Source organism: Rhizobium sp. Root1212 (assembly GCF_001424985.1).
In the GTDB taxonomy this organism is placed as follows: Bacteria; Pseudomonadota; Alphaproteobacteria; order Rhizobiales; family Rhizobiaceae; genus Pararhizobium.
This window is the reverse complement of record NZ_LMDA01000022.1, coordinates 1-227,374: the sequence shown is the minus strand read 5'-3', so window position 1 is coordinate 227,374 and position 227,374 is coordinate 1. Positions and strand designations below refer to the sequence as shown.

212 protein-coding genes, 2 tRNA genes, 1 pseudogene and 2 riboswitches (1 of these 217 cut by a window edge) are annotated in these 227,374 nt (G+C 62.5%); of the genes and pseudogenes, 127 read left to right on the top strand and 88 right to left on the bottom strand.

Annotation, left to right across the window (positions count from 1 at the left end):
* Window positions 1-325, top strand: partial view of a fumarylacetoacetate hydrolase family protein gene (locus ASC86_RS17265; protein ID WP_056323842.1) — the end only. The gene continues 512 nt to the left of window position 1, outside the view; only the last 325 of its 837 coding nucleotides appear in the window; its start codon lies beyond the left edge, outside the window; the stop codon is at window positions 323-325.
* Window positions 326-469: 144 nt separating this feature from the next.
* On the opposite strand, the gene phnF is transcribed toward ASC86_RS17265, so the two are convergent.
* Entirely contained in the window at window positions 470-1,204 is a 735-nt protein-coding gene (gene phnF, locus ASC86_RS17260; protein WP_162245019.1) for a phosphonate metabolism transcriptional regulator PhnF, read from the bottom strand.
* 86 nt (window positions 1,205-1,290) lie between these two features.
* On the opposite strand from phnF, the gene phnG reads away from it, so the two are divergent.
* From phnG to phnN, 14 genes are all read left to right on the top strand, one after another.
* Window positions 1,291-1,746, top strand: coding sequence for a phosphonate C-P lyase system protein PhnG (phnG, locus tag ASC86_RS17255; protein ID WP_056323837.1), 456 nt, complete (start codon window positions 1,291-1,293; stop codon window positions 1,744-1,746).
* Window positions 1,746-2,378 (top strand): phosphonate C-P lyase system protein PhnH, encoded by a 633-nt coding sequence (gene phnH, locus ASC86_RS17250; protein ID WP_056323835.1) that lies wholly within the window; start codon window positions 1,746-1,748, stop codon window positions 2,376-2,378. The genes phnG and phnH overlap by 1 nt, the downstream gene beginning before the upstream one ends.
* A gap of 2 nt (window positions 2,379-2,380) precedes the next feature.
* Window positions 2,381-3,484, top strand: a complete 1,104-nt coding sequence (locus ASC86_RS17245) for a carbon-phosphorus lyase complex subunit PhnI (RefSeq protein ID WP_056323831.1) — start codon at window positions 2,381-2,383, stop codon at window positions 3,482-3,484.
* A gap of 147 nt (window positions 3,485-3,631) precedes the next feature.
* Window positions 3,632-4,531, top strand: coding sequence for an alpha-D-ribose 1-methylphosphonate 5-phosphate C-P-lyase PhnJ (locus tag ASC86_RS17240; protein WP_056323829.1), 900 nt, complete (start codon window positions 3,632-3,634; stop codon window positions 4,529-4,531).
* The gene (gene phnK, locus ASC86_RS17235; RefSeq protein ID WP_056323826.1) at window positions 4,528-5,298 is read left to right on the top strand and encodes a phosphonate C-P lyase system protein PhnK; all 771 of its coding nucleotides are present in this window, start codon (window positions 4,528-4,530) and stop codon (window positions 5,296-5,298) included. The genes ASC86_RS17240 and phnK overlap by 4 nt, the downstream gene beginning before the upstream one ends.
* 2 nt (window positions 5,299-5,300) lie before the next feature.
* A complete protein-coding gene (gene phnL, locus ASC86_RS17230) occupies window positions 5,301-6,008 on the top strand; it encodes a phosphonate C-P lyase system protein PhnL (protein WP_056323823.1) in 708 nt (235 codons plus the stop codon).
* A complete protein-coding gene (locus ASC86_RS17225; protein WP_056323821.1) occupies window positions 6,005-6,619 on the top strand; it encodes a DapH/DapD/GlmU-related protein in 615 nt (204 codons plus the stop codon). The genes phnL and ASC86_RS17225 overlap by 4 nt, the downstream gene beginning before the upstream one ends.
* Window positions 6,620-6,761: 142 nt before the next feature.
* Window positions 6,762-7,595: a phosphonate ABC transporter ATP-binding protein gene (gene phnC, locus ASC86_RS17220; protein ID WP_056323818.1), complete on the top strand. Its 834-nt coding sequence runs from the start codon at window positions 6,762-6,764 to the stop codon at window positions 7,593-7,595.
* Between the two features lie 91 nt (window positions 7,596-7,686).
* Window positions 7,687-8,592 (top strand): phosphonate ABC transporter substrate-binding protein, encoded by a 906-nt coding sequence (phnD, locus tag ASC86_RS17215; protein WP_056323815.1) that lies wholly within the window; start codon window positions 7,687-7,689, stop codon window positions 8,590-8,592.
* 78 nt (window positions 8,593-8,670) lie between these two features.
* On the top strand, window positions 8,671-9,624 hold the full coding sequence (phnE, locus tag ASC86_RS17210) for a phosphonate ABC transporter, permease protein PhnE (protein ID WP_056323813.1): 954 nt from the start codon (window positions 8,671-8,673) through the stop codon (window positions 9,622-9,624).
* Between the two features lie 12 nt (window positions 9,625-9,636).
* Window positions 9,637-11,157 carry a phosphonate ABC transporter, permease protein PhnE gene (gene phnE, locus ASC86_RS17205; RefSeq protein WP_056323810.1) on the top strand — a complete coding sequence of 507 codons (1,521 nt, stop codon included), beginning with the start codon at window positions 9,637-9,639 and terminating at the stop codon, window positions 11,155-11,157.
* Window positions 11,158-11,248: 91 nt separating this feature from the next.
* Window positions 11,249-11,956 carry a DUF1045 domain-containing protein gene (locus tag ASC86_RS17200; RefSeq protein ID WP_056324290.1) on the top strand — a complete coding sequence of 236 codons (708 nt, stop codon included), beginning with the start codon at window positions 11,249-11,251 and terminating at the stop codon, window positions 11,954-11,956.
* Window position 11,957: 1 nt separating this feature from the next.
* A complete protein-coding gene (locus tag ASC86_RS17195) occupies window positions 11,958-13,091 on the top strand; it encodes an alpha-D-ribose 1-methylphosphonate 5-triphosphate diphosphatase (protein WP_056323807.1) in 1,134 nt (377 codons plus the stop codon).
* Complete coding sequence (phnN, locus tag ASC86_RS17190) at window positions 13,091-13,666, top strand: phosphonate metabolism protein/1,5-bisphosphokinase (PRPP-forming) PhnN (RefSeq protein ID WP_056323803.1); 576 nt, start codon at window positions 13,091-13,093, stop codon at window positions 13,664-13,666. The genes ASC86_RS17195 and phnN overlap by 1 nt, the downstream gene beginning before the upstream one ends.
* Here the strand turns inward: phnN and ASC86_RS17185 are convergent.
* The 6 genes from ASC86_RS17185 to ASC86_RS17160 all read right to left on the bottom strand — a co-directional run bounded on the left by ASC86_RS17185 (window position 13,663) and on the right by ASC86_RS17160 (window position 21,841).
* On the bottom strand, window positions 13,663-14,649 hold the full coding sequence (locus ASC86_RS17185; RefSeq protein ID WP_056323800.1) for a hypothetical protein: 987 nt from the start codon (window positions 14,647-14,649) through the stop codon (window positions 13,663-13,665). The two genes, phnN and ASC86_RS17185, sit on opposite strands and share 4 nt — an antisense overlap.
* A gap of 3 nt (window positions 14,650-14,652) precedes the next feature.
* Window positions 14,653-16,068, bottom strand: coding sequence for a cytochrome P450 (locus ASC86_RS17180; RefSeq protein WP_056323796.1), 1,416 nt, complete (start codon window positions 16,066-16,068; stop codon window positions 14,653-14,655).
* Between the two features lie 129 nt (window positions 16,069-16,197).
* Window positions 16,198-17,430: a pyridoxal phosphate-dependent aminotransferase gene (locus tag ASC86_RS17175; protein ID WP_056323793.1), complete on the bottom strand. Its 1,233-nt coding sequence runs from the start codon at window positions 17,428-17,430 to the stop codon at window positions 16,198-16,200.
* Between the two features lie 14 nt (window positions 17,431-17,444).
* On the bottom strand, window positions 17,445-18,977 hold the full coding sequence (locus ASC86_RS17170) for an aldehyde dehydrogenase family protein (protein WP_056323790.1): 1,533 nt from the start codon (window positions 18,975-18,977) through the stop codon (window positions 17,445-17,447).
* A 35-nt stretch (window positions 18,978-19,012) separates the two neighbouring features.
* Window positions 19,013-20,431 carry an FAD-binding oxidoreductase gene (locus tag ASC86_RS17165; RefSeq protein WP_056323788.1) on the bottom strand — a complete coding sequence of 473 codons (1,419 nt, stop codon included), beginning with the start codon at window positions 20,429-20,431 and terminating at the stop codon, window positions 19,013-19,015.
* 9 nt (window positions 20,432-20,440) lie between these two features.
* A complete protein-coding gene (locus ASC86_RS17160) occupies window positions 20,441-21,841 on the bottom strand; it encodes a VOC family protein (RefSeq protein WP_156387096.1) in 1,401 nt (466 codons plus the stop codon).
* A gap of 116 nt (window positions 21,842-21,957) precedes the next feature.
* Between ASC86_RS17160 and ASC86_RS17155 the strand changes: the two genes are divergently transcribed.
* The 3 genes from ASC86_RS17155 to opgC all read left to right on the top strand — a co-directional run bounded on the left by ASC86_RS17155 (window position 21,958) and on the right by opgC (window position 33,024).
* A complete protein-coding gene (locus ASC86_RS17155) occupies window positions 21,958-22,851 on the top strand; it encodes a LysR family transcriptional regulator (protein WP_056323781.1) in 894 nt (297 codons plus the stop codon).
* 427 nt (window positions 22,852-23,278) lie between these two features.
* Window positions 23,279-31,768, top strand: a complete 8,490-nt coding sequence (locus ASC86_RS17150; RefSeq protein WP_156387095.1) for a glucoamylase family protein — start codon at window positions 23,279-23,281, stop codon at window positions 31,766-31,768.
* A 125-nt stretch (window positions 31,769-31,893) separates the two neighbouring features.
* The gene (opgC, locus tag ASC86_RS17145; protein ID WP_244477636.1) at window positions 31,894-33,024 is read left to right on the top strand and encodes an OpgC domain-containing protein; all 1,131 of its coding nucleotides are present in this window, start codon (window positions 31,894-31,896) and stop codon (window positions 33,022-33,024) included.
* A gap of 59 nt (window positions 33,025-33,083) precedes the next feature.
* Here the strand turns inward: opgC and ASC86_RS17140 are convergent, their stop codons facing one another.
* Window positions 33,084-34,841, bottom strand: a complete 1,758-nt coding sequence (locus ASC86_RS17140) for a glucan ABC transporter ATP-binding protein/ permease (protein WP_056323776.1) — start codon at window positions 34,839-34,841, stop codon at window positions 33,084-33,086.
* Window positions 34,842-35,247: 406 nt separating this feature from the next.
* Here ASC86_RS17140 and ASC86_RS17135 point away from each other — a divergent pair, with 406 nt between their 5' ends.
* Together ASC86_RS17135 and pyc are read left to right on the top strand one after the other, a co-directional pair.
* Window positions 35,248-35,988, top strand: a complete 741-nt coding sequence (locus tag ASC86_RS17135; RefSeq protein WP_056323773.1) for a LuxR family transcriptional regulator — start codon at window positions 35,248-35,250, stop codon at window positions 35,986-35,988.
* Window positions 35,989-36,097: 109 nt separating this feature from the next.
* Window positions 36,098-39,556, top strand: a complete 3,459-nt coding sequence (gene pyc / locus ASC86_RS17130) for a pyruvate carboxylase (RefSeq protein WP_056323770.1) — start codon at window positions 36,098-36,100, stop codon at window positions 39,554-39,556.
* A gap of 132 nt (window positions 39,557-39,688) precedes the next feature.
* Here the strand turns inward: pyc and ASC86_RS17125 are convergent, their stop codons facing one another.
* The 3 genes from ASC86_RS17125 to ASC86_RS17115 form a co-directional block, all read right to left on the bottom strand.
* The gene (locus ASC86_RS17125; protein ID WP_056323767.1) at window positions 39,689-40,450 is read right to left on the bottom strand and encodes an amino acid ABC transporter ATP-binding protein; all 762 of its coding nucleotides are present in this window, start codon (window positions 40,448-40,450) and stop codon (window positions 39,689-39,691) included.
* Complete coding sequence (locus ASC86_RS17120) at window positions 40,447-41,127, bottom strand: amino acid ABC transporter permease (RefSeq protein ID WP_056323765.1); 681 nt, start codon at window positions 41,125-41,127, stop codon at window positions 40,447-40,449. Before ASC86_RS17120 ends, ASC86_RS17125 begins: the two co-directional genes overlap by 4 nt.
* Before the next feature lie 98 nt (window positions 41,128-41,225).
* Window positions 41,226-42,002 (bottom strand): amino acid ABC transporter substrate-binding protein, encoded by a 777-nt coding sequence (locus ASC86_RS17115; RefSeq protein WP_056323761.1) that lies wholly within the window; start codon window positions 42,000-42,002, stop codon window positions 41,226-41,228.
* A 275-nt stretch (window positions 42,003-42,277) separates the two neighbouring features.
* Here ASC86_RS17115 and ASC86_RS17110 point away from each other — a divergent pair, with 275 nt between their 5' ends.
* The 4 genes from ASC86_RS17110 (at window position 42,278) to ispG (ending at window position 46,042) form a co-directional block, all read left to right on the top strand.
* A complete protein-coding gene (locus ASC86_RS17110; protein WP_056323759.1) occupies window positions 42,278-43,057 on the top strand; it encodes a DeoR/GlpR family DNA-binding transcription regulator in 780 nt (259 codons plus the stop codon).
* Window positions 43,057-43,440 carry a VOC family protein gene (locus ASC86_RS17105; RefSeq protein ID WP_056323756.1) on the top strand — a complete coding sequence of 128 codons (384 nt, stop codon included), beginning with the start codon at window positions 43,057-43,059 and terminating at the stop codon, window positions 43,438-43,440. Before ASC86_RS17110 ends, ASC86_RS17105 begins: the two co-directional genes overlap by 1 nt.
* Before the next feature lie 29 nt (window positions 43,441-43,469).
* Entirely contained in the window at window positions 43,470-44,657 is a 1,188-nt protein-coding gene (locus ASC86_RS17100) for an MFS transporter (RefSeq protein ID WP_056323751.1), read from the top strand.
* Window positions 44,658-44,788: 131 nt separating this feature from the next.
* Window positions 44,789-46,042, top strand: coding sequence for a flavodoxin-dependent (E)-4-hydroxy-3-methylbut-2-enyl-diphosphate synthase (ispG, locus tag ASC86_RS17095; protein WP_056323748.1), 1,254 nt, complete (start codon window positions 44,789-44,791; stop codon window positions 46,040-46,042).
* A gap of 16 nt (window positions 46,043-46,058) precedes the next feature.
* Here the strand turns inward: ispG and ASC86_RS17090 are convergent, their stop codons facing one another.
* Window positions 46,059-46,967 (bottom strand): polyprenyl synthetase family protein, encoded by a 909-nt coding sequence (locus tag ASC86_RS17090; RefSeq protein ID WP_056323745.1) that lies wholly within the window; start codon window positions 46,965-46,967, stop codon window positions 46,059-46,061.
* A 113-nt stretch (window positions 46,968-47,080) separates the two neighbouring features.
* Between ASC86_RS17090 and mtgA the strand changes: the two genes are divergently transcribed.
* From mtgA to ASC86_RS17070, 4 genes are all read left to right on the top strand, one after another.
* Window positions 47,081-47,866: a monofunctional biosynthetic peptidoglycan transglycosylase gene (mtgA, locus tag ASC86_RS17085; RefSeq protein ID WP_056323742.1), complete on the top strand. Its 786-nt coding sequence runs from the start codon at window positions 47,081-47,083 to the stop codon at window positions 47,864-47,866.
* A gap of 75 nt (window positions 47,867-47,941) precedes the next feature.
* Complete coding sequence (locus ASC86_RS17080) at window positions 47,942-48,589, top strand: glutathione S-transferase family protein (RefSeq protein WP_056324286.1); 648 nt, start codon at window positions 47,942-47,944, stop codon at window positions 48,587-48,589.
* Window positions 48,590-48,761: 172 nt separating this feature from the next.
* Window positions 48,762-48,947, top strand: a complete 186-nt coding sequence (rpmF, locus tag ASC86_RS17075) for a 50S ribosomal protein L32 (protein ID WP_056323739.1) — start codon at window positions 48,762-48,764, stop codon at window positions 48,945-48,947.
* A 191-nt stretch (window positions 48,948-49,138) separates the two neighbouring features.
* On the top strand, window positions 49,139-49,546 hold the full coding sequence (locus ASC86_RS17070; protein ID WP_056323736.1) for a hypothetical protein: 408 nt from the start codon (window positions 49,139-49,141) through the stop codon (window positions 49,544-49,546).
* 17 nt (window positions 49,547-49,563) lie between these two features.
* Here ASC86_RS17070 and phaR read toward each other — a convergent pair whose 3' ends face one another.
* Entirely contained in the window at window positions 49,564-50,145 is a 582-nt protein-coding gene (gene phaR, locus ASC86_RS17065) for a polyhydroxyalkanoate synthesis repressor PhaR (protein ID WP_056323733.1), read from the bottom strand.
* Between the two features lie 196 nt (window positions 50,146-50,341).
* On the opposite strand from phaR, the gene ASC86_RS17060 reads away from it, so the two are divergent.
* The 7 genes from ASC86_RS17060 (at window position 50,342) to gfa (ending at window position 58,621) form a co-directional block, all read left to right on the top strand.
* The gene (locus ASC86_RS17060) at window positions 50,342-51,520 is read left to right on the top strand and encodes an acetyl-CoA C-acetyltransferase (protein ID WP_056323731.1); all 1,179 of its coding nucleotides are present in this window, start codon (window positions 50,342-50,344) and stop codon (window positions 51,518-51,520) included.
* A 122-nt stretch (window positions 51,521-51,642) separates the two neighbouring features.
* Window positions 51,643-52,368, top strand: coding sequence for a beta-ketoacyl-ACP reductase (locus ASC86_RS17055; RefSeq protein WP_056323729.1), 726 nt, complete (start codon window positions 51,643-51,645; stop codon window positions 52,366-52,368).
* A gap of 476 nt (window positions 52,369-52,844) precedes the next feature.
* Window positions 52,845-55,919, top strand: a complete 3,075-nt coding sequence (locus ASC86_RS17050) for a DEAD/DEAH box helicase (RefSeq protein ID WP_056323726.1) — start codon at window positions 52,845-52,847, stop codon at window positions 55,917-55,919.
* Window positions 55,920-55,923: 4 nt separating this feature from the next.
* The gene (locus ASC86_RS17045) at window positions 55,924-56,343 is read left to right on the top strand and encodes an RNA-binding S4 domain-containing protein (protein ID WP_056323724.1); all 420 of its coding nucleotides are present in this window, start codon (window positions 55,924-55,926) and stop codon (window positions 56,341-56,343) included.
* Between the two features lie 179 nt (window positions 56,344-56,522).
* Window positions 56,523-56,861, top strand: coding sequence for a ferredoxin FdxA (fdxA, locus tag ASC86_RS17040; protein WP_056323721.1), 339 nt, complete (start codon window positions 56,523-56,525; stop codon window positions 56,859-56,861).
* Window positions 56,862-57,269: 408 nt separating this feature from the next.
* Window positions 57,270-57,839 carry a CarD family transcriptional regulator gene (locus ASC86_RS17035; protein ID WP_056323718.1) on the top strand — a complete coding sequence of 190 codons (570 nt, stop codon included), beginning with the start codon at window positions 57,270-57,272 and terminating at the stop codon, window positions 57,837-57,839.
* 212 nt (window positions 57,840-58,051) lie between these two features.
* Window positions 58,052-58,621, top strand: a complete 570-nt coding sequence (gfa, locus tag ASC86_RS17030; protein ID WP_056323716.1) for an S-(hydroxymethyl)glutathione synthase — start codon at window positions 58,052-58,054, stop codon at window positions 58,619-58,621.
* A gap of 66 nt (window positions 58,622-58,687) precedes the next feature.
* Here gfa and typA read toward each other — a convergent pair whose 3' ends face one another.
* The 4 genes from typA to ASC86_RS17010 form a co-directional block, all read right to left on the bottom strand.
* Window positions 58,688-60,523: a translational GTPase TypA gene (typA, locus tag ASC86_RS17025; protein ID WP_056323713.1), complete on the bottom strand. Its 1,836-nt coding sequence runs from the start codon at window positions 60,521-60,523 to the stop codon at window positions 58,688-58,690.
* 218 nt (window positions 60,524-60,741) lie between these two features.
* The gene (locus ASC86_RS17020; RefSeq protein ID WP_056323710.1) at window positions 60,742-62,829 is read right to left on the bottom strand and encodes a M3 family metallopeptidase; all 2,088 of its coding nucleotides are present in this window, start codon (window positions 62,827-62,829) and stop codon (window positions 60,742-60,744) included.
* Between the two features lie 92 nt (window positions 62,830-62,921).
* Complete coding sequence (locus ASC86_RS17015; RefSeq protein ID WP_056323707.1) at window positions 62,922-63,563, bottom strand: LysE family translocator; 642 nt, start codon at window positions 63,561-63,563, stop codon at window positions 62,922-62,924.
* Between the two features lie 125 nt (window positions 63,564-63,688).
* Window positions 63,689-63,952, bottom strand: coding sequence for a hypothetical protein (locus ASC86_RS17010; RefSeq protein ID WP_056323705.1), 264 nt, complete (start codon window positions 63,950-63,952; stop codon window positions 63,689-63,691).
* 222 nt (window positions 63,953-64,174) lie between these two features.
* On the opposite strand from ASC86_RS17010, the gene ASC86_RS17005 reads away from it, so the two are divergent.
* The gene (locus ASC86_RS17005; protein WP_056323702.1) at window positions 64,175-64,663 is read left to right on the top strand and encodes a MarR family transcriptional regulator; all 489 of its coding nucleotides are present in this window, start codon (window positions 64,175-64,177) and stop codon (window positions 64,661-64,663) included.
* Complete coding sequence (locus tag ASC86_RS17000) at window positions 64,660-65,856, top strand: multidrug effflux MFS transporter (RefSeq protein ID WP_244477635.1); 1,197 nt, start codon at window positions 64,660-64,662, stop codon at window positions 65,854-65,856. Before ASC86_RS17005 ends, ASC86_RS17000 begins: the two co-directional genes overlap by 4 nt.
* A 60-nt stretch (window positions 65,857-65,916) precedes the next feature.
* Here the strand turns inward: ASC86_RS17000 and ASC86_RS16995 are convergent, their stop codons facing one another.
* Window positions 65,917-67,140 (bottom strand): argininosuccinate synthase, encoded by a 1,224-nt coding sequence (locus ASC86_RS16995; RefSeq protein WP_056323699.1) that lies wholly within the window; start codon window positions 67,138-67,140, stop codon window positions 65,917-65,919.
* Between the two features lie 178 nt (window positions 67,141-67,318).
* Between ASC86_RS16995 and dapF the strand changes: the two genes are divergently transcribed.
* The 6 genes from dapF (at window position 67,319) to ASC86_RS16965 (ending at window position 72,837) form a co-directional block, all read left to right on the top strand.
* Window positions 67,319-68,218 (top strand): diaminopimelate epimerase, encoded by a 900-nt coding sequence (gene dapF, locus ASC86_RS16990; RefSeq protein ID WP_056323695.1) that lies wholly within the window; start codon window positions 67,319-67,321, stop codon window positions 68,216-68,218.
* The gene (gene mtaB / locus ASC86_RS16985; protein WP_056323693.1) at window positions 68,215-69,489 is read left to right on the top strand and encodes a tRNA (N(6)-L-threonylcarbamoyladenosine(37)-C(2))-methylthiotransferase MtaB; all 1,275 of its coding nucleotides are present in this window, start codon (window positions 68,215-68,217) and stop codon (window positions 69,487-69,489) included. Before dapF ends, mtaB begins: the two co-directional genes overlap by 4 nt.
* 15 nt (window positions 69,490-69,504) lie before the next feature.
* The gene (ftsY, locus tag ASC86_RS16980) at window positions 69,505-71,061 is read left to right on the top strand and encodes a signal recognition particle-docking protein FtsY (protein ID WP_056323690.1); all 1,557 of its coding nucleotides are present in this window, start codon (window positions 69,505-69,507) and stop codon (window positions 71,059-71,061) included.
* 90 nt (window positions 71,062-71,151) lie between these two features.
* On the top strand, window positions 71,152-71,784 hold the full coding sequence (locus tag ASC86_RS16975) for a septation protein A (RefSeq protein ID WP_056323687.1): 633 nt from the start codon (window positions 71,152-71,154) through the stop codon (window positions 71,782-71,784).
* A gap of 5 nt (window positions 71,785-71,789) precedes the next feature.
* On the top strand, window positions 71,790-72,374 hold the full coding sequence (locus ASC86_RS16970) for a DUF2585 domain-containing protein (protein ID WP_244477641.1): 585 nt from the start codon (window positions 71,790-71,792) through the stop codon (window positions 72,372-72,374).
* A gap of 76 nt (window positions 72,375-72,450) precedes the next feature.
* A complete protein-coding gene (locus ASC86_RS16965; RefSeq protein ID WP_056323681.1) occupies window positions 72,451-72,837 on the top strand; it encodes a hypothetical protein in 387 nt (128 codons plus the stop codon).
* Window positions 72,838-72,853: 16 nt separating this feature from the next.
* Here ASC86_RS16965 and ASC86_RS16960 read toward each other — a convergent pair whose 3' ends face one another.
* The 5 genes from ASC86_RS16960 to ccmA all read right to left on the bottom strand — a co-directional run bounded on the left by ASC86_RS16960 (window position 72,854) and on the right by ccmA (window position 76,060).
* A complete protein-coding gene (locus tag ASC86_RS16960) occupies window positions 72,854-73,465 on the bottom strand; it encodes a DsbE family thiol:disulfide interchange protein (RefSeq protein ID WP_056323678.1) in 612 nt (203 codons plus the stop codon).
* A complete protein-coding gene (gene ccmD / locus ASC86_RS25360; RefSeq protein ID WP_082510264.1) occupies window positions 73,462-73,629 on the bottom strand; it encodes a heme exporter protein CcmD in 168 nt (55 codons plus the stop codon). The genes ASC86_RS16960 and ccmD overlap by 4 nt, the downstream gene beginning before the upstream one ends.
* A gap of 3 nt (window positions 73,630-73,632) precedes the next feature.
* Window positions 73,633-74,394, bottom strand: coding sequence for a heme ABC transporter permease (locus ASC86_RS16955; RefSeq protein ID WP_056323676.1), 762 nt, complete (start codon window positions 74,392-74,394; stop codon window positions 73,633-73,635).
* A gap of 60 nt (window positions 74,395-74,454) precedes the next feature.
* Entirely contained in the window at window positions 74,455-75,114 is a 660-nt protein-coding gene (gene ccmB, locus ASC86_RS16950; protein ID WP_056323673.1) for a heme exporter protein CcmB, read from the bottom strand.
* Window positions 75,115-75,418: 304 nt separating this feature from the next.
* Window positions 75,419-76,060, bottom strand: coding sequence for a heme ABC exporter ATP-binding protein CcmA (gene ccmA, locus ASC86_RS16945; RefSeq protein WP_056323670.1), 642 nt, complete (start codon window positions 76,058-76,060; stop codon window positions 75,419-75,421).
* Window positions 76,061-76,325: 265 nt separating this feature from the next.
* Between ccmA and acnA the strand changes: the two genes are divergently transcribed.
* The 3 genes from acnA to ASC86_RS16930 all read left to right on the top strand — a co-directional run bounded on the left by acnA (window position 76,326) and on the right by ASC86_RS16930 (window position 80,869).
* Complete coding sequence (gene acnA / locus ASC86_RS16940) at window positions 76,326-79,016, top strand: aconitate hydratase AcnA (RefSeq protein WP_056323668.1); 2,691 nt, start codon at window positions 76,326-76,328, stop codon at window positions 79,014-79,016.
* 365 nt (window positions 79,017-79,381) lie between these two features.
* Complete coding sequence (locus tag ASC86_RS16935; RefSeq protein ID WP_244477640.1) at window positions 79,382-80,074, top strand: thioredoxin family protein; 693 nt, start codon at window positions 79,382-79,384, stop codon at window positions 80,072-80,074.
* 396 nt (window positions 80,075-80,470) lie between these two features.
* A complete protein-coding gene (locus ASC86_RS16930; RefSeq protein WP_056323662.1) occupies window positions 80,471-80,869 on the top strand; it encodes a DUF2794 domain-containing protein in 399 nt (132 codons plus the stop codon).
* A 4-nt stretch (window positions 80,870-80,873) separates the two neighbouring features.
* Here the strand turns inward: ASC86_RS16930 and ASC86_RS16925 are convergent, their stop codons facing one another.
* From ASC86_RS16925 to ASC86_RS16910, 4 genes are all read right to left on the bottom strand, one after another.
* The gene (locus ASC86_RS16925; protein WP_056324281.1) at window positions 80,874-81,431 is read right to left on the bottom strand and encodes a GNAT family N-acetyltransferase; all 558 of its coding nucleotides are present in this window, start codon (window positions 81,429-81,431) and stop codon (window positions 80,874-80,876) included.
* Between the two features lie 117 nt (window positions 81,432-81,548).
* The gene (locus ASC86_RS16920; protein ID WP_056323659.1) at window positions 81,549-82,292 is read right to left on the bottom strand and encodes a Bax inhibitor-1/YccA family protein; all 744 of its coding nucleotides are present in this window, start codon (window positions 82,290-82,292) and stop codon (window positions 81,549-81,551) included.
* 222 nt (window positions 82,293-82,514) lie between these two features.
* Window positions 82,515-85,070, bottom strand: coding sequence for an ABC transporter permease (locus ASC86_RS16915; protein WP_056323656.1), 2,556 nt, complete (start codon window positions 85,068-85,070; stop codon window positions 82,515-82,517).
* Window positions 85,067-85,789, bottom strand: a complete 723-nt coding sequence (locus ASC86_RS16910) for an ABC transporter ATP-binding protein (protein WP_056323652.1) — start codon at window positions 85,787-85,789, stop codon at window positions 85,067-85,069. The genes ASC86_RS16915 and ASC86_RS16910 overlap by 4 nt, the downstream gene beginning before the upstream one ends.
* A gap of 73 nt (window positions 85,790-85,862) precedes the next feature.
* On the opposite strand from ASC86_RS16910, the gene ASC86_RS16905 reads away from it, so the two are divergent.
* The 9 genes from ASC86_RS16905 to ASC86_RS16865 all read left to right on the top strand — a co-directional run bounded on the left by ASC86_RS16905 (window position 85,863) and on the right by ASC86_RS16865 (window position 93,352).
* The gene (locus tag ASC86_RS16905; RefSeq protein ID WP_056323649.1) at window positions 85,863-86,501 is read left to right on the top strand and encodes an arylesterase; all 639 of its coding nucleotides are present in this window, start codon (window positions 85,863-85,865) and stop codon (window positions 86,499-86,501) included.
* 119 nt (window positions 86,502-86,620) lie between these two features.
* Complete coding sequence (gene thpR / locus ASC86_RS16900; RefSeq protein WP_056324278.1) at window positions 86,621-87,199, top strand: RNA 2',3'-cyclic phosphodiesterase; 579 nt, start codon at window positions 86,621-86,623, stop codon at window positions 87,197-87,199.
* 81 nt (window positions 87,200-87,280) lie between these two features.
* Complete coding sequence (locus ASC86_RS16895) at window positions 87,281-87,598, top strand: 4a-hydroxytetrahydrobiopterin dehydratase (protein WP_056323646.1); 318 nt, start codon at window positions 87,281-87,283, stop codon at window positions 87,596-87,598.
* Window positions 87,599-87,645: 47 nt separating this feature from the next.
* Complete coding sequence (locus tag ASC86_RS16890; RefSeq protein WP_056324275.1) at window positions 87,646-88,032, top strand: YkvA family protein; 387 nt, start codon at window positions 87,646-87,648, stop codon at window positions 88,030-88,032.
* Between the two features lie 483 nt (window positions 88,033-88,515).
* A complete protein-coding gene (locus tag ASC86_RS16885) occupies window positions 88,516-89,019 on the top strand; it encodes an invasion associated locus B family protein (protein WP_056323643.1) in 504 nt (167 codons plus the stop codon).
* A gap of 271 nt (window positions 89,020-89,290) precedes the next feature.
* Window positions 89,291-90,520: a 23S rRNA (adenine(2503)-C(2))-methyltransferase RlmN gene (rlmN, locus tag ASC86_RS16880; RefSeq protein WP_056323641.1), complete on the top strand. Its 1,230-nt coding sequence runs from the start codon at window positions 89,291-89,293 to the stop codon at window positions 90,518-90,520.
* A gap of 91 nt (window positions 90,521-90,611) precedes the next feature.
* Window positions 90,612-91,565, top strand: coding sequence for an ABC transporter substrate-binding protein (locus ASC86_RS16875; RefSeq protein ID WP_056323638.1), 954 nt, complete (start codon window positions 90,612-90,614; stop codon window positions 91,563-91,565).
* A gap of 117 nt (window positions 91,566-91,682) precedes the next feature.
* Window positions 91,683-92,561, top strand: a complete 879-nt coding sequence (locus tag ASC86_RS16870) for an ABC transporter permease (RefSeq protein WP_056323635.1) — start codon at window positions 91,683-91,685, stop codon at window positions 92,559-92,561.
* Entirely contained in the window at window positions 92,558-93,352 is a 795-nt protein-coding gene (locus ASC86_RS16865; RefSeq protein WP_056323632.1) for an ABC transporter ATP-binding protein, read from the top strand. The genes ASC86_RS16870 and ASC86_RS16865 overlap by 4 nt, the downstream gene beginning before the upstream one ends.
* 6 nt (window positions 93,353-93,358) lie before the next feature.
* Here the strand turns inward: ASC86_RS16865 and ASC86_RS16860 are convergent, their stop codons facing one another.
* On the bottom strand, window positions 93,359-94,003 hold the full coding sequence (locus ASC86_RS16860; RefSeq protein WP_056323628.1) for a LysE family translocator: 645 nt from the start codon (window positions 94,001-94,003) through the stop codon (window positions 93,359-93,361).
* Window positions 94,004-94,312: 309 nt separating this feature from the next.
* Here ASC86_RS16860 and ffh point away from each other — a divergent pair, with 309 nt between their 5' ends.
* From ffh to trmD, 5 genes are all read left to right on the top strand, one after another.
* Window positions 94,313-95,875 (top strand): signal recognition particle protein, encoded by a 1,563-nt coding sequence (gene ffh / locus ASC86_RS16855; RefSeq protein WP_056323625.1) that lies wholly within the window; start codon window positions 94,313-94,315, stop codon window positions 95,873-95,875.
* A gap of 9 nt (window positions 95,876-95,884) precedes the next feature.
* Window positions 95,885-96,187: a chorismate mutase gene (locus tag ASC86_RS16850; RefSeq protein ID WP_056323624.1), complete on the top strand. Its 303-nt coding sequence runs from the start codon at window positions 95,885-95,887 to the stop codon at window positions 96,185-96,187.
* 60 nt (window positions 96,188-96,247) lie between these two features.
* Window positions 96,248-96,610 carry a 30S ribosomal protein S16 gene (rpsP, locus tag ASC86_RS16845; RefSeq protein WP_056323620.1) on the top strand — a complete coding sequence of 121 codons (363 nt, stop codon included), beginning with the start codon at window positions 96,248-96,250 and terminating at the stop codon, window positions 96,608-96,610.
* A gap of 95 nt (window positions 96,611-96,705) precedes the next feature.
* Window positions 96,706-97,269 carry a ribosome maturation factor RimM gene (rimM, locus tag ASC86_RS16840; protein WP_056323618.1) on the top strand — a complete coding sequence of 188 codons (564 nt, stop codon included), beginning with the start codon at window positions 96,706-96,708 and terminating at the stop codon, window positions 97,267-97,269.
* Between the two features lie 10 nt (window positions 97,270-97,279).
* Entirely contained in the window at window positions 97,280-97,972 is a 693-nt protein-coding gene (gene trmD / locus ASC86_RS16835) for a tRNA (guanosine(37)-N1)-methyltransferase TrmD (RefSeq protein WP_056323614.1), read from the top strand.
* Here trmD and ASC86_RS16830 read toward each other — a convergent pair.
* Window positions 97,954-98,700 carry a sulfite exporter TauE/SafE family protein gene (locus ASC86_RS16830; protein ID WP_056323612.1) on the bottom strand — a complete coding sequence of 249 codons (747 nt, stop codon included), beginning with the start codon at window positions 98,698-98,700 and terminating at the stop codon, window positions 97,954-97,956. The two genes, trmD and ASC86_RS16830, sit on opposite strands and share 19 nt — an antisense overlap.
* 282 nt (window positions 98,701-98,982) lie before the next feature.
* Between ASC86_RS16830 and rplS the strand changes: the two genes are divergently transcribed.
* The 5 genes from rplS to leuC all read left to right on the top strand — a co-directional run bounded on the left by rplS (window position 98,983) and on the right by leuC (window position 103,694).
* A complete protein-coding gene (rplS, locus tag ASC86_RS16825; RefSeq protein ID WP_056323609.1) occupies window positions 98,983-99,519 on the top strand; it encodes a 50S ribosomal protein L19 in 537 nt (178 codons plus the stop codon).
* 184 nt (window positions 99,520-99,703) lie between these two features.
* The gene (locus ASC86_RS16820) at window positions 99,704-100,501 is read left to right on the top strand and encodes a basic amino acid ABC transporter substrate-binding protein (RefSeq protein WP_056323606.1); all 798 of its coding nucleotides are present in this window, start codon (window positions 99,704-99,706) and stop codon (window positions 100,499-100,501) included.
* A 9-nt stretch (window positions 100,502-100,510) separates the two neighbouring features.
* Window positions 100,511-101,332: an amino acid ABC transporter permease gene (locus ASC86_RS16815; RefSeq protein ID WP_056323603.1), complete on the top strand. Its 822-nt coding sequence runs from the start codon at window positions 100,511-100,513 to the stop codon at window positions 101,330-101,332.
* Window positions 101,333-101,409: 77 nt separating this feature from the next.
* Window positions 101,410-102,027, top strand: a complete 618-nt coding sequence (locus ASC86_RS16810) for a BA14K family protein (RefSeq protein WP_056323600.1) — start codon at window positions 101,410-101,412, stop codon at window positions 102,025-102,027.
* A gap of 257 nt (window positions 102,028-102,284) precedes the next feature.
* Window positions 102,285-103,694, top strand: a complete 1,410-nt coding sequence (gene leuC, locus ASC86_RS16805) for a 3-isopropylmalate dehydratase large subunit (protein ID WP_056323597.1) — start codon at window positions 102,285-102,287, stop codon at window positions 103,692-103,694.
* A gap of 60 nt (window positions 103,695-103,754) precedes the next feature.
* On the opposite strand, the gene ASC86_RS16800 is transcribed toward leuC, so the two are convergent.
* Window positions 103,755-104,309: a L,D-transpeptidase family protein gene (locus tag ASC86_RS16800; protein WP_056323595.1), complete on the bottom strand. Its 555-nt coding sequence runs from the start codon at window positions 104,307-104,309 to the stop codon at window positions 103,755-103,757.
* Between the two features lie 142 nt (window positions 104,310-104,451).
* On the opposite strand from ASC86_RS16800, the gene ASC86_RS16795 reads away from it, so the two are divergent.
* Window positions 104,452-105,135: a response regulator transcription factor gene (locus ASC86_RS16795; protein ID WP_056323592.1), complete on the top strand. Its 684-nt coding sequence runs from the start codon at window positions 104,452-104,454 to the stop codon at window positions 105,133-105,135.
* Between the two features lie 15 nt (window positions 105,136-105,150).
* Window positions 105,151-105,606: a Crp/Fnr family transcriptional regulator gene (locus ASC86_RS16790; protein ID WP_056323590.1), complete on the top strand. Its 456-nt coding sequence runs from the start codon at window positions 105,151-105,153 to the stop codon at window positions 105,604-105,606.
* Here the strand turns inward: ASC86_RS16790 and ASC86_RS16785 are convergent, their stop codons facing one another.
* From ASC86_RS16785 to tesB, 6 genes are all read right to left on the bottom strand, one after another.
* Window positions 105,607-106,413, bottom strand: a complete 807-nt coding sequence (locus tag ASC86_RS16785) for an exodeoxyribonuclease III (RefSeq protein ID WP_056323588.1) — start codon at window positions 106,411-106,413, stop codon at window positions 105,607-105,609.
* 111 nt (window positions 106,414-106,524) lie between these two features.
* Entirely contained in the window at window positions 106,525-107,172 is a 648-nt protein-coding gene (locus tag ASC86_RS16780; protein ID WP_056323585.1) for an outer membrane lipoprotein carrier protein LolA, read from the bottom strand.
* A 106-nt stretch (window positions 107,173-107,278) separates the two neighbouring features.
* Window positions 107,279-109,927 carry a DNA translocase FtsK gene (locus tag ASC86_RS16775; RefSeq protein ID WP_056323582.1) on the bottom strand — a complete coding sequence of 883 codons (2,649 nt, stop codon included), beginning with the start codon at window positions 109,925-109,927 and terminating at the stop codon, window positions 107,279-107,281.
* A 220-nt stretch (window positions 109,928-110,147) separates the two neighbouring features.
* Window positions 110,148-111,581, bottom strand: a complete 1,434-nt coding sequence (locus ASC86_RS16770; protein ID WP_056323580.1) for an ammonium transporter — start codon at window positions 111,579-111,581, stop codon at window positions 110,148-110,150.
* Window positions 111,582-111,606: 25 nt separating this feature from the next.
* Entirely contained in the window at window positions 111,607-111,957 is a 351-nt protein-coding gene (locus ASC86_RS16765; RefSeq protein WP_056323574.1) for a P-II family nitrogen regulator, read from the bottom strand.
* Window positions 111,958-112,146: 189 nt separating this feature from the next.
* A complete protein-coding gene (gene tesB / locus ASC86_RS16760; protein ID WP_056323571.1) occupies window positions 112,147-113,022 on the bottom strand; it encodes an acyl-CoA thioesterase II in 876 nt (291 codons plus the stop codon).
* Window positions 113,023-113,140: 118 nt separating this feature from the next.
* Between tesB and ASC86_RS16755 the strand changes: the two genes are divergently transcribed.
* Window positions 113,141-114,391, top strand: coding sequence for a ubiquinone biosynthesis hydroxylase (locus ASC86_RS16755; RefSeq protein ID WP_280136985.1), 1,251 nt, complete (start codon window positions 113,141-113,143; stop codon window positions 114,389-114,391).
* Between the two features lie 4 nt (window positions 114,392-114,395).
* Here the strand turns inward: ASC86_RS16755 and ASC86_RS16750 are convergent, their stop codons facing one another.
* The 4 genes from ASC86_RS16750 to ASC86_RS16735 form a co-directional block, all read right to left on the bottom strand.
* The gene (locus ASC86_RS16750) at window positions 114,396-114,584 is read right to left on the bottom strand and encodes a Trm112 family protein (RefSeq protein WP_056323566.1); all 189 of its coding nucleotides are present in this window, start codon (window positions 114,582-114,584) and stop codon (window positions 114,396-114,398) included.
* 7 nt (window positions 114,585-114,591) lie between these two features.
* Complete coding sequence (locus tag ASC86_RS16745; protein ID WP_056323563.1) at window positions 114,592-115,272, bottom strand: LON peptidase substrate-binding domain-containing protein; 681 nt, start codon at window positions 115,270-115,272, stop codon at window positions 114,592-114,594.
* Window positions 115,273-115,375: 103 nt separating this feature from the next.
* Window positions 115,376-116,350 (bottom strand): thioredoxin, encoded by a 975-nt coding sequence (gene trxA, locus ASC86_RS16740; RefSeq protein ID WP_056323560.1) that lies wholly within the window; start codon window positions 116,348-116,350, stop codon window positions 115,376-115,378.
* 57 nt (window positions 116,351-116,407) lie between these two features.
* Entirely contained in the window at window positions 116,408-116,917 is a 510-nt protein-coding gene (locus ASC86_RS16735; protein ID WP_056323559.1) for a prolyl-tRNA synthetase associated domain-containing protein, read from the bottom strand.
* A 241-nt stretch (window positions 116,918-117,158) separates the two neighbouring features.
* On the opposite strand from ASC86_RS16735, the gene ASC86_RS16730 reads away from it, so the two are divergent.
* Window positions 117,159-117,233, top strand: a tRNA-Gly gene (locus tag ASC86_RS16730).
* A 124-nt stretch (window positions 117,234-117,357) separates the two neighbouring features.
* Here ASC86_RS16730 and ASC86_RS16725 read toward each other — a convergent pair.
* The 6 genes from ASC86_RS16725 to ASC86_RS16700 all read right to left on the bottom strand — a co-directional run bounded on the left by ASC86_RS16725 (window position 117,358) and on the right by ASC86_RS16700 (window position 123,417).
* Entirely contained in the window at window positions 117,358-118,131 is a 774-nt protein-coding gene (locus ASC86_RS16725) for an SDR family oxidoreductase (RefSeq protein WP_056323556.1), read from the bottom strand.
* A 17-nt stretch (window positions 118,132-118,148) separates the two neighbouring features.
* A complete protein-coding gene (locus tag ASC86_RS16720; RefSeq protein WP_056324274.1) occupies window positions 118,149-119,165 on the bottom strand; it encodes an aldose epimerase family protein in 1,017 nt (338 codons plus the stop codon).
* Window positions 119,166-119,256: 91 nt separating this feature from the next.
* The gene (gene metA, locus ASC86_RS16715; protein ID WP_056323554.1) at window positions 119,257-120,180 is read right to left on the bottom strand and encodes a homoserine O-succinyltransferase; all 924 of its coding nucleotides are present in this window, start codon (window positions 120,178-120,180) and stop codon (window positions 119,257-119,259) included.
* Between the two features lie 65 nt (window positions 120,181-120,245).
* A riboswitch (SAM riboswitch) is annotated at window positions 120,246-120,323 on the bottom strand.
* A 62-nt stretch (window positions 120,324-120,385) separates the two neighbouring features.
* Window positions 120,386-122,209, bottom strand: a complete 1,824-nt coding sequence (locus tag ASC86_RS16710; protein WP_056323550.1) for an ABC-F family ATP-binding cassette domain-containing protein — start codon at window positions 122,207-122,209, stop codon at window positions 120,386-120,388.
* Between the two features lie 2 nt (window positions 122,210-122,211).
* Window positions 122,212-122,862, bottom strand: coding sequence for a thiamine diphosphokinase (locus tag ASC86_RS16705; RefSeq protein ID WP_056323548.1), 651 nt, complete (start codon window positions 122,860-122,862; stop codon window positions 122,212-122,214).
* Window positions 122,863-122,904: 42 nt separating this feature from the next.
* Window positions 122,905-123,417 (bottom strand): MarR family winged helix-turn-helix transcriptional regulator, encoded by a 513-nt coding sequence (locus ASC86_RS16700; protein ID WP_056323545.1) that lies wholly within the window; start codon window positions 123,415-123,417, stop codon window positions 122,905-122,907.
* 125 nt (window positions 123,418-123,542) lie between these two features.
* On the opposite strand from ASC86_RS16700, the gene ASC86_RS16695 reads away from it, so the two are divergent.
* The 5 genes from ASC86_RS16695 (at window position 123,543) to ASC86_RS16675 (ending at window position 130,368) form a co-directional block, all read left to right on the top strand.
* Window positions 123,543-125,042, top strand: a complete 1,500-nt coding sequence (locus tag ASC86_RS16695; protein ID WP_056323543.1) for an MDR family MFS transporter — start codon at window positions 123,543-123,545, stop codon at window positions 125,040-125,042.
* Window positions 125,043-125,091: 49 nt separating this feature from the next.
* A riboswitch (TPP riboswitch) is annotated at window positions 125,092-125,198 on the top strand.
* 60 nt (window positions 125,199-125,258) lie between these two features.
* Window positions 125,259-126,242, top strand: a complete 984-nt coding sequence (gene thiB / locus ASC86_RS16690) for a thiamine ABC transporter substrate binding subunit (RefSeq protein ID WP_244477639.1) — start codon at window positions 125,259-125,261, stop codon at window positions 126,240-126,242.
* A 29-nt stretch (window positions 126,243-126,271) separates the two neighbouring features.
* Complete coding sequence (gene thiP / locus ASC86_RS16685; RefSeq protein ID WP_056324271.1) at window positions 126,272-127,882, top strand: thiamine/thiamine pyrophosphate ABC transporter permease ThiP; 1,611 nt, start codon at window positions 126,272-126,274, stop codon at window positions 127,880-127,882.
* Window positions 127,872-128,588 (top strand): thiamine ABC transporter ATP-binding protein, encoded by a 717-nt coding sequence (gene thiQ / locus ASC86_RS16680; protein ID WP_156387091.1) that lies wholly within the window; start codon window positions 127,872-127,874, stop codon window positions 128,586-128,588. The genes thiP and thiQ overlap by 11 nt, the downstream gene beginning before the upstream one ends.
* Before the next feature lie 271 nt (window positions 128,589-128,859).
* Complete coding sequence (locus tag ASC86_RS16675; protein WP_056323536.1) at window positions 128,860-130,368, top strand: M48 family metalloprotease; 1,509 nt, start codon at window positions 128,860-128,862, stop codon at window positions 130,366-130,368.
* Window positions 130,369-130,504: 136 nt separating this feature from the next.
* Here the strand turns inward: ASC86_RS16675 and ASC86_RS16670 are convergent, their stop codons facing one another.
* Window positions 130,505-131,371 (bottom strand): RNA polymerase factor sigma-32, encoded by an 867-nt coding sequence (locus tag ASC86_RS16670; RefSeq protein ID WP_056324269.1) that lies wholly within the window; start codon window positions 131,369-131,371, stop codon window positions 130,505-130,507.
* A 418-nt stretch (window positions 131,372-131,789) separates the two neighbouring features.
* On the opposite strand from ASC86_RS16670, the gene ASC86_RS16665 reads away from it, so the two are divergent.
* Window positions 131,790-132,296, top strand: a complete 507-nt coding sequence (locus tag ASC86_RS16665) for a GNAT family N-acetyltransferase (protein ID WP_056323533.1) — start codon at window positions 131,790-131,792, stop codon at window positions 132,294-132,296.
* An 11-nt stretch (window positions 132,297-132,307) separates the two neighbouring features.
* Here ASC86_RS16665 and ASC86_RS16660 read toward each other — a convergent pair whose 3' ends face one another.
* Window positions 132,308-132,913: a hypothetical protein gene (locus ASC86_RS16660; protein ID WP_056323531.1), complete on the bottom strand. Its 606-nt coding sequence runs from the start codon at window positions 132,911-132,913 to the stop codon at window positions 132,308-132,310.
* 180 nt (window positions 132,914-133,093) lie between these two features.
* Here ASC86_RS16660 and ppa point away from each other — a divergent pair, with 180 nt between their 5' ends.
* Window positions 133,094-133,630, top strand: coding sequence for an inorganic diphosphatase (gene ppa / locus ASC86_RS16655; protein ID WP_056323528.1), 537 nt, complete (start codon window positions 133,094-133,096; stop codon window positions 133,628-133,630).
* Window positions 133,631-133,706: 76 nt separating this feature from the next.
* Here the strand turns inward: ppa and ASC86_RS16650 are convergent, their stop codons facing one another.
* The 7 genes from ASC86_RS16650 to hemC all read right to left on the bottom strand — a co-directional run bounded on the left by ASC86_RS16650 (window position 133,707) and on the right by hemC (window position 140,047).
* Window positions 133,707-134,003, bottom strand: a complete 297-nt coding sequence (locus tag ASC86_RS16650) for a YggT family protein (RefSeq protein WP_075291663.1) — start codon at window positions 134,001-134,003, stop codon at window positions 133,707-133,709.
* Window positions 134,004-134,108: 105 nt separating this feature from the next.
* Window positions 134,109-134,858 carry a glutamine amidotransferase gene (locus ASC86_RS16645; protein WP_056323525.1) on the bottom strand — a complete coding sequence of 250 codons (750 nt, stop codon included), beginning with the start codon at window positions 134,856-134,858 and terminating at the stop codon, window positions 134,109-134,111.
* Between the two features lies 1 nt (window position 134,859).
* Entirely contained in the window at window positions 134,860-135,342 is a 483-nt protein-coding gene (locus tag ASC86_RS16640; RefSeq protein WP_056323523.1) for a TerB family tellurite resistance protein, read from the bottom strand.
* Between the two features lie 24 nt (window positions 135,343-135,366).
* Window positions 135,367-137,028, bottom strand: a complete 1,662-nt coding sequence (locus tag ASC86_RS16635; protein ID WP_056323520.1) for a heme biosynthesis protein HemY — start codon at window positions 137,026-137,028, stop codon at window positions 135,367-135,369.
* A gap of 10 nt (window positions 137,029-137,038) precedes the next feature.
* Window positions 137,039-138,292 carry a COG4223 family protein gene (locus tag ASC86_RS16630; protein WP_056324262.1) on the bottom strand — a complete coding sequence of 418 codons (1,254 nt, stop codon included), beginning with the start codon at window positions 138,290-138,292 and terminating at the stop codon, window positions 137,039-137,041.
* A gap of 119 nt (window positions 138,293-138,411) precedes the next feature.
* Window positions 138,412-139,113, bottom strand: coding sequence for a uroporphyrinogen-III synthase (locus ASC86_RS16625; protein WP_056323519.1), 702 nt, complete (start codon window positions 139,111-139,113; stop codon window positions 138,412-138,414).
* Window positions 139,114-139,117: 4 nt separating this feature from the next.
* Window positions 139,118-140,047, bottom strand: a complete 930-nt coding sequence (gene hemC, locus ASC86_RS16620; RefSeq protein ID WP_056324259.1) for a hydroxymethylbilane synthase — start codon at window positions 140,045-140,047, stop codon at window positions 139,118-139,120.
* A gap of 73 nt (window positions 140,048-140,120) precedes the next feature.
* On the opposite strand from hemC, the gene tsaD reads away from it, so the two are divergent.
* From tsaD to ASC86_RS16595, 5 genes are read left to right on the top strand one after another with little or no spacing between them, the layout of a single operon-like run.
* A complete protein-coding gene (gene tsaD, locus ASC86_RS16615; RefSeq protein WP_056323516.1) occupies window positions 140,121-141,218 on the top strand; it encodes a tRNA (adenosine(37)-N6)-threonylcarbamoyltransferase complex transferase subunit TsaD in 1,098 nt (365 codons plus the stop codon).
* Complete coding sequence (locus ASC86_RS16610) at window positions 141,218-142,213, top strand: NAD(P)H-dependent glycerol-3-phosphate dehydrogenase (RefSeq protein ID WP_056323513.1); 996 nt, start codon at window positions 141,218-141,220, stop codon at window positions 142,211-142,213. The genes tsaD and ASC86_RS16610 overlap by 1 nt, the downstream gene beginning before the upstream one ends.
* 19 nt (window positions 142,214-142,232) lie before the next feature.
* Window positions 142,233-142,526: a YciI-like protein gene (locus tag ASC86_RS16605; protein ID WP_056323510.1), complete on the top strand. Its 294-nt coding sequence runs from the start codon at window positions 142,233-142,235 to the stop codon at window positions 142,524-142,526.
* Window positions 142,527-142,528: 2 nt separating this feature from the next.
* Complete coding sequence (locus ASC86_RS16600) at window positions 142,529-142,960, top strand: EVE domain-containing protein (RefSeq protein WP_056323507.1); 432 nt, start codon at window positions 142,529-142,531, stop codon at window positions 142,958-142,960.
* Window positions 142,961-142,967: 7 nt separating this feature from the next.
* Window positions 142,968-143,627: a methyltransferase gene (locus tag ASC86_RS16595; RefSeq protein ID WP_056323505.1), complete on the top strand. Its 660-nt coding sequence runs from the start codon at window positions 142,968-142,970 to the stop codon at window positions 143,625-143,627.
* Here the strand turns inward: ASC86_RS16595 and ASC86_RS16590 are convergent.
* Window positions 143,614-144,225: a hypothetical protein gene (locus ASC86_RS16590; protein ID WP_056323501.1), complete on the bottom strand. Its 612-nt coding sequence runs from the start codon at window positions 144,223-144,225 to the stop codon at window positions 143,614-143,616. The two genes, ASC86_RS16595 and ASC86_RS16590, sit on opposite strands and share 14 nt — an antisense overlap.
* 305 nt (window positions 144,226-144,530) lie before the next feature.
* Between ASC86_RS16590 and sdhC the strand changes: the two genes are divergently transcribed.
* The 17 genes from sdhC to ASC86_RS16505 all read left to right on the top strand — a co-directional run bounded on the left by sdhC (window position 144,531) and on the right by ASC86_RS16505 (window position 162,161).
* Window positions 144,531-144,923 carry a succinate dehydrogenase, cytochrome b556 subunit gene (sdhC, locus tag ASC86_RS16585; RefSeq protein WP_056323500.1) on the top strand — a complete coding sequence of 131 codons (393 nt, stop codon included), beginning with the start codon at window positions 144,531-144,533 and terminating at the stop codon, window positions 144,921-144,923.
* A 13-nt stretch (window positions 144,924-144,936) separates the two neighbouring features.
* Window positions 144,937-145,317: a succinate dehydrogenase, hydrophobic membrane anchor protein gene (sdhD, locus tag ASC86_RS16580; protein WP_056323497.1), complete on the top strand. Its 381-nt coding sequence runs from the start codon at window positions 144,937-144,939 to the stop codon at window positions 145,315-145,317.
* 6 nt (window positions 145,318-145,323) lie between these two features.
* On the top strand, window positions 145,324-147,168 hold the full coding sequence (gene sdhA, locus ASC86_RS16575; RefSeq protein ID WP_056323494.1) for a succinate dehydrogenase flavoprotein subunit: 1,845 nt from the start codon (window positions 145,324-145,326) through the stop codon (window positions 147,166-147,168).
* Window positions 147,169-147,180: 12 nt separating this feature from the next.
* Window positions 147,181-147,960, top strand: a complete 780-nt coding sequence (locus tag ASC86_RS16570; protein ID WP_056323491.1) for a succinate dehydrogenase iron-sulfur subunit — start codon at window positions 147,181-147,183, stop codon at window positions 147,958-147,960.
* Between the two features lie 324 nt (window positions 147,961-148,284).
* Window positions 148,285-148,830, top strand: a complete 546-nt coding sequence (locus ASC86_RS16565; RefSeq protein WP_056323487.1) for a protease inhibitor Inh/omp19 family protein — start codon at window positions 148,285-148,287, stop codon at window positions 148,828-148,830.
* 59 nt (window positions 148,831-148,889) lie between these two features.
* Entirely contained in the window at window positions 148,890-150,038 is a 1,149-nt protein-coding gene (gene zapE, locus ASC86_RS16560) for a cell division protein ZapE (protein ID WP_056323485.1), read from the top strand.
* A gap of 208 nt (window positions 150,039-150,246) precedes the next feature.
* Window positions 150,247-151,209 (top strand): malate dehydrogenase, encoded by a 963-nt coding sequence (gene mdh, locus ASC86_RS16555; protein WP_056323482.1) that lies wholly within the window; start codon window positions 150,247-150,249, stop codon window positions 151,207-151,209.
* 30 nt (window positions 151,210-151,239) lie between these two features.
* Entirely contained in the window at window positions 151,240-152,433 is a 1,194-nt protein-coding gene (gene sucC / locus ASC86_RS16550; protein ID WP_056323480.1) for an ADP-forming succinate--CoA ligase subunit beta, read from the top strand.
* A 17-nt stretch (window positions 152,434-152,450) separates the two neighbouring features.
* Complete coding sequence (gene sucD / locus ASC86_RS16545; protein ID WP_056323477.1) at window positions 152,451-153,353, top strand: succinate--CoA ligase subunit alpha; 903 nt, start codon at window positions 152,451-152,453, stop codon at window positions 153,351-153,353.
* 147 nt (window positions 153,354-153,500) lie between these two features.
* Entirely contained in the window at window positions 153,501-156,497 is a 2,997-nt protein-coding gene (locus ASC86_RS16540; protein ID WP_056323475.1) for a 2-oxoglutarate dehydrogenase E1 component, read from the top strand.
* A gap of 58 nt (window positions 156,498-156,555) precedes the next feature.
* A complete protein-coding gene (gene odhB / locus ASC86_RS16535) occupies window positions 156,556-157,773 on the top strand; it encodes a 2-oxoglutarate dehydrogenase complex dihydrolipoyllysine-residue succinyltransferase (RefSeq protein WP_056323472.1) in 1,218 nt (405 codons plus the stop codon).
* 12 nt (window positions 157,774-157,785) lie between these two features.
* Window positions 157,786-158,199: an MAPEG family protein gene (locus tag ASC86_RS16530; protein ID WP_056323470.1), complete on the top strand. Its 414-nt coding sequence runs from the start codon at window positions 157,786-157,788 to the stop codon at window positions 158,197-158,199.
* Between the two features lie 36 nt (window positions 158,200-158,235).
* The gene (locus ASC86_RS16525) at window positions 158,236-158,877 is read left to right on the top strand and encodes a LysE family translocator (RefSeq protein WP_056323467.1); all 642 of its coding nucleotides are present in this window, start codon (window positions 158,236-158,238) and stop codon (window positions 158,875-158,877) included.
* A gap of 2 nt (window positions 158,878-158,879) precedes the next feature.
* On the top strand, window positions 158,880-159,368 hold the full coding sequence (locus ASC86_RS16520) for a hypothetical protein (protein WP_056323464.1): 489 nt from the start codon (window positions 158,880-158,882) through the stop codon (window positions 159,366-159,368).
* Window positions 159,365-160,117, top strand: a complete 753-nt coding sequence (locus tag ASC86_RS16515) for an SDR family oxidoreductase (RefSeq protein WP_056324257.1) — start codon at window positions 159,365-159,367, stop codon at window positions 160,115-160,117. Before ASC86_RS16520 ends, ASC86_RS16515 begins: the two co-directional genes overlap by 4 nt.
* A 21-nt stretch (window positions 160,118-160,138) precedes the next feature.
* Complete coding sequence (lpdA, locus tag ASC86_RS16510) at window positions 160,139-161,545, top strand: dihydrolipoyl dehydrogenase (protein WP_056323462.1); 1,407 nt, start codon at window positions 160,139-160,141, stop codon at window positions 161,543-161,545.
* Between the two features lie 124 nt (window positions 161,546-161,669).
* Complete coding sequence (locus tag ASC86_RS16505) at window positions 161,670-162,161, top strand: GNAT family N-acetyltransferase (RefSeq protein WP_056323459.1); 492 nt, start codon at window positions 161,670-161,672, stop codon at window positions 162,159-162,161.
* 89 nt (window positions 162,162-162,250) lie between these two features.
* On the opposite strand, the gene ftsZ is transcribed toward ASC86_RS16505, so the two are convergent.
* The 4 genes from ftsZ to fsa form a co-directional block, all read right to left on the bottom strand.
* Window positions 162,251-163,282, bottom strand: coding sequence for a cell division protein FtsZ (ftsZ, locus tag ASC86_RS16500; RefSeq protein ID WP_056323456.1), 1,032 nt, complete (start codon window positions 163,280-163,282; stop codon window positions 162,251-162,253).
* Between the two features lie 142 nt (window positions 163,283-163,424).
* The gene (locus ASC86_RS16495) at window positions 163,425-164,489 is read right to left on the bottom strand and encodes a TraB/GumN family protein (protein ID WP_056324254.1); all 1,065 of its coding nucleotides are present in this window, start codon (window positions 164,487-164,489) and stop codon (window positions 163,425-163,427) included.
* Window positions 164,490-164,596: 107 nt separating this feature from the next.
* A complete protein-coding gene (locus tag ASC86_RS16490) occupies window positions 164,597-165,532 on the bottom strand; it encodes a tyrosine recombinase XerC (RefSeq protein WP_056323454.1) in 936 nt (311 codons plus the stop codon).
* A 124-nt stretch (window positions 165,533-165,656) separates the two neighbouring features.
* Window positions 165,657-166,310: a fructose-6-phosphate aldolase gene (gene fsa / locus ASC86_RS16485; RefSeq protein WP_056323451.1), complete on the bottom strand. Its 654-nt coding sequence runs from the start codon at window positions 166,308-166,310 to the stop codon at window positions 165,657-165,659.
* 80 nt (window positions 166,311-166,390) lie between these two features.
* Here fsa and ASC86_RS16480 point away from each other — a divergent pair, with 80 nt between their 5' ends.
* The 8 genes from ASC86_RS16480 to ASC86_RS16445 all read left to right on the top strand — a co-directional run bounded on the left by ASC86_RS16480 (window position 166,391) and on the right by ASC86_RS16445 (window position 176,067).
* Window positions 166,391-168,595 (top strand): primosomal protein N', encoded by a 2,205-nt coding sequence (locus ASC86_RS16480; protein WP_056323448.1) that lies wholly within the window; start codon window positions 166,391-166,393, stop codon window positions 168,593-168,595.
* Between the two features lie 118 nt (window positions 168,596-168,713).
* Window positions 168,714-169,100 (top strand): DUF4345 family protein, encoded by a 387-nt coding sequence (locus tag ASC86_RS16475; protein WP_056323444.1) that lies wholly within the window; start codon window positions 168,714-168,716, stop codon window positions 169,098-169,100.
* 267 nt (window positions 169,101-169,367) lie between these two features.
* Window positions 169,368-169,928, top strand: coding sequence for a F0F1 ATP synthase subunit delta (locus ASC86_RS16470; RefSeq protein ID WP_056323443.1), 561 nt, complete (start codon window positions 169,368-169,370; stop codon window positions 169,926-169,928).
* Window positions 169,928-171,457, top strand: a complete 1,530-nt coding sequence (gene atpA, locus ASC86_RS16465; protein WP_056323440.1) for a F0F1 ATP synthase subunit alpha — start codon at window positions 169,928-169,930, stop codon at window positions 171,455-171,457. The genes ASC86_RS16470 and atpA overlap by 1 nt, the downstream gene beginning before the upstream one ends.
* A 26-nt stretch (window positions 171,458-171,483) precedes the next feature.
* Window positions 171,484-172,359: a F0F1 ATP synthase subunit gamma gene (locus ASC86_RS16460; RefSeq protein WP_056323438.1), complete on the top strand. Its 876-nt coding sequence runs from the start codon at window positions 171,484-171,486 to the stop codon at window positions 172,357-172,359.
* Between the two features lie 24 nt (window positions 172,360-172,383).
* Window positions 172,384-173,898, top strand: a complete 1,515-nt coding sequence (gene atpD / locus ASC86_RS16455; RefSeq protein ID WP_056323435.1) for a F0F1 ATP synthase subunit beta — start codon at window positions 172,384-172,386, stop codon at window positions 173,896-173,898.
* Between the two features lie 112 nt (window positions 173,899-174,010).
* Window positions 174,011-174,418, top strand: coding sequence for a F0F1 ATP synthase subunit epsilon (locus ASC86_RS16450; RefSeq protein WP_056324251.1), 408 nt, complete (start codon window positions 174,011-174,013; stop codon window positions 174,416-174,418).
* 221 nt (window positions 174,419-174,639) lie between these two features.
* Entirely contained in the window at window positions 174,640-176,067 is a 1,428-nt protein-coding gene (locus ASC86_RS16445; protein ID WP_056323432.1) for a mannose-1-phosphate guanylyltransferase/mannose-6-phosphate isomerase, read from the top strand.
* 338 nt (window positions 176,068-176,405) lie between these two features.
* On the opposite strand, the gene ASC86_RS16440 is transcribed toward ASC86_RS16445, so the two are convergent.
* On the bottom strand, window positions 176,406-177,509 hold the full coding sequence (locus ASC86_RS16440; RefSeq protein WP_056323429.1) for a saccharopine dehydrogenase family protein: 1,104 nt from the start codon (window positions 177,507-177,509) through the stop codon (window positions 176,406-176,408).
* 121 nt (window positions 177,510-177,630) lie between these two features.
* On the opposite strand from ASC86_RS16440, the gene ASC86_RS16435 reads away from it, so the two are divergent.
* Window positions 177,631-178,062: an Lrp/AsnC family transcriptional regulator gene (locus ASC86_RS16435; protein WP_056323426.1), complete on the top strand. Its 432-nt coding sequence runs from the start codon at window positions 177,631-177,633 to the stop codon at window positions 178,060-178,062.
* A 7-nt stretch (window positions 178,063-178,069) separates the two neighbouring features.
* Here ASC86_RS16435 and ASC86_RS16430 read toward each other — a convergent pair whose 3' ends face one another.
* The 8 genes from ASC86_RS16430 to ASC86_RS16395 all read right to left on the bottom strand — a co-directional run bounded on the left by ASC86_RS16430 (window position 178,070) and on the right by ASC86_RS16395 (window position 186,124).
* Window positions 178,070-178,324: a formate dehydrogenase subunit delta gene (locus ASC86_RS16430; RefSeq protein WP_056323423.1), complete on the bottom strand. Its 255-nt coding sequence runs from the start codon at window positions 178,322-178,324 to the stop codon at window positions 178,070-178,072.
* Window positions 178,314-179,132, bottom strand: coding sequence for a formate dehydrogenase accessory sulfurtransferase FdhD (gene fdhD / locus ASC86_RS16425; RefSeq protein ID WP_056323422.1), 819 nt, complete (start codon window positions 179,130-179,132; stop codon window positions 178,314-178,316). The genes ASC86_RS16430 and fdhD overlap by 11 nt, the downstream gene beginning before the upstream one ends.
* A gap of 3 nt (window positions 179,133-179,135) precedes the next feature.
* Entirely contained in the window at window positions 179,136-182,015 is a 2,880-nt protein-coding gene (fdhF, locus tag ASC86_RS16420; RefSeq protein ID WP_056323419.1) for a formate dehydrogenase subunit alpha, read from the bottom strand.
* 51 nt (window positions 182,016-182,066) lie between these two features.
* The gene (locus tag ASC86_RS16415) at window positions 182,067-182,282 is read right to left on the bottom strand and encodes a DUF4287 domain-containing protein (RefSeq protein ID WP_056323417.1); all 216 of its coding nucleotides are present in this window, start codon (window positions 182,280-182,282) and stop codon (window positions 182,067-182,069) included.
* Window positions 182,279-183,835: an NADH-quinone oxidoreductase subunit NuoF gene (locus ASC86_RS16410; protein WP_056323415.1), complete on the bottom strand. Its 1,557-nt coding sequence runs from the start codon at window positions 183,833-183,835 to the stop codon at window positions 182,279-182,281. Before ASC86_RS16410 ends, ASC86_RS16415 begins: the two co-directional genes overlap by 4 nt.
* A complete protein-coding gene (locus ASC86_RS16405; RefSeq protein WP_056323412.1) occupies window positions 183,832-184,311 on the bottom strand; it encodes a formate dehydrogenase subunit gamma in 480 nt (159 codons plus the stop codon). The genes ASC86_RS16410 and ASC86_RS16405 overlap by 4 nt, the downstream gene beginning before the upstream one ends.
* Before the next feature lie 147 nt (window positions 184,312-184,458).
* Window positions 184,459-185,352 carry a LysR family transcriptional regulator gene (locus ASC86_RS16400; RefSeq protein WP_056323410.1) on the bottom strand — a complete coding sequence of 298 codons (894 nt, stop codon included), beginning with the start codon at window positions 185,350-185,352 and terminating at the stop codon, window positions 184,459-184,461.
* A 1-nt stretch (window position 185,353) separates the two neighbouring features.
* Window positions 185,354-186,124, bottom strand: a complete 771-nt coding sequence (locus tag ASC86_RS16395; RefSeq protein WP_056323408.1) for an SDR family oxidoreductase — start codon at window positions 186,122-186,124, stop codon at window positions 185,354-185,356.
* A gap of 163 nt (window positions 186,125-186,287) precedes the next feature.
* Here ASC86_RS16395 and ASC86_RS16390 point away from each other — a divergent pair, with 163 nt between their 5' ends.
* The 8 genes from ASC86_RS16390 (at window position 186,288) to ASC86_RS16355 (ending at window position 194,854) form a co-directional block, all read left to right on the top strand.
* Window positions 186,288-187,052, top strand: coding sequence for a DeoR/GlpR family DNA-binding transcription regulator (locus tag ASC86_RS16390; protein ID WP_056323406.1), 765 nt, complete (start codon window positions 186,288-186,290; stop codon window positions 187,050-187,052).
* Between the two features lie 130 nt (window positions 187,053-187,182).
* Entirely contained in the window at window positions 187,183-188,700 is a 1,518-nt protein-coding gene (glpD, locus tag ASC86_RS16385) for a glycerol-3-phosphate dehydrogenase (RefSeq protein WP_056323403.1), read from the top strand.
* A gap of 43 nt (window positions 188,701-188,743) precedes the next feature.
* Complete coding sequence (locus ASC86_RS16380) at window positions 188,744-189,826, top strand: ABC transporter ATP-binding protein (protein WP_056323401.1); 1,083 nt, start codon at window positions 188,744-188,746, stop codon at window positions 189,824-189,826.
* 10 nt (window positions 189,827-189,836) lie between these two features.
* Window positions 189,837-190,907: an ABC transporter ATP-binding protein gene (locus ASC86_RS16375; RefSeq protein WP_056323398.1), complete on the top strand. Its 1,071-nt coding sequence runs from the start codon at window positions 189,837-189,839 to the stop codon at window positions 190,905-190,907.
* A gap of 5 nt (window positions 190,908-190,912) precedes the next feature.
* The gene (locus tag ASC86_RS16370) at window positions 190,913-191,779 is read left to right on the top strand and encodes a sugar ABC transporter permease (protein WP_056323395.1); all 867 of its coding nucleotides are present in this window, start codon (window positions 190,913-190,915) and stop codon (window positions 191,777-191,779) included.
* Window positions 191,780-191,796: 17 nt separating this feature from the next.
* Entirely contained in the window at window positions 191,797-192,621 is an 825-nt protein-coding gene (locus ASC86_RS16365; RefSeq protein ID WP_056323392.1) for a carbohydrate ABC transporter permease, read from the top strand.
* 13 nt (window positions 192,622-192,634) lie between these two features.
* Window positions 192,635-193,054, top strand: coding sequence for a DUF2160 domain-containing protein (locus ASC86_RS16360; RefSeq protein WP_056323390.1), 420 nt, complete (start codon window positions 192,635-192,637; stop codon window positions 193,052-193,054).
* Window positions 193,055-193,132: 78 nt separating this feature from the next.
* On the top strand, window positions 193,133-194,854 hold the full coding sequence (locus tag ASC86_RS16355; protein WP_056323387.1) for an ABC transporter substrate-binding protein: 1,722 nt from the start codon (window positions 193,133-193,135) through the stop codon (window positions 194,852-194,854).
* A 58-nt stretch (window positions 194,855-194,912) separates the two neighbouring features.
* Here ASC86_RS16355 and ASC86_RS16350 read toward each other — a convergent pair whose 3' ends face one another.
* The 4 genes from ASC86_RS16350 to ASC86_RS16335 form a co-directional block, all read right to left on the bottom strand.
* Window positions 194,913-195,158: a DUF982 domain-containing protein gene (locus ASC86_RS16350; protein ID WP_056323384.1), complete on the bottom strand. Its 246-nt coding sequence runs from the start codon at window positions 195,156-195,158 to the stop codon at window positions 194,913-194,915.
* Between the two features lie 14 nt (window positions 195,159-195,172).
* Entirely contained in the window at window positions 195,173-196,060 is an 888-nt protein-coding gene (locus ASC86_RS16345) for a DUF6030 family protein (protein ID WP_056323381.1), read from the bottom strand.
* A gap of 84 nt (window positions 196,061-196,144) precedes the next feature.
* The gene (locus tag ASC86_RS16340; RefSeq protein WP_056323379.1) at window positions 196,145-196,354 is read right to left on the bottom strand and encodes a hypothetical protein; all 210 of its coding nucleotides are present in this window, start codon (window positions 196,352-196,354) and stop codon (window positions 196,145-196,147) included.
* Window positions 196,355-196,484: 130 nt separating this feature from the next.
* The gene (locus ASC86_RS16335; RefSeq protein WP_244477634.1) at window positions 196,485-197,387 is read right to left on the bottom strand and encodes a LysR substrate-binding domain-containing protein; all 903 of its coding nucleotides are present in this window, start codon (window positions 197,385-197,387) and stop codon (window positions 196,485-196,487) included.
* Between the two features lie 106 nt (window positions 197,388-197,493).
* On the opposite strand from ASC86_RS16335, the gene ASC86_RS16330 reads away from it, so the two are divergent.
* The 3 genes from ASC86_RS16330 (at window position 197,494) to ASC86_RS16320 (ending at window position 201,443) form a co-directional block, all read left to right on the top strand.
* Window positions 197,494-198,639, top strand: coding sequence for an iron-containing alcohol dehydrogenase (locus ASC86_RS16330; RefSeq protein ID WP_056324245.1), 1,146 nt, complete (start codon window positions 197,494-197,496; stop codon window positions 198,637-198,639).
* A 2-nt stretch (window positions 198,640-198,641) separates the two neighbouring features.
* The gene (locus ASC86_RS16325; RefSeq protein ID WP_056323377.1) at window positions 198,642-200,141 is read left to right on the top strand and encodes an aldehyde dehydrogenase family protein; all 1,500 of its coding nucleotides are present in this window, start codon (window positions 198,642-198,644) and stop codon (window positions 200,139-200,141) included.
* Between the two features lie 180 nt (window positions 200,142-200,321).
* Entirely contained in the window at window positions 200,322-201,443 is a 1,122-nt protein-coding gene (locus ASC86_RS16320; protein ID WP_056323374.1) for a mandelate racemase/muconate lactonizing enzyme family protein, read from the top strand.
* Between the two features lie 6 nt (window positions 201,444-201,449).
* Here ASC86_RS16320 and ASC86_RS16315 read toward each other — a convergent pair whose 3' ends face one another.
* Window positions 201,450-201,848, bottom strand: a complete 399-nt coding sequence (locus ASC86_RS16315) for a hypothetical protein (protein WP_056323371.1) — start codon at window positions 201,846-201,848, stop codon at window positions 201,450-201,452.
* A 269-nt stretch (window positions 201,849-202,117) separates the two neighbouring features.
* Here ASC86_RS16315 and ASC86_RS16310 point away from each other — a divergent pair, with 269 nt between their 5' ends.
* The gene (locus ASC86_RS16310; RefSeq protein WP_056323370.1) at window positions 202,118-202,597 is read left to right on the top strand and encodes a chemotaxis protein CheW; all 480 of its coding nucleotides are present in this window, start codon (window positions 202,118-202,120) and stop codon (window positions 202,595-202,597) included.
* A 64-nt stretch (window positions 202,598-202,661) separates the two neighbouring features.
* Here the strand turns inward: ASC86_RS16310 and ASC86_RS16305 are convergent, their stop codons facing one another.
* Entirely contained in the window at window positions 202,662-203,654 is a 993-nt protein-coding gene (locus ASC86_RS16305) for a GlxA family transcriptional regulator (RefSeq protein WP_056323368.1), read from the bottom strand.
* Window positions 203,655-203,900: 246 nt separating this feature from the next.
* Between ASC86_RS16305 and ASC86_RS16300 the strand changes: the two genes are divergently transcribed.
* The 3 genes from ASC86_RS16300 (at window position 203,901) to ASC86_RS16290 (ending at window position 206,508) form a co-directional block, all read left to right on the top strand.
* Window positions 203,901-204,866 (top strand): MBL fold metallo-hydrolase, encoded by a 966-nt coding sequence (locus ASC86_RS16300; RefSeq protein WP_056323365.1) that lies wholly within the window; start codon window positions 203,901-203,903, stop codon window positions 204,864-204,866.
* 506 nt (window positions 204,867-205,372) lie between these two features.
* Window positions 205,373-206,140 (top strand): potassium channel family protein, encoded by a 768-nt coding sequence (locus tag ASC86_RS16295; protein ID WP_056323363.1) that lies wholly within the window; start codon window positions 205,373-205,375, stop codon window positions 206,138-206,140.
* Between the two features lie 68 nt (window positions 206,141-206,208).
* The gene (locus ASC86_RS16290; protein ID WP_056323359.1) at window positions 206,209-206,508 is read left to right on the top strand and encodes a hypothetical protein; all 300 of its coding nucleotides are present in this window, start codon (window positions 206,209-206,211) and stop codon (window positions 206,506-206,508) included.
* 156 nt (window positions 206,509-206,664) lie between these two features.
* On the opposite strand, the gene ASC86_RS16285 is transcribed toward ASC86_RS16290, so the two are convergent.
* From ASC86_RS16285 to ASC86_RS16275, 3 genes are all read right to left on the bottom strand, one after another.
* The gene (locus tag ASC86_RS16285) at window positions 206,665-212,394 is read right to left on the bottom strand and encodes a translocation/assembly module TamB domain-containing protein (RefSeq protein WP_056323356.1); all 5,730 of its coding nucleotides are present in this window, start codon (window positions 212,392-212,394) and stop codon (window positions 206,665-206,667) included.
* Between the two features lie 68 nt (window positions 212,395-212,462).
* Complete coding sequence (locus ASC86_RS16280) at window positions 212,463-214,373, bottom strand: autotransporter assembly complex family protein (RefSeq protein WP_082510260.1); 1,911 nt, start codon at window positions 214,371-214,373, stop codon at window positions 212,463-212,465.
* A 385-nt stretch (window positions 214,374-214,758) separates the two neighbouring features.
* A complete protein-coding gene (locus ASC86_RS16275) occupies window positions 214,759-215,016 on the bottom strand; it encodes a glycine zipper domain-containing protein (RefSeq protein ID WP_056323353.1) in 258 nt (85 codons plus the stop codon).
* A 436-nt stretch (window positions 215,017-215,452) separates the two neighbouring features.
* Here ASC86_RS16275 and hemA point away from each other — a divergent pair, with 436 nt between their 5' ends.
* Window positions 215,453-216,670, top strand: a complete 1,218-nt coding sequence (gene hemA / locus ASC86_RS16270; protein WP_056323352.1) for a 5-aminolevulinate synthase — start codon at window positions 215,453-215,455, stop codon at window positions 216,668-216,670.
* Window positions 216,671-216,737: 67 nt separating this feature from the next.
* Here the strand turns inward: hemA and ASC86_RS16265 are convergent, their stop codons facing one another.
* On the bottom strand, window positions 216,738-217,541 hold the full coding sequence (locus ASC86_RS16265) for a class I SAM-dependent methyltransferase (protein ID WP_056323349.1): 804 nt from the start codon (window positions 217,539-217,541) through the stop codon (window positions 216,738-216,740).
* On the opposite strand from ASC86_RS16265, the gene ASC86_RS27060 reads away from it, so the two are divergent.
* Window positions 217,467-218,144: a lipocalin-like domain-containing protein gene (locus ASC86_RS27060; protein WP_082510284.1), complete on the top strand. Its 678-nt coding sequence runs from the start codon at window positions 217,467-217,469 to the stop codon at window positions 218,142-218,144. The two genes, ASC86_RS16265 and ASC86_RS27060, sit on opposite strands and share 75 nt — an antisense overlap.
* Here the strand turns inward: ASC86_RS27060 and dxr are convergent.
* The gene (dxr, locus tag ASC86_RS16255; RefSeq protein ID WP_056323344.1) at window positions 218,141-219,328 is read right to left on the bottom strand and encodes a 1-deoxy-D-xylulose-5-phosphate reductoisomerase; all 1,188 of its coding nucleotides are present in this window, start codon (window positions 219,326-219,328) and stop codon (window positions 218,141-218,143) included. The two genes, ASC86_RS27060 and dxr, sit on opposite strands and share 4 nt — an antisense overlap.
* Window positions 219,329-219,413: 85 nt before the next feature.
* Here dxr and ASC86_RS16250 point away from each other — a divergent pair, with 85 nt between their 5' ends.
* Entirely contained in the window at window positions 219,414-220,196 is a 783-nt protein-coding gene (locus tag ASC86_RS16250) for an META domain-containing protein (RefSeq protein WP_244477633.1), read from the top strand.
* 9 nt (window positions 220,197-220,205) lie between these two features.
* Here the strand turns inward: ASC86_RS16250 and ASC86_RS16245 are convergent, their stop codons facing one another.
* Complete coding sequence (locus ASC86_RS16245) at window positions 220,206-220,406, bottom strand: hypothetical protein (RefSeq protein WP_056323341.1); 201 nt, start codon at window positions 220,404-220,406, stop codon at window positions 220,206-220,208.
* Between the two features lie 223 nt (window positions 220,407-220,629).
* Between ASC86_RS16245 and ASC86_RS16240 the strand changes: the two genes are divergently transcribed.
* Entirely contained in the window at window positions 220,630-220,815 is a 186-nt protein-coding gene (locus tag ASC86_RS16240) for a hypothetical protein (protein WP_056323338.1), read from the top strand.
* A gap of 10 nt (window positions 220,816-220,825) precedes the next feature.
* On the opposite strand, the gene ASC86_RS26690 is transcribed toward ASC86_RS16240, so the two are convergent.
* The 6 genes and pseudogenes from ASC86_RS26690 to ASC86_RS16215 all read right to left on the bottom strand — a co-directional run bounded on the left by ASC86_RS26690 (window position 220,826) and on the right by ASC86_RS16215 (window position 224,262).
* Window positions 220,826-221,398: a VanZ family protein gene (locus ASC86_RS26690; protein WP_244477632.1), complete on the bottom strand. Its 573-nt coding sequence runs from the start codon at window positions 221,396-221,398 to the stop codon at window positions 220,826-220,828.
* 176 nt (window positions 221,399-221,574) lie between these two features.
* Window positions 221,575-221,985, bottom strand: a complete 411-nt coding sequence (locus tag ASC86_RS16230; RefSeq protein WP_056323334.1) for a hypothetical protein — start codon at window positions 221,983-221,985, stop codon at window positions 221,575-221,577.
* Window positions 221,986-221,995: 10 nt separating this feature from the next.
* Window positions 221,996-222,402 (bottom strand): annotated as a pseudogene (locus ASC86_RS16225) (DUF1515 domain-containing protein).
* Between the two features lie 14 nt (window positions 222,403-222,416).
* Window positions 222,417-222,593 (bottom strand): hypothetical protein, encoded by a 177-nt coding sequence (locus tag ASC86_RS26270; protein ID WP_200943828.1) that lies wholly within the window; start codon window positions 222,591-222,593, stop codon window positions 222,417-222,419.
* Between the two features lie 10 nt (window positions 222,594-222,603).
* Window positions 222,604-223,038, bottom strand: coding sequence for a M15 family metallopeptidase (locus tag ASC86_RS16220; protein WP_056323331.1), 435 nt, complete (start codon window positions 223,036-223,038; stop codon window positions 222,604-222,606).
* Window positions 223,039-223,188: 150 nt separating this feature from the next.
* Complete coding sequence (locus ASC86_RS16215; protein ID WP_056323328.1) at window positions 223,189-224,262, bottom strand: hypothetical protein; 1,074 nt, start codon at window positions 224,260-224,262, stop codon at window positions 223,189-223,191.
* 359 nt (window positions 224,263-224,621) lie between these two features.
* On the opposite strand from ASC86_RS16215, the gene ASC86_RS16205 reads away from it, so the two are divergent.
* On the top strand, window positions 224,622-225,335 hold the full coding sequence (locus ASC86_RS16205; RefSeq protein ID WP_156387090.1) for a hypothetical protein: 714 nt from the start codon (window positions 224,622-224,624) through the stop codon (window positions 225,333-225,335).
* Between the two features lie 52 nt (window positions 225,336-225,387).
* Here ASC86_RS16205 and ASC86_RS16200 read toward each other — a convergent pair.
* Window positions 225,388-225,476, bottom strand: a tRNA-Arg gene (locus ASC86_RS16200).
* Window positions 225,477-227,374: the final 1,898 nt, after the last annotated feature.

Below are 227,374 nucleotides of genomic sequence, written 5' to 3'. Positions count from 1 at the left end.
GTCCTGCGACAGTTTCGGCCCGACCGGTCCGTGGCTGGTGACGCGGGATGAGGTGGCGGACCCGCAGAACTTGAAGATGTGGCTGACGGTCAACGGCGAAAGCAAGCAGAACGGCTCGTCGAAGACCATGGTCTATGGCGTCGCCCATGTGGTCAGCTATCTCAGCCAGTTCATGTCGCTGCATCCGGGCGACATCATCTCCACCGGCACGCCGCCCGGCGTCGGCATGGGCTTCAAGCCGCCGCAGTATTTGAAAGCCGGCGACGTGATCGAGCTTGGCATCGAAGGGCTCGGCACGCAGAAGCAGGCGGTGGTTGCGGACTAAGTCCGAAACTCTCCTCTTCGTCGTACTCGGCCTTGAGCCGAGTATCCATCAGCGTCTCCATTGGGTGAGCCCGAGGATGACGACGGAGGATGACGCAAGTTCACCGGTTAACCAAGGGCGCTGTGCTTGGCACTGCGCCCTTTTTCACGTTTCCATCTTGAGCGTGACGCGATCAGCGGCGAAGCGGCTGCGGGAATATTGCACCGGCACGCCATCGGGATCGGCATTGACGGCGATGGTTTCGAGGACGATGGCGCCGGCGGAAAGCTTGAGCGTCGCCAGTTCGTTGGCATCGGCGTGGCGGGCGACGATTTCTGTCGACACGCGGACATAATCGGCGAGCCCCTGCGCGGCAAAGGATTTGGTGATCGAGCCGAGTTCTTCAAAATGCCGGGCCATGTCGGGAAAGCGGGCGGCCGGGAAATAGCTTGTCGAATAGGAGACCGGCCGGCCGTCGGCGCTGCTGGTCGTATCCATGCGGATCAGCTTTTCTCCGAGATTCAGCCCAAGGGCTGTGGCGCTTTCCGCCGTCGCCGGCAGTTCCTCATGGGCAAGAAGCCGGGACCGGATGTCGCGCACCTGGTTGCTCAGCCCCTGTGACAAGCGGGTGCGGCGGGAGATCGGAAAGCTCAACCGCTCCTTGCGGCGAACCATCGTTCCCCGCCCCTGGATCGCCTCGACCAGCCCCTCTTCGGCAAGGGCGGCAAGGGCACTGCGCACCGTATGCCGGTTGACGCCGAACTGGCCGGCCAGCTTGATTTCCGGCGGCACCATGCCCGTCTGATCGTAGTCGCCATTGGAAATCGACAGCCGGATTCGATCGGCGATTTGCCGCCAGAGGGCGACGCCGATCTGCCGCTCGACATTTTTTTTCAGCACCATGTCACAAGCCCGTCACGCAGGAGTAGTATCCCGATCATTAGATGTATGGTTGTCTACATTAATAGACATTTCGGACAAAGGCAATGGATAGCAAAGAGCAGGTACACACAGCCCGCAAGCGGTCGATCGGCCTGCTTGCCAAGGCAACCCGGCAGGAACTGGAAGCGGCCTATGGGGCCATCGATGGAGCTCCCGCCCATGATGTGGTGCGCGGCCCCGAAACCGGTCTCGTGATGGTGCGCGGCAGGATCGGCGGCGGCGGCGAGGCGTTCAACCTCGGCGAGGCGACGGTGAGCCGCGCAACGATCCAGCTTTCTTCGGGTGAGGTCGGCCACGGACAGGTTCTCGGCACGGATGGCCGCAAGGCGCTGCTCGCCGCGCTCTTCGATGCACTGGGCCAGGCTGAGGGCTATGCTTCCTCCGTTGCCGCCTTTGTCGAAGGGATCGCGGCGCGCATCGCTGCCGAAGACCTGAAGCGGGCAGAGCAGACAGCGGCCACCCGCGTCGATTTCTTCACCATGGTTCGCGGAGACGACTGATGACACTCACCGCCAATAATAACGGCACTGCGGCCTATCGGGGCGGTTTCGGCAATCCCGTCCTTCAGGGGCAGGGTGTGTTCCGCATCGTCATGGATGCGATGGCGCGGCCCGGCACGATCCGCTCACTGGAGCCGGCAATCGTGGGCGTGAAGCCGCCGGCACCGCTGTCTTCCGCAGCAGGCGCCGTCGCCCTGACGCTGTGCGATGCCGACACGCCCGTCTGGCTGACGCCGGCCCTGCGCCAATCTCCGGCCAAGGCCTGGATCGCCTTCCATGCCGGCGCGCCGCTCGTTGAGCAGAAGACGGAATCGCGTTTTGGCTTCGTCGAGCGGGGCGGCATTATTCCCGGTTTCGGCCAGTTTGCGCTCGGCACGCAGGAATATCCGGATCGCTCCTCGACACTCATCCTGGAGATCGACGCGCTTTCCGGCGGCCCGGCCTATCGGGCAACCGGCCCCGGCATTCGCGACCACGTGGATTTTTCGCCGCGGGGCCTGCCGGATGTCTTTGCGGCCCTCTGGGCCGAGAACCGGGCACTGTTTCCCCGTGGTGTCGATCTCATTCTCGTGGCGGGACCGGAGCTTCTCTGCCTGCCCCGCACCACCAAGCTTGAACGTCGGGAGGGCTGAGCATGTATGTTGCCGTCAAGGGCGGGGAAGCCGCCATCGCCAATGCCCACCGTCTGCTGGCGGATCGCCGCCGGGGCGATCGTTCGCTGCCGGCGATCTCGATCGATCAGATCGTCGCCCAGCTCGGCCTCGCCGTCGATCGCGTGATGGCGGAAGCCTCGCTCTACGATCGTGCGCTCGCAGCCCTTGCCGTTCGTCAGGCACGCGGCGACATGATCGAGGCGATCTTCATCCTGCGCGCTTACCGCACGACTTTGCCTCGCTTCGGCTCCTCGGTGCCGGTCGATACCGCGACGATGCGGATCGAACGGCGTGTCTCGGCAACCTACAAGGACCTGCCGGGCGGCCAGCTTCTGGGACCGACTTTCGACTATACGCACCGGCTGCTCGATCCGTCGCTGCTATCGGATGAAGCGGTGGACGTGCCCGCTGAGAAAGAGCCGCTGACCGAACCGGTCATGCGCGTCTCGGATATTCTGGCAGGCGAGGGATTGATCGAGGAAGACGGTCTGCTGCCGCAGGACCACGTCCCCGGTGACCTCACCCGCGAACCGCTCGAATTCCCGCTGCAGCGCGATCTGCGGCTACAGGCCTTGGCGCGGGGCGATGAAGGTTTCCTCTTGTCGCTCGCCTATTCGACCCAGCGTGGTTACGCCCGAACTCACCCTTTCGTCGGCGAAGTCCGTATCGGCGAGGTCGAAGTGGAACTGGATCTACCGGAGCTTGGCTTTGCCGTGTCGCTCGGCCGTATTCAGGTCACCGAGTGCCAGATGGTCAACCAGTTCAAGGGCTCGGCGAAAAGCCCACCGCAATTCACCCGCGGCTACGGTCTCGTCTTCGGCCAGAGCGAACGCAAGGCGATGGCGATGTCGCTGGTGGATCGGGCGCTTCGGGCAGAGGAATTCGGCGAGGATATCGTCGCCCCGGCGCAGGATGAGGAGTTCGTCATTTCCCATTCCGACAATGTGCAGGCGACCGGCTTCGTCGAGCACCTGAAGCTTCCTCACTACGTCGATTTCCAGGCCGAACTCGACCTCATCCGCCGCATGCGCGCGGAATACGAGAAGAAACAGGCTGGCGACGATCTGCGCGAGGCGGCCGAATGACCGCGCGTCGATCAGTCGTCCCGGCGCCCGTGATATTCGCCATGCCAGTAGGCGATGCAGACGCCAAGGCAGGCAAGAATGGCCAGCAGCATGGCAACGAAGCTTCCGAAATCCATCCCATCGCTCCTTTCCTGAGGGCAACGCGACATGTCCGATAACGTTCCTGAGACCGCCGGTCTCGCCACCTACAACTTTGCCTATCTCGACGAACAGACGAAGCGGATGATCCGCCGCGCGATCCTGAAGGCGATCGCCATTCCCGGCTATCAGGTTCCCTTCGCCTCGCGCGAAATGCCGATGCCCTATGGCTGGGGTACCGGCGGCGTGCAGGTCACCGCCGCCATTCTCGGTCCCGACGATGTGCTGAAGGTCATCGACCAGGGCGCCGACGATACGACCAACGCTGTCTCGATCCGCGCCTTCTTCCAAAAGGTCGCCAATGTCGCGGTGACGACGAAGACCCGCGAAGCGACGATCATCCAGACCCGTCACCGCATCCCGGAAGAAAAGCTGACCGAAGGCCAGACGCTGGTCTATCAGGTGCCGATCCCGGAGCCGCTACGGTTCCTCGAACCGCGCGAGACCGAGACACGCAAGATGCACGCGCTTGAGGAATACGGCCTCATGCACGTCAAGCTCTACGAGGATATCGCCCGCAACGGCCATATCGCCACGACCTATGCCTATCCGGTGAAGGTCGAGGGCCGCTACGTGATGGACCCGTCGCCGACGCCGAAGTTCGACAATCCGAAGATGCACAGGTCGGAGGCGCTACAGCTGTTCGGCGCCGGCCGCGAAAAGCGCATCTATGCCGTGCCGCCTTACACGGATGTCGTCAGCCTCGATTTCGAGGATCACCCGTTCGAGGTCCAGACGTTCGACAAGCCCTGCGCGCTCTGCGGCGCGGAAAACGTCTATCTCGACGAGGTGGTGCTCGATGATAAGGGCGGGCGCATGTTCGTCTGCTCCGACACCGACCATTGCGAGGACCGCCGTGAGCACGGCCATGCCGGCCCGATGCTTGCCACCAAGGAGGCTGCGGAATGACCCCGCTTCTCAAAGTCAACGATATCTCGAAATTCTATGGCAGCCGCGTCGGATGCCGCAATGTGTCCTTCGAACTCTGGCCGGGTGAAGTGTTGGCCGTCGTCGGCGAATCCGGTTCGGGCAAGACGACGCTGCTTTCCTGCCTTTCGACCCGTCTGATGCCGACCTCGGGCACGGTCGAGTACCATATGCGCGATGGCCAGTATCGAGATCTCGCCCGTATGGGTGAGGCCGAGCGCCGCTTCCTGATGCGCACCGACTGGGGCTTCGTCCACCAGAACCCGGCCGATGGTCTGCGCATGACGGTGTCTGCCGGCGCCAATGTCGGCGAACGCCTGATGGCGGTCGGCGATCGCCACTATAGCCGCATCCGCGATACGGCCATCGACTGGCTGCGCCGCGTCGAAATCGACGAAAGCCGCATCGATGACCAGCCGCGCGCCTTTTCCGGCGGCATGCGCCAGCGCCTGCAGATTGCCCGCAATCTGGTGACCTCGCCCCGCCTTGTCTTCATGGACGAGCCGACCGGCGGCCTCGACGTTTCGGTTCAGGCAAGGCTGCTCGATCTGGTGCGCGGCCTCGTGCATGACCTCGGCCTCTCCGCGATCATCGTCACCCACGATCTTGCGGTCGCCCGCCTGCTCTCACACCGGATGATGGTGATGAAGGACGGCGTGGTCATCGAGCAGGGCTTGACGGACCGGGTGCTCGACGATCCGCGCGAGCCCTATACCCAGCTTCTCGTTTCCTCGATCCTGCAGGTGTGATCATGGCCACTCCTTTGGTTGTTTCCGATGTCGCAAAGAGCTTTACCATGCACCTGCGCGACGGCATCCGCCTGCCGGTTGTCTCCGGCGTGTCGTTTTCGGTGAAGAAGGGCGAATGCGTCGTGCTCGGCGGCCCCTCGGGGGTCGGCAAAAGCTCGATCCTGAAGATGCTCTACGGCAATTATTCCGTCGATGCCGGCCAGATCCTGATCGATCATCAGGGCCAACTGATCGATATCGCCAAGGCAGCACCTCGGGCGGTTCTCGAAGTGCGCCGAGATACGCTCGGCTATGTCAGCCAGTTTTTGCGCGTGGTGCCGCGGGTATCGGCGCTCGATGTGGTGGCTGAACCGCTGATGGCGCGCGGTGTTGCCGTCAGCGAGGCGCGGGAAAAGGCAGCCGATCTCCTAAGCCGGCTCAATCTTCCCCATGAACTCTGGCAATTGCCGCCCGCCACCTTCTCCGGCGGCGAGCAGCAGCGTGTCAACATCGCCCGCGGCTTCATCACCGATCACACGGTTCTCATCCTTGATGAGCCGACGGCATCGCTCGATCAGCGCAACCGAGCCGTCGTGGTCGAGATGATCCGTGCCAAGAAGGAAGCGGGCGTGGCCTTGCTCGGCATCTTCCACGACGAGGAAGTTCGCGATGCCGTCGCTGATCGCATCATCGATGTTTCGGGCTTCTCGCCGCGAAAGGCTGCGGCATGACGAAGCTGTCCGAAGCGCCGCTGATCAGTCCGAGCGCCCGCGTCACCGACTGCACGATCGGCCGCTATACCGAGATCGCCGAACGTTGCCGCATCTCCGAAACGGAGATCGGCGACTATTCCTACATCATGGAAGACGGTTCGGTCTGGTGTGCGACGATCGGCAAGTTCGCCAACATCGCCTCGTCCGTGCGCATCAACGCCACCAACCATCCGGTCTGGCGCCCGACACTGCACCATTTCACCTATCGCGCCCAGGATTACTGGCCGGATGCGGAGATGGATCGGGACTTTTTCGCTTGGCGGCGGGATAATCGCGTGGTCATCGGTCACGATGTCTGGATCGGCCACGGAGCGACGATCCTGCCGGGGGTTTCGGTCGGCAATGGTGCGGTCATCGGTGCGGGCGCGGTCGTCTCCAAGAATGTCTCGGCCTACACCATTGTCGGCGGCGTGCCCGCCCGGCTGATCCGCGAACGATTCGGCCCGGATATCGCCGCGCGCTTCGAAAAACTTTCCTGGTGGGACTGGGATCATGGCCGTCTGAGGGACGCGCTGGATGATTTTCGCACGCTCGAAGCCGACGAGTTCCTGAGCCGGCACAATGCTTGAGATTACAACCCCAATCCCCTGCGTCACAAGGGGTTGGGGACTGTAACAAAACGAACACGAAACTGACATTCCCGTTTCATTCAGCCGCTGTAAGCCAGCCGAGGTGCCCGTGAAGGCGCCGCCGGTAAAAGGACGAGTGCCCATGTTTCAGTTGAAGAACGTAACCCGCCAGTTCGGTAAGAAGACGGCCGTCAGCTCGGTTACCTTCGACATCCCCGCAGGCCAGATGGTCGGCATCATAGGTCGCTCCGGCGCCGGCAAGTCGACGCTGCTGCGGATGATCAACCGTCTTTGCGACCCGACATCCGGCTCGATTCATTTCGGCGAGACCGAGGTGTCGCGGCTGAAGGGCGCTGCCCTTCGCCACTGGCAGCGCGATTGCGCGATGATCTTCCAGCAATTCAACCTCGTGCCGCGCCTCGACGTCCTGACCAATGTGCTGCTTGGCCGCCTCAACCATCGCTCCACGGTGCTTAGCATCCTCAATATGTTCACCCGCGAAGAGCGGATCATGGCGATATCAGCGCTGGAGCGGCTCGGCATCGAGCAGGTGGCGCTGCAGCCGGCCGGCACGCTTTCCGGCGGCCAGCAGCAGCGTGTCGCGATTGCCCGCGCCCTGATGCAGCAGCCGAAGATGCTGCTGGCGGACGAGCCGATCGCCTCGCTCGATCCGCTGAATGCCAAGATCGTCATGGACGCCCTGCGCGACATCAATGAGCGCGACGGCATCACCGTCGTCACCAACCTGCACACGCTCGATACCGCGCGCAATTACTGCGAGCGCATCATCGGCATGGCCCATGGCCGCGTCGTTTTCGACGGTAAGCCGCAGGAACTCACGGCTGCCGCCGTCAGCGAAATCTATGGCGGCGCCCAGATCGAGGAAGGAATGACCTCGACCAGCATCAATATTCCTGCGCTGCAGGACAATACGGAATCCACCGGCCGACAGCCGCTGGTACTGGCCGGGCTTTAAGCCGGCCGAAGGATCGATAGCCCGCGTCAAGGGCAAGCCATTGCAACAGAACGGAAACCCGGCGCAGCCGGGATAACAGGAGACGACTGTCATGCTGAAGAAACTTCTCTTGGGCGCCGTAGCCCTTACCGCCCTCGTCGGTCACGTTCAGGCCGAAGACCTCAAGGAATTCCGCGTCGGCATCATCGGCGGCGAAAACGAAGCCGACCGCCTGCGCAACTACCAGTGCCTCGGCGATCACCTGAAGACCACGCTCGGCGTCGAGAAGGTTTCCTTCTTCCCGGCCGCCGACTATGACGGCGTCATCCAGGGCCTGCTCGGCGGCACGCTCGATTACGCCGAACTCGGCGCTTCCGGCTTTGCCAAGATCTATCTCGCCAAGGCTGACGCCGTTGAGCCGATCCTGACGACCGTCCAGACCGACGGCTCGACCGGCTATCACTCGATCATGATCGCCCGCAAGGATTCCGGCATCACCAAGCTTGAAGACCTGAAGGGCAAGAAGCTCGGCTTCGCAGACCCGGATTCGACCTCGGGCTACCTAGTCCCGCTCGTCACCCTGCCGGAAGCGATCGGCGCCCCGGTTAAGGAATACTTCGCCGAAACCGGCTTTGGCGGCGGCCATGAAAACCTCGTTCTCGAAGTGCTGAAGGGCACCTTCGATGCCGGCACGACCTTCGGTTCGGGCGTTGGCGAGTGGAAGGACGGTTACACCTCCGGCAACCTGCACAAGATGGTCGAAAAAGGCCTTCTCAACATGAACGACATCGTCGAACTCTGGAAGTCGCCGCTGATCCCGAACGGCCCGATCGTCGTTCGTACCTCGATGGACCAGGACATGAAGACGAAGTTCAAGCAGTTCATGCTCGACCTGCCGAAGACCGACGCTGCGTGCTTCTCGGCCGTCATGGGCGGTGATTTCACCGGCTTCACCGAAGTCAACGCCGACTTCTACAAGCCGATCATCGACGCCCGCAAGGCAACGATCGGCGGCTGATCAGCCTCTCTTCCGACGCCGGCCGGCTTTGCTGGCCGGCGTTTTCTTATCCTGTAGTTTGCCGGAGATCTAAGCGGCATGTCCGTGCTTTCAAGAGAGTTGAGCGACAGCGGAGCGCTCGTCGAGCACCATTGGCAGGAGCTGGCCCAGCGTCGGCGGACCTATACGGTTCTTGGCCTCGTCGTCCTGTTTGTGGCACTGTCGGCCTCGCTGTGGTTCTCCAACGAGACCAATGCCGGAAAATTCTTCGACCGGCTGCCGCATCTCTTCGATTTCGTCGGCGATCTGGTGCCGCGCGACGGCATGGAGGTGGTGCGCGCCCTGTTCGACCTGCCCTCGCCCTATGACGACGGCAGCTTCAAATACAATTATCCCGAAGGCCGGCTCTACATCACCGATACGCTCTACGTCCCGGAATATTTTCACAAGATGCTGGAGACGCTGAATATTGCGATCTTCTCCACCATCATCGGCATGTTCTTCGGCTTCCTTCTCTGCTTCCTCGCCGCCCGCAACCTGATGCCGAATTTCTTCGTGCGCGGCGTCGTGCGCCGCATCATGGAAGTGCTGCGTGCCTTTCCCGAGGTGGTGATTGCCGGGTTCTTCCTTGCCATCCTCTCGCTCGGGCCGATACCCGCCATCATAGCCGTGTCGATCCACACGATCGGGGCGCTTGGAAAACTCTTTTTCGAGGTGGTCGAGAATGCCGACATGAAGCCGGAAGAGGGGCTTCGCGCCGTCGGCGGCAACTGGATCGAGCGCGTCTGGTTCGGTATCGTGCCGCAGGTCCTGCCGAATTTCATGAGCTATTTCCTGCTGCGCCTTGAGATCAACGTGCGGGCATCGACCATCATCGGCGCGGTCGGCGGCGGCGGGATCGGCGAGCTTCTGCGGCTTTCCATCGGTCAGGGCCATGAGGCCAAGACGCTGGCGATCGTGCTTCTGCTATTTTCGACCATCATCGCCGTCGATCAGTTTTCCGCATGGCTGCGCCGTCGCCTCGTGGGCGATCAGGCCTTCCAGCTGGCCTAGTAGGAGTGCGAGATGAGCGGACACATGATGATCAGTGCAGCCGAAATGGAGGCGATCAGCGCCCGGCATCCGGAGCTGGTAAAGGGCTCGAACCATAACCGGATACGCACCATCGCCATCGTCGTCGGGCTGGTGCTCTATATGCTCTATAGCTGGTGGTTCTTTGCCATCGGCCATGTGCTCGGCAATGCCAACTGGAACATCGCCGGCACCTATCTGGCGGACTGGATCTCCTATGAGGTCCGCCCAGATGTCCGTATCGCCGCCGATGGCACGATGCAGGTCAGCTATCCGCGGTTTTCGCCGCTCGGCCCCAATGCGGGCCCCGATTGGGTGAAACTCGAAACAGCGACGGTGACGCGCACGGTGGGGGCGCCCGCCGCTTCGGCCGGCACTGCGCAGACGCCGAAGAAAAGCTCGTCCTTCAGCTTCATGGCGCCCGGTTCTGCGACCGGCACCGCGCCGCAGGCCGCGACCCCCGCTCAGCCGCAGACGCGCATCGAAGAAGTCGTGACGCGCGCGGAGATCATTTTTGATCACAGCACCAGCATCACAGTCATGGAGCATACCGCCCGCGCAACCCATGCCGGCGAAACCCTGCTCATCCGTCTCGACGGCCCCGGCAAGGTCAAGGCTGAGGGCGCTTTGCCCCGTTGGGCGTCGCAACCGCATCCCGGCGAAAAGATCACGCTTGCCTTCGGCTTTACCGGCTGGGCGGATGTCGATGCCGATAAGGTTTCCATCCACAACCGCTTCCTCGGTTGGGCAAATTTCATCTTCGACACCAACTCGCCCTTCTTCGGAAAATCCTTTTCCGAGGTGATGAACCTGATCGTCAGCGGCGAGCGGATCGATCCGCAAATGTCTAATCTGGCGCTTGCCTGGAACAACATCCTCTACAATTCCGAATGGCAGCATCTCGATGTCTGGACCAAGCTTTTGCAGACCATCGTCATGGCCTTTGTCGGTACGCTGTTTGCCTCGCTGATCGCCTTTCCGCTGTGTTTCCTCGCGGCACGCAACATCACCCGCAACTTCGTCCTGAACCAGGCTACGAAGCGCTTCTTCGATTTCCTGCGCTCCGTCGATATGCTGATCTGGGCGCTGTTCTTCACCCGTGCCTTCGGACCGGGACCGCTTGCCGGTATCTCCGCGATCTTCTTCACCGATACGGGCACGCTCGGAAAACTCTATTCGGAAGCGCTGGAGAATATCGACGACAAGCAGCGGGAGGGCGTGAAATCGGTGGGGGCCGCACCGCTTGCGGTGCAGAGGTTCGGCGTGCTGCCGCAAGTGCTGCCGGTCTTTGCCAGCCAGGCGCTGTATTTCTGGGAATCGAACACCCGCTCGGCGACGATCATCGGCGCCGTCGGCGCCGGCGGCATCGGTCTCAAGCTCTGGGAAGCGATGCGCACCAAGTCGGATTGGGAAAACGTCGCCTATATGGTCGTGCTGATCCTGATCGTCGTGTTCCTTTTCGACAGCCTTTCGAATCTGTTACGCTCGCGCCTCATCGGCAAACGGGCACATTGAAAAACATGTGGCTCACCTGATGAGCCACCATGGGAATGTCGCGAAGCCGGTGTAGCCCCTGCCGCTTTGCCGATGCTTGAAGGACTTGATGTTGCGATACGCTCTTTATTTCACGCCGCCTGCCGATGATCCGCTGACCGTGTCGGCTGCGACATGGCTCGGCCGCGACGCCTTTCTCGACGGCAATGTCGCCATGCCGGCCGTCGAGGACTTCGATCCGCAGGAGATGAAGGGGCTGACGGACGATCCACGCCGCTACGGTTTTCACGCAACGCTGAAAGCGCCTTTCACGCTTGCCGATGGACGAAGCGAAGACGAGCTTTTGCAGGCGCTTGACGAATTTTCGGCGGAATGCACTGCCTTCGATATTCCGAAGATTACGGTCGGCCAGCTTGGGCCTTTCTTTGCGCTCGTGCCGGCAGAACCTTGCGAGGCGCTGCAAGCCTTCGCGGCCGAGACAGTTCGCCGTTTCGAGCCGTTTCGGGCGCCGCTTTCGGCAGAGGATATCGCCCGTCGTAAGCCGGATTCGCTTCCGCCTGCCCAGCGTGAAAACCTGAAGACCTGGGGATATCCGTATGTCTTCGACGAGTTTCGGTTTCACATGACGCTGACCGGCCCGGTGCCGGCGGACCGGCAGCCGGCGATGCGGAAAGTCCTCGATCAAGCCTTTGCCGGCTTCCTCGACAGGCCGCTTTCCATCACGACGCTTGCGCTGTTCGTCGAGCCCCGGCGCGGGGCGCCGTTCAAGGTTCATTCCCTCCTGCCGCTCGGCGGCACATCGACACGAAAGATTGCATGAGATGGAACAGATTTTCTCAAACGCCCGCATCGTTCTCGAAAACGACGTCATCCATGGTTCGGTCGCCATCCGCGACGGCAAGATCGCCGATATTTCGGAAGGCGTCAGCACGGTCGGCGAGGATTTCGAAGGCGATTACCTCATTCCGGGTCTGGTCGAACTGCACACGGATCATCTCGAAGCCCATTATTCGCCGCGTCCCGGCGTCCGCTGGCTGAAGATCGCGGCCATTCAGGCCCATGACGCGCAGGTGGTGACCTCCGGTATCACCACGGTTTTCGATTGCCTGCGCATGGGCTCCGACGAGGATGGCGGCTTCGAGAAGGGGGAAATGCGGGCAATGGCCGATGCGCTGGCGCAGGCCTCGAAGGAGGATCGTTTGCGGGCGGATCATCGTATCCATCTGCGCTGCGAAGTCTCGACCGATAACGTGCTCGATCATTTCCAGGAATTCGAAAACGATCCGCAGGTCGGCCTTGTATCGCTGATGGATCATGCGCCCGGCCAGCGCCAGTTCCAGACGATGGAGCAGTACACGCTCTACTACAAGACCAAGCGCGGTCTGTCGGACGAGGCTTTCGCCGCCTTCGTTGCCCGCCAGCAGGCACTCTCGGCGAAATATGCCGCGCCCCACCGCACGGCAATCGCGCAGGCCTGCGCCGAGCGCGGCATTGCCGTTGCCAGCCATGACGATGCGACGCTCGCCCATGTGGAAGAATCGCTCGGTTTTGGCGTGCGCCTCGCAGAATTCCCGACCAGTTTCGAGGCGGCGGAAGCCTCCCATGCGGCCGGCCTCAGCGTGCTGATGGGCGCGCCGAATATCGTGCGTGGAAAATCCCATTCCGGCAATATCGCGGCGCGTGATCTTGCCGAGCGTGGCGTGCTCGATGTGCTGTCGTCCGACTACGTCCCCTTCAGCCTGATCCATGCGCCATTCGTGCTGGCCGATGAAGTGGAGCGCATCAGTCTGCCGCAGGCGCTGGCCATGGTCACGGCGACGCCGGCCCGCACTGTCGGCCTCAATGACCGGGGCCGCATCGAAACCGGCCTGCGCGCCGATCTCGTGCGGGTGCGGCGCATGGATGGCGTTCCGGTCGTGCGGTCGGTCTGGCGCGAAGGCCGGCGGGTGGCGTGATGGCGGCGGAGGTCTTTGCCGGCGCGCTCGTTGTCGTTGTCGGTCCGAGCGGGGCCGGCAAGGACAGCGTCATCGGCTTTGCCCTGCAGGCTCTTGCCGGGCGGTCCGATATCCACCGGGTGCGCCGGGTTATTACCCGCGCGCAGGATGCCGGTGGCGAAGACCATGAGGCGGTTTCGCCGGAGGAGTTCAGGGAGCGTAATTTTGCCGGCGGTTTCGCTGTTTCCTGGCATGCCCATGGGTTGGATTACGGCATTCCCGTAGAGGCCGTCGGCCGGCTCCGGAACGGGGAAATTCTGATCGCCAATGGCAGCCGCGCCGCGCTCAGCCGGTTTCGCAAGGTTTTCGGGCGGCTGACGGTGGTCAATATCACCGCTTCGCCGGAGGTTCTGGCGTCACGCCTTGCTGCGCGCGGCCGGGAAAGCCGGGAGGAAATCCTTGCCCGGCTGCAGCGCCGGGTGCCGGATATCGTCGACGGACTGGATGTCGTGACGATCGACAACAGCGGGCCACTGGAAGAGGCAAGCGGGCGTTTTGCCGAGCTTCTGGAATCGATCCGTCAGCCCGCGCTCTAAAGCGAGCAGTCGAGAAAATACCACTGGTCGAGATGGGCGCGGATCACCGGCTCGATCACGGAGTTCAGCAGGATCACGTCTTCGGCGAGCCGGCTTCCGGGCTTGTCTTCCGGTGGCAGCACGACTGGCGGCAGGGCATAGCCATCGAAATGAACACCACCGCGCCGCAGGGTGTGCATCGGGCAGAGCGTGGCGTCGGTCATGCGGGCTAGACGCACGGCGATGGCGAGATTGCCCTGCAGATGCGGCGGTCGCCCGAGGAAAGGGCCGCGAATCTTGCCGGCAACACCCTCGTCGCAGAAGATAGAGATCATGCCGCCATTCTTGAGGATGTTGATGGCGGGGCGGATGCCGTCCTTGCCCGGCGGCATCAGGCCGTAGCCCAGTCGCAGGCGAACCCGTTCGGCGATCCAGGCGCGGGCGCGGCCGTTGGGCGGCGTGTAATTGGCCGAGGGGCGGAAACCCATGTCGATCAGCTTCGGCGCCATGATCTCCCAATTGCCGAGGTGCATGCCGACGATGATGACAGGACCTTTTTCAGAGGCTTGCCTGATCACCTCTTCATTGTGCCAGGTCACGCGGGGGGAGCGTGCAAGCCGCGGAATGATCGAGAATTCGGTCATGACGCGGCCCTGGTTTTTGCAATTGCGCTTCAGGATTACTTCGCGCTCTTCTTCCGACAGATCGGGCAGCAGACGTTCGAGATTGCGTCGCGCCTTCCGCAGCGCGCCCTGATGCCAGCGCGGCATGACGAAATTGCCTAGGGCCGCGCCGATTGCCGAGCAGGCAGAGGCCGGTAGTAGCTTCAGGCCGAAATGCACGGCAAGATCGACACCGTTCATCACGTTGTCTGAGAGATGATATTTGCGAGCCGCCCGACCCTTGTCACCGCCGCGAAACAGGTCGCTGAGCGGCGACGCTTCGGGGCGCTGATAGACCCAGGCCTGCCGCTTTGCTGGTGCTTGCGGTTTCTTGCTCGTCATGGGTTACGCCGTGGTGCGGCGATGCAGCGTCACCGGCAATCCGCCGCGCGGGCGCAAGGTCAGCCGGCATTGCGGCTCGACCTTGAGATCGTCGGCAACGCGAACATGGAAGCGCTGGGCGAGCACCGCGAGGCAAAGGATCGCCTCGTTGAGGCCGAATTGCAGGCCGGGGCAGACGCGCGGGCCTGCGGCAAAGGGGATGTAGCTGTAAGGCACCGGCCTTTTTTCGCCGAGGAAGCGCTCCGGCTTGAAGAGATGGGCGTCCTTGAACAGGCTTTCCGTGCGATGCAGCAGCCACGGCACGATGAGCACCAGCGAAGCCGGCTTCACATCGATATCGCCGATCCGGTCGGCCTCGGTCGCCTGCCGTGCCAGGATCGGTACGGGCGGATAGAGTCGAAGCGTTTCCTCGATCACCGCGCGGCACCAGTTGAGGTCCGGCAGATCGTCGAGCGTGGGCACGCGGCTGCCACAGACGCGGGCAATTTCGTCATGAACCGACTTTTCGACCCAGGGCGCGCGTGACAGCAGGTACCACGCCCAAGTGAGCGTGGCGGCCGTCGTTTCGTGCCCGGCCATGAAGATCGTGGCGGCCTCGTTGCGCAGGGCCACCACATCGAGCTTGAGTTCCGGGTTGCGCTTCTGCCGGCGCACTAGCAGTTCAACCATCGACTGGTCGTCGCCACGGCCGGCGAGATGATCTTCCACCACCTTGTCGATGATCGCGTGGATGCGCGAGACGGACTTGCGCAGTTTCGGCGTGCGCAGCACCGGCAAGCCCTCGTCAAAGCCGAGGAAATAGCCGAGATTGATGGAATCGATCAGCGACTGGTAGCTTTCGAAACCTTCGGAGACCGCTTTGGCTCCATCCTCGCCGAGATCGTTGCCGAAGACGCTGCGCGAGATGATTTCCGCCGTCAGCCCGGCCATCTCGAAGAGCACGTTGACCTCGGCGCCGTCCGGCATGGCGCTCCAGCGCTCGACCATTTCGCTCGCCGTCTTTTCCATAATCTTGCCGAAGACAGGCAGACGGTTCTTATGGACGATGTCGTTGACGAGGGGGCGGCGCTGTTTCCAGGTCTCGCCGTCGGAGATGAAGAGGCCGTCTCCAAGCAGGAACTCCAATGCCCGGCGCATCTGCGGCGTCTTGCGCTCGAAGTTTTCGTGGCGCTTGGCGACGACGTAGCGAATGGCGTCCGGGGAATTGACGAGAACGATCTGGCGTCCCAGCAGTTTGATGGACGAGACGTGGTCGGTGTAGTCCTTCCTGCGCCAGATGGAGAGAAAGTCGTGGCGGGCCTGCAGCATGATGCGCAGCGATCCGCTCTTGCCCTTGAAATAGTTGGCGTGAGCTGGTTCGAGCGCGTTCTTTCGCCGTTTCTCGATGATGTCTGTCGACGGACGCAAGCTGCGGAACATGAACGATCGGACCCCGGTTCAACCGGGCCTCTGTTGGCCGGTTCGTGTGCCGGGATAGCAGCAAAAGGGTGTGCCACACAATGATTTCGCGTCGAAGACCCCGCATAGCCTGCGGGGTCTTCGGGTTCGTTAGCGCAAGGCGGCGCAGGCCTTGGCGATCCGTTCCAGAGCCACTTTCAGCTCGTCTTCCGAGGTGGCGTAGGAGATGCGGAAATAGGGCGAAAGACCAAAGGCCGAACCGGGCACGACGGCGACATCGGCGTCATCGAGCAGATAGGCGCAGAAGTCGCGGTCGCTCTCGATCCTGCGGCCGGTCGGCGTGGTCTTGCCCAGCACGCCGGCGCAGCCGGAGAAGGTGTAGAAGGCACCCTCGGGTGTGCGGCAATCGAGGCCTTCGATGGCGTTGAGCGCCGAAACCACGAGATCGCGCCGCCGCTGGAAGCTGGCGGTCCGTTCCTTCAGGAAATCCTGCGGGCCGTTCAGCGCCGCGACGGAGGCTGCCTGGCTGACGGAGCAGGGGCAGGAGGTCGCCTGGCTCTGCACCACGGCCATGGCCTTGATCAGATCGCGCGGGCCGCCGGCATAGCCGATGCGCCAGCCGGTCATGGCATAGGCCTTGGAGACGCCGTTGACGGTGAGCGTGCGGTTCTTCAGCTTCGGCTCGAGGGCGGCCGGCGTCACGAACTTGAAGCCGTCATAGACGATGTGTTCGTACATATCGTCGACGAGAAGCCAGACATGCGGATGACGCAGCAGGACGTCGAGCAGCGGTCGGTAGTCGGTTTCGCTATAGGCCGCACCCGAGGGGTTCGAGGGCGAGTTCAACATCACCCAGCGGGTCTTCGGCGTGATCGCCGCTTCCAGTTGTTCTGCCTTCAGGCGGAAACCGGCTGCTGCATCGCAGGCGATCAGCACCGGCTTGCCTTCGGCGATCTCGACGATATCGGAATAGGAGGTCCAATAGGGCGTCGGGATGATCACTTCGTCGCCCGGATTGAGCGTCGCCATCATGGCGTTGAAGAGGATCTGCTTGGCGCCGGTGGCAACGGTGATTTCGTCGAGCCCGTAGGACAGGGCGTTTTCGCGCTCGAACTTGCCCTGGATAGCCTTCTTCAGTTCCGGCGAGCCGTCAAGGGCGGTGTATTTGGTCGCGCCGGCATACATCGCCTTGGCGGCCTCGTCCTTGATATGATCCGGCGTGTCGAAGTCGGGCTCGCCGGCGCCGAGAATGATCACCGGCCGGCCCTCGCGCTTCAGCGCTTGAGCGCGGGCGCCGATCTTCAGGATTTCGGAAACCCCGATGGTCGATATCCGCGAGGCGGGCAAAAAGCCCGCCTCCTCGATCGTTGCATTGATGGTCATGGGTATCGCTCCGATTATTCGATATCGAAGGATACGCCCTGCGCCAGCGGCAGGGCCTTGGAGTAGTTCACGGTGTTGGTGGCGCGGCGCATATAGGCCTTCCACGCATCCGAGCCGGATTCGCGGCCGCCGCCGGTTTCCTTTTCGCCACCGAAGGCGCCGCCGATTTCAGCGCCTGACGTGCCGATGTTGACGTTGGCGATGCCGCAATCCGAGCCGTCCGGCGACAGGAAGCGCTCGGCTTCCTGCAGGTCGAGCGTGAAGATCGACGAGGAAAGACCGGCGCCGACGGCGTTGTGATCGGCAAGAGCAGCGTCGAAATCGCTGTACTTCATGACGTAGAGGATTGGTGCGAAGGTTTCTTCGGTGACCGGACCATCCTGCTTCGGCATTTCGACCAGAGCCGGCTTGGCGTAGTAGGCATTGGCATGGCCGAGATCGACGCGCTCGCCGCCGGTGACGCTGCCGCCGTGGCTTTTTGCTTCTTCAAGCGCCTTCTGCATGTTGTCGTAAGCGGCCTTGTCGACCAGCGGGCCGACCAGCGCGGACGATTCCAGCGGGTTGCCGACGGAAACGCTCTGATAGGCCTTCTTCAGGCGCGGCACGAGCTGGTCGTAGACGCTCTCGTGAACGAAGAGACGACGCAGGGTGGTGCAACGCTGGCCGGCGGTGCCCATCGCACCGAAGGCAATGGCGCGCAGCGCCATGTCGAGGTCTGCGGACGGGCAGACGATGCCGCCGTTGTTGCCGCCGAGTTCGAGGATGGCGCGTGCGAAGCGCTTGGCAAGACGCGGACCGACGTCACGGCCCATGCGGGTCGAGCCGGTGGCCGAAACCAGCGGAACCTTCGGATGATCGACGAGCACTTCGCCGATGGCGCGGTCGCCGATCAGGACCTGGCTCAGGCCTTCCGGCGCATCGCCGAAGCGGGCAAGGGCGCGCTCAAGGATAGCCTGCGATGCAAGAGCGGTGAGCGGGGTCTTTTCCGACGGCTTCCAGACGACGGAGTTGCCGCAGACGAAAGCAAGCGCGGCATTCCACGACCAGACGGCGACCGGGAAGTTGAAGGCGGAGATGACGCCGACGACGCCAAGCGGATGCCAGGTTTCCATCATGCGGTGGCCGGGACGCTCGGTGGCGATGGTCAGACCGTAAAGCTGGCGGGAAAGGCCGACGGCGAAATCGCAGATGTCGATCATCTCCTGAACTTCGCCGAGGCCTTCCGACGGGATCTTACCGGCTTCGAGCGAAACGAGGCGGCCGAGTTCGGTCTTGTGGGCGCGCAGTTCTTCGCCGAGCAGGCGAACGAGTTCGCCGCGCTTCGGTGCGGGAACGAGGCGCCAGGCGCGGAACGCTTCGTCGGCCTTGGCGATCTTCCTGGCGGCTTCGTCGGCCGATACGATCTTCAGGTCCGCGATCTTTTCGCCGGTGACCGGCGAATAGGATGCCATGTCGCCGCCCGTATAGAGCGCCTTGTCGACGCCGAGCTTGTCGAGAAGGCTTGCGGCTTCTGCCGCCACGTTCACGGTCTTGGTTGCGATGTTCATGGGTCAAAAACTCCCGTTTCTTGAATGTTGTTCTGTCAGAAGCGAACCGTGCCGAGGGCACCGGGTGAGGTGATAGCCTTCAGGCCGGCCGCGAGCGTGCGGACCTGTCGGGGTGTGTATTGATCGTAATAGCTCTGGTTCTTGCGGCCAATGGCATGTTCCGCACTAAAACTGCCCGAGAAGCGTTCGACGGCGACGGAGAAGATCCAGTCGCGCAGGCGCTTTTCGAAATCCTGGTCTGTTGCGGCCTGGCTGTCCTTCGGCACCACGAGATTGAAATGCACGCCGCCGTCGCCGATATGGCCGAAATCGCAGATCGTTATGTCGGGGAAGCGGGCCGGCATTTCAAGCTTCATGTGGTCGCAGAAGGCCATGATGTCGCCGCGGCGGAAGGAAAGGTCGAAGGCGATGAGTTTGCCGAGGTGTTTTACACCCTCGGACAGCGCGTGGCGCAGCGACCACATTTCGTGGGCCGGGCCGACGAAAGCGTCGGCAAGCGGCGCCTCTTCGCTTTCCCAGATTTCGGCCAGCACGCTTTCGAGCACGGCATCGAGCGGCTGCTCGCCCTCGCGCGGCTCCCAGGTGCGGGAGATTTCCGCAAGGATCACATAGTCGGGAATGTTGCCGCCCTGGAAGGGGTTCTTGAGCGAGGGGACATGGGAAAGTGCTGCCGAAACGGCATTTTTCGACATGCCCTCGAAGGCAGAGAGATAGGCGCCGAGCCGTTCTTCCATGGCCCGCAGCAGCGGCATCACGTGGGCGCCGCTGGCCGGCACGAGATAGGCCGTCGCCGTCTGGCGCGGCAAGCGCTCCAGATTGACGACGCATTCGGTGACGATGCCGAAGGCGCCCGAGGTGCCGATGAAGACATGCTTCCAGTCGATGCCGGTGTTGTTCTTGCGCAGGTCGGAACTGAGATCGAGGACCGTGCCGGCCTCATCGGCGAGCACCACGGTCAGGCCGAGTGTGTTCTTGCGCACATCGCCATATTTCAGGAAGCGCGAGCCCCCGGTATTGGTGGCGATCATGCCGCCGAGGCGCGGGTCCGCCCCCAGATCGATCGGGAAGAAAAGCCCGCGCGGCTCCAGCCGGCGGTTGATTTCGGAAAGGGTGAAGCCGGCATCGAGGCGAAGCGAGCGGTTGTCGAGATCGAGATCGAAGCGCTTCACCATGCGATCGAGGCTGAGCACGATCTGGGTGCCGGAATTGTCCGGCGTCGAGCCGGATACGAGACCGGTATTGCCGGATTGCGGCACGAGCGGCAGGCCGTTCTTCACGCAATAGGAAACGACGGCCGAAACCTCTTCGGCCGTCTGCGGACGCAGGACGAGGGCGGCGCGGCCCTCGTCATAGCGGGCGCCGTTTTCATACGCCGCCATGCCGCCGGCATCCCGGACAAGACCCTTGTCCGAGACCAGCGCCTGAAGGGCGGCTATGTGGGTTTCATTGAGCATCGATATCTCTTACTCGGCGGCTTCAGGCGTCGAAAGGGCGCGCAGGCACTCGTCGATCGAAGCCTGCTCGATGCCGGCGTAGTGATCGAACTCGTTCAGCACCGTCGCGCCGAGGTCGGCTTCGAAACGCTGCTGGTTCGGGCTTGCCACGAATTCCTGTGCGGCGCCATCGCCGAGGTTCGACTGGAAGATACCCGCGGCGCTGACCGGCAGGAAGTCTTCATAGACGATCGGGTCGAATTGGACGAGGCCGGCAGCGATCAGGCTTTCGATATCGGCAGAAGAGACGACACCGGTGCGGCGGCCTTTCTCCGTCAGCGAGTAGGAGAAATAGCCGAGGTTTTTGGCGCGGATTTCGGCCCAGGTATCGGGGAAGCCGGCGAACGCTTCGGTAAGGGCAGCCTCATAGGCGGCGGCATTGGAGCCATCGGCTGCCGGACGCACGATCTTGCGCGAGGCGGTCAGCAGTTCGTCATAGAGCGCGCGGCCCTTAGGCGTCAGCGCGATGCCGCGCTGCTCGATCTCGCCGAAACGGGCGGTGTGGGAGCCTTCCTGCCAGCTGCCGTCCTCGGTCTGGAAGGAAACGGGCTCTTCGAGCGCCTTGAACGAGGTCTGGCGCAGCAGGATCGGGCATTTGCGGGTCGGCGGACCTTCGACGACGGCCTTCGGCGCGATGCCGTATTCCGGCATGCGGGCCTGGATGGCGTCGATGTCGAGCGTGCGCGGCGTCAGGTGGTTGATATGCGGCCCCTTGAAGGAAACGACATCGGCGATCAGGCGATGTGCATCGTGCAGGCGGTGATACATGGCCGGGCTGACATTGGCCGTGTCGTGCCAGCGGAAGGTTTCCAGCACTTCGGAAACGAAGCGGTCGGCATCGGCCCTGGCAAGGCCGCCGTCGTGCTCGGCCTTTTCGGTCAGTGCCACGGCAAGCGGCGTGAAAATCTGGCGGCGGGCGAGGATTTTTTCAGATTCGGCGCGCAGGTCCCCGTCGTCGATCAGGTCGAGACGCAGCAGCGAGGTGAAGACGCGGAAAGGGTTGCGCTTCAGGGCTTCCTCGCCGACCGGGCGGAAGGCGGTCGAATGAACCGGAACGCCGGCGGTCGACAGATCGTAATAGCCGACGGGATACATGCCCATGACCGCAAAGACGCGACGCATCATCGAAAGCTCGGCGGGCGTGCCGAGCCGGATCGCGCCGTGGCGCTCCTCGGAGATGCGCTCCAGCGTATCGGTGTCTTCGAGACGGGCCTTGAGCGAAGGGTCGGCGGAAAGCGTGTCAGTGTTCACCTTTGCCACCAGTTCCATCAGAGTCCCATAGGCCGGAACCTCGGTGCGGTACATGGCCGACATGGCGGCCGAGAAGGCCGAGCGGATGTCATCGGTGGAAACGAAACTATTCTCTTTCACGGCAGCACGCCTCGCATTATGGAATACGGATAGGGTGATCATTCTCATTTCGGATCATATAGGAGCCGAATGAGCTTTGATTGCGTCCGTTGTGACTATGATCATGCGAGGTCGGAATGAAGTTGAGCAGACGACTGGTCCCGGACATCACCACGCTGCAGGCTTTCGAGTGTGCGGCCCGCCATGGCAGCTTCACGCAGGCCGCCGCCGAGCTGAACCTGACCCAGAGCGCGGTCAGCCGGCAGATCAAGGATCTGGAAAGCCAGATCGGCGTACTCCTGTTCGAGAGGGTGCGCCAGCGCGTGGTCCTTTCCGATGCCGGGCAGAATTTCCTGCCCGAAGTGCGCCGGCTGCTCAATCAGTCGGAAGAGATGATGGTGCGGGCGATGGCCTCGGCCCGCTCCGATTCGTCGCTCTCCATCGCCTCGCTGCCGACGTTCGGCAGCCGCTGGCTGACGCCGCGGCTTCCCGATTTCCTCGCGCGGCATCCGGGCACCGTCGTCAACATCGCCTCGCGCTCCAAGCCTTTCGATTTCGAGGAGGAGAATTTCGATCTGGCTATCCACTACGGCCAGCCGATTTGGGCGCATGCGACCTGCAGCTATCTCTGCAGCGAGATCATCGTGCCGGTGGCAAGCCCGGCCCTGATCGACAGCCATCCGATGAGCGAGCCGGCGGAGCTTGAAAACAAGCCGCTCCTGCATCTGGCAACGCGGCCGAAGATGTGGGCGCAATGGTTCGAGCTTTACGGCAGCGAGCTGAAGTCCGCCTATCGCGGCAATCGCTTCGATCAGTTTTCCATGGTGATCGAGGCGGCGGTTGCCGGCATGGGTTTTGCTCTGGTGCCGCGTTACCTGATCGAGCAGGAACTGGCGACCGACCGGCTGAGCATTCTCTTCGATTGCCCGATGCAGACGGAAAATTCCTATTATCTCGTCGTTCCCGAGGGCAAGCAGGAAAACCCGATCAGCGAGGCTTTCCGGGTCTGGATTTCGGCGCAGGTGCCGTAGAGCCGACAAAAAACGGAACCTTTGTCACGGTACGGCGTTAGATAGAGGATGACCGTCCCTTTCCCTGCCCCGAGAGCCAATCTCGTCCTGAAGGCTTGCCCCTGCATGCCAATACCTGCGGTGCGGCCGATATTCTGTCGTCCAGACCGCTTCCCGTCCTTGCAACGCATTGGCTCAGCGGCTAAAAAATGCCACTTTCATACATCACGCGGCCCTGTACTGACTGCTGCTTTCACGATGTCCTATGCCCTTGGGGGCAATGCCGGTGGTTGCGGTTTTGCGCATGCGCAGACCGCGGCTGGCGCGATACGAGCGAGTATCTAGGATCGTGACGGCGCAGCGCCAATCCCCAGGGGCGCGCCTCATCCTGCCGGAACAGGATGGGGACGACACCCGTCAACACCGCTTGGACCCAGAACCCGCCCCCATGCCCCTTAACGATACCCATGCCCCGCGCGACGCTGAGACCAGGCAAATCGATTATAACGATTCGATCCGCTCGACCTATTTTTCCAACGATGAGCTGAGGGCCTGCGGGTCGAACCTGGCGCTGAACGGCGCCTCTTCGCTGCCTGCCTATTTCCCCTTCGATTTCCGTGCCCGTCACCGAGAAAACGAAAACGAGATTTTCCGCGTCTACAAAGTGACCGCGCGCGACGTCGAGGCCGGCGCCTCGATCACGCCGGCGGCCGAATGGCTGCTCGACAACCATTACATCGTCGAGGAAGCGATCCAGGAAGTCCGACGCGATTTCCCGCGCAAATTCTATCGTCAGCTGCCGACGATCGAAGTTGCGGGCACCACGATCCCGCGCACCATGGCGCTTGCCTGGCTTTATGTCGCCCACACGCACGGCACGGTTTCGCGCGAAAGCCTGACGGCGATGGTCGGAGGCTTTCAGGAGCATGGCACCTTCAAGATCGGCGAACTCTGGGCGCTGCCGTCGCTGCTGCGCTTCGTACTGATCGAAAACCTGCGCCGCATCGCCATCCGTGTCGATCGCTCGCGCGGCATGCGCCGCAAGGCAAACGACGTTGCCGACGAGGTGATCCGCCTCAAGGATACGGATCGGGTGAAGGCGCTGCTCAAGGAAATCGAGCCGCTTGCCGCCGACAATACCTTCGTGGCGCAGCTACTTTATCGTCTGCGTGACGGTTCTCAGACCTCCGGGCTGGTGATCAACTGGCTGGAGGAACAGCTGGAAGCGCGCGACAGCGATGTCGAAAATGCGCTTCTCGCCGAGCAGAACCGGCTTTCCTCCGGCAATGCGACGATGAGCAACATCATTCGCAGCCTGCGCGAAATCGACGACAACGACTGGGCCGTCTGGTTCGAAAGCGTTAGCAAGCTCGACGAGGCCCTGCGTCGGGGCTCCGACTACATGGCGCTCGATTTCGGTTCGCGCAACAAATACCGCAACACCATCGAGCGACTGGCACGCCGCTCCGGTCGCACGGAACTCGAAGTGACCGAGCTGGCCATGGCCATGGTGCAGACGGAATCCGAGACGCCGCGGCAAGACGGTTCCGTGCGGGCTGCCAATGTCGGCGAATACCTTGTCGGCAAGAAGCGCCGCATTCTCGAAGCCAAGATCGAATATCGCCCGTCGATCGTGCAGCTGATCATCCGCGCCAGCCGCAAGCTCGACTGGCTGGCGATCGCCGGCCCCAATATCCTCCTGACGATCCTGGCGATGTTCCTCGTCTATGCCTTCGTCAGCCCGATGGATATTCCGAACGGCGCGAAGCTGATCATGCTGCTGCTCTTCGCGCTGCCGGCCTCCGAAGGCGCGATGGGCCTGTTCAACACGCTCGTTACCTTCTTCGTCACGCCGACGCGGCTGGTGGGCTACGAATTCCTCGAAGGTATCCCCGAAGATGCCCGCACGCTCGTCGTCGTGCCCTGTCTGATCTCCAAACGCGATCATGTCGACGAACTGGTCCGCAATCTCGAAGTCCATTACCTCGCAAATCCCCGCGGCGAGGTGTACTTCGCCCTCGTCAGCGACTGGGCCGACAGTCAGGTCGAAGAGACCGCAGCCGATCTCGAGGTTCTGGAATACGCCAAGGGCGAGATCGCGACCCTTGCGGCGCGCTATGCCCATGACGGCCGCACCCGTTTCTATCTCCTGCACCGCCGCCGCCTCTATAACGAATCCGAAGGCGCCTGGATGGGCTGGGAGCGCAAGCGCGGCAAGCTGCACGAGCTGAACCTGCTCTTGCGCGGCGACAAGGACACGTCCTTCCTCGCCGGCGCCAACACGGTGCCGGAAAACGTGCAATATGTGATGACGCTCGATTCCGACACGCGCCTGATGCGCGATGCGGTCACCAAGCTCGTCGGCAAGCTCTATCATCCGATCAACCGCCCGGTGGTCGATCCGGTGACGCAGAAAGTGCTTGCCGGCTACAGCATCCTGCAGCCGCGTGTCACGCCGTCGCTGACGACCGGCAGCGAAGCCTCGGCCTTCCAGCGCATCTTCTCGGCCAATCGCGGCATCGATCCTTACGTCTTCACCGTCTCCGACGTCTATCAGGACATCGCCGGCGAAGGCACGTTTACCGGCAAGGGCCTCTACCACGTAGATGCCTTTGAGGCGGCGATCAAGGGCCGGATCGAGGAAAACGCGGTTCTCAGCCACGACCTGCTCGAAGGCTCGCTGTCGCGCTGCGCCCTCGTCACCGATGTCGAACTGGTCGAGGATTTCCCGATCCGCTACGAGGTCGAGACCTCGCGCCAGCATCGCTGGGCGCGGGGCGACTGGCAGCTTCTTCCCTATATCTTCAACCCCAGGAACGGCCTCTCCATGCTCGGCCGCTGGAAGATGTACGACAATCTGCGCCGCTCGCTGATCCCGGTCGCCTGGCTCGTCGCCTCGGTCATGGGCTGGTACTATATGGAGCCGACCCAGGCGCTGATCTGGCAGTTCGTCCTGATCTTCAGCCTGTTCGTCGCCCCGACGCTCTCGCTGCTCTCCAGCATCATGCCGCGTCGGAGCGATATCGTCGCACGGGCGCATCTGCATGCAGTTCTCTCGGAAATCCAGTCCGCTAACGCGCAGGTCGCACTGCGCATCGTCTTTATCGCTCATTCGGCAGCGATGATGGCGGATGCCATCGTGCGCTCGCTTTACCGCACTTTCGTCAGCGGCAAGCTGATGCTGGAATGGCGCACGGCCGCCCAGGTGCAGAGTTCGGCGGCCGACAGCACGATCTGGGACTATTACCGCTCCATGTGGACGGCGCCGGTGCTGGCGGTGGTCTCGCTGGCGCTGGCGGCGATCTCCGATACCGGCCTGCCCTTTATCGGCATTCCCTTCGCCGCTCTCTGGATAGCCTCCCCGGCCATTGCCTGGTTCGTCAGCCAGTCGGCCGAAACCGAAGACCAGCTCGTCGTGCCGGAAGAGGTCGTCGACGAATTCCGCAAGATCGCGCGCCGCACCTGGCGCTATTTCGAGCAGTTCGTCACCGCCGAGCAGAACTTCCTGCCGCCGGACAATTTCCAGGAAACCCCACATCCGGTGCTCGCCGAGCGCACCTCGCCGACCAATATCGGCGTTTATCTTCTCTCGGTCATGTCGGCCCGCGATTTCGGCTGGATCGGTTTCGAGGAAACCATCCGCCGGCTGGAAGAAACGGTCGCCACGCTCGACCGCATGCAGAAATTCCGCGGGCATCTGTTCAACTGGTACAAGACCGACACGCTGGAGCCGATGGAGCCGAAATATATTTCGGCTGTCGACAGTGGCAACCTCGCCGGCCACCTGATCGCCGTCTCCTCGATGTGCCGCGAATGGGCCGAAGCCCCCTCCGCCCATGTTCAGGCCAGCCTCGACGGCATCGGCGACGTTGCCGCGATCCTGATGGAAATGCTCGCCCAGCTGCCGGACGACCGCAAGACGGTTCGGCCGCTGCGCAAGCTGCTCGACGAGCGCATTACAGGCTTCGAGAACGCCTTGCAGGCGGTCAAGCGCGAGCATGAATTCGCTTCGATCCGCGTCATCAACCTCGCGGTTCTGGCGCGCGACATGCACAAGCTCACGGTCAATCTCGACCACGAGGTGAAGAGCGCCAAGAGCGCAGAGGTCTCGAACTGGGCGGCGCTGCTGGTCAACACCTGCGAAGCCCACATCGCCGACGGCGTCTTCGACCTGACGGCGATCGAGAGCCTGCGCCAGCGGCTGATCGTGCTGCGCGACCGCACCCGCGATCTCGCCTTCACGATGGATTTCAGCTTCCTGTTCCGCAAGGAGCGCCGCCTGCTGTCGATCGGCTACCGGGTCAATACCGGCGAACTGGACGAGGCCTGCTACGACCTTCTCGCCTCCGAAGCGCGCCTCACCAGCCTTTTCGCCATCGCCAAGGGCGATCTGCCGACCGAGCACTGGTACAAGCTCGGCCGCCCGGTCGTGCCGGTCGGCGCGCGTGGCGCGCTGGTCTCGTGGTCGGGTTCGATGTTCGAATATCTGATGCCGCCACTCGTCATGCAGGAGCGGCAGGGCGGCATCCTCAACCAGACCAACAATCTGGTGGTGAAGGAGCAAATGAACCATGGCCGCCGTCTCGGCACGCCGTGGGGCATCTCGGAAGCCGCCTTCAACGCGCGCGACCATGAGCTGACCTATCAATACACCAACTTCGGCGTACCGACGCTCGGCCTGAAGCGCGGTCTTGGCCAGAATGCCGTCATCGCGCCTTACGCCTCGATCCTCGCCAGCATGTACGATCCGAAGGCGGCGCTGGCGAACCTCGAACGGCTGCGCGCCGTCGGCGCGCTCGGCGTCTACGGTTTCCACGATGCCGTCGACTATACCCCGACCCGCGTGCCGGAAGGCCAGACTTGCGCCGTCGTGCGCAACTACTATGCTCACCACCACGGCATGTCGATTGCAGCCGTCGCCAACGTCGTTTTCGAAGGGCGTCTGCGTGAATGGTTCCATGCCGATCCGGTGATCGAGGCGGCCGAACTGCTGCTGCAGGAAAAAGCGCCGCGCGACATTCCGATCATGAATGCCAAGCGCGAGCCGGAATCGCTCGGCAAGGGCCAGGAAGACCTGCTGCGGCCGGAAGTCCGCACCATCGTCGAGCCTTTGCAGAAGGATCGGGAAACCGTCTTCCTCTCCAACGGCCACTACTCCGTCATGCTGACGGCGACCGGCGCGGGCTATTCGCGCTGGAACGGCCAGACGGTCGTGCGCTGGAAGCCCGACCCGACCGAAGACCGCTGGGGCACCTTCCTGTTCCTGCGCGATACCACGACCGGCGAATGGTGGTCGGCGACAGCCGAGCCGCGCCGTGCGGCGGGCGAAAAGACCACGACCCGCTTCGGCGACGACAAGGCGGAATTCGTCAAGATCGTCGGCGACATCACCAGCGAGGTCGAGTGCATCGTTGCGACCGAGCATGATGCCGAAGGCCGCCGCCTGACCTTGCTCAACGGCAGCTCGGAAGACCGTTTCATCGAGGTCACCTCCTATGCCGAGCCGGTGCTGACCACGGATGATACCGACAGCGCCCACCCGCTGTTTGCCAAGATGTTCCTGCGCACGGAGATCGATCCGAAGGGCGACGTGATCCGCGTCAGCCGCAACAAGCGCAGCCCCGGCGAGCCGGATATGGAAGTCGCCCATCTGGTGGCCGACAATTCCGGCGGCGAGCGCCGCACCGAGGCGGAAACCGATCGCCGCCGCTTTATCGGCGTCGGCCGGACGCTGGCCGAAGCGCAGGTCTTCGACGAGGGTGCCGCGCTTTCCGGCACGGACGGCTATACGCTCGATCCGGTCATGTCGCTGCGCCGGGTCATCCGCGTGCCGGCCAACAAGAAGGTGAGCATCATCTTCTGGACGATCGCCGCGCCGAACCGCGAGCAGGTCGATCGGGCGGTCGATCGCTATCGCCACCCCGACAGCTTCAATCACGAGCAGATCCACGCCTGGACCCGCAGCCAGGTGCAGCTGCGCCATGTCGGCATCACCTCGCAGGAGGCCGCGAGCTTCCAGATGCTCGGCCGTTACCTCGCCTATCCCGATATGCAGCTGCGTGCCGATTCGGCAACGGTGCAGGCGGGGCTCGGGCCGCAATCGGCCCTCTGGCCGCTGTCGATCTCGGGCGATTTCCCGATCTTCACCATCCGCATCAACGACGATGTCGATATGAACATCGCCCGTGAGGCGCTGAAGGCGCAGGAATATATGCGCGCCCGCGGCGTCACCGCCGATCTGGTGATCGTCAACGAACGTGCCGCATCCTACGCGCAGGACATGCAGCATGCGCTCGACGCGATGTGTGAAAACCTGCGCCTGCGTGGGCATTCGGACGGCGCGCGCCAGCATATCTTCGCCGTGCGCCGCGATATCATGGAGCCGCAGACCTGGTCGGCGCTGCTCTCCGCCTCCCGCGCCGTCTTCCATGCCCGCAACGGTACGCTGTCGGATCAGATCAGTCGCGCCGGCTCACTGTTCTCCTCACCGTTGAAGGCGAAGTCCAAGGCGACGCTGCCCTTGCTGGCCGCCATGCCGAAGGATGAGGGCAAGGCGGAGATTTCCGGCGAAGGCTTAGATTTCTGGAACGGTTATGGCGGCTTCTCCGGCGATGGCCGCGAATATGTCACGCGCCTGCGCGGCGGCGAAGCGACGCCGCAGCCGTGGATCAACGTTATTTCCAACGAGATCTTCGGTTTTCACGTGGCCGCCGAAGGTGCGGCCTTCACCTGGAGCCGTAACTCACGCGATTTCCAGCTGACGAGCTGGACCAACGATCCCGTCGGCAACCGTCCGGGCGAGGCGATCTTCATCCGCGATATGGAAAGCGGTGCGGTCGTAACCCCCTATGGTAGCCTGTCGCGCCGCGGCTCGACCGTGTTCGAAACCCGTCATGGCCTCGGCTATTCGGTTTTCGAAAGCAGGCAGGAAGACCTTGCGCTCGAGGTGATCCAGACCGTTCATCGCACGCTGCCGGTCAAGGCTGTGCGCCTGAAGCTGCGCAACGATGCGGCGGGCGAACGCAGCCTGAAGGTCTACGGCTATCTCGAATGGGTGCTCGGCAACAACCGGTCGAAGACCGCGCCGTTCGTGCTCACCAAGCGGGACAACGAGACCGGGTCTTTCCTCGCGACAAACCCCTACAGCATCGATTACTCCAGCCGCACGAGCTTCTTCGCTGCGAGCGAGACGGCAAGCGGCTTTACGGCAAGCCGCCACGAGTTCCTCGGCCGCAGCGGCAGCATTTATGCGCCGAACGCGGTCACCTCCGGCTTCGACCTTTCGGGCGCGACGGAGGCGGATGGCGATCCCTGCGCAGCACTTGCGATCGATGTAACGCTGAAGGCCGGGGAAACCCGCGAGATCACCTTCTTCGTCGGCGACGGCGACACGGAAGAGCAGGCCCGCGATATCCTCGCGCAGGCGCTGAAGACATCGGTCGAGACGATGCTTGATGAAGCTAAGGCCTATTGGGCGGATTTCACCGGCGTTCTGACGGTCGATACGCCCGACAAGGCGTTCAACACGATGATCAATGCCTGGCTGCCTTATCAGAGCCTCGGTTGCCGCATCCTTGCCCGCACGGCCTTCTACCAGGCGAGCGGTGCCTTCGGCTTCCGTGACCAGTTGCAGGATACGCTGGCGTTCCTCGTCCATCGGCCGGAATTGGCGCGCGCGCAGATCCTCAACGCCGCCGCCCGGCAGTTCCCGGAAGGGGATGTGCTGCATTGGTGGCTGCCGGGCAACGGCTCGGGCGTGCGCACGCTGATCTCGGACGACGTCGTCTGGCTGGGACACGCGGTGCAGTATTATTGCAAGGTCACCGGCACCAAGGATATCCTCGACGAGCAGATCGCCTTCATCGACGGTCCGCCTCTGGCGGACGGTCAGCATGACAATTTCTTCCAGCCCATGGTCTCCGAACGGCGCGTCAGTCTCTATGAGCACTGCGCCGTGGCGCTCGATCTCGCGATCAAGCGCACGGGCGAAAACGGCCTGCCGCTGATCCTCGGCGGCGACTGGAACGACGGCATGAACCGCGTCGGCATCGAAGGGCGTGGCACAAGCGTCTGGCTCGGCTGGTTCCTGGCGGCAACGCTGCGCTCGTTCATCGCCATTGCGCGGGAGCGGGGCGATAACGCTCATGCGGAAGCATGGGAAAAGCATCTCGAATCGCTGAAGGCAGCGCTTGAGACCGCCGGCTGGGATGGCGGCTACTATCGTCGTGGCTATTACGACGATGGCACGCCGCTCGGCACGGCCGGGGCGGACGAATGCCGGATCGATTCGATCGCGCAGTCCTGGAGCGTGCTGTCGGCGGAAGGCAACCCTGAGCGCTCGCGTCAGGCAATGGATGCGGTTCTCGTGGAACTTGCCGATTCCGATCACCAGATAATCCGGCTGTTCACGCCGCCGCTCTCCGGCTCGGCGCAGGACCCCGGCTATATCAAGGGCTATCCGCCGGGCGTTCGCGAAAACGGCGGCCAATACACCCACGCGGCCACCTGGGTTGTGCTGGCGCTTGCCGCGCAGGGCCGGGCTGACGATGCCTGGCGGGCCTTCGAAATGCTGAACCCGGTCAACCATGCCAAGGACCGCGAAGCTGCCGACCTCTACCGCGTCGAGCCCTATGTGGTCGCCGCCGATATTTATGGCGAAGGCGCGCTTGCGGGCCGGGGTGGCTGGACGTGGTATACCGGCTCGGCCGCCTGGCTTTACCGGGCCGCGGTCGAGGGTATTCTCGGCATCCGCAAGCGCGGCGACGACCTGATCGTCGCGCCGGCCTTGCCGCAGGGCTGGAACGGCTTTAGCGCCAAGATGCGTATCGGTGACAAGGTCCACGAGATTTCCGTGAGCCGCGCCGCCGATGGCACCGTCGTCGCCAGCATCGACAATAAAACTGTCACACAAAACGCGCATGAAGGCCTAGTGCTTTAGCCGCCGGTGACAGCCTGAACCGGCTTTGCACTCCGCAAAGCCGGTTTTTCATGTCTGCTATCAGCATCGAAAATTCGCGACGGGGCGGGGCGCCACAATGCGAGCGACGATGAATGCTTCAGAGAATGCCTCTTCCGGCCGGCGATGCGGCGGGCGTGGTCACCCAGCGCGACACGCGGCTTGATGTCTGCCGGGCCATCTGCCTGTTGATGATCTTCGTCAACCACGTTCCCGGACAATATCTCGAATACCTGACCTCGAAAAATTTCGGCTTTTCCGATTCGGCCGAAGCCTTCGTGCTGATTTCCGGCCTCTCCGCCGGGCTGGCCTATGGCCGCAAGTTCGTGGCCGGCAGCCGGCTTGCGGTCAGCATCCGCATCTGGCGGCGGGCTTTCACGCTGTACATCGCCCACATCATGACCAGCATCATCACGCTCGCCATCTTTGCCGGCGGCGCGCTCTATTTCGGGCGGCAGGATCTCGTCGGCGAAATCAATATCCGGCCGATTGTCGAAAATACAGAACAGGGGCTGGTTGCCATGGTGCTGCTCGGCCACCAGCTCGGCTACAACAACATCCTGTCGATGTATGCCGTTCTGTTCCTGATGCTGCCGGGCATGCTCTGGCTGCGCTCGAAAAGCGCCGTGCTGCTGCTCGTCTTGTCAGGGGCGATCTGGCTTGCGGCGGGCATCTACCAGATCGCGCCGGCCAATTTCCTTGATGAAGGCTACTGGTTCCTCAATCCATGGTCCTGGCAGTTCCTGTTCGTCATCGGCGTCGTGACAATGATGCACGTCGGGGAGGGTGGCCACTTGCCGCGGCATCCGTTATTGATCGCGCTCGCCGCGGGCTATGTCGGCCTGTCGTTCTGCTGGGTCGTATTTTCCTGGTGGAATATCGATTTTTCCTATGGCCTGCCGGCCGTGCTGACCGGCTTCGACAAGACCTTCCTATCGACGCCGCGGTTTCTGCACGTGCTGGCGCTTGGCTATCTCTTCGCCGTTCTGCCGCAGCTCAGCGCCCTGGTGCGGCTCAGGATCGATCATCCGCTGGTGATTATCGGCCGCCATTCACTGCCGGTCTTCATCTTCGGCACGATCCTCGCCATGGTCGGCCAGGTCTTCGTCTTCGTGACCGACAGGAATGCCACTCTCGGCACAGCCTATGTCGCCGCCGGTATCGGCCTGCATTTCGCCTATGCGCGGTATCTCGATTGGCTCGGCGCCGTTTCGTCTGGCTCGGCGGCACAGGCCTGAAACAAAAAGACCCCGCCGAGGCGGGGTCCTTGAGATCGTTGTAAAGCTGCTTTGCCGGATCAGGCGGCCGTGTGGCTCATGCGGACATCGTCGTCCGTAAGAATACCGCTGGCGCGCAGCAGGGCGGCGAAGCGGCCGTTGCTGTGGCTCAGTTCACTAAAGCCGCCCATTTCGACGATCCGGCCGCGATCCATGAAGATCACCAGATCGGCCTCGCGCACGGTCGACAGGCGGTGCGCGATGATGAAAGTGGTGCGATCCTTGCGCAGGTTGTCGATCGCCGTCTTCACGCGGTTTTCGGTTTCGACGTCCAGCGCCGAGGTTGCTTCGTCGAGCACCAGGATCGGCGCGTTCTTGAGGATCGCGCGGGCAATGGCGATACGCTGGCGCTCGCCGCCGGAGAGGCGATTGCCGCGCTCGCCGACATGGGTGTCGTAACCGCCCTGGCGGCCCTCGATGAAGTCTGCCGCGGCGGCGGCTTCGGCGGCGCGTATCACGTCGTCCTGGGAGGCGTCTTCACGGCCGAGCTTGATGTTGTCGCAGATCGAGCGGTTGAGCAGACCGGCATCCTGAAACACGGTGGCGATCGAGCGGCGCAGCGACTTGCGGGTCACCTTGGAGATGTCGACGCCGTCGACCAGGATCTTGCCGGAGGCCGGCTCATGCACGCGCTGCAAGAGGTTGACGAGCGTGGTCTTGCCGGCACCCGTCGGGCCGACGATGGCGATCGTCTGGCCAGCCTTTGCAGTGAACGAGATGTTGTGAAGGCCTTCGTTGGAATTGGCGAAGTTGAAGGAAACGTCGCGGAATTCGACCTCGCCTGTGACATTGTTCAGTTCGCCGGCATCGGCGGGCTCTTCGCGTTCGCGCACCGAATCTTCCAGCACGAAGAAGTCTTCAAGCTTCGAGCGGGCTTCGAAAATCTGGGTGACGAAGGCTTTCATCTGGTCGAGGCGGCCGATCAGCAGGCCGGCAAAGCCGATGAAGGCAACGACGTCGCCCACGGCGAGTTCGCCGCGCTGCACCAGCACGGTGCCGATGACCAGGATGGCCATCATCGAGATGGTCGAGGCCATGCGGTTCAGCGCCGAGGCCAGCGCCCACCAGTCGAGGACCGGCAACTGGGCGGAAATCAGCTTGCCGGTGAATTCCTTGAGCGCGCGGGTTTCGGCTTCGATTCGGTTATAGCTATGCACGACCGAGACGTTGCTGATCGAGTCGGAGACGTGGGAGAAGACGGTATGATAGTGACCTTCGACGGAGGCCTGGCCTTCCTTGGTCTTGGTCATCACGACCTTGCCGATGATGACATAGAGCACGCCGAGAACCAGCAGGACCGCCGACAGGCGCATGTCCATCGCCATCGCGGTCGGAACGAGAAGGATCAGCGCAACCGCGGTCGCCAGATGCTGGCGCATGAATTCGAGCCAGAGGCCGAACAGCGTTTCGCAGGCGCGCAGCAGGGTGTGGAGCGCATTCGAGGTGCCGCGCTGGGTGTGCCACGACAAGGGCATGGCGATGATGCGGCCGAAGGCTTCGGCGATCAGCGTCGAGCGGCGGGTGTGGGCCAGCCTGTCGGCCTCGCGGGCGACAAGCACGAAGGCGATGGTGTTGAACACGCCGAGGCCTGCCCACAGGAAGAGCATGGAGGAAACGCCCTGCTTGTTGGAGATGGCATCGATGATGCGGCCGAAAAGCACGGGCTCGGCAATGGTGATCGCCGCCAGAACGATGTTGGCCAGGACGATCGCCGAAACGCGAAACTTGTGAACGCCGAGATACTGGAGCGCTCTTGCATAGACCTGAAACAATGACACGGGTCTCTAATCCTTGTTGCCTACCGTCAGATGCGGCGCGTTTTTCCGCGCCGCTGGAAGACCTGCCTTGCCGTATTCCGGTCCATGCGGTTGCGCACGGGCCTTTCAACGAAACCGGCCGGGAAAATCTCCCTATTCATTCTGCTCGTCGGGTCGGCTAAAACTGCTTCGGGTCATCGAGACACACAAACCTAGCGGTCGGTTCGGCCGGAGGGCGCGAACTGCAAATTGCATAGCGTGCTATTGTTTGTCTCTTGCGGTGACCTGCGTGACGCGTTTATGCCGTACCTTGACTGAACGTTGGGGATTATCGCGGTTGCAACATGAATGAGTGCTGAACGATGTATTCAGGAAGCGCTACAAGGATTATTGCCGGCCGCGGTGGGCCGGTGCGAGGGTGTTTCGAATGAACCTTACATTGCTGGTGAATTTTCTCGGTCTTATCGACGAAATGAAGACCAGGGGCGAGATCGTCCAGGAGTTCGAGCGGGTGCTCGATCTCTACGGTTTCGACTACTACGGGATCGTGCGGCAGCCCAAGCCGAATGAGAATCCGCTGAGCCTGCTGCTCGCCGGCCGGTGGCCGGATGGCTGGCCGCAGATCTACATCAAGAAGAAATACGTCATCATCGATCCGACCATCCGTTATCTCGGTCATGCCCAGCGCGGTTTCCGCTGGCGCGATACGGTCGTTGCCTTCCGTTCGGACCCGCACCGCAAGCGCATGGAGCGCATGATGGTGGAGGCGCGCGGTCACGGCCTGCACGACGGCTATATCTTCCCGGTTCATGGCCGGCGCGGTCTGCTCGGCAACATGACGCTGGGTGGTCGTGTCGTCGATCTGAACCCGGTCGAGATGAGCCTGTTCGACGCCATCGCCAAGAAACTGTTCTGGCGGCTTCTGGAGTTGATGGACCCGGCGATCCTCGAGGAGATGGTATCGAGCGTCGATGTGCAGATGACGCGCCGCGAAATGGAGGCGCTGAATTATCTCGCCGACGGCATGACATCGAACGAGATCAGCAAGGTGCTCAACATCTCCAACCACACCGTCGACTGGTACATGAACGGCATTCAGGAAAAGCTGAAGGCCAAGAACCGTCACCACGTCGTCGCGCTATCGTTCCGGCTCGGGCTGATCAGCTGACGCAACACGCCTCATTTATGGCTCAAATCAAATTGAACTTCCCGAAATAAGCGCTAATGTTGTTGTTGCGGTGCAGCATTGCCGTGTTTCAAGTCATGGGGAGTTCGACTTGCGCATTACCAAAATCCTTGTCGCCAACCGGTCCGAAATTGCCATTCGCGTTTTCCGCGCTGCAAACGAACTGGGTATAAAAACGGTTGCGATCTGGGCGGAGGAAGACAAACTTGCGCTGCATCGCTTCAAGGCGGATGAGAGCTATCAGATCGGCCGCGGCCCGCATCTCGCCCGCGATCTGGGGCCGATCGAAAGCTACCTGTCGATCGACGAGGTGATCCGCGTCGCCAAGCTTTCCGGCGCCGATGCCATCCATCCGGGCTACGGCCTGCTCTCGGAAAGCCCCGAATTCGTCGATGCTTGTCATGAGGCCGGCATCATCTTCATCGGCCCGACCGGCGACACCATGCGCCGCCTCGGCAACAAGGTCGCCGCCCGCAATCTGGCGGTCGAGATCGGCGTTCCGGTGGTGCCGGCGACCGATCCGCTGCCCGAAGACGAGGCGGAAATTCGCCGCCTGGCTGACGAAATCGGCTACCCGGTGATGCTGAAGGCCTCCTGGGGCGGTGGTGGGCGCGGCATGCGCGCGATCCGCGATCCGAAGGATCTGATCCGTGAAGTCACCGAAGCCAAGCGCGAGGCGAAGGCCGCCTTCGGCAAGGACGAGGTCTATCTGGAAAAGCTGGTCGAGCGCGCCCGTCACGTCGAGAGCCAGATTCTTGGCGATACCCACGGCAATGTCGTGCATCTGTTCGAGCGTGATTGCTCGGTGCAGCGCCGCAACCAGAAGGTCGTCGAGCGTGCGCCGGCCCCTTACCTGAACGAGGCGCAGCGCCAGGAACTGGCTGATTATTCGACCCGGATTGCCAGGGCGACCCGCTATATCGGCGCCGGCACGGTCGAGTATCTGATGGATATGGACACCGGCAAGTTCTACTTCATCGAGGTCAATCCGCGCATCCAGGTCGAGCATACCGTCACCGAAGTCGTGACCGGCATCGATATCGTCAAGGCGCAGATCCACATCCTCGAAGGTGCTGCGATCGGCACGCCGGAATCGGGCGTTCCACGCCAAGAAGACATCCGCCTCAACGGCCATGCCCTGCAGTGCCGTATCACCACGGAAGACCCGGAACACAACTTCATCCCCGATTACGGCCGCATCACCGCCTATCGCGTCGCCACCGGCTTCGGCATCCGGCTCGATGGCGGCACGGCCTATTCGGGCGCGGTTATCACCCGCTTCTACGATCCGCTCTTGGAAAAGGTCACGGCCTGGGCGCCGAACCCGGATGACGCGATCGACCGCATGGACCGGGCGTTGCGCGAATTCCGTATTCGCGGCGTCGCCACCAACCTCACCTTCCTCGAAGCGATCATCTCGCATCCGAAATTCCGGGGGAACAGCTACACCACCCGCTTTATCGATACGACGCCGGAACTGTTCCAGCAGGTCAAGCGCCAGGACCGCGCCACCAAGCTGCTGACCTATCTTGCCGACGTCACCGTCAACGGCCACCCGGAAGCCAAGGGTCGGCCGAAGCCGAAGGCGGATGCGGCCAAGCCGGTCCTTCCCCATATCGATGCGCCGGTTAAGGCCGGCACCAAGCAGAAGCTCGACGAACTTGGCCCGAAGAAATTCGCCGAATGGGTACGCGCCGAAAAGCGCGTGCTGATGACCGATACGACGATGCGCGACGGCCACCAGTCGCTGCTTGCGACCCGCGTTCGCACCTATGACATCGCCCGCATCGCCGGCACCTATGCCAAGGCATTGCCGGAGCTGTTCTCGCTCGAATGCTGGGGCGGCGCCACCTTCGATGTGTCCATGCGCTTCCTGACGGAAGACCCGTGGGAGCGTCTCGCAAAGGTGCGTGAAGACGCGCCGAACCTGCTCTTGCAGATGCTGCTGCGCGGCGCCAACGGCGTCGGCTACAAGAACTATCCCGACAACGTCGTGAAATACTTCGTCCGGCAGGCGGCCAAGGGCGGCATCGACGTCTTCCGCGTGTTCGACTGCCTCAACTGGGTCGACAACATGCGGGTGTCGATGGAGGCGGTGGCCGAAGAGAACAAGATCTGCGAAGCGGCGATCTGCTACACCGGCGATATCCTCAATTCGGCCCGGCCGAAATACGACCTGAAATATTACACTGCGCTTGCCGCCGATCTCGAAAAGGCCGGCGCGCATATGATTGCGCTGAAGGACATGGCCGGTCTCCTGAAGCCTGCCGCCGCCACGGTGCTGTTCAAGGCGCTGCGGGAAGCAACGGACCTGCCGATCCACTTCCACACGCATGATACCTCGGGCATTGCGGCGGCGACCGTGCTTGCCGCCGTCGATGCCGGCGTCGATGTCGTCGATGCGGCGATGGATGCCTTCTCCGGCAACACCTCGCAGCCCTGCCTCGGCTCGATCGTCGAGGCGCTGAAGGGCTCCGAGCGCGATCCGGGCCTCGATCCCGAATGGCTTCGCCGCATCTCCTTCTATTGGGAAGCGGTGCGCAACCAGTACGCCGCCTTCGAAAGCGACCTCAAGGGGCCGGCGTCGGAAGTCTACCTGCATGAAATGCCGGGCGGTCAGTTCACCAACCTCAAGGAACAGGCCCGCTCGCTCGGGCTTGAGACCCGCTGGCATCAGGTGGCGCAGGCCTATGCCGATGCCAACCAGATGTTCGGCGATATCGTCAAGGTGACGCCGTCGTCCAAGGTGGTCGGCGACATGGCGCTGATGATGGTGTCTCAGGACCTGACGGTGGCTGATGTCGAAAACCCGGCGAAGGACATCGCCTTCCCGGAATCCGTCGTCTCGATGCTGAAGGGCGATCTCGGCCAGCCTCCGGGCGGATGGCCGAAGGCGCTGCAGGCAAAGGCGCTGAAGGGCGAGGCGGCCTATACCGCCGTTCCCGGCTCGCTGCTGCCGCCGGCCGATCTCGCCGCCGAACGCAAGGCGATCGAAACGAAGCTGGAGCGCGAGGTCTCCGACTTCGAATTCGCTTCCTACCTGATGTACCCCAAGGTCTTCACCGACTACGCGCTGGCTGCGGATACCTATGGCCCCGTCTCGGTGTTGCCGACGCCTGCCTATTTCTATGGGCTTTCGGCCAGCGAGGAGCTGCTGCCGGAGCTGGAAAAGGGCGTGTCCCTCGTCATCCTGCATCAGGCGAAGAGCGAGCCGGACGAGCAGGCCATGGTCAAGGTGTTCTTCGAACTCAACGGCCAGCCGCGCCTGATCAAGGTGCCCGATCGCAACCGCGCGGCCTCCTCGGCCATTCGCCGCAAGGCCGATGCCGGCAATGCCGCCCATCTCGGCGCGCCGATGCCGGGTGTCGTCTCCACGGTTGCGGTGTCTGCCGGCCAGTCCGTCAAGGCGGGCGATATCCTGCTCTCCATCGAAGCGATGAAGATGGAAACGGCGCTGCATGCGGAAAAGGACGGCACGATCGCCGAAGTCTTGGTCAGGACCGGCGAGCAGATCGACGCCAAGGATCTGCTGATCGTCTACGGCGCGTAAGGGCTCCTCTTCTCCCCAGCGGGGAGAAAATGCCCGAAGGGCAGATGGAGGCGGCATATCCCGAATGCGTGGATAGACCCCCTGATCCAGCGCTGCGCGCCACCTTCTCCCCGCTGGGGAGAAGGGAAGTCCTCAGATGTCGTAGCTATGCCCGGCGCTGAGCGAGGAGATGAACTTCTTGGTTCGCTCGCGCTCCGGCGTCTGGAAGATCGCCTTGGGCGCGCCGCTTTCTACAATCAGGCCGCCATCGAGGAACAGCACCTGATCGGCGACGCGCGAGGCAAGCCGCAGGTCATGGGTCGCCATGATCATCGTCGTGCCTTCGCGGGCAAGCCGGCTCAGGACTTCGACGACTTCTTCGGCCAGTTCCGGGTCGAGCGCCGAGGTCGGCTCGTCGCAGAGAAGCACGCGCGGCGACGGGGCAAGCGCACGGGCGATGGCCACGCGCTGCTGCTGGCCGCCGGAAAGCGTCGCCGGCCAGGCATCGGCCTTATGGGCCATGCCGACCTTCTGCAGCAGCTCCTCGGCGCGGGCGCGGGCCTTTTCCTTCGGCCATTTCAGCACGGTCACCAGCCCTTCCATGACGTTTTCGATCGCCGTCTGGTGCGGGAAAAGCTGGAAATTCTGGAACACCATGCCGGTCTGGCGGCGCAGGCGCTGGATCGCATCCCAGCCGACCTTCTTGCCCGGTGAAAACTGGATCGTTTCCTCCCCGAGCCGGATCGTGCCGGAGGTCGGCGTTTCCAACAGGTTGATGCAGCGCAGCATCGTGCTCTTGCCGCCGCCGGAAGGGCCGACCAGCGCCGTCACCGTGCCTTCGGCGATGGTGACGCTGATATCCTTCAAGACGACGTTGTCGCCGAAGCGTTTTTCGATGTGGGAAAGCTCGATCATGTGCGCGCCTCCAGGAAACCGCCATAACGGGCAAAGCGCTTTTCAAGCCGCACCTGCAGCGCCGAAAGGACCGAACTCAGGGCCAGATAGATCAAGGCCGCTTCGATATAGAGGATCAGCGGCTCATAGGTAGTGGCGACGATGCGCTGCGCCGTCTGGAAAAGCTCCGGTACGGTGATCGCGGCGGCAAGCGAGGTGTCCTTCACCAGCGAGATGAAGGTGTTCGACAGCGGCGGCACGGCGACACGGGTCGCCTGCGGCAGGATCGTGCGCCGCATCGCCTGGCTCCAGCTCATGCCGATCGAATAGGCGGCCTCCCATTGTCCTCTGGGGACAGAGGAGATGACGGCGCGGATGATTTCCGAGGTATAGGCGCCGATGTTCAGCGTGAAGCCGATCAGCGCCGCCGGGAAGGCATCGAGCAGGATGCCAAGGCTCGGAAGCCCATAGAAGATCACGAACAGCTGCACCAAGAGCGGCGTGCCGCGGATCACCCAGACATAGAAGCGGGCGACGGCGACCAGCGGCTTCGGCCCGAACAACCGGGTGACGGCCGTTACAAGGCCAAGCGCAAGGCCGAGCGCGAAGGAGAGCAGCGTCAGCGGAATGGTGAAGATCAGACCCGCCCAGAGGAGGGGCTGGAGCGAATCCAGCATGAGTTGTAGCCAGGCGGGCAAGAAACGACCCCTTCAAAGACATTGATCCGCCCCGGCGGGCGGAGCGGATCAGACTATAGCGGAGCACAGGTGAGGGCGAAACCGCCGCTCGCAAATGCTTATTTCGAGACGTCGGCGCCGAAATACTTCTGCGAGATGGCGTCGTAGGTGCCATCGGCCTTGATCTCGGCCAGGGCCTTGTTGATCGCTTCCAGCAGTTCCGGCTCGCCCTTGCGCAGGATGATGCCGGAGTGATCGGCGTCAGCCTGTTCGGCGGCGATCTTCACCGGTGCGTCGGGCTTGTGCTTCTTGAAGTCGAGGAAGGAGAGGCTGTCGTTGATGGTCGCATCGGCGCGGCCGGTCAGGACAAGCTGGATCGACTGGTCGAAGCCGTCGGTACCGACGAGTTCTGCACCCGAAGCCTGGGCGAGCTTGCCGAAGTTGCTGGTCAGCGACTGCGCGGCCTTCTTGCCCTTCAGGTCCTCGAAGCTCTTGATGCTGTCGTCGTCAGCCTTGGCGATCAGAACGGCCTTGGAGGCGATATAGGGCTCGGAGAAGTCATACTTCTTCTTGCGCTCTTCGGTGATGCCAACCTGGTTGATGACCGTGTCGTAACGGTTGGCATCGAGGCCGGCGATCAGGCCGTCCCACTTGCCTTCCAGGAATTCGGCCTTGACGCCAAGCTTCTTGGCGACGGCCTCGCCAATCTCGACGTCGAAACCGACGAGGGCGCCGGAGGCGTCATGGAAGGTGAAGGGCGCGTAGGTGCCTTCGGTGCCGATCTTCAGCACGCCGGCAGACTTGATCTCTTCGAGGTTGGAACCGGCCTGGGCAACGCCGGCAAAAACCAGCTGGGCGACTGTTGCGGCGGCGAGAAGGGTGTGGGTCCATTTCATGATGATTTTTCCATTCTTTTTGCGTCCGGTCCGTCTGCCGGGATGGCAGGACAATCGCATTTCACGATCGGGTTTGAAGCGCACAAAACTTTAAAAGCACCGGCAAACGGCGAAGTTTTTCTCGTTTTTCGCCGGTTCGGACGGAAATTTGACCTCCCGGTCAAAAAATCAAGCGTCGCACCAGCAAATTCAGTGAAACGTCGTTGAACTCCGGAAAAATTCTGCTATGCGTGTTTTTGCATCTTTATGCTTGTTTGTGCACGATTGAGCCCATAATGCAGACCGAGCTTCTTCTTCGAGAGCGACAACAGATTATTCAGGATCGGCTGAAAACCTCTGGCCGCGTGCTCGCCGTCGATTTGGCGCGCGAATTCGGTGTCTCGGAAGATACCGTCCGTCGCGATCTTCGCGAAATGGCGGCTGCGGGCCTCTGCGAGCGGGTCTATGGCGGTGCGCTGCCGCTTGCACCGGGTGGCACCTCGCTTGCGCGGCGCGTGGGCGAAGCAACCGAACGCAAACAGGCGTTGGCGCTCTCGGCCGTCGACTTCATCCGTGACGGCATGACGGTGTTCTTCGACGCCAGCTCCACAAATCTCGCCATTGCCAGGGCCTTGCCGGCCGATATCCGGCTGACCGCGGTCACCAACACGCCGCTGATCGCCGCCGCACTGATGGAAAAGCCCGGTATCGAGATCATTTTGATTGGCGGACGGATCGACCGGCAGGTCGGCGCTGCCGTCGGCGCGACGGCGCAGCGCGAGATCGGCGCCTTGCGGCCGGATCTGTGCATCCTTGGCGTCTGCGGCATCGATATCGCCGCAGGCATCACCGCCTTCGAATATGAGGATGCTGCTTTCAAGCGGCTTGCCGTGCAGCAGAGTGCGGCCGTGCTGGTCGCGGTGACGGCCGACAAGGTCGGAACCTCAGCGCCGCATGCCGTGGTGCCGGCGAAGGATTGCACCACGCTGATTGTCGAAGAGGGGGCTGCGGCGACGGCTGTCTCCGCCTTTCGGGCGCTCGGTATCGATGTCATCACTGTAAAGGCAAAGAGCTGATGCGGATTGGTCACGTCGCCTTATGGACCCAGGATGTCGAGCGTCTGTCCGCCTTCTGGGCCGAGACCTTCGGCGCCGAGATCGGCGAGCGTTATGAAAGTGCCCGGCGTCCGGGTTTCGTTTCGCGCTTTCTGTCGCTGGTAGACGGGCCGACGATCGAGATCATGCAGGGGCCGTGGATTGGCTCGCCCGAGGGCATGGTGGAGCGGGCGGGTTATGCCCATCTGGCGCTCTCGCTCGGCAGCCGCGAAGCGGTCGATGCTATGGCAACCGAAGCCGTGCGCAAAAATATTCTGGTTTCGCCGCCGCGCATGACCGGCGACGGCTTTTACGAGGCGGTCCTCAAAGACCCCGACGGCAACATTATCGAAATCATGATCTGAACCCGGCCGCCGGCCGGGAGGAGAGACCTATGGATCAACACATCACCACCAAGTCTGCCGAACGATCGGGCTACATGCCGAAGATCAGGCTGGCGGTCTCGCTGCTCTTCTTGATGAACGGCTTCGTGACCGGCAGCTGGGCGCCAAAAATCCCGGAATTCAAGGAAAAGCTCGGTATCGGCGAAAGCGTGCTGGGGCTGTTGATCCTCATGTTCGGCATCGGCTCGCTGGTGCTGATGCCGATTGCCGGCGGCTTCATTGCCCGGCTCGGGTCGCAGAAGGTGGTGAAGGTGACGGCGATCATCCTGTCGCCGCTGCTGCTGCTGCTGACTCTGGTGCCCAATGTCTGGGCGGCCGTCGTCGCCATGTTCGTGCTCGGCGGTTTCGTCGGCGCCATGGACGTGGCGATGAATGCCAATGCGGTCGAGGTGGAAAAGACCATGCGCCGCGCCATCATGTCGTCCTGCCACGCCTATTGGAGCCTTGGCGGCCTGATCGGCTCGGCGATCGGCGGCGTGTTCATGGCGCGCTTCGGCGTGCTGCCGCATGCGGTGTTCGTCACCATCGTTTGCTTCTCGGTTCTGGCCGTGGCCTGGCCGATGATCCTGCACGACCGGCCGCATCCCGACACAGCAAAGCAAAAGCTGCGCCTGCCGCTGACGCCGCTGCCGTGGCTGATCGGCCTTGTCGCGCTGTTTTCCATGGTGCCGGAGGGCACGGTGCTGGATTGGGGCGCGCTTTATCTGCGCAACGAACTCGGCGCTTCGGTCGCGCTTTCGGGCTTCGGTTTTGCCGCCTTCTCGGCGACCATGGCGATTATGCGCTTTGCCGGCGACCACGTGCGCGACCGGTTCGGCGGCGTCAAGACGCTGCGGTTCTGCACGGTCGCTGCCCTGATCGGCCTTCTGCTCGCGGGTCTCGCGCCGAATGCGCCGCTGGCGATCCTGGGCTTCGCGCTGGCCGGCATCGGCATTTCCAACATGGTGCCGATCGCGTTCTCGGCGGCCGGCAACATGCCGGGGCTGGCGCCGGGCATCGGCCTGTCGGTCGCGACCTTCATGGGGTATTCCGGCATGCTGTTTGCGCCGTCGCTGATCGGCTTCGTCGCCGAGCATACCGGCTTCTCCGTCATCTTCACCTGCGTTCCGATCCTGTTCATCGTCGTGCTGCTCCTGTCGCACCACGCCGTTCATGCCGATCGGAATGGCGGCCACTGAGTTCGGTGCCGGGCCGCTTTCGGCGGCCCGGCAGCCATCAATTCGCCGTCAAGGAATGATCTTGCCGTTGACATCCTGGCTTTCGTCCTCCACCTGAAAGCCAGTTGCCGCACCATCTCCAAGAGGCGTTCATGTCTTCGTCTTTCGATTTCGACCCGCAGCCGCGCCGGGCTTCCGTTGCCGTCGATGTCGGCGGCGTGATTGTGGGTGGCGGTGCGCCGGTGGTCGTCCAGTCGATGACCAATACGGATACGGCCGATATCGATGGCACCGTGGAGCAGGTTGCGGCCCTGCATCGGGCGGGTTCCGAAATGGTGCGCATCACCGTCGATCGTGACGAAAGCGCCGCCGCTGTGCCGAAGATCCGCGAACGGCTGGAGCGGCTTGGCCTCGATGTGCCGCTGATTGGCGATTTCCATTATATCGGCCATAAGCTGCTCGCCGATCATCCGGCCTGCGCCGAGGCGCTGGCGAAATACCGCATCAATCCCGGCAATGTCGGCTTCAAGGCGAAGAAGGATAAGCAATTCGCCGCGATCATCGAGCGTGCCATCCAGTTCGACAAGCCGGTGCGGATCGGCGTCAACTGGGGTTCGCTCGATCAGGAACTGCTGACCCGCCTTATGGACGACAACCAGACCAAGGGCTTTCCGCTGACGGCACAGCAGGTCATGCGTGAGACGATCGTGCAATCGGCGCTGATTTCGGCCGAGCTTGCGGAAGAAATCGGCCTGCCGCGCAACCGCATCATTCTTTCCGCCAAGGTCAGCGCCGTGCAGGACCTGATCGCCGTCTATGCGATGCTGGCGGCGCGTTCCGACCATGCGCTGCATCTCGGCCTCACCGAAGCCGGCATGGGCTCCAAAGGCATCGTCGCCTCGTCGGCCTCGCTCGGTATCCTCATGCAACAGGGCATCGGCGATACGATCCGCATTTCGCTGACGCCGGAGCCCGGTGGCGACCGCACCCGCGAGGTGCAGGTAGCGCAGGAACTGCTGCAGGTCATGGGCTTCCGCCAGTTCATTCCGGTGGTCGCCGCTTGTCCGGGTTGCGGCCGCACCACCTCGACGGTGTTTCAGGAACTCGCCCAGAAAATCCAGGACGACATCCGCAAGAACATGCCGGTCTGGCGGGAAAAATATCCGGGCGTCGAAGCGTTGAAAGTCGCGGTCATGGGCTGCATCGTCAACGGTCCCGGCGAAAGCAAGCATGCCGATATCGGCATCTCGCTTCCGGGCACCGGCGAGTTGCCGGCAGCTCCCGTCTATATCGACGGCAAGAAGGCGATGACCATTCGCGGCACCAACATTGCCGGCGATTTCGAGCAGCTGGTTTCCGATTATATCGAGAAGCGTTTCGGCCAGGGACAGGCGGCGGCCGAATAGTCGCTGCTGCTGCCCGTCAGTGAGTTCGGCGGGCGACGAAGCTCGCGGCTTCGATCAGCACCTTTGCCTTTTCGCCGTAGGGCGCAACCAGTGCGCCGGCTTCTGCGACCAGCCGGGAGAGCGTCTCTTCGGCCCAGTCCATGCCGTGCAGCGCCACCAGCGTTCCCTTGCCGCGTTCCTTGTCCTTGCCGGTCGCCTTGCCCATGGTCTCGGTATCGGCCGTCAGATCAAGCAAGTCGTCGGCAAGCTGAAAGGCAAGACCGATCTTTTCGCCGTAACGGCGCAGCAGCTGGCGTTCTTCCGGGCTGCTTCCGGCAATGATGGCGCCGGCCTCGCAGGCAAAGCGGATCAGCGCGCCCGTCTTCATCGCCTGCAGCGTCACGATGCCGGCTTCGTCGGGCGGGGTGGTTTCGGCGGCGAGGTCGAGCGCCTGCCCGCCGGCCATGCCGCCGATGCCGGAGGCGCGGGCGAGCGCTAGAATGAGGGCCGTTTTGGCGGCATCCGGCAGCCTTGTTTCAGGCGCGGCGATGATGTCAAAGGCGAGCGTCAGCAGGCTGTCGCCGGCGAGGATGGCATTGGCCTCGCCATAGGCGATGTGCACGGTCGGCTGTCCCCGGCGCAGGTCGTCGTCGTCCATGGCCGGCAGGTCATCATGAATCAGCGAATAGCAATGCACGCATTCGAGCGCCGCACCGACCCGAAGGGCGGCCTCGCGGTCGCCGCCGGCAAAGGCCGCACTTTCCAGAACGAGGAAGGGACGCAGCCGCTTGCCGCCGTTCAGCACCCCATGACGCATGGCGTCGAGCAATGGGGCGGGACGCGCGATCTCGTCGCTCAGGACGTCCGGTGACAGAATATCGCGCAGGCAGGCCTCGATGGCCGCCGCATCGCGCTTCAGGAGGGTTTCGAACGCAATCTCGGTCATGGGCGGCTCTTTGACATGGCTTGCAGCCCTCGGCAACGGATAAAACTGTGGCGGACGCTGCCGCGGTAACCTTCCCGATGAGAAAGCCATTCAATTTCGACCGCCATTGCTTTATGAGAAGCCTTGGAAACCTTGGGCGGGCGTTTGAAGACGTGGACATCGTATCGGAGACTCGAAGCGAGGAGGGCGTGTCCGAACGGCGCGGCCCGGCGGTGATACGCTTCCTGCGCGAGCGCTGGCGGAAGCTGCTTTTCGCGTTCGCTGTGTTGGTCGCGCTCCCCTATGTGCTGATGATCCTCTACGCCCCGAGTTTCATCCATCCGATCTCGACGCTGATGTTGCGCGATCTCCTGCTGTTTCGCGGCTATGAGCGGCAATGGGTGCCGTTCGACCAGATATCGCCCAATCTCGTCCGCTCGGTGATGATGTCGGAGGATGGGCAGTTCTGTATCCATGGCGGGGTCGACTGGGTGCAGATGCGCGGCGTCATCGACGACGCGCTGGATGGCGAATCCACCCGCGGCGCCAGCACCATCCCGATGCAGACGGCAAAGAACCTGTTCCTCTGGAACGGCCGCTCCTTCGTTCGCAAGGGGCTGGAACTGCCGCTCGCCATGGCGACCGATCTCGTCTGGAGCAAACGGCGCACGATGGAGCTTTACCTCAACATCGCCGAATGGGCGCCAGGCGTTTACGGTGCGGAAGCTGCCGCCCGACATCATTTCGGCGTTTCGGCGGCGAAGCTTACCCGGCGTCAGGCCGCCCTTCTGGCGGTGTCGCTTCCCAATCCGCGCGAACGCAATGCCGGCAAGCCCGGCCGGGGCCTGCGCCGGCTCGCCGGCGTGATCGAGGGGCGGGCAAGCCGCTCCGGCGATTATATCAAATGCCTTTATGACTAGGATCAGGTCTTTTCATTGGCCTGAATGACGCTCGATCCCTATAGCTACGGCATTTCCAAACAGGAGGCGCAGGCCATGGACAAGCTCGTTCTTTATGTCGGTAACAAGAACTATTCTTCCTGGTCGTTGCGCCCCTGGATCGCGCTCGAAGCCTGCGGCATTCCGTTCGAAGACGTGGTGATCCCCTTCGATTTCGCCGCCGGCAACCCGAAGATCAAAGAGGTCTCCCCGACCGGCCGCGTGCCGGTCCTGCATCACGGCGATGTCCGCGTGTGGGAATCGCTCGCCATCATCGAATATGCCGCCGAGCTTTTCCCGGATGCCGGACTCTGGCCGAAAGAGCCGGCGGAGCGGGCGCTGGCGCGCAGCTATGCGATGGAAATGCTCTCCGGTTTCCGGGCGCTGCGCGGTGCCTGCCCGATGAATATCCGCCGCCAAAAGCGGGGTATTCCGCTTCAGGAGGGGGTTCAGGACGACATCGACCGCATCGAAACGATCTGGCGCGAGGCAATCGCGCGTTCGGGCGGGCCGTTCCTGTTCGGGGCTTTTTCGGCTGCCGATGCCATGTTTGCGCCGGTCGTCAACCGTCTGGAGATTTATGATCTCACCCGCAATCCGGTCTCGCTCGACTATATGGATGCGGTAAAGACCCACCCAGCCTACCGCAAATGGCAGGAGGCGGCGATCGCCGAGCCGTGGATCGTGCCGGAGGATGAAGTCTGAGCCCTTGCGTCTCAGGCGGTTCGAACCGCAATGCATCGAAAAAATGCCGGGAGGGACTGGTCAAACCCCTGTCGGGCATGTATAAGCCCGGCAAATTCCGAGATTGACGTTTGTTTGTCCCGGCCGCGGTCTGGCCGATAAACAGCGTTTTGCCCGATAAGTGGAGTATAAAATGGCTGTACCGAAAAGAAAAACGAGCCCGTCGAAGCGCGGCATGCGCCGCTCCGCTGATGCGCTGAAGTCGCCGACCTACATCGAAGACAAGAACTCGGGCGAGCTTCGCCGTCCGCACCACATCGACCTGAAGACCGGCATGTATCGCGGCCGCCAGGTCCTGACCCCGAAGACCAGCGCATAAGTTCGCTGCCTGATCGGTCAAGAATTGAAGGGCTGGCTTTTGCCGGCCCTTTTCTTTTTGGGCTCTGTGTCGTTGCCCTCGTCTTTCCACACTGACGCTCTAGTTCCGTCCTGCCCGTATTGACCCTGTCGTCGATATGAGAAATGACTGATATACCGGCGAAACCGGCCGGACTTTTAGGAGCTTTGCCGATGATTGCTGCCGTTCCGCTGCTGATCCTACCGTTCATTCTCTACAACATCGGGGTCATGGGCGTTTTCGGCGCATCGGGCGCGGCAATGCTGGAGCAGCCGGTAACCTCGCTTGCCATGCCCTCCGGAGCGGTCTGGTCGATGAGCGTCGGCGATCTTCTGATCGTCGTGGCGCTGGTGCTGCTGTTCGTGGAAATCCTGAAGGCGACGCGGGCGAATTCGCGCGCGCTTCTCGACCATATTCTGTCGATGGTGCTTTTCGTCGTGTTCCTGATCGAGTTCCTGTTGGTCGGCCATGCAGCGACGGATGTGTTCTTCATCCTGATGACGATCAGCTTCGTCGACGTCATCGCGGGCTTTTCGGTGTCCATGCGCACCGCCGCCCGCGACGTATCGATCGGGTTGTAAGACCCTAACCAGCCGCTTTAGCCGAGGTTATCCAGCTTGGTCTGGAGCGCGCGCAGCTGTTCCTTCAGCTCGTCGAGGTCCTTGGCTTCCGCCTTGCGCGGCTCCTTTGCCGGGGGCGTGGCGGCCATGAAGGGCGAAAACATCTGCATCGCCTTGTGGAACATTTCCGTGTTGCGACGCACCTGCTCTTCCACCAGTTGCAGCGGTGCCTGCAGGTTCTTGCCGAGCGGAGTATCGCCGAAGGCCTTGTCGATCTGCTCGCGCATCTGCACTTGCTGGTCGGTGAAGGCCTGCATCGAATGTTCGAGATAGCTCGGCACCACCATCTGCATCTGGTCGCCATAGAACGAGATCAGCTGGCGCAGAAACGAGATCGGCAACAGCGTGTTTCCGGTCTTGGATTCCTGCTCGAAGATGATCTGCGTCAGCACCGAATGAGTGATATCTTCGCCGCTCTTGGCGTCCTGGACGGTGAATTCCTCACCCTTCTTCACCATGACCGCGAGGTCGTCGAGCGTAACGTATGTGCTGGTCCCGGTATTGTAGAGCCGGCGGTTGGCGTATTTTTTTATAACGATCTGGCCGTCGTGTTTTGCCATGAGGGTCTCCTCTACCCATGCTCCCGTCTTTATTGTGTTTTTTGAGAGTATCCGCAAAAGCGGCGGTCTGACAATCTCTTTGTGCAATGCGGTGACGCAGCCGCAAAATTCAAAGGATTTTGTCCGCCGATGGTATTTGACTTGCAGCTTATCCTTTGCCAGTCTCTGCTAAAGTGAGAAACTGAGGAAACACGCAATGAGCAACTCCATCGTCATCGCAAGCGCCGGCCGCACGGCCGTCGGCTCCTTCAATGGCTCCTTCGCCAACACGCCGGCCCACGAACTCGGCGCGGCCGTGATCAAGGGTGTCCTGGCGCGCGCGGGCGTCGATGCGGCGGAGGTGGACGAGGTGATCCTCGGCCAGGTGCTCGGTGCCGGCGAAGGCCAGAACCCCGCCCGTCAGGCCGCGATGAAGGCCGGCATTCCGCAGGAAAAGACCGCCTGGGGCATGAACCAGCTCTGCGGCTCGGGCCTGCGCGCCGTGGCGCTCGGCATGCAGCAGATCGCCACCGGCGATGCCAAGATCATCGTTGCCGGCGGCCAGGAATCCATGTCCATGGCCCCCCATTGCGCGCTCTTGCGCGGCGGCGTGAAGATGGGCGATTTCAAGATGATCGACACGATGATCAAGGATGGCCTGACCGACGCCTTCTACGGCTATCACATGGGCATCACGGCGGAAAACGTCGCCCGCAAGTGGCAGCTTTCCCGTGACGAGCAGGATCAGTTCGCGCTTGCCTCGCAGAACAAGGCGGAAGCCGCCCAGAAGGCCGGCCGCTTCGCCGATGAGATCATTCCCTTCGTCATCTCCACCCGCAAGGGCGACGTGACGGTCGATCAGGACGAATATATCCGCCACGGCGCGACGATCGAATCCATGGCGAAGCTGCGCCCGGCCTTCGACAAGGAAGGCACGGTCACCGCCGGCAACGCTTCAGGCCTCAATGACGGCGCCGCCGCCGCCCTGCTGATGAGCGAGGCCGAAGCCTCCCGTCGCGGTATCACGCCGCTGGCCCGCATCGTTTCCTGGGCCACCGCCGGCGTCGATCCGCAGATCATGGGTACCGGCCCGATCCCGGCCTCGCGCAAGGCGCTGGAAAAGGCCGGCTGGTCGGTCAGCGACGTCGATCTGGTCGAGGCCAACGAAGCCTTTGCCGCCCAGGCTTGCGCCGTCAACAAGGACCTTGGCTGGGACCCGTCGATCGTCAACGTCAATGGCGGCGCGATCGCCATCGGGCACCCGATCGGCGCATCCGGCGCGCGCGTGCTCAACACGCTGCTGTTTGAAATGCAGCGCCGCGGTGTTTCCAAGGGCCTGACGACTCTGTGCATCGGCGGCGGCATGGGCGTCGCCATGTGCGTCGAGGGGCTCTGATCCATTGAAGGAAGCCACGGCAAGGGAGGAATCCAGAGCCAGGACAGAATGACCAGGAGGAGCCCCGGCCGCCCGAAGGCGGCAGGGGTGTTGCATAAACACTTGAAACTGGGGAAGAGACGATGAGCAGGGTAGCATTGGTCACCGGCGGCACACGCGGTATCGGCGCGGCAATTTCGATTGCTTTGAAGGGAGCGGGCTACAGGGTAGCCGCGACTTACGCGGGCAACGACGAGAAGGCGAAAGCTTTTTCCGAATCCACGGGCATTGCGACCTACAAGTGGGACGTGTCGAGCTACGAGGCCTGCGCTGAAGGCATCGCCAAGGTCGAGAAGGATATCGGCCCGATCGAAGTCCTCGTCAACAATGCCGGCATCACCCGTGACGCCATGTTCCACAAGATGACGCCCGGACAGTGGAAAGAGGTGATCGACACCAACCTCACCGGCATCTTCAACATGACGCATCCGGTTTGGACCGGCATGCGCGACCGCAGCTTCGGCCGCATCATCAACATCTCCTCGATCAACGGCCAGAAGGGCCAGGCCGGACAGGCCAACTATTCGGCGGCCAAGGCAGGCGATATCGGCTTCACCCGCGCGCTGGCGCAGGAAGGCGCTTCCAAGAACATCACCGTCAACGTGATCTGCCCCGGTTATATCGGAACCGAGATGGTGCTGGCAGTGCCGGAAAAGGTGCTGAATGAGCGCATCATTCCGCAGATTCCGGTCGGCCGCCTCGGCGAGCCGGAGGAGATCGCGCGCTGCGTCGTGTTCCTCGCCTCCGATGACGCCGGCTTCATCACCGGCTCGACCATTTCGGCGAACGGCGGCCAGTTCTTTAGTTGAGCTGCTGATAATCCATTGGAAAGCGAGAGGCCGCATCAGCGGCCTTTTTCGTTTTGTCGGCGTAGAATCGGTTTGGCTGGAAAATGAATCCCTTTTGCCGGATTCATGCTCGTTTCAATTCGAGCATCATCGCCACTACATATAGTGGAGAACAAAAACGAAACCCGGAAATGTCGCGATTCGTCGCTGATTCGTTCGATCTTTGGGCCTGCGGAACGAGCGAATCGGAATGCTAAAAAGCGAGTCGCATCAAAGGGTTAAATATTCCTCCAAATTCACTTATCCGGATTCGGAATCCACAGTCAGGGCCCCATCTACTCGGCAGCCGGATTTCGGCCTTATCGTTCTTATCAGGCCGTCCCCTTGCCTTTCCGCCTCGGCATGGGCATGTGTGCACTGCCGTTGCTTCACCCGCTCTGCGGGAGAGCCGCCGGCAGACAGACAATGCCAGGATCGAAGACGTGCCTGACCAACCTATGATCTTGAGCGGCCGCGGTGTGATCGCGGTCCTCGGCCCGACCAATACGGGCAAGACGCACTACGCCATCGAGCGTATGGTCGCGCATGATTCCGGCGTCATCGGTCTTCCGCTCCGGCTGCTGGCCCGCGAGGTCTATACGCGTCTCGTCGAACGCGTCGGCGCCCACAATGTCGCCCTCGTTACCGGTGAGGAAAAGATCACGCCGCATATGGCGCGCTATTCGGTCTGCACCGTCGAGGCGATGCCGCGCGAGACCAAGGCGTCCTTCGTCGCCATCGACGAGGTGCAACTCGCCGGTGATCTGGAGCGCGGCCATATCTTCACCGACCGTCTGCTGCATCTGCGCGGGCGAAACGAGACGCTGCTGCTCGGCGCCGCCACCATGCGGCCGATTCTGGAGCAGCTTTTGCCCGGCATCACCGTCGTCGAGCGGCCGCGGCTGTCGCAGCTTCTCTATTCCGGCTCCAAGAAGATCACCCGCCTGCCGCAGCGGACGGCCATCGTCGCGTTCTCCGCCGAGGAGGTCTATGCGATCGCGGAACTCATCCGCCGCCAGCGCGGCGGCGCGGCCGTCGTTCTCGGTGCCTTGAGCCCCCGCACCCGCAATGCCCAGGTGGCGCTCTATCAGGAAGGCGATGTCGAATATCTGGTGGCGACCGATGCGATCGGCATGGGCCTCAACCTCGATGTCGATCATGTCGCCTTCGCCCAGGACCGCAAGTTCGACGGCTATCAGTTCCGCAATCTCAACCCCGGCGAACTGGCGCAGATCGCCGGCCGCGCCGGGCGCCATCTTCGCGACGGCACCTTCGGCGTGACCTCAAGGGTCGAACCCTTCGACAAGGAACTGGTGCACCGAATCGAATCACACCACTTCGACCCGGTGAAAGTCTTGCAGTGGCGCTCCAAGGCGGTGGATTTTTCCTCGCTGCAGACCCTGCGCAAGAGCCTCGACACGCCGCCGCGTATTCATGGCCTCGTGCGGGCGCTGCCGGCGATCGACCAGCAGGCGCTCGAATATCTCATGCAGTATCCGGAAGTGACGCGGCTTGCGACGACGCCGGAGCGGGTCGAGACCCTGTGGGAAGCCTGTGCGTTGCCGGATTACCGCCGCATCGCGCCGGCCCAGCACGCGGACCTGATTTCCAGCATCTATGCGGATCTCGTCCGACGTGGCACAGTGAACGAAGATTTCATGGCCGAACAAGTTCGCCGCGCCGATCATACGGACGGTGAAATTGACACATTGTCGGCGCGAATTGCGCAAATCAGGACCTGGACTTATGTGTCCAACCGTCCGGGATGGCTTGCCGATCCGACACACTGGCAAGAAAAGACGCGGGAAATCGAGGATCGATTGTCCGATGCGTTACATGAAAGGTTGACGAAACGCTTTGTTGATCGCAGGACATCTGTGCTCATGAAGCGCCTGAGAGAGAATGCGATGCTGGAAGCTGAAATCAGTGTGAATGGTGATGTCTTCGTTGAAGGACATCATGTTGGACAATTGGCCGGTTTCCGGTTCTCGCTCGCACCCGCGACAGACGGGATGGATGCGCGCGCCGTGCAGGGGGCTGCCCAGAAGGCGCTGGCGCTGGAATTCGAAGCGCGTGCGGCCCGCCTGCATGCTGCCGGCAATTCCGATCTCGCGCTCGCCTCGGATGGCTATGTGCGCTGGCTCGGCGAGCCGGTCGGCCGTCTTGCGGCCAGCGACCACATCATGCGCCCCCGCGTCATCCTGCTTGCCGACGAGCAGTTGCAGGGTGCTGCCCGCGATCACGTCCAGGCCCGCATCGAGCGCTTCGTCAATCATCACATCTCGACGGTTCTGAAGCCGCTCGACGATCTGTCGCGCGCCGAAGACCTCGAAGGTCTGGCCAAGGGCCTCGCCTTCCAGCTCGTGGAAAATCTCGGCGTGCTCTTCCGCCGCGATGTCGCCGATGACGTGAAGTCGCTCGATCAGGAGGCGCGCGCCTCGATCCGCCGCCACGGCATCCGCTTCGGTGCCTATCATATCTTCATGCCGGCACTTCTGAAGCCGGCGCCTGCCGAACTCATCACCCTGCTTTGGGCGCTGAAGAACGACGGCATGGACAAGCCCGGCTACGGTGATCTGATCCCGGTGCTGGCTGCCGGCCGCACCTCGGTCGTCACCGATCCGTCCTATGAGCGGAGCTTCTACAAGCTCGCCGGTTTCCGGTTCCTGGGCAAGCGCGCCGTGCGCATCGATATTCTGGAGCGGCTCGCGGACCTGATCCGTCCGCTCTTGCAGTGGAAGCCGGGCACCGGCACGCGCCCCGACGGCGCCTATGACGGCCGCCGCTTCACCGCAACGACGGCGATGCTGTCGATCCTCGGTGCGACGCCGGACGACATGGAAGAAATCCTGAAGGGCCTCGGCTACCGCGCCGATACCGTCAAGGCGGAAGAGGCGGCGGCCTTCCTCACCGCGCAGGCGGGCAGTGCCGCGCCGCAGCCGGTGGAAGAAGAAGCCGCATCCGGCGAACAGGCCGATCATGACGACGCCGATGCCGGCTCCGACGAACAGCCGGCCGGCGAAGCGGCCGCTGCTTCGGAAACCGTCACGACGAACGAAACCGTGACCGAAGAGACGACCGTGGTCGAGGGTGCTGCTGCGGAAGCCGGCGAGCCGGTCGAAGCCAAGCCTGTTCTCCTGTGGCGTCCGGGTGGCGGTCGCGACAACCAGCGCTCCGGCGGTCGTCCGCAGGGAGAACGCCGTGGTGGCGGCCAGCGCGGTCAGCAGCAGGCTGGTGGTGAAGCCCGTGACGATAACCGAGGTGAAGGCCGCAAGTTCGGCGGCGGTCGCAACGATCGCAATCGTGGTCGCGACGGCAAGCCGGGCCAGAGGGATGGTCAGCGTGACGGCAAGCCGCAGGGCGGTCAGCGCCCGGATCGCGGCGAGCGTCAGGACCGGCCGGACCGCAACGACCGCGGCAATCGTCCACAGGCCGCCAAGTTCGAGGCCCGCCCGCCGCGCAAGGAAAAGCCGATCGATCCGGATTCGCCCTTCGCAAAGCTCGCCGCTCTCAAGGAGCAGATGAAGAAATAGGGCCATGGCGGAAAAACAGCCCCCGATAGCGCCGGCCGCCCGCCAGCGTCTCGACAAATGGCTGTTTTTCACGCGGCTGCAGAAATCGCGCTCGATCGCCCAGAAGGCGATCGAGACCGGCGACGTGAAGGTCAACGACCAGCGCATCACCCAACCCTCCTTTGCCCTCAAGACCGGAGACGTCGTGCTCCTTTCGCTCGATCGGAAGGATATGATCGTTCGCGTGGTAAAGCCCGGCGAGCGGCGCGGTCCCTATGAAGAGGCAAAACTCCTCTACGAGGATCTGACACCGGTGCTGGCGCCGGGCGAAAAGCCGTCCCTTTTCGAGCAGGCGACGCGCGAGCGCGGCAGCGGCCGGCCAACGAAAAAGGAGCGCCGGGAGGTCGATCGGCTGAAGCCTGGACTGGGCTGGTCCGACGATTAGAAAAACATGCCGTCGGGAGGCAATTTCGAGCAGCAAATATCCTTGCAAAGCCTGGCCAAAGCCTTTACCCACACAACAACCGATCAGCCATGCCGCCATGGCGGGGCTGGTCTTTCAGGCACGCAGGGCTGGCCGTTCCGGCCCGGTTGCCTTCTGCGCGAGACATCCTGGAGTACCTCATGACGTATGTCGTGACCGACAACTGCATTCGCTGCAAATATACCGATTGCGTGGAAGTCTGCCCGGTGGACTGCTTCTACGAAGGCGAGAACTTTCTCGTCATTCATCCCGACGAGTGCATCGATTGCGGGGTCTGCGAGCCGGAATGTCCTGCCGGTGCGATCAAGCCGGATACCGAGCCGGGGCTCGATAAGTGGCTGAAGATCAACACCGAATTTTCGACGCAATGGCCCAACATCACCGTCAAGCGCGATGCGCTGCCGGAAGCCAAGGAGATGGATGGCGTCGAAGGAAAGTACGAGCTGTACTTCTCCGAAAAGCCCGGCCAGGGCGACTGACGCTCTTTGGCAACGCCGTGAACCCTCCCCTGGAAGCGGGTTCGTAAAAATGGCGAAAATGAGGGAATTGAGGCTTAACGATGTCCGTAGCGGGCAAGTTGGGCCTGATCGTGCTTGCGAAGCAAATTATTGATTTCGAGAGTTTTTTGTGATAGGGTCCAGATACTGATCCACATCGCGGCGCAAACGCGCGCCCGAAAACCATCACGAAAGCAAACGAAGTCTACGGCGCGGCTCACCCCAAATACGCAACGTCTGTTGCTTGTCTGTGATCGCACCTGAGAAATCCGTTTGAGTTCATGACGCGGACCAGAATGGAGTCACCGACGGTGTCCCCCGTCCATTCCGGGCCTGCCTGACCCGGCCCCGGCGCGTTGTCGGGAGTGTAACAGGGAGTTTTTGAAACGAATGACGACCCAGCAGAAAAAATCTTCTACCCGCCACGGCTTCAAGACCGGTGAATCGATCGTTTATCCGGCGCACGGCGTCGGCCAGATCGTTGCGATCGAGGAGCAGGTGGTTGCGGGCATGTCGCTCGAACTGTTTGTAATCGATTTCGAAAAGGACAAGATGCGTCTCAAGGTGCCGGTCGCCAAGGCCGTCAGCATCGGCATGCGCAAGCTCTGTGAAACCGATTCCGTCGAACGCGCATTGAAGGTGGTTCAGGGCCGGGCTCGCGTCAAGCGCACCATGTGGTCGCGTCGTGCGCAGGAATATGATGCCAAGATCAATTCCGGTGACCTGATCGCTATTGCCGAGGTTGTCCGCGATCTTTATCGCGCCGAGAACCAGCCGGAACAGTCCTACTCCGAACGCCAGCTCTACGAGGCTGCCCTCGACCGCATGGCTCGTGAAATCGCCGCCGTCAACAAGATGTCGGAAACCGAGGCCGTTCGCCTCGTCGAAACCAACCTTGCCAAGGGTCCCAAGCGCGGCAAGGCTGTCGAAGAAGACGAATCCCAGGACGAAGCCGCGTAATTTTCGCGTCCCCGTTTTTCTGCAAAAGCCCTGTCAGCGATGACGGGGCTTTTTTGTTTTCGGGCCTCCACTGGGAGGATGACATCGGCGGCAGCCACCCTATCCCAACGAAGCAGCGATCTTCTCCCGTCATCGTGATACAGTGCCGCCCGGCGCCTTGAGGGCGGTCTGCCGGCGCGCGGCGCCATCGCAACCGGCAGCGGGAGGAGAAAATGGCAACCAGTTTGCATCCCATGCTCGATAACGGACTACCCAGGGGCAAAGCCGGTTTTTCAGGCGGCACACTCGTCTGCGCCTGCAGTGAGCGGCCCGTCAAGGTGAAGGTCGAGGGTGACGTCGCCCACAATCACGCCTGCGGCTGTACCAAATGCTGGAAGCCGGCGGGGGCGACCTTCTCGGTCGTCGCCGTCGTCCCGCACGGCAAGATCACCGTGCTGGAAAATGGCGACAAGCTTGAGGTGGTCGATAAATCCGCGTTGATCCAGCGTAACGCCTGCAAGGGCTGCGGCGTGCACATGTATGGGCCGGTGGAGCGCGAGCATCCCTTCCAGGGACTGGATTTCATCCATCCCGAACGCTTTATCGAGGATGGCTGGTCGCCGCCGGGCTTCGCGGCCTTCGTCTCGTCCGTCATCGAATCGGGCACCAATCCCGACGATATGCCGGCGATACGGGCGCGGCTGACGGAACTGGGCCTGACACCATCCGATTGCCTGAATAACGCCCTGATGGACTATATCGCCACCTGGACGGCGAAGAAGACGGGCGTGCTCAAATCATAAGCCACAAACGAAAAGGGCGCAGCGAAGGCTCGCTGCGCCCTTTCCCAAGGGTTTCCGATCGGTCGCTTATGCGGCGCCGGCGGAACGCGACTTTTCGAAACGCTTGCGGTCGTTCGAGTCGAGATACATCTTGCGCAGGCGGATGTTCTTCGGCGTGACTTCGACCAGTTCGTCGTCCTGAATCCAGGACAGCGCGCGGTCGAGCGTCATGCGGATCGGCGGCGTCAGCTTGACGGCTTCGTCCTTGCCGGAAGCGCGCATGTTGGTGAGCTTCTTGCCCTTCAGCACGTTCACTTCGAGGTCGTTGTCGCGGGTGTGGATGCCGATGATCATGCCGGCATAGACCTTCTCGCCGGCCTCGATGATCATCGGACCGCGGTCTTCCAGGTTGAACATGGCGTAGGCGACGGACTCGCCGGCATCGTTGGAGAGCAGAACGCCCTGAACGCGACCGCCGATATCGCCCTTGTAGGGCTGATATTCGTGGAACAGACGGTTCATGATTGCCGTGCCGCGCGTGTCGGTCAGGAGTTCCGACTGGTAGCCGATCAGGCCACGGGTCGGAGCGAAGAACTTCAGGCGAACGCGGTTGCCGCCGGAGGGGCGAAGCTCGGCCATTTCGGCCTTGCGCTCGGACATCTTCTGGACGACGACGCCGGAATGCTCTTCATCGACGTCGATGACGACTTCTTCGATCGGCTCCAGCATCTGGCCGGTGGCTTCGTCCTTGTGCATGACGACGCGCGGACGCGAGACGGCAAGCTCGAAACCTTCGCGGCGCATGGTTTCGATCAGAACGGCCAACTGCAGTTCGCCACGGCCGGAAACGTAGAACGAATCCTTGCCTTCGGCTTCTTCGATCTTCAGTGCGACGTTGCCTTCGGCTTCCTTGAACAGGCGGTCACGAATGACGCGCGAGGTCACCTTGTCGCCTTCGGTGCCGGCGAGCGGCGAGTCGTTGACGATGAAGGACATGGTGACGGTCGGCGGATCGATCGGCTGGGCATGCAGCGCCTCGGTGACCGAGGGATCGCAGAACGTGTCGGCGACCGTGCCCTTGGACAGGCCGGCGATCGCGACGATGTCGCCCGCATGGGCTTCTTCGATCGGCGTGCGCTCGATGCCGCGGAAGGCGAGGATCTTGGAGATACGGCCGTTTTCAATCAGCTTGCCGTCTTGGCCCAGAACCTTGACGGCCTGGTTCGGCTTGATCGAACCCGAATGAATGCGGCCGGTGATGATGCGGCCGAGGAAGGGGTTGGCTTCCAGGATCGTGCCGATCATGCGGAACGCGCCGTCTTCTTCACCGACGCTCGGCTCGGGGACGTGCTTGAGAACGAGGTCGAGAAGCGGCGCGAGGCCTTCTTCCTTCGGACCTTCCGGGTTGACATTCATCCAGCCATTGCGGCCCGAACCGTAGAGGATCGGGAAATCGAGCTGCTCGTCGGTCGCGTCGAGGTTGGCGAAGAGGTCGAAGACTTCGTTGATGACTTCTTCGTGGCGGCCATCCGGGCGGTCGATCTTGTTGATCGCGACGATCGGGCGAAGGCCGACCTTCAGCGCCTTGGAGACGACGAACTTGGTCTGCGGCATCGGGCCTTCGGACGAGTCGACCAGAACGATCGCGCCGTCCACCATCGACAGGATACGCTCGACTTCACCGCCGAAGTCGGCGTGGCCGGGGGTGTCGACGATGTTGATGCGGACGCCCTTCCACTCGATCGAGGTGGCCTTCGCCAGAATGGTGATGCCACGCTCTTTTTCGAGATCGTTCGAATCCATCATGCGCTCGGTCGTGCGCTGATTGTCGCGGAACGAGCCGGACTGCTTCAGAAGTTCGTCGACCAGCGTCGTTTTTCCATGGTCAACGTGTGCGATGATCGCGATGTTGCGCATTTTCATGTGTGAATACTCGGAGGTTTCGGGGCGTATCTTAGGCACGCCACATCTTCAATGGCCGGGCTCATACAGCTTTTTTCGCTTTTGCGAAAGGGGGGCCGGCAAAGACTTGCCGTGCAGGGCATGCATGGGTCGCGGGCGGAGCATGGATTTCCACGTCATTGAGGGCGTATTTCGCCCTCAATGACAGATTTGAATGTCGGCCGTTTGACAGCCCCGCGTCAGGCGTCGGAGCCGGAAAGCTCTTCCGTCACGGCGAGGCCCTTCTTGCGCAACATGGCATCCGGGCTCGGCAGCTTGCCGCGGAAGGCGCGGTATGCATCTTCCGGGTCGATGGAGCCGCCGACGGAATAGATGTTGTCCTTGAGCTTCCTTGCCGTTTCGCCATCGAAGGCGTCGCCGGTCTCCTCGAAAGCGGAGAAGGCGTCCGCATCCAGCACCTCCGACCACATGTAGGAATAATATCCGGCCGAATAGCCGCCGGAGAAGATGTGCTGGAAGTGCGGTGTGGCGTGGCGCATGACGATGGATTTCGGCATGCCGATCTCACCGAGGATGTCGGCCTGAACCGCCATCGGGTCCTTCACCTCCTCGCGGGTGTGGAAGGCCATGTCGACCAGCGCAGACGAGGTAAACTCGACGGTGTTGAAGCCGGCATTGAAGGTGCGGGCGGCCAGAACCTTGTCGAGCAGCGCTTGCGGCATCGGCGCGCCGGTTTCGACATGCACGGCATATTGCTTGAGGATCGCGGGCACCGTCAGCCAGTGTTCGTAAAGCTGCGACGGCAGTTCCACGAAATCGCGCGAGACGCCTGTGCCGGAGACAGAGGGATAGGTCACATCCGACAGCATGCCGTGCAAAGCGTGACCGAACTCGTGGAACAGCGTGCGGGCATCGTCGAGCGACAGCAGCGCCGGCTTGCCTTCGGCGGGTTTGGCGAAGTTGCAGACGTTGTAGATGATCGGCAGTTCGTCCTTGCTGCCGTTCTTCAGGGTCAGCTTGTGCTGCGACTGGAAGGAGCTCATCCAGGCGCCGGAACGCTTCGAGGAACGGGCGAAATAATCACCGAGGAAGAGGGCGACGAGCCTGTCGTCGCGGTCGCGGATTTCGAAGACGCGGACGTCGGGATGATAGGCTGCGACACCCTTCTTTTCGACGGCGCGGATGCCGAAGAGACGGCCGGCGACATCGAAGCAGGCGTCGATGATTTTCTCCAGCTGCAGATAGGGCTTCAATTCGGCTTCGGAAAAGTCGAATTTTTCGGCCCGAATCTTTTCGGCGTAGTGGCGCCAGTCCCAGGGCATGACCTCGTGGTTCTTGCCTTCGCGGGCGATCAGCTCGGCAATATCGGCTTCTTCCTCCCCGGCCCGCTTCACGGCCTTCGTCCAGACGGCCTTCAGGAGGTCGTTCACGGCCTCGGCGGTCTTCGCCATAGTGTTGTCGAGCTTCAGCTCGGCAAAATTGCGATAGCCGAGGAGCTTGGCCATTTCGCTGCGCAGCGCCAGCGTTTCGCGCACGATCTCGCGGTTGTCGGTCTCGCCGCCATTTTCGCCGCGGGCCGCCCAGGCCTTGAAGGCCTGTTCGCGCAGCTCGCGATTTTCCGAGAAGGTGAGGAAGGGTTCGATGATCGAGCGCGACAGCGTCACGGCATATTTGCCGTCTTCGCCGCGATCGCGAGCGGCAGACGCCATGGCATCGCGCAGGAAGGAGGGCAGGCCGGCAAGATCGGATTCTTCGGAGAGGATCAGCGACCAGTTCTTTTCGTCGGCGAGCACGTTCTGGCCGAATTTCGCGCCGAGGCCGGCGAGCGTTTCGTTGATGGCGGCAAGCCGTTCCTGCTCGGCCTTCGGCAGCTTGGCGCCGGATTTCACGAAGCCCTTCCAGTGGCGTTCCAGAACCCGCGTCGCTTCGGTATCGAGACCGAGCGTTTCACGGTTTTCCCAGAGCGTGTCGATGCGCTGGAAGAGGGCGGGGTTCATGCCGATCTTCGAATAATGCCGCGACATCTTTGGCGCGATTTCGCGTTCCAGAGCCTGAATGGCGTCGTTGGTGTGGGCGCCGGCGCGGTTCCAGAACAGGGCAGAGACGCGAGACAGGCTGTCGCCGGCGATCTCCAGCGCGATCACCGTGTTGTCGAAGGTCGGCGCATCCGGGTTGTTGGCGATGGCGTCGATCTCGGCTTCATGTTCTGCCAAGGCGGCTTCGAAAGCCGGAGCGAAATCGCCATCGGAAACAGCCTCGAAACGCGGCAGGCCGTTCAGCCCGTTCCAGTCGGTAAGGGCCGGGTTGAGCGTCGTCTCGGAAGTCATGGGAAATCCTTTCGCATGGGGGATGGCCTCGGGGGCCGGGCGGTTCAGCGCCGAATGGTCGTTGTTTCAGATGGGTCTCGGATGAGAAACGGTCAAGGCTTGCGGACGCCGAGAAGCCCCGGCGCGGCATGCCATATCGCCTGCACGGCAAAGCCCATGAATAGCAGGCCTGAGAGCCGCACGATCGCCAACTCGTGGCGGCGATAGAACCGCCGGACGAAGGAGGCGCCGATGATACCGACGAGGATCACATCGGCCGCGAGAAAGCCGAGGAAGGAAACGCCGAGAAGCGCCGGCAAGGCATCGAAATCGAGGGCATTGGCGGAACCGGCAAGCAGCGCGGTGAAGGTCGCGAGCGCAACCGGATAGCCCTTTGGATTGGTTAGGCCGAAGATCAGGCCGCGGCGCAAGGGTTGTTCTACTACCATCAAGGGCTGGTTTTCGCCGCGCGGTTTCGCGCGCAATGCTGTCCACGCGATCCAGCCGAGATAAAGGCCGCAGAGCAGGCCGAGCACGTCGAACACCGCACTGCCGATGGTCTTTGCGCCGATGATGGCGACCAACGCGAGCGTCGACCACAGCAGATCGCCGGCCAGATGCCCGCCGATGAACATCGCCCCAGCTTTGCGGCCCTGGCCTGCGCCGATGCCGAGAAGGGCGAGAAAGGCAGGTCCCGGAATGAGCACATAGAAAAGCGCCGCCAGAAACGCGCCGAAAAGCAGAGTTTGAGACATGGGCTCCCCAAGACTGTCCAGAGCGCCTGAGGCGCAATTTTGGGGGCATTCGATCCTGACGGGGTGATTCCGTCAAGTCTGCCGCAGCGCCGTGAAGGCGAATTGACGCTGCGGCAGGGCGACGTTTATTTCGTTTCCATAGCCTTCATGGCGTTGTCCATATGGGTCGAACATTCGTCCATCTTGCCGGCCTTCATCGCCATCTTGGCGCTGTCGATTTCCTGTGTCGCCATCATCATCTGATCCTTCTTCATCGGATCGGTCATGCCCTTGGCCATTTCCTCCGTCTTCATCATCGACGCCTCGTCGCAGGTGGCCATGCCGGCGGCAAAGGCGGAAGCGGTGGAGGCAAGCGCGATGGCTGCGGCGGCGATAGTGGTTCTGATCATAATGTTGTCTCCCAGATTTGAAGAGCCGTTGCGGCTCGGGTGGAAGCTGGCGCCACCAGGGATACACATGCAATTCACGGCTTTGCGATGCACCGCGTTGTCATCCGCCGTGTCCTGGCGTGATATTTTCGTGATCGCTGAAATGAGCCTACGCTATGGCGGTTGTCGTCGGCGGAAGGGGATGGTAACGAAAGCTTACGATCAATCGCAGCGGCGAAGACTATGTCCGTGAAACTCGAATCCGATACGATCGGCATGCTGCTGACGGATGTTTCGCGCCTGCTGCGCGGCGCCTTCGACCGCCGCGTCAATGCGTCGGATCTCGAACTCACCCCCGGAGAGGCGCGCACGCTGATCCAGGTGGCGCTTGCCGGCGGCATCAAGCAGGCGGATATCGCGGTGAAGCTCGGCATCGAGCCGATGACGCTGTCCACCTATCTCGACCGTCTCGAAGCGCTGGGCCTTGTCGCCCGCGTTCCCGATCCTAGCGACCGACGGGCGAAGAACGTGGTCATCATGGATGCGGCCGACCCCATACTGACCGCGATCCGCGCCGAAGTGCGCGAGCTGATGGAGCAGGTCACATCAGGTCTTGCCGAGGCGGATCGCGAACGGCTGCGCGCAAGCCTGCGTATGCTGCGCGAAAACCTGCAGCAAATCGATCGCGGCGCGACCGGAACAAATCCAGCTGGAAAGAACACAGCAGAATGACCCTCAAAATGAGCGAGCGCCGCACCAGTATGCTGGGTGCGCTGCTCGCGACGCTCGGGCCGATTTCCATGTCGATCTACACGCCGGCCATGCCGGAGCTGGTCGCGGCCTTCTCCTCGACGGAATCGATGATCAAGCTGACGCTGTCGGTCTATTTCGGCGGTTTTTCCATCGCGCAACTGATGGCCGGGCCGATGTCGGATGCCTTCGGCCGCAAGCCGGCGACGCTTGCCTTCGTCGGCATCAACCTGCTCGGCAGCCTCATTTGCATCGTCGCGCCGAGTATCGAATGGCTGCTGGCGGGCCGGATGATTCAGGGCGTCGGCGCTTCGGTCGGGATGACGGTCGCCCGCGCCATCGTGCGCGACCAGTTCACCGGGGCTGAAGCCTCACGGATCATGAACCTGATCGGCATCATGCTCGCCATCGGTCCGGCCATGGCGCCGACCATCGGCGGGCTGGCGCTCGCCGCCTTCGGCTGGCATTCGATCTTTGTCTTCCTGATCGGCTTCGGCCTGCTCGTCCTTTCCGGCGTCACGCTGTTCATGCGGGAAACGACGGTGGCCGACAGGGCGCTCGCCCGTCCCGCCCGGCTGCTTTCGGCCTATGGCAGCCTGCTGGCGGACGGCCGCTTCGTCGCGGCGGCCCTGGTTCTCGGCGGGTCGGTCGGCGCGCTCTATGCGCAGGCGACGATGCTGCCGTTCATTCTCATCGAAAGGGTCGGCCTGACGCCGACGGCCTTCGGCATCGGCATGCTGATGCAATCCGGGTTTTATTTCCTCGGCTCGGTCTGCCTGCGGCTGACGGCCGAGAGGTTCGGCGGCGAGGGCTCGGTGCGGGCCGGGCTCGCCATGCTGGCGACGGGCGGCCTGTTGATCGGGCTTTCCGTCCAGCTCGTCACGCCGAGCTATCTTTCTGTGATGCTGCCGGTGGCGTTCCTGAGCTTCGGCATCGCCTTCCTGACACCGCACATGACGACGGCGGCGCTGCAGTCCTTCCCGCATATCGCCGGCTCTGCCTCCGCCATGATGGGCTTCATCCAGATGGCCAGCGGTTTTCTCGGCGGTCTTGCTGCCGCCTGGATGGGCACGCCCTTCACCGCCTTCGGGATCATCATCCCCACCATGGCGCTGGTTTCGGTGGTGAGCTACATCACCTTCGTCAATCTCACCCGGCGGGTCGTGGCAGGCTGACATGAAAAAGCCCGCCCCCGTTTCCGAAGGGCGGGCTTTGAAGCTTGGTGGTACGCGAACTTACTTGTCGCGGTTGCGGGCGGCCAGCGTGCGCAGGCGCAGCGCATTGAGCTTGATGAAGCCGGCGGCGTCCTTCTGGTCGTAGGCGCCCTGATCGTCTTCGAAGGTGACCAGCTTGTCGGAATAGAGCGACTTTTCGCTCTCGCGGCCGATGGTCATGACGTTGCCCTTGTAGAGCTTCAGCGTCACTTCGCCTTCGACATCCTTCTGGCTGAGGTCGATCGCCGCCTGCAGCATCTGGCGCTCCGGCGAGAACCAGAAGCCATAATAGATCAACTCGGCATAACGCGGCATCAGCTCGTCCTTGAGGTGGGCTGCACCCCGGTCGAGCGTGATGGATTCGATGGCGCGGTGCGCGGCAAGCAGGATCGTGCCGCCGGGGGTCTCGTAGACGCCGCGCGACTTCATGCCGACGAAGCGGTTTTCCACGAGGTCGAGGCGGCCGATACCGTTGTCGCGGCCGTAATCGTTGAGCTTGGCCAGCAGCGTCGCCGGCGAAAGGCGCACGCCGTTGATCGAGACGGCATCACCCTGCTCGAAGCCGATCTTGATGATGGTCGCCTTGTCGGGTGCTGCTTCCGGCGAAATGGTGCGCATGTGCACGTATTCCGGAGCTTCCACGGCCGGGTCTTCCAGAACCTTGCCCTCGGAAGAGGAGTGCAAGAGGTTTGCGTCGACGGAGAAGGGAGCCTCGCCCTTCTTGTCCTTGGCGACCGGGATCTGGTGCTGTTCGGCAAAGGCGAGCAGGTCGGTGCGGCTCTTGAACGACCAGTCGCGCCAAGGGGCGATGATCTTGATGTCGGGGTTCAGGGCGTAAGCTGAAAGCTCGAAGCGAACCTGGTCGTTACCCTTGCCGGTTGCGCCATGAGCGATGGCGTCGGCGCCGGTTTCGCGGGCGATGTCGATCAGGTGCTTGGAGATCAGCGGGCGGGCGATCGAGGTGCCCAGCAGGTAGACACCTTCATAGACGGCATTGGCGCGGAACATCGGGAAGACGAAGTCCTTCACGAATTCTTCGCGCACGTCCTTGATGTAGATTTCCTTGATGCCGAGCATCTCGGCCTTCTTGCGCGCCGGCTCAAGCTCCTCGCCCTGGCCGAGATCGGCGGTGAAGGTCACGACTTCGGCGCCGAGTTCCGTCTGCAGCCATTTCAGGATGATCGAGGTGTCGAGCCCGCCGGAATAGGCGAGAACGACCTTTTTCACTTGCTTGTGCGATGCCATGATAGATGTCCGTCTGGTCGTTAAGGGCGCGGGGCCGGAAAAGATCAGCGGCACTTTTAGCGAGATTGCCGGATGGTGCAAGGCTTCTCGCCCCGGAATCGGGCGCGATGCTGCATGACTGGTAATTCCAGCGCATTTCCGCCATATAGACCCCAGAAACCAGCATGGAACGATGGCAATGACGGATGTGGTCGAATTCGCGAAGATGAACGGGCTTGGCAACAAGATCCTGGTCGTCGATATGCGCGGCCGGCGAGATCGCGTGACGCCGGAAGCGGCGATCGCGCTCAATGCAAATCCCGAGACCCGCTTCGACCAGATCATGGCGATCCATGATCCGAAGGCCGACGGCACCGATGCCTTCATCGATATCCTCAATTCCGACGGCACCAAGGCGCAGGCCTGCGGCAACGGCACGCGTTGCGTCGTACAGGCGCTGGCGTCTGAAACCGGCCGCAAGGCTTTCACCTTCCAGACCGTCGCCGGCATCCTGAATGCCGTCGAGCATGAGGACGGCACCATCTCCGTCGATATGGGCACGCCGGTCTTCGAGTGGAGCCGCATCCCGCTTTCCGAAGAATTCCACGATACCAGCCGCATCGAGCTGCAGATCGGGCCAATCGATGCGCCGGTGCTGCATTCGCCGTCCGTCATGTCGATGGGCAATCCGCATGCGATCTTCTGGGTCGATCGCGATGTCATGTCCTTCGATCTCGAACGTTTCGGGCCGCTGCTCGAAAACCATCCCATGTTCCCCGAGCGCGCCAATATCACGCTGGCTGAGGTGACCTCGCCGACCTCGCTCACCACCCGCACCTGGGAACGCGGTGCCGGCCTTACCCTTGCCTGTGGCTCCGCCGCCTGCTCCGCCGCCGTCAGCGCGGCCCGCACCGGCCGCACCGGCCGCAAGGTCGATATTCGCGTTGCCAGCGCCACCCCGCCCGGCATCCTCTCCATCGAATGGCGCGAGCGCGACGATCATGTGATCATGACCGGGCCGGCCGAATGGGAATGGTCGGGCACGGTCGATCCGGCAACCGGCGCCTTCAGCCGCGAGGCCGAGGCAAAGGCGCTGTGAGCGGCGTCGATGTCATAACCTTCGGCTGTCGCCTTAACACCTACGAATCCGAAGTCATGCGCAGCGAGGCCGAGAAGGCGGGGCTGAACAACGCCATTCTCGTGAATACCTGCGCCGTGACCGGCGAGGCGGTGCGGCAGGCGCGGCAGGCGATCCGCCGCGCGCGGCGCGAAAATCCGCATGCCCGCATCATCGTCACCGGCTGTGCGGCCCAGACGGAGAAGGAAACCTTCGCCGCCATGCCGGAGGTCGATGCCGTTCTCGGCAACGAGGAAAAGCTGAAGCGTGCCTCCTATCGTGCGCTGCCGGATTTCGGCGTGTCAGTGGAAGAAAAGCTTCGCGTCAACGACATCATGAGCGTGCGCGAAACCGCGCCGCAGATGGTCAAGCTGATCGAGGGCCATGTGCGCGCCTTCGTGCAGGTGCAAAACGGCTGCGATCATCGCTGTACTTTCTGCATCATCCCCTATGGCCGCGGCAATTCCCGCTCTGTGCCGATGGGGGCGGTGGTCGATCAGGCGCGAAAACTGATCGAGAGCGGTTATTGCGAGATCGTGCTGACGGGGGTGGATGCGACGAGCTACGGCGCCGACTTGCCGGGCCAGCCGACGCTCGGGTTGCTTGCCAAGACGCTGTTGAAGCAGGTGCCGGATATCCGTCGCCTGCGGCTCTCCTCCATCGACAGCATCGAAGCCGACCGGCATCTGATGGACCTGATCGCCGATGAGCCGCGTTTCATGCCGCACCTGCATCTGTCGCTGCAGCATGGCGACGACATGATCCTGAAGCGGATGAAGCGCCGGCATTCGCGCGCCGATGCACTGCGTTTCGTCGAGGACGTTCGCCGTCTTCGCCCGGAAACGAGTTTTGGCGCGGATATGATCGCCGGGTTTCCGACGGAGACCGAGGAGATGTTTGCCAATGCCGCGAGCCTCGCGGAAGAGGCCGGCATCGCCCATCTGCACGTCTTTCCCTACAGCCCGCGACCGGGAACGCCGGCAGCCCGCATGCCGCAGCTCGACCGCGCCGTGATCAAGGAACGGGCGGCAAGGCTGCGCGCCACTGGACTTCGCCTGAGCGAAGCCCATCTTGACAGCATGGTGGGAACGCAGCAATGGCTGCTCGTCGAGAACAACGGGCTGGCCCATACGGAAAACTTCACCCTTGTCGCCACCCCAGGCCTTGCACCGCGCGAGATGGTGTCGGCTCGGATCACCGGCCACAACGGCAAGCATCTCGAAATGCAATTGACGGCCGCCGACGCGGCCTGATGATACGGACAGACAATGGCGCTGAGCTTCATCAAAAGGGTTTTCACCTTCGGCAAGGACAAGCCCGCCGAGGGCGAGCCGCGGGTCGCGGATCAAGCTGCGCCGCAGCCGCTCTCGCCGGAAGAGCTGAGTGCGGTCGAGGCGGAGCTGGAGCCGCATTCGCGTGAAGAAGATCTGCCGCTTGCGGCCGATCCGGTGCTTGCCGAGGAGATGGAGACGGCGGGCGGTCCCGCTGACGATATCCTTGCGGTAGAAGCCGAAATTTTAAAAGAAGAAATCGAAGCAGCCCTGCCGCTGCCCGCCGCTGAGCAGATCGGCGATCTCGGGGTGACCCCGCTATCGCTTCTGGAAGCAGAAGCTGCGGTAGAGGCAAAAGCGGAAGAAGCGCCTCCTGCGATCTCCCCCCTTGAGGGGGAGATGCCCGACAGGGCAAAGGGGGGTGAAGAACTCTCCTCATTTTCTGATATTGCGGTCGAGACTCCAGAAACCGAAGCTTTTGAAGACGAGGCGGATTTACCCCCTTCTGTCCCTTCGGGACATCTCCCTCTCAAGGGGGGAGATCAGACGGAAGATGCCGCCGCGCCTGTGCTTCCCAAGGGCTTTGCGACTGCCCCAGCCGTTATCGAGCCCGTCGCAGAGGCGCCGAAGGCAAAACTCAGCTGGTTCCAGCGCCTGCGGCAGGGCCTTGCCCGCACCTCTTCGCAGCTCACCGGCCAGATCGCCGCGCTCTTCACCAAGCGTAAGCTTGACGAAGACACACTGCAGGAACTGGAAGACCTGCTGATCCAGGCCGATCTCGGCGTCGAGACTGCCCTTCGCGTCACCGATACGCTGGCCTCCGAACGCTACGGCAAGGATGTGACCGGCGAAGACGTGTCGCGCATCATGGCCGCCGAAATCACCAAGGTTCTGTCGCCGGTCGCAAAGCCGCTGCAGCTCGATCTTTCCCACAAGCCGCATGTCATCCTCGTCGTTGGCGTCAACGGCACCGGCAAGACGACGACCATCGGCAAGCTGGCCGCCAAACTGTCCGGCGCCGGCCTCAAGGTCATGCTCGCCGCCGGCGACACGTTTCGCGCGGCAGCGATCGAGCAGCTGAAGATCTGGGCGGAGCGGACCAAATCCGACATCGTCTCCTCGAAGCTCGGCGCGGATGCCGCTGGCCTTGCCTATGAGGCCTTCGAGCAAGCGAAACTGAAGAAGAGCGACGTGCTGATTATCGATACGGCCGGCCGCCTGCAGAACCGCACGGAGTTGATGGCGGAACTCGAAAAGATCGTCCGCGTGCTCGGCAAGCTCGACCCCGATGCGCCCCATACGGTGCTGCAGACGCTCGATGCGACGACCGGCCAGAATGCGCTCAATCAGGTCGAAATCTTCCGCAACGTCGCCGGCGTCAACGGCCTGATCATGACCAAGCTCGATGGCACGGCGCGCGGCGGCATCCTCGTCGCCATCTCGGCCAAGCACAAGCTGCCGGTCTACTTCATCGGCGTCGGCGAAGGCGTTGACGATCTCGAACCGTTCGAGGCCAAGGATTTTGCCGAGGCGATTGCCGGCATCGCCCATTGACCCGGATATAGTTTTGCCGTTTTGCTGATGTTATTGCCGGTGAGACCGCGCCCCCGCGATCTTTCCGGATAGTCTGCCAAGGAAACAGCAATGTCGTCGATCGAGGCTGCAAAGCCGCGCAAGGAAATCAGCCCGCTGCTCAAGATGGTGCTCGAGCTTGGGCCCCTGGTGGTGTTTTTCTTCGCCAATTCCAGGGGCGAATGGCTCGGCGCCCATTTTCCGGCGCTGACGGAGCTTGGCGGTCCGATCTTCATCGCCACCGGCCTGTTCATGGCGGCGACGGCGATCGCGCTCACCGTGTCGTGGATATTGACACGGACTCTGCCGATGATGCCGCTGATCTCGGGCATCGTCGTCTTCATCTTCGGCGCGCTGACGCTCTATCTGCAGAACGACACCTTCATCAAGATGAAGCCGACCATCGTCAATTCGCTATTCGGCGCCATCCTGCTCGGCGGCCTGCTGTTCGGCAAATCGCTGCTCGGCTATGTCTTCCACACGGCCTTCCGGCTGGATGAGGCCGGCTGGCGCAAGCTCACCATCCGCTGGGGCATCTTCTTCGTCTTCCTCGCCATCCTCAACGAGGTCGTCTGGCGCAATTTCTCGACGGATTTCTGGGTGGCCTTCAAGGTCTGGGGCACGATGCCGATCACCATCCTGTTCACGCTCGCCCAGATGCCCGTCATCATGAAGCATTCGCTCGATCAGGATACCGAAGCGTGAGCGCCATCTCGCCGGAGCATGACAGGTCGACGCGGCAGACGACATTCTGGCTCATTGCCTGCGTCGCGGTGTTGCTCCTTCAGGTGCTTGTCGAATACTGGATGGGCCGCACGCCGATCTGCACCTGCGGCTACGTCAAACTGTTCGAGCCGGTGGTGAACAGCCCCGGCAATTCGCAGCATCTGGCGGATTGGTATACGCCGTCCCACATCATTCACGGCTTCATCTTCTACGGCATCGCGCATCTGTTGTTTCGCGGCAAGCCGCTCGCGGCGCGGCTGCTGTTTGCGCTCCTGATCGAGAGCGGTTGGGAGTTGCTTGAGAATTCGCCTCTCATCATCGACCGCTACCGCACGGCGACCATCTCGCTCGATTATTACGGCGACAGCATCCTGAATTCGGCGATGGATACCGTCTTCATGGTCGTCGGCTTCTTCTTTGCCCGGCGCATGCCGGTGCTGGTGACGCTGACTGTCGCCATCGTCTTCGAGCTTTTCACCGGCTGGCTGATCCGCGACAACCTCACGCTCAACGTGCTGATGCTGGTCTATCCGCTGGATGCGGTGAAGGCCTGGCAGGGTGCTCTTTAAAGCCGTTGTCTCCGCACCTTTTGTGCTTTAGATTATAGAAATCTAAAATAATCGCATATTTTCTTGGGAGGGGATCATGCGCATCGTATCCGCCATGCTGTTGGCCGTCCTGACAACGATACTCGGCCTGCATCCGGCCGATGCGGCCGATAAAACGTTGAAGGCAGCGGATTTGAAAGAGCTTCTTGGAAACGGCAAGACGCTCGCGCTTGGCGGCAAGGGCATGGGCTATACCGGCACCCTGAACCTTTCCGCAGACGGAAAGGGAGAAGGGTCGGCGAAAACAGACGGCGGCGATGTGATCACCATATCCGGCACATGGCACATTCAGGGGGACAAGTTCTGCCGCACCTGGGCCGGATTGGACAAGGGCAAGGAAGTCTGTGAGACGTGGCGTCTCACCTCGCCCAATCATGTGGACGTCTTCCAGGGAAAGAAGAAGATCGGAGCCAATTCCTGGTAAGCTGCCCTACCGCATCCTATTTCGCGGTGGATGCTTTCTCAATGGCGGGAGAGAGGCCGTCCTTCAGGCTGCGTTCGTCGAACGGGCCGACACGCTTGTAGAGGATCGTCCCGTCGGCGCCGACGAGATAGGATTCCGGGATGCCGTAGACGCCCCAGTCGATCGCCGCCTTGCCGCGCGGATCGACGCCGATCGCTGCGAACGGATTGCCGAGTTCGCCGAGGAAGCTCAGCGCGTTCTCCGTCTTGTCCTTGTAGTTGATTCCGACCACCTGCAGGCGCGGGTCTTTCGACAGTTCAAGGATGATCGGGTTTTCCTCACGGCAGGGAATGCACCAGGAGGCCCAGACGTTGACGAGGGTCAGCTTGCCCTTGATCGCGGCATCGGTGAGCGCGGGCATCGGTGCGCCGGCAAGGGTTGCCCCTTCCAGCGGCGGCATATCGAGGCTCGGGGCCTTGGTGCCGATGAGGGCGGAGGGAATTTCGCTGATGTCGCGGCCGGAATCGAGCTGGCTCCAGAAGATTGCGGCAAGGCCGCCGAAGATGGCAAGCGGCAACAGCGCCAGCGCGTAGCGCGCCTTGCCCGGCCGTTCGGCAGTCTCGCCGGTGGTTCGGTTTTCTTCGGTCATGATGTCCGTTTGGTCTCGGAGCGGCGGCGGACGCCGGCCTCTTCCAGCTTTTTCAATTCCTGCCGACGGGCGCGGCCGTCGAGGAAGACCCAGCCGATCAGCGCGAGGATGAGAACCGCTGCGGCAGCATAGCTTGCGGCGACATAGGCGACATGCGGCGACATGGCTCAAGCCTCCCGGTCGATGCTGCGGGCTGCCTGCCGGCGCAGCGCCATGACCCGGCGGCGCCAGATCTCGTTGCGCATGGCGGCGATATGCAGGGTGAAGAACAGCAACGTATAGGCCACAGCCATCACCAGCAGCGGCCGCAGGAATTCGGGATCGATGGTCGGGCCGTCGAGGCGCACGACGCTGGCCGGCTGGTGCAGCGTGTTCCACCACTCGACCGAGAATTTGATGATCGGGATGTTGACGAAACCGATCAGGATGAGGATGGCACAGAGCTTGGCCGCCTTGCCCGGCTCGTCGATCGCCCGGTTGAGGGCGATCAGGCCGAGATACATCAGGAACAGCACGAAGACGGAGGTGAGGCGCGCATCCCAAACCCACCATGTGCCCCACATCGGCTTGCCCCAGAGCGAGCCGGTGATCAGCGCCATCAGCGTGAAGGCCGCGCCGATCGGGGCTGCGGCCTTGGCGGATACATCGGCGAGCGGATGGCGCCAGACGAGGGTGCCGAGCGCGGAGATCGCCATCACCGTGTAGCACATCATCGACAGCCAGGCGGCGGGCACGTGGATGTACATGATGCGTACGGTTTCGCCCTGCTGGTAGTCGCCCTCGGTCGTGAAAGCGAGAGTGAGCCCGGCCACGAAAAACAGCACGGTCGCGCCGATCAGCCACGGCAGCAGGCGCGCGGCAAGCGCCAGAAACCGCGTCGGGTTGGCGAGGTCGCTGAATTTTCGGATGGCGAGGCTGTTGTCGGTCATGACGGTTCTTTAACGCGGATCGGCTCCTGCTTCAATTGATCGGGGTCAATCACATTTGCGTCAATCCGACGAAGATCGTAGCGCCGCGGCCGCCGCGACCGGGCCGATGACAGCGAAAAACAGAGTGATGGCGATCAGGATCATCAGCGGCGGCAGGAAAGGTGCGGGGTCCTGCACCGCCGCATAGGCGGCGCTGACGCCGAAAATCAGCACGGGAATGGCGAGCGGCAGCACGAGGATCGACACGAGCAGGCCGCCGCGCGGCAGGGCGACGGCGACACCCGCGCCGGCCGCACCGATGAAGGTGATGGCCGGCGTACCGACCAGCAGCGTCAGCATCGTCGCGCCGATTGCGAGGCTATCCATGTTCATGAAGAGCCCGAGCAGGGGGGCGGCAAGCACCAGCGGCAGGCCGGAGGCCATCCAGTGGGCGACGCATTTGACGAGCACGGTCAGGACCAGCGGCGTCTCCTGCATCAACATCAGGTCGAGCGAGCCATCCTCGCGCTCGGCCTGGAACAGGCGGTCGAGACCGAGCAGGCAGGAGAGCAGCGCGCCGATCCAGAGGATCGCCGGGCCGATGCGGGAGAGCAGGTTGAGGTCCGGGCCGATGGCGAAGGGCACGACGGCGACGACGGTGAGGAAAAACAGAACCCCGATCATGGCCCCGCCGCCGGCACGCACGGCGAGCCTGATGTCGCGGAGGAAAAGGGCGGTCATGGGTGAGGTCCTGTCGTGGGGAGGGTTTTACCCCCCTCTGCCCTGTCGGGCCTCCTTCCATTCGCAGGCAGGACGATTGTATACGAAAAGTGCAGCTTGCTTTCCCTTCTCCCCGCTCGCGGGGAGAAGGTGCCCGAAGGGCGGATGAGGGGCTTACTCTCGACATTCTCGGGGAAGAGAATTTTGCCCCTCACCCTAACCCTCTCCCCGCAGGCGGGGAGAGGGGATGATAGAGTTTGCCGCACGTCCATAGGCGGCAGCACCGTCTCAAGGGGAATACAGGCTGCACGCACAATGCTTGCCATCACTCCACCTCCGCAAATTCAAAGCCGCGCATTTCCAGCCTGCGCGTATTCTCCAGCCCCAACGGCTGGTGCGTCGCCGCAAGTGCGATCCCGCCTTTCGACAGATGCGCCCTCACCAGCCCCGCAAACATCCGGTCCGATGCCGCATCCAGCGCCGCCGTCGGCTCATCGAGAATCCAGATCGCCCGCCAGGCTACGAGAAGCTTGGCCATGGCCATGCGCCGCTGCTGGCCAGCCGAGAGATAGCCGAACGGGAGATGCCCGATGCCCGGCAGTCCCACTGCCTCTTCTGCCTCGAAAACGCTCATGCCGGAACCGCCGGGCGAATCACCCATGAAGCTTTTCCAGAATGCGAGATTTTCCTCCACCGTGAGCTCGCGCTTCATGCCGTTGCGGTGGCCGAGATAGTGGCAAAGTTCGCGTGGATGGCCGATGTCCTGTGCCGCGCCGGTCACCGAAACGGTGCCTTCCTCGGGCGTCAGAAGACCCGCCACGACGCGCAGCAGCGTCGATTTGCCGGACCCGTTCGCCCCCGTGACGATCAAGGCTTCCCCGGCGTCGAGAACGAAGGAAATATCCTTGAAAATCAGGTCCTCGCCGCGCTTGGCGGCGAGTCCCGCGGCGGTGAGGCTGAGGGGCATTCATCATCCTTTTACGACGTTCGTCGCAATGCAAAAAAATTGTCTCAATTTGAGGAATGTTGGTCTGGCACGTTTCTGCGAAATTATCTATAACCGCCCCAACACGCCAGCGGTCGGCGTGAATTTCATCCTAGCGCCGAACATGGAATGACTTCCACGTGCGGACAGCGGAAATGGCCGTACCCGCATCCCAATTCGCGCTTTCCTGGCGCTCGGGCGTTCGCGCGTCAGCTTTTGGCGATCAGACGGAACGGGGTATCATCCAGTGTCCAAATCCCTTGACAGTTTCAATTGTCGTTCGACGCTTTCGGTGAACGGCGTAGACTATGTCTACTACAGCCTGCCGAAGGCGGAAGCGAACGGTCTGCCGGGCGTTTCCAAGCTTCCCTATTCGATGAAGGTGCTGCTCGAAAACTTGCTGCGCTTCGAAGACGGCCGGTCGGTCACCAAGGAAAACATCCTTGCCGTTGCCGCATGGCTGAACAACAAGGGCCTTGAGGAAAACGAAATCGCCTATCGCCCGGCCCGCGTGCTGATGCAGGACTTCACCGGCGTTCCGGCCGTCGTCGATCTCGCCGCCATGCGTGACGGCATCAAGGCGCTCGGCGGTGATCCGGAAAAGATCAACCCGTTGGTGCCCGTCGATCTCGTCATCGACCACTCCGTCATCGTCGACGAATTCGGCACGCCGAACGCTTTCGCCCGCAACGTCGAGCTGGAATATCAGCGCAACGGCGAGCGCTACCGCTTCCTGAAGTGGGGCCAGCAGGCTTTCAAGAATTTCCGCGTGGTTCCGCCCGGCACCGGCATCTGTCACCAGGTCAATCTCGAATATCTGGGACAGACCGTCTGGACCAAGGAAGAAGACGGCGAAATCATCGCCTATCCGGATACCTGCGTCGGCACCGACAGCCACACGACCATGATCAACGGTCTCGGCGTTCTCGGCTGGGGCGTCGGCGGCATCGAGGCTGAAGCGGCCATGCTCGGCCAGCCGGTCTCCATGCTCCTGCCCGAGGTCATCGGCTTCAAGCTCACGGGCAAGCTCAAGGAAGGCGTTACCGCGACCGACCTCGTGCTGATGGTCGTGCAGATGCTGCGCAAGAAGGGCGTCGTTTCGAAGTTCGTCGAATTCTTCGGCACCGGCCTCGATAACATGACGCTCGCCGACCGCGCCACCATCGGCAACATGGGCCCGGAATACGGCGCGACCTGCGGCTTCTTCCCGGTCGATTCGGAAACCATCAACTACCTCACCATGTCCGGCCGCGAAGAGCAGCGCATCGCTCTCGTGGAAGCCTATTCGAAGGCGCAGGGCATGTGGCGCGACAATGACGGCTCCGAGCTGGTCTTCACCGACACGCTCGAACTCGACCTCGGCGACGTGGTACCGGCCATGGCCGGCCCGAAGCGTCCGGAAGGCCGCATCCCGCTCGAAAACATCGCGTCCGGTTTCGCGACCGCGCTCGAAGGCGACTACAAGAAGCCCGGACAGCTGCATAACCGCTATCCGGTCGAAGGCACGGATTTCGATCTCGGCCATGGCGACGTGGCGATTGCCGCCATCACGTCGTGCACCAACACCTCGAACCCCTCGGTGCTCATCGCTGCCGGCCTGCTTGCCCGCAACGCGGTCGCCAAGGGCCTGAAGACCAAGCCGTGGGTGAAGACCTCGTTGGCACCGGGATCGCAGGTCGTCGGCGAATACCTCGCCAAGTCCGGCCTGCAGGCCGACCTCGACAAGCTCGGCTTCAACCTCGTCGGCTTCGGCTGCACGACCTGCATCGGCAACTCCGGCCCGCTGCCGGCGCCGGTGTCGAAGACGATCAACGACAAGGGCCTGATCGCCGCCGGCGTGCTCTCCGGTAACCGTAACTTCGAAGGCCGCATCTCGCCGGACGTTCAGGCGAACTACCTGGCTTCGCCGCCGCTGGTCGTCGCCTATGCGCTGGCCGGCACGGTGCAGAAGGATCTGACCAAGGACCCGATCGGCGAAGACCAGAACGGCAACCCGGTCTACCTCAAGGACATCTGGCCGACCTCCAAGGAAATCCAGGAGTTCATCCTGAAATACGTCACCCGTGCGCTTTATGCGTCGAAGTATGCAGACGTGTTCAAGGGCGATGCCAACTGGCAGGCGGTTCAGGTTCCGGCCGGCCAGACCTATGCCTGGGACGACAACTCGACCTACGTGCAGAACCCGCCCTATTTCGTCGGCATGGGCAAGACCGGTTCGGGCATCTCCGACATCAAGGGCGCTCGCGTCCTCGGCCTGTTCGGCGACAAGATCACCACCGACCACATTTCGCCGGCCGGTTCGATCAAGGCGGCATCGCCTGCGGGTGCCTACCTCACCGAGCACGGCGTCGCCGTTGCCGACTTCAACCAGTACGGCACGCGCCGCGGCAACCATGAAGTGATGATGCGCGGCACGTTTGCCAACATCCGCATCCGCAACCACATGCTCGGCCCGAACGGCAAGGAAGGTGGCTACACCATCCACTATCCGTCGAAGGAAGAGATGTCGATCTACGATGCGGCCATGCGGTACAAGGAAGAGGGCGTTCCGCTCGTTATCTTCGCCGGCGTCGAATACGGCAACGGTTCGTCGCGCGACTGGGCGGCAAAGGGCACCAACCTGCTCGGCGTCAAAGCCGTCATCGCCCAGTCCTTCGAGCGTATCCACCGTTCCAACCTCGTCGGCATGGGCATCGTGCCCTTCGTCTTCGAGGAAGGCACGACCTGGGAATCGCTCGGCCTCAAGGGCGACGAACTCGTCACCATCGACAACCTCGCCAATGTCCAGCCGCGTGAAAAGCGCGTCGCCAAGATCACCTATGGCGATGGCTCGGTGAAGGACGTGCCGCTGATCTGCCGCATCGATACGCTCGATGAGGTTACCTACATGAACAATGGCGGTATCCTGCAGACCGTTCTGCGCGATCTCGCTGCCTAAGTGGGGTCACCCCACCTTCTGCGTTATCCTCGGGCTTGACCCGAGGATCTTCCAGCCTCTGATCAAATAGAGAGGCGGATGGATGCTCGGCTCGAGGCCGAGCATGACGGAAGGGAGAGTTTCGGGTTTTGCCACCAATCTGAGCCGGGGCCTTGCGCCCCGGCTTTTTCATGTTCACTTTTCGGGAGGGCTTTGAGTTTCACTCCAACGTGACTTCCTGTTGAAAGCTTGGGGGCGTATGTAGGGGCCACCTCTTGATGCCGTCCGGGACTTGAAACCTGATGCCTTTGTCACGCCATCTCCGCCGTCTGCTTGTCGGCTCAGCCTTCGGGCTTGCGGCCCTGCCGGTGATTGCGGGCGACGTGATGTCGCCAACGGGCGTCGTCGAGCTTTTCACCAGCCAGGGTTGTTCCTCCTGTCCGCCGGCCGATGCGGCGCTGAAGAACCTGATCGACGAGGGCAAGGTGGTGGCGCTCGCCTATCACGTCGATTATTGGAACTATCTCGGCTGGGCCGATACCATGGGCTCCAAGGAAAATACCGCCCGCCAATATGCCTATGCGCGCATGCTGGGCCGCAGCGGCGTCTATACGCCCCAAGCCGTCATCAACGGTCGCGCCCATCTCAACGGCGCCGATCTTCCGGGCATTCGCGGCAAGGTCGCTACCCTCGATAGGGCAGGCAAGGGCATGACGGTGCCAGTGACCGCCACGCGCCGCGGCGACGAGATCGATATCCAGGTCGGCTCCGGTGACGGCAAGGCCAATGTCGTCGTCGCCTATTTCAATCGCCAGCAGCAGGTAAACGTTGAAAAGGGAGAAAACAGCGGCAAGACGATTTCCTATCTCCATTCTGTCAACGACGTGCAGACCATCGGCATGTGGGACGGAAAGCCGGCAAGCTTCGTGCTGCCGGCGACCGTGCTCGACGAGAGCCGCAATGGCGGCTGCGCCGTGCTGTTGCAGCGGATGAAGGATGGCGAGACGCCGGGGCCGATCGTCGGTGCGACGATGCTCCATTCCGCCGCTGAAGGTCCGGCGACGGCCGCGAAGAATTGAAGCTCTTCCGAAAAGCCGGTCCGGCAACATCGAGGGGGCTGGGGCTTGGGATTCGAGGTTGCCGGACCGAACGCGCCTCCATCCGGCGCGGAAGCCGGGATGGACGCGATATCCGCGGCCGCGTGCCGGACGGCACGAATGGGACGGCGCAGCGGATCGGTGTCGCGGAAAGGGCGGTACTCAAGCCCTTGCGCGAGCGGCGGATGCACGGCTGAAGTAGGGAACCGGACATCTGCGCGGCGGAGTGTTTCGTGCAATTGGGGCGTGGTTTTGGCTGAAATGCGGCAGTGCCTGAAAAACTGCGGGTGATCCCCCGAAAGACCCTCCCCGGCTTGCTTTTCGACAGAGCTTAGGCAAACTGTAACCGTCCTGTCACAATAAAAGGCCGGAAACCTGATGACTGATGAGCCGGATTTGCACGACGGCGAAACGCGATCGGCGCGACAAACGGATGTCGTGGTCGATCTCAACAGCTACCGCGGCGCCAGGGAGCCGCTGCCCATTACCTTCCATCGCACCGAACTCGACCAGATCCTCTGGGTCTATGGCCGCATGGTGGGCGAGGGTGAATGGCGCGATTATGCGCTCGATCATCTCAGCGACAAGGCGGTGTTTTCGGTGTTCAAGCGCTCGGGCGAAATGCCGCTCTACCGCATCGAGAAGAACCCCAAACTTGCCGCAAAGCAAGGCGCCTACAGCGTCGTCAATACCCACGGCATGATCCTGAAACGCGGCCACGAGCTGAAACAGGTGCTGAAGGTGTTCGACAAGTTGCTGAAGCTCGTCAAATCCTGAACCGTCAGCGCCTGTAGAGCGTATCGGGATAGCGTCCCGTTTCCGGCTCCGTCCGCAGGCCATCGCCAAGTTCGAGTTGCATCAGCGCCGTATCGAGCCAGCGGCCGTGCTTGTAGCCTGCGCCCTTCAGGGTGCCGCTTTCCGCAAAGCCGAGCGCCCGGTGCAGCGCCACCGAAGCGGGATGAGCGCCGCCGATCACCGCCACCATCTGGCGAAAGCCAAGCGCCGTGCAGCGGGCGATAAGCTCCGTGAGCAGCGCCTTGCCGACGCCCCGGCCTCGGGCTTCCGGCGCGAGATAAATCGAATCCTCGACGAGAAAGCGATAGGCCGGGCGGGTGCGGAAGGCGGAGGCGTAGGCATAGCCGAGAAGCGCGCCGTCCGCATCGACCGCTGCGATATAGGGATAGCCACTGGCCACGATCGATGAGAAGCGGCCGGCCATGTCGGCTTCCGAGGGCGGATCGATCTCATAGCTCGCCACCCCGTTCAGGACCGATTCGCGATAGATCGCCGATATGGCCGGGATATCGCTGAGAGAAGCATCGCGGAGAAAAAAGGACATGGCAAGTTCGGCTGGATAGGGATGATCCATCCTTCATATCGTCCTTGCGACTTCGCGCAACGGCCAAATGAAAAAGGCGGCCGAAGCCGCCTTTTCCTCTAAACTTTTCCGGTCCGGTTAGTCTCGGTTTCCGAGGAAACGCAGCAGGAACAGGAAGAGGTTGATGAAGTCGAGGTAGAGCGTCAGCGCGCCCATGATCGCCTTGCGGCCGGCAACCTCGGCGCCATCGGCTTCGAAGTACATTTCCTTGATCTTCTGGGTGTCCCAGGCGGTAAGGCCTGCGAAGATCAGCACGCCGATGACCGAGATCGCGAAATCAAGAGCCGAGGAGGCGAGGAAGATGTTGACGAGCGAGGCGATGATCAGGCCGAAGAGACCCATGATCAGGAACGAGCCCATGGCCGACAGGTCACGCTTCGTCGTGTAGCCGAACAGCGACAGCGCGCCGAACGAGGCGGCGGTGACGAAGAAGGTCTGGACGATGCTCTGGCCGGTGTAGATCAGGAAGATCGACGACAGCGAGAGGCCCATCAGGCCGGCATAGACCCAGAAGGTCATCTGCGCGGACGAGACGCTCATCGAGTTGATGCGGAAACTCAGGAAGAAGACGAGCGCCAGCGGGGCGAGCATGACGACCCACTTCAGCGGGCTCACATAGATCGCCTGGCCGAAGGCGGTCAGCTGACCGTCGGCAAATGCAAGGCTGAAGGCCGCATAGGCCGCAATGCCGGTGATCGCCAGACCAAGGGCCATCAGGTTGTAAACCCTGAGCATGTAGCTGCGCAGGCCTTCGTCGATGACGGCCCCCGCCTGTGCGCCGGCAGGCGACATCCGGGTTTGGTAGTTTCTAGGATCAGACATTGGTTCCTCTTAATAAGCCCCGGATGAAATGACGGTGTTCGGACCCCGGCATCTCTTTGAAGAGACGTTCGTGGGGTCCGGGCGCCGCTGCGGGGCTCCAGCATGCCTGCCTAGGAATATGATGTCGAAACAGGGTTGGCACAAGGCCATTGCACGGACGAATCGGCCGAAAAGCGACGGGAAACCGCTTTTCGGCCGCAACGTTAACGATTTGTAATCGATTCACAATTCCCGCAGCACGGGTGCGGCCTTCTGCCCGAGGATGCGCCATGTGCCGGCAAGGCCGATGCCGACCGTCACCACCAGCGCCAGCACGATCGTCCCGATGGCGACGTCGGGCAGGAAGCGCGACGGCAGCGTCATGATCCGGCTGACGACGAACCATGCCGCAACGCCGCCGGCAAACAGCGCGAAGATGGCGGTCGAAAGGCCGAGGATGGCATATTCGTAGCAGAAGGCGCGGATGAGCGTTTTTCGCGTCGCCCCGAGCGTTTTCAGGACGACGGCGTCATGGACGCGCGCCCGGTTGCCTGCCGCCAAGGCGCCCGCCAGCACCAGAACCGAGGCGACGAGTGCGACGGCGGCTGCGGCGCGGATCGCGGTCGCCAGCTGGCCGACGAGTTCGTTGACTATATCGAGCGCATCTTTCACGCGGACGCTGGTGATCGTCGGATAGGTGTTGGTGATCGCCCGGAGCGTCGTTGCCTCCTCCGCCGCCGTCGCGCCGGGATCGATGACGGTGGCGAGCCATGCATGCGGCGCCCCGGCAAAGGTATTGGGCGAAAACACCATGACGAAGTTGATCGACAGCGATTCCCACTCGACGCGGCGGAAATTGGCGATCTTGGCGGTGATGTTGCGGCCGAGCACGTTGACGGTGACGGTATCACCGATCTTGAGGCCGAGCTGGGAGGCTTCCTCGGCCGAGAAAGAAACGAGCGGCTCGCCCGAATAGTCGGCCGCCCACCACTGGCCTTCGCTCAGAGACGAATTTTCCGGCAGGTTCTTCGCGTAGGTGATGCCGCGATCGCCGCGCAGAACCCATTGGCCGGCCGGCGGCACGGTCATCTTGGTCACGTCCTCACCGTTGAAGGCAAGGATACGGCCGCGCAGCATCGGCACCTCGATGATCTTGCCTTCCGGCAGGTTCTGCCGCAGCAGAGTGCGGAAGCCCTCGATCTCGGTGCCCTGGATATCGACGAAGAAGAAGTTCGGAGCCCGTTCGGGCAGATTACTGGTCAACTCCCGGCGCAGATTGCCGTCGATCAAAGCGAGGGTCACCAGCAGCGCCAGTCCGAGGCCGAGCGACAGAACGACGGAGGGGGGCAGTGCGCCGGGGCGATGGATATTGCCGATGGCGAGCCGGAGCGCCGGCGACCGCACGCGCGGCGCCCGTCTGGCGAGGAAGGCGACGACAACGGACACGCCGCGCAGCACGACGAAGGAAAAAGCGATGGCGCCCAGGAAGGTCAGCGAGATCGTCCGGTCATAGGCGGTAAACACGGCAAGTCCTGCCAGCGCGACAAGGCAGGCGGCTGCGGCCGCCAGATAGGGCCAACGCGGCCATGCCTGCGGCTCGAAACTCTGTTCGCGAAACAGCGCGGTAGCAGGCACGTTGCGCGCCCGACCGAGCGGCAGCAAGGCGAAGGCGAGCGCCGTCAGCACACCGAACAGGGCTGCAAGGCCAAGGGCGGACGGGTACAGCGCGAACTCGGTCGAGACCGGCAGCAAGCCCGCAAGGAATTGCGCGGCCACATAGGGGATCAGCATGCCGAGAACGAGGCCGATGACGATGCCGATCGCGGCGATCATCAGGATTTGCATCAGATAGATCGTCGTGATCAGGGAACCCGGTGCGCCCAGGCACTTGAAGGCGGCGATGACGCCGCGCTTGGAATCGAGATAGGCACGCACGGCATTCGCCACCCCGACGCCGCCGACGATCAATGCCGTCAGGCCGACAAGCGTCAGGAATTGCGAAAACCTGGTAATATTCGACGTCAGCGCCGGCGCGGCGTTGCGGCTGGTACGGATCGACCATCCGGCCTGCGGAAATTTTTCCTGCGCCTGGCTGACGAGGGCCGGCACGGATGTCGGGTCGCCCACCTTCACCTTGTAGGCATATTCGACGAGGCTGCCGGTCTGCACGAGGCCGGAAGCCGCAAGCGTATCGGCGGAAACGAGCAGGCGCGGTGCGAAGCCAAAACCGTCGGACAACGCATCCGGCTCCGTGACGATCGTTCCGGCGATGACGATGCGCGCCTTGCCGAGCAGCAGTTCGTCGCCGACGGCGATGCCGAGCCGGTCCAGCAGCAGCGGCGCAACCAGCGCATTGTGTCGGTCGCCCTTTGTCGCCAGCATATCGGCCAAGAGCGCTTGCGGCTCGCTTTTCAGCGCGCCGTAGAGCGGATAGGCGTCATCCACGGCCTTCAGCTCGACCAGCGCCTGATTGGAGCCATCCGGCAGCCGCGCCATGGAGCGCAGACCGGCGGATGCGGAGACGTCGCCGAGGCTGTCGATGAAGGCGCGCTCGTCCTTGTTTGCCGGGCGATTGTTCAGCTCGAAGCGGATGTCGCCGGCCAGCAGTTCCTGCCCCTGCGACGCGATCGAACGGGTAATCGATTGCGAGAGGGAATTGACGCCCGCGATCGCCGCCGTGCCGAGCGCGATGCAGGCAAGGAAAATGTAAAAACCCCGAAGGCCCCCGCGCATTTCGCGCAACGCCAGCCGAAAGGCGAGAGGAAGGCGCAAGCCGCCCGATGATATCGGGGAACTCATGCTGACAGCGCTTCCGGGCGGGAAGAGCCGTGCTCATCGCTGCGGCCATGGGAGACGATCTCGCCCGAACGCACCTGAACCTGCCGCGAGCAGCGTTCGGCCAGCACCGGATCATGGGTGACGAGCACCAACGTCATGTCGCGCTCGGCCTGCTTGGAGAAGATCAGGTCGGCGATCTGCCGGCCGGTCTCGGCGTCGAGATTGCCGGTCGGCTCGTCGGCGATCAGCAGTTTTGGTGAAGGCGCGAGCGCGCGGGCGATGGCCACGCGCTGCTGCTCGCCGCCGGAAAGCTGGCCGGGATAATGGGAAAGTCGCTCGCCGAGGCCGACCGACACCAACTCGCGCCGGGCGATGTCGAAGGCGCCGGGCACATTGGCCAACTCCAGCGGCACGGCGACGTTTTCGAGCGCTGTCATGTTGGGAATGAGATGGAAGGACTGGAAGACGATACCGATATTGCGGCCGCGGAAGGCCGCCACCTGATCCTCGCTCAAACCGTGCAGCGGCGTGCCATCGATGACGATCTCGCCGGAATCGAGCTTTTCGAGCCCCGCCAGCACCATGAGCAGCGTGGATTTGCCTGAGCCGGAGGGGCCGATAATGCCGACGGACTGGCCGGCGTCGATCTCGAGGCTGATGGACTTGAGCACATGAACCGAGGCCGCGGCCTGGCCGAGGGTGAGGTCCGCATTTTTCAGCGCGATCATGGTTCTTGCCAAGGAAATCCATCCTATATGTAAAATATTCATTGCCCCGGAAGGCTCGATCTTCCGCCGACTTAGGGACGAAAGCATGTTTATTAAAGGGTTCGCGGCATTTTTGTTGACGCTCGCACTCGGCTTTACCGTAACGACCGCCGCCCGCGCCGAACCGCTGCAGCTGGTTGGTTTTGGCGACAGCCTCATGGCCGGCTACCAGCTGCCGCCCGAAGATGCCTTTCCCGCGCGGCTTGAGAAAGCGCTGAAGGCGAAGGGTCACGACATCGTGATCACCAATGCCGGCGTATCCGGCGATACGACCTCCGGCGGTCTTGCGCGCATCGACTGGTCGGTGCCGGACGGCACCAAGGGCGTGATCCTCGAACTCGGCGCCAACGATGCGTTGCGCGGCATTCCCCCTGAGGAAAGCCGCAAGAACCTCGTCGCGATGGTCGAAAAGCTGAAAAGCCGTAATATTCCGGTGCTGCTGGTCGGCATAATGGCCCCGCCGAACATGGGAGACGATTATGCCGCCCGCTTCAACCCGATCTACCCGGAACTAGCGGCGAAGTTTGGCGTTGAACTCTACCCCTTCTTCCTCGACGGTGTTGTCGAGAATGCAGGCTTGAAGCTGGACGATGGAATGCACCCGAACGGCGGCGGCATCGGCGTGATGGTCGAACGATTCTTGCCCTATGCCGAGCGGTTCATCGGTTCCATGCAGACACAATAAACGGGTATGCAGAACTTCTTAATTGTTCTGGACAAATATTGCAGGTGCGAAATTGCAGTTGCGCAGAGGCTTCGGCCATGATTCGCTGGGGTATCTGCAAGAGATTCGGGGAGCTCGTCATGCCGAGACTTTTCACCGCCCTCGAGATACCACGTAATGCCGCGATGAGCCTTTCCTTGTTGCGCGGCGGTCTTCCCGGTGCCCGCTGGATCGACGTAGAAAATTACCACATCACCCTGCGCTTCATCGGAGACGTCGACGGCCGGACGGCCGACGAGATCGTCGACCGGCTGGATCGTATCGAGCGGCCGGAATTCCAGCTGCAACTGACCGGGATGGGCGCTTTCGGTTCGAAAAAGCCGCATTCGGTCTTCGCCGGCGTCAGCAACCCGCCCGAGCTTTATGCGCTGCAGGCGGAAATCGAGCGCATCTGCCAGCGGCTCCGGCTTCCCGCCGATCCCCGCAAGTTCACGCCGCATGTGACGCTGGCGCGGCTGCGCAACGCCCGCGTCGAGGATGTGGTGCGCTATCTTTCCGGCCGCGGCGGCTTTCATACCAACAGCTTCACCGTGTCGCGCTTCGTACTGCTGTCGTCGCGGGATTCGATCGGCGGCGGCCCCTATCTGACGGAAGAGGTCTTTCCGTTACAGGAGCCGCGCTCGAGCGGTATCGCCGATCAAGTCATTCATCCGCTTTAAGCCAGGCCCCGCGATTTTCCTTGCGGCGTTCCCCGGCCGGTTTCATGCTTAGGGAAGCAAAGCCAAGGAAAGGATACGCCGATGAGCCGGGACAAGCTTGAAGCCGAAGACGTGGCCGAGCGTCTGAAGGCGATGGACGGCTGGGTGCTAGCAGAAGACGGGGCCTCGATCTGGAAGGCTTTCCGCTTCAAGAGTTTCGTCCAGGCCTTCGGCTTCATGAGCGAGGCCGCGCTTGCCGCCGAAAAGCTCGATCACCATCCCGAATGGTTCAATGTCTACAACAAGGTGGACGTGACGCTAACCACCCATTCGGCCAGCGGCCTGACGGAGCTTGACTTCAAGCTGGCGGAAAAAATGGACAAGGCTGCAGCCGGCCGCATGCCCGATCATTTGAAATAGGCGACGACTTTCCCATATCAGGAGGCATGGATAACGGATCGCACAAGATGGATGACGTCAAGATCGGGGAAATTCTCCTGCCCGGCGAGGAAAGCGAACAGGAAGCGCGCGCCCACAAGGTGCGTCGCCGTTTCTGGCCGACGATGAAGCGGGCCATGCGCCAGCTTCCGTTCAGCCGCGATGTCGTGGCCGCCTACTACTGCGCTTTCGACCCGGATACACCGATGCGCACCCGTGGCATATTGCTCGGCGCGCTCGCCTATTTCGTGCTGCCCTTCGATTTCGTGCCGGATTTCCTCGCCGTCGTTGGCTTTTCCGACGATATCGCCGTGTTGACGGCGGCCTTTGCCGCGATCAGCGGGCAGATCAAGGAAGACCACTATATCAAGGCCGACGAGGCACTGAAGGACGAGGTGCCCGAGGCTGCGCGCTGACCGCCACTTTCAGGTGCGTGATCGCGCCTGAAGCGCGTCGCGATCCTTCCGATTTTCTTCGACTTCAGGTTTCGTTTGACGGCGCGTCATGACGGCGGAAGCCGCTGCACACTTTTGCGTGAGATGCTTTGAATCTTCTTGCCAAACTCTTGCCTTTTTCTTCCCTCCATAAACGCGCGCTGGGTCCGTTTTTTCGTCTGGCGCCGATCATGAGGCTCGGCGACGGCGGGAGAGGCCGGCAGGCTCCGTTCCGGCGATCCCTTGCTGGAAACGTCCTTCTTGCTCCTTTTGCCTTGAACTGGTGCAGCATGTCGCGCTCTGCCGCAATTTGCGTCGGCGGCTGTTCCATATTAAAGCGAATGGATGACGAATTCGGCTGATGTTGACGGTTTGGTAACCTGAATTAAGTCAAAATAAATCTAATCATGCGTGCCCGGCCAATGGCTGAACGGGCGTTGGCAAGCAAGAAACCGGCAGGACAAGATGTTTGTAAGAAAGCTCACCACCGCACTCGCAATCGTAATGGCATGCGCAAGCGCTGCTTCGGCCCAGTCGCCGACCCGTATCCAGCAGTTCAATGCCTGGGGTGCCTATTCCTATCAGGCGGGCGCCGGCAAGGTCTGCTACGTGCTGTCCGTTCCGAAGGAAAAGAACCCGGCTTCTGTCGATCACGGCGATATCTTCTTCCTGGTTTCCCAGCGTCCGGGCCAGAACATCTCCTATGAGCCGCAGGCGATGATGGGCTATCCGCTGCAGGAAAACTCCAAGGTCACGGTAACGATCGACAGCAAGAGCTTCACCATGTTCACCAAGGGCAATTCCGCCTGGGTGGAGAATGCTGCCGAAGAGCCGGCGCTGGTTGCCGCGATGAAGAACGGCAAGGCGATGTCGGTTGCCGCCAAGTCGCGCAAGGGCACGGCCACCAGCTATTCCTATTCGCTCTCCGGCATCTCCGCCGCGTTGAAGCAGATCGAATCCTGCAAGTAAGAGCTTGCTGGTACAGCTTTCGGAAATCCCGCTGGCCTCCTGATCGGCGGGATTTCGCGTTTTCCCGATGCCATGGCGCGGCTGCAAGGCTGCCCTGATATGCGATGAGGGTGACGCGCGGCAAAAATCGTGCTAAAGGCCCGCCCAAGACAGCTGCGAGGATCGGGTTTCGATCCCGGCATATGAATTCTGATCAGCATCACGACCCCGGAACTGGCGCCCGACGCGCTCGAAGGGCTTGTGCTTGTCTCAAGGATGGGAAACCGCAGGCATGACTGCCACCGATACGCTCAATCTGGAACGCCCCGCGCCGGCTCGTCCGGCGGTTCTCCCGGAAATGCCGACGCTGATCGGCCTTTCGCGCGAGGAAATGGGCAAGGCCCTCGTTGAGGTCGGCGTGCCCGAGCGGCAAGTCAAGATGCGTGTCAGCCAGCTCTGGCACTGGCTCTACGTGCGCGGCGTTTCCGATTTCGATCACATGGCCAATATCTCCAAGGACATGCGCGAAATCCTGCGCCGGCATTTCACCATCGCCCGGCCGGAAATCGTCGACGAGCAGATTTCGAGCGATGGCACCCGCAAGTGGCTCTTGCGCTTTCCGCCGCGTGGTGCCGGCCGCCCGGTCGAGATCGAAACGGTCTATATCCCCGAGGAAGGCCGCGGCACGCTGTGCATTTCCAGCCAGGTCGGCTGCACGCTTACCTGTTCCTTCTGTCATACCGGCACGCAGAAGCTTGTGCGCAACCTGACGGCTGAGGAAATCCTGTCGCAGTTGCTTCTTGCGCGTGACCGTCTGGGCGACTTCCCGGATCGGGATACGCCGGCCGGCGCCATCGTGCCCGCCGAAGGCCGCAAGGTCTCCAACGTCGTCATGATGGGCATGGGCGAGCCGCTCTACAATTTCGAAAACGTCAAGAAGGCGCTGCTGATCGCGACAGACGGCGACGGCCTGTCGCTCTCCAAGCGCCGCGTCACGCTGTCGACCTCCGGCATCGTGCCGGAAATCTATCGCACCGGCGAGGAAATCGGCGTCATGCTGGCGATTTCGCTGCATGCGGTGCGCGACGATCTGCGCGATATGCTGGTACCGATCAACAAGAAGTATCCGCTGAAGGACCTGCTCGACGCCTGCCGGGCCTATCCGAGCCTGTCGAACGCCCGCCGCATCACCTTCGAGTATGTGATGCTCGACGGCGTCAACGACACGCTGGAAGACGCCAAGGAACTGGTGCGCCTGCTGAAGGGCATTCCGGCCAAGATCAACCTCATCCCCTTCAACCCATGGCCGGGCACGAACTACCAGTGTTCCTCCTGGGAGCAGATCGAGAAGTTCGCCGACTTCATCAACCAGGCCGGCTATGCCTCGCCGATCCGCACGCCGCGCGGCCGCGACATCCTCGCCGCCTGTGGTCAGCTGAAATCGGAATCCGAGCGCATGCGCAAAGTCGACCGCATGGCCTTCGAAGCCATGATGATCGCCAACCACGGCGCCGACGACTGATCACGAATTTTGATGGGACTGCGACACCTGCGCGATTGATTTTATGGGTGGGCTTTCCTAGAACGCCTATGAAATCAATCAGGAGGACTTCATGCGTTCCGTTCTGCTCGCTCTTGCCGCGACTGTCGCCCTTTCCCTGCCGGCCCGCGCCGATGACGTCACGGTTGCCGTGACCGCCATCGTCGAGCATCCGGCGCTCGACGCCGTTCGCGACGGTGTCAAGGATGCGCTGGCGGAAGCCGGCTACAAGGAAGGCGAAAACCTCAAGTTCCTTTATGAATCGGCCCAGGGCAACCCGGCAACGGCCGCCCAGATCGCCCGCCAGTTCGCCGGCGAAGGCCCGAACGTGATCGTTCCGATCTCCACACCGTCCGCACAGGCCGTCGTCTCCTCGACCCACGATATCCCGGTGGTCTTCACCGCCGTTTCCGATCCGGTTGGCGCGCAACTCGTCACCGACATGGAAAAGCCCGGCGCCAACGTCACCGGCATCTCCGATATGTCGCCGGTTGCCGAGCATGTCGCGCTCATCAAGGAAATCGTGCCGTCCGCCAAGTCGATCGGCTACCTCTACAATTCCGGCGAAGCCAACTCGGTATCGCTGCTCGCCGTGCTGAAGACCGAAGCCGAGAAGGCCGGCCTGACCGTCGTCGAATCCGCCGCCACCAAGTCGGCTGAAGTTCAGGGCGCTGCCCGCGCCCTCGTCGGTCGCGCCGATGTCATCTACGTTCCGACCGACAACACGATCATCTCCGCTCTCGAAGGTGCTGTTGCCGTTGCCGAAGAAGCCAAGCTGCCGCTCTTCACCGCCGATACGGATTCGGTTGCCCGTGGCTCGCTCGCAGCCCTCGGCTTCAACTACCGCGACGTCGGCAAGCAGACCGGCGAAGTCGTCGTCCGCATCCTGAAGGGTGAAAACCCCGGCGATATTCCGGTGCGCATCGCTGCCGGCTCCGACCTCGTCGTCAACAAGGCTGCTGCGGCCAAGATGGGCGTGACCTTCCCGGAAAGCGTGCTGAAGCGCGCCAACCGCGTTGTCGAATAAACTTTCGCCTGTGAAAGGCTGAAGTGGCCGCCTCCGTCGAAGACGGGGGCGGTTTCGTGTTATGTGATGGACAGCGTCCCATCGTCTTGGGGCGAGATTTACGAAAGGGCGAGAGCCTTGAGTCAGATTGCCTTCTGGGGTGCCGTGGAGCTGGGGCTGGTCTATGCCTTCGTCGCGCTCGGCGTTTTCCTTGCCTTCCGCGTCCTGGATTTTCCGGACCTGACGGTCGATGGTTCGTTTCCTCTGGGTGCGGCCGTTGCCGCCGTGCTGATCATCGCGGGCGTCAATCCCTGGTTTGCCTCCGGTGTCGCAATGATCGCAGGTGCCGCCGCCGGTCTGGTGACGGCGATGCTCAATGTGCGCTTCCGCATCCTCAATCTGCTCGCCTCGATCCTGACGATGATCGCGCTGTTTTCCGTCAATCTGCGCGTCATGGGCAAGCCCAACGTCGCGCTGCTCAATGTCGAGACGATGCTCACGCCCTTCTTCGGACATGGTCTCAGGGATTTCTACGTTCGCCCGCTGTTCATCGGCGTGCTGGTGGTTTTCGCCGTCATCCTGGTCTGGCGCTTCCTTGAAAGCGATGCCGGTCTTGCGATGCGCGCCACCGGCGCCAATGCCCGCATGTCGCGGGCGCAGGGCATCAATACCGACCGGCAGATCTATCTCGGCATCGCCATTTCCAATGCGCTGGTCGCGCTCGGCGGCGCGCTCTTTGCCCAGACGAACGGTTTCGCCGATGTCACCTCCGGCGTCGGCACCATCGTCGTCGGCCTCGCCGCCGTCATCATCGGGGAAACCCTGCTCGGCACCCGCGGCATTCTGATCGCGCTGATCGGCTGTGTCCTCGGTTCGATCCTTTACCGCATCGCCATCCAGCTGGCGCTCTCGACCGACATCCTTGGCCTGCAGGCCTCCGACCTCAACTTCGTGACGGCGGTGCTGGTGACGGTGGCGCTCGTTCTTCCCCGTCTTCGCCGCGGAGGTGCCGCATGATCTCGATCAAGGATATCAAGGTCGTCTTCGGCCGCGGAACCCCGCTGCAGAAGCAGGCGCTGAACGGCGTCAGCCTCACCATCGAGCAAGGCTCCTTCGTCACCGTCATCGGCTCCAACGGTGCCGGCAAATCGACGCTGCTCGGCGTGCTCGCCGGCGATGTGCTGCCGACCGAAGGTCAGGTGCTGATTGGCACGACCGATGTCACCCGCCGCTCGACGGCCAGCCGCGCCGGCCTCGTCGCCCGCGTCTTCCAGGACCCGCTGACGGGAAGCTGCGGCCCGTTGTCGATCGAGGAAAACCTCGCTCTGGCCGCCCGTCGCGGCGAACGCCGCGGGCTGGTCTCGGCCCTCGGCCCCAAGCGCCGCGAACATTTCCGCGAACGCATCGCCGATCTCAATCTCGGTCTCGAAAACCGTATGCAGGATCGCATGGACCTGCTCTCCGGCGGCCAGCGTCAGGCTGTATCGCTGGTCATGGCGACGCTTGCCGGCTCCGAAGTCCTGCTTCTCGACGAGCATACGGCAGCGCTCGATCCGGGCATGGCCGAGTTCATCATGGGGCTGACGCAGAAGATCGTCTCCGAGCGCAAGCTGACGACCCTGATGGTCACCCACTCGATGCGTCAGGCGCTGGATTACGGCCACCGCACGATTATGCTGCACGGCGGCGAGATCGTGCTCGATGTTGCCGGCGACAACCGCAAGAATCTTGATGTCGAAGACCTGATCGCCATGTTCCGCAAGATGCGCGGACAGACGCTCGACGACGACGCATTGCTGATCGGGTAATCCCGATCAGCGCGCCTGCGTGAACAGGATTTTGACGGCGAAGATCGAGAAGACGCCGGAAAACACATAGTCGATGGTGCGCAGCACGCTTTTGCGCTGCTGCAACCAGCCCGACAGCCAGTCGGCCGTCAGGATGACGGCGATGTTGACCGGCATCGCCGCGACGATGAAGAAGACGCCGAGGAACAGCAGTTTCTGTGTGACGGCCGGATCATGGGCAGTGACGAACTGCGGCAGGAAGGTCATGAAGAAGATGATGACCTTCGGGTTCAGGAGGTTTACTCCAAGCCCGGTCGAAATATTGGCAAGCGGGCTTGCGCCGGCCGGGGCGTTATCCTTCTTGACCGTCAGCGTCGAACCGTAGCGGATCGCCTGAACTGCGAGCCAGAAGAGATAGGCTGCACCCCCGGTCTTCAGGATCATGAAGGCGGTCGGCGAGGCCGTGATCAACGCCGAAACGCCGAAGGCGACGAGCAGCGTGTGCACGAGGCAGCCGAGGCTGGTGCCGACGACGACCCACATGGCCGCACCCTTGCCCTGCGACAGCGCCCGGCTGATCGAAAGCGTCATGTCCGGCCCCGGCGTTGCAGCCAGCAGCAGGGTCGCGGCGGTGAAGGCGAGAAGCGTCGGCAGCGAAGGCAGGAAGTCCATGGTCGGTCTTTCGCGGAAGGGCTGATTATGGTAGGTGGTGCTACCATAATCGCAGAGCCGATGCGATGCTTTTGAGGTGCGTTCCGCCCTCCCGGCTTGACTTTACGGCCGGTTTCCTGTTTATGCGCGAAAATCTGCTGACAAGTGACAACTTGAAGCCGCCGACCGGGACCCGCAAAGGTATAAAGAGATCCCGGAGGTCAACACCCGACAGCGCGTTGCGCCCTCGGGTGCTTTTTGACTTTGCGTCTTGTTTTCGCTGTCGCCGATACCACGTTTCCGGAACCCGGAAACAAGAAGGAAGAGCCGATGTTTGAAAGTCTCCAGGACCGCCTTGGGTCAATCCTGAATGGATTGACCGGCCGTGGCGCGCTGTCGGAAGCCGATGTTGCGGCTGCCCTGCGCGAGGTTCGCCGTGCGCTTCTGGAAGCCGACGTCGCGCTCGAAGTCGTCCGCTCCTTCACCGACAAGGTGCGTGAAAAGGCCGTCGGCGCCGAAATCCTGAAGTCGATCAAGCCGGGCCAGATGGTCGTCAAGATCGTCCATGACGAGCTGATCGCCATGCTCGGCTCCGAAGGCGTGCCGATCGATCTCAATGCGCCCGCCCCGGTCGTCATCATGATGGTCGGTCTGCAGGGCTCGGGCAAGACCACGACGACGGGCAAGATCGCTCTTCGCATGACGACGCGGGACAAGAAGAAGGTCCTGATGGCATCGCTCGACACGCGCCGCCCGGCCGCGCAGGAGCAGCTTCGCCAGCTCGGCGCCCAGACCGGTGTCGATACGCTGCCGATCATCGCCGGCCAGTCGCCGACCGATATCGCCGCACGCGCCGTTCAGGCTGCTAAGCTCGGCGGCCACGACATCGTCATCCTCGATACCGCCGGTCGCACGCATATCGACGAGCCGCTCATGATCGAGATGGCCGAGATCAAGCGCCGCTCGAACCCGCATGAAATCCTTCTGGTTGCCGATGCGCTGACCGGTCAGGACGCCGTCAATCTCGCTCGCAATTTCGATGAGCGCGTCGGTATCACCGGCCTTGTGCTGACCCGCATGGACGGCGACGGCCGCGGCGGTGCGGCGCTTTCGATGCGCGCGGTCACCGGCAAGCCGATCAAGCTGATCGGCGTCGGCGAAAAGATGTCGGAGCTGGAAGAATTCCATCCCCGCCGCGTCGCCGACCGTATCCTCGGCATGGGCGATATCGTCTCGCTGGTCGAGAAGGCCGCAGAAAACATCGATGCCGAAAAGGCGGCGGCCATGGCCGCCAAGATGAAGACGGGCAAGTTCGACCTGAACGACCTTGCCGACCAGTTGCGCCAGATGCAGAAGATGGGCGGCATGGGTGGTATCATGGGCCTGATGCCCGGCATGGCCGGCATGAAGGACAAAATGACGGCCGCCGGTCTCGACGACAAGCTTTTCGGTCGCCAGCTCGCGGTCATCTCCTCGATGACCAAGGCCGAGCGCGCCAATCCCGATATCCTCAAGCACTCGCGCAAGAAGCGCATCGCCGCCGGCTCCGGCACCGATGCGGCCGAAATCAACAAGCTCCTGAAAATGCACCGCCAGATGGCCGACATGATGAAAATGATGGGCGGCAAGAAGGGCGGCGGCATGATGAAGCAGATGATGGGTGGCCTTGCCAGCAAGATGGGTCTTGGCGGTGGCATGGGCGGCATGCCCGATCTGTCGAAGATGGACCCGAAGCAGCTCGAAGCCCTGCAGAAGCAGGCGGAAGCCGCCGGTATCAAGCCGGGCAGCCTGCCCGGCCTCGGCGGCGGCGGTGGATTGCCCGGTCTCGGCAAGCTGCCGGGCCTGGGTGGCGGCGGTTTTCCGGGGCTGCCCGGCCTGCCGAAGAAGAAGTAAGGGCGAGGAATGATTGATCCTGCTGTCAAGCAGCAACTTTCGGGCTATCGGCAATCGATCGACAACATCGATGCTGCGCTGGTCCACATGCTGGCCGAACGGTTTCGCTGCACCCAGGCAGTGGGCGTCCTGAAGGCCAAATACAGTTTGCCGCCGGCTGATCCGGCGCGCGAGGAATACCAGATCGAACGTCTTCGCCGCCTGGCGAAGGATGCCAATCTGGACCCGGATTTCGCCGAGAAGTTCCTGAACTTCATCATCAAGGAAGTCATCCGGCATCATGAAGCCATCGCCGCCGATCTCAAGGATTGACGGACAAACCAATCAAGCCGCGCAAGGCGGCTTAGAAAACTATCTCAAGGAGTACATGACATGGCACTGAAAATTCGTCTCGCCCGCGGTGGTTCCAAGAAGCGCCCGTTCTACCAGATCGTCGTTGCCGACGTCCGCAGCCCGCGTGACGGCCGCTTCATCGAGAAGGTCGGTTCCTGGAACCCGATGCTCGCCAAGGACGATGCAAAGCGCATCGAACTGAACAACGAGCGCATCCAGCATTGGCTGTCGAACGGCGCCCTGCCGACCGACCGCGTTCTGCGCTTCCTCAACGAAGCCGGCCTTGCCAAGCGCGATACCCGCTCGAACCCGACCAAGGGCCTGCCGGGCAAGAAGGCGCAGGAGCGCGCCGCCGAAGCCAAGCAGAAGGCTGAAGACGCCGCTGCTGCCGCTGCAGAATAAGCATTTCGCTTAAAGCATCGAATCGGACGGGCGGCGTTTTCATGCCGCCCGTTTTCGTTTATTGGCATGGCAGGTTTTCTGAAGGCAGACAGCGCATGAGCAAACTCAACAACCCGGTCCTGATGGGGACGATTGGCGCAGCCCAGGGCTTGCGTGGCGAAGTGCGCGTCAAATCCTTTGCGGAAGATCCGACCGCGATCGGCGATTACGGCAACCTTTACAGCGAAGACGGCCGCGTCTTCGAGGTGCTGGAAGTGCGCGAGGCCAAGAATGTCGTGATCGTGCGTTTTCGCGGCGTCAACGACCGCAGCGCCGCCGAGGCCCTGAATGGGCTGGAACTGTTCATCGAGCGCGACAACCTTCCGGATGACGACCTCGACGAAGACGAATTCTTCTATGCCGATCTCGAAGGGCTGGAAGCGCTGGATGCCGAAGGCAAAAGCTACGGCCAGGTGACCGGCGTCTTCGATTTTGGCGCGGGCGATCTTCTGGAACTCAAGGGTCCGGGCCGCCGTCCGGTGTTGATCCCGTTCTCCGAATGGTCGGTGCTCGAAATCGATCTCGAGGCGGGCACCATGCTGGTCGATCCCTTGGCGGCCGGCCTTGTCGACGACAAGGACAGCGATCCCTCTGCCGCCTTCCGCCCGAAGAAGAAATAAGGTCGCGGCGATGGGTTTTCGTGCGACGGTCCTGACGCTTTATCCCGAAATGTTTCCCGGTCATCTCGGCCATTCGCTCTCCGGCAAAGCGCTGGAGCGTGGGCAGTGGGCGCTTGATGCCGTGCAGATCCGCGATTTCGCCGAGGACAAGCATCGCACGGTCGACGATACGCCGGCCGGCGGCGGCGCCGGCATGGTGCTGAAGCCGGATGTGCTGGCGCGTGCCATCGATCGTGTCTCCGAAGGCGACGACCGTCCCCGTCTGTTGATGAGCCCGCGCGGCCAGCCGCTGACACAGCAGCGCGTGCGCGAGCTTGCCGGTGGGCCCGGCGCGATCATCGTCTGCGGCCGCTTTGAGGGTGTTGACCAGCGGGTGATCGACGGTCGCAATCTCGAAGAGGTTTCCATCGGCGATTACATCCTCTCGGGCGGCGAGCCCGCGGCGATGATCCTGCTCGATGCCGTCGTGCGCATCCTGCCGGGCGTCATGGGCAATGCGCTTTCCGGCGTGCATGAAAGCTTCGAGGGCGGTTTGCTGGAGCATCCGCACTACACGCGGCCGCAGGTTTTCGAAGGTGCGGAAATCCCGGCGGTGCTGACCTCAGGCAATCATGGGGCCATCGAAAAATGGCGCCGGGCCGAGGCCGAGAAGCTGACGGCCGAGCGCCGGCCGGACCTCTTGTCTCAGCCCGTCACGAAATAATAGACCGCCAGCAGCAAGCCGACGGCGACGACGAAGCTTCGGATGATGACGAGCGGCACGCGGCGGGCAAGCCAAACGCCGGCATAGCCGCCGAGTGCTCCACCGGGGATCATGACGGCGGCATGCAGCCATCCCACGACATTGCCGCTGGCAAAGACGACGATGGCGATGGCCGCGATCACCATGGCGAGGAAGTTCTTCAGCGCATTGACGCGGTGATAGTCGCCGCCGGTCGAAAGGCCGAGCACGGCGAGCATCATGATGCCCATGCCGGCGCCGAAGAAGCCGCCATAAATGGCCGTCATGAACTGACCGATCTTTCCGCCCCAGCCAATCGGCGCGCCTTCCATGTTCCGGGTCGGCCGCAGGAAAGGGCCGGCGGCGAAGATCACGGTCGCGGCGATCAGCAGCCACGGCACCATGGCGCGGAAAGAGGGGTTGGAGAGCGACAGCAGGATCAGCGCGCCGGCCAGCCCGCCGATGGCGGAGATGATGCCGAGCGTGACCGCCTCGCGGCCGTCCTTGCGGATTTCCTTGATATAGGCGAGCGCCGAGGTGACGTAGCCGGGAAATTGCACGATCGAGGACGTGGCATTGGCGACGATCGGCGGCAGGCCGGCGAGCGTCATCGCGCCGAAGGTCAGGAAGGTGCCGCCACCGGCAATGGCATTGACGGCGCTGGACAGAAAGCCTGCCAGAAACAGCAGGATGGCGGTAGTGACGGTCATCGGCTCCTCCCGAGCTGAAAACCGCATACCCTGCCGGCATAGGGGGGGCAAGCCTACAAAAGTCTCGAGTCAGCTCCGCGAAAACTCACTTTTAAGGTGACAAACAACATTAAATGTTATATTCGCGCGGCCGGTTCGGGAAAAAATTCCCGTCTACCGGAAACCAAAGAATAGTGCATTCGCTCCTGCCTCTTCACCGGAAGAGACAAAACTTGGCGGCATGACCAATAAGTCAGAATGAGCGCTCTGGCTGTTTTAGAAGAACTTGAGAAGGTTAGACCCATGAACATCATTCAGCAGCTCGAGGCCGAACAGGCCGCCAAGATCGAAGCCAAGCGCACCCTCCCGGAATTCTCGCCGGGCGACACGGTTCGCGTCAACGTCCGCGTTACGGAAGGTAACCGTACCCGCGTGCAGGCCTATGAAGGCGTTTGCATCGCCCGTTCCGGCGGCGGCATCAACGAAAGCTTCACCGTTCGCAAGATCTCCTACGGCGAAGGCGTAGAGCGCGTATTCCCGGTTTACTCGCCGCTCGTCGAAAGCGTCGACGTCGTTCGCCGCGGTAAGGTCCGTCGCGCCAAGCTCTACTACCTGCGCGACCGTCGCGGTAAGTCTGCCCGTATCGTTGAAGACACCGGCGTTCGCGCCCGCAAGCTCAACGATGCCGAGCGTCAGGCCGCTGCCGACGAAAAGGCACGTCTGGAAGCTGAAAAGGTCGCAGCAGCACAGGCTCTCGCCGCCGAAAAGGCAGCAGCCGAAGCCGCTGAAGCCAAGGCCGCTGCAGAAGCAGCTGCTGCCGCTGAAGCCGCAGCAGAATAAGTTTTCAATCCCTGGATTGCGAAAAGGCGGCTTTCGAGCCGCCTTTTTTGTTGGCCGAAATTTCTGCTCCCGGGCCGATCTGCGCACAGGCTTTTCTTCCGGCCCGCCTTTGAAGCGCGCATGGCCCTTGCCACGGGCTTGGCGAGTGTGACAGGTTCGCTTCGCCACAATTCAGGAGCTTTCCATGCTTTCCCGCCGCACCGTTCTCGCCGGGCTGACCGCCCTCGTTCTGTCCCCGCTCGCAGCTTTCGCCGCCGACCTGCCGGATCTCGGCGGTAAAACCGTCGTCGTCGTCACGGAAAATGCCTATCCGCCGCTGCAGTTCGTCGAGCCGAAAAGCGGCAAGGCGATCGGCTGGGAATATGACGCGATGGAAGAGATCGCCAAGCGGCTGAACTTCAAGCTGGAAATCCAGAACACCAGCTGGGATGCGATGATTCAGGCGGTGTCCGACGGACAGTACGACATCGGCATGACCGGCATTACCATCAAGGACGACCGCAAGGAAAAGGTCGATTTCTCCGATCCCTATATGCGCTCGCAGCAGTTCATGCTGGTGCGCGGCGATGAAAGCCGCTTCACCGATGCCAAGAGTTTTGCCGCCGTGCAGGATGGCCTTGTCGGCGCTCAGCCGGGCACCTCGCCCTTCTACACCGCCGTCTATGAAATTCTCGACGGCAACGAGCAGAACCCGCGGATCAAGCTGTTCGAAACCTTCGGTGCGACGGTGCAGGCGCTGAAGGCCGGCGACGTCGATACGGTGCTGACCGACAGCGTCGCTGCCAAGGGCTATGTCGATGCCTCTGGCGGCAGCCTGAAGGTTGTCGGCGGTCCGCTCGGCACCGAGGATTTCGGCTTCATCTTCAAGAAGGGCTCCGATCTCGTCGCCCCGGTCAATGCCGCCATTGCGGCCCTGAAGGCGGACGGCACCTTCGACAAGCTGAACCAGAAATGGTTCGTCGATTACAAGATGGGCGAATGATCGCCTGACATGACGCCTGCGTCTTCGCACAATGGTTCCGAGAAGGGCGACTATCCCTGGTGGCTGGTCGCCCTTGTCGTGATCGCGGCGGTCATCGCCGTGGTCATCGTCACCAATGATCTCTATTCCCAGGTCTTCACGGTCGCCGCCGCCGGCATCGGCGTGACGGTCTTCGTCACCATCGTCGGCTTTTTCCTCGCGACCGTTCTCGGCCTTGGCGTGGCCTTGATGGGGCTTAGCGATGCCCAGGTGCTGCGGCAGATCGCCCGTTTCTATACCGAGGTGATCCGCGGCGTGCCGATTCTGGTGCTGCTGTTCTACATCGCCTTCGTCGGCGCGCCCGGCCTTGTCTGGCTGATCAACGTCCTCTGCTCGCCGCTGGTCTCGTCCGGCGTCATGGAGCCGATGCTGGTGCGCGACTTGTCTCTGATGTGGCGGGCGATCCTGGCGCTGATGATCGGCTATTCCGCCTTCATCGCCGAGGTTTTTCGCGCCGGCATCCAGTCGGTCGACAAGGGGCAGGTGGAGGCGGCCAAGGCGCTTGGCCTGTCGCGGTACCAGCGGTTCCGGCTCGTCGTCTTCCCGCAGGCGATCCGGGTCATCCTGCCGCCGCTCGGCAATGATTTCGTCGCCATGGTGAAGGATAGTTCGCTGGTTTCGGTGCTCGGCGTCGCCGATATCACCCAGATGGGCAAGGTCTACGCCTCCGGTTCCTTCCGCTTCTTCGAGACCTATTCGATCGTTGCTTATATCTACCTTTTCCTGACGATCGGGCTGTCACTTGCCTTGCGCGCTTTGGAACGCCGACTGCGGCGCAATACGCTCAGGTAACTTTCCCATCATTTTTCAGGGAACCAGCGCCCTCTCCTCGGCATTCCTTTTCCCAAAGGACGACCGGGAGATGAACGATGAAATCCGCTTTGCTGCTTCTTTCAGGTACTGCGTTCGCCGCGCTGCTGTTCCTGTCGGGCACCTATGCGGTCTCGGCATTCATGACGAGCGGTGAACCCCATACATTCGCGCATATCGACGATCCGCTCTGGACCTTCGAACCGACCTATCTCGATCGCGCAAACATAACGCTGCGCGAGGCCAAGGCGAAATTCGCGGGCTCCGAAACAGTTTCCGTCGCCGTCGTCGCGCCGGTGGCGGGCGCATCGCAAAAGCGGGAGGAGCAGGCCGCCGATATTGCCTCTTCCGATATAGGTCCGATCGATACTGCTCATTTGGAATGGTGCATGGCGCGTTACCGGTCCTATCGGGTCGAGGACGACACCTATAAGCCCTATGGCGGCCAGCGGCGCAAATGCAAGTCGCCCTATGCGGCCGGCGGTATGATCGAAACCGTCGATATGTTGCAGACCGGTTCCGTCCAATCCGCATCGCTGACCGCCGACATGCAGCAGGCAGCAGATTTCGATGCGGCGAGCTGGTGCCGGCAGCAGTATCGGTCCTACCGTGCTTCGGACAACACCTATCAGCCCTTCTCAGGACCACGTCGAACCTGCGTGCCGATGAGCTATTGAGCCTGCCGCGAAAGGTTCATATTGCCGGTAAAGACGAAAACTGGTATATCCCGGCCCCATGGAATCCAAATTCGGATGTAACGCGCAGAATATTGTCGTGCTGCAGGACCACAAGCGTCTGCCGGCACGGTTTTTCGCGTGCGTTTCCGGCGCTCTCAGCAGCCGACTTATCTGACCGTCGGGCCTTGACCCGACCGGCTGCCGGCGCCTCCTCCCGGACAATTTCCTGATCTCTTCTTCACATTGGATGCAAAGCCATGAGCGCACCGCGTACCCTTTACGATAAAATCTGGGACGATCATGTCGTCAACCAGCAGGATGACGGCACCTGTCTTCTCTACATCGATCGCCACCTCGTCCATGAAGTGACGAGCCCGCAGGCGTTCGAAGGCCTGCGCATGACCGGCCGCAAGGTGCGCGCGCCGCAGAAGACGCTTGCCGTCGTCGATCACAACGTGCCGACCTCGCCGGATCGCCATCTCGGCATCAAGAACGAGGAGAGCCGCATCCAGGTCGAGGCGCTCGCTCAGAACGCGGCCGAATTCGGCGTCGAGTATTATTCGGCCAGCGACAAGCGCCAGGGCATCGTCCACATCGTCGGTCCGGAGCAGGGCTTCACCCTGCCGGGCATGACCATCGTCTGCGGCGATAGCCACACCTCCACCCATGGCGCTTTCGGCGCTCTGGCGCATGGTATCGGCACGTCGGAAGTCGAGCATGTTCTGGCGACCCAGACGCTGATCCAGAAGAAGGCCAAGAACATGCTGGTGCGTGTCGACGGCCAGCTGCCGGACGGCGTCACCGCCAAGGACATCATCCTTGCCATCATCGGCGAGATCGGCACCGCCGGCGGTACCGGCCACGTCATCGAGTTTGCCGGTGAAGCCATCCGCTCGCTGTCGATGGAAGGCCGCATGACCATCTGCAACATGACGATCGAAGGCGGCGCCCGCGCCGGCCTGATCGCGCCGGATGAGAAGACCTTCGAATACATCAAGGGCAAGCCGCGCGCCCCGCAGGGCGAAGCGCTGGAGCAGGCGATTTCCTACTGGAAGACGCTCAACACCGACGAAGGCGCTCATTTCGACCGCGTCGTCGTGCTCGATGCTGCCAAGCTGCCGCCGATCGTCTCCTGGGGCTCCTCGCCGGAAGATGTCATCTCGGTTCAGGGCATCGTTCCGAACCCGGATGAAATCCAGGACGAGAACAAGCGGGCTTCCAAGTGGCGCGCGCTCGATTACATGGGCCTGAAGCCGGGCACGAAGATCACCGATATCGCCATCGACCGCGTCTTCATCGGCTCCTGCACCAACGGCCGTATCGAGGATCTGCGCGAAGTCGCCAAGGTGGTCGAAGGCAAGACCGTTGCCTCGACTGTATCGGCGATGATCGTTCCGGGCTCCGGCCTCGTAAAGGAGCAAGCAGAAGCCGAAGGTCTCGACGTGATCTTCAAGGCGGCCGGCTTCGACTGGCGTGAGCCGGGGTGTTCCATGTGCCTTGCCATGAACGACGACCGTCTGAAGCCGGGCGAGCGCTGCGCTTCGACCTCGAACCGCAACTTCGAGGGCCGTCAGGGCTTCAAAGGCCGCACCCATCTGGTGTCACCCGCCATGGCTGCGGCTGCTGCCGTTTCCGGCCACTTCGTCGATATCCGCGACTGGCAATAGGACGCCTCGATCGCATCCATGATTTGAAAAGGGCGCCATCGGCGCCCTTTCTGCTTCTGTCTAGGCCAGTACGCGCAACACCGTATCGCGGCCAATAAAGGGCATCAGCCGCTTCATCGCCGGCAGGCTGATCGCGACGCAGCCTTCCGTCGGCGGATAGCCGGGCTTGGCGATGTGAAAGAAGATGGCGGAGCCGCCCAAGCGTTTCCGGGTCCGCAAATTCCAGTCCATGACGATGCAGACATCGTAGAGCCCGTCGTCGCGTCGCATCGTCTCATGGCTCGGCTTGAAGGGTGCGGCCACAGGCCGGTTGTAGAGGGCATGGCTCGGTTCGTCGCACCAAAGCAGGTTTGACGGCGTGAACCGCAGCGGCAGTCGCGTCTGCGGCCGGACGACGCCCTTGTCGTGCCTGAGATAGCCGCCGACAAGCCGCATGGCGGCGATCGGCGTTGCGCCGTCGCCCTCGCGCTTTCTGGAGCTGATTCCGCTACGGCCGAGGGCCGCTTCCTCGGTGCGGCCGGCGAAGGTCAGGAGAGCGCGGGTCGGGTCACTGGGTTTGCGCCGGACGGTGATGGTTCTGAGGGGTTGCGGGGGAGGGGTCGTCTTGGCGCGCATTTTACTCACAGATTTTTGCCTTGCCCGTGATGGCAAAGCTGACCATAGCACGTCACATGACGTAACAAACGGGTGAAGCCGCCTCGCTTGCTAAAACCGCTGAGTGAGCTAATTTCAGACCGGAAGTAACAGGAGCATCGGCATGTCGGCCCGTACCATTCTTCTCGTCGATGATGACAACGACCTGCGCGAGACGCTGGTCGAACAGCTTTCCCTCTATGACGAGTTCACCATCCTGCAGGAAGCCAATGCCTCCAAGGGCATGCAGACGGCGCGCAGCCAGCCCGTCGCGCTCTTGATCATGGATGTCGGCCTGCCGGATATGGACGGCCGCGAGGCGGTGAAGCTGTTGCGCAAGGGCGGCTTCAAGTCGCCGATCATCATGCTCACCGGCCACGATACCGACAGCGACACGATTCTGGGTCTTGAGGCTGGCGCCAATGATTATGTGACCAAGCCCTTCCGTTTCGCCGTGCTGCTCGCCCGTATCCGGGCGCAATTGCGCCAGCACGAGCAGAGCGAGGATGCGACCTTCACCGTCGGCCCCTACACCTTCAAGCCGGGCCAGAAGCTGCTGACCCTCGAGAACGGCCAGAAAATCCGCCTCACGGAAAAGGAAGCGGCGATCATCCGCTATCTCTACCGCGCCGACCAGAAGGTTGTGACCCGCGACGTGCTGCTCGAAGAGGTCTGGGGCTACAATTCCGGCGTTACCACCCACACGCTCGAAACCCACGTGTATCGCCTGCGCCAGAAAATCGAACGCGACCCTTCCAATGCGGAGATTTTGGTGACAGAGAATGGCGGCTACAAGATCGTGCCGTAACCTGAGGACCAGCCCGTGGCGCTGAATGACGACATCGCGCTCCTGTCCCGCGTGCCGCTGTTTGCGGAGATCGACGACGACAAGCTGCGCCTGATCGCCTTCGGTGCCGAACGCCGCCGCCTCAGCCGCGGCCAGCAGCTGTTTCGCGAGGGCGCGCCGGCCGATTGCGCCTTTGCCATCGCAAACGGTACATTTTCCCTTTCCCGCACGCTGGTCGACGGCTCGTCCGCGATTTTCGACACGGTCGGCACCGGCACACTCTTGTCCGAGCTGGCGATGATCTCGCTGGTCGAGCGCAAGTTCACGGCGACGGCGGAGGAAGACAGCGAGGTCATCCGCATCAACCGCCCGCTGTTTCGCCGCATGCTGGAGGAATATCCGGATGTTGCCGCGATCGTCGAGGGTCGCATCCGCGAAAGCCTGCAGTCGATGATCCGCAAGATGGAGCTTTTGGCGCCGAAGTTCGTCTGATCACAGATCGAAGTGGGCGATGACCGGAACGTGGTCGGAGGGACGCTCCCAGCCGCGCGCTTCCTTGAGAATTTCGATCCTGGCCAGATGCGGGGAAAGATCGGCCGACGACCAGACGTGGTCGAGGCGACGGCCGCGGTCGGCGGCTTCCCAGTCCTTGGCGCGGTAGCTCCACCACGTATAGAGCTTTTCCGGCGAGGGCGTGTGCTGGCGCATGAGATCGACCCAGGCGCCGCCGGTCTGTACGGCTGTCAGGCCTTCGGTCTCGATCGGCGTGTGGCTGACGATCTTCAGCAGCTGCTTGTGCGACCAGACGTCGTGCTCAAGAGGGGCGATGTTGAGATCGCCGACGAGCACGGAGGAAATACCGGCTTCGCTTTCGGCATGCAGCAGCTTCATTTCCTCGATGAAATCCAGCTTGTGGCCGAATTTCGGATTGATGCTGCGATCCGGCTCGTCGCCGCCAGCGGGGACATAAAAATTGTGCAGGCGGATTTTCTTCTCCCCCTTCTCGAACACCACGGAGAGATGGCGGGCATCGCCGACGCCGCAATAGTCGCGCCGGTCGACGAGTTCATGCAGCGGCAGGCGGGAGATGGTGGCGACGCCGTGATAGCCCTTCTGGCCGTGCATGGCGATGTGCTTGTAGCCGAGCGCCTTCAGCGGCGAGGAGGGAAACTGGTCGTTCGGACACTTGGTTTCCTGCAGGCAGAGGATATCGGGCGCCCAGGTTTTCAGGAGATGTTCGACCAGCGGCATGCGCAGCCGCACGGAGTTGATGTTCCAGGTCGCGATCGACAATGCCATGGGGAAAGCCCTTTTCGAGAAGGGCCTGTTTAAGCAAGTTTGGCGGCTTGCCACAACCCGCCGGCGCCTGTGTCGCCGGGTGGAAGCGCTCTGTCCACAAAAGGCTTGGAATTACTTGCGGATGTCGTCGTAGGGAACCTTGAAGACGGCATCGTCCATCGGCACACCGGTCTTGACGTTGAAGATCATCACCGACGTATCCTTCTTCTGGGCGTCGGAGATCGTCCACTGGCGCAGGTCGTAGGTCTTGGGGTCGAACATCATGGTGATGGTCGCGTCGCCGAAGATGCTCTTGTCGCCGAGGACGATGGTGATCAGGTCCGGCTCCTCGCGCACGTCGCGCACCATCTTGCTGGAAAGATCGATGGTGTCGGAAAGAAGCAGCTTCAGTGGCGTCTTGGAGAGCGGATAGAGGTCCCAGGTCTTGAGCTTCTGGTTGCCGATGACGACGACCTTGCCGTCGGCGATCACGCGCATCGGCGAGGGGGCTTCGTAGTTGAAGCGGATCTTGCCGGGACGGCTGATATAGAATTTGCCGCCGGTCTGCTCGCCGCGCGGGCCGAACTGTACGAACTCGCCCGCCATGGTCTTCACCGAGGCGAAATGGTCGGCGATCTTCTGGGCGACGGCATTCTGCTGTGCCATGGCTGGTTCGAGCGGAAGGCCGGTGGCCGCAAGGACGGACAGCATGGCCAGCCCGAAAACGAAGGACCGTCGCGACAGGGGCGGCGTGATGTCGTTACGGGCGGTCTTCGTCATTGCAGTCTCCTTGTTCATGCGTGTGATGTGGCGCGCAACTGCGGCAGCGTCAAGGCGCGATCCATGCACATTCTTGTGTCTATCGCCGGGGCTTACTCCCGGTTCTTCAGTCTTCCGTCGGCACGAGGATTTCGCGCTTTCCGGCGTGGTTGGCAGCACTGATGATGCCCTCCTGCTCCATGCGCTCGATCAGCGAGGCCGCGCGGTTGTAGCCGATGCCGAGGCGGCGCTGGACGTAGGAGGTCGAGGCCTTGCCGTCGCGCAGCACGATTGCCACCGCCTGATCGTAAGGATCGTCGGATTCGCCGAGATTGCCGGTGCCGGCCGGGCCGCCGCCATCGCCTTCCTCGTCATCATCTTCGGTGATGGCATCGAGATATTGCGGCGCGCCCTGGGTCTTGAGGTAGGAGACGACTTCCTCGACTTCGGTATCCGAAACGAAGGGGCCGTGCACGCGCTGGATGCGGCCGCCGCCGGCCATGTAGAGCATGTCGCCCATGCCGAGCAGCTGTTCGGCGCCCTGTTCGCCGAGAATGGTGCGGCTGTCGATCTTCGACGTCACCTGGAAGGAGATGCGGGTCGGGAAGTTGGCCTTGATCGTGCCGGTGATGACGTCGACGGAGGGGCGCTGCGTCGCCATGATGACGTGGATGCCGGCGGCGCGGGCCATCTGAGCAAGGCGCTGCACCGCGCCTTCGATGTCCTTGCCGGCGACCATCATCAGGTCGGCCATTTCGTCGATGATCACGACGATATAGGGCATCGGCTGCAGGTCGAATTCCTCGGTCTCGTAGGTGGCCTCGCCGGTCTGGCGGTCGAAGCCGGTCTGAACCGTGCGACTGATGGTTTCACCCTTGGCCAGCGCCTGCTCGACGCGGCTGTTGAAGCCGTCGATGTTGCGCACGCCGATCTTGGACATCTTCTTGTAGCGTTCCTCCATCTCGCGCACGGTCCATTTCAGCGCGACGACGGCCTTCTTCGGATCGGTGACGACCGGCGAAAGCAGATGCGGGATGCCGTCATAGACGGACAGTTCCAGCATCTTCGGGTCGATCATGATCAGGCGGCACTGGTCCGGCGTCAGGCGATAGAGCAGCGACAGGATGAAGGTGTTGATGGCCACCGATTTACCCGAACCGGTGGTGCCGGCGACGAGCAGATGCGGCATTTTGGCGATATCGGCGATGACGGGCTCGCCGCCGATATTCTTGCCGAGCGCCATGGCGAGCTTGGCCTTGCTCTGCTCGAAGTCGCGGCTGCCGATCAGTTCGCGCAGGTAGACGGTTTCGCGGCGCTGGTTCGGCAGTTCGATGCCGATGGCGTTGCGGCCGGGCACGACGGCGACGCGGGCGGCGATTGCGCTCATCGAACGGGCGATGTCGTCGGCAAGACCGATGACGCGGGAGGACTTGATGCCGGGAGCAGGCTCCAGTTCGTAGAGGGTCACGACCGGGCCGGGGCGCACATGGATGATCTCACCCTTGACGCCGAAATCCTCCAGCACACCTTCCAGCATGCGGGCGTTCTGTTCCAGAGCATCGGCGGACAGGGTGGCATCGCGGGCAACGCTCTTCGGCTCTGCCAGGAAATGCAGCGGCGGCAGGGCGAAATCGCCATCATCGGCAACGAAGGAAGATTGTGCTTCGCGGTCCTGGCGCGGGCTTGGCTTCGGGCGCGGAGCAGCGGCCGTGACACGGCCCATGGCCTGCGGCACCTGCTTGCGCGGGGCGGCCATTGGCGCCCAGTCGGCGGCCGGATCGTCGTCTTCGTCGTCGCTGAGAATGCCATCCGGCACACGGGTTACCGCAGCCAGATCGTCGTCATCCTCCTCTTCATCGCCGAGGGAAATCGAGGGGGCGCTGACGGTGCGGCGTTCGGAACGGTCGAGGGAGGGTTCGATCCGTTCGCCACGGGTGACGGCTTTCGGGCGGGAAGGTTCGTTCAAAGTGCCGAATTCGTCACCGTTGAAATCATAGGGTTCGTCGTATTCGCGGCGAGGCTTACGGGCCGACATGCCGAAGAGGCGGCGCATGCGGGCCTGTGCGGTATAGCGCATATGGGTGAGAGCGCCGGCCAGCACCATGATGATGCCTTCCTGCCCTTCGTCATCGAGTTCGTCGCTGATGGTGCGTGCCTTGCTCGGCGTTTCCACCGGCTCTTCGATTTCGTCTTCCGGGTCGGCGACGGCGATCAGGCCGGCGGCATAGATCAGCATCCAGGCGCAGGGCAGGGAGAGAATGCCGGCAACGACCGTGGCGAAGGTCCCGGTCGGGTAGGCGCCGGTGAAGAGGGCGGGAAACCGCAGGATCATATCGCCGAAGACGCCGCCGAGGCCGTTGGGCAGCGGCCAGGTGACGGGGGCGGGCACGCAGCTGAGCGCGGCAGACGCCAGCACCGAGCCGCCGAACCAGGCGGCGAGCCGCTTGTGGATCTTGTCGAAGGGCTTTGCGAAGATCAGCACCAGCGCCCAGGCGACGACCGGCAGCAGCGCCACGACGCTGGCAATGCCGAAGAACTGCATGAAGAGATCGGCAATGGCAGCCCCGGTATAGCCGAGGATGTTGGTCGGCTCCTCGACCGTGGCATAGGAGAAGCTCGGGTCGTTGACGTTCCAGGTGGAGAGCGCGGCGATGATGAAGCCGATACCCACGAAGATCGCAAAGCCGATGAGGCTCGCGATCTGGCGCCATACGAAGGTGGAAAGCACAAACCTGTTGGAACGGTTGTCGAACACCGCCTGATTGCCTCTGCTCATGTTGCCTGCTGCCCGTTCCTGTCTGCAAAGCGCATAGCGCACCTGCCGTCATCGTAAACCGGGCAGAGTTAATGCGACATTAACCTTGACGCTTCGTTTACCGGGTCTTCCGACAAAAAGACCCGGATGCACGATGCATCCGGGCCAAAGGTGGTTCCGTGCCACACGAAACCACGACGGAAATGGACCGGAGGCCGGCTTGTCCGGCCTCCCGAATTGCTCAGGAGTGGTAGGCAGCTTCGCCGTGGGAGGAGAGGTCGAGACCTTCGCGCTCGGCTTCGGTTACGACCCGGAGGCCGACGACGAGATCGACGATCTTGTAGAGGATCGCCGAGCCGATGCCCGACCACAGCAGCGTGACGATCACGCCCTTGAACTGCGCCCAGACCTGGGTTGCCGTGCCGGCGTAGCTTGCGGCGAAGTCGGCCGTCGAATAATCGACGATGCCGGCGCCGCCGAGGGCCGGATTGACGAAGACGCCGGTCAGCAACGCGCCGACGATGCCGCCGATACCGTGTACGCCGAAGACGTCGGCGGTGTCGTCATAGCCGAACTTGTTCTTCACGGTGCTCACGAAGAAGTAGCAGATCGGCGAAACCACGAGGCCCATGACGATGGCGCCCATCGGCCCGACGAAGCCGGCAGCCGGCGTGATCACCACGAGGCCGGCGACGGCACCTGAGGCCGCACCCAGCATCGAGGCCTTGCCGCGGCCATAGGTTTCGACGAGCGACCAGGAGACGATGGCGGCTGCGGTGGCGACGAAGGTGTTGATCATCGCAAGCGCCGCATAGGCGTTCGATTCGAGGTTGGAGCCGGCATTGAAGCCGAACCAGCCGACCCACAGCAGCGAGGCGCCGACCATGGTGAGGGTCATGGAGTGGGGTGCCATCATGTCCTTGCCGAAGCCGACGCGCTTGCCGACCATGATCGCGCCGACGAGGCCTGCGATACCGGCATTGATGTGAACGACGGTGCCGCCGGCAAAGTCGATCGCGCCGAAGCCGAAGATCAGGCCGGTCGGACCGTCATAGGCGCTCGGGCCGCCCCAGAACCAGACCATATGGGCCATCGGGAAATAGACGAAGGTGAGCCACAGGATGGTGAACAGGATGACAGCGGAGAATTTGATGCGCTCGGCGAAGGCGCCGACGATCAGCGCCGGGGTGATGGCGGCGAAGGTCATCTGGAAGCAGACGAAGACCAGTTCGGGAATGGCCACACCCTTTGAGAAGCTTTCCGACAGCGTCGTCGTATCGACGCCCGCCAGGAAGACCTTGGAAAAGCCGCCGACGAAGCTGTTCAGCGAACCGCCATCGGTGAAAGCCAGCGAGTAGCCATAGGTGACCCAGACGATCATCGCGACGGCGGCGATCATCATCACCTGCATCAGCACTGAGAGCATGTTTTTGGCGCGAACGAGGCCGCCGTAAAACAGCGCGAGGCCGGGCACGATCATCAGCAGAACGAGGATGCTGGAAAGTAGCATCCAGGTCGTATCGCCCTTGTCGACGGTCATGGCAGGGGCGGCAGCCGCTGCAGCCTCGGTTGCCGCGGGTGCGGTTTCCTGTGCGAAGGCGACGACCGGGGCAAAGAACGCTGCGGCAGCCGTGCCGATGCGTCCGAGCGGGGTGGAAAGTTTGAAATCTGACATGGAATAAAGCTCCCCTACGGCCGAATTACAGCGCTTCAGTATCGGTTTCGCCGGTGCGGATGCGCACGGCATGATCAATGGAGTAGACGAAGATCTTGCCGTCGCCGATCTGGCCGGTCTTGGCGGCCGCTACGATCGCATCGACGGCGGTGTCGACGATCTCGGAGGCGACCGCGATCTCGATCTTCAGCTTCGGCAGAAAGCTGACGGCATATTCCGTGCCGCGGTAGATTTCCGTATGTCCCTTCTGGCGCCCGTAACCCTTCACTTCGGTCACGGTCAGGCCCTGGATGCCGACGGCGGTGAGGGCTTCCCGCACCTCATCGAGCTTGAACGGCTTGATAATGGCCATCACAATTTTCATCTGGTTTCTCATCCTTGTTCATCTGCGGCTCCGCGCCGTCGCCTTTCTCCATTCAAGGGGCGTGCCAGATTCGAACGGGATGGATAAGCCTGTGAAAAGACGACAAAAAATAACCCTCCGCCGGATCGCTACGGCGAAGGGTGAAAAATATGACAATAGTTTTGTCTAAAAAATGAGCAGAAAATATTTCATGCCCAAGATTTATTCAGATGCCTTCTTGCGGATCAGTCCTTCTTGGGCGACTGAGGCGATCAGCGCGCCGGAGCGGTCGAAAAGGCTGCCGCGGGTCATGCCGCGGGCTCCCGACGCGCTCGGGCTGTCCTGGGTGTAGAGCAGCCAGTCGTCCATGCGGCAGGGGCGGTGGAACCACATGGAATGGTCGAGGCTCGCCACCTGCAGGGTGCGGTCGAAGACCGAGGTGCCGTGGGCATAAAGCGCGGTATCGAGCAGCGTCATATCCGAGAGATAGGCAAGGATCGCCGCCTGGATATGGCGCTCGTCCGGGACGGTGCCGACAGTCTTTACCCAGACGTCCTGCGACGGTTCCAGCTTGTGGCGGGAGAAATAGTGGGTCAGCGAGACCGGGCGGATTTCGATCGGCCGCGGGCGCTCCCAGTAGCGGCGGATCGCTTCGGGCGCATTGGCGAGGAACATCGTCTTGATCTCCTCCTCGCCCAGCAGTTCTTCCGGCATCTTCACCTTCGGCATGGCGACCTGATGCTCGAACCCGCCTTCATCATACTGGAACGAGGCCGACATCGAGAAGATCGCCTTGCCGTGCTGGATGGCGATGACGTTGCGGGTGGCGAAGCTCGATCCGTCGCGGATGCGGTCCACCTCGTAGATGATCGGCAGGGAAGGATCGCCCGGCCGCATGAAATAGGCATGCAGCGAATGCACGTATCGCCCTTCATCGACGGTGCGCTGGGCGGCGACAAGGGCCTGGCCGATCACCTGTCCACCGAAGACGCGCTGCCAACCGGCCTGCGGCGAGCGCCCGCGAAACAGGTTTTCCTCCAGCTTTTCCAGATCGAGTGTCTGGAGCAGCACATCCATCGGAGCGGCAGTGTCGGCCATCGTTATTCTCCATCTCGTTTCGCCTGCGACCGAAGCGCGCTCTGGCCATGCAAAACCATGACATCGACGTTCGGGCGGTAGGAACAGTGGGATCAATGCTCTATATAGGCTCAAACGAATGCTCAAGAGTAACGGGAGTAAGCCGATGATCGATGTGCTCATTGCGGGTGGCGGCTATGTCGGCCTGTCCCTGGCCGTGGCGCTCAAATCGGCGGCGCCGCATCTTGCCGTGACGTTGGTGGATGGTGCGCCGGACGGTGCCTGGAGGAAGGACGAGCGCGCTTCGGCGATTGCGTCTGCCGCCTCGCACATGCTGGAGGCGCTTGGCGTCTGGGCCGAGATCGAGCCGGAAGCCGAGCCGATCCGCCGCATGGTGATCACCGATTCGAAGGCGGCCGATCCCGTGCGCCCGGTTTTCCTGACCTTCGAAGGCGCCGGCGAGGCGGAAGCCGCTGGCCGCCCTTTCGCCCATATGGTGCCGAATGTCGTGATGGTCGGCGCCTTGCGCACCGCAGCCGACCGGCTGGGCGTCGAGATCAGGCATTCGACGCCTGTCGATGGTTTTAGGAGCGGCGATCACGCCGTGTCCGCGACCCTTGGCAACGGTGAAGCGCTCGAGGCACGGCTGCTGGTCGCCTGCGACGGCGTGCGCTCGAAGCTTCGTACCGCCGCCGGCATCAAGACGGTGGATTTCGATTACGGCCAGTCCGGCATCGTCACCACCGTCGAGCATGAGCGGCCGCACAACGGCACGGCCGAGGAGCACTTTCTTCCCGCTGGCCCATTCGCCACCCTGCCGTTGCGCAACAACCGTTCCTCGCTCGTTTGGACGGAACGCACCGCCGACGCCGAGAAGCTCGTCCGTGGCGACGATCTGGTGTTCGAGGAAGAGCTGGAGCGCCGTTTCGGCCACAAGCTCGGCACGCTGAAGGTCGTCGGTGGCCGCCGTGCCTTTCCGCTCGGCCTGACGCTGGCGCGCGAATTCGTCGCGCCGCGTTTCGCGCTGGCCGGCGATGCCGCCCACGGCATCCACCCGATTTCCGGCCAGGGCCTCAATCTCGGCTTCAAGGATGTCGCAGCCCTTGCCGAAACCATCGTTGATGCCGACCGCCTCGGCCTCGATATCGGTTCGCTGGCGGTGCTGGAGCGCTATCAGGGGTGGCGTCGTTTCGACACCTTCCGCATGGGGGTGACGACCGATGTGTTGAACCGGCTGTTTTCCAACGACATCACGCCGGTCCGGGCCTTGCGCGATTTCGGCCTCGGCCTCGTCGATCGCCTGCCGACGCTCAAGTCCTTCTTCATCAAACAAGCGGAAGGCGTGGCCAGTCAGAACCATCCGAAGCTCTTGGCCGGTCAGCCCATCTGAAGGATCAGTCCTCGATCTTGCGCGCTTCGGAGATCAGCATGATCGGAATGCCGTCGCGGATCGGATAGGCGAGTTTCGCCTTTTCCGAGATCAGTTCGCCGGCATCGGCATGGTAGCTCAGCCGCCCCTTGGTCAGCGGGCAGACGAGCAGTTCGAGCAGTTTGGGATCGACCCGGCTGGTTCTGTCTTCCATGTCCGGCCTATTGCAGCAGGGTTTCGATATCGCCGAAATTGCGGGCAAGCACGATCTCGGTGATGGCGATCAGGGTTTCCGCCCGCGATTTCAAATCGGGCGCTTCCAGCAGCGCCTGCTTTTCCGCGGGACCATAGGGCGACATCATCGCGAGCGAATTGACCAGAGTGCGGTTGCTGGCGCGCTCGACGCTTTCCCAGTCCGCCTCCAGCTTGTTGGCCTCGAGATAGGCCCGGAACGCCGCGAGAAGAGCGTTGCGATCGACCTGGGTATCGTCATCGGAGGAGGAAAGATCGGTGGCGAAGGGCGCCGTCTTGAAGGTGCGGTATCCCTTGACCATGTTGCTTTCGCTGAGCAATCGGAAACGGCAGATGCCGGTGAGCGAAATGAGATAACGCCCGTCCTCCATCTCGGCAAAGGAGGTGATGCGGCCGACGCAGCCGACATTGCAGAGCGCCTGATGCGGATTGCTCGCGGTCTCCTGCGCGCCCTCGCTGAAGGAGGGTTGCACCATGCCGATCAGCCGGTTGCCCGCCAGCGCATCGTCGAACATGGCGAGATAGCGCGGCTCGAAGATATTGAGCGGCAGTTGCGCGCCGGGTAGAAGCAGCACGCCGGTCAGGGGAAAGACCGGCAATGTTTCCGGCAAATCCTGCGGTTTCAGATAACGCGCATTTCCCACTTGCATCTGCGTTTTCCCGTTGATCGCCCGGCTGCCGGCCCAAGGCCGGCCTTGAGCAGAAAGATGGTGCGTCGCTCGCAAATCTCAAGGGACGCGACCGGGTCCGCGCTTACGAAAACAGGATCGAGGACAGCTTGCGCCGGGCAGCGAGCGTTGCCGGATCGGTTGCGCCCCAAACCTCGAAGAATTTCAGAAGCTCGCGCCGCGCGCCATCGTCGTCGAAGGCGCGGTCGCGCTTCATGATCGTCAGCAGATGATCGGCTGCAGCCGTGCGGTCGCCTTCGACATTGCGGATCTTGGCGAGCTTCAGCCGGGCTTCGTGATCGTCGGGGTTGGCGGCAAGCGCCTGTTCCAGCGCCTGCGGATCGCCGAGCTTGCGGGCTTCCTCGATCTGGTCGAGCTTTTTCGTGACGGCCGCTACGGCCGCATCGGCGGCCATCGTCTCCGTCAGGTTGGACAGAGCCTGACGTGCTTCGGCAAGCTGGCCCATGGCGATCAGGCAATTGGCAAGGCCCGCAACGGCGGCGGCGTTTTCGGGATCGGCCTGCAGCACGGCCGAATAGAGGCCACCGGCATTTTCGATATCGCCGCCGTCGAACATCGCCTTGGCATCACCAAGGGCCGCATCGATTTCCGCCTGCCGGTGGTCCACGGCGGGGCCGGCGACCTTGTCGATGAACTCGCGTATCTGGCTTTCGGGCAGCGCGCCCATGAAGCCGTCGACCGGACGGCCGCCGGAAAAGGCGATGACGGCCGGAATGGATTGAATGCCGAGCTGACCCGCGATCGAAGGATGGTCGTCGATGTTCATCTTGACGAGCTTTACGCGGCCGGCGGCTTCCGTCACCACCTTTTCGATGACGGGCGTCAGCTGCTTGCAGGGGCCGCACCAGGGCGCCCAGAAATCGACGAGCACCGGCTGCTGGCGCGAGGCTTCCAGAACGTCGCGGGTAAAATTCGCGGTCGTCGTGTCCTTGATCAGGTCGCCGGCGGGAGCCGCAGCCGGGGCGGCGTCCGTGCCATAGTTGACCTGGCCCGTCATCTGGGTGCCGAAGTTGCCCTGGTAGGGGTTGCTGCCGCTCATGTCTGCTCCTCACGGACCATGGTCCGAATGACTGTTTTCTGCCGCAAAGATCGTATGTCAGGCCGTCACTTTCAAGACAAGCGGCTTATGTCCCGTCGCTTCTATAAAGCGCATGAGGTCCTTCGAGCCGATCGAGGTCGTCGCATCGTTGGAAAGCGGATGGCAGTTGACGATGTCCTCGTGCATCAGCGCCTCGTCGACGATGATGGTGACGTTGTTGCCGGTATCGTTGATGACGCCGAAGGCCGTGACGGCACCGGGAATGACGCCGAGATATTCCATCAGCTTTTCCGGCTTGCCGAAGGAGACCTTGCTCGCAGCGCCGATCAGCTGATGCACGGTCTTCAGATCGACGACGGTGTTCTCCTCGACGGTAAGCAGGAAGTAATTGTCCTTCTTGTCCTTCACGAAGAGGTTTTTCGTATGGCCGCCCGGAATCTCGTCGCGCAGCGCCACCGATTCGGCGACGGTGAAGACCGGCGCATGCCGCTTGGTGGTATGGGCGATGCCGAGGCTGTCGAGAAAGGCAAACAGGTCGTCAGTGGTCTTCGGCTTGTTGTCGCTCATGGCGGTGTTCCCATCGTCAAAAATTACGTCCCGGCTTACGCCGAAGGCTGCGTCGATGCAATCTTGTCGCAACGATGAAGGAAAGAAAGACATATTTTCAGTGACTTGCGAAGTTTTTCGAAAATTTTTAGGCCAATCGTCGTTTTTCCTGTTGCATTCGAAAATGCCTTGGGCCATATACCGGCCGTCGCCGCAACGCAGCGACCTTCGGCCACCAACTACCCCAGGCCGTCGACGATGAGCGGGTGTAGCTCAGGGGTAGAGCACAACCTTGCCAAGGTTGGGGTCGGGCGTTCGAATCGCCTCACCCGCTCCATTCTTCCAAAGTTTCGAAGCCTCGGTTTGTCCGGGGCTTTTGTGTTTCTGGCCTGGCGCCAGAAATTCACCTCCGAAGGCTGCTGCGATCGGAGGCTGGTTTCGTGATTCGTGTTTTGCGGTTGCTATCCGCGGCCGACGAAGGGCATTTGTGTCGCCATCACTGTCATTGTCAGCACATTGGCGGAGAGGGGCAGGCCGGCCATGTAGACCACGGCTTCCGCCACCAGATGGGCGGGCATGGTCGCTTCGACTGCCACATCGCCATTGGCCTGCAGGACGCCGGTGGTCATGCGGCGGGTCATGTCGGTGGCGGCATTGCCGATATCGATCTGGCCGCAGGCGATGTCGAAGGCTCGTCCGTCGAGCGCCGTGGATTTCGTCAGGCCGGTGATCGCGTGTTTGGTCGCGGTATAGGGGGCCGAAAACGGCCGCGGCGTCGTCGCCGAGATCGAGCCGTTGTTGATGATCCGACCGCCGCGGGGCGTTTGCGCCTTCATCATCTTCATTGCCTGCTGGGTGCAAAGGAAAGCGCCGGTCAGATTGACGCCGACGATGGCGTTCCAGTCTTCGAAGGAAATCTCTTCCATCGGAACGGCCGGCAGGCCCATGCCGGCATTGTTGACCAGCAGATCGATGCGGCCGAATTCACGGCCGATGGCCTCGAAAAGCGCCTGGACGGATTGCGGGTTGCCGATATCGGCCGCAATGGCGCGCAAGGTTGCGCCCGGATGGTCGGCAAGCATGTCGCTTGCTGCAGCCTGCAGCACGTCCTCGCGACGGCCGACGATGACGACATTGTAACCCTCACCCAAAAGTGCGGTGGAGATCGCCTTTCCGACGCCGGTGCCGCCGCCCGTGACGAGGGCGATGCGGCCGTGTTTTTCCGTTTGTGCCATGTGTATTTCCTCCCGGCTCAGGTGCGGCTGAAGACGTAGTCCGTTTCCTGCAGCAGGGTTTCGCCGGCGCGCAGCACGGCATCAGGGAAATTCGGATGGTTGACCGCATCCGGCCAGTTCTGGGTTTCCAGGCAGAAGCCGGCATAGGGGCCGTAGCGCCGGCCTTCGAGGCCGGGAACGGGAACATTCATCTTGAAGCCGGTATAGAACTGCACGCCGGGCTCGCTGGTGCGAACCTCCAGCACCACGCCGGAATTGACGCTGCGCACCAGCGCGGCCGAGCGCTTCGGGCCGCGGGCATTAGCAAGGCAGAAATTGTGGTCGTAGGAAATTCTGTCGCCTTCCATCTGCCGGCGCATCGGGGTCATGCTGCGCAGATCGAAGGCGGTGCCGTCGACAGCGCGGATTTCGCCGGTCGGGACCTGCAGCTCGTCGGTCGGCAGATACTGTCCGGCAGCGATCATGATGTCGTGGTCGAGCGCATCCGGCTTGCCGTCGAGATTGAAATAGCTGTGCTGGCAGACATTGGCGATGGTCGCCTTGTCGGTCGTCGAGGCATAGCTGACGCTTAATGTCCCGCCGTCCTTCAGTTCATAGGTACAACGGATGCGGCAGTTGCCGGGATAACCCGCCCGTCCTTCGGGATCGACGATCTCCAGTACGACGCGGCTATCGGCGTGCTCGACGATGCTCCAGACACGCTTGGCGATGCCGTCGCTGCCGCCATGCAGGTGGGTGACGCCCTTTTCGTTGCGTTCCAGCTGGTATTCGGTGCCATCGATGGCAAAGCGCCCGCCGCCGATGCGGTTGGCGTTGCGGCCGGGGGTCGCGCCGAAATAGGGGGAATGGGCAAGATAGTCGCCGAAGGTCTCGAAGCCGAGCACCAGCGGCGCATCATGGCCTTCGAGCCTGAGGTCCTGAATGACGGCGCCCCAGGTGAGGATATGGGCGGTGAGGCCACCGCCCTTGATGGTCAATCGATGAACGGTCTCGCCGGATGGCAACTGGCCGAATACTTCATGCGCTAATTCCACGGTCGTCACTCTCCTCCTGACACCGGTTTCCGGCAAACTGCGCCATTTCTCGTGGCGCGGCAACCGAAAAAGTCATACTATTGCGTTCGCCTTAATCCCGCTTGCCGATGGCGGCGAGATCATAGGGCGTCGTCTGGTAGATGTCATTGATCCAGTTGCCGAACAGCAGGTGTGCATGACTTCGCCAGCGGTTTTGCGGCGGCAGCTCGGGGTCGTTGTGCGGGAAATAGTTGAACGGCATCTTGATCGGCACGCCGGCATCGACGTCGCGGAAATATTCGTCCGACAGCGAGGTCGAATCATATTCGACATGATTGAAGACGTAGAGCCGGTTGCAGGTCTTCTCATGCACGAAGCAGACCCCCATCTCGTCGGATTCCATCAGGATTTCCAGGCCGTCGACCTTCTCGATATCGGCGCGGCGCACCTCGGTCCAGCGCGAGACCGGGATCTGGAAATCGTCGGAAAAGCCGCTGAGATAGACGGAGGCCGGATTGAGATTGTGGTGGCGGTAGACGCCAAAAGCCTTTTCCTTCAGTGCATGCTTCGGCACGCCATGGAAATGGTAGATCGCCGCCATCGCGCCCCAGCAGATGTTGAGCGTCGAGTGCACATTGGTCTCGGTCCAGTCGAAAATCTGCTGCATCTCCTGCCAGTAGGTCACGTCCTCGTAGTCGAGGGTTTCCACGGGCGCGCCGGTGATGATCAGGCCGTCGAACTTGCGATGCTTCACCTCTTCCCAGGTCTCGTAGAAGGCAAGCAGATGCTCTTCCGAGGTGTTCTTGGCCTTGTGGCCGCCGAGACGGATCAGCGAGAACTCGACCTGCAGCGGCGAGGCGCCGACAAGGCGCGCCATCTGCACCTCGGTCTTGATCTTGTTCGGCATGAGGTTCAGGAGCCCGATCTGAAGGGGGCGGATATCCTGCCGGATAGCCACCGTCTCGGTCATCACCCGCACGCCCTCTTTGACGAGGGTTTCGAAAGCGGGCAGCGTATCGGGAATCTTGATGGGCATGGGTTCTCACTCGACGAACACGGCGCCGGAAACAATAAACCGGCAACGAAAAATATCGCCACCGGTCCGTTTCACCCACGGCCCTTTAGCGACTTGTTTAACGTGGCTGCAAGCCGGCCGGCCAAATCACCACGAGACATTTAGATAACGCCGGCCCTTGCCAAATGCAATGGGCTGGAAATGGGGGCATCGGGACCAAACGGTCCTAGCCCTCCAGTTCCTCGCGCAGCATTTCCAGCTCCAGCCATTCCTGTTCCATCTTCTCCAGCGAGCCGCGCAGCTTTTCCATCTCGGCGGCAAGGGCTGCGAAGCGGTTGGGGTTCTTGGCGAAGAGATTGGGATCGGCCATCTCCGCCTCGTGCTTGCCGACCTGAAGTTCGATCTTCTCCATCTCCTTCGGCAGGTTTTCGAGCGCGAATTTCTGCTTGAAGGAAAGCTTGCCCTTGGCGGCTTTCGGCGCTTCCGCCGAAGCTGCCGGTGCGGCGCGGGCCTTGTCCGCCTTCTCGGCCTTCTTCTTTTCCTCCAGCGCGCCCTTACGCTGCACCATCATGTCGGAATAGCCGCCGGCATATTCGATCCAGCGGCCGTCCGGCTCTTCCGGGTTTGCCGGCGCAATCGTCGAGGTGACGGTGCGGTCGAGGAAGTCGCGGTCGTGGCTGACAAGGATGACGGTGCCGGGAAAGCCGGCGACGATTTCCTGCAGCAGGTCGAGCGTCTCGATGTCGAGGTCGTTGGTCGGTTCGTCGAGGATCAGGAGGTTGGTCGGCCGGGAGAGGATGCGGGCCAGCATCAGCCGGGCGCGCTCGCCGCCGGAAAGGTTCTTGATCGGCGTGCGCGCCTGTTCCGGCTGGAAGAGGAATTCTTTCATGTAGCCGGTCACGTGGCGCTGTTCGCCATTGACCAGCAGGTTTTCGCCGCGCCCGTCGGTCAGGTAATGGGCGAGCGTGTCCTCCGGGTTCAGGTCTTCGCGCTTCTGGTCGAGCGTGGCGATTTCCAGATTGGTGCCGAGCTTGACGGTGCCTGTATCCGGCTCGATCTGGCCGGTCAGCATCTTCAGCAGCGTCGTCTTGCCGGCGCCATTCGGGCCGACGAGGCCGATGCAATCGCCGCGATGCACGCGGATCGAGAAGGGCGCGACAATGATGCGTTCGCCATAGGCCTTGGTGATCTTGTCCGCCTCGATCACCAGCTTGCCGCTTTCCTGCGCGTCGGAAACGGTCGCCTGAACGGTGCCCTGCGGTCCCTTGTGGCCGCGATATTGCGAGCGCAGGTCCTGCAGCGCCCCGAGGCGGCGCATGTTGCGCTTGCGCCGTGCGGTCACGCCGTAGCGCAGCCAGTGCTCTTCGCGTTCGATCGCCTTGCCGAGCTTGTGCTGTTCCAGCTCTTCGGCCTCCAGCACCTGGTCGCGCCAGGCTTCGAAATGGCCAAAGCCGCGATCCAGCCGCCGCGAGGTGCCGCGGTCGAGCCAGACGGTCGCGGTCGAGACTTTTTCGAGGAAGCGCCGGTCGTGGGAGATGAGCACAAGCGCGCTGCGGGTCTTCTGCAGCTCGCCTTCCAGCCATTCGATGGTCGGCAGGTCCAGATGGTTGGTCGGCTCGTCGAGAAGAAGGATATCCGGCTCCGGCGCCATGACGCGGGCCAGCGCCGCGCGGCGCGCTTCGCCGCCGGAAAGGTCTTGCGGGTTTTCCTCGCCCGTCAGTCCGAGATGGGAGAGCAGATAGGTGACGCGGTATGGATCGTCCCCCGGTCCAAGCCCCGCTTCCGCATAGGCCTGCACGGTCGCATAGCCGGCAAAATCCGGCGCCTGTTCGAGATAGCGCACCGTCGAGGCCGGATGGCGAAAAACTTCGCCCGATTGCGCCTCGACCATGCCGGCGGCGATCTTCAGCAGCGTCGATTTTCCCGAGCCGTTGCGGCCCACGAGGCAGATTTTGTCGCCGGGCTCGACCTGCAGCGCAGCACCGGCCAGCAACGGCGTACCGCCGAAAGACAGGAAGATATCGTCGAGTTTCAGAATGGGTGGTGCCATGATCAGGCTCCCGTCAGGTCATAGGGGCGGGCAAGGACGATGGCCCGGCCGGAGGCAAGGGTGAAGCGGACGGGACCTTCGGCGACGTTGGATATCGTGCGCGAGGAGCCGAACGGCAGATGAAAATCGGCAAGCGGATAACGCGCGCCTTCGATCGAAAGTCCGCTCAGCGCATCGAGGCCGAGGATCGAAAACAGGCTGCCCTTCGGCAGGTCCAGTTCCAACACGCCCGGCAGAAGCGGCGTCGCCTCTTCCTCGCCGGAGGTGAGATGGACATTGAGGCCGGTTTCCCCAAGGCGGACGGCGTAGAGAAGGTGCATGAAAGCGTGGTCGCTGCGCTCGCCGCCGAGTGCGCCGGCAAGGATCAGCGACCGGGCGCCGCGGGAAAGGGCCGCCTCCATGGCGATCTCGCCATCCGTCTCGTTCTTGGCTGGCGGATAGGGCTCGCGGCGAACCTGCGGCCAGGCGTCGATCAGCTCGGCCGGCGTGGAATCGAAATCGCCGACCCAGAGTTCGGGTTCAAGGCCGAGCCCGGCCGCGTGCCGCATGCCGCCATCGGCCGCGATGATCCGCGTGCCTTGCAGGCGTTCGAGAAGCCGCGCAGTGGCCGTCAGCGGCCCGCCCATCAATATCGTGAAAGCCGGTTCGGTCATGGCGCAAGGCCATAGCGCGAAGTGGTTGAGAGGGGAAGGGGCCTATTCCGTAACTTGGCCGTTTGCGCCCTGCCGCGTCTCGTAAGCCCGCTCGAAGGCGAGGGTGAAGCGGTCGAACAGATGCGAGAAGGTGGCAATCTCGTCTTCGGACCAATCGGCGACGATCTCGGCGATGATCGCCTGCTTGACGCTGTGCATCTCCGCCACTAGCCGCCCGCCCATCTCCGTCATCACAAGCACGATGCGGCGCGCATCCGCCTGTGATGCCTCGCGCCGCAGCACCTCGCGCGATACCATCTCGGCGACGATGCGGCTGGCGCGGGAGGGGTCGATGCGCAGCTTTTCCGCGACCATGCCGACCGTCACTTCTTGCCCTTCGCCCGCGCGCCGCACCACGTCGAGCACATCGACATGGGAGATTTCGAGGCCGGGAGCGACGCTGTCGAGCGCCAGCCTCGCGATCACGCGCCGGCCGATCAGCATGCGCATGCGGGTCAGTGCGCCACTGATGCGGTCGCGGTCGGTTTCGGATGTTTGGGTCGTGGTGTGGTCCATGGCGTCACGATAGCAGCTTCGCGCTACCCCTTCAAAGTCCAATATGCTCGATGCATAAATATGCGTTTGACATTTATATGCTATTAGCACATAAATTCATCCCAACGTCAAACGGGATCATTTCCATGGATATGCCGGTCGCGACCGCACCCCTTGTCGAGAACAAGGCGCTGCGGCTCACGCTCTTTCTTTTCCTGATGTCGGCGCTGTTCATGGCGACGCTCGATAACCAGATCGTTTCCACCGCGCTTCCGACCATCGTCGGCGAGTTCGGGCAGATGGAGCGTTTCGGCTGGGTCGGTTCGGCCTATCTGCTCGCCACCTGCGCCGTCATGCCGCTCTACGGCAAGCTCGGCGATCTCTTCGGCCGCAAATATGTGATGCTGACGGCGATCACCATCTTCACCGTCGGCTCGGTCGCCTGCGGTTTTGCCGTGTCGATGAACACGCTGATTGCCGCCCGCGTGCTGCAGGGGCTCGGCGGCGGCGGTATCATGGTGTCGATCTTCGCCATCAATGCCGATCTTTTCGAGCCGCGCGAACGCGCCCGTTACCAGAGCTATTCCAGCCTGGTGCTGATGGCCTCCGGCGCTATCGGCCCGGTGCTGGGCGGCACGCTGAGCGATCTCTTCGGCTGGCGCTCCATCTTCCTCGTCAACGTGCCGATCGGCATCGTCGTGCTTGCCGGGCTGATCGTCTTCCTGCCCTATCGCCGCCCGACGCGCGTGCCGAAGATCGACTATGCCGGCGCCCTGCTGCTCGCCTGCGCCATCACCAGCATCGTGCTGCTCGCCGATGGCTCGGAGCTTTTCGGATCGCTCCTGTCGGCCGGCAGCCTGACGGTGATCGGCATCGGCACGATCTGCGCCATCGCCTGGGTCCTCGTCGAGCGCCGCGCGCCGGAGCCGATCGTGCCGATGCCGCTGTTTGCCACCTCCACCTTCCCGCTTTTCCTGATCATTTCGATGGCAAGCGGCGCGGTCGGCATCGGTCTCGTCAATTATTTCGCGCTGTTCCTGCAGACGACGACCGGGCTTTCGCCGTCCACCGCCGGCCTGATGTTCGTGATGCTGACGGGCGGTATCGTTTGCGGCTCGCTCACCGCCGGCCGTCTGATCTCGATCACCGGCCGCTACAAGCCGTTTGCGATCGCAAGCCCGAGCATCGCGATCCTCGCTTTGCTGCTGATGAGCCAGGTCCATCCGGGCACGCCGATCTTCGTCATCGGCGCGATCATGGGGCTGCACGGGCTTGGCATCGGTCTTGGCCAGCAGGTTCCGATCCTCGGCGTACAGAACAGTGCGCCGAAGCGCGACGTGGGGGCCGCAACCGGCGCCGTGACCCTGTCGCGCATGGGCGGTGCCTCCATCGGCATCTCCATTTACGGGGCAACGATCGCCGCCGGCCTCTCCCATGGCGTGACGATTCCGGGCGTCGAGGCGATCGAAAAACTGACGCCGCAGGTGCTGGCGACTCTGCCGGAAACCTCCCGCCAGATGATCGCCGATCATTATACGGCCGCCTTCCATCCGCTCTTCGTCACAGCGGCCGTCATCGCGCTCACCGCTCTCGTCTGCGCGATCTGCCTGAAGTCGATCCGCCTGCCGCAGAAGACGGCCGGCTGATCCCTAAAAGCGGCCCTTGCCAAGAACAGGGGCCGCGTTTAAATCTCTCGATGCTCTAACGGGGTGCCATCGATTTTCGGTGGCTGAGAGGCGTCTAGCCAACCCGCGGAACCTGATCCGGTTTGTACCGGCGGAGGGATTAGACGGCACAATCCAGCGCCCTATTCCCGTATCATCGAAGAGGAGGCGCTGATGCGCAAAATTCTGTTTTCCCTGATGGCGGCCGCTGCCGCCCTTTCGTCCCCGGCCGTTTTCGCAGCCGACAAGACCCTCACCGTCTATACCTATGAGAGCTTCACCAGCGAATGGGGTCCCGGCACCAAGGTGGCGGAAGCCTTTGAAAAGACCTGCGCCTGCAAGGTCGAGTATGTCAGCGTCGCCGATGGCGTCGAGTTGCTGACCCGCCTGAAACTCGAAGGCGCGTCCTCCAAGGCCGATGTCGTTCTGGGACTCGATACCAACCTGATCACCGAGGCCAAGGCCACCGGCTATTTCGCCCCTCATGGTCTCGACGTGTCGGCGGTCAAGGTGCCCGGCGGCTTCAGCGACGATGTCTTCGTGCCCTATGACTACGCCCATTTCGCCGTCATCTACGATACCGAGACGGTGAAGAACCCGCCGAAGAGCCTGAAGGAACTGGTCGAGGGCGATCCGAACGAGAAGATCGTCATCGAGGACCCGCGCACCTCGACGCCGGGCCTCGGCCTGCTGCTCTGGGTCAAGTCCGTCTATGGCGATCAATCCGCTGCGGCCTGGGCAAAGCTCAAGGACCGCGTGCTGACGGTCACCCCCGGCTGGTCGGAAGCCTATGGCCTCTTCACCAAGGGCGAAGCGCCGATGGTCTTTTCCTACACGACATCCCCGGCCTACCACATGGTCGCGGAAAATACCGAGCGTTATCAGGCGGCCGCCTTCTCCGAGGGCCATTACATCCAGATCGAAGTGGCCGGCATGACCAAGAGCAGCCACGACCCGGAACTGGCGAAATCCTTCCTCGCCTTCGTCACCGGGCCGGAATTCCAGTCGATCATCCCGACCACCAACTGGATGATGCCGGTCGCCGCCGGCAAGGAACCGTTGCCGGATGCCTTCGGCAAGCTGGTGTCGCCGGAGAAAACCTTCCTGATGTCGCCGGATGAGGTCGCGGCGAACCGCAAGGCCTGGGTCGATGAATGGCTGTCGTCGATGAGCCTGAACTGAGCCGGCCTGTGGTCCTCACCGAGCGAAAGATAACGATCGCCGCCGGGGTTTTCAGCCTCGGCGGCATCGCGCTTTTTGTCGGGCTGGCGGCCTTCGCGCTGCTGTTGGCGGATGTCGCAGGTGTCTCCGAGGGCCGCATTTTCGATGCCTATGTCTGGCGCGTGACCCGTTTCACGCTGCTTCAGGCGGTTTTATCCACCTTTCTTTCCATCCTGTTCGCAATCCCGCTCGCCCTTGCGCTGGCGCGGCGTCCCCGCTTTCCCGGCCGCGTCTGGATCGTCAGGCTTCTGGCTTTGCCGCTTGGCCTACCGGCGCTGGTCGCGGCCCTCGGCCTGATTGGCATCTGGGGCCGGCAGGGCGTAATGAACACGCTGCTGTCTACCCTCGGCCTTGCCCAGCCCGTCAGCATTTACGGGCTCTCAGGCATCCTCATCGCCCACGTCTTCTTTAATCTGCCGCTTGCCACCCGCTTCCTGCTGGCGGGGCTTGAGCGCATTCCCGGCGAATACTGGCTGATCGGCACCAATCTCGGCATGGGGAGGCTGAGCCTCTTCCGCCTCATTGAATGGCCGGCGATCCGCGGATTGATTCCCGGCATTGCCGGGCTGATCTTCATGCTCTGCGCCACAAGCTTCACGCTGGTCCTGACGCTCGGCGGCGGGCCGGCGGCAAGCACCATCGAGGTCGCGATCTATCAGGCCCTGCGTTTCGATTTCGATCCGCCGCGGGTGATCGCGCTCAGCCTGCTGCAGATCGCGTTGACCGGCCTCCTGCTCGCCGTCGCCCGCCTGCTGACGCCACCTGCAGCCGAAGCGATGACGACCGGTCGCCCTGTGGTGCGTTTCGATGGTCGCGACGGGCCGGCAAAGCTGTTGGACGGGTTTGTCATTCTTCTCGGCGCGGGCTTCGTCCTGCTGCCGCTCGCCTCGGTTCTGGTATCGGGGTTGCAGTCGAACCTCCTGCGCCTTGCAACCGACCCCATGGTGCATCGAGCATTGGCAACGAGCCTCGCCATCGCGCTCTGTTCTGCCTTTCTCTGCGTCCTCGTCACCATCGCCCTCGTAAGCGCGCGCCAAACGGCGCTGCGGCCACGGCGGCCGCCGATTGCGGCGCGGGGTCTGGCCTCTGCGATTGCCAACGGCTCCTCGCTGGTTTTACTGGTTCCGCCGGTGGTGCTCGGTGCCGGTTGGTTCCTGCTCCTGCAGCCGTTCGGGGATGTCGCCCGCTTTGCGCCTTTCATCGTCGTTGTCATCAACATGATGATGGCGCTGCCCTTCGCTTACGGCATCCTCGATCCGGCCATTGCCACCCACCGCGCCCGCACGCTTCGGCTTTCCGAAAGCCTCGGCCTCGGCTTCCTCGACAGGCTGCGCCTCATCGATGGCCCAAGCCTGCGCCGCCCGGCCTTAATGGCGTTTTCCTTCGCCTGCGCGCTGTCGCTCGGCGATCTCGGCGCGGTGGCGCTGTTCGGCTCGCAGGATATGGTGACGCTGCCCTATCTGCTCTATAGCCGCATGGGCAGCTACCGCACCGCCGATGCGGCGGGGCTTGCCCTGATGCTCGGCCTCGTCTGCGTCCTTCTGACGATCATCGGCACGCCGGGCGAGCGCAAAGTCGAGGAGGATGCCGATGCCCGCTGACGATACCGCCATCCGGCTCGACGCCGTCAGCGTCGATTTTGGTACGAGCCGGCTCGCCTTCGATTGCGCTATCCGCAAGGGTGAGATCGTTGCCGTTGCCGGCCCTTCCGGCTCGGGCAAATCGACACTGCTCAATCTCGTCGCCGGCTTCGAGACGCCGGATGCGGGGCGGATCGAATTGTTCGGCCGCGACGTGACGCAGGCGTCCCCCGCCGAGCGGCCGGTGAGCGTCATTTTCCAAGAGCACAATCTCTTTGCCCATCTCGATGTCGCCAGCAATGTCGGCCTTGGTATAGATCCGGGTCTGCGGCTGGGTGCGGCGGAAAAGGCGCGCATCGCCAACGCGCTGCTTCGCGTCGGGCTTGAAGGGTTTGGCCAGCGTCTTCCGGCAAGCCTTTCCGGCGGCGAGCGCCAGCGGGTCGCGCTCGCCCGCGCCCTCGTGCGCCGTCGCCCCGTTCTGCTGCTGGATGAGCCTTTCGCCGCGCTCGATCCTGGCCTGCGCGCCGGCATGGGCGAGTTGATCCTCGATCTTCGCAGGAGCGAGGAAGCAACGATCCTGCTCGTCACCCATCACCCCGATGATGTTGCGCGGCTTGCCGATAGCGTCCTGTTCCTGGACCGGGGCCAGATCGTCGTGCAGGAGCCGAAGGCCGATTTCATGGCGCGCACCGCTCCCCCTGAAATTGCCCGGTTTCTTGGAAAGTGAGCCCGGATCGGTCTCGCGCGGCGTTCTGCCACAATTTGAACGCCGCCCTGTGCGAGCGCTCGCATCCGTTGCCGCGATACCACGCAGCGGCGAATTCGACAGCGTCGGCCCGGTGCTTCATCTAGGCCGGACGACGGGAATAGGTTAGAGCAGGTCCATTGCCGAAATGGATGCGGCGCCTATTTATACGACTGTAATGCATGGGAAAATTTGGCGCGGGCCGGAGCGGACGCGACAGATAGACGGGCTGATGGGGAAGACGGGAAGCGGGATGAAGGCAGGGGCAGGCGCAGATCGAGGTTCGTTCGTGAAGCGCGCCGGCTTTTCGTCGCGCCTGGGGGGGCTGCTGTTTACTGCATCGCTGCTGGCCGGTTGCCAGTCGGTCATCGAGCAGACCTATGTGCCGCAGGTCGCACCGTCGTCCACGCCGCAGATCGTTGACGAAGTCCAGAAAAACGATCCCCGCGCCCAGATGGGTGCCCGCGAGCATCCGCGAATCGTTGCCAGCTACGGCGGCGAATACAAGGATGCCAAGACCGAACGGCTGGTCGCCCGCATCGCCGGCGCGCTGACGGCCGTGTCGGAAAATCCGAACCAGTCCTATCGCATCACCATCCTGAATTCCCCGGCGATCAATGCCTTCGCGCTGCCGGGCGGCTATCTCTATGTCACGCGCGGCCTGCTTGCGCTCGCCGACGATGCTTCGGAAGTGGCCGCCGTGCTGTCGCACGAAATGGCCCACGTCACCGCCAATCACGGCATCGAGCGCCAGCAGCGCGAAGAGGCTGAGGTCATCGCCAGCCGCGTCGTCTCGGAAGTTCTTTCCAGCGATCTCGCCGGCAAGCAGGCGCTGGCGCGTGGAAAGCTGCGGCTCGCCGCCTTCTCGCGCAATCAGGAACTGCAGGCTGACGTGATCGGCGTGCGCATGCTCGGCGAAGCCGGCTACGATCCTTACGCCGCCGCCCGCTTCCTCGATTCGATGGCCGCCTACGCCCGCTTCTCGTCGGTCGATCCCGATGCCGACCAGAGCCTGGACTTTCTGTCGAGCCATCCCAGCGCGCCGCAGCGCGTCGATCTGGCGCGCCGCCATGCCCGCGCCTTCGGCCCGGAAGGCGTCGGCGACCGCGGCCGCGATTATTATCTCGCCGGTATCGACGGCCTGCTCTACGGCGACAGCCCGCAGGAGGGTTATGTCCGCGGCCAGACCTTCCTGCATGGCAAGCTCGGCATCCGCTTCGACGTGCCGGCCGGCTTCCAGATCGACAACAAGGCCGATGCGGTGCTTGCCACCGGCCCTGGCGATATCGCCATCCGCTTCGATGGCGTGGCCGATCAGCAGAAGCGCAGCCTGACGGACTATATCGCCAGCGGCTGGGTCACTGGCTTGCAGCCCGATACCATCCGGCCGATCGACATCAACGGTCTCGAAGCCGCGACCGCCCGCGCCTCGGCCGAGCGCTGGGATTTCGACGTCACTGTCATCCGCATCGATACGCAGATTTACCGCTTCCTGACGGCGGTGCCGAAGGGCGCGGCGTCGCTGGAGCCGACAGCCAACGTGCTGCGCAACACCTTCCGGCGCATGACGCCGCAGGAGATCGCGGCCCTGAAACCGCTACGCATTCGCATCGTCGTGGCCAAACCCGGCGATACCTTCGCGACGCTGTCGGCCCGCATGCAGGGCACGGATCGCAAGCTCGATCTGTTCCGCATGATCAATGCGCTGCAGATGACCTCGACGATCACGCCGGGCGACAAGCTGAAGATTATTTCGGAATAGGTTTGCCCTTCACCCTAACCCTCTCCCCGCAAGCGGGGCGAGGGAACGATAAAACGAGCGGCATCTCCCTTCTCCCTGCCTGCGGGGAGAAGGCGCCCGACGGGGCGGATGAGGGGCAGAGGCTTATTTCAAAACCTCAATGCGACATCGTCGCCAGCACCGGGGCCTGCGCCACCAGCGCGATTTTCAGCTTCTCCAGCGCCCGCGTCTCGATCTGCCGCACGCGCTCCTTGGAAATCCCGAGATCGACGCCCAGCTCTTCCAACGTCGCGCTGTCTTCTGACAGCCGCCGGGCACGAATAATCTTCATCTCGCGTTCGTTGAGCTTGCAGAGGGCATGCTTCAGCCACACACTCCGGCGTTCCTGATCGATCATCTCGGAAACCTGCTCGTCGGGCAGCGGCGCGCTGCAGGCGAGCATGTCGAGCCGTTCGCCGCTGTCGGGATCGCCGGAGGAAATCGGCGCCTGCAGCGAGGTATCGTTGCCGGAGAGCCGCGCATCCATGGTCTGCACGTCGGCGAGGCTGACGCCGAGCGCTGTGGCGATTTCCTCGTGCACGGCCTGGGCCGTCAGGTGCTTATCGCCTTGGGCGAGCTTGGCGCGCAGGCGGCGCAGGTTAAAGAACAGCGCCTTTTGTGCCGAACTTGTGCCGCCACGCACGATCGACCAGTTGCGCAGTACGTAATCCTGCATGGAGGCGCGAATCCACCAGGTAGCATAGGTGGAAAAACGAACTTCGCGGCTCGGCTCGAAACGCGCGGCAGCTTCGAGAAGTCCGAGATGGCCTTCCTGAACGAGATCGCTCATCGGCAGGCCGAAATTGCGGAATTTCGTGGCCATCGAAATGACGAGCCGCATATGGGACATGGCGATCTTGTTTCGGGCTTCCTGGTCGTGGTGTTCCTTCCAGGCCTGGGCCAATTCCTGTTCTTCCTGACGCTCCAGATAGGGAGCGGCCATCGCGATCTTGATCATGCGCCTGTCTGCGGAGAACGTCTTCATCGGCTGCTCCATGGCGGGCGGTTGCCCTTTGGCGGGATAGGGCTTGCTGATTTCGATGATTGCAGCTTGACCGGCACTCGAAACGCCCTACTTCCTGGTTGACCGACAGCCGTGAAGTCCGGCTGCGAATGGTATTCGGCACGAAAGACGCGGCAGCGCGCGTGACCGAACACGTCTCAACGCGATGAGCCGGAAAAGGTTCCTCAGCGCCGGCAATAAATTTTGCCGGCGGCGTTTTCGTGCGCTCCGTGCGCAGGGAGTAGCCGCTTTGTTGTGTGCGCTCCTTTTTTGGTGCTTGCCGGGAAAGTTAAAATTGCGTTAACTTTTAACCTTCGCCGCTCGAACTTGTCTGTGGTTTGAGGGCGGTCGCGTTCCGCGCGGGATTCCTGTTTGCACGGCACCGGTTTAGAGTTGCGCTATGAAAACATTGTCTATCGAGGTGCGGCCGGGCGGGCCCAAGGACGCTCACGCCATCTCGCAGGTGCATCGCGTTTCCTGGCTGCAGGCCTATGGCGGCCTGATCCCGCATCGTCCGCTCAACCAGATGGTCGACCGCCGCAACGAGGTCTGGTGGCGCAAGGCCACCCGTGGTCCCGCGACCCTGCTTGTCATCGACGTCGCGGGCGTTATCGCGGGCTATGCCACGCTTGGCCTCAACCGCGCCCGCTCGCTGCCGCAGGAGGGTGAGGTCTACGAGATCTACCTTCGCCCGGAATATCAGGGCATCGGCCTTGGCCGTATCCTCTTCGGTGAGGCCAAGAGCCTACTGCATTCGCTTGGCTGCCGCGGCCTCGTCGTCTGGTGCCTGGAAGACAGCCACCATGCCGATCGCTTCTTCCGCATGGCCGGCGGTCGTGACATCTGCGAAGGCATGGAAGATTTCGGCGAAAAACACCTGAAGAAGATCGGCTACATCTGGGATTGATCGCGGTGCTTTTACTGCGCCGCCTCATCCGGCAGATAAAGACCCGGCTCGGCAGCCCGCGGCCCGCGGGTGCCATGATAGACGGGCGTCTGCTTGCTGCAGGCAAAGGATGGCGCGATCTCGTCGGCGATCTTGCGGGCAAGCGTATTGGCATCCGGGTTCGCCAGCGCATCGACATAGCCGGCCACGCAGCTGCGTCCGTCTTCCGCTTGGGCGACGCGTGAAATCACCAGCACCTGGCCGGCGAGCTTGGGATCGCTGGCGCCCGTGTCGGGATTGGCGTTCTCGATGAAATACCGCAGAATCGCCGAGACCGGTTTGCCCGAGGGATCGAGCCGCCATTCGATCCTGCTGCTCGTGTGGTTGAAGGGCGTGAAACTCTCGAAGGCGCCGTCGATATAGGCCTTGTTCAGCGGGCCGTAGGATACCGATTGCCGGAGATCGCCTTCCTTGGCGTAGACGGGATAATCCTTCAGCCCTTCGCATTTCAGCGCAACGCCGGCCTCGTCCTCGTAAAGCTTCTGGCAGGCGTCGAAGTTGACGTCCGTGTAGCGGCTGTCATTGGCATAGGCCGCGGCCGGGAAGAGGACGACGAGAACCAGGCAGGCGAGGCGCATGAATTCCTCCGGAGGATCGGACTTCCAGTGTGCATCGCTTTTGCGCCGTCGTCATCCCGTTGCCGGTGATTTTGGCGTCCGGCAGCCGGCCGGCCGGCTGCCATGCAGAAAGTCATGTTGCGTTGCCGCAGATTTCCCGTTATCGGACTTGCCATCCAACACGACAGCTGGGGAGCCCCTATGCGCATCGATGCAATTTCCATTGGCAAGAATCCGCCGGACGATATCAACGTCATCGTTGAAGTGCCGGTCGGCGGTCATCCGATCAAGTACGAAATGGACAAGGAAGCCGGCACGCTGGTCGTCGACCGCTTCCTCTACACGCCGATGACCTATCCGGGCAATTACGGCTTCGTGCCGCACACGCTGTCGGAAGACGGCGACCCGATCGACGTGCTGATCGCCTCGACCCGCCCGCTGGTTCCGGGCTGCGTCATCAATGTCCGCCCGATCGGCGTAATGATGATGGAAGACAATTCCGGCAAGGACGAGAAGATCGTCGCCGTGCCGAACTATCACCTGACCAAGCGCTACGACAAGGTCAAGGAATACACCGACCTGCCGGAAATCACCCTGCAGCAGATCGAGCACTTTTTCGAGCATTACAAGGATCTGGAGCCCGGCAAGTGGGTGAAGATCTTCGGCTGGAAGGACTCCGAGGTTGCCCGCAAGCTGATCCTCGAGGCCGTCGAGCGCGCCAAGAACGAAAAGAAGTAAGGCCTTTCATCAAGGCACAAAAGAAAACCTCCGGTGCGCCCGCCCCGGAGGTTTTTTATTACCCGACGTTTCTCGCTCAGTAGCCGAGCAGGGCCGGCGCGATCGTCGTGTTGAGAAAAAGCTGGATGAAATAGAGGATCACCAGCACGACGAGCGGCGAAAGATCGACGCCGCCCATATCCGGCAGCACGCGGCGGATCGGGCGATAGAGCGGTTCCGTCAGCTGGTAGAGAGAGCGGCCGATCATGTTGATCGCCTGGTTGTTCACGTTGATCACGTTGAAGGCATAGAGCCACGAGAAAATCGCCGACGCGATGATCAGGAACCACGCGATGTTGATGATGAAGTTGAGGGTACCAATGACAGCAAGCATGCCGGTCTCCAATTCGTTATGGACAGACATGTAGACATTGGCGGCCAAACCGGCAAGACCGCCCGCCGGCCGGGCCGAGAACATGTTTAATGCGATCGGGGCGGTTCAGGAGCCGCGGGTGAAAACCGGCTCGCCTTCCCGCAGGAAGACATGGGTGAGGAAACGGTCCATCCAGGCGCGCAGCGGCGCGTCATGCACCAGGCGGCCATCGAGATGAACCTGGCCCAGCTGCGCGCCCGGCAGCTCGAAGCGATGGGCGCCCCTGACCACCCAGCGCTGCATCATCGCGCGGGTCAGCTCGCCGTGAAACTGGATACCCCAGGCATTCTCCCCGTAGCGGAAGGCCTGGTTGGGGTAGTGGTTCCCCTCGGCCAGCAGCTCGGCGCCGGCCGGCAGGTCGAAGCCCTCGCGGTGAAACTGATAGACCATGTCCGGCCAGTCCATCAGCGCCTTGCCGCGCTCGGTGGCGTGAAGCGGATACCAGCCGATTTCCGTCCAGCCCTCCTGATGCGGCCCGACGACACCGCCGAGATGGCGCACGAGCATCTGCGCGCCGAGGCAGATGCCGAGAAACGGCTTGTTTTCCGCAAGCGGCACGCCAAGCCAGTTGATTTCCCGGCGGATATAGTCGTTTTCGTCATTGGCGCTCATCGGCCCGCCGAAGACAATGGCGCCGGAATGGGCGTCAAGCGTCTCGGGCAGCGGATCGCCGAGCACGGGACGGCGGATGTCGAGGCTCAAGCCTTTTTCGAGCAGGATATGCCCGACACGACCGGGGCTCGACCGCTCCTGATGCAGCACGATGAGGATCGGCTTGTTTTGGCTGTTGCCGATCAGGCGACCGTCGAAAAGCATCTCATTCTTCCTGTTGCGCAGGCTCCTCCGCAACATCCAGCTTGGCGGCGGCCTCCTGCCGCTTCAAGACCCGGTCCCGCCCGGAAACGCCGAGCAGGTCGGCAATACGCCAGATGACATGGTCTTCCATCTCGCTGCGCTTGCCGTCCGAATAGACGATCTCCCACAGCATGCCGACGAGATCGACGCGCTGCTCCTCGGAAAAATGCCGTTTGATGTCGGAGGTGAAGCGGAAGAAATCGATCGCCTGGCTTTCGGCCGTCTCGCCGGCCTTGATCAGCGCCGCGATCGCCGCATCGTCGAGATGGTAATATTCCTTGATCATGCTGCGCACCTTGCGGCGCTCGCTGTCAAGGATTTCGCCGTCTGCCTCCATCACCTGAATGCAGAGGGCCATCACGGCAATGCGGGGATCGTCGGGCGCGATCTTTTCGGTTCCGTTTCCGGCAAGATTTTCAAGAAAGCTACGGAAACGTTCGAACATCTGGTCTCCTGATCGATCCTATCCCTAAAACAGGCGGAAATTGGCCTTTTCGGCCGCAGCCGTCTCCCGCACGCCGGGATCGTCGGGCGGCCGCCCGAAGAACGGTTCGGCCGGTGCTACGTTGTCAACCTCGACCTTCTGGGCCGCCGGCTTCGGCTTTTCGGCTTGCGGCTCGGCGACCTTCGCCGGGGTGACGACAACGGTCTGCGGCACGAGCACCGATTCGCTCGGCGCGGGCACGGCGATGGTGCGCGTCACCGGCTCTTCCCGCACCGGCTCCACCTTGGCCTGCGGCACGACCTTGACCGGCTCCGATGCGGCTTTCACCGTAACGGGCGGCAGGCTGCGGATCGCGGCGTCCACCGCCTCGGCCGCATGCTCCTCGACCGGACCGGCGATTTGCGCGACCGGCATCTTCCATTCGAAGGCGTCTAGCCTGCCGCTCACCGGCGAGACCGGCAGCCATTCCGGCGAGGTCACGCCGTCCGCCGTCCAGGCGGGGTCGCGCGGGCTCTTCAGCGCCTGGTTCATCCAGTGGCGGATGCGGCCGTCATCGCCGGTATCGGCCTCCTCGATATCCGCCAGCAGCAGGAAGATGCCTTCCGTCGGCAGAATGCGGGCGGCTGCTTCCGCCTTGGCGCGGGCAAGCGACAATTCGCGGGCTTCCAGCGCGCTTTCGGCGACGGTCGCAAGCGAGACGGCGTTGTTCGGCCGGATCGCTTCCAGCTTGCTTGCGCGCTTCAGCCGGTCGGTGGCGGAATCGCCGCTGCGGGCCCGCACATAGAGCTTCGCGACCTCCGCCTGCGGCTGATGCTTCCAGAGCTTTTCGAGGATCGTTGCGCCCTTGCGCAGGTTGTCCTCACGGAACAGCGCTTTTGCCGCAATGAGCCCGGCCGGAACAAGGTTTTCCGAGAGTTTCAGCGCGGCAAGCGCATCGTCGCGTGCGCCCTTCGGGTCGGATTCGAGCTTGTCTTTGGCGCGGGCTGTGAGCAGCACGGCTTTCTTGCGGTCGGCCTCGGTGCGTTCGATCACATGGGCGGCGCGGCTCTGGTCGAGAAGCCGGATCGCCTCGTCCCAGCTGCCGGCCTGGCTGCGGTAATCGAGCGTGGCCAGCGTCGCCCAGGGCAGATGCGGCGATTTTTCCGCGGCGCGCTCGGCATATTGCCGGGCGGCCTCGTTGGCGCCGAGCCGCTTGGCTTCGAGGTAAAGGCCGCGCAGGCCGAGTTCCCGCGTTTCCGGGTCGTCGGCCATCAGTTCGAATTTCTTGCGGGCGTCGTCGTTCTTGCCCTCGATCAGCGCAGTCTGGGCTTCGAGCAGGTGGATCAGCGGCTCCTGATCGGCGCTGATCAGGCTGCGGGTGCGCGCCGTCATCTTGCGGGCGAGGGCAGCGTCGCCGGCGCCGGCGGCGATCAGGCCGGTCGACAGCGCCTGATAGCCACGGTCGCGCTTGCGGGCACGAAAATAACGGGAGATCGAGTGCGGCGAAAGCCACACGGTGCGGATGATCCAGATGGCGATCAGGATCGCGGCAAACAGCGAGACGAGCAGCGTGGCGGCCACCATAAGGCTCATTTCCACGCGCTGGCCCTGCCAGATCATCGCGAGTTCGCCGGGCCGGTCGGCGAGCCAGGAAAAGCCGGCGGCAAGTGCGAGGATGAAGATGGCGAAGAAGAGAATGCGGATCATGATGTCTCCTTCAGCCTTGCTTGGCGGTCATCGCGCCGGCGACGGCGCCGTCGATCAGGCCTTCGACGCGGATGCGCTGGTCGAGTTTCGCCTTGAACCCATTGTCGGCGGCCTTGGCCTCGGCGGGCAGGTTGTCCCATTCGAGGGCCGCCCCCTTGAGGTCGCCATTGGCAAGCTTGTCCTCGATACGGGCGACGATCGCCTCCGGCCCCGTGCCTTCGACGCTGCCGACCGGGCGGATGCGGATGGCGGAAGAGGCGCTGTCCATCAGCCGGGCGAAAACGCCCTGGTTGGGATCGGTACCGCGGATCGCCGCCAGCATACTGTCGGCGGCTTCCGGGAAGGCGCGCACCAGATCGGCGCGGGAAACGACGCCGGTCGGCGCATCGCCCGCAAGCCCGCCGATGGCGGGATCATCCGGCGAAACGCTCTTCAGCGCATCGAGTTCGGCCAAGAAAGGCCCGCCGCGGTCGATCGCGGTTTTCAGCGCCGTCACCGCGACGGCGCGGGCGAGCTGGATGTCGCTGGCCGGCTCCTTGATCGTCTTTTCCGCAACGTCGAGGCGGCCCGAGAGGGAGGAGGCCGAAGCCTTGAGGGCCGCCAGTTCGTCGGTCAGGCCGGTAATACGGGCTTCGAGGTCGGAATTGGCGGCGGAAGCATCGGCGGGCGCTGATTTTTCCAGAGCGGCGAGGCGGCTTTCGAGCGGCGCCAGATCGACGGTCGCGGCGGAAGGCGCCTGTGCGAGCTGGGTCTTGATCGCCTCGATCTCGGCGGAAAGCTGGCTTTCGGCTGCCGGGTTGCCGCGCTCCGGGGAAAGCGATGGGATGACGCCGGCATATTGCAACCCTCCGGCGGCAAGCAGTGCCACGAGACCGCCGAGGATGCCGGCTGCAAACGCGCCGGAACTGGAGGTGCGCGGCGCAACGGGCTGGCTTGCAGGGGCGTGCGATTGCGTGTGGTGGTCCGGTTCCTCGGCAAAGGCGGCGGCAGCGGCGTCCGTGCGCGCGTCCTCGGTGGTTTCGGCGGTGTTCGTCTCGGCGGTTTCTTCCGCCCGAGTCACTTCGGCGGCATTGTCGTCCGCTATCCTGGACGCAAGCTCTTCGCTGACCGGCTCGGCTGCCACCGGTTCGTCCGCGGCGGGTGTCGTTTCCACGGGTTCTTCCGCGCCCGATTCGCTCTCGGGGGGAACGCGGCTTGCCTCCAGGTCGATCGTCAACGGCTCCTGTTCGGATTTCGAGCGGCGCGGAGGATCTTCAGGTCCCATGGTCATCTCTTCCCGTTATCGCATGAACTACGAATAAACCTAGACACCGACGCGGAGGAGGAAAAGCCCTATTCGCACAATTCGTTGATCCCATCAGCGATATCGTGGCGCGGGAGGGCTTAAAGCAAAGCAAGAAGCGCCTTTTCGCTCGGGTCTGCGGCAATGGCGACGGACCCGAGATTGTCCGGCACGGCATCGGCTACGTGGGCGCTCATGCAGAAGAAACGCAGGTTTCCGAGCGACTGGAACACGGCTGGTTCGACCGTTGCGAAAAGCTGCCGGGCGGTTTCATGGGAGTAGAGAAGGATGGCTTGCGGCCGTTCGTCGCGCAGTTGCCGGGCCACGGTTTCCTGGTCGTGTTCGAGCGGGACCATTCGATAGGCATCCACCGAGCGGAAGGGCACGCCAGCCTCGGCTAAGACCCTTTCGAAATCGGATGAACGCGGTACGCCTGCCAAATAGAGCAGAGGACCGGCTTCATTGGCCGCTGAAATGACAACCTGCGCCAGATCCAACCCTGTTCCCTGGCCAATCCGGGTATCCTTGAAGCCAAGGTTTTCGGCAGTCTTCGCCGTCGCCGGGCCGACACAGAAAATCGGCCGATCCACCCAGCTGGCGATGCTCTCCGAAGGAAGAGCCCGCAGCGCCTCGGCGCTGGTCACCGCAAGCGTGCCATAAGGCCCCGCGAGGGCTGCTTTGACGGCGTCGGAATGGTGAATGGCCTCGGTCAACGGCAAGAGCAGCGGCTCATGGCCGAGCGCCGTCAGTTTTGCCGCTGTCGCCCCTGCGGAAACCGCGGGACGCGTAACGAGCACACGCACGGCGTCAGATCCAGCTTGCGAAGAAATCCGCCCCGGATGCCGCGCGAATATCCGCACCGGCCTTCTCGCCGATGTCGGCGGCATCGCCCGCCTTGCCTTCGGCGGAAATGCGGTGGAAGCGGCTGCCGTCCGGTGTCAGGATCATGCCGAAAAAGCGCAGGGTTTCGCCATCGGAAACCGCATGGCCGGCAATCGGCGTGCGACAGGAGCCGTCGAGGGTCGAGAGGAACGCGCGCTCGCAGGTTACGGCTTCATGGGTGCGGATGTCGTTGATCGCTTCCAGGAGGCCATTCACCCGGTCGTCACCGATCCGGCTTTCGACACAGATTGCGCCCTGGGCCGGCGCCGGCGGAAACTCGGCCTCGTCGAGCAGTTCGGTCGGCACATCCTGCTTGCCGAGCCGTTTCAGGCCGGCAAAGGCGAGCAGGGTCGCATCCACCTGACCTTCGGCCAGCTTGCGCAGCCGGGTTTCGACAAGGCCGCGATAGGTGATGACGTTGAGGTCGGGCCTCAGCCTGCGGATCAGCGCCTGACGGCGCAGCGATGACGAGCCGACGATCGCGCCATGGGGCAGGTCCAGCAGCTTGCCGGCCGTGCGGCCGATGAACGCATCGCGCACGTCCTCGCGCGGCAGATAGGCGGAGAGGAACAATCCGTCCGGCAGTTTCGTCGGCATGTCCTTCGAGGAATGCACGGCAAAATCGAGATCGCCGGAGGAAAGTTGATCCTCGATTTCCTGCGTGAACAGGCCCTTGCCGCCGATTTCCGACAGCGCTCGGTCGGTGATGCGGTCGCCGGCCGTCGACAGCACGACGACCTCGAACATCTCGGCAGGCAGGCCGTGGGCGGCCATCAGCCGGTCGCGGGTTTCGTGGGCCTGCGCCAGCGCCAGCGTGCTGCCACGCGTGCCGATCCGGAAAGGTTTTGTTTGCATCAGCAGCAATCCATTGTTACCGGAGTTCCGTGTACCTACCTTTCCCGGCGACCGCAACATTCGAGTACCCCGCATGCCCGCGCCCCTGACCATCCTCGGCATCGAGACGAGCTGCGACGAAACCGCCGCCTCCGTGGTGCTGCGCGATGCCGGCGGCCACGGCGAAATCCTCGGCGACGTCGTGCTGAGCCAGCTCGAAGAGCATAGTGTCTATGGCGGCGTCGTGCCGGAGATCGCGGCGCGCGCCCATGTCGAGGCGCTGGATATGCTGATCGAGGAGGCGCTCGCCCGCGCCGGCAAGACCTTGAAGGACATTGATGCGATCGCCGCAACCAGCGGTCCCGGCCTGATCGGCGGGCTGCTCGTCGGCCTGATGACCGGCAAGGCGATTGCCCGCTCGGCCGGCAAGCCGCTCTATGCCGTCAATCATCTGGAAGGCCATGCGCTGACCGCGCGGCTCACCGATGGCCTTGCTTTTCCCTATCTCATGCTGCTCGTCTCGGGCGGACATACCCAACTCATTCTGGTGCGCGGCGTCGGCGAATACGAACGCTGGGGCACGACGATCGACGATGCCTTGGGTGAGGCCTTCGACAAGACGGCAAAGCTGCTCGGTCTGCCCTATCCCGGCGGCCCCGCCGTAGAGCGCGCCGCCCGCAGCGGCAATCCCGATCGCTTCGTCTTTCCGCGCCCGCTGGTCGGCGAGGCGCGGCTTGATTTCTCCTTTTCTGGGCTGAAGACGGCGGTGCGTCAGGCCGCCCAATCCATCGAACCTGTGACGGAGCAGGATATCGCCGATATCTGCGCCTCCTTCCAGAAAGCGATTTCGCGCACCCTGAAGGACCGCATCGGCCGCGGCCTGCAGCGGTTCAGCCGAGAATTTTCCAATCTCTCCATCGAGCCCGCGTTGGTCGTTGCCGGTGGCGTCGCGGCCAATCAGGCGCTCAGGGCCACGCTGCAATCGCTCTGCGACACCAATGGTTTCCGCTTCATCGCGCCGCCGCTGCAGCTGTGCACCGACAACGCCGCGATGATCGCCTGGGCCGGTGCCGAGCGTATGGCGGCCGGCCTGCCCTCGGATGAGCTTGCGGTTGCGCCGCGCTCGCGCTGGCCGCTCGACCAGTCGGCCCAGACCCTGCTCGGTTCGGGAAAACGGGGAGCGAAAGCGTAATGACGGAAACAACCCCGAAAAGCATCGTCGTTGTCGGTTCCGGTGCCTTCGGAACCGCGCTTGCTGCCGTCGCCTCGGCCTCCGGCAAGGTGCCGGTGACGCTGCTGACTCGCCGTGAAAGCGTGGTCGAGGATATCAGAGACAACGGGCGCAACGATCATGCGCTGCCCGGCATCGATCTTCCGGGAAACCTGCGGATTTCCGTCGAGCCGACCGTGCTCGAGGACGCCGGCATCGTACTCTTTGCCATGCCTTCGCAGGCCCAGCGCGAGGCCGGCCGTTCGCTGTTCGGCTTCATCCGGCCGGGAACGGATGTGGTGATCTGCGCCAAGGGCATGGAGCGCTCCAGCGGCCGCCTGCTCACCGATGTCGTTGCCGAAGAACTGCACCTGCACAATGTCGCCGTGCTTTCCGGCCCCGGTTTTGCCGCCGATATCGCCAGGGGTCTGCCGACCGCGATGGCGATTGCCGCCGAAACCATGGATCGCGCCGCAATGCTCGCTGAAGCGCTTTCCAGCCCCACTTTCCGGCTCTATCCCTCGGCCGATCGCATCGGCGTGCAACTGGGCGGTGCCTTGAAGAACGTGCTGGCCATCGCCTGCGGCATCGTCGAAGGCGCCGGTCTCGGCGATTCCGCCCGTGCGGCGCTCATTTCCCGTGGCCTTGCCGAAATGTCGCGCTTCATCGCCGCCCGCGGCGGCGATGCCGAGACGGTTCGCGGCCTGTCGGGCCTCGGCGACCTCGTGCTGACGGCCACCAGCCACCAGTCGCGAAACCTGCGCTACGGCATCGCCATCGGCCGCGAAGGCCGCGCGCGTTCTGAAACAGGCGAACTGGTCGAGGGCGCCTTCGCGGCGTCCGTCGCGTCCTCCGTTGCGGCCGAACTCGGCGTCGAGATGCCGATCACCGATGCCGTGGCCGCGATCATCGATGGCCGGCTCGATGTGAAATCCGCGCTCGAACAGCTGATGACCCGCCCCATCCGCCAGGAATGATTTTTCAGGAGATAACCCGATGATTTTTGCCGTTCTCTGCAAGGACAAGCCCGATTCGCTGCAGCTGCGCATGGATACGCGCCCGGAGCACGTCGCCTTCCTCAACGATCTCAATGCCAAGGGCATCCTCGCCTTCGCCGGCCCCTTCCTTGACGACGCCGGCAAGCCGAGTGGTAGCCTCGTCGCCTTCAGGCTCGATACGATCGAGGAAGCGCGGGCGACCGCCGCCGCCGATCCTTACGCCAAGGCCGGCCTTTTCGCCGAAGTCGAGATCAAGCCCTGGAACTGGGTCTTCAACAACCCGGAGGCTTGAAAGTGGCTTACTGGCTCTACAAGTCCGAACCGTTCAAATGGTCCTGGGCCATGCAGAAGGATGCCGGCGCTGCCGGCACCGAATGGACGGGCGTGCGCAACTATCTCGCCCGCAACAACATGCGGGCGATGACGATCGGCGACAAGGGTTTCTTCTATCACTCCAATGAAGGCCTTGAGATCGTCGGCATTACCGAGGTCTGCGCGCTCTCCCATCCCGATTCCACCGCCGAGGGCGATGCCCGCTGGGATTGCGTCGATATCCGCGCTGTCTGCGATATGCCGCGCCCGGTGACGCTGAAGGACATCAAGGCGAGCCCGAAGCTTGAAAAGATGCAGCTCGTCACCTCGATGCGCCTTTCGGTGCAGGCGGTCACGGAAGAGGAATATCTCGAAGTCTGCCGCATGGGCGGGCTGGAAAACCCGCCGCGCTGAGGCCTGTTTGAAGACCGATCCCCAAACCTTCATCCTCGAAAACACCGATATACTTGTCTCGCCACATGTGCCGGAAATCCGGCTGCATCTGGCAAGCGAGGCGCATGACCTGTGGCTGAAGACGGAGGAAGAGCTGGAGGAAATCGGCCTGCCGCCGCCATTCTGGGCCTTCGCCTGGGCGGGCGGGCAGGGGCTTGCCCGTTACGTGCTCGATCATCCCGAACTGGTGCGCGGCCGCGATGTCGTCGATTTTGCCGCAGGCTCGGGGCTGGTCGGTATTGCCGCGAGCAAGGCGGGGGCCGCTTCCGTGCTTGCCGCCGATATCGATCCCTGGGCGGAAACCGCCGTTCGGCTCAATGCAAAGCTCAACGGCGTGGAGATCGCTTTCACCGGCCGCAATATCGTCGGGGAGGTGAAGCCGGGTACGGTGCTGCTGGCCGGCGATGTCTTCTACGACAAGACTTTTGCCGATGCCCTCATTCCGTGGTTCTCGGATATCGTTGTTCAGGGCGGCATGGTGCTGGTCGGCGATCCCGGCCGAAGCTATTGCCCGCGGCACCTGATGCAGCCGCTCGCTACCTATGAAGTGCCGGTGACGCGCGCGCTGGAAGACAGCGAAGTCAAGCGCACCACCGTCTGGCGTTTCGCCGGCCTCAGCGACGCCTGATCACGCAGACGCCGCGCTCATAAGAGCAGGCCCGGTCCATGGTTTCCGGATTGACATCGAGAACCCGCGGCCGGTTCATATAGGCGCCGAGATCGACATCGATATTGACGTCGCCATAGCCGTAGCCGCCGTAGTTGTCCTGGCTGAAATAGATGCCGTTGCCGGGATCGCGCCAGGCGGAAATGCCGCCGGCATAGGTGCCGATGCCGGGGACGGGCGAGGGAAAGTTACCGCCGTCGCCATAATCGTAATAGGGCATCCGATCACGGTTGCGGCGATAATCACGGACGAAGTCATGGCGTCGGTCGAAACGACGATCAAAACGGCGCTCGTCGCGACGGTCGAAGCGGCGATCGGCATTGCGCCAGCGATCGTTCCGCCAGCCGTCATTGCGCCAATGGTCGTTGCGGTAGTCGTGGCGATAGCGGTTCTTGCCGGACAGGATCGTCCGCGACTCGATATTCCGGTCGTTGTGCCCGCGGCGATAGATGTTGCGCTGGTCGATATCGCGCGCGGTCGAGACATCGGCGGCGCCGAAACCCAGCACCATCGCAAGGATCAAGACTTTGGTCGCATTCAGAAGAGGAAATGGACGCATCCTGGCGGCCCTCCGGATAACTCTTAACAAATCCTTAAACGGCAATCTGGGGCACAAAGCCGAAAAAGTCACGGAAAACAGGCAAAAAACGCGATCTATCGTTAACAGACCGGTGGAATCGGGACACGCGGATCGGGAGATTCGTCTAATCGATTAAAATGATTTTGCAGTGCAAACTGCACTTGTCGTTAAGACTTATGGTGATTAAAGGTCGGCTAACTGAATTGCACACAACTCCGTGCAATACCGGATGAAAATAGTCTAGTTTTCTGGGCTTTTGAGCCGGCTGTTCCCATGAGGTTCCGATGACGGATGTCACCAAAAGTCGGCCTTTGTCGCCGCATCTTCAAATCTACAAGCCTATCCCCACCATGGTCATGTCGATCGTCCACCGTATCACCGGCGGCGCGCTCTATTTCGGCACGATCCTGGTTGCCTGGTGGCTGATCGCCGCGGCCAGCGGCCCGGCCTATTACGATTGGGTCAGCGCCGTGTTCGGCTCGCTCCTCGGCCGGCTGGTGCTGTTCGGCTATACCTGGGCGCTGGTGCATCACCTCTTCGGCGGCATCCGCCATTTCCTCTGGGATATGGGCCATGCCTACGAGAAAAATCTGGCGACGAAGATGGCGATCGCCAATGCAATCGGCTCGGTGGTGGTGACGCTGCTGATCTGGATCGTCGGCTACGCGGTTCGCTGAGGGAGATCGTTTCATGGATATGCGTACACCTCTCGGAAAAGTCCGCGGCCTCGGCTCTGCCAAGGAAGGCACGGATCACTTCTGGCGCCAGCGCGTCACGGCGGTCGCCAATGTGCCGCTGATCATCTTCTTCATCTTCTTCGTGCTGACCCATACGACGTCCACCCATCAGGAACTCGTCGCGGCGCTTTCCAATCCTTTCGTCGCGGTCATCATGGGGCTGGTGGTGCTGTCGGGCGTCATCCACATGCGGCTCGGCATGCAGGTCATCATCGAAGACTACGTGCATGGCGAAGGCTCCAAGCTCGCTCTTCTCATGCTCAACACGTTTTTTGCGATCGCGGTCGGCGGGCTCTGTCTTTTCGCCCTCCTGAAGATCGCGTTTGCAGGGTAATTCAAAATGGCACCCACCACTTCACCTGCCGCCGGCGGCAAAGCCTATACATATGTCGACCATTCCTATGACGTGATCGTCGTCGGCGCCGGTGGCGCCGGCCTGCGTGCCACGCTCGGTATGGCCGAGCAGGGTTTCCGCACCGCCTGCATCACCAAGGTCTTCCCGACGCGCTCCCACACGGTCGCAGCGCAGGGCGGCATCGCGGCGTCACTCAGGAACATGACGCCGGATTGCTGGCAGTGGCATCTCTACGACACCGTCAAGGGCTCCGACTGGCTGGGCGACGTCGATGCCATGCAGTATCTCGCCATGGAAGCGCCCAAGGCGGTCTATGAGCTGGAGCACTACGGCGTGCCCTTCTCGCGCAATGCGGAAGGCAAGATCTACCAGCGCCCGTTCGGCGGCCATATGCAGAATTACGGCGAAGGCCCGCCGGTGCAGCGCACCTGCGCTGCCGCCGACCGCACCGGCCACGCCATCCTGCATACGCTTTACGGCCAGTCGCTGCGCCACAATGCCGAGTTCTTCATCGAGTATTTCGCGCTCGACCTGATCATGTCGGACGACGGCAGCCGCTGCACCGGCGTCGTCGCCTGGAACCTCGATGACGGCACGATCCATCGCTTCGCCGCCAAGATGGTGGTGCTGGCGACCGGCGGTTACGGCCGCGCCTATTTCTCGGCGACCTCGGCCCACACCTGCACCGGTGACGGCGGCGGCATGATCGCCCGCGCCGGCCTGCCGCTGCAGGATATGGAATTCGTCCAGTTCCACCCGACCGGCATCTACGGCGCCGGCTGTCTCATCACCGAAGGTGCGCGCGGCGAAGGCGGCTATCTCGTCAATTCCGAAGGCGAGCGCTTCATGGAGCGTTACGCGCCGTCGGCCAAGGACCTCGCCTCGCGCGACGTCGTCTCGCGCTGCATGACGATGGAAATCCGCGAAGGCCGCGGCGTCGGCAAGAACAAGGACCACATCTTCCTGCATCTCGACCATCTCGACCCGGCCGTGCTGCACGAGCGCCTGCCGGGCATTTCCGAGAGCGCCAAGATTTTCGCCGGCGTCGATGTGACGCGCGAGCCGATCCCGGTCCTGCCGACCGTTCACTACAACATGGGCGGCATTCCGACGAACTACTGGGGCGAAGTGCTGAATGCCGACAGCTCCAATCCTGAGCGTGTCATCCCCGGCCTGATGGCCGTCGGTGAAGCCGGCTGCGCCTCGGTGCACGGCGCAAACCGCCTCGGCTCCAACTCGCTGATCGACCTCGTGGTCTTCGGCCGGGCGGCTGCGATCCGCGCCGCCGAGGTCATCGACCGCACGTCCGCCGTGCCGGCGATCAACGAGAAGGCCTGCGACAAGATCATGGATCGCTTCGATCGCCTGCGCTTTGCCAACGGCGGCACGCCGACGGCGGTGCTGCGTGAAAAGATGCAGCGCGCCATGCAGGAAGACGCCGCCGTGTTCCGCACCCAGGAATCGCTCGAAAGCGGTTGCCAGCGCCTGTCGGCGATCTGGAAGGAATTGCCGGACATCAAGGTCACCGACCGCTCGATGATCTGGAACTCCGACCTCGTCGAAACGCTGGAGCTGGAAAACCTGATGGCCAACGCCATCACCACGGTCTACGGCGCCGAGGCCCGCAAGGAAAGCCGCGGCTCCCACGCCCGCGAAGATTATACCAGCGGCCCGTTTGCCGGCCGCGACGACGTCAACTGGCGCAAGCACACGCTGGCCTGGGTGAACGAAGCCGGCGATGTCCGCCTCGATTACCGACCGGTTCACACCGACCTGATTGCCGATGGCATCGATCCGCACAAGATCGAGCCGAAGGCACGCGTGTACTAAGGAGAACTGGACATGGTTGAACTCGCTCTCCCCAAAAACTCGCAGGTCACCGAAGGCAAGGTCTGGCCGAAGCCGGCCGGGGCCACCAACACCCGCGAGTTCCGCGTCTATCGCTGGAGCCCGGATGACGGCAAGAACCCGTCGATCGATACCTTCTACATCGATGTCGACGATTGCGGCCCGATGGTTCTCGATGCGCTGCTCTACATCAAGAACAAGATCGACCCGACACTGACGCTGCGCCGCTCCTGTCGCGAAGGCATCTGCGGCTCCTGCGCCATGAACATCGACGGCACCAACACGCTCGCCTGCACCAAGGGCATGGACGAGATCAAGGGTGCGGTGAAGATCTATCCGCTGCCGCACATGCCCGTCGTCAAGGACCTGGTGCCGGACCTTACCCATTTCTACGCCCAGCACCGGTCGATCGAGCCCTGGCTCAAGACCGTGTCGCCGCCGCCGGCCAAGGAATGGAAGCAGAGCCATGAGGATCGTCAGAAGCTCGACGGCCTCTACGAGTGCATCCTGTGCGCCTGCTGCTCGACCTCCTGTCCGAGCTATTGGTGGAACGGCGACCGTTATCTCGGCCCGGCCGTGCTGCTGCAGGCCTATCGCTGGCTGATCGACAGCCGCGACGAAGCCAAGGGCGAACGTCTCGACAACCTCGAGGACCCCTTCCGCCTCTATCGCTGCCACACGATCATGAACTGCGCGCAGACTTGCCCCAAGGGTCTCAACCCGGCCAAGGCGATCGGCGAAATCAAGAAGATGATGGTCGAGCGCCGGGTGTAAGCCGCCTTGCCCTCGAAACGATAAACGGCGCCGGGCTTGTCCCGGCGTTGTCGTATCCGGCGGTTGCAGGACTGTTCTGCCCGGATATCGTCGCGGAATCGTTTCAATCGCGCCACATCGAGGCAAAGATTCATGCCTAGGCTTGATTGAAAAGGTAGTTTTAAGTTAATGGCGCCTATATTGCTGGCGCATGTTGCGCAAAAGTGTAAGAGCGGTTTTGCGGTAGCGACATGCGGTGGAACAAGACACCAGAGCGAGGAGCGATCTGAAAGATCGCGACGCGCTTTGGCAAGCGCGCAATCAGCGGTAATCGGGAGTTACGACATGCGGGTAATCCATGCGGCAGCAGGTCTGGCAGTGGCGCTGGCGCTGACGGGATGTCAGCGGACGTCCATGAGCGATTTCAACACCGCGCCACAGCCGGCTCCCGTGACGGCCCAGCCTGTGGGCGGCGTCTCGTCGAGCCAGCTGCCTGACCCGACGGCCTCGGGCAACACATCGCAGTTCCCCGCGGCACCGGTCAGCAACACGGCCGGCGTCAACGGCCCGGTTCCGGGCACCACCGATACCGGTGCGGCGGCCAACGCGCTTGATGTCACCAAGGAATCCATGGTCGGCAACTGGCGCGTCAGCAATGGCGGCGCCTCCTGCGATATGTTCCTGACGCTCACCAATCTCGGCAGCGGCTCGCGGGGCGGCACGCGCGGCTGCGCCGGTGAGTTGACCCAGATGGGCTCCTGGGAAGTGGCCGGCAAGCAGGTCATCCTGAAGGACCGTAACGGCAATCCGCTGGCCCGGCTCTACAAGAGCGCCGACGCCCGTTTCGACGGCTCTACCAATGGCGGCCAGCCGGTCAGCCTCAGCCGCTAAGTTCCGAGCCCGGCGCAACCGCCGGGCTTTTTTGTCGCCTGAGGGGCGAGGGGCCATCCGTGCCGAATTCCGAAGACTGCATTTCCCGTAAACTGGAAGCCCTTGTCGCATCGGGCGACATGCGCAGCGATCCCGTCCAGATGACGATCGCCCGCCGGCTCGACCGCCTGGCAAGCGATCTTGCATCAAGCCGCGGCGAGCGCAAGTCGAGCGCGCTCGGCTGGCTGTTTGCCGCCCGCCGGCAGGATCACTCACCCGTCAAGGGGCTTTATCTGTATGGCGGCGTCGGGCGCGGCAAGACCATGCTGATGGACCTGTTCTTTGAGACGGTACCGATCAAACGCAAGCGACGCGCCCATTTCCACGAATTCATGGCCGATGTCCACGAGCGCATCTTCCAGCATCGCCAGAAACTGAAAAACGGCGAGACGAAGCAGGCCGATCCGATTCCCCCGGTCGCGTCTGCCATCTTCGCCGAGGCGCGGCTGCTCTGCTTCGACGAGTTCACCGTCACCGACATTGCCGATGCGATGATCCTGTCGCGCCTGTTCGGTGAGCTTTTTTCCCGCGGCTGCGTGCTGGTCGCGACCTCGAATGTCGAGCCGTCGAACCTCTACCGGGATGGCCTTAATCGCGGCCTTTTCCTGCCCTTCATCGACCTCCTGCGCGCCCATGCCGAGATCGTGCCGCTCGATACCGAGACCGATTACCGCATGCTGAAGACCTCGGGCCTGCCCGTCTGGTCCGAGCCGCTGGGGCCAGAGGCCGATGCGGTGATGGACCGGTCGTGGAAGCAGGCGACCGCGGGGCTTGTCGTCGCGCCTGCCGAAATCCACCACAAGGGCCGCACCATTCCCGTCCCGCGCGCCGCCGGCGACTGCGCCCGCTTCAGCTTTTCCGACCTCTGCGAGAAACCGCTTGCCGCGGCCGACTATCTCGCGATCCTGCATCACTACAGCGTCATCTTCGTCGATCACATCCCCCATCTCGGGCCGGAGCGGCGCAACGAGACTAAGCGCTTCATACTGCTCGTCGATACGATCTACGATCAGGGCGCCCGCTTTTTCGCCTCGGCGGCATCCGCTCCGTCCGAACTGCTGACCGCCAGAAAAGGCACCGAAGGTTTCGAGTTCGACCGCACCGTTTCGCGCCTGATCGAGATGCAAAGCGAAGAATATGCGCGGCGCAACGATGCCGATGCCGCTTGATTTTGACGGAACTGCGACAGAAATTCTTACGTTTACGTAAGAATTTTATGATCTAACCGATTGAAATCGTTCTACTCAAAAGTATTGGTTGATATTTTAGGCAATGCGTCTTAAGTCCTTGCCGCGTAAGGTTTGGCGCTCGCACGTCTAAAAGGCGGAGCCCTCGTTTCAGGCCTTGTCAGATTTGGATCGCAAAGGAAGCACTTTCATGGCGCGCAACAAGATCGCACTCATTGGTTCTGGAATGATTGGTGGCACGCTGGCGCATCTCGCCGGCCTCAAGGAGTTGGGCGACATCGTCCTCTTCGACATTGCCGACGGCATTCCACAGGGCAAGGGCCTCGATATTGCCCAGTCCTCCCCGGTCGAGGGTTTCAACGCCAACCTCACCGGCGCCAGCGACTATTCCGCCATTGAAGGCGCAGACGTCTGCATCGTCACCGCCGGCGTCGCCCGCAAGCCGGGCATGAGCCGCGACGACCTGCTCGGCATCAACCTCAAGGTCATGGAACAGGTCGGCGCCGGCATCAAGAAGTATGCCCCGAACGCCTTTGTCATCTGCATCACCAACCCGCTCGACGCGATGGTCTGGGCGCTGCAGAAGTTCTCCGGCCTGCCGAAGAACATGGTCGTCGGCATGGCCGGCGTGCTCGACTCGGCCCGCTTCCGCCTGTTCCTGTCCCAGGAATTCAATGTTTCGGTTCAGGACGTCACGGCCTTCGTTCTCGGCGGCCATGGCGATACCATGGTGCCGCTCGCCCGCTACTCGACCGTTGGCGGCATTCCGCTGACCGATCTCGTCAAGATGGGCTGGGTCACCAAGGAACGCCTCGAAGAAATCATCCAGCGCACCCGTGACGGCGGCGCCGAAATCGTCGGTCTGCTCAAGACCGGCTCGGCCTACTACGCTCCGGCCGCTTCGGCGATCGAGATGGCTGAATCCTTCCTCAAGGACAAGAAGCGCGTTCTGCCGGTCGCCGCACACCTCACCGGCCAGTACGGCGTCAAGGATATGTATGTCGGCGTGCCCACCATCATCGGTGCCGGCGGTGTCGAGCGCGTTATCGAAGTCGAGTTCAACAAGGCCGAACAGGAAGCCTTCGACAAGTCGGTCGCAGCCGTTGCCGGTCTGTGCGAAGCCTGCGTCGCCATCGCTCCGAGCCTCAAGTAATCGCCTTCAGGCTAAACAGGACATTTTCCCATGAACATTCATGAATATCAGGCCAAGGCTCTGCTGAAGACCTTCGGCGCCCCGGTCGCCAAGGGTGTGCCGATCCTCAAGGTCGAGGAAGCCGAAGCTGCTGCCCGCTCGCTCCCCGGCCCGCTTTACGTGGTCAAGAGCCAGATCCATGCCGGCGGCCGCGGCAAAGGCAAGTTCAAGGAACTCGGCCCCGATGCCAAGGGCGGCGTTCGCCTTGCCAAGTCGATCGACGAAGTCCTCGCCCATGCCAAGGACATGCTCGGCAATACGCTGGTGACGGCCCAGACCGGCGAAGCCGGCAAGCAGGTCAACCGCCTCTACATCGAAGACGGCGCCGATATCGACCGCGAGCTTTACTGCTCGCTGCTGGTCGATCGCTCGGTCGGCCGCGTGGCCTTCGTCGTCTCGACCGAAGGCGGCATGGACATCGAGGCTGTCGCCCACGACACGCCGGAGAAAATCCACACCATCGCCATCGATCCGGAAACGGGCGTCACGGCTGACGATGTCGCCAAGATCTCCAAGGCGCTCGAGCTTTCGGGTGCCGCCGCTGAAGATGCCAAGTCGCTGTTCCCGGTCCTCTACAAGGCCTTCAGCGAGAAGGACATGGCCCTTCTCGAAATCAACCCGCTGATCGTCATGAAGGACGGCCACCTGCGCGTTCTCGACGCCAAGGTTTCCTTCGACGGCAACGCCCTGTTCCGCCACGACGACGTAAAGGCGCTGCGCGACGAGACCGAAGAAGACGCCAAGGAAATCGAAGCCTCCAAGTGGGACCTCGCTTACGTGGCTCTCGACGGCAACATCGGCTGCATGGTCAACGGTGCCGGCCTTGCCATGGCGACCATGGACATCATCAAGCTGTACGGCAAGGAGCCGGCGAACTTCTGCGACGTCGGCGGTGGCGCCGGCAAGGACAAGGTCGCGGCAGCCTTCAAGATCATCACCGCCGATCCGAAGGTCGAGGGCATCCTCGTCAACATCTTCGGCGGCATCATGAAGTGCGACGTCATCGCTGAAGGCGTTGTCGCCGCCGTGCAGGAAGTCGGCCTCAAGGTTCCGCTGGTCGTTCGTCTCGAAGGCACGAATGTCGAGCTTGGCAAGAAGATCCTGAACGAATCGGGTCTGGCGATCACCGCCGCCGACGATCTGGACGACGCTGCCAAGAAGATCGTCGCTGCGATCAACGGCTAATTGAAGGACCTGAACTTATGTCGATTCTCGTCAACAAGAACACCAAGGTCCTGGTTCAGGGCCTGACCGGCAAGACCGGTACTTTCCACACCGAACAGGCGCTGGCCTACTACGGCACGCAGATGGTCGGCGGTATCCACCCGAAGAAGGGCGGCGAAACCTGGACCGGCTCCAAGGGCGAAAGCCTGCCGATCTTCGCTTCGGTTGCCGAAGGCCGTGAAAAGACCGGCGCCGACGCATCCGTGATCTACGTTCCGCCGGCCGGTGCCGCGGATGCGATCATCGAGGCGATCGATGCGGAAATCCCGTTCATCACCTGCATCACCGAAGGCATCCCGGTCATGGACATGGTGCGCGTCAAGGCTCGCCTCGACCGCTCCAAGTCGCGCCTGCTGGGTCCGAACTGCCCCGGCATCCTGACCCCGGAAGAATGCAAGATCGGCATCATGCCGGGCTCGATCTTCCGCAAGGGCTCGGTCGGCATCGTTTCGCGTTCGGGTACGCTCACCTATGAAGCCGTGTTCCAGACCTCGAACGAAGGCCTCGGCCAGACCACCGCTGTCGGCATCGGCGGCGACCCGGTCAAGGGCACCGAGTTCATCGACGTGCTCGAGATGTTCCTCGCCGACGAAGCCACGACCTCGATCATCATGATCGGCGAAATCGGCGGCTCGGCTGAAGAAGATGCAGCCCAGTTCCTGATCGACGAAGCCAGGAAGGGCCGCAAGAAGCCGATGGCCGGCTTCATCGCGGGCCGCACGGCACCGAAGGGCCGCACCATGGGCCACGCCGGCGCTGTCGTTTCCGGCGGCAAGGGCGATGCGGAATCGAAGATCTCTGCCATGGAAGCCGCCGGCATCAAGGTGTCGCCGTCCCCGGCACGCCTCGGCAAGACCCTCGTCGAAGTCCTTAAGGGCTAAGACCGACATTGCGGGAGGCGGAACTCCGGTTTCGCCTTCCTCGCACCCTTTCAGCATCGGATGCTCGCGCTTTACGCGCACGATCGCCCGGACGGACCGGGCGACGCCAACCAGTCAGGAGGCGGACGGACAGGTCCGCGGCACACAATGGCAAGGCAAGAGGCCAACGAACAATTCCTGCTGACCTCGTTCCTCGACGGAGCGAATGCCAGCTATATCGAACAGCTTTATGCGCGCTATGAAAACGACCCGTCGTCGGTTTCCGGCGAATGGCAGTCCTTCTTCAAGGCGCTGCAGGACGAGCCGGGCGATGTGGTCAAGGCCGCCAAGGGCGCCTCCTGGAAGAAGCCGAACTGGCCCGTGACCGAGCGCACGGAGCTGGTTTCCGCTCTCGACGGCGACTGGGGCACGGTCGAGAAGGTTATCGAAAAGAAGGTGAAGGCGAAAGCCGAGGAGCAGGCCGCCGCCACCGGCGTTGCCGCCGCCCCCGCCGACATCCAGCAGGCGACCCGCGATTCGGTCCGCGCGATCATGCTGATCCGCGCCTACCGCGCCCGCGGCCACCTGCATGCCAAGCTCGACCCGCTGGCGATCGCCGCCCCGGTCGACGACTACCATGAGCTTTCGCCCTCCAATTACGGCTTCGGCCCGGAGGACATGGACCGCAAGATCTTCCTCGATAACGTGCTCGGCCTCGAATATGCGACCGTGCGCGAAATGATCGAGATTCTGGAGCGCACCTACTGCTCCACCCTCGGCGTCGAGTTCATGCACATCTCCGACCCGGAGATCAAAGGCTGGATTCAGGAACGCATCGAAGGCCCGGACAAGGGCGTCGCCTTCACCGCCGAAGGCAAGAAGGCCATCCTGTCGAAGCTGATCGAGGCCGAAGGCTTCGAGCAGTTCATCGACGTCAAGTACAAGGGCACCAAGCGCTTCGGCCTCGACGGCGGCGAATCGCTGATCCCGGCGCTCGAGCAGATTATCAAGCGCGGCGGCCAGGAAGGCCTGAAGGAAGTCATCCTCGGCATGGCCCACCGCGGCCGTCTGAACGTCTTGACCAACGTCATGGGCAAGCCGCACCGCGCCGTGTTCCATGAGTTCAAGGGCGGCTCCTACGCCCCCGACGACGTCGAAGGTTCGGGCGACGTGAAGTACCATCTCGGCGCTTCCTCCGACCGCGAATTCGACGGCAACAAGGTTCACCTGTCGTTGACGGCAAACCCGTCGCACCTCGAAATCGTCAACCCTGTCGTCATGGGCAAGGCCCGCGCCAAGCAGGACCAGATGGCGAAGGTGTTCGAGGGCGACGTCATTCCGCTGTCGGAGCGCGCGCAGGTCATGCCGCTGCTTCTCCACGGCGATGCCGCCTTTGCCGGCCAGGGCGTCACGGCTGAAATCCTCGGCCTTTCGGGCCTGCGCGGCCACCGCGTTGCCGGCACGGTGCATTTCATCATCAACAACCAGATCGGCTTCACCACCAATCCGGCCTTCTCGCGTTCGTCGCCCTATCCGTCCGACGTCGCCAAGATGATCGAGGCGCCGATCTTCCACGTGAACGGCGACGATCCGGAAGCGGTCACCTACGCCGCCAAGATCGCCACCGAATTCCGCATGAAGTTCCACAAGCCGGTCGTGATCGACATGTTCTGCTACCGCCGCTTCGGCCATAACGAAGGCGACGAGCCGTCCTTCACCCAGCCGAAGATGTACAAGGTCATCCGCGGCCACAAGACGGTCGTGCAGCTCTATGGCGCCCGCCTGATCGCCGAAGGCCTGATCTCCGAAGGCGAACTGGAAAAGATGAAGGCCGATTGGCGCAACCATCTGGAACAGGAATTCGAGGCTGGCCAGTCCTACAAGCCCAACAAGGCCGACTGGCTGGATGGCGCATGGTCTGGTCTGCGCACCGCCGACAATCAGGACGAACAGCGCCGCGGCAAGACCTCCGTGCCGATGAAAACCCTGAAGGAAGTCGGCCGCAAGCTCTCGGAAGTGCCGGAAGGTTTCAACGTCCACAAGACGATCCAGCGCTTCATGGACAACCGCGCCAACATGATCCAGACGGGCGAAGGCATCGACTGGGCGATGGCGGAAGCGCTGGCTTTCGGCACGCTCTGCGTCGAAGGCAACAAGATCCGTCTGTCCGGTCAGGATTGCGAACGCGGCACCTTCTCGCAGCGCCATTCGGTTCTCTACGATCAGGAGACCGAAGAGCGCTACATCCCGCTCGCCAACCTCTCGCCGACCCAGGCCCGCTACGAAGTCATCAACTCGATGCTCTCGGAAGAGGCCGTGCTCGGCTTCGAATACGGCTATTCGCTGGCCCGCCCGAATGCGCTGACCCTCTGGGAAGCCCAGTTCGGCGACTTCGCCAACGGTGCGCAGGTCGTGTTCGACCAGTTCATCTCGTCCGGCGAGCGCAAGTGGCTGCGCATGTCCGGCCTCGTCTGCCTGCTGCCGCACGGCTACGAAGGCCAGGGCCCGGAACACTCGTCGGCCCGTCTCGAGCGCTATCTGCAGATGTGCGCCGAAGACAACATGCAGGTCGCCAACGTCACCACGCCGGCGAACTACTTCCACATCCTGCGCCGTCAGATGAAACGCGACTTCCGCAAGCCGCTGATCATGATGACGCCGAAGTCGCTGCTGCGCCACAAGCGCGCTGTCTCCTCGCTGTCGGAAATGGCCGGCGAAAGCTCGTTCCACCGCCTGCTGTGGGACGATGCCGAAGTCATCAAGGACGGTCCGATCAAGCTGCAGAAGGATGCCAAGATCCGCCGCGTCGTGCTCTGCACCGGCAAGGTCTATTACGACCTGCTCGAAGAGCGCGAAAAGCGCGGCATCGACGACATCTACCTGCTGCGCGTTGAACAGCTCTATCCGTTCCCGGCCAAGGCGCTCATCAACGAGCTGTCGCGCTTCCGCAACGCCGAGATGGTCTGGTGCCAGGAAGAGCCGAAGAACATGGGCGCGTGGTCGTTCATCGATCCGTACCTGGAGTGGGTGCTCGCCCATATCGACGCCAAGTACCAGCGGGTTCGCTACACCGGCCGTCCGGCGGCTGCCTCTCCGGCAACCGGCCTGATGTCGAAGCACCTCGCCCAGCTTGCGGCCTTCCTGGAAGACGCGCTGGGAGGCTGATAGCCTCCCAGCGCTCCCATAATCGAAACCGATACCTGAAGAACGGACTTTTAAAATCATGGCTACAGAAATCCGCGTGCCCACCCTGGGCGAATCCGTCAGCGAGGCCACCGTCGGTACCTGGTTCAAGAAGGTCGGCGATACCGTCAAGGCCGACGAGCCGATCCTCGAACTCGAAACCGACAAGGTGACGATCGAAGTTCCGGCCCCTGCTGCCGGCGTGCTTTCCGAAATCGTCGCCAATGCCGGTGAAACAGTCGGCCTCGGCGCACTGCTCGGCCAGATCGCCGAAGGTGCCGGCGCTGCCGCCGCCGCTCCCGGTGCTGCCGAGAAGAAGGCCGCACCGGCCGCTGCCGCACCGGCACCGGTTGCTGCACCTGCCGCCGCCGCCATGCCGGCCGCACCGGCCGCCGCCAAGCTGCTTGCTGAAAACAACCTGTCGGCGTCGGATGTCGATGGTTCCGGCAAGCGTGGTCAGGTGCTGAAGGGCGACGTTCTCGCTGCTGTCGCCAAGGGCGTCTCCGCTCCTGCCGCAACCCCGGCCGTTGCCCGTGCGCCGTCGCCGGCCGAAGACGCGCCGCGCGAAGAGCGCGTCAAGATGACCCGCCTTCGCCAGACGATCGCCCGTCGCCTCAAGGACGCGCAGAACACCGCCGCCATGCTCACCACCTATAACGAGGTGGACATGTCGGCCGTCATGGCGCTGCGCAACCGTTACAAGGACATTTTCGAGAAGAAGCACGGCGTGAAGCTCGGCTTCATGGGCTTCTTCACCAAGGCCGTCACCCACGCGCTGAAGGAAATCCCGGCCGTCAACGCCGAGATCGACGGCACCGACATCATCTACAAGAACTTCTGCCACATCGGCGTCGCCGTCGGCACCGACAAAGGCCTCGTCGTTCCGGTGGTGCGCGATGCCGACCAGATGTCGATCGCCGAAATCGAGAAGGACATCGGCCGCCTCGGCAAGCTCGCCCGTGACGGCGCGCTCTCCATGGCCGACATGCAGGGCGGCACCTTCACCATCTCCAACGGGGGCGTCTACGGTTCGCTGATGTCCTCGCCGATCCTGAACGCGCCGCAGTCGGGCATTCTCGGCATGCACAAGATCCAGGAGCGTCCGGTCGTCGTCGGCGGCCAGATCGTCATCCGTCCGATGATGTATCTCGCGCTCTCCTACGATCACCGTATGGTCGACGGTAAGGAAGCCGTGACCTTCCTGGTACGCGTCAAGGAAAGCCTGGAAGATCCGGAACGCCTGGTTCTCGATCTCTAAGGATAGCGGATCATGGATGCAGCAGCACTGGCCGGTTCGCCGTTCCTGACGCTTCTTGCATGGAGCGTCGTGCTGCTGGTCTTCCATGTCGGCCTTCAAGGCATATTGGCGACGCAGGAACTCGGATCGGCCTGGAATGCCGGTCCGCGCGACGAGCACAAAGAGCCGTCCGGCAAGATCGCCGGGCGCGCCGAACGCGCGTCGAGAAATTTCCGCGAAACCTATCCCACCTTTGTCGGCCTCGCCCTGGGGCTGGCGATGACGGGCGATCCCGGCGGATGGGGTCTCGTGGGGGCGTGGCTGTGGTTTATCTGCCGCCTCGTCTATATTCCGCTCTATCTTGCTGGCGTGCCTTATATCCGCTCGCTGGTCTGGCTCGGCTCGCTGGCCGGTCTGCTGATCATGGTTTCCCGGCTCATCTTTTGATAGAAGACGGGCTGGGCTTCCGGACGGAGTAACTGCATGCACCCGTATCTCTTCGAACTCGCCTCGCTGATGGCGATCTTCGCTTTCGCTATCGTCTCGCCCGGTGCGGACCTTGCCATGGTCATGCGCCAGTCGCTCATCCATGGCCGCCGCTCCGCGATCATCACCTCCTTCGGCATCGGCACGTCGCTGATGTTCCATGTGACCTATACGATCCTGGGTCTCGGCCTGATCATTTCCCAGTCGATCTACCTCTTCAACATCGTCAAATGGTGCGGTGTCGCTTACCTGATCTATATCGGCATCAAGGCGCTGCGCGCCGGCAAGACCGATATGACGGAACTCACCGGCGACACGGATGCCGCCCACAAGGCACAATCCGCATTCAAGGCCTTCGGCCTCGGCTTTGCCGCCAATGCGTTGAACCCGAAGGCGGTGTTCTTCTTCCTGTCGATCTTCTCGACGGTGGTTTCCGCGCATACGCCGATCCCGGTCAAGTTCGGTTATGGCCTCGTCATGGCAAGCTGCCTCATCCTCTGGTTCGTCGGCGTCAGCCTGTTCATGACGACGCCGAAGATGCGGGCCGCCTTCTCGCGCATGAGCCAGTGGATCGACCGCGCCAGCGGCCTCGTCTTCATCGCGCTTGGCCTGAAGCTTGCGACGGAAAAGGCTGTCTGACGATGAAGCGTGCTATCACCGCATTGCTGTGTTCGCTTGCGCCCTTTGCCGCGCAGGCGGCCGATTGCCCGCAGAGCCGGGCGATCTACGGCGATGCCAATGGCGCTTACGAACTGCGCTTTGCGCCGGTCGGCGCCGAGAGCGCCACGACCAGCAACCGTTTCGACGTCATCGTCCTCAAGACCGACCTGAAGCTTGAAGGCTTCGTCATGCTCTCCGGCGATCCCGAGCGCGCCAATGGCATGGTCATGCACAATTGCCCGGAAGGCGACATAACCGGCGATGACCTCGCCGCCTGCATGATCTGGCAGGGTGTGGTTTATTCCGTCTCGTCTGCCGGCAAGATCGACCTCCTGCCCGCTGAAACGGCTGCGGCTGCGCAGCAGTTGCTGCTCCCCGATTTCGGCCCCGCCGTCAAAGCTTCCTCCATCGGGGAGAAGCTCACTGTCGCGCCCTGGGATGTCTTTGCCTTCAAGGGATGCGCGGCATGACGGAAAAGCCTGTTCTTCTCGTTACCGGCGGCAGCCGTGGCATCGGGGCCGCCATCTGCCGCTCCGCTGCCGCGGCTGGTTGGCGCGTGGTCGTGAATTATGCGGCCAATGCCGCCGCCGCTGAAGCCGTCGTTACCGATATCGTCAGGGCCGGCGGCGAGGCGATCGCGGTTGCCGGCGATGTCGCCGAACCCAGCGATATCGAAGCGATGTTCGCCACCATCGACAGCACCTATGGCCGGCTCGACGGCCTCGTCAACAATGCCGGTATCGTCGGCCCGCCGCAGCGCATCGACGAGATGGATTTCGCCCGCATCGACCGTATGCTGCGCGTCAATGTCACCGGCTCCATCCTCTGCGCCGGAGAGGCCGTGCGCCGCATGTCCAAAAGCCGGGGCGGCAAGGGCGGTGTGATCGTCAATATCTCCTCCATGGCCGCCGTTCTCGGTTCCGCGGGCCAATATGTCGATTATGCCGCCGCCAAGGGCGCGATCGATACCTTCACCGTCGGCCTCGCCCGCGAAGTCGCGACCGAGGGCATCCGCGTCAATGCCGTGCGTCCCGGCGTCATCGATACCGAAATCCACGCCTCCGGCGGCTTGCCCAACAGAGCCCGCGACATGGCGCCCGGCATTCCGATGCAGCGGCCCGGCGAGGCGCAGGAGGTCGCGGATGCGGTTCTTTACCTACTTTCGTCTTCGGCATCCTATGTCACGGGTGCCATCCTCAATGTCAGCGGCGGCCGTTAGCCCCACAAGGAAGGATATGTCATGGCCTATGATCTCATCGTAATCGGCTCCGGTCCCGGCGGTTATGTCTGCGCCGTCAAGGCAGCCCAGCTCGGTCTGAAGGTCGCCGTGGTCGAAAAGCGTGCGACCTACGGCGGCACCTGCCTGAACATCGGCTGCATCCCCTCCAAGGCGCTGCTGCATGCCTCGGAAGTCTTCCACCACACCGCCCACGGCATCGATGTTCTCGGCGTCGAAGTCGCGGCCCCGACGCTCAATCTCGACAAGATGATGGCCCACAAGGATGCGACGGTGAAATCCAACACCGACGGCGTCGCCTTCCTGTTCAAGAAGAACAAGATCGACGGCTTCCAGGGCGCCGGCCGCGTCGTCTCGGCCGGCAAGGTCGCGGTGAAGGCTGAAGACGGTTCCGAGCAGGTCCTCGAAACCAAGAACATCGTCATCGCCACCGGCTCCGACGTCGCGGGCATTCCGGGCGTTCCGGTCGAGATCGACGAAGAGGTCATCATCTCGTCCACCGGCGGCATCGCGCTGAAGAAGGTTCCGCAGACCCTGATCGTCGTCGGCGGGGGCGTCATCGGCCTCGAACTCGGCTCGGTCTGGCAGCGCCTCGGCGCCAAGGTCACGGTCGTCGAATATCTCGACACCATCCTCGGCGGCATGGACGGCGAAGTCTCCAAGCAGTTCCAGCGTATGCTGGCCAAGCAGGGCTTCGATTTCAAGCTCGGCGCCAAGGTCACCGGTGTCGAAAAGTCGGGTTCCGGCGCCAAGGTCACCTATGAGCCGGTCAAGGGTGGCGACGCCCAGACGCTCGAAGCCGACGTCGTCCTCATCGCCACCGGCCGCAAGCCCTACACGGCCGACCTCGGCCTTGAAGAAGCCGGCGTTGCCCTCGACAACCGCGGCCGCGTCGAAATCGACGGCCACTTCAAGACCAATGTCGATGGCATCTATGCGATCGGCGACGTCGTGCGCGGTCCGATGCTCGCCCACAAGGCGGAAGACGAGGGCGTCGCTCTTGCCGAAATCCTCGCGGGACAGGCCGGCCACGTGAACTACGATGTCATTCCGGGCGTCGTCTACACCCAGCCGGAAGTCGCCTCCGTCGGCAAGACGGAAGAGGAGCTGAAGGCTGCAGGCATCGCCTACAAGGTCGGCAAATTCCCCTTCACCGCCAACGGCCGCGCCCGCGCCATGCTGCAGACCGACGGTTTCGTGAAGATCCTCGCCGACAAGGAAACCGACCGCGTTCTCGGCGGCCACATCGTCGGGTTCGGCGCCGGCGAGATGATCCACGAGATCGCCGTGCTGATGGAATTCGGCGGTTCCTCCGAAGACCTCGGCCGCACCTGCCATGCACACCCGACCATGTCGGAAGCCGTCAAGGAAGCCGCACTCGCGACCTTCTTCAAACCGATCCATATGTGATCGCGGATACACAAGGGCGCCTCACGAGGCGCCCTCAGTCCGAAGATTTCGTGGTCTCGTGTTGTCCACCGCGCACTCTTGTTGTGAGTGCTACGGTGACGCCCACTCTTCATAGAGGTACGTCATGATCGAGATACGAAATGCAATACCCGAAGACGTCTACAGCCTTGCTGAAATTGGGTTGGCTGCCTGGAGTAAGGGTATCGGGCCGCTCGTCCCTGCTGCGACCTCTTCCAAAATCGAGAGCAAAAATCCTTTCATACCTTTTCTCAGTGAAATGGGGGCCAGGATATTAGTTGCTATCGTCGATGGGCGAGCAGCCGGCATTGGTGCATGCGAAAATGAAGACGACTACATTAGCGATATCTGGGTTTCCCCCGAATTTGAGGGACGAGGCGTTGGATCAGCATTAGTTAGGGCGCTCGAACGTGAGATTCTCAGCCGCGGTTATCCCGCAGCGCGAATTCATGTCGCTGCCGCCAATGAACGTGCTCTGGGGCTGTATGAACGCCTTGGATACAAGCAGAATGTTCGCGAAACGGCTTTTGACCCTATCCTTGAAATCTATCTTGAGAAAATAGGGCTACAAAAGAATCTTTTGGTGCCCGACCGGTAATGGTGCTTTCGCTGGGCGTGCGATCTAGCTCTCCTGCCAAAACAAAGGGCGCCTCGCGGCGCCCTCCATCGTTCAAAATCTCCCGCCGCTTACTGCAGCGTCCGTGTCTGCAGCGCAGCTGCCGTCTGCGCATCGACAGGCCCGGTGGCCGCACCGATACCGTTCGGATCAAGCCCGGTCGCCACGACCGAAACGCGGAACACGCCATCCAGATTGCGGTCGAAGATCGAGCCGACGACGATGTCGGCTTCCTCGTACACTTCCTCGCGGATGCGCGTCGCTGCCTCGTCGACTTCGAACAGCGTCATGTCCATGCCGCCGGAAATCGAGATCAGCACGCCCTTGGCACCGCGCATCGAGACTTCACTGAGCAGCGGGTTGGCGATCGCCGCTTCCGCAGCTTTCAGCGCACGGCCTTCGCCGGAGGCTTCGCCCGTGCCCATCATGGCGCGGCCCATGCCCTTCATGACGGTTTTCACGTCGGCGAAGTCGAGGTTGATCAGGCCTTCCTTGACGATGAGGTCGGTGATGCAGCCGACGCCGGAATAGAGCACCCGGTCGGCGATCACGAAGGCATCGGCAAAGGTGGTCTTGGCATCGGCGATGCGGAAGAGGTTCTGGTTCGGGATGACGATGACGGTATCGGCCGCCTCACGCAGGCGCTCGATGCCTTCCTCGGCCGTCTGCATGCGGCGCTTGCCTTCGAAGCTGAAGGGCTTGGTGACGACGGCAACCGTCAGGATGCCGGCATTGCGCGCCGCCTGCGCGATCACCGGGGCTGCACCCGTGCCGGTGCCGCCGCCCATGCCGGCGGTGACGAAGCACATATGGGTGCCGCCGAGATGATCCATGATCTCGTCGATCGATTCTTCCGCAGCGGCACGGCCGACGTCCGGCAGCGAGCCGGCGCCGAGACCCTCGGTCACCTGCGAGCCGAGCTGTATCAGCCGGGTCGCTTTCGACATGGTCAGCGCCTGCGCATCGGTATTGGCCACCACGAATTCCGCGCCCTGCAGGCCTTCGGAAATCATGTTGTTGATGGCGTTGCCGCCGCCGCCGCCAACACCGATGACGGTGATCTTCGGTCTCATTTCCGAAACGTCGGGCTTCTTGAAATTCATGCGTCGTGTCCCTCGGGATGAAGCTGCGGCGAAGCAGATCGGTTCAAACGAATCAGTATCGCCTTGCAGAATAGATCCTCAAAAAGGCAGAGAGGCGGCACGGATGCAAGGGCCGGATCTTTTCGGAGACGTTTGGGCGGCCTCAGTTCACCGCGGTCACGGTGAAGCCGTCCTTGCGCAGGAGTTCGACCAGGCCCTGGTCGCCCGGCAGGTGCAGTGCGCCCACCGCCATGAAGGCATTGCCCTTTTCGAGGATCGGCCGGGCGCGGGTCGCCATGGTGTGGTTGCGGTCGGTGATGATCCGCTGTTCGAAATCGGCATCGTCGCTGCTGCCGGCCTCTTCTTCGGAAACGGCCTTCATGACCGGCATCACCATACCGATCTCGCCGCTGAGATAGAGTTCGGTCGTCGTTTCCATCACGTCCTTCACCGTGTCGCCAAGCCGCAACGTCTCGACCAGCGCCTGCACGTGGAATTGCGCGGGCAGGGCGTCCATGGCCTGCAACTGCTCGGTCAGGGTTTCAAGCCCCTTCAGCGTCTTGCCCGTCTTCAGGGCCTCTTCGGCAAGCTGCTTGTCGAGGAAGGAGGCGCCGGCGGCCTTGCGGCTCATTTCGCAGGCGGGCAATGCCACGAAGCTCGCAATCATCCACGGCTTCATCCTGGAAACCAGCGCCAGCGGAATGCCGCGCGCCTTCAGCCCGGCCTCCAGCGTCTGCTTCTCGTCGGGTTTGAGGAAATCGCCGATGGTCTTGCCATCGGCAAACATCGTCAGGTCCGGCCGCATCATGATGGCCGCCGCCGCCTTCTTCTCATCGACGATCTCGTCGGATTCGACAATGACCGTTCCGGCCGCCTGATACGCCTCCGGCGCACCTTTCGGCATGGCCAGCACGCGCGGATCGGTCACATGCATGGTGCCGAGCAGATAGGAGGGTGGTGCGCCGTCCTTCGCGATTTTCCAGAAAAGCCCCTTGCCGTTCGGGATTTTGGCCGCTTCCTTCTCCACCGCTGCCAATCGCGCCGGATCGTTGGCGCGCCAGTCCTCGACAAGATTGCGCCCGCCGCAGGAGACATCCTCGGCGCGGGCCTGCGAGATGGCGAGAAGCGCAGCAATCAGGCTGAGCGCAAAGGTGAGATGCAGCGCCATGACCAGCGCGACGACGGCATCGCCCAGAGAGGCGGCCATGCGGCGTGCGGAGGAGATCATCAAATGCGGCATGCTTCGCCCCGTCTTGCGAAAGAAAAGCCGACCCTATCGCTTCAGCCTTCACGAGCCCCTTAACAAGCATGGTTAATATGTCGTCATCGCGGCGCTCAAGCGCGCGGATGCGCGCGGTCGTAGATTTCGAGCAGCCGGGTGGAATCGACGCCGGTATAGACCTGCGTCGTCGAGAGGCTGGCATGGCCGAGCAGTTCCTGGATCGTCCGCAGGTCCCCGCCGCCCGCCAGGAGATGTGTCGCAAAGGAATGGCGCAAGGCATGGGGCGTGGCGGTATCCGGCAGCCCGAGCGCACCGCGCAGCCGCTGCATTTCCCGCTGGATGATACCCGCCTGCAGTTTGCCGCCGCGCGCGCCGCGAAACAGCGGCGCGTCGCCGTCGCTGTGATAGGGGCAGAGGCTGCGATAGCGCTCCACGGCGTCGCAGGCCGCCGAAATCAGCGGTACGATGCGCGTCTTTCCGCCCTTGCCTGTGATGCGCAGCGAGGTCGGCCTGCCTGAAAAATCATTGCCGGTCAGGTCCAGCGCCTCGGAGATACGCAGGCCGCAGCCGTAAAGCAGGGTCAGCACAGCGGCGTTGCGGGCGGCGATCCACGGCTCTTCGGCAAGCTGCGCACCTTCCGTCACCACCTGCAGGGCGTCAGTGTCGGTCAGCGGCTTCGGCAGGGATTTCGGCTGCTTCGGCGAGCGAACGGCGCTGGCGCCTGCGGCATTGGCCAGCCCCTTGCGTTCCAGATAGCGCAGGAACGAACGCAAGCCTGCAAGCCCGCGCCCGAGCGTGCGGGCGCCTGCGCCCTCCTTGCGACGCATGGCCAGAAATCCGCGCAGGTCGGCTGGCCGCAGGGCCTCGATATCATTGAGCTTTGGCGGGCCACTCAAATGTCCGGTCAGGAAGGTGAGAAACTGTCTTGTATCGCGCTCATAGGCTTCGACGGTTTTTTCCGAAAGCCGTCTTTCCCGTGCCAGCGCTCCGAGCCAGCTCTGCCGCTCGGTCATCAGCTCCGGGTGGCCGATAATCAGGAGTTCGTTCATCGCCGTCTTGTCCCCGTTCAAGGGCAATCTGCGACGAAGGCTTTAGGTTTCTGTTAATCGCCCATGGAAAAGGCCCCGCGAAACATCACGAGGCCTTATCGAACTCGGGTGGATGCCGGAAAAATCAGGCGATCTTCTGGCCGGTCTTCGCCCAGTCGGCGAGGAAGGTTTCGAGGCCCTTGTCGGTCAGCGGGTGCTTGACGAGCGCCTTCAGGGTTGCCGGCGGCGCGGTGACGACGTCGGCGCCGATCAGGGCGGCTTCCTTGATGTGGTTGACCGTGCGGGCCGAAGCCGCGAGGATTTCCGTCTCGAAGCCGTAATTGTCGAAGATCTGGCGGATTTCGCGGATCAGGTCCATGCCGTCGAGCGCGATGTCGTCGAGGCGGCCGATGAACGGCGACACGAAGGTCGCGCCGGCCTTGGCGGCGAGCAGCGCCTGGTTGGCCGAGAAGCACAGTGTCACGTTGGTCTGGTGGCCATCGGAAACGAGATTCTTGCACGCCTTCAAACCGTCGAGCGTCAACGGCAGCTTGATGCAGATGTTGTCTGCGATCTTCGAAATGACCGCCGCTTCCTTCATGATCGTCTCGTAGTCGGTCGCCGCCACCTCAGCGGAGACCGGACCTTCGACGATGCCGCAGATTTCCTTGGTGACTTCGAAGATGTCGCGGCCCGATTTCAGGATCAGCGAGGGGTTGGTCGTCACGCCGTCGACGAGGCCCAGGTCATTGAGTTCCCGGATTTCGTTCACATCGGCTGTATCGACAAAAAACTTCATGGAATTCTCCCTTGGGACGCGCGGCTGAGCTGTGGTTTCGGGGTTTCCTTTATCGCAAACCGGAGGCAAGGTCACGGCCGATGACAGAAGATTCGTCCGATTTGTTTGGGGCCCTGTTCGCCGCGCGGGTCGTGCCTGTGCTGGTGCCCATGCCTGCCCCAAAAGCATACTCCTATCTCGTGCCGGAGGGAATGGCGGTGGAGCCGGGCTCCATCGTGCAGGTGCCGCTCGGCCCCCGTCAGGTGATGGGCGTCGTCTGGGATGACGAGGGTCAGGAAGCCGTCGATCCGAAGAAGCTGAAGGCCATCACGCTTGCTTTCGATTGTCCGCCGCTGAAGCCGGAAATGCGCCGTTTCCTCGACTGGGTCTCCTCCTACACCGTCTCGCCGCCCGGCCTCGTCGCCCGTATGGCGCTGCGTGCGCCGGCTGCCCTCGATCCCGAGCCGATGGTCGAAGCCCTGCGATTGACCGACATGCGCCCGGAACGCATGACGGATGCCCGCTCACGCGCCATCGCCGCCGCCGATAACGGCTTTGCCTGGACCCGCTCGGGCCTTTCCCACGCGGCCGGCGTTTCTTCCAGCGTCATCGATGGATTGACGGCGCAGGGCGTGTTCGAAACCGTCTTCATGCCGCCGCCGCCGGTGGTGGCCGAACCCGACCCGGATTTCGTACCCCCGCGGCTGGAGGGCCCGCAGAAATCCGCCGCCGAAGAGCTTTTGCAGAAGGTCGGGGTCGGCGGCTTTTCCGTCTCTCTCATCGACGGCATCACCGGCTCGGGCAAGACGGAGGTCTATTTCGAGGCCATCGCCGCCACCCTGAAGGCCGGCAAGCAGGTGCTGATCCTGCTGCCGGAAATCGCGCTCACCGCAAGCTTTCTCGAACGTTTTCAGGACCGCTTCGGCTCGAAGCCCGCCGAATGGCATTCCGATCTCGCCCCCCGCACCCGTGAAAAGGTCTGGCGGCAGGTGACGGAAGGCGGCGTGCGCGTCGTTGCCGGCGCCCGTTCGGCGCTGTTCCTGCCGTTCGAAAATCTCGGCCTGATCATCGTCGATGAGGAGCACGATCCCGCCTACAAGCAGGAAGACCGTGTCTTCTACAATGCCCGCGACATGGCGGTCGTGCGCGCCCGCATCGGCGATTTCCCGGTCGTGCTGGTATCCGCCACGCCGTCGGTCGAAAGCCGCGTCAACGGCGATCTCGGCCGTTATTCCGCCATCCATCTCCCGACCCGCTATGGTGACGCCGCTCTCCCCCATCTCGGTGTCGTCGACATGCGCCGCCATCCGCCCGAGCGCGGCGGTTTCCTGTCGCCGGTGCTGCTCAACCAGATCGGCAAGGCGGTGGGGCGAGGGGAGCAGGCGCTGCTCTTCCTCAATCGCCGCGGTTACGCCCCGCTGACGCTCTGCCGCGTCTGCGGCCATCGCTTCCAATGCCCGGATTGCTCCAGCTGGCTGGTGGAGCACCGTTTCCGCGGCCAGATACAGTGTCACCATTGCGGCTATGCGCAAAAGACGCCGGAAGCCTGCCCGGAATGCGGCACCTTCGATCACCTCGTCGCCTGCGGCCCCGGCGTCGAGCGCATCGCCGAGGAGGTGGACCGCCATTTCCCGGATGCGCGAACCATCGTGCTCTCTTCCGATCTCATGGGCGTCAAGCGCCTGCGGCTGGAGCTGGAAGCAATCCAGCGCGGCGAGGCAGATATTGTCGTCGGCACCCAGCTGGTCGCCAAGGGCCATAACTTCCCGATGATGACCTTCGTCGGCATCGTCGATGCCGATATCGGCCTCTCCAACGGCGACCCGCGCGCCGCCGAGCGCACCTTTCAGCTGTTGTCGCAGGTCACCGGCCGCGCCGGCCGCACGGGCCTGCGCTCCCTCGGCTTGTTGCAGACCTACCAACCGCAGCATCCGGTGATGCAGGCGATCGTCTCCGGCGATTCGCACGCTTTCTACGAGCGCGAGATCAGCGAACGCGAAAAGGCACTGCTTCCCCCCTTCGGCCGCCTCGCCTCGCTCATCGTCTCCGCCGAAACCCGCGCCGACGCCGAAGGCCACGCCCGCGGCCTGCGCCAAGCCGCTCCTCGCGTCGACGGCATCAGCATCCTTGGCCCCGCCGAAGCGCCGCTCGCCCTCATTCGCGGACGCCACCGCTTCCGCCTCCTCGTCCACGGCCGCCGCAACAGCGACATGCAGAGCTTTGTGAAGACGATGATTGCGGCGGGACCGAAGGTGCGCGGGTCGATCAGTGTACAGCTAGACATCGATCCGCAGAGTTTTCTTTGAACTACGGACAGCCTTGCATTCAGCCTTTGGATTACCCCTCCACCCCCGATTCCCTTTTGCCTTCCATTGCGTTAATCCTCTCGCGTCGCAATGTCGGCGCAAGATATGAGAGGGCAGGATGGAGTTCTACATTCCAACGGAAACAGGCGAGTTTCTGGCGTTTTGCGCCGCTCTTGTGACCGCGGTGATCGGTCTCGTCTTCGTCTTCGCCCCCGGCCTCGCCTTCAAGGCCATCGGTCTCGATCTACGCGAGGGCCGCCGTGGCGGTTATGCCGAGGCCCGCTCCGTCATGGGCGGCTTTCCTTTGGGGCTTGGTCTTGCCGCCGTGCTGCTCGCCCAGCCGATGGTCTATCTGGCGCTCGGCGCCGCCTTTGCGCTCGCGGCTTTCGGCCGGGTTCTCTCCATGCTGTCGGATGGCGGCAACACGATCTTCAACTGGGCCTATCTTCTGGTCCAGATCGTGCTCGCAGCGCTGCCGCTGGCTTACGTATTCGGGATGATTTGAGGACGCCTGATCGCAGCGCAGCATTGGACCGCGTCATCTCAAACCCCATTTTTGGCAAAATTTAGCCCAAGGATACGCAGTTATCGCGCATTCGTGGCCTTGGCGTGTTGCGAGTCCAGATATCCTATGCTAGACGAACCGCGACTTGTGGGGGACACAAGCCGCCCGGCTTGCAGAACTCAAAAAATATCGCAACAAATTCAAGGTGTTGGGTTTACGGCTCACCGCAAACGATGCCTTGGATTAAAATGAGAGAAGCTTGTACCCGTGGCAGATACATCCGAGCTTATTTCCGGTGTTGCAGAAAGGTACGCGTCTTCGCTGTTCGAGCTTGCCCTCGAGGCAAACTCCGTGGAGAGCGTAGGGTCTGATCTGGACCGTTTCCAGTCGATGGTCGATGAGAGTGCTGATCTGAAGCGCCTGATCGTCAGCCCGGTCTTTTCTGCCGACGACCAGTTCAAGGCAATTTCTGCCATCGTCGCAAAGGCCGGCATTTCCGGCCTGGTCGCAAACTTCCTCAAGGTCGTTGCCCGCAATCGCCGCCTGTTCGCGGTGCCGGGCATCGTGAAGGCCTATCGCGCCATTGCCGCCCGTCATCGCGGCGAAGTGTCTGCTGATGTGACTTCGGCCCATGCGCTCTCCGCAGCGCAGCAAACAGAATTGAAGGCGGCGCTGAAAGGCGTCACCGGCAAAGACGTGGCGATCAACGTCACTGTCGATCCGTCTATTCTCGGTGGTTTGATCGTCAAGGTCGGGTCCCGCCAGATTGACACTTCCCTTCGCACAAAGCTCTCGAGCCTTAAGCTTGCACTGAAAGAGGTCGGCTGATGGATATCCGCGCCGCGGAAATTTCCGCAATTCTCAAAGATCAGATCAAAAATTTCGGCCAGGAGGCAGAAGTCTCCGAAGTTGGCCAGGTGCTCTCCGTCGGTGACGGTATTGCCCGCGTCTACGGTCTGGACAACGTCCAGGCCGGCGAGATGGTTGAATTCCCTGGCGGAATTCGCGGCATGGCCCTGAACCTCGAAGCCGACAACGTCGGTGTCGTTATCTTCGGCGCCGACCGCGAAATCAAGGAAGGCGACACCGTCAAGCGGACCGGCGCCATCGTCGACGTTCCGGTCGGTCCGGAACTGCTCGGCCGCGTCGTCGACGCCCTCGGCAATCCGATCGACGGCAAGGGCCCGATCAATGCGACCCGCCGTTCGCGCGTGGACGTCAAGGCTCCCGGCATCATTCCGCGCAAGTCGGTTCATGAGCCGATGTCGACCGGCCTCAAGGCCATCGACGCCCTGATCCCGGTTGGCCGCGGCCAGCGCGAGCTGGTCATCGGCGACCGTCAGACCGGCAAGACCGCCATCATTCTCGACACGATCCTGAACCAGAAGGCGATCCACGATAACGGCCCGGACGGCGAAAAGCTGTTCTGCGTTTACGTCGCTATCGGCCAGAAGCGTTCGACCGTTGCCCAGTTCGTCAAGGTGCTCGAAGAGCGCGGCGCGCTGAAGTACTCGATCATCGTTGCTGCGACGGCTTCCGATCCGGCTCCGATGCAGTACCTGGCGCCGTTCGCCGGCGCCGCCATGGGCGAATACTTCCGTGACAACGGCATGCACGCCCTGATCGGCTACGACGACCTGTCGAAGCAGGCCGTCGCCTATCGTCAGATGTCCCTGCTGCTGCGCCGCCCGCCGGGCCGCGAAGCTTATCCGGGCGACGTCTTCTACCTGCACTCGCGTCTCCTCGAGCGCGCTGCAAAGCTCTCCGACGAAATGGGCGCTGGCTCGCTGACGGCTCTGCCGGTCATCGAAACCCAGGGTAACGACGTTTCGGCATTCATTCCGACCAACGTGATCTCGATCACCGACGGCCAGATCTTCCTTGAAACGGACCTGTTCTACCAGGGTATCCGCCCGGCCGTGAACGTCGGTCTGTCGGTTTCCCGCGTCGGTTCGGCCGCTCAGGTCAAGGCGATGAAGCAGGTTGCCGGTTCGATCAAGGGTGAACTCGCGCAGTATCGCGAAATGGCCGCCTTCGCCCAGTTCGGTTCGGACCTCGATGCTGCGACGCAGCGCCTCTTGAACCGCGGTGCCCGCCTGACCGAACTCCTGAAGCAGCCGCAGTTCTCGCCGCTGAAGACGGAAGAGCAGGTCGCGGTCATCTTCGCCGGCGTCAACGGCTACCTCGACAAGATTCCGGTCGCCAAGGTCGGCGCCTTCGAGCAGGGCCTGCTGTCCTACATGCGCTCGGAAGGCAAGGCCATCCTCGACACCATCCGCACGGAAAAGGCTATCAGCGACGACACCAAGGGCAAGCTCAAGGCTGCTCTCGATGCCTTCGCCAAGTCTTTCGCCTGATCGGGTTCCATAAGGACGGATAACGGATGCCTTCACTTAAGGATCTGAAAAACAGGATCGCCTCCGTCAAGGCGACGCAGAAGATCACCAAGGCGATGAAAATGGTCGCCGCGGCGAAGCTTCGGCGTGCCCAGGAGGCGGCCGAGGCCGCCCGGCCCTATTCTCAGCGGATGAGTGCTGTTCTCTCGAACATCGCCCAGGCTGTCGGCGGCGACGCCGATGCCCCGCTGCTGATGACGGGCAATGGCAAGGATCAGACGCATCTTCTCGTCGTTTGCACGGCAGAACGCGGCCTTTGCGGCGGCTTTAACGGCCAGATCGCGCGCTTTGCGCGTGATCATGTCCGCAAGCTTCTGGCTCAGGGCAAGACGGTCAAGATCATCTGCGTCGGCAAGAAGGGCTTCGATATCCTGCGTCGCGAATTCGCGTCGCTGATCATCGACCGCGTCGATCTTCGCGAAGTCAAGAAGATCAGCTTCGAGAACGCCGACGCGATCGGCCACAAGATCATCTCGCTCTTCGAAAAGGGTGAGTTCGATGTCTGCACGCTGTTCTATTCGGAGTTCAAGTCGGTCATCTCGCAGATCCCGACCGGCCTGCAGCTGATCCCGGCTGCCACACCGGAAGGGGCATCTGCCGATCAGGGCGCGATCTACGAATACGAGCCCGATGCCGGCGAGATCCTCAGCGACCTGATCCCGCGCAACATTTCGGTCCAGGTTTTCCGGGCTCTGCTCGAAAACGTCGCGGGTGAAATGGGTGCCAAGATGAGCGCGATGGACAACGCCACGCGCAATGCCGGTGAGATGATCAATAAGCTGACGCTCAGCTACAACCGCCAGCGTCAGGCGCAGATCACCAAGGAACTCATTGAAATCATTTCGGGCGCGGAAGCGCTCTAAGGTTACGGAAAGAGGGTAAGAATTATGGCTAAGGCAGCTACCCCCACAGATACCGCAGCGGCAAAGAAGCCGGCTGCACCGCGCAAGGCAGCTTCTGCCAAGGCTGATGTTGCGGCAGCGGGCGCTGTCGGCCGCGTCACCCAGGTCATCGGCGCCGTCGTCGACGTGACCTTCGAAGAAGGTCAGCTGCCGTCGATCCTGAACGCGCTGGAAACCGACAACAACGGCAACCGCCTCGTTCTCGAAGTCGCCCAGCACCTCGGCGAAAACGCCGTCCGCACCATCGCAATGGACTCGACCGAAGGTCTCGTCCGCGGCCAGCCGGTGACGGACACGGGCGCTCCGATCTCGGTTCCGGTCGGCGACGAAACCCTCGGCCGCATCATGAACGTCATCGGCGAGCCGGTCGACGAAGCAGGCCCGCTGGTCACCGCCTACAAGCGCGCCATCCACCAGGATGCTCCGGCTTATGTCGAGCAGTCCACGGAAGCGCAGATTCTCGTCACCGGCATCAAGGTCGTCGACCTGCTCGCGCCTTACGCAAAGGGCGGCAAGATCGGCCTGTTCGGCGGCGCCGGTGTCGGCAAGACCGTTCTCATCATGGAACTGATCAACAACGTCGCCAAGGCTCACGGTGGTTACTCGGTGTTCGCAGGCGTGGGTGAGCGTACCCGCGAAGGCAACGACCTCTACCACGAAATGATCGAATCCGGCGTGAACAAGCACGGCGGCGGCGAAGGCTCCAAGGCAGCCCTCGTTTACGGCCAGATGAACGAACCGCCGGGCGCCCGCGCCCGCGTCGCTCTGACGGGCCTGACCATCGCTGAAGACTTCCGTGACAAGGGCCAGGACGTTCTGTTCTTCGTCGACAACATCTTCCGCTTCACCCAGGCAGGTTCCGAAGTGTCGGCTCTGCTCGGCCGTATTCCTTCGGCCGTGGGCTATCAGCCGACGCTCGCCACCGACATGGGCCAGATGCAGGAACGCATCACCACCACGACCAAGGGTTCGATCACCTCGGTTCAGGCCATCTACGTTCCCGCCGACGACTTGACCGACCCGGCGCCGGCAACCTCGTTCGCCCACCTGGACGCAACGACCGTTCTGTCGCGCTCGATCGCTGAAAAGGGTATCTACCCGGCCGTCGATCCGCTCGACTCGACCTCGCGCATGCTCGACCCGATGGTTGTCGGTGATGAGCACTATGAAGTTGCCCGTAAGGTCCAGACGACCCTGCAGCGCTACAAGGCGCTCCAGGACATCATCGCCATCCTGGGCATGGACGAACTGTCTGAAGAAGACAAGCTGGCCGTTGCCCGCGCCCGTAAGATCGAGCGCTTCCTGTCGCAGCCGTTCTTCGTCGCCGAAGTCTTCACCGGCTCGCCGGGCAAGCTGGTGGCTCTCGAAGACACGATCAAGGGCTTCAAGGGCCTGGTCAACGGCGAATACGATCACCTTCCGGAAGCCGCCTTCTACATGGTCGGTTCCATCGAGGAAGCGATCGAAAAGGCCAAGAAGCTGGCTGCCGAAGCCGCTTGATGCGAACAAGGCCGGGGTGCTCCGCACCCCGGTCGTCCGGCGCCGGATGATGTCCGCCGCTTGAGTGAACTGTCTGCCGGTTCTCCGGTAGCGCCAGAAGAAGCGAATGATCATGGCTGATTTCAACTTCGAGCTTGTTTCTCCGGAACGTCTGCTCCTTTCCGAGCGGGTGACGGAAGTCGTCATTCCGGCAACGGAAGGCGAAATGACCGTCATGGCCAACCATGCGCCGACCATGACCACCCTGAAGCCGGGCGTCGTCACCGTGAAGGGCACCGATGGCAAGATCACGCGCTACGTCGTTTTCGGCGGCTTTGCCGATATCCTGCCGACCGGCTGCACGCTGCTCGCCGAATCCGCCGTTTCATCGGAAGAGTTCGATTCGGCCTCGCTTGAAAAGCGTATTGCCGCGGTTCGTGCCCAGATCGATGAAAACCATCACAGCGACGAGCATGTGACCCGTCTGGAACATTTCCTGGGCGAACTGACCCAGCTCAACGAGATCGTCGTCGCCTTTTGAGAGGCTGATGCACGCTCCTGACCGAACCCCGCTCCGGCGGGGTTTTTTATTGCCTTCGTGAATCTTGTCGCGTGCCCGGCGCCCCGCAAATGGGCGCGGACGTTAAGCATGGATCGAGTTTCCCCGCGCCGCCGTTTCCTTTTGAAACAGGGCTGGGTTACGCTTAGCCATTTCAAGCATTGAGTTTTGGCTTTCACGGCCGACAAGCATAGAGGGTATCGATGTCTTCGAAAATCATCCCGGTCATCATGGCTGGCGGCAAGGGTACGCGTCTCTGGCCGCTGTCGCGGGCAGAAGCGCCGAAACAATTCCTGCAGTTCCTCGGTGATTTCTCTCTGTTCCAGCGCACTTTACAGCGGGTGTCCGACCCGGCGCTCTACGAACCTGCCATCATCGTCACCAATGCCGATTTCCGCTTCATCGTCGCCGAACAGGCTCGCAATGTGGATGCAGCGCTCGCCGCCATTCTGCTGGAGCCCGTCGCGCGCAACACGGCACCCGCGTTGGCCGCCGCCGCCTTCGCTATCCTGCGCGATCACGGCGATGACGCCATCATGCAGGTGCTGGCCTCCGACCACGAGATCGCGGCGGACGAAACCTATTTCGATTGCATCCGCCTTGCCCGCGAAACGGCCGAAGCCGGCAAGCTCGTAACCTTCGGTATCAAGCCGACGGAGCCGGCGACGGGCTACGGTTATATCGAAGCCGGCGACGCGCTGGCGGGCGGCGCACACAAGGTCTCCCGGTTCATCGAGAAGCCCAAGCTGGAGCGGGCGCGCGAGCTGCTGGCCGATGGCCGCTATCTCTGGAATTCCGGCATGTTCATGCTGCCGGTCGGCCAGTTCCTCGGCGATATCAGGCGCTATGCGCCCGGCGTGCACGATGCCGCGCAACGGGCAGTGCAGGGCGCCAAGCACGATCTGGATTTTATCCGCCTCGACGAGGAACGTTTTTCCCAGGCGCCGGATATCTCGGTCGACTATGCCGTGTTCGAAAAGACCCCGGATGCGGCCGTCGTGCCCTCCGGCTTCCGCTGGTCGGACCTCGGGAGCTGGGATTCAGTGTGGGCGATCGGTGACAAGGACGCCGATGGCAACGTGCTCGGCGAGAAGGTCACCGTCAACAACACCCGCAATTCGCTGGTGCTGTCCCGCGACATCCACATCGCCGTGCAGGGGCTCGAAGATGTTGCCGTCATCGCCAGCGAGGATGCCGTTTATATCGGCCCGCTCTCGGACAGCCAGAATGTCGGCCAGATCGTCAAGCGACTGGCGGCTTCGAAGGCGACCAGTGGGCTCACGCAGGCCCATCCGACGTCATACCGCCCCTGGGGCTCGGTCGCCTCGGTGCTGTCCGGCGGCCGGTTCGAAGTGAAGAAGCTGCTTGTACGCCCCGGCGCCAGCATCTCCCTGCAGAAGCACCACCATCGCTCCGAGCACTGGATCGTCGTACGTGGCACGGCGGAGGTCATCATCGACAGCGACGTGCGGCTGCTGCACGAAAACCAGTCCGTCGATATTCCGGAAGGCACCGTGCATCGCCTCAGAAACCCCGGCAAGATTCCGCTGGAGCTGATCGAGGTCCAGACCGGCTCCTATCTCGGCGACGACGACATCATCCGCCTCGACGACCAGTTCGGCCGCACCTGACCCTTAAAAGAAGAGGCCCGGCGAAAGCCGGGCATTGGGCGGCCACTCCAAACTTTCCTTTCCGTCATGCTCGGGCTTGTCCCGAGCATCTTCCAGTCTATCGATTCGTGATGGCAGGCTGGAAGATCCTCGGCACGAGGCCGAGGATGACGACGGAGTGTGGGGCGATCGCACCTGATCCCCAAAACGAAAACGCCCGGCAAAAGCCGGGCGTTCTCCCTCCGCAGGTCGGCCGTCTTGGAGCAGCTTATGTTCGGCTAAAGCCGAACCGCCGCCCCAGCTCTTTGTTTTATCGCATTTGTGCGACGCCAGGTGATGCCACCTGGCTGCAAAATGCTTTAGCTTGCGGCCTTTTCGGAATAGTGACGCTGTTCGTAGTAGTGGCCGAAGCGGCTCTTCAGGAACGGGTCGAGACTGATTTCTTCCTGGCGGACAAAACCCTTGGCCGGCAGCTCGCCCTTGGCGAGCATGTCGAGCACGGCGCAGATGCTGCAGGCCGTGGTGATCTGGATCGCGCTCATCATGCGGCCGGCGACAACGGCGGCGTAGACCTTGTTGGCATAGGTCTCCTGCACCAGACGGCCATCCTTGCGGCCGGAAACGGTCACGAAGATGATGACGACGTCCTGCATGGTCGAGGGCAGGGAGTTTTCGAAGATGTCCTTCAGCACTTCGCGGCGATGGCGCAGACCGAGGTCGTTCAGAAGCGCCTTCATGATCGCGGCATGGCCGGGATAGCGGATCGTGCGGTAGTTCAGCGTGCGAACCTTGCCCTTCAGCGTTTCGCAGAGCGTGCCGAGGCCGCCCGAGGTGTTGAAGGCTTCGTAGGTGACGCCGTCGAGCGAGAATTCTTCACGCTCTTCGAGCGCCGGCACTTCGATCAGCTGTCCCTCGACGATGGCTTCGCAGGGCTCGATATATTCGTTGATGACGCCGTCCGTGCTCCAGGTGAGGTTGTAGTTCAGGGCATTGGACGGGTACTGCGGCAGGGCGCCGACGCGCATGCGCACGCTGTCGAGCGTGTCGAAGCGGCTTGCGAGATCGTTGGCGACGATCGAGATGAAGCCCGGCGCCAGGCCGCACTGCGGGATGAAGGCGGTGTTGGCGGTTTCGGCGATCTGCTTGACGCGGCGGGTCGATTCGACGTCTTCCGTCAGATCGAGATAGTGCACGCCGGCCTTGGAAGCTGCTTCGGCGATCGCGATCGTCAGGTGATAGGGGGCGGCGCTCAGCACGGCGAACTTGCCGGAGAGCAGCTTCACCAGTGCGTCGCCATTGGCGATGTCGATCTGGGCGGTGTCGATCGCCTCATGCTTTTCGATCTGGGCCAGCTGTTCGACGCTGTGGTCGGCGAGCGTGACATGGTAGTCGCCCGAGCTTGCCAGAAGCCGTGCAATGGTCGAGCCGATCTTGCCGGCTCCGATGACGACGATGTTTTTCATGGTGAGGTCCCCTCATGAGCATTCGATGTCCCAGGATGCTCTGAAGTGGAGTTGAAACGTAGCTGCAAACTGATAGAAACGACGCCTTAATATCGGCAGATAGACGTTTGAAATTGGCAAAATGACGATATCGGACAAAGACCGGCAACTTCTGTCGCTGCTCAGCGAAAACGCCCGCATGCCGACGGCGATGCTGGCGCGAAAACTCGGCCTGTCGCGCACGACGGTCCAGTCGAGGATCGATAAGCTGGAGCGGGACGGGGTGATTGCCGGCTATGGCATCCGGCTGTCGGATGATTTCGAGCAGGGCCTCGTCAAGGCGCATGTGCTGATCACGCTGGCGCCGCGTGCCTTGGCGCGGGTAACGCAGGAACTGCATGCGCTTCAGGAAGTGCGCACGCTGCATTCCGTCAGCGGCACCTTCGATCTGATCGCGGTCGTCGCGGCACCGTCGATCAGCAGCCTCGACCTGATCATCGACCGGATCGGCGAGATCGACGGGGTGGAGCGCACCCTGTCGTCGATCATTCTCTCGACGCGAATCAGCCGCTGATTCGTTCTTACGCCTTCGCGATCTTGGCGGGACGCTTGATCAGCGGCGCGGCCTGCACGACCAGCGGGTCGAATCGCGGATCGCCCTTGTCGATCATCGCGAAGAAAGCGCGGCGCATGCGCTGTTCCCAGAATTTGTTGATGTGATCGGCCACGCCCTTCGGCCGCTCCGCTTCCGGTTGCGATTTGAAGAAGGTGGCGATCTGGTTGGCCATGTAGACGAGCTTGTCGTCAGTCGTCTTGTGGGGCTCGTCATGCGACATCGGAAGCTGCTCCCGGATAGATGCGGTCACTATGGGTGAAAATCTCGAATTCGTCGCCGCGGGCAAGCGCAATCAGGGTGATGCCGGCCTTTTCCGCCGTGCGGATGGCCAGCGCCGTCGGCGCGGAAATGGCGACGATGACCGGGCTACCGATGATCGCCGTCTTCTGCACCATCTCGACCGACACGCGGCTGGTAACGACCACGGCACCATCACGGCCGCCAAAACCCGCCCGCGCCGCAGCGCCCGCCAGTTTGTCGAGCGCATTGTGCCGGCCGACATCCTCGCGCACGGCGACGATGCCCTTGCCCGGTACGTAAAAACCCGCCCCATGCACGGCGCGGGTTTCCATATGCAACGGCTGACGGCTGCCGAGCCCGGCGACGGCCTCGACGATGTCCCGTTCGCTCATCCGAAGCGGTGAGGCACTGACATCCGGGGTCGGCCGCACGGCTTCCTCGATCGATTCGATGCCGCAGAGCCCGCAGCCCACCGGCCCGGCCATATGCCGCCGCCGCGCCACCAGTCGGTCGTTGCGGTCCTCGGCAAGCCGGATCTGCAGATCGATGCCGATCTCGGTCTGGACGGCCTCGACTTCGTCGATTTCCCCGGCATCGGTGATGATGCCTTCCGTCAGGCTGAAACCGACGGCAAAGTCCTCAAGGTCGTCCGGCGTCGCCATCATCACGGCATGCGTCGAGCCGCCATAGGTGAAGGCCACCGGCGTCTCTTCCGGCACCACGCGCTCGCCTTCGCCGACCGTTCCCTTGCGACGAAAGATTTCGGGGACTTTGGCGGTGGTGCGCACCGCCTATTCCGCCGCCTCGAGCTTGGCCGTGATCCGGCGCGACTGCCGGGCCTGCTCGTCATATTCCATCTGCCACTCCGAAGGCCCGTTGGAAGGTGAGACCTGAACGGCGGTCACCTTGTATTCCGGGCAGTTGGTCGCCCAGTCGGAGAAATCCGTGGTGATGACGTTGGCCTGCGTCGTCGGGTGGTGGAAGGTGGTGTAGACCACGCCCGGCGCCACACGGTCGGTGATGAGCGCGCGTAGCGTCGTATCGCCCGAACGGCTGGCAAGCCTGATCCAGTCGCCATCGTGAATACCGCGGTTTTCGGCATCGTGCGGATGGATTTCCAGCCGGTCTTCCTCATGCCAGACGACATTTTCGGTGCGTCGCGTCTGCGCGCCGACATTGTACTGGCTAAGAATGCGGCCGGTGGTCAGCAGCAGCGGGAAGCGCGGCCCGGTCTTTTCGTCGGTGGCGACATATTCGGTGCGGATGAACTTGCCCTTGCCGCGCACGAAGCCGTCGATGTGCATGATCGGCGAACCCAGCGGCGTCTTCTCGTTGCAGGGCCACTGCACCGAGCCCATCTTGTCGAGATAGTCGTAGGAAACCAGCGCAAAGCTCGGCGTCGTTGCCGCGATCTCGTCCATGATTTCGGAAGGATGGCTGTAGTTCCAGTCAAGCCCCATCGCCTGGGCGAGTTTCTGGGTCACTTCCCAGTCGCCGTAGCCATTGCGCGGCGTCATTACCTTGCGCACGCGGTTGATGCGGCGTTCGGCATTGGTGAAGGTGCCGTCCTTTTCGAGGAAGGTCGAACCCGGCAGGAAGACATGGGCGTAGTTGGCGGTTTCGTTGAGGAACAGGTCCTGCACGACGACGCATTCCATCGCAGCCAATCCCGCCGCCACATGCTTGGTGTCGGGGTCGGATTGCAGGATGTCTTCACCCTGCACGTAAAGCCCCTTGAAGGTGCCGTCGACGGCCGCATCCAGCATGTTGGGAATGCGAAGGCCGGGTTCGTCGGAGAGCTTGACGCCCCACATCTTCTCGAAGGTGTCGCGCGTCGCATCGTCAGAGACGTGGCGATAGCCCGGCAGCTCGTGCGGGAAGGAGCCCATGTCGCAGGAGCCCTGCACGTTGTTCTGGCCGCGCAGCGGGTTTACGCCGACGCCGGGTCGGCCGATATTGCCGGTCGCCATGGCGAGGTTGGCGATGGCGATGACGGTGGTCGAGCCCTGGCTGTGCTCGGTCACGCCGAGGCCGTAATAGATCGCGCCATTGCCGCCGGCGGCGAAAAGCCGCGCCGCGCTGCGCAGGTCTTCCGGCTTCACGCCGGTATATTTCTCGACGGCTTCCGGGCTGTGGTTCTCGTCGGCGACGAAGGCGGCCCAGTCCTCGAATTCCGACCAGTCGCAGCGCTCGCGGATGAATGCCTCATCGAACAGCCCTTCGGTGACGATCACATGGGCGAGTGCCGTCATGACGGCGACATTGGTGCCGGGCTTCAGCGGCAGGTGATAGGCCGCTTCGATATGGGGGGAGCGCACGATATCCGTGCGGCGCGGATCGATGACGATCAGCTTGGCGCCCTGGCGCAGCCGCTTTTTCAGCCGCGAGCCGAAGACCGGGTGTCCGTCCGTCGGATTGGCGCCGATGATGACGACGACATCGGAGTGCTCGACCGAATCGAAATCCTGCGTGCCGGCGGAGGTGCCGAAGGTCTGGCCGAGACCGTAGCCGGTCGGCGAATGACAGACGCGGGCGCAGGTATCGACATTGTTGTTGCCGAAGCCGGCGCGCACCAGCTTCTGCACCAGATAGGTTTCCTCATTGGTGCAGCGCGACGAGGTGATGCCGCCGACCGCATCGCGGCCGTATTGATACTGGATGCGGCGGAATTCGGAGGCGACATGGGCATAGGCCTCCTCCCAGGTCACTTCCCGCCATGGGTCGGAAACCTTCTCGCGGATCATCGGGTTGAGGATGCGTTGGCGATGAGTGGAATAGCCATAGGCGAAGCGGCCCTTGACGCAGGAATGGCCGCGATTGGCCTTGCCGTCCTTCCAAGGCACCATACGCACCAGTTCCTCGCCGCGCATCTCCGCCTTGAAGGAACAGCCGACGCCGCAATAGGCGCAGGTGGTGACGACCGAATGCTCGGGCTGGCCGATCTCGATCACCGATTTTTCCGTCAGCGTCGCCGTCGGGCAGGCCTGTACGCAGGCGCCGCAGGAGACGCATTCGGAGGAGAGGAAATTCTCGTGCATGCCGGGCGAAACGCGGCTGTCGAAACCGCGGCCCTCGATCGTCAGCGCAAAGGTGCCCTGCACCTCTTCGCAGGCGCGCACGCAGCGCGAACAGACGATGCACTTGGAAGGATCATAGGTGAAATAGGGGTTCGATTCGTCCTTCGGCATCCAGCGGGTATTGGTTTCGCCGTTGTCGCGCGCCTTGACGTGGTTGTCGCCCTCATAGCCGTAGCGCACATCCCGCAGGCCAACGGCGCCCGCCATGTCCTGCAGCTCGCAGTCGCCATTGGCGGCACAGGTCAGACAGTCGAGCGGGTGGTCGGAGATGTAAAGCTCCATCACACCTTTGCGGATGTCCTTCAGGCGGGAGGTCTGGGTATGCACCTTAAGGCCGGCGGCGACCGGGGTCGTGCAGGAGGCCGGCGTGCCGTTGCGCCCCTCGATCTCCACGAGACAGAGGCGGCAGGAGCCGAAAGCATCGACCATGTCGGTGGCGCAGAGTTTTGGCACCTGGATGCCCGCTTCCATCGAAGCCCGCATGATCGAGGTGCCCTCCGGCACGGTGATCTCGCGACCGTCGATGGTCAGCGTCACCATCTTTTCCGAAAGGGAGGCGGGCGTGCCGTAGTCGATTTCAGGAACGAGGGACATGGGAACCTCCGGGCAATTCTGCGCCGCACGCAGGCGGCTTCGGGTCTATTCTTACGATTTCGTCTCGGCGAGCGTCGCTGCAACGATGGCATTGGCATGGCCGTGGCCGAGACCGTGCGTTTCTTTCAAAAACGCGACGATCTGCATATGAGCGTTGCCTTCCTGCGCGCGAACGATCGCTTTCCAGTGCTCGATCGGCTGGCCATACGTCTTCTCGATCGAGGGGAAGTAGGAGGCCGGGCCTTTGACCTTTTCCGTGTCGCTCATTCCGCAGCCTCCACCACTGGTGCCGGCGCAAAATCTTCCGGGAAATGCGTCATCGCGCTCATGACCGGGTAGGGCGTGAACCCGCCCAGTGCGCAAAGCGACCCGAATTTCATCGTGTTGCAGAGGTCTGCGAGCAGCACCTTGTTCTTCTCCGGCTCGATGCCGCGGGCGATCTTGTCGGCGGTCTCGACCCCACGGGTCGAGCCGATGCGGCAGGGCGTGCACTTGCCGCAGCTTTCGATGGCGCAGAATTCCATGGCAAAGCGTGCCTGCTTCAGCATGTCGACGCTATCGTCGAAGACGGTGATGCCGGCATGGCCGATCAGCCCGTCTCTTGCCGCAAAAGCCTCATAATCGAAGGGCGTATCAAACAGCGAGACCGGGAAATAGGCCCCAAGCGGCCCACCGACCTGCACGGCGCGAACCGGGCGACCACTTGCCGTGCCGCCGCCGATCTTTTCGACGATCTCGCCCAGCGTCAGACCGAAAGCGACTTCGTAAAGCCCGCCATGCTTGACGTTGCCGGCGATCTGGATCGGGATTGTGCCGCGCGAGCGGCCCATGCCGAAATCGCGGTAATATTCCGCGCCCTGATCAAGAATGATCGGCACGGAAGCCAGCGACATCACGTTGTTGACCACTGTCGGCCGTCCGAGAAAACCCTGCAAAGCCGGCAGCGGCGGCTTGGCGCGCACGATGCCGCGCTTGCCTTCGAGGCTGTTCAAGAGCGAGGTTTCCTCGCCGCAGACATAGGCGCCGGCGCCACTTCTCACTTCCATATCGAAGGTATAGGGCGAGCCGAGCACCGAGGGTCCAAGAACCTTGTTCTGCCGGGCGATGCGGATCGCCTCGTCCATCACCTCGATCGCATGCGGATATTCCGAGCGGATATAGACGTAACCCTTGGTCGCACCCGTCGCGATGCCGGCGATCGCCATGCCCTCGATCAGCACGAAGGGATCGCCCTCCATGATCATCCGGTCGGCGAAGGTGCCGCTGTCACCCTCGTCGGCGTTGCAGACGATGTATTTCTGCGGTCCCGCCGCATCCAGCACCGTCTTCCACTTGATGCCGGTCGGAAAACCCGCGCCGCCGCGTCCGCGCAGGCCGCTGTCGGTCACCGCCTTGACGATCCCGGCCGGCGCCATGGCAATCGCCTTTTCGAGCCCCTTCAGGCCGCGATACTGGCGATAGTCGTCCAGCGACAGCGGATCGGTGATGCCGCAGCGCGCGAAGGTAAGGCGGGTCTGGCTGGAGAAGAAGGGAATACTCTCCGTCGGCCCATGACAGAGCGCATGGGCGCCGCCCTCCAGCAAGCCGGCATCGAAGAGCGCGGCGACATCCGAGGGGCGCACCGGCCCATAGGCGATGCGACCGTTATCGGTGCTCACCTCGACCAACGGCTCCAGCCACAGCATGCCGCGCGAGCCATTTCGCACGACGTGCGCATCAAGCCCGCGTGCGGTAATTTCCTTTTCGATGGCGGCAGCCACTTTGTCGGCACCGCAGGCAAGCGCTGCGGCATCGCGGGGAACGAAGATCGTGACGGTCATCGGCGTGCCTCCGAAACGAGTTCGGCAATGGCGTCGTCATCGAGCCGTCCATGCACCTCGCCATCGAGCATCGCTGATGGTGCGGTGGAACAGAGCCCGAGACAATAGACAGGCTCCAGCGTCACAGCGCCGTCCCCGGTCGTCTCGTGGAAATCGATGCCCAGCAATGCCTTGACCTTCTCGGCCAGCGCATCCCCGCCCATCGACTGGCAGGCCTCGGCCCGACAGAGTTTCAGCACATGACGGCCGGCGGGGTGGCGGCGGTAGTCGTGATAGAAGGTCACGACGCCGTGGACTTCGGCGCGCGAAAGATTGAGTTCGCGCGCAATGACGGGAAGACAGTCTTCCGGCACGAAATCGAATTCGGCCTGGATCTCATGCAGGATCGGCAGGAGCGGGCCTTCGAGCCCCTTCAGCGCATTGACGATCGCGAGCGTGCGCTCCTCGATATCCGGCACGGGCATATGCAAATTCACGTTCGAACCTCCCGCCAGGCCAAGCCTGCTTTCGAAGCGGCGTCGCGAGCCTCCTGCTCCTCTCTGCCGCCGGTATATTAGCGAACCTTCGCAGCCGGGCTTTGCCGGGTCAATACGGGTGTTTCGTGGGTCGATAGAAAATTTCTATCAATGCGCCTTTTTCTCGCCGAGAATGCGCGCTTCGTGCAGCAGGGCCGAGACCAGCGGCGTGAAGGGCTCGCGGTGTGTCGCCACCAGTCCAACGGTGTGGTGCGCATCCGGCTCGGTGATCGGAATGATCTTGATGTCCGCGTGAAAGCCGAATGAATTCGCGACGTTATAGGGCATGATGCTTGCCCAGTGACCGGTGCGGACATGGGAGAAGAGCACGATCATCGAATTCGATTCGAGCGTCGGCGCTGCCACCGCGCCAGCCTCGGCAAAATGCTGGTTGACGATGCGGCGGTTCTGCATGTCGGCGGTCAATAGACAAAGCCGAAGAGTGCTGACTTCCTTCCAGGTCACGCTTTCGCGATCTGCGAGCGGCGTTCCCGCCGCCGTCACCAGATGGTAGCGCTCCACCTGCAGAGGCACGCTGGTCACCCGCCCCAGCGGCTCGTTTTCGAGATAGGTCAGCCCCGCATCGATCTCCAGATTTTCCAGAAGGCTGAGGATTTTCAGCGATGTGGTGGAGATGATGCTGAAGGTCACCTCGGGGTGTTTTTCCTGAAACGGCCCGGTGATGCTCGGCACCATGGCGAGCGTCGTCGGCACCGCGCCGAGGCGGATGTGCCCGACCAGCCCCTTGCGCGCCGCCCGCATCTCCTCGCGCATAGTGCGGCTGTCGCCGACGATGCGCCGCGCCCATTCGAGCACACGCTGGCCCTCCGGCGTCAGCCCCTGATAGCGCGTGCCGCGCACCACCAGCATCACGCCGAGCTGGTCTTCCAACTGGCGGATTGCGGCCGAGAGCGTTGGCTGGGTAATGCCGCTGAGTTCGGCCGCCTTGCCGAAATGCCGCTCCTGCGCGAGTGCGATGAAGAATTCCAGCTTGTCGATCATGTCAGCAGATCAACTGGCCGCCATTCACCTCCAGCACCTGCCCGGTGATGTAGCCGGACAGCGCCGATGAGGCGAAGAAGAGATAGGCGGGCGCGCAATCCTCCGGCGTGCCGAGACGTTGCAGCGGAATGGTTTTTCGCGTCGCTTCCAGCTTGTCCGGGCTCGAATAGCGCTCGTGGAAATCGGTGGTGATGGTGCCCGGCGAAACGCAGTTGACACGAATGCCCTCGGGCGCCAGTTCCCGCGCCAATGCCTTGGAATAGGTGGCGACGAAGGCCTTGGTCGCCGAATAGATCGCCGACCCGGCGCTGCCGCCGGTCAGCGCCGAAATCGAAACCGTGTTGACGATCGACGCCTGTGTCGACCGGCGCAGTTGCGGCAACAGCCCCCGCGTGATCTCGACGACGGAGGTCTGGTTGAGCTGTACAACGGTCTCGTATTGGTCGTCCGTCAGTTCGGCCGCCGGAAAGCGCCCGACCATGGTGCCGGCATTGTTGATCAGCACATCGACATGCTCGAACAGGCTGTCGGACTGGCGCACCACGTCCTCGATGCCCTTGTCGGTCAGGAAGTCGCCGTAGACGATATGGGCGCGGGCCTCCGCGACGGCGTCGGCTAGAAAATCCGGCAGCTCGTCATGCGGGCTACGCCCGCCATGCAGCAGCACATGCGCGCCGCAATCGAGAAACAGCCGGGCGACCTCCAGGCCGATGCCGCGCCCCGCGCCAGTCACGACCACATTCATGCCCTTGAACAAGGATGGGTGAAACATCTCAAATCCTCCCGTCATCAAAGCAGGCTGGCCCATCCCGGCCACAATTGCAAATGGACCGTCACTGGCTGGCTTCGCGATCATGGTGCCCGCCGTATTTCAGCGTTTGCGTAGCTTTCGTTTTTGCCTATCATGAAAGAAAACGAAATAGGTAGGGACATCGATGTATTTGACGGGGCGCCAATCCGAGATTCTGGAACTTGCCAAGACCGAGGGGCGTGTGCTCGTCGATGAGCTTGCCGGCCGTTTTTCGGTCACGCCGCAAACCATCCGCAAGGATCTGAACGATCTCTGCGACGCGCGCATGCTGACCCGCATGCATGGCGGCGCGATTTTCCCGCGTGGAAACGAAAATGTGAAATACGAAGCGCGCCGCTCCATCGCCGCGACCGAAAAGCAGGCGATCGGCCAGGCGGCAGCTGCCCTCATCCCCGACAATTCCTCGCTGTTCATCAATATCGGCACGACGACCGAGGCCGTCGGCGAGGCGCTTCTCGATCATCGGGAATTGATGGTTATCACCAACAATATCAATGTTGCCAATCGCTTGCGTGTTTTCCCGGCCATCGAGGTGGTCATTGCCGGCGGCGTCGTGCGTGGTTCGGACGGCGGCATCGTCGGTGAAGCCGCCGTCGATTTCATCCGCCAGTTCAAGGTCGATTACGCCGTCATCGGCGCTTCGGCTATCGACCATGACGGTGCGCTTCTGGATTTCGATTACCGGGAAGTGAAAGTCGCCCAAGCGATCATTGCCAATGCCCGGCACGTCATTCTGGTTTCGGATTCGACCAAATTCGAACGCACCGCGCCGGTTCGCATCGGCCATATCAGCCAGGTCCATACCTTCATCACAGACCGCTGTCCGGTCGAGAATATCAGGACGATCTGCCAGGAACGGGACGTTCGGCTGGTCGAAACCGGCGTCTGATCGTGGGCGCCGTTTATTAGCATTTGGTTTTCTTATAACATTCGTTTGACATTCGAAAAATTTTCGCTTTAACTGATTTCACTTTCGCAAGCGCACAAATTGTGCGCTGCGGAATGTGGGAGGGGAAGGCGTGCCTGCGGAAGCTCAATTCGATATTTTCGTCATTGGTGGCGGCATCAACGGCTGCGGCATAGCGCGGGACGCGGCGGGTCGCGGTTATTCGGTCGCCCTTGCCGAAATGAACGACTTCGCCTCCGGCACCTCTTCGGCAGCCACCAAGCTTATCCATGGCGGCCTTCGTTATCTCGAACATTACGAGTTCCGCCTGGTGCGCGAGTCGCTGATGGAGCGTGAAGTGCTCTGGGCGATGGCACCGCACATCATCTGGCCGATGCGCTTCGTGCTGCCGTTCCACAAGGGCGGCATCCGCCCGGCCTGGCTCATCCGGCTTGGTCTTTTCCTTTACGATCATATCGGCGGTCGCAAGCTCTTGCCGGCGACCAAGACGCTCGACATGCGCCGCGATCCGGCGGCAAAGCCGCTCAAGGCGCTGTTCACCAAGGCCTTCGAATATTCCGACGGCTGGGTCGACGACGCCCGCATGGTGGTGCTGAACGCTCGTGATGCCGCCGATCGCGGCGCCCTCATCCTGAACCGCAGCCGTGTCACCTCTGCCCGCCGCGAAGGCAGCCTCTGGCATATCGATGTCGAGGACCGCGCCACCGGCACGATCCGCCGCTTCACCTCGCGCATGCTCGTCAACGCGGCGGGGCCATGGGTCGATGTTGTGCTGTCCGGTGTCTTCGGCAACAACAGCGCCCATAATGTCCGCCTCGTGCAGGGCAGCCACATCGTCGTGCGCAGGAAGTTCGACGATCCGCGTGCCTATTTCTTCCAGAATCCGGACGGTCGTATCATCTTCGCCATCCCCTACGAGACGGATTTCACGCTGATCGGCACGACCGACCGCGATTATACCGGCGATCCCCATAATGTCCGCATCACCGAGGCCGAGACCGACTATCTCTGCAAGGCCGCAAGCGAGTATTTCAAGGAGCCGGTCGAGGCTTCCGATATCGTCTGGACCTATTCCGGCGTGCGGCCGCTGTTCGATGACGGCGCGTCCAAGGCGCAGGAGGCGACCCGCGACTACGTGCTGAAGGTCGATGACGGAAACGGCAATGCGCCGCTCCTCAATATCTTCGGCGGCAAGCTCACCACCTATCGCCGGCTTGGCGAGCACGCGATGGAAAAGATCGTCGAGGCGATCGGCGCCAAGGGTGCGCCGTGGACGGCCGGAAGTTCGCTTCCGGGCGGCGATTTCCCCGCCACGGGTTATGAGGCGCAGGTGTCGAGCTTGAAGAGCCGCTACGCCTTTCTCGCAGATCGTCATGCCCGGCGTCTCGTGCGACTGTATGGAACGCTTGCCGCGCGCTTGTTGGGAGAGGCGAAGTCGGTTGCGGATCTCGGCCGCCACTTCGGCGCCGACCTCTACCAGATCGAAGTCGACTGGCTGATGACAAGGGAGTGGGCGCGCTACGCGGAAGACGTGTTGTGGCGTCGCACCAAGCTCGGCCTGAACATGGTTCCGGCCGAAGTCGCCGGACTTGAGAATTATATGCGGGAGAAGATGCGCGACGTCGCCTGAGGGCGCCATGCCATTTTAGCTCCGGCTGGGAGGAAGCCTGGTAATGCTTGAACTGAAAAACATAACCAAGGTTGTGGGGGCGGATACGCATATCCACCCGACGAACCTTGTGCTGGAGCGGGGGTCGCTGAACGTGCTTCTCGGCCCGACGCTGTCGGGCAAGACGTCGCTGATGCGGCTGATGGCGGGGCTCGACAAGCCCACGACAGGCACGATCCATTTCGACGGCAAGGATGTGACCGGCGTGCGCGTGCAGGATCGCAGCGTCGCCATGGTCTACCAGCAGTTCATCAACTATCCGGCGATGACGGTCTATGAAAACATCGCCTCGCCGATGCGCATCGCCGGCAAGGATGCGGCCACCATCGACCGTGAGGTGAGGAAGGCCGCCGAGCTGATGAAGCTCTCGCCCTATCTCGATCGCACGCCGCTCAATCTGTCCGGCGGCCAGCAACAGCGCACGGCGCTCGCCCGCGCCATCGTCAAGAATGCCAGCCTCGTGCTGCTCGATGAGCCGCTCGCCAATCTCGACTACAAGCTGCGCGAGGAACTGCGCGAGGAACTGCCGAAGCTTTTCGCGGCCACCGGCTCGATCTTCGTCTATGCGACCACGGAACCGACCGAGGCTCTGCTTCTCGGCGGCAACACCGCGACCCTGAACCAGGGCCGCATCACCCAGTTCGGCCCGACGATCTCGGTCTATCGCCGGCCGGTCGATCTGGTCTCGGCCAGGACCTTCGCCGATCCGCCGCTCAACACCGTCGATTTCGTCAAGAAGGGCGCAAGCTTCGAGCGCGACGGCGCCGCCGTGCTGCCGGTTCCTGCCCATCTGTCCGCCATCGCCGATGGTCCGGTGACAATCGCCTTCCAGCCGCATCACCTGTCGCTCGCGCGGCCGGATGCCTCGGCGGCCGCCCTGAAGGCGCGGGTGATCATCGCGGAAATCGCCGGTTCCGAAAGCTTCATCCACGTGGAAGCCGCCGGCTCGCGCTGGGTCATGCTGGAGCACGGCATCCATGATTTCGACCCGGATACGGTGATCGAACTCTTTGTCGATACCCGTCACCTGATGGCCTTCGGGCCGGACGGCCGGGCAACCGGCGGCCAAGCCGCCCACGCGGCGTGAGGAGACCATCATGGCACGCATCACGCTCGAACATCTTCGTCACGCCTACGGCCCGAATCCGAAATCGCCATCGGATTATTCGCTGAAGGAAGTCCATCACGAATGGAACGATGGCGGCGCCTACGCGCTGCTCGGCCCTTCCGGCTGCGGCAAGACCACGCTGCTCAACATCATCTCCGGGCTCCTGCAGCCCTCCGAAGGCAAGATCCTCTTCGACGGCAAGGATGTGACGAACCTGTCGACCCAGGAACGCAACATCGCCCAGGTGTTCCAGTTCCCGGTCATCTACGACACGATGACCGTCTACGACAATCTCGCCTTCCCCTTGCGCAACCGCCGCGTCCCGGAAAACGAGGTTGATCGCCGCGTCACCGAAATTCTCGACATGATCGGCCTTGCCGACCGTGCCAAGAAGACGGCCCGCGGCCTCACCGCCGACCAGAAGCAGAAAATCTCGCTCGGCCGCGGCCTGGTCCGCTCCGACGTCAGCGCCATCCTGTTCGACGAGCCGCTGACGGTCATCGATCCGCATATGAAATGGGTGCTGCGCTCGCAGCTGAAGCGGCTGCACAAGCAGTTCGGCTTTACCATGGTCTATGTCACCCACGACCAGACCGAAGCGCTCACTTTCGCCGACAAAGTCGTCGTCATGTATGACGGCGAGATCGTCCAGATCGGCACGCCGGCCGAGCTTTTCGAAAAGCCGAAGCATACCTTCGTCGGTTATTTCATCGGCTCTCCGGGCATGAACGTTTTGCCGGCGAAGATCGACGGCTCGACCGTCGATCTCGGTGACGGCAGTGTCAGCCTCGGCTTCGCGCCGAAGATTGCCGCCGGCGCCAGGACAGAACTCGGCATCCGCCCGGAATTCGTTCGGCTCGGCCGCGAGGGCATGCCGGTCTCGATCACCAAAGTCGAGGATATCGGCCGCCAGAAGATCGTTCGCGCCTCCTTTGCCGGCCGTCCGCTGGCGATCGTCATGCACGAGGATAGCGATATCCCCGCCGATCCGAAGATCACCTTCGATCCGGCCGCCATCAACATCTACGCCAATTCCTGGCGCGTCGGCGCGGAGGCCTGAGACCCATGGAAAAGACCTGGAACAACAAGGCCTGGTTCATGGTGCTGCCGGTGCTGGTGCTCGTCGCCTTCTCGGCGGTCATCCCGCTGATGACGGTCGTGAACTATTCGGTGCAGGATACCTTCGGCAACAACGCCTTCTTCTGGGCCGGCACCGACTGGTTCACCGATACGCTGCATTCCGACCGCTTCTGGGATGCGCTGACCCGCAACCTGATCTTCTCGGGCATCATCCTGCTGATCGAAATCCCGCTCGGCATCGTGATCGCGCTCAACATGCCGAAGAAAGGTCTCGGCGTGCCGGTCTGCCTTATCCTGATGGCGCTGCCGCTGCTCATTCCGTGGAACGTCGTCGGCACCATCTGGCAGGTCTTCGGGCGCACCGATATCGGCCTGCTCGGCTATTCGCTGACGGCGCTCGGCGTGAACTACAACTATGTCAACAACGTCTTCGATGCCTGGGTCACGCTGATCATCATGGACGTCTGGCACTGGACGAGCCTCGTCGTGCTGCTCTGCTATGCCGGCCTCGTCTCGATCCCGGATGCCTATTACCAGGCAGCCAAGATCGACGGTGCCTCGGGCTGGTCGGTGTTCCGCTACATCCAGCTGCCGAAGATGAAGCGCGTGCTGCTCATCGCTTTCCTGCTGCGCTTCATGGATAGCTTCATGATCTACACCGAACCCTTCGTCGTCACCGGCGGCGGTCCGGGCAACTCGACGACCTTCCTGTCGATCGACCTGGTCAAGATGGCCGTCGGCCAGTTCGACCTCGGTCCGGCTGCAGCACTCTCGATCATCTACTTCCTGATCATCCTGCTGCTGTCGTGGATATTCTACACCGTGATGACCAACAGCGACGCTGAAACGTAAGAAAGGAGGCGAGCCCCATGACCACTGCAACGCAAACTTCCGGCCGCAACCTTTCCTGGATCGTGCCGACCCTCTACATCCTCTTCCTGCTCCTGCCGATCTACTGGCTGGTCAACATGAGCTTCAAGACGAACACCGAGATCACCGGCACCTTCTCGCTCTATCCGCATGCGCCGACGCTTCGGAACTACATCGTGATCTTCACCGATCCCGCCTGGTATTCGGGTTATATCAACTCGATCATCTACGTGGTCCTGAACACGATCATCTCGATTTCGGCGGCGCTGCCGGCGGCCTATGCCTTCTCGCGCTACCGCTTCCTCGGCGACAAGCACTTGTTCTTCTGGCTGCTCACCAACCGCATGGCGCCGCCCGCCGTCTTCGCGCTGCCGTTCTTCCAGCTCTATTCGGCTTTCGGCCTGATCGACACGCATATCGCCGTTGCGCTCGCGCACTGCCTGTTCAACGTGCCGCTCGCCGTCTGGATTTTGGAAGGCTTCATGTCCGGCGTGCCGAAGGAAATCGACGAGACCGCCTATATCGACGGCTATTCCTTCCCGAAGTTCTTCGTGAAGATTTTCGTGCCGCTGATCGCGTCGGGCATCGGCGTCGCTGCCTTCTTCTGCTTCATGTTCTCGTGGGTCGAACTTCTGATCGCCCGCACCCTGACGACGACGGACGCCAAGCCGATCGCCGCGACCATGACGCGCACCGTATCGGCATCGGGCATGGACTGGGGCGTGCTGGCGGCAGCCGGCGTGCTCACCATCATCCCCGGCGCCCTCGTCATCTATTTCGTCCGCAATTACATCGCCAAGGGCTTTGCCCTTGGTCGGGTCTAAGGGGGAGGGTCTGATGACTGCTGCTCAAAACCGCAACGGCCGCTGGCCGGTCCTGCTCGGCATCGTTATCGGCATTTATGCCGTGGCTGCCTGGCTGCTCGTCATGAAGCTTCCGGTGAAGGACGGCAACCGCGACTGGTTCGCGTCGCTCATTCCCGGCGGCTGGATGGCCTGGACCTTCCCGACGGCCATGTTCTTCCTGACGATCTTCCTGCTTCTGGCGCTGATGGCCGTGTGGGAGTACGCCCGTCCCGGCGGCAATCCGCGGGTCGGTATCCTGCGCTTCGAGACAACGCGGGGCGACCGCCTGTTTGTGTCACTGCTCGGCAGCGCCTTCATCAATCTCGCATGGCTGGGCCTCGTCGGCACCGGCCAATGGTGGGCTCTTGCCCTCTCGCTCGTCTACGCCATCGGCGTGTTCAAGCTGGTCTGAGGCAAGCATTGGAATGCCGTCCGGGATGGAGCTGGACGGATCGCAACTGCAATCGCAAAACCTATAAGGGAGGACATAATGCGACGGCACCTACTCACTTCTACGGCAGCAATGCTCCTGGCACTGACCGGCACCGCATTCGCGGGCATGGACGAAGCCAAACAGTTCCTGGACAAGGAAGTCGGCGATCTTTCGACGCTTTCCCGCGCCGACCAGGAAAAGGAAATGCAGTGGTTCATCGATGCCGCCAAGCCGCTTTCCGGCATGGAGATCAAGGTGGTTTCGGAAACGCTGACCACCCACGAATATGAATCCAAGGTTCTGGCGCCTGCCTTCACCGCGATCACCGGCATCAAGGTCACTCACGACCTGATCGGCGAAGGCGACGTCGTCGAAAAGCTGCAGACCCAGATGCAGTCCGGCGAAAACGTCTATGACGCCTATGTCAACGACTCCGACCTGATCGGCACCCATTGGCGCTACCAGCAGGCCCGTTCGCTGACCAAGTGGATGGCCAACGAAGGCAAGGACGTGACCAACCCCGGTCTCGATCTCGCCGACTTCATCGGCACCAAGTTCACGACCGCTCCGGACGGCGATCTCTACCAGCTGCCCGACCAGCAGTTCGCGAACCTCTACTGGTTCCGCTACGACTGGTTCAACGACGAGAAGAACAAGGCGGACTTCAAGGCGAAGTACGGCTACGATCTCGGCGTTCCGGTCAACTGGTCCGCTTACGAGGACATCGCCGAGTTCTTCACCGGCCGCGAGATCGACGGCAAGAAGGTCTATGGTCACATGGACTACGGCAAGAAGGACCCGTCGCTCGGCTGGCGCTTCACCGATGCCTGGCTGTCGATGGCCGGCAACGGCGACAAGGGCCTGCCGAACGGTCTTCCGGTCGACGAATGGGGCATCAAGGTCAATGAGAAGTCTCAGCCGGTCGGCTCCTGCGTCGCCCGTGGCGGCGACACGAACGGCCCTGCGGCGGTCTATTCGATCCAGAAGTATCTGGACTGGATCAAGGCCTATGCACCGGCTTCCGCGGAAGGCATGACCTTCTCCGAATCCGGCCCGGTCCCGGCCCAGGGCGAAATCGCCCAGCAGATCTTCATGTACACGGCCTTCACGGCCGACATGGTCAAGGACGGTCTGCCGGTCGTGAATGCCGACGGCACGCCGAAGTGGCGCTTCGCTCCGAGCCCGCATGGCGTTTACTGGAAGGACGGCATGAAGCTCGGTTACCAGGACGTGGGTTCCTGGACGCTGCTCAAGTCCACCCCTGAGGACCGCGCCAAGGCCGCATGGCTCTATGCGCAGTTCGTCACCTCCAAGACCGTCGACGTCAAGAAGAGCCATGTCGGCCTGACGCTGACCCGCGAATCGACGATCCAGCACCAGAGCTTCACGGACCGCGCGCCGAAGCTCGGCGGCCTGATCGAGTTCTACCGTTCGCCGGCCCGCGTCCAGTGGTCGCCGACCGGCACGAACGTTCCGGACTATCCGAAGCTGGCCCAGCTGTGGTGGCAGGCGATCGGTGATGCGTCCTCGGGTGCGAAGACCGCCCAGGAAGCCATGGATTCGCTGTGCGCCGAGCAGGAAAAGGTCCTGCAGCGCCTCGAACGCTCCGGCGTCCAGGGCGATATCGGTCCGAAGCTCGCCGAGGAACACGATCTCGACTACTGGAACAAGGATGCCGTTTCCAAGGGCAACCTCGCTCCGCAGCTGAAGATCGAGAACGAGAAGGAAAAGCCGATCACCGTCAACTACGACGAGCTGGTCAAGAGCTGGCAGAAGTAAGCCGGTCTCCCTCCAAAAGCCGTCCGGACCTCGTGTCCGGGCGGTTTTTTTATGGCCGCTATTCCTTGATTTCGATACCGGCCTCGTGGGCGGCGGCGATGAAGGCCAGCCGGGCTTCCTCGGGCTTCTTCTTGCCCTTCATCACGGCTTCGATGACAAGCAAGGCCTTATCCAGCGCTTCGCCGTCTTCCACGGGCCAATCCTCGATCAGCGCCCAGGAGGCTTCCTGCAGCGTCTTGATGGTGGTGAACTTACCGGGGGCTTCGAGCGCCAGTGTCACGCCCTTGTTCCAGTCGTTGCTCATGGTCTGGTCTCTTTTCAATTCGGCTTCGGATTTTCTGTCGGCAAAGGCAGCCCGCCCGAACCTTCGCCCGCCATCATGCCGCCCACCATCGGGGCTTTATAGTCATCCGACAGCGGCAGCCAGCGTTCGCGGTCGAAAAAGCTGGCGACGGGGGATTTGCGGGGTTTGCCGGGGGCCTGGCTAGCCATGAAATTATAACGCGGCACGTCGCCCATCTCCTTCTTGAAGCGGATGCGGCTGCCGAAGCTTTCCAGCTCGAATTCCTTCAGCGAGCGCACGAGCCGCACGACCTCCTCGCTGTTTTCCCACTGCACCCGCTCAAGGAAGATCATCGCGGCATCGGCGGCGAGCGCCGCCACCGGGCCGCTGTCGGCCGGGCGTTCGATGTTGAGCTTGACGCGGAAGGAGGTCACCCGGTTTTCGCCGTCGCCCTTGATCAGCACGAAGATCGAGGATTCATCGGCGCCGTTGCCGTCGGTGGAGGGCAGCAGCGTGGTAAGCGAGGAACATTCCCAGTTGTCGCGGTTGCTGCTGCTGATCACCCAGTCCATGCCGCGGAAGCCGGCTTCCTTCACCTCATCGCACAGGCTGCGCGGATCGCTGCGGATGATGCGCAGGAAGGTCTGCGGCGGGCTTTTCATGTCGGCGAAGGCGTAAACGGGCAGCGCCATGCGCGCCGGCGGCAGCCGCTTGCCCTTGATCGGGAGGACGCGAACCGGCTTTTCCGGTTCGGAAGACAAGGTTATCCGGGCGCGCGGTTCGATACCGAAATAGCGGAAAAGCAGTCGTAGATTGCGTCCGTCATTGGCAAGAAGAACGGTCGCCAGAATGCCGGCGAAGATGACAAGCAAGGCGACGAGGAAAAACAGCTTTCCCGACCGCTCCCTTTTACCCTCAGCCATCGTTGATCTGTCCGCCGTTTTTCAATTCCGCTTAAGCGCAATCTACTGCAGAATCCCTAATGGGAGGACGGGTGCGGACGTAATTTACCGTGTCCGGCGGTTGAACTGCTTTTGGCGGAAGGCCGACAGGATCACATAGACGATAAGCAGCGGCCAGACGAGGCAGGCCAGAAGGCCCAGAACGCGCATCATATCCCACTCGCCGCCGGCAAGTTCGCCCTCACGGAAACTGCTGTCGAGAAACAGCAGGACGACCGCGCCGTAGAGCGTCGACAGGATATAGGACCACAGCATCGGTACATTCCAGATTGCATTTCGCGCGCCTCGGCTGTCACAAAGCCATCGAGCTGCAGGGTAATCCGGACACAAACCCCCGCAGCGGCGCGATATCCATCAGTTGCACGATTCGACGCCGGGGAAAAGATCATGGTTCCCCGATCAGCGCCGCATGCAGTCGCATGACCTCCGGCGCCACTGTCTTGTGACGCGGCAGGCCGAGATAATAGCCGTAGCCGGTCGAAAGCTGCGCCACCCCCAGCCGCACCAAACGCCCGTCTTCCAACTGCTGGTCGATCAGCCCGAGGCTGCCGAGAGCGATGCCGTCGCCGCGAAGCGCCGCATCGATCGCCATCACATAGGTCGAGAAGGAGTAGCGCGGCGCGGGCGGTTTTATGCGCGGTGCCGTGGAGACCCGATCGAACCATTGCCGGAACGAGATCCAGTGGGCGTTGAAGCGCTCGTAATCGATGAGATCGAAGCGGGCGATGTCATCTGTCGTGACCGTGGTGGGGTCGATGCCGCGGTTTTCGAGGTAACCCGGTGCCGCGACCGGGGCGAGCACTTCCGGCATCAGCAGCGTCAGGTCCCAGCGCGGGTGCTCGCCGGTGGAATAGAGAATGACAAGGTCGTTGTTTTCGGACGCGAGATCGGACGGAGTGTCGGAGGTGAGGAGGCGCAGGGATGTTTGCGGGTTCTCGTTGCCGAAATCGCGCAGGCGACGGCCGAGCCAGAGATGGGAGACCGAACCGCTGGCGGCAATCGCGATCGTGCCGCCCGTCTGCGGGCGAAAGGCTTCGAGACTTTCTTCCAGATAGTCGAGCGTTGCCCGCACCCGCTGGAACAGACGCTCGCCTTTTGGTGTCAGGGCGAGGTTCTTGCCGCGGCGCTCGAAGAGATCGGCCCCGAGATGCTCCTCCAGCCCCTTGATCCGCCGGCTGACGGCCGCCTGGGTGATATTGAGTTCCCGACCGGCGCGGGAAAAGTTCATATGCCGGCAGGCGGCGTCGAAGACGCGGAAGGCTTCGAGCGGTATGTGGCTCAGCATCATCCTGGATAACCTGAAATCATCGATATTGCCGAGAATTGGCCGGATTTGAAAATATCAGATTGTGATGCAGGGTAAAGCAATCCATTCGCATCAGGATATGTGCCCCGTGAGCTTCTCCACCTCCTTCGTTCCTGAAATCCGCTTCGGCAACGATCTGCACCGGGAAATCGGCGCCGCCACCGCCGGTCTTGGCGGGGTCAAATCCGCCGCGCTCGTCATCGATGGTTTCCTCGCCCGCTCGGGTCTTGCCGATACGATCGCCGCAAGCCTCGCGGAGAACGGCATCGGTGCGCGCGTGTTCTCCGATTTTGCCGGCGAACCGAAACTCGCCCATGTCCGCGCTGCGACGGAGGCGGTCAGAGGGGCCGATCTGGTCATCGGCGTCGGCGGCGGCTCGGCACTCGATATCGCCAAGATCGCGGCCTGTTGTGCTGCCTCCGGCAAGGATGCGATGCATTATGCGCTCGCCGCCAATCCCCTGCCGAAGCACCCGTTGAAGAAGATCATGGTGCCGACCACCGCCGGCACCGGCTCGGAAACCTCCGCCACCAACATCTTCGCCGGGCCGGAAGGCAAGAAGCTCTGGATCTGGGGTGCGGAAACCAAGGCGGATCTGGTCATTCTCGATCCCGTCCTGACGGCGACGCTGCCCGCCAATCTTACGGCATGGTGCGGCATGGATGCCTTCATTCACGCCTTCGAAGCCGCGACCAACCGCAATGCCCATGCCGGCGGCACGTTCTACGCCCATGAGGCGCTGCGGCTGCTGACGTCTTCGCTGGAAACGGCGGTGACGGAACCGGACAATCTCGAAGCCCGCGGCAAGGTGCTGCTCGGCTCCTGCTATGCCGGCATCGCCATCGACAATTGCGGCACGGCCATCGCCCACACTATCAGCCATGCGCTGGCCGGTCTTGCCCCCGTTCATCACGGCCTTGCCACCGCGCTCGGCTTCGAGGCGACGATTGCCTGGCTGGTCGAGGCGGAGACAGCCGATCTCAATGCCGCCGCCCGCGCCGCAGGCCTTGCCGATGCCGCGGCCCTTCCGGCTTTCGTCACCGGGCTGATGGATCGTGTCGCTATCGTCCGCGCCTTGCCGGCCGGCTTCTCCGCCTTCGACGGACAAGCGCTCGCCGCCGAGATGAAGGCGCCGGAAAACCAGCCGATGCGGCGCTCGACCATCCGCGATGTCACCGATGCCGATATCGATCATTTCGCCGCTTCCATCATGTCCCTGCCGAAGGCTGCCTGATCATGACCGCTTCCTACACACGCGATTACTGGGAAAAAGCCCTTTCCGCCCTTGCTGTCGACGGTCGGCATTTCATTGACGGCCAGTCCGTTGCGACTGCCTCGGGGCGTACGTTTACCCGGACGCGCCCGATGGACGGAAAGCCCGGCGCCGTGCTGCAGCGCGGTGACGCCGCCGATATCGACCGCGCCGTCGCCGCGGCCCGTGCCGCCTTCGCAAGCGGTGTGTGGCGTCACAAGGAGCCGCTGGAAAAGAAGAAGATCATGCTGAAATGGGCCGAACTGATCCGTGCCCATGGCGAGGAGCTGGCGCTGCTCGAAACGCTCGATGTCGGCAAGCCGGTGCTTGCCTCGCTCAACGTCGATGTGCGGCTCTGCGCCGACGGCATCCAGTATTATGCCGAGATGATCGACAAGATGTATGACGAGATCGCCCCGACCGGGCCGAATGCCCGCGCGCTGGTGCGCAAGGTGCCGATCGGCGTCATCGGCGCGATCACGCCGTGGAACTATCCGATGATCATCGATGCCTGGAAGCTTGGGCCTGCGATCGCCGCCGGCAACTCCGTGGTGCTGAAGCCGGCGGAGCAATCTTCGCTTTCGGCGATCCGGCTGGCGCAGCTTGCCGTCGAGGCGGGGCTTCCGGCCGGCGTCTTCAATGTCGTCACCGGCTTTGGCGAGGAAACCGGCAAGCCGCTGGCGCTGCATATGGATGTCGACATGATCGCCTTTACCGGCTCGACCGAGGTCGGCAAGCTGATCATGGGCTATGCTGCAGGGTCCAACGTCAAGCGGGTGGCGCTGGAGCTTGGCGGCAAGTCGCCGCTCGTCGTTTTCGAGGATGCCGATCTCGATGCGGCGGCCTCGGCAGCGGCCTGGGGCTGTTTCTACAATTCCGGCGAAACCTGCCATGCTTCCACCCGCCTCATCGTTCATCGTTCGGTGCAAAAGGCCCTGATCGAAAAGATCGAGGCTGTCGCGAAAACCGATATCGCCCTTGCCCATCCGTTCGAGCCCGCCGCCCAGATCGGCGCGCTGATCGAAAAAGAACACATGGACAAGGTGCTCTCGATGATCGCGGCCGGCGAAAAAGAGGGTGCCCGTCGTGCCTTCGGGGCCGAACAGGTTCTCTCCGACACCGGCGGCTATTATATCTCGCCCGGCGTCTTCGTGGACATGAGCAACGACATGAGCCTTGCCCGGCAGGAGATTTTCGGGCCGGTGCTGGCTGCCATTCCTTTCGATACCGAGGAGGAAGCGCTGAAGATCGCCAACGATACGATCTATGGGCTGGCGGGAGCGGTCTTTACCCGCGACATGAACCGGGCGCACCGCTTTTCCGAGGCGATCCACGCGGGTACCGTCTGGATCAACACCTACGATATGTCGAATTTCGCAACGCCCTTCGGTGGCTTCAAGCAATCCGGCTTCGGCCGCGACCGCTCGGTGCATGCGATCGACAAATATTGCGATTACAAGACGATCTGGCAGCAGTTCGGCTGACAGACGAGGGTGCGGCATTTCCTTCTCCCCGCTTGCGGGGAGAAGGTGCCCGATAGGGCGGAGGAGGGGCGGAAGCCGCGGCATTTGCGGGTGCCGAGATTTGCCCCTCACCCTAACCCTCTCCCCGCAGGCGGGGAGAGAGGACAACAGAGACTGGTTGCCATTCCGCAGGAGAGCCCCATGAGCAAGATCGTTTCCATCGAGATCAGCCACCATCGACTGCCGCTCGACCCGGCCTTCAAGGCCAGCTGGGATGGCCGGCCGCGAAAACATTTCGATGCGACGATCGTTCGCGTCCGGGATGACGAGGGGCGCGAGGGCATCGGTTCGGGCGACCTGATGAAGGGTTTCGAGGGGCACGAGGAGCTTTTCATCGGTCATGATCCGCGCCATCTGGAGCGGCATTACGAAGTGCTCTCCCATATCAATTTCCATTATGGCCGCTGCTGGCCGATGGATCTGGCGCTCTGGGATCTTGCCGGCAAGATCACCGGTGAACCGGTCTGGCGCATGCTGGGTGGGAGGGCGGATCGGGTGCGGCTTTATGCGTCTTCGGGCGTTTTGCGCGAACCGTCGGCCATGGCGGATCAGGCCGAGCGATATATCGAGGAAGGTTTTCCGGCGATGAAGGTGCGGTTTTCCGCTTCGTCCGGCGGGCGTGGCGGATGGCGGGCCGATGTGCGGGCGCTGGAGGCGATCCGCGCACGGGTCGGCGACCGGCTGGAATTGATGGTCGATTGCAATCAGGGTTGGCGCATGCCCTGGGATACGACATTGCCCTGGCATTTCAAGGATGCGCTGGCGGTTGCCCGCGAGCTGGAACGGCTCGGCGTCTTCTGGATGGAAGAGCCGCTGCACCGGTCGGATCGCGAGGGGATGCGCAGGCTTTCGGATGCGACGTCGCTGCGGATTGCCGGGGGCGAGATGACGCGGGAGCTTTATGAATTCCGCGATATCATCGAGACACGCGCCTTCGATGTCATTCAGCCGGATGTGGCTCTGGTCGGCGGCATTACCGGCTGCCGCAGGCTTGCCTTCCAGGCGCGGGAGGCGGGGGTGATGTTCACACCGCATTCCTGGACCAACGGCATTGGGGTGCTGGCCAATGCGCATCTGACGGCCGGCTGCGGCGATGCGCCGTTCCTTGAGTATCCCTATGATAACCCGGAATGGAGCGAGGCGCGGCGCGATTATCCGATGGCAGCGCCGCTGAAACACACGGGCGGCTGGCTGGAACTTGGCGAGGTGCCGGGCCTCGGCGTCGTGCTCGATGAGGAGCGGCTGGCGGCGACGAGGCTGTGAGCTGGTTTATTCGGCCGGCGCCCGGCGAAGCGTGGCGCTGCTGCCCGAAAAGATGATGAAGGCGAACATCAGGACGCCGGCGAAGGTGATCAGCGAGGCGATGCCGACGACCGGTTCCAGCGCCGGGTTGCCGGACAGCATCAGGTAGAGTGCCGGCACCATGAGCGCCACGCCGAAAGTGTAGACGGCATATTGCAGCATGGCGATGCGGCGCTCGGCCTTTTCCGGGTTCAGGGCATAGTAGCCACCGAAGATGGCCATGGTGACCCAGCCCAGAAGATTGGCATGGGCGTGAGCGCCGATGATGCTGTGATCCCCGGATATGCCCATCTTGAGGCCCATACAGAGACCGACGATCAAAAAGACGATTGCCGTGCGAAAATAAAGATGCGCGATGCGTGGCATGGGTTCCCCTCCCAAAACACCCCCTCGATGGGTACGAAGGGGATTCTATCACTTCAGTGGGCCGGCGGTGAGCGCCGATTTTGGGCGATTATAGGCCGGCTTTGCCTTGCGAGCATCTTTTTAACGATTTCCTTTTATAGTTCGCTTCTGGCGCAGACGGTCCCCAGGGCCGCGCATGAAGCAGTGCGCCCGCACCGGATGTCGCCGGCAATCAACACATTCTACCGACGCCATGCGTCCGGGGCTTGAAGCTGCGGGAAGGACCGAAGATGACGAATGCACTGAAGATGGCCGGCTTTGACGGCGAAACGCTCGAGATCATCGCGTTCCGCCTTCACGATCAGGAGTTCTGCGTCAGGACGACGACGATCCGCGAAATCCGCGGCTGGGCGCCTTCGACGCCGATCCCGCATTCGCCGCCGGAAGTCATCGGCGTCATGAACCTGCGCGGCACGGTCATTCCGATCATCGATCTCGCCCACAAGCTCGGCATGAAGAGCACGACCGCCAACGAGCGCAGCGCCATCGTCGTCGCCGAAGTGCACAACATGGTCATCGGCCTCGTCGTCGACCGGGTTTCCGATATCCTGACGATCCAGGGCAATCAGGTGCAGCCGGTTCCGGAAATCACGACCTCCTTCGACAAGAGCTATGCGGAAGGCATCATCGCCAACGAGACCGGCATGATCTGCTTCCTTAACCTCGCCCGCATGTTCAAGGAACGCGAGATGGACGACATGGCAGCCTGATCGGCGCCTTCGTTTTTGAAGAATTTGAGGGGCGGCCGAGAGGCCGCTCTTTTCGTTTGTGGGGTCACACGAGCGCAGCGTCATCCTCGCCGACGAAGAAGCGGCGGCGGTATTCGCCGGGGGAGAGGCCGAGGATCTTGCGGAAGATTTTTCGGAAGGCGCCGGGGTCCTCGTAGCCGATCTGCCAGGCGATCTGCTCGACCTTGATGCTGGAGATTTCGAGCAGTTCGCGGGCCTTGGCGATCCTGAGCTGCTGGCAGTATTCCGTCGGGTTCATGCCGGTCGCCTTGTGGAAGCGGCGCAGGAAGGTGCGTTCGCCGAGGCCCGCGCGGTCGGCCATCATCTCCATGGTGATCTTTTCGGCGTGGTGCGCCTGCAGCCAGTGTTGGATCTTCAAAATCGCCTCGTCGCCATGGTGCAGTTTTGGGGCGAAGGTGCTGTAGAAGGTCTGTTCGCGGCCGGCGGGATCGACAAGCATGAAACGCGCCGTGGCGAGCTGGATGCTCGGGCTCATGAAGCGGGCGACGAGTTTCAGGCCGAGATCGATCCAGGCCATCATCGCGCCGGCGGTGATGATATCGCCGTCGTCGATGATCAGCTTTGTTACATCCACCTTGATGCCGGGGAAGCGGCCGGAAATCAAATCCGAATGGGTCCAGTGGGTTGTTGCCGAGCGGCCTTCCAGCAGGCCTGACTCCGCCATGAGGTAAGCACCCCCGCAGATCGAGCAGATCGTCGTGCCGGCGCCGTGCTGTTCCCTGATCCATGCGGGGAAGGCACCCATGCGCTCGCCGACCGGCAGGTTGGTGAGGCTCGGCGGCAGGATCAGCGCGACCAGGCCGCGACTTGGGCCGGGGTGGCTGTCGAAGACCTTTTCGACGGATCGGGCGTCCGCTGACAGCTGCCAGTGGCTGACACGCATTTTTGCCGGTGCACGGCCGCCCTGTTCGTCGCTCATCAGGTTGGCGACATGGAACAGATCGGTCAGCCCGTGGATCGCGGCCCGCTGGGCGTCCGGGTAAATGACGATACCGATCTCTGCTGCTTCCACCGCCATTTGTCACTTCCGTCGCGCTTAATGTCAGTTTCGCCAATCCCGAGTGTAGGCGGCACGTCGTATAAAAACAACCAGACGAGGGGCTGGCCCGAAACACACGAAAACGAGCCGCTTATCGAGAAAAATCAAACGGATAAACAAGCGAACAGAACCTCTCCCCTCGGGGAGAAGGCAAAGCACGCCGGGCACCGTTCCTTCCCGGTGCCGGGGCATCTTATCAACCCGATAAACCCAAGGAGACCCGCCATGTCCCACGCTGCCATAGCCGCCGATATCCTCCTCGATGAAAACCGCCGCCAGTTTCTGGGTCTCGGTCTTTCGCTTGCCGCTCTTTCTCTCCTGCCGAAAAAGCTCTTTGCCGCCGAGGCGCCGAGCCTCAAACAGGGTGCTTTCGATATCACCGTCTTCAGCGACGGGTTCATCAACCTGCCGGCCAGTATAATCATGCCGGAAGCCGGCGAGGATGAACGCGATGCGATCCTGAAGCGGCTGGGCGGCACGATCGAGGCGACGCCGACGCCTTCGAACATTCCGCTGATCCGGACGGCCAAGGACCTGATCCTGATCGATGTCGGTTCCGGCGATAATTTCCAGGCGACAGCGGGGCTTTTGGAGACCAACCTGAAGCTTGCCGGCATCGATCCGGCTGAGATCACCAAGGTCGTCTTCACCCATGCCCATCCCGATCACACCGGGGCGACGGTGAGGAAGGACGGGACGCTGCGGTATCCCAATGCGGACTACATCGTCAGCGAGAGGGAGTGGAATTTCTGGGCCGATCCTGACTTCGACAGTAAGTATCCCAAGCCGCTGCATGCCTTTGCGCTGGGCGCCAAGCGCGATCTCTTTGCGGTGAAGGACCGGGTGCGGATGGTGAAGGCGGGCGACGATATCGTCACCGGCATCCGCGTGCTCGACACTGCCGGCCATACGCCGGGGCATATCTCGCTCGAATTCGATGGCGGCGACGGGCTGATCATCACCGCGGATGCGGCGACCAATGGCGTCGTTTCCTTCGAGCATCCGGCCTGGAAATTCGGCTTCGATACCGATCAGGAACTGGGGATCAGGAACCGGGTCAAGCTGATGGACCGGGTCGCCAGCGAGAAGACCATGCTGATCGGCTATCATTGGGCCTATTCCGGCCTGGGCCATGCCGAACGCAAGGGCGATGCCTATCGTTACGTGCCATTGAACGGCAAGCCGCTCTGATGCTTCTTGCACGCGGGCATGGCGAATGTCCCCGCGCGCAAAAACGCCGGAGGGAGAGAATGTAAAGCCGGGGCGCCGGAAGCTCCCGCACGGAAATTTTAAAATATGACACCTTCCGGCGCCCCGTTCGGTTTCAAGCAACGCCCCCCGATTCCTCTTCCGAACGGATGACGGCGACCTTTTCAGGGTTCACGCTTGCGGCTTTCGCCGCCGCGCACGAAAGGCCCGAAGGCCAGTTGCCGGTCCTCTAGTGCCCCACAGGCACGCACCACTCTCTTTCAAGCGGCAGGGGAATCATTCCGACGCCTCCCTGGATAAGGACCTGCGTCCCTTCCTTACCCCGGAACCGATCGCACCTCGTCGCGACGCCTCGCGATGCAGCCGATGGTGCAACGCCGATGAGGATGGCACAGACTTTCCATGCGGGGATGAACGGGGACGATGCGGGGTCGCTTGACCTCAACCGGAGGGCGGCCTATCTCGAAGGCATTGGGGGAGCACGCTTGATGACGCTGGACACGATCCGCACGAAACTGCGCGGGCTCTATCTCGGGACGACGGTGAAGGCGATCCGCTTTCAGGTCGCCATGGCGGTCATCGATCTCGCCATCATCATCTTCTTCCTCCTCGGGCCTTACCTCGGCAACGGGCGCTCCTACCTGATCGCCGACTATACGATCGCCTTCATCATTGCCTGCGAACTGGCGGCGCGCATTCTGGTTGCGACCGATTTCAAGCGATGGCTGCTCAGGCCGATGACCTGGGTGGACATCGTCGTGCTCGGCACGCTGCTGTTTCCGCAACAGCTTTCCAATTTCGCTTTCTTAAGGGCTTTCCGCATCTGGTCTTTGGGGCAGAGCAAGGCTTTCGCCATGCTGATGAAGCGGGCCGGCTGCGGGGAATGGGAGGACGTGATCAAGGCGGTGATCAATTTCATCACCTTCCTGTTCCTCGTGACCGGCTTTGTCTACGCGACCTTTTTCTATCATGACGTCGGCATTACCGGCTTCGTCGATGCGCTCTATTTCACGGTGGCGACGATCACCACCACCGGCTTCGGCGACATCACCTTGCCGGGCACGCTCGGCAAGCTGACCTCGATCGTCACCATGATCTTCGGCATTTCGCTGTTCGTGCGGCTGGCGCAGACGATCATCCGGCCGCACAAGGTGGCGTTTCCCTGCCCGCAATGCGGGCTGCAGCGGCATGATTACGACGCCGTGCACTGCAAGGCCTGCGGGCATATTCTGAATATTCCCGACGAGGGGACGTGAGACGTTGACTTCGGGGGTGGATCGATCACGATCCGCGTCGTGTTTCATCGAAAGAGGAGATTTGCCGAATGAGCCTTTTGCGCGTGGGGTCTGCACTGATCGTCTTTTTCGCGTTTGCTACGGTGCCGGCGATGGCCGCCATTCCGCTGCTTAACGCCGTCTGCCCAGGCAATATCGAGGTGCATGCGGATCAGGGCGGGCCGGTCTATCTCAACGGCAAGGAAGCCAAGCTCAAGGTCTTCAACGAGAATTATTACGAAGCCAAGGGGGCGGGCATCACGGTATCGCTCAGCATCAACCCGGATGGCACGCCTTCGGTTTCCTATACCGGCAAGCATGGGGCGAACGGGGTCTGCACGCTGAAATAGCCGGAGGAGACGTGGGATTTCGTCGTGAGACAAGACCCCTCCCCAACCCTCCCCACAAGGGGGAGGGGGATAAGGAGCAAGTTTTGGCCTCAGAGTCTCAACACCCTCGATAAGCTCCCTCGCCTTTGTGGGGAGGGGTCTTTTTGAGCCTCGCCCTCAATATTCCTTCTCGTAAAAGATGCCGCCGCCTGTGCCGGTGGCGCCGGCTTCGCCGCGCAGCTTGACGCCGCGGCCGACGTCGAGGTTGATGATCGCCTTGCCGCCGCCGGCTTCGGAGCCGGATTGCAGTTCCAGATAGGTGCGATCGTTCAGGTATTTGCCGGCCGAGACCTGGGCGCCGCCCTTGGCGTCCGTGGTGACGTCGAGATCGTCGACGCCGAGCTTGTTGCGCAGGCCGCTGAGCAGCGAATTCGACCGGCCGCCGGCAAGCTCGGCGACGGCGCTGGCCAGTTGTGCGATCTGGAAGGCCGAGAGGTTCGACAGCGAGCGGTTGAAGATCAGCTGTGCCAGGATTTCATCCTGCGGCAAGGCGGGCGACGAGGAGAAGGTGACCGTTGGATTGTTGGCGAGGCCGCCGACATTGACGGTGATCGTCGTCGAACCGGCCGACGAGGTGGCGTCGAGATCGAGCGCCGGGATGAGGTTGCCGCCGAAGGTGATGTTGCCGTCGGTGAAGGTCAGGCGCTTGCCGAGGATTTCCAGGCGCCCGCGGCGCATTTCGAAACCGCCGGAAACATTCGGCTGCGAGGCGGTGCCGCGGATCGTCAGATCGCCGCCAAGCTCGGCATCGATGCCGCGGCCGCGCACGAATAGGTGGTTGGGCGCCGAGACGACGAGATCGAAATTGATGTCGTTGCTCTTGCTGCGGCCGCCGGTGTCCTTGGCGTGCAGGTCCTTCTGCATGCGGCGGACATCGGCCGGGGCGTCGCGGTGCTTGATGTCGATTTCAGACAGCGACGGCGGCAGTTTTTCGGGGATGGTGATCGCCGCCTTGGTGATCGTGACCTTGCCGCCGACGACGGGCGAGGCGACCAGCGAGCCCTTGATCGTCACCATGCCGTCGAGATGGGCGGTCAGCAGGGTGCCGTCGACGTAATTGGCTTTGTCGAGGCGGATCGAGAGATCGGCCGGGAAGCCGGAGCCGGGCTCGATGCCGACGGTGCCGGTGGCGGAGACATTGCCGCCGCTCGCCAGCTTGCCGCCGAGCTGATCGATGCGGGCCTGGCGGCCGTCGAGGGCGATATTGGCTGCGAGATTGGTGATCGCAAGGTTGCGGCGCACATCGACGAAGCGGGCGCCGGATGTGGTGATCGTGCCGGTGACGAGAGGCGCGCTGGCGGTGCCGGCGACCGCGACATCGACCTTGGCATTGCCGGTCAGCATGAAGCCCTGTTCCGAGAGGATGGCCGAGAGCAGCGAGAAAGGCAGGTCGCCGTTGAGCTTCAGCGAGAGCGGGCGGTTGCCGGCGAGGCCGACCTTGCCGCCGCCGCGGAAGGAAAAGCCGCCGGCACCGGACAGCGTGGTTTGCAGATCGACGGTGTTGTTGGCGAACTGGCCGTTGGCGGCGATGCTCAGGGCACCGACACCGACACCGACACCGGCGCTGCGGGCCTGGGCGACATTGGCGTTGGCCCATTTGAGATCATAGGCGACGACCGGGGCTGATGCCGTGCCCTTGACGCCGACGGTACCGCTAATCGCGCCTTCCGCGCCGAGCGAGGGGACGAAGGTGTTGATGAGGGCGGCCGGAAGCGAGGCGATTTTCACGTCGAGGGCGAGCTTTTCGCCGGCCGTGCCGTCGACGGTGACCGTGCCGCCGGAAGCGCCGATGGTGAGCGCGTTCAGCGCCACCGTGCCGTTCTGGATGGTGATGGTCGTCGGGCGGGCGAGCTTGACGGCGATCTTGCGCGGGGCGGCGCTGAAGGAGGCGAGGTTGACGGTGGTCTTGCCGGCGGCGTTCAGGATATCGCCGCGCAGGGCAAGGGGGGCGCCGTCGTAGTTGCCATCGAGACGGACGTTTGTTTTTGCGCCCTGCTGGTCGAAATCGAGCTTCAGGCCGTTGAGGCGGTTGGCGCCTTGCGTGAAAGTTTCGACGGAGAGATTGCCGCGGATGGCCAGCGCCTTCAGATCGGCGATGGTGATGTCGGCGACGGGTTTCGAGATGACGAGATCGCCGCGCTTGATGCCGCTGCCGCTGGCCTTCAGTGCGACGGAGGTCTTGCCGCCCGCGGTGGCGATGGTGGCGGAGCCGGCGATGTCGCCGCTCGCCTTTTCGCCGGCCATGGCGGCCAGAAGCGCGACGTCGGGGAAGTTGAAGGCGACGGAGCCGTCCGGCTTGAAGTCTTCGGAGAAATTGACGGCGCCGGTCAGGGTGTTGTCGCCGATGCGGGCTTCCAGCGTCGGGATACTGGTGCGGCCGTCCTTGGAGATGAGGTCGGCCTTGACGTTGATCGCCTGGCCGCCGATGGCGCCGGTGGCCGTGATCTTGGCCTGCGGGCTCTTCGGGTCGGCGGTCGCATCGATGCTGGCGACGAGATCGCTTAAGGTGCGGCCGGCGAGCGTTGCGCCGCTGGAGGTGATTTCGGCCTTGACGACCGGGGCTTCGAGCGGGCCGGTGGCGTCGATCTTGAAGCGGGCGGTGCCGGAGGCCTCAGTGAGCGCCTTGCCGAGGTTCGGCAGTTCGCCGGCGAGGGCGGCCTGGAGCTGGCCGGATTTCAGCGACACGGTGCCGGCGGCGTTGACGGTGCCGGAGGCGATTTGCAGGTTGGTGACGTCGACCGCGCCCTCCGCGCCGGTGGCGAGGCGACCGGTGACGGCGACCGGCGTGTCGAATTTCGCGGCGGCGGCCGGGGGCAGGGCTGCGGGCTCGGCCTGCAGCGAGAAGGTCATCGACACGAGCTTGTCGTCGAGGGTGAAGCGGCCGTTGAGCGCGCCGTCGAGATGGGCGCTGTCGATCGTCACCGGCTCGAAGGCGATGGCACGGTTTGCCATGTTGAGGCGGGCGTCGATCTTGACCGGGGCCTTGACGAGGCGGTCGATATTGGCGTCGGCGAAGCGGGTCGAGGCGGCCTCGATGCGGGCGGTCAGCACGCCGCTCTGGGTGGACACGTTGAAGGCGTCGCTGTGGGCCTTCAGGGTGACCGCGCCGATTTCGCCTTGCTGCAAAGCGAGGCTTGCGACGTCGGCGGTTGCGTCGATGGCCAGCGCTTCGAGCGGGCCTTTGACGGTCGCGGTCGCGCCGTTGATGCGGGCACGGATTTCGCCCTTTTCCTGCGGGATGGCGAATTCGAGCTGGGGGCTGCCGGCCAGCGTGGCGGTGAGGTCGAGCGTCTTGCCGGCGGTGCCGTTGACGGTGAGGGTGCCGCCATTGGCGGCGATCTTGAGGTCCTTCAGCTGAACGGTGCCGTTTTCGATGGCGATGGCCGTCGAGGCCGGCAGCGAAAGCGGGATGCCGTTGAGGGTCGCGGTCAGCGAATTCAGCGCAATTTCCGTGCGGCCGGCGGCGCTGGCGAGCGAGCCGGCGGCGGCGAGCGGGGTGCCGTCGTAATTGCCGGTGACGTTGAAATCGGTCTTGCCGGCCTGCTGGGTGAAACCGAGCTTCAGGGCGTCGAGGCGGGTTTCACCCTGGACGATCTGTTCCGCCGAGACGGTGCCGGTGATGGCGAGCGCCTTCAGGTCGGCAATGGCGATATCGGCGACGGGCTTCACCACCTTCAGGCCGTCGCGGTCGATGCCGGAGCCGTTGGCCTTGATGGTGGCGGATGTGACGCCGTTGGCGCTCTTGATCGAGATGGAGCCGGCGAGATCGCCGGTCGCCTGCTGGCCGGCCATGGCGGCGAGAAGGCCGAGATCGGGCAGGTTGAAGGCGAGGTCGCCGTTCGGCTGGAAATCGGGCGTCAGCGTCAGAGCGCCGTTGAGCTTGTTGTCGCCGATGGTCGCTTCGAGCGTCGGGATGGTGATGGTGTTATCTTCCGAGGCGAGCTTTGCCTTGACGTCGATGGTCTGGCCGTCGATGGCGCCGGTGGCGGTGATGTCGGCGAGCGGGCTCATCGGATTGGCGGTGCCGCTGGCGGTGACGACGAGGTTGCTCAGGGTGCGGCCGGCAAGGGTCGCGCCGTCGGAGGTGATCTCCGCCTTGACGCCGAGGGTGGCGATGGCGCCGGACGTGTCGATCTTGAAGGATGCGGCACCCTTGGCGTCCGTGAGCAGCTTGCCGAGATCGGGCAGCGTGCCGGTGATGGCGGCGTTCAGATTGCCGGCGTCGAGGGCGGCCTTGCCAGCAAGCTCCAGCGTGCCGGATTTGACGGTGAGATCGCTGACGGAGACGGCACCGGTCTTGTCGAGCGACAGGTTGCCGGTGGCGGCAATCGTCGTGTCGAATTTGGCGGCAAGGGCCGGCGGCAGCGTGTCGGGCATGGCGAACAGCTTGAAGGCCATGGCGAGCGCATTGGTCTTCAAGTCGTAGGTGCCGCCCAGCGTGCCGCCGATGCTGGCGCTTTCTAGCGTCGCGGGATTGAAGGCGATGCTTTCCGGCGAGATGGCGAGCGTCGCATCGACCTTGGCGGGGCCGCGGACGAGGCGGGCGAGGTTGGGATCGACGAGATTGATGGCGCCGGTCTCGACATGGGCCTTGGCCGGGCCGCTGCGGCCGGCGAGGTCGAAGGCGTCGCTTGTCGCCGTCAGCTTGATGGCTTCGATGACGCCCTGCGGCAGCGTTGCGGTCGCCAGATTGGCGGAGAGCTGGAGCTTGGCGGCATTCGCCTGACCGTCGAGCGACAGCATCGCCGAGTTGATCGCAAGCTTGGTGTCGCCGTCGCGGCCGGCGATGGTCAGAGGGACCGGGCCGTTTTTGCCGGCGAGTGTTGCCTGCAGGTTGTTTTCGCCGGCCGTGTCGTAAGTGCCGGAGGCGGCGATATCGAGGGAGCCGCTGGAGAGCGTGCCGCGCTCGATGCTGATGCGGGTGCCCGACAGCACGGCGGCGAGGTCGATGGCGGTCTCGCCTTCGAAGAGTGGGCGCAGGTTTTGCGGGAGCAGCGAGGCAAACGTGCCGCCGCCGGTCAGGGCGATGTTGCGGCTGCCGTCGGTGCTCTGGATGTGGCGGGCGTCGAGGTCGAGAATCCGGGTGCCGTCGAGGGCGGCGGTTGCCTTGCCGGTCCAGTCGGAGAGCGGGCCGTCGCCCTTTAGCGCGATTTGTACCGCAGGCGTGCCGGGGAGCTGGAGGGCGCGCGAGAGGAGGCCGCCGCTGATGTCGTTGACGGTCGCGTCGAGCTTCAAGGTGTTGGCCGAGGGGTTGAAGACGATGTTGGCGACGGCCTTCGCATCCGGCTGGTCGCGTTGGGCGACGGCGAGATCCGTGGCGATGCTGGTGTTGGTGGCGTCGAGATTGCCGGTGAGGCTCAGGAACTGGTCGGCGCCGGCGATGTCCTTGCCGATGACGATTTCCGGCAGGTCGAGGGCCGTGATCTTGACGTCGAGCGGCAGTGCGAAGGTCGAGCGGACTTCCTTGGTTTCCTGCGAGGGGATCGGCAGGCGTTCGAGGCGGACCGTGCCGGCCTTGATCAGGCTGGCATCGAAACGGGAGGAGAAAAGGGCGGTTGGCGACCAGTCGATGGCGACGTCGCGGATTTCGGCATAGACGCCCTTGCTGTCGAACAAAGTGACGGTCGAAGCCTTGAAATCGCCGGTCAGGAGCGCGCTCGGATCGGAGATGCGGACGATCTGGTCGGGGGTCGAGGCGTATTTCTCGATCAGCGTTGCGACCATGCGCGCGCCTGGCGCGGTGAAGCCGGCAAACAGGATGAGGAGTACGGCTACGACGACAACGATGCCAAGAAGATAGGCCAGCCAGCGCGACGCGGTTTTGAGGATCAGGACCAGACGATTCATGTCTCTACCCATAACGCAAGTTGTGCCGCGGGCAAACCGCGCCAAGGTTTTGATCGGCCTTAGGCGTCCTAGAAAGACTGGCCGATGCCGGCATAGATGCCGTAGCTGGTGCCGCCCGGATACGGATTGAGCGGCACGGCGACGTCGAGACGGATGGGGCCGAAGGGCGTCAGGTACCGGACGCCGACGCCCGCGCCGGCCTTGATATCCGAAAAATCGGGCGCCGACTTGGCCGAGACCGTGCCGACGTCGACGAAGGGCACGATGCCGATCGTATCGGTGATGCCGATGCGCGCCTCGACCGTCGCATTTACATAGGAGCGGCCGCCGAGCAGGTCGTCGTCGGCGTTGCGCGGGCTGATTTCCTGATAGGAATAGCCGCGCACGGTGCCGCCGCCGCCGAGATAGAAGCGCCGGTTGGCGGGGATATCGACAAGGCCGTCGCCGCCGACGATGGTGCCGGCGCCGAGGCGGGCGGCAAGCACGGTCTTGTTTTCTTCGCCCAGCCCATAATAGCCGGAAATCGAGCCCTCGAAGGAGGAGAAGAAGGTCTGGCCGTCGATCTCGTAGCTCGGCTTGGCATTGATCGAGGCGCGGTAGCCTTCGGTCGGGTTCAGCTTGTTGTCGCGGGTGTCGCGCACATATTCGAAGGGCAGCGCCGCCGTCAGATATTCGTTCTTGCCGAAGGCATCGTCGATATTGGCCCAGCTAAGCTCGACGCCGCCGGAGACCGTATCGGTGTCGGACAATTCGAAGGTGGCGCCGGCCGCGCCTGTGAAAATCGTCGCCTTGTAGGCGTCGGGATCGAGCAGCGAGGCCTTCAGGCTGGCATTGAAGGTGGAGGCGGGACCGAAGGCGCCGGGTTTGGCAAAGAGGATGCCGGCATTGTAATCCAGCGAACTGATGTCGTTTTCGCCGAGCCGGTTCACCGAGCCTTCGACGCGCAGCGATTCGGCCTGGCCGAACAGGTTGCGGTGCCCCCAGTAACCCTGAATGCCGAAGCCGTCCGTGGTCGAATATTGCGCGCCGCCGCCGAAATAGCGGTGCTTGCCTTCGGAGACCTCGATGGTCAGCGGCAGCGAACCGTCCGGCGCCAGCGCCGTCGGCTCCTTGATGGTGATGCTGGCGAAGACACCGAGCGCGCGCAGGCGTTCGTTGGCCTTGCGAATTTCTTCCGGCGAATAGCGGCCGCCGGTGTTGAGGCGGGAATAGTTCGCCACGAATTGCGGATCGACGGTTTGGGTGCCGACGACGGTGACCGTGCCGAAGGGGGCGACGGGGCCGCCTTCGGCTGCGATATCGATATCGACGGTGTTGTTGCTGTGATCGGCGACCGCGGCGCGGTTGGTGAGTTTCGCCAGCGGGCGGCCTTCCGCCTTCAGGTCCTCGACCACCTGCTCGCCGGCCTTGATGATCAGGGTCGAATTGGCCTGCGCGCCGGGGACAAGATCGTAATCGTCCGGGTTCTTGCCGGCTGCATCGCCTTCGAGCGTCACCTTGCCGATGGTGAAGACCGGGCCAGGCGTAACGGAGACCTTGACGGGAATGGGCGCGCCCGCCGGGAAGACCGGGTCCGGCGGCAAGCTATCGATGTCCTGGCCGTTGACGGTGATGCCGATGACGCCGCCATAGCGGGCGTTTTCATAGAGGGCGGCCAGCAGCCGGTCGCGATCGTCGCGGGCGCGGATGACGAGGCCGAGATTGCCGGAGACCGGCTGGTCCTTTTCCTGGAACAGGCGGGAGGCGTTTTCGAGCGCTTCCTTCAGGTCCTCGTCGCTGGTGCCGGTATCGAGATTGAGCGTGTAGTTGACGGGGTCGATGACGTCGTTGGTCTCTTCGTCCTTTTCGAAGAAGGACATGCCGAAGATCTTGAAGGCATGGGCCTCGCGCATCGGGCCGCAGAGCGTCAAAGCCAGAACCGCGAGTGCAGTTCCAGTCTTCCGATACGCATTACTGATCGTCGGCAGACGTTTCCGCATTCCGTCCTTCAGGCTACTCTCAACACAGGCCCGCCGTCATGGCAGGTGCACCATTGCATGACAAGGTTCTCCCTTTGTTAACGGCGGACCCTACACATCTCGACCAGAATGATGAAGCCGCGGAGGCGATTTTATCGAAAAAGCAAGGACGGCTGTGGCCGTGAGGAAACAGAAACCGGCGCTGAAACATGAAACGAAGACCCCTCCCCAACCCTCCCCACAAGGGGGAGGGAGCCGATCGAGCAAGTTTTGGCCTCGGATTTTCAATGCGCGCGATAGCCCCCTCCCCCTTGTGGGGAGGGTTGGGGAGGGGCGTGCTGGCCAGAAACAGAAACCCCGGCCGGGGCCGGGGTTTCAGGGGTTCAAACGTCAAGAATGGGGGCGATCAACGCGGGCAGGCGTCGATGTAGCGGCGGCCGTAGCGGTCGCGGTAGTAGCACTGGCCGGGCTGTTCGGTGACATGGCCGATGACTGCGCCGGAAACGCCGCCGATCGCAGCACCGACGGCCGCACCGCGGACATCCCCTGTGATTGCGCCGCCGATGATGGCGCCGGAAACAGCACCGATGCCGGCGCCCTTTTCCGTCTGCGTGCAGCTCGCGGCAGCCAAGGCAATCAAAACAAGAGCAATGGTTTTCTTCATTTCAGTCTCCAAAAACAGGTGACGCGACGGTTCGCATCCGACCTTTTACCCCCAGGGAAGACGAAACCTTCCGGTCTCATCTCTTATAAGCTTGCAACAGCGAAGGATAATTTGCTGTCCGAGAAAGTCTACAGACGGTTCGCAAGTTTCCTTCCGAAACAAGAGAAGACATCCATGCTGAATGCAGCATGAAGGCGCTGTTCCCCACGTGACAGGATTTGGGTTCCCGGAATCGATTTGCGTGGTTTTGGGAGAAACTGCTCATTTTTTCGCCGGCTTGACCCAAATCAAGAATCCGAGGATTGAATCTGCCTAGATAGTCTGGAATGGTTCAAAAAAACGGGCCATTTGCCGCAGGGGGCCATGCAAACACCCGTTTCGGGTTGACGCCGGGCATGTTTGGATCAAGAAGACGGCCTGGTTCTGGAGACGATGAATGGATTTCGAAAGTTTCTTCAAAGGCGAGCTTGATGGTTTGCATCAGGAAGGCCGTTACCGGGTTTTCGCCGATCTCGAACGCCAGCGCGGGCAATTTCCGAAAGCGTTCCGTTACGATGCCGACGGCAACCGGCAGGATGTGACCGTCTGGTGTTCCAACGATTATCTCGGCATGGGGCAGCATACCAAGGTCGTCGAGGCGATGAAGCAGGCGATCGACGAATGCGGCGCCGGGGCCGGCGGCACCCGCAATATTTCGGGCACCAATCACTATCACGTTCTTCTCGAGCGCGAGCTTGCCGATCTGCACGGCAAGGAATCGGCACTGTTGTTTACCTCCGGCTACGTGTCCAACTGGGCCGCACTCGGAACGCTCTGTTCGAAGATTCCCGGTGTCATCGTCTTCTCCGATGCCGGGAACCACGCTTCGATGATCGAGGGGATCAGGCACTCCAAGTGCGAGCGCGTCATCTTCAAGCACAATTCGGTGGCCGATCTGGAAGCGAAGCTCGCTGCCGCCGATCCGCGGGCGCCGAAGATCGTTGCGTTTGAGAGCGTCTATTCGATGGATGGGGATATCGCGCCGATCAAGGACATCTGCGACGTCGCCGACAAATACGGCGCCATGACCTATCTGGACGAAGTCCATGCCGTCGGCATGTACGGTCCGCGCGGCGGCGGCATTGCCGAGCGCGAAGGGCTGATGCACCGGCTGACCGTCATCGAAGGCACGCTGGGCAAGGCTTTTGGCGTGATGGGCGGCTATATCGCGGCCTCTGCGGCGCTTTGCGATTTCATTCGCTCGTTCGCCTCGGGCTTCATCTTCACGACGGCATTGCCGCCGGCGCTGGCTGCGGGGGCTCTGGCCTCGATCCGGCACCTCAAGGAAAGCCAGGTGGAGCGCTTTGCTCACCAGGAACGGGTGCGCCGTCTGCGCAACCTGCTCGACAAGGCCGGCATTCCGCATATGGCCAATCCGAGCCATATCGTGCCGGTCATGGTCGGCGATGCCGCCAAGTGCAAGTGGATCTCCGACCTGCTGCTCGACAATTGCGGCGTCTATGTCCAGCCGATCAACTATCCGACGGTGCCGAAGAAGACCGAGCGTCTGCGCATCACGCCGACGCCGCTGCACACCGATGCCGATATCGAGCATCTGGTCGGCGCGCTGCACCAGCTCTGGTCGCGCTGTGCGCTGGCTCGGGCTGTGGCTTGAGGTAATTCGGAAGAAGGAACTGACGAAAGGCCGCCTGTTTCGGGCGGCCTTTTGCATTTTCGGGGGATCAGGTCTGGACAAGGCCCCGCACGACGCGAAACACCATGGGAAATGACCGAGGTCCATCGGGCAAGCCGACCAGATAGCCGGCGCGCACGTGCTCTTCGATCGAGCCGCGGGCGTCATCTGAAAGGGCCATCAACAGGCCCGTGACGCTGCCTGGGCCTCGTGTGAACGTCGCCCAATAATCTGCGAAGCATGCGTACTCGCAATCCACGACGACGGGAACCTCCGTTACGTCGACGAGGCCGATCTTGCGCCACAGCGCTGCCTGGCCGCCGGGCCAGAAAAGTTGGCGCCCCGCCCGCAGGGATCTCAAGCCGGCGAAGTCGGCGTCAAGCACGGCGCCGGTGTGGATGACAAGGTCCCAGGCGGGCATGCCGCCAAGGAACTGGGTAACAGCGGAAGCGACCACGCCGCCCGGACGGGTCACACGCTTCATCTCGGCAACGACCTGTTCGATTTCCGGGATAACATCGAGGGCCAGCGTCGAAACGGCTGCATCGAAGACATTGTCGTCGAACCGCATTTGCCGGATATCGCCGTGTTCATAGACGATGTTGAGGTGGGATCGACGGAGGCGGGCTCCTTCCAGATATCCCTCCGAAGCATCGATGCCGATTACATGCGCGCCCGTCTCGGCCAGCGCTTTCGTCAACACGCCTGTCCCGCAGGCGACGTCGAGCACTTTTCCGCCGGCAGCGACATTGGCGCAGTCGAGAAACGGGCTTGCCAGATGTTCGCTCCAGCGCCCCATGAACGTTTCGTAGATATCGGGATCAGCCCAATTGTATCGCAGTTCGGTGTGCATGGTTCGCCATCCTCCCTCGATGAGGGATGGACTTTAACACGCGCATCCGGGTTGCGCCTATCGCGGCCACACCGTGGACTTGATCGGGTGGTCGCTTTCGCATTTTCGGAGGCCCTTTTTGCCGGGCCTGTTATAGTGGGCGTGAAATCCACCGGGGCAGGTCAACCGATGCGCGCTGAGGATTTGGTCGGGATCTGGATCATCGAGTCCTTTCATATCGAGGATTGCGCGACAGGTGTGCGGACTATGCCGTGGGGCGAGCGTCCATCCGGAACGGTGATGTTCGATCCTGAGGGGCGGATGGTCGCGCTGATTACACCGGATGGCCGGTCGCATCCGCAGACCGAGGCTGCGGAGGCGGCGGCCTACCGGTCGATGCTGGCCTATTCGGGTCGATACAGGGTCGATCCGCCCAACCGGCTGGTGACCGTCGTCGATATCGCCTGGTTCGAACCCTGGGTCGGGAGCGAGCAGGTGCGCTATTGCGAGCTTTCCGGCGACGGGCTGACGCTCACGAGCGCCCCCTTGAACATGCCGCAGCAAAATGCGCCGGCCTTTGCCGTGGTGCGCTGGCGGCGGGAAGGGGCGTCGCGGCCGTTTTAGGCGGCTTTTTCCTTTATGGCGATGACGTCGCTTGCTTCGGCGCGAGCCGCTTCGTCGGCGGCGAAGACATCATCCATCGTGGAGGCAGCAGGGATGGAGACGAGGCGGTCCATGACCGTCTCGGCGATATCGGCCATGTCTAGGAAGCCGATGCGGCCGGCGACGAAGGCGTGGAAGGCGGTTTCTTCCGCCGCATTCATGATCGCGCCTTGTAGGCCGCCGCGCTGCATGGCGGTGCGGGCAAGGCGCAACGCCGGGAAGCGTTCCTCGTCGGGGGCTTCGAAATCGAGGCGGGCGAGCTTGGCGAAATCCAGCCGGTCGACATTGAGCGGGGGGCGTTCGGGATAAGTCAGCGCATAGCCGATGGCGGTGCGCATATCCGGGCAGCCGAGCTGGGCGATGACCGAGCCGTCGCGGTAGCCGACCATGGAATGGATGATCGACTGCGGGTGGACGACGACTTCGATCTGCTCGGGATGCACGTCGAAGAGGTGTTTCGCCTCGATCATCTCCAGCGCCTTGTTGAACATCGAGGCGCTGCCGATGGAGATTTTCAGGCCCATCGACCAGTTGGGATGGGCGCGGGCGATTTCGGCGGTGACGCCGGCCATGCGCTCGCGCGTCCAGGTGCGGAAGGGACCGCCGGAGGCGGTGAGCACGATGCGCTCGACGGCATGGCGCTGGTCGTCTTCCAGCGACTGGAAGATGGCGCTGTGTTCGCTGTCGACCGGAATCAGCTGGCCGCCGCCGGCATGGACGGCCGAGACGAAGAGATCGCCGGCCGAGACCAGGCATTCCTTGTTGGCGAGCGCGATATCGGCGCCGCGGCGGGCGGCGGCAAGCGTGGGTGCAAGGCCGGCGGTGCCGACGATGGCGGCCATGACCCAGCCGGCTTCGCGCTCGGCGGCCTCGATCAGGCCGCTGCGGCCGGCGGCAACGGCGATGCCGGTGCCGGCAAGGGCCGATTTGAGATCGTGGTAGCGGGTTTCGTCGGCGGTGACGGCGAGTTCGGCGCCGCTTGCCCTGGCCTGCTCTGCGAGTAGGGCGATGTTGCCGCTGCCGGTGAGGGCTGCGACCTCGAAGCTTTCACGTCCGCCGAGCTGGGAGACGACATCGAGCGTGTTGGTGCCGATCGAGCCGGTGGAGCCCAGAATGGTGATGCGTCGCCTGGCGCCGGATGTCATGGCCAAATCCCGTAGCTGTTTTAGGGAAGGCTCTACAATCGAAAGGCGGCTGCAACAAGGGGCAGGCGCTTGCGCGCAAAGTTTCATGGAAAAGGGCGGGCGCGGCCTGTATGAAAAGCGGGTGCTTCGCACGCAGGATTCGCAGGAGGAAAGCTGGATGAAGGTCGTTGCGCTGATGGCATGCGCCTGCGTGCTGATCGAGGCCGGTGCGCCGCAGACGGTGGCTGCCGATGCCTTCGTTCCCAAGGAGCTTGTCGGCAGCTGGCTTGCGGAGGATATCAATTCCGCCGGGGTGATCGACTATCTGCAGACGACGCTCGAACTCAACGACGACGGCACCTATGGCGGCATGGCCGGGTGCAATCACTTCACCGGCACGTTTACCGTCAACGCCTTCCACATCGCCTTCGGCCCGGCGGCGGCGACGCGAAAACTCTGCGTGCCGGCGGTGATGGATCAGGAGGCGAAGTTCTTCAAGGCGCTGCAGGGCGAGCTGACCTATGAGGTGAAGGACGGCATCCTGAAATTCTACACGCCCGATTTCCATGTTCCCGTACGGTTCGCGCGGCTTGAGACGACGGTCGATCTGACGCTCAGCGTGCCGGCCGGGCCGATCGAGCGCAGCGCGGTCCGTTATGACTGCGCGGGGCTCGCGGTCGATGCCGACTATGTCAATGCCGGAGCGGTTTCGCTGGTGACGCTGACCATGGGGGAGGATGTGGTCGTGGCCGCCAATGTGATCTCCGCCTCGGGCGCGAAATATATGGGCGGCCAATATACCTGGTGGACGAAGGGCGACAATGCGACGCTTTACGATGCTACCAAGGGAGAGAACGACGAGGGCGTGGAGTGCAGGCGGGTTCCGTGAGGACGCCGTTCAGGGCGTGCGCCGCCAGTCGGCGAAACGCGGGATCAGTACGGCCACGATAAGCAACGGCCAGAAAACGCAGGCAAGGATGCCGACCAGCCGCGCCCTGTCCCAACCAGACCGCGCATTGCTGCCTTCGGCGAAAGTGTAGTAGCCGAACCAGAAGGCCATGAAAGCATAAAAAGATTCAAACAGATAAAAAGGCGTCATCGTCTTTGCAGTTCAAAAAGAGAATTTGCAATATTTCAAGGAGGACGAGTGTATCAGGATGGGGCGGTGCCGCAATGGTGATCGCGGTGGGGCGTTTTTATTTTACAAAAGTGATTAACGGCACTATGTTGTTTGCCGGACCTTATTTCATGCAACCCAGCGTAGCGCTTTCTATCCCAATGCGCTTTCGCGCTGCCGGATTTCAGCAGTCGGGAATCTCAGCATGGATTTCGAACAACGCGATGCTTTGCAGGACGACCACAAGCACGACCGGCTCGATGCCCTCGGTTTCGGTTGCGAGGGCCGGCGCGTGACCGTCGATTGCGCCGAATGCCACAAGCCCTTCGAGTGGTGGCAGACGCGGGACGATATCGAGCCGCTCTGCAACGAGTGCCTGTTCAAACTCTGAAGGTAGTGCGTCAGCCGGCCGGGAAAGGGCGCTGGCGACTGACGGCGAGCGCGATTTTTCCCGCAGCAAGGCCGATCATGGCGCCTGCCGCTTTGACCAGCGCATCCGCGAATTGCGGGTGGCGGCTTGGCGAGACATATTGCAACAACTCAATGCCGAAGGCGGCGGCAACAAGAAACAGGCCGAGCGTGAACCAGCGCTGCGGATAGGCAAGCGCGAAGGCGAAGCCGACGAGCGCGAAGGCCGCCGCCCGGTCGAGCGATACCGTCGTCATCGTATGGGGGCGCAGCCCGATCGGCGACACCGTCACGAAAACGATCGCGGCCACCAGCAGCCAGCTCAAAATCTTGAAGAATTGTCTTGTCATGGTCCCGTCATAATAGTGGCGGGGGTGCGTATTGCAATGCACAATGGCATTTTGATAGTGCGGGCGCGATGCCATGCTTTGGCCATGCTGTTGCCGGGTTGGCGAATTATGGCGCGGGCATGCGGATACAAATCTACCATCGCCATACTCTGCGGCCTCCTGTTCTGGTCCGGCGTCGTGCAGGCCGGGCGCAGCGTCTATCGGCATGTCGGGCATGCCGACGCTTTCGACAGGTAGTGGAGGCATAATGTCGGCTCGGGAATTTGGCTGGTGATCCCAGATGGATTCGAACCATCGGCCTCAGGATTAGGAATTTGGTCCCGTCGTTGATTTTATTCCCAGACGTTCCTGAAAATATTCCCGTTCCCGGTTCTGGCCGGGAACGCGGAACGTCAGGTAGTTGACCTGATCACCAGCGCCCCACAACCAACATCGGCCGTGACGAAGGCTGTCGCTGCATGAGTATTGCGGAACCGCACTTTCACGATATCGGCCTCGGCCCAAGTCGCCAAGATGGCAATATTCGCCGGCGGCGCGAGGTTCAGATTGAAGATGACGTGATCCTCGACCAGCGCACCAGGGACCGCAACTGTGGCATCGGCTTCGGCGCCGGCCGCGAGATTGGGAATGGTGATATTGCCGTCGAACTTCAGGTAGTTGGTGATCCGCACGCCAGCCGGTCGGAAACGGGAGCCGAGCATTTTCCCGTCTGGGTCGGCCGGGTTGCTGACATCGTAGACGTAGACCCAATCGTTGTCCGCGAGTTCGGTCACTTCATGGGCGAGATCGGGCAGCTTGGTCATGATCGTTCCCTCAATGAATCTTCAGCCACGCTCGAACGGCGTTGACGGCGATATCTCCGGCCCACGCGACAAGACCGCCGATCGTCAGGCCGGCGAGCGCGATAAGGCCAGATATGCCGACGCCGAGGGTCTTCATTCGTTTCCATTCTTCCAGCGCCGGCGAAACCGTCTCGTGGTTCTCCTGCACCGTCTTCTTCAGCGCAGCGATCTCGTCGCGCAGTTGGGCGTCGACTTCGCCGCTGATCGCTACCGTCGTTTCGAGATGCGCAATCTGCTGCACCTGCTCATCAAGGTGACAATGAATAACCGCGCGGCTTTCATGAGCGCTTTGCTTCTCTTCCTGAAAGTCTTCCCGATCCGGGTAACGCCTTCTTCGACACGGCCAAGAGCGCGCATGATGTCGTCATTCGATGCCAACGGTCTTCAGCCTGTCAGTTCGCGTTCTTCGGAGCGAAGTAGGTCACGACTGCGGGGACAACCGCTGTCACGAGCGCCATCAGCACATAAGCGTACCAGGGCGATCCTTCCGGCAGCACGACGGCGCCTGTGCCCGCACCGGTTAGCGCGCCGCCTACGGTCGCAGCGATGACTTTCGAATATTTTTGCATGGTCTGCCTCTCAACCGTCTTCATAGAGCTTGGATTTCTTGGCCCAATCGCGCCAAGGGTGGAGTTCAAAATGGAGCATGTCCCATGCGTCGGACTTCGTCTTGTCGCCGTCCATGTTCCAGTCGCCGCCCCAACGGAGCGGGATGCCCTTTTCCTTGGCCATCCGCATGACGATCTCGGCAAGCCGGGTGAAGGCCTTGCGGTCGTTCCGGTCATAGGGGAACGGGAAGAGATCAAAAGCGATGGCCGGCACATAGTTATGCGCCGACTGCCCGAACTTCGCTTTGCTTTTGCCGGTCTTATAGGCGCGGGTCTTGGCGTCCCGGCCCCGCTTGCTGTCGAGCACCCGGAAGTCGATTTCCTTGATCGCCTTGTTCGCGATCAACTGCAGATGCGGATGGCATTTCGCAAAGTTCGTGCGCGACGCTACGCCAAAAACGGGCATTGATCATTCCTCTTCGATCTGCGCCGGATAATCGGCTGCAGGTCGAGGAGGCGCAAAGCACAGCGATAGCTATGACGCCATACGGCGTGGTGCTCGTTCAAGCGGGTGTGGAAATACGAGCCGGCTAGGGGTACCCCCTCTCAACCGAAATCAAACATCCCAGGGATCGCCGGCGATAATGGCGAGGATGGTACGCTTCAGGATGCCCCGTTTCTGCAACTCCCGAAACACCTCATGTCCAGCCCCCGGCAATGGCACAACAACAGCATTGGGGTATGCGGGGAGGACGCGGGACGATAAGTAGATGCGGTCCCTTTCGTCATCTAGCGGGTCATAGAATATCACTGGCGCCTTGCTGCTGATTGGGTTCTCGGCAATTATCCCGTGGAGCATTGGGATTTTCGCCCATCTCTTTCGGAATATCACCTTATCAAGGTAGTTTACGGGGCTTGCAGCGATTATCTGCGCATCCACGGCCCCACCGAAATAAATCGCTCCGTATCCACCCAGGCTTGACCCGTAAGCGATGACGCGCTTCCCTCTGCAAGCATCTGATACGACTGTGACGAACTCGGAAAGGCTGAGGGACTGATAGAAGGTGTGCTTCTCCTGCGCCACGTGGATGTGATCGAATCCACTATCGACGAGGAACGGGTACGCAAACGGCGTCGATCCAAGACCGCTGCTAACCGTTCCGAAGGTGAGAACCACCGTATCGGCCGGTTCTTTCTGCTTATAATAGATTACAGAATGGCATGCGTCTCGGTGGGCTAGCGTTCGCACATCAAGCCGCCTCAATGCAGAGAACTCTTTGCGCCGCTTTTTAACCTCGTGTGCAGCGAATTTCTTTTCCGCACGCTCAAGTGTAGCAATAGCGGCTTCAAGATTCCCCGAATTGTTCAGCGCGATAGCGAACTGTATCCAGTCTTTGTAAGAGACATCATGCGCATGCGAGCACGCGACTTTCCATGCTCGCGCTGACGCACCCCAGTTGCCAAGCGCACTTTCCGCCTTCGCTACTTCACGCGCAACATCTAGGCATTTGCCACAGAGAGGCCTCGCCACGCGGGAAAGCGCGGCTGTCCGCGCAAGATCCCCGCGCTCCCTTGCCCCCTTGATCTGGAACGCGACTTTTCGAGTGCGCTCCATAAGAGCTGTACGTAGGGGATAAGCTTGAGCGGGTACGATGAGGTAGGCGAGGGAGAGCAAGTGAAGGTGGAGCATTTTTCATTAAAGCGTTAAGGTTGCGCGCCGCACCGTACCATCAGAACCCTTATAGCGGAAGCGCAGAAGTGTGTTGCTGCTGGCTTGATCGGACGCGCTTTCGACGCTTTTTCGTTCGCCGCAACTGATTGACTATTTTGCTGTCCAGCTCGTGTTTCCGGTGCCAGAAGTCTTAACGATAGTGTTGTCGTGGCACCGCCATTTCAAGGAGCTGGCCGAGGACACCGAAAAGCAGGCCGAGGCCAGAGCGGAGGCGAAGGCAAACGGCATCGAACTCCCGCCCACTCCGGAGCGCCACCGTCGCGCCTACAAGGCAATGCAGTTGCTGCGCATCGTCGTCAGTTTCGGCGTCATGTCGAATGTCCAAGAATGCTTCCCGGCTGAAGAGCATTCTCGAGGAGATGCGGTTTCACGCGCCGCGAGGACGCAAGGAAGCCCTCAGCTTCGCCCAAGCAAAAGCCATCTGCGATCACGCGATCACCAACGGCCGCATATCCATCGCGCTCGCCCAGGGGCTGCAGTTCGAACTGACGCTGCGCCAGGTCGACGTGATAGGCCAATGGGAGAAGGGCGACAACCGGACTGGCGGCGGCATCACGGATCGCGGGCAGCGCTGGCGCGATGGCCTATTGTGGTCGGACATCGACAGCAACGGCATTCTGGTCAAGACGACGAACAAGACCGGCAAAGTCGCCGAGCACGATACTATGCAATATCCGGTCCTTCGCTCAATCATAGACCGTGTGCCGATATCGAAGCGCGTCGGGCCGATGATCAAATGCGAGACCACCGGCCTGCCGTACCTTCGCCGGCACTTCATCGATACATGGCGGGAAATGGCCGATGCCGTCGGCGTTCCGAAATCCGTCTGGAACCGCGACAGCCGCGCCGGGGGCATCACGGAAGGCGGCGACGCGGGTGCCGATATCGAAATGCTTCACCACCATGCGAACCATGAAGATGCCGCTACGACCCAGCTTTATAACCGTGGCACCCTCGGAAAGACGCGTGAAGTGGCCCGGCTGCGAGTTGCTTTCCGGCAGTCGCAGAACGAAGCAAAAACAGGCGAGTAGGAACGTCGCGGGAACGTGGGGAACGGCAGTTTTCGTAAGTGTTTGAAATTGATGGTGATCCCAACTGGATTCGAACCAGTGGCCTCAGGATTAGGAATCCTGCGCTCTTTTTTAACATACTAACATCGTACCACTGAGTACCGATTTGGGCACCCAGTCGTATTGGGGCAGCATGGCCATAGCTGGCCTTGCTGTTCCCCAGCAAACGCTACGAGCGAATGGCCCAGTCAAGGCTTTAAGCGAGGTACGAGCGTGCCTTGACGGGGTCAGGCGGGAGTGGCACAAAAAAATAGAAGCATCCGCGTTAGCGGATACCGCTTAATAGTTTGGCTGCAGCTTTCGATCAATCCGTCGATGAGCGATAGCTTTTTCTGCGCCAGCGTCTCGGGCCAACTGCTCCACGAGGTTTGAACGAGCGACTTCCGCGTCTCCTCGACGTCCCGGCACAAGAACGGCCGCGATTCTTTCTCTTAAGGGTTCATGGAGGCTTTCGACCTCCATCGTCTTGCCCCGAGCCTCCGCTTCAGTTCGCGGACGCGACCTTCAGGCTTCTTCACATCAGATTGCAGAGAACCGCTTCGGCAGAATAGACCGCTACAACATTTCCCTGGTTTAAGAGACTGCGCCACCGGCAAAGCAGATTGAGTGCAAAACCATAGCGGCAAGCTCTGCACGGTACCGTCTCGTCTGTTGGGAACACCGTCAACGAAGGTGCACTCTTCAGCGGAAGAGAATAAGAAACGGCAAGGAGTTCTGGTTATGCCACCTCACGCTGGCATGTGTTTGAAGCAGGAGGTTATCTAACGTCCTGCTGATCCATCAGGCACCAGGTTTGGTTACACCCAAGGAATTCTCGCTGTACCCCGCTGCGATAAGGAGTTCTAATAGAAAATCGAAAGGAAATCTTTTTATACTGGGGATAGCAAAGGAAATATCAGAAAATCAATTAGTCGGAATTAATTGCGAAGAATTCCTTTGGTAATATCCAAGAATAAATGTCCAAAAAAAGTGTTGTACATGATGCGATGATGTACTAGCGTCCTCGCGAATCTTCCGATGTGGGGATTTGATTTATGGCGGGAGGCCCGCGCTGCTACGCTGGCCCCCGATATCTGTCGTCTACCTGATGTTGGAGAAACCGATATGCCGTTATAATTAGCCATTTCTCTTTAATTTATCAACGGCAAGACGGCCACCAAGGGCAACCATACTTTGCGCACTGTCGTGAGGGTGGCAGAAAGCCCAGTCCCTGTTTTAGCCATGTTAAATCTGCGTTTGGGGTTCGGTTTGCCGCCGCCGCCTCGCGAGAACGTGTCAGCGCGTGGGAGCATGACCAATGCGTACTGTACAACTGTGCGAAATCGACAAGTTTGTGCTCTATCTCAGGCCTTGGAGGAAAATATCAGGAGAGCCATCTAAAGCGTTTCGCGATCATCTAGATTCCCTCATTTGCTTTAGGTTTCTGATTTTACGCATGTCTCTTCGCAAAACTGCTGCACACTTTTGCGTAACCCGCTCCGGGTCTGCCAGTCGTGTACCGGACGTCGTGGCTCACATTTGCGCGTCTCCGTACTTATTCCTGTCGGATAAGCAGACTAAGCCCGTCTCCGTGCGGCCACGGCGCATAAGGAAGTGCACCCCATGAGAAAGCGGGCTGACGCTCTACAGCATGTGGCAATCCATCACTCTATCCGGAAGGAGGACCATCGCCTTTTTGGCGGTGAGACCTCTGTTTTATTCGTGAGACACGGGAGCGGTTCCATGGCTCCCTACCAGCCTCTCGTTGACTTTAGTCACTCGCACTCTGGGCAAAGCGACGCGACTCGTCGCCCCTCTGTGCGTAGCGTTGGCCTTCTGTACGATTATTCTATTCAGACCCGAAACAGCTACCTGGAACGGTTTGGGGATGAGTGGTGCAATCGGTGGAGTGAACCGCCCCGGCTTTGCCGGAGACCCCAACTCGTGAGAAGTAGGGTCTATGACAAGCAAAACGACGAACAAATTTTCTCCTGAAGTCCGCGTCCGCGCCGTTCGGATGG

Coding starts and splice junctions, on each gene's coding strand:
- phnG (WP_056323837.1), top strand. CDS start 1,291: ATGGATAGCAAAGAGCAGGTACACACAGCCCGCAAGCGGTCGATCGGC.
- phnH (WP_056323835.1), top strand. CDS start 1,746: ATGACACTCACCGCCAATAATAACGGCACTGCGGCCTATCGGGGCGGT.
- ASC86_RS17245 (WP_056323831.1), top strand. CDS start 2,381: ATGTATGTTGCCGTCAAGGGCGGGGAAGCCGCCATCGCCAATGCCCAC.
- ASC86_RS17240 (WP_056323829.1), top strand. CDS start 3,632: ATGTCCGATAACGTTCCTGAGACCGCCGGTCTCGCCACCTACAACTTT.
- phnK (WP_056323826.1), top strand. CDS start 4,528: ATGACCCCGCTTCTCAAAGTCAACGATATCTCGAAATTCTATGGCAGC.
- phnL (WP_056323823.1), top strand. CDS start 5,301: ATGGCCACTCCTTTGGTTGTTTCCGATGTCGCAAAGAGCTTTACCATG.
- ASC86_RS17225 (WP_056323821.1), top strand. CDS start 6,005: ATGACGAAGCTGTCCGAAGCGCCGCTGATCAGTCCGAGCGCCCGCGTC.
- phnC (WP_056323818.1), top strand. CDS start 6,762: ATGTTTCAGTTGAAGAACGTAACCCGCCAGTTCGGTAAGAAGACGGCC.
- phnD (WP_056323815.1), top strand. CDS start 7,687: ATGCTGAAGAAACTTCTCTTGGGCGCCGTAGCCCTTACCGCCCTCGTC.
- phnE (WP_056323813.1), top strand. CDS start 8,671: ATGTCCGTGCTTTCAAGAGAGTTGAGCGACAGCGGAGCGCTCGTCGAG.
- phnE (WP_056323810.1), top strand. CDS start 9,637: ATGAGCGGACACATGATGATCAGTGCAGCCGAAATGGAGGCGATCAGC.
- ASC86_RS17195 (WP_056323807.1), top strand. CDS start 11,958: ATGGAACAGATTTTCTCAAACGCCCGCATCGTTCTCGAAAACGACGTC.
- phnN (WP_056323803.1), top strand. CDS start 13,091: ATGGCGGCGGAGGTCTTTGCCGGCGCGCTCGTTGTCGTTGTCGGTCCG.
- ASC86_RS17185 (WP_056323800.1), bottom strand. CDS start 14,649: ATGACGAGCAAGAAACCGCAAGCACCAGCAAAGCGGCAGGCCTGGGTC.
- ASC86_RS17180 (WP_056323796.1), bottom strand. CDS start 16,068: ATGTTCCGCAGCTTGCGTCCGTCGACAGACATCATCGAGAAACGGCGA.
- ASC86_RS17175 (WP_056323793.1), bottom strand. CDS start 17,430: ATGACCATCAATGCAACGATCGAGGAGGCGGGCTTTTTGCCCGCCTCG.
- ASC86_RS17170 (WP_056323790.1), bottom strand. CDS start 18,977: ATGAACATCGCAACCAAGACCGTGAACGTGGCGGCAGAAGCCGCAAGC.
- ASC86_RS17165 (WP_056323788.1), bottom strand. CDS start 20,431: ATGCTCAATGAAACCCACATAGCCGCCCTTCAGGCGCTGGTCTCGGAC.
- ASC86_RS17155 (WP_056323781.1), top strand. CDS start 21,958: ATGAAGTTGAGCAGACGACTGGTCCCGGACATCACCACGCTGCAGGCT.
- ASC86_RS17150 (WP_156387095.1), top strand. CDS start 23,279: ATGCCCCTTAACGATACCCATGCCCCGCGCGACGCTGAGACCAGGCAA.
- opgC (WP_244477636.1), top strand. CDS start 31,894: ATGCCTCTTCCGGCCGGCGATGCGGCGGGCGTGGTCACCCAGCGCGAC.
- ASC86_RS17135 (WP_056323773.1), top strand. CDS start 35,248: ATGAACCTTACATTGCTGGTGAATTTTCTCGGTCTTATCGACGAAATG.
- ASC86_RS17125 (WP_056323767.1), bottom strand. CDS start 40,450: ATGATCGAGCTTTCCCACATCGAAAAACGCTTCGGCGACAACGTCGTC.
- ASC86_RS17115 (WP_056323761.1), bottom strand. CDS start 42,002: ATGAAATGGACCCACACCCTTCTCGCCGCCGCAACAGTCGCCCAGCTG.
- ASC86_RS17110 (WP_056323759.1), top strand. CDS start 42,278: ATGCAGACCGAGCTTCTTCTTCGAGAGCGACAACAGATTATTCAGGAT.
- ASC86_RS17105 (WP_056323756.1), top strand. CDS start 43,057: ATGCGGATTGGTCACGTCGCCTTATGGACCCAGGATGTCGAGCGTCTG.
- ASC86_RS17100 (WP_056323751.1), top strand. CDS start 43,470: ATGGATCAACACATCACCACCAAGTCTGCCGAACGATCGGGCTACATG.
- ispG (WP_056323748.1), top strand. CDS start 44,789: ATGTCTTCGTCTTTCGATTTCGACCCGCAGCCGCGCCGGGCTTCCGTT.
- ASC86_RS17090 (WP_056323745.1), bottom strand. CDS start 46,967: ATGACCGAGATTGCGTTCGAAACCCTCCTGAAGCGCGATGCGGCGGCC.
- mtgA (WP_056323742.1), top strand. CDS start 47,081: ATGAGAAGCCTTGGAAACCTTGGGCGGGCGTTTGAAGACGTGGACATC.
- ASC86_RS17080 (WP_056324286.1), top strand. CDS start 47,942: ATGGACAAGCTCGTTCTTTATGTCGGTAACAAGAACTATTCTTCCTGG.
- rpmF (WP_056323739.1), top strand. CDS start 48,762: ATGGCTGTACCGAAAAGAAAAACGAGCCCGTCGAAGCGCGGCATGCGC.
- ASC86_RS17070 (WP_056323736.1), top strand. CDS start 49,139: ATGATTGCTGCCGTTCCGCTGCTGATCCTACCGTTCATTCTCTACAAC.
- phaR (WP_056323733.1), bottom strand. CDS start 50,145: ATGGCAAAACACGACGGCCAGATCGTTATAAAAAAATACGCCAACCGC.
- ASC86_RS17060 (WP_056323731.1), top strand. CDS start 50,342: ATGAGCAACTCCATCGTCATCGCAAGCGCCGGCCGCACGGCCGTCGGC.
- ASC86_RS17055 (WP_056323729.1), top strand. CDS start 51,643: ATGAGCAGGGTAGCATTGGTCACCGGCGGCACACGCGGTATCGGCGCG.
- ASC86_RS17050 (WP_056323726.1), top strand. CDS start 52,845: ATGATCTTGAGCGGCCGCGGTGTGATCGCGGTCCTCGGCCCGACCAAT.
- ASC86_RS17045 (WP_056323724.1), top strand. CDS start 55,924: ATGGCGGAAAAACAGCCCCCGATAGCGCCGGCCGCCCGCCAGCGTCTC.
- fdxA (WP_056323721.1), top strand. CDS start 56,523: ATGACGTATGTCGTGACCGACAACTGCATTCGCTGCAAATATACCGAT.
- ASC86_RS17035 (WP_056323718.1), top strand. CDS start 57,270: ATGACGACCCAGCAGAAAAAATCTTCTACCCGCCACGGCTTCAAGACC.
- gfa (WP_056323716.1), top strand. CDS start 58,052: ATGGCAACCAGTTTGCATCCCATGCTCGATAACGGACTACCCAGGGGC.
- typA (WP_056323713.1), bottom strand. CDS start 60,523: ATGAAAATGCGCAACATCGCGATCATCGCACACGTTGACCATGGAAAA.
- ASC86_RS17020 (WP_056323710.1), bottom strand. CDS start 62,829: ATGACTTCCGAGACGACGCTCAACCCGGCCCTTACCGACTGGAACGGG.
- ASC86_RS17015 (WP_056323707.1), bottom strand. CDS start 63,563: ATGTCTCAAACTCTGCTTTTCGGCGCGTTTCTGGCGGCGCTTTTCTAT.
- ASC86_RS17010 (WP_056323705.1), bottom strand. CDS start 63,952: ATGATCAGAACCACTATCGCCGCCGCAGCCATCGCGCTTGCCTCCACC.
- ASC86_RS17005 (WP_056323702.1), top strand. CDS start 64,175: ATGTCCGTGAAACTCGAATCCGATACGATCGGCATGCTGCTGACGGAT.
- ASC86_RS17000 (WP_244477635.1), top strand. CDS start 64,660: ATGACCCTCAAAATGAGCGAGCGCCGCACCAGTATGCTGGGTGCGCTG.
- ASC86_RS16995 (WP_056323699.1), bottom strand. CDS start 67,140: ATGGCATCGCACAAGCAAGTGAAAAAGGTCGTTCTCGCCTATTCCGGC.
- dapF (WP_056323695.1), top strand. CDS start 67,319: ATGACGGATGTGGTCGAATTCGCGAAGATGAACGGGCTTGGCAACAAG.
- ftsY (WP_056323690.1), top strand. CDS start 69,505: ATGGCGCTGAGCTTCATCAAAAGGGTTTTCACCTTCGGCAAGGACAAG.
- ASC86_RS16975 (WP_056323687.1), top strand. CDS start 71,152: ATGTCGTCGATCGAGGCTGCAAAGCCGCGCAAGGAAATCAGCCCGCTG.
- ASC86_RS16965 (WP_056323681.1), top strand. CDS start 72,451: ATGCGCATCGTATCCGCCATGCTGTTGGCCGTCCTGACAACGATACTC.
- ASC86_RS16960 (WP_056323678.1), bottom strand. CDS start 73,465: ATGACCGAAGAAAACCGAACCACCGGCGAGACTGCCGAACGGCCGGGC.
- ccmD (WP_082510264.1), bottom strand. CDS start 73,629: ATGTCGCCGCATGTCGCCTATGTCGCCGCAAGCTATGCTGCCGCAGCG.
- ASC86_RS16955 (WP_056323676.1), bottom strand. CDS start 74,394: ATGACCGACAACAGCCTCGCCATCCGAAAATTCAGCGACCTCGCCAAC.
- ccmB (WP_056323673.1), bottom strand. CDS start 75,114: ATGACCGCCCTTTTCCTCCGCGACATCAGGCTCGCCGTGCGTGCCGGC.
- ccmA (WP_056323670.1), bottom strand. CDS start 76,060: ATGCCCCTCAGCCTCACCGCCGCGGGACTCGCCGCCAAGCGCGGCGAG.
- ASC86_RS16935 (WP_244477640.1), top strand. CDS start 79,382: ATGTCGCCAACGGGCGTCGTCGAGCTTTTCACCAGCCAGGGTTGTTCC.
- ASC86_RS16930 (WP_056323662.1), top strand. CDS start 80,471: ATGACTGATGAGCCGGATTTGCACGACGGCGAAACGCGATCGGCGCGA.
- ASC86_RS16925 (WP_056324281.1), bottom strand. CDS start 81,431: ATGTCCTTTTTTCTCCGCGATGCTTCTCTCAGCGATATCCCGGCCATA.
- ASC86_RS16920 (WP_056323659.1), bottom strand. CDS start 82,292: ATGTCTGATCCTAGAAACTACCAAACCCGGATGTCGCCTGCCGGCGCA.
- ASC86_RS16915 (WP_056323656.1), bottom strand. CDS start 85,070: ATGAGTTCCCCGATATCATCGGGCGGCTTGCGCCTTCCTCTCGCCTTT.
- ASC86_RS16905 (WP_056323649.1), top strand. CDS start 85,863: ATGTTTATTAAAGGGTTCGCGGCATTTTTGTTGACGCTCGCACTCGGC.
- thpR (WP_056324278.1), top strand. CDS start 86,621: ATGCCGAGACTTTTCACCGCCCTCGAGATACCACGTAATGCCGCGATG.
- ASC86_RS16895 (WP_056323646.1), top strand. CDS start 87,281: ATGAGCCGGGACAAGCTTGAAGCCGAAGACGTGGCCGAGCGTCTGAAG.
- ASC86_RS16890 (WP_056324275.1), top strand. CDS start 87,646: ATGGATGACGTCAAGATCGGGGAAATTCTCCTGCCCGGCGAGGAAAGC.
- ASC86_RS16885 (WP_056323643.1), top strand. CDS start 88,516: ATGTTTGTAAGAAAGCTCACCACCGCACTCGCAATCGTAATGGCATGC.
- rlmN (WP_056323641.1), top strand. CDS start 89,291: ATGACTGCCACCGATACGCTCAATCTGGAACGCCCCGCGCCGGCTCGT.
- ASC86_RS16875 (WP_056323638.1), top strand. CDS start 90,612: ATGCGTTCCGTTCTGCTCGCTCTTGCCGCGACTGTCGCCCTTTCCCTG.
- ASC86_RS16865 (WP_056323632.1), top strand. CDS start 92,558: ATGATCTCGATCAAGGATATCAAGGTCGTCTTCGGCCGCGGAACCCCG.
- ASC86_RS16860 (WP_056323628.1), bottom strand. CDS start 94,003: ATGGACTTCCTGCCTTCGCTGCCGACGCTTCTCGCCTTCACCGCCGCG.
- ffh (WP_056323625.1), top strand. CDS start 94,313: ATGTTTGAAAGTCTCCAGGACCGCCTTGGGTCAATCCTGAATGGATTG.
- ASC86_RS16850 (WP_056323624.1), top strand. CDS start 95,885: ATGATTGATCCTGCTGTCAAGCAGCAACTTTCGGGCTATCGGCAATCG.
- rpsP (WP_056323620.1), top strand. CDS start 96,248: ATGGCACTGAAAATTCGTCTCGCCCGCGGTGGTTCCAAGAAGCGCCCG.
- rimM (WP_056323618.1), top strand. CDS start 96,706: ATGAGCAAACTCAACAACCCGGTCCTGATGGGGACGATTGGCGCAGCC.
- trmD (WP_056323614.1), top strand. CDS start 97,280: ATGGGTTTTCGTGCGACGGTCCTGACGCTTTATCCCGAAATGTTTCCC.
- ASC86_RS16830 (WP_056323612.1), bottom strand. CDS start 98,700: ATGACCGTCACTACCGCCATCCTGCTGTTTCTGGCAGGCTTTCTGTCC.
- rplS (WP_056323609.1), top strand. CDS start 98,983: ATGAACATCATTCAGCAGCTCGAGGCCGAACAGGCCGCCAAGATCGAA.
- ASC86_RS16820 (WP_056323606.1), top strand. CDS start 99,704: ATGCTTTCCCGCCGCACCGTTCTCGCCGGGCTGACCGCCCTCGTTCTG.
- ASC86_RS16815 (WP_056323603.1), top strand. CDS start 100,511: ATGACGCCTGCGTCTTCGCACAATGGTTCCGAGAAGGGCGACTATCCC.
- ASC86_RS16810 (WP_056323600.1), top strand. CDS start 101,410: ATGAAATCCGCTTTGCTGCTTCTTTCAGGTACTGCGTTCGCCGCGCTG.
- leuC (WP_056323597.1), top strand. CDS start 102,285: ATGAGCGCACCGCGTACCCTTTACGATAAAATCTGGGACGATCATGTC.
- ASC86_RS16800 (WP_056323595.1), bottom strand. CDS start 104,309: ATGCGCGCCAAGACGACCCCTCCCCCGCAACCCCTCAGAACCATCACC.
- ASC86_RS16795 (WP_056323592.1), top strand. CDS start 104,452: ATGTCGGCCCGTACCATTCTTCTCGTCGATGATGACAACGACCTGCGC.
- ASC86_RS16785 (WP_056323588.1), bottom strand. CDS start 106,413: ATGGCATTGTCGATCGCGACCTGGAACATCAACTCCGTGCGGCTGCGC.
- ASC86_RS16780 (WP_056323585.1), bottom strand. CDS start 107,172: ATGACGAAGACCGCCCGTAACGACATCACGCCGCCCCTGTCGCGACGG.
- ASC86_RS16775 (WP_056323582.1), bottom strand. CDS start 109,927: ATGAGCAGAGGCAATCAGGCGGTGTTCGACAACCGTTCCAACAGGTTT.
- ASC86_RS16770 (WP_056323580.1), bottom strand. CDS start 111,581: ATGTCAGATTTCAAACTTTCCACCCCGCTCGGACGCATCGGCACGGCT.
- ASC86_RS16765 (WP_056323574.1), bottom strand. CDS start 111,957: ATGAGAAACCAGATGAAAATTGTGATGGCCATTATCAAGCCGTTCAAG.
- tesB (WP_056323571.1), bottom strand. CDS start 113,022: ATGGCCGACACTGCCGCTCCGATGGATGTGCTGCTCCAGACACTCGAT.
- ASC86_RS16755 (WP_280136985.1), top strand. CDS start 113,141: ATGCTCAAGAGTAACGGGAGTAAGCCGATGATCGATGTGCTCATTGCG.
- ASC86_RS16750 (WP_056323566.1), bottom strand. CDS start 114,584: ATGGAAGACAGAACCAGCCGGGTCGATCCCAAACTGCTCGAACTGCTC.
- ASC86_RS16745 (WP_056323563.1), bottom strand. CDS start 115,272: ATGCAAGTGGGAAATGCGCGTTATCTGAAACCGCAGGATTTGCCGGAA.
- trxA (WP_056323560.1), bottom strand. CDS start 116,350: ATGAGCGGCAGCAACCCCTACCAGGGCAACTTCGGCACCCAGATGACG.
- ASC86_RS16735 (WP_056323559.1), bottom strand. CDS start 116,917: ATGAGCGACAACAAGCCGAAGACCACTGACGACCTGTTTGCCTTTCTC.
- ASC86_RS16725 (WP_056323556.1), bottom strand. CDS start 118,131: ATGGCACAAACGGAAAAACACGGCCGCATCGCCCTCGTCACGGGCGGC.
- metA (WP_056323554.1), bottom strand. CDS start 120,180: ATGCCCATCAAGATTCCCGATACGCTGCCCGCTTTCGAAACCCTCGTC.
- ASC86_RS16710 (WP_056323550.1), bottom strand. CDS start 122,209: ATGGCACCACCCATTCTGAAACTCGACGATATCTTCCTGTCTTTCGGC.
- ASC86_RS16705 (WP_056323548.1), bottom strand. CDS start 122,862: ATGACCGAACCGGCTTTCACGATATTGATGGGCGGGCCGCTGACGGCC.
- ASC86_RS16700 (WP_056323545.1), bottom strand. CDS start 123,417: ATGGACCACACCACGACCCAAACATCCGAAACCGACCGCGACCGCATC.
- ASC86_RS16695 (WP_056323543.1), top strand. CDS start 123,543: ATGGATATGCCGGTCGCGACCGCACCCCTTGTCGAGAACAAGGCGCTG.
- thiB (WP_244477639.1), top strand. CDS start 125,259: ATGGCGGCCGCTGCCGCCCTTTCGTCCCCGGCCGTTTTCGCAGCCGAC.
- thiQ (WP_156387091.1), top strand. CDS start 127,872: ATGCCCGCTGACGATACCGCCATCCGGCTCGACGCCGTCAGCGTCGAT.
- ASC86_RS16675 (WP_056323536.1), top strand. CDS start 128,860: ATGAAGGCAGGGGCAGGCGCAGATCGAGGTTCGTTCGTGAAGCGCGCC.
- ASC86_RS16670 (WP_056324269.1), bottom strand. CDS start 131,371: ATGAAGACGTTCTCCGCAGACAGGCGCATGATCAAGATCGCGATGGCC.
- ASC86_RS16665 (WP_056323533.1), top strand. CDS start 131,790: ATGAAAACATTGTCTATCGAGGTGCGGCCGGGCGGGCCCAAGGACGCT.
- ASC86_RS16660 (WP_056323531.1), bottom strand. CDS start 132,913: ATGCGCCTCGCCTGCCTGGTTCTCGTCGTCCTCTTCCCGGCCGCGGCC.
- ppa (WP_056323528.1), top strand. CDS start 133,094: ATGCGCATCGATGCAATTTCCATTGGCAAGAATCCGCCGGACGATATC.
- ASC86_RS16650 (WP_075291663.1), bottom strand. CDS start 134,003: ATGCTTGCTGTCATTGGTACCCTCAACTTCATCATCAACATCGCGTGG.
- ASC86_RS16645 (WP_056323525.1), bottom strand. CDS start 134,858: ATGCTTTTCGACGGTCGCCTGATCGGCAACAGCCAAAACAAGCCGATC.
- ASC86_RS16640 (WP_056323523.1), bottom strand. CDS start 135,342: ATGTTCGAACGTTTCCGTAGCTTTCTTGAAAATCTTGCCGGAAACGGA.
- ASC86_RS16635 (WP_056323520.1), bottom strand. CDS start 137,028: ATGATCCGCATTCTCTTCTTCGCCATCTTCATCCTCGCACTTGCCGCC.
- ASC86_RS16630 (WP_056324262.1), bottom strand. CDS start 138,292: ATGGGACCTGAAGATCCTCCGCGCCGCTCGAAATCCGAACAGGAGCCG.
- hemC (WP_056324259.1), bottom strand. CDS start 140,047: ATGCAAACAAAACCTTTCCGGATCGGCACGCGTGGCAGCACGCTGGCG.
- tsaD (WP_056323516.1), top strand. CDS start 140,121: ATGCCCGCGCCCCTGACCATCCTCGGCATCGAGACGAGCTGCGACGAA.
- ASC86_RS16610 (WP_056323513.1), top strand. CDS start 141,218: ATGACGGAAACAACCCCGAAAAGCATCGTCGTTGTCGGTTCCGGTGCC.
- ASC86_RS16605 (WP_056323510.1), top strand. CDS start 142,233: ATGATTTTTGCCGTTCTCTGCAAGGACAAGCCCGATTCGCTGCAGCTG.
- ASC86_RS16590 (WP_056323501.1), bottom strand. CDS start 144,225: ATGCGTCCATTTCCTCTTCTGAATGCGACCAAAGTCTTGATCCTTGCG.
- sdhC (WP_056323500.1), top strand. CDS start 144,531: ATGACGGATGTCACCAAAAGTCGGCCTTTGTCGCCGCATCTTCAAATC.
- sdhD (WP_056323497.1), top strand. CDS start 144,937: ATGGATATGCGTACACCTCTCGGAAAAGTCCGCGGCCTCGGCTCTGCC.
- sdhA (WP_056323494.1), top strand. CDS start 145,324: ATGGCACCCACCACTTCACCTGCCGCCGGCGGCAAAGCCTATACATAT.
- ASC86_RS16570 (WP_056323491.1), top strand. CDS start 147,181: ATGGTTGAACTCGCTCTCCCCAAAAACTCGCAGGTCACCGAAGGCAAG.
- ASC86_RS16565 (WP_056323487.1), top strand. CDS start 148,285: ATGCGGGTAATCCATGCGGCAGCAGGTCTGGCAGTGGCGCTGGCGCTG.
- mdh (WP_056323482.1), top strand. CDS start 150,247: ATGGCGCGCAACAAGATCGCACTCATTGGTTCTGGAATGATTGGTGGC.
- sucC (WP_056323480.1), top strand. CDS start 151,240: ATGAACATTCATGAATATCAGGCCAAGGCTCTGCTGAAGACCTTCGGC.
- sucD (WP_056323477.1), top strand. CDS start 152,451: ATGTCGATTCTCGTCAACAAGAACACCAAGGTCCTGGTTCAGGGCCTG.
- ASC86_RS16540 (WP_056323475.1), top strand. CDS start 153,501: ATGGCAAGGCAAGAGGCCAACGAACAATTCCTGCTGACCTCGTTCCTC.
- odhB (WP_056323472.1), top strand. CDS start 156,556: ATGGCTACAGAAATCCGCGTGCCCACCCTGGGCGAATCCGTCAGCGAG.
- ASC86_RS16530 (WP_056323470.1), top strand. CDS start 157,786: ATGGATGCAGCAGCACTGGCCGGTTCGCCGTTCCTGACGCTTCTTGCA.
- ASC86_RS16525 (WP_056323467.1), top strand. CDS start 158,236: ATGCACCCGTATCTCTTCGAACTCGCCTCGCTGATGGCGATCTTCGCT.
- ASC86_RS16520 (WP_056323464.1), top strand. CDS start 158,880: ATGAAGCGTGCTATCACCGCATTGCTGTGTTCGCTTGCGCCCTTTGCC.
- ASC86_RS16515 (WP_056324257.1), top strand. CDS start 159,365: ATGACGGAAAAGCCTGTTCTTCTCGTTACCGGCGGCAGCCGTGGCATC.
- lpdA (WP_056323462.1), top strand. CDS start 160,139: ATGGCCTATGATCTCATCGTAATCGGCTCCGGTCCCGGCGGTTATGTC.
- ASC86_RS16505 (WP_056323459.1), top strand. CDS start 161,670: ATGATCGAGATACGAAATGCAATACCCGAAGACGTCTACAGCCTTGCT.
- ftsZ (WP_056323456.1), bottom strand. CDS start 163,282: ATGAATTTCAAGAAGCCCGACGTTTCGGAAATGAGACCGAAGATCACC.
- ASC86_RS16495 (WP_056324254.1), bottom strand. CDS start 164,489: ATGATCTCCTCCGCACGCCGCATGGCCGCCTCTCTGGGCGATGCCGTC.
- ASC86_RS16490 (WP_056323454.1), bottom strand. CDS start 165,532: ATGAACGAACTCCTGATTATCGGCCACCCGGAGCTGATGACCGAGCGG.
- fsa (WP_056323451.1), bottom strand. CDS start 166,310: ATGAAGTTTTTTGTCGATACAGCCGATGTGAACGAAATCCGGGAACTC.
- ASC86_RS16480 (WP_056323448.1), top strand. CDS start 166,391: ATGACAGAAGATTCGTCCGATTTGTTTGGGGCCCTGTTCGCCGCGCGG.
- ASC86_RS16475 (WP_056323444.1), top strand. CDS start 168,714: ATGGAGTTCTACATTCCAACGGAAACAGGCGAGTTTCTGGCGTTTTGC.
- atpA (WP_056323440.1), top strand. CDS start 169,928: ATGGATATCCGCGCCGCGGAAATTTCCGCAATTCTCAAAGATCAGATC.
- ASC86_RS16460 (WP_056323438.1), top strand. CDS start 171,484: ATGCCTTCACTTAAGGATCTGAAAAACAGGATCGCCTCCGTCAAGGCG.
- atpD (WP_056323435.1), top strand. CDS start 172,384: ATGGCTAAGGCAGCTACCCCCACAGATACCGCAGCGGCAAAGAAGCCG.
- ASC86_RS16450 (WP_056324251.1), top strand. CDS start 174,011: ATGGCTGATTTCAACTTCGAGCTTGTTTCTCCGGAACGTCTGCTCCTT.
- ASC86_RS16445 (WP_056323432.1), top strand. CDS start 174,640: ATGTCTTCGAAAATCATCCCGGTCATCATGGCTGGCGGCAAGGGTACG.
- ASC86_RS16440 (WP_056323429.1), bottom strand. CDS start 177,509: ATGAAAAACATCGTCGTCATCGGAGCCGGCAAGATCGGCTCGACCATT.
- ASC86_RS16435 (WP_056323426.1), top strand. CDS start 177,631: ATGACGATATCGGACAAAGACCGGCAACTTCTGTCGCTGCTCAGCGAA.
- ASC86_RS16430 (WP_056323423.1), bottom strand. CDS start 178,324: ATGTCGCATGACGAGCCCCACAAGACGACTGACGACAAGCTCGTCTAC.
- fdhF (WP_056323419.1), bottom strand. CDS start 182,015: ATGTCCCTCGTTCCTGAAATCGACTACGGCACGCCCGCCTCCCTTTCG.
- ASC86_RS16415 (WP_056323417.1), bottom strand. CDS start 182,282: ATGAGCGACACGGAAAAGGTCAAAGGCCCGGCCTCCTACTTCCCCTCG.
- ASC86_RS16410 (WP_056323415.1), bottom strand. CDS start 183,835: ATGACCGTCACGATCTTCGTTCCCCGCGATGCCGCAGCGCTTGCCTGC.
- ASC86_RS16400 (WP_056323410.1), bottom strand. CDS start 185,352: ATGATCGACAAGCTGGAATTCTTCATCGCACTCGCGCAGGAGCGGCAT.
- ASC86_RS16395 (WP_056323408.1), bottom strand. CDS start 186,124: ATGTTTCACCCATCCTTGTTCAAGGGCATGAATGTGGTCGTGACTGGC.
- ASC86_RS16390 (WP_056323406.1), top strand. CDS start 186,288: ATGTATTTGACGGGGCGCCAATCCGAGATTCTGGAACTTGCCAAGACC.
- ASC86_RS16380 (WP_056323401.1), top strand. CDS start 188,744: ATGCTTGAACTGAAAAACATAACCAAGGTTGTGGGGGCGGATACGCAT.
- ASC86_RS16375 (WP_056323398.1), top strand. CDS start 189,837: ATGGCACGCATCACGCTCGAACATCTTCGTCACGCCTACGGCCCGAAT.
- ASC86_RS16370 (WP_056323395.1), top strand. CDS start 190,913: ATGGAAAAGACCTGGAACAACAAGGCCTGGTTCATGGTGCTGCCGGTG.
- ASC86_RS16365 (WP_056323392.1), top strand. CDS start 191,797: ATGACCACTGCAACGCAAACTTCCGGCCGCAACCTTTCCTGGATCGTG.
- ASC86_RS16360 (WP_056323390.1), top strand. CDS start 192,635: ATGACTGCTGCTCAAAACCGCAACGGCCGCTGGCCGGTCCTGCTCGGC.
- ASC86_RS16355 (WP_056323387.1), top strand. CDS start 193,133: ATGCGACGGCACCTACTCACTTCTACGGCAGCAATGCTCCTGGCACTG.
- ASC86_RS16350 (WP_056323384.1), bottom strand. CDS start 195,158: ATGAGCAACGACTGGAACAAGGGCGTGACACTGGCGCTCGAAGCCCCC.
- ASC86_RS16345 (WP_056323381.1), bottom strand. CDS start 196,060: ATGGCTGAGGGTAAAAGGGAGCGGTCGGGAAAGCTGTTTTTCCTCGTC.
- ASC86_RS16340 (WP_056323379.1), bottom strand. CDS start 196,354: ATGCTGTGGTCCTATATCCTGTCGACGCTCTACGGCGCGGTCGTCCTG.
- ASC86_RS16335 (WP_244477634.1), bottom strand. CDS start 197,387: ATGATGCTGAGCCACATACCGCTCGAAGCCTTCCGCGTCTTCGACGCC.
- ASC86_RS16325 (WP_056323377.1), top strand. CDS start 198,642: ATGACCGCTTCCTACACACGCGATTACTGGGAAAAAGCCCTTTCCGCC.
- ASC86_RS16320 (WP_056323374.1), top strand. CDS start 200,322: ATGAGCAAGATCGTTTCCATCGAGATCAGCCACCATCGACTGCCGCTC.
- ASC86_RS16315 (WP_056323371.1), bottom strand. CDS start 201,848: ATGCCACGCATCGCGCATCTTTATTTTCGCACGGCAATCGTCTTTTTG.
- ASC86_RS16310 (WP_056323370.1), top strand. CDS start 202,118: ATGACGAATGCACTGAAGATGGCCGGCTTTGACGGCGAAACGCTCGAG.
- ASC86_RS16305 (WP_056323368.1), bottom strand. CDS start 203,654: ATGGCGGTGGAAGCAGCAGAGATCGGTATCGTCATTTACCCGGACGCC.
- ASC86_RS16300 (WP_056323365.1), top strand. CDS start 203,901: ATGTCCCACGCTGCCATAGCCGCCGATATCCTCCTCGATGAAAACCGC.
- ASC86_RS16295 (WP_056323363.1), top strand. CDS start 205,373: ATGACGCTGGACACGATCCGCACGAAACTGCGCGGGCTCTATCTCGGG.
- ASC86_RS16290 (WP_056323359.1), top strand. CDS start 206,209: ATGAGCCTTTTGCGCGTGGGGTCTGCACTGATCGTCTTTTTCGCGTTT.
- ASC86_RS16285 (WP_056323356.1), bottom strand. CDS start 212,394: ATGAATCGTCTGGTCCTGATCCTCAAAACCGCGTCGCGCTGGCTGGCC.
- ASC86_RS16280 (WP_082510260.1), bottom strand. CDS start 214,373: ATGCGGAAACGTCTGCCGACGATCAGTAATGCGTATCGGAAGACTGGA.
- ASC86_RS16275 (WP_056323353.1), bottom strand. CDS start 215,016: ATGAAGAAAACCATTGCTCTTGTTTTGATTGCCTTGGCTGCCGCGAGC.
- hemA (WP_056323352.1), top strand. CDS start 215,453: ATGGATTTCGAAAGTTTCTTCAAAGGCGAGCTTGATGGTTTGCATCAG.
- ASC86_RS27060 (WP_082510284.1), top strand. CDS start 217,467: ATGTTCGCTCCAGCGCCCCATGAACGTTTCGTAGATATCGGGATCAGC.
- ASC86_RS16265 (WP_056323349.1), bottom strand. CDS start 217,541: ATGCACACCGAACTGCGATACAATTGGGCTGATCCCGATATCTACGAA.
- dxr (WP_056323344.1), bottom strand. CDS start 219,328: ATGACATCCGGCGCCAGGCGACGCATCACCATTCTGGGCTCCACCGGC.
- ASC86_RS16250 (WP_244477633.1), top strand. CDS start 219,414: ATGGAAAAGGGCGGGCGCGGCCTGTATGAAAAGCGGGTGCTTCGCACG.
- ASC86_RS16245 (WP_056323341.1), bottom strand. CDS start 220,406: ATGACGCCTTTTTATCTGTTTGAATCTTTTTATGCTTTCATGGCCTTC.
- ASC86_RS16240 (WP_056323338.1), top strand. CDS start 220,630: ATGGATTTCGAACAACGCGATGCTTTGCAGGACGACCACAAGCACGAC.
- ASC86_RS26690 (WP_244477632.1), bottom strand. CDS start 221,398: ATGCCCGACATGCCGATAGACGCTGCGCCCGGCCTGCACGACGCCGGA.
- ASC86_RS16230 (WP_056323334.1), bottom strand. CDS start 221,985: ATGACCAAGCTGCCCGATCTCGCCCATGAAGTGACCGAACTCGCGGAC.
- ASC86_RS26270 (WP_200943828.1), bottom strand. CDS start 222,593: ATGCAAAAATATTCGAAAGTCATCGCTGCGACCGTAGGCGGCGCGCTA.
- ASC86_RS16220 (WP_056323331.1), bottom strand. CDS start 223,038: ATGCCCGTTTTTGGCGTAGCGTCGCGCACGAACTTTGCGAAATGCCAT.
- ASC86_RS16215 (WP_056323328.1), bottom strand. CDS start 224,262: ATGCTCCACCTTCACTTGCTCTCCCTCGCCTACCTCATCGTACCCGCT.
- ASC86_RS16205 (WP_156387090.1), top strand. CDS start 224,622: ATGTCCAAGAATGCTTCCCGGCTGAAGAGCATTCTCGAGGAGATGCGG.